Source organism: Pseudomonas sp. PDM09 (genome assembly GCF_014852305.1).
In the GTDB taxonomy this organism is placed as follows: domain Bacteria; phylum Pseudomonadota; class Gammaproteobacteria; order Pseudomonadales; family Pseudomonadaceae; genus Aquipseudomonas.
Genome location: NZ_JACVBI010000004.1, coordinates 1 through 228,774 on the forward strand (window position 1 = coordinate 1; position 228,774 = coordinate 228,774).

The 228,774-nt window shown below is 58.9% G+C and carries 211 protein-coding genes, 3 tRNA genes and 5 pseudogenes (1 of these 219 only partly in view); 136 read left to right on the forward strand and 83 right to left on the reverse strand.

Annotation, left to right across the window (positions count from 1 at the left end; translation table 11 throughout):
* Positions 1-286: 286 nt before the first annotated feature.
* Positions 287-968: pseudogene (locus tag IB250_RS11255) on the forward strand (IS66 family transposase); the annotation flags it as partial.
* A gap of 477 nt (positions 969-1,445) precedes the next feature.
* Here the strand turns inward: IB250_RS11255 and IB250_RS11260 are convergent.
* Positions 1,446-2,237, reverse strand: a complete 792-nt coding sequence (locus IB250_RS11260) for a VacJ family lipoprotein (RefSeq protein WP_192344152.1) — start codon at positions 2,235-2,237, stop codon at positions 1,446-1,448.
* Positions 2,238-2,403: 166 nt separating this feature from the next.
* Here IB250_RS11260 and IB250_RS11265 point away from each other — a divergent pair, with 166 nt between their 5' ends.
* From IB250_RS11265 to IB250_RS11285, 5 genes are all read left to right on the forward strand, one after another.
* Complete coding sequence (locus IB250_RS11265; protein ID WP_123498013.1) at positions 2,404-3,114, forward strand: response regulator; 711 nt, start codon at positions 2,404-2,406, stop codon at positions 3,112-3,114.
* Positions 3,111-4,469 carry an ATP-binding protein gene (locus IB250_RS11270; RefSeq protein ID WP_192344153.1) on the forward strand — a complete coding sequence of 453 codons (1,359 nt, stop codon included), beginning with the start codon at positions 3,111-3,113 and terminating at the stop codon, positions 4,467-4,469. Before IB250_RS11265 ends, IB250_RS11270 begins: the two co-directional genes overlap by 4 nt.
* Positions 4,470-4,585: 116 nt before the next feature.
* Complete coding sequence (locus IB250_RS11275) at positions 4,586-5,020, forward strand: hypothetical protein (RefSeq protein WP_192344154.1); 435 nt, start codon at positions 4,586-4,588, stop codon at positions 5,018-5,020.
* 154 nt (positions 5,021-5,174) lie between these two features.
* Complete coding sequence (locus tag IB250_RS11280; protein ID WP_192344155.1) at positions 5,175-8,711, forward strand: AAA domain-containing protein; 3,537 nt, start codon at positions 5,175-5,177, stop codon at positions 8,709-8,711.
* Positions 8,712-8,806: 95 nt separating this feature from the next.
* The gene (locus IB250_RS11285) at positions 8,807-9,538 is read left to right on the forward strand and encodes a tetratricopeptide repeat protein (RefSeq protein WP_095634318.1); all 732 of its coding nucleotides are present in this window, start codon (positions 8,807-8,809) and stop codon (positions 9,536-9,538) included.
* 53 nt (positions 9,539-9,591) lie between these two features.
* Here the strand turns inward: IB250_RS11285 and IB250_RS11290 are convergent, their stop codons facing one another.
* From IB250_RS11290 to IB250_RS11305, 4 genes are read right to left on the reverse strand one after another with little or no spacing between them, the layout of a single operon-like run.
* On the reverse strand, positions 9,592-9,813 hold the full coding sequence (locus tag IB250_RS11290) for a formate dehydrogenase subunit delta (RefSeq protein ID WP_095634319.1): 222 nt from the start codon (positions 9,811-9,813) through the stop codon (positions 9,592-9,594).
* Positions 9,810-12,692 (reverse strand): formate dehydrogenase subunit alpha, encoded by a 2,883-nt coding sequence (fdhF, locus tag IB250_RS11295; protein ID WP_192344156.1) that lies wholly within the window; start codon positions 12,690-12,692, stop codon positions 9,810-9,812. Before fdhF ends, IB250_RS11290 begins: the two co-directional genes overlap by 4 nt.
* Positions 12,689-14,251 carry a formate dehydrogenase beta subunit gene (locus IB250_RS11300; RefSeq protein ID WP_192344157.1) on the reverse strand — a complete coding sequence of 521 codons (1,563 nt, stop codon included), beginning with the start codon at positions 14,249-14,251 and terminating at the stop codon, positions 12,689-12,691. Before IB250_RS11300 ends, fdhF begins: the two co-directional genes overlap by 4 nt.
* A complete protein-coding gene (locus IB250_RS11305) occupies positions 14,248-14,724 on the reverse strand; it encodes a formate dehydrogenase subunit gamma (protein ID WP_192344158.1) in 477 nt (158 codons plus the stop codon). Before IB250_RS11305 ends, IB250_RS11300 begins: the two co-directional genes overlap by 4 nt.
* A 415-nt stretch (positions 14,725-15,139) precedes the next feature.
* Here IB250_RS11305 and IB250_RS11310 point away from each other — a divergent pair, with 415 nt between their 5' ends.
* Complete coding sequence (locus tag IB250_RS11310) at positions 15,140-15,481, forward strand: potassium channel family protein (RefSeq protein WP_192344159.1); 342 nt, start codon at positions 15,140-15,142, stop codon at positions 15,479-15,481.
* Between the two features lie 220 nt (positions 15,482-15,701).
* Here IB250_RS11310 and IB250_RS11315 read toward each other — a convergent pair whose 3' ends face one another.
* The gene (locus tag IB250_RS11315; RefSeq protein WP_192344160.1) at positions 15,702-15,983 is read right to left on the reverse strand and encodes a DUF3077 domain-containing protein; all 282 of its coding nucleotides are present in this window, start codon (positions 15,981-15,983) and stop codon (positions 15,702-15,704) included.
* A gap of 728 nt (positions 15,984-16,711) precedes the next feature.
* On the opposite strand from IB250_RS11315, the gene IB250_RS11320 reads away from it, so the two are divergent.
* Positions 16,712-17,848, forward strand: a complete 1,137-nt coding sequence (locus tag IB250_RS11320) for an ImmA/IrrE family metallo-endopeptidase (RefSeq protein WP_192344161.1) — start codon at positions 16,712-16,714, stop codon at positions 17,846-17,848.
* On the forward strand, positions 17,845-18,342 hold the full coding sequence (locus tag IB250_RS11325) for a DUF4411 family protein (protein WP_192344162.1): 498 nt from the start codon (positions 17,845-17,847) through the stop codon (positions 18,340-18,342). The genes IB250_RS11320 and IB250_RS11325 overlap by 4 nt, the downstream gene beginning before the upstream one ends.
* Before the next feature lie 79 nt (positions 18,343-18,421).
* On the opposite strand, the gene IB250_RS11330 is transcribed toward IB250_RS11325, so the two are convergent.
* The 3 genes from IB250_RS11330 to IB250_RS11340 form a co-directional block, all read right to left on the reverse strand.
* Entirely contained in the window at positions 18,422-18,922 is a 501-nt protein-coding gene (locus tag IB250_RS11330; protein WP_192344163.1) for a DUF3916 domain-containing protein, read from the reverse strand.
* A 147-nt stretch (positions 18,923-19,069) separates the two neighbouring features.
* The gene (locus IB250_RS11335) at positions 19,070-19,399 is read right to left on the reverse strand and encodes a hypothetical protein (RefSeq protein ID WP_192344164.1); all 330 of its coding nucleotides are present in this window, start codon (positions 19,397-19,399) and stop codon (positions 19,070-19,072) included.
* 162 nt (positions 19,400-19,561) lie between these two features.
* Positions 19,562-19,646: transfer RNA gene (locus IB250_RS11340), tRNA-Leu, on the reverse strand.
* Positions 19,647-19,753: 107 nt separating this feature from the next.
* Here IB250_RS11340 and queA point away from each other — a divergent pair.
* From queA to IB250_RS11400, 12 genes are all read left to right on the forward strand, one after another.
* Positions 19,754-20,803: a tRNA preQ1(34) S-adenosylmethionine ribosyltransferase-isomerase QueA gene (gene queA / locus IB250_RS11345; RefSeq protein WP_007903547.1), complete on the forward strand. Its 1,050-nt coding sequence runs from the start codon at positions 19,754-19,756 to the stop codon at positions 20,801-20,803.
* A 14-nt stretch (positions 20,804-20,817) separates the two neighbouring features.
* Entirely contained in the window at positions 20,818-21,933 is a 1,116-nt protein-coding gene (gene tgt, locus IB250_RS11350) for a tRNA guanosine(34) transglycosylase Tgt (protein ID WP_176466924.1), read from the forward strand.
* Positions 21,934-21,976: 43 nt separating this feature from the next.
* Positions 21,977-22,312 carry a preprotein translocase subunit YajC gene (gene yajC, locus IB250_RS11355; protein ID WP_008014002.1) on the forward strand — a complete coding sequence of 112 codons (336 nt, stop codon included), beginning with the start codon at positions 21,977-21,979 and terminating at the stop codon, positions 22,310-22,312.
* A 63-nt stretch (positions 22,313-22,375) separates the two neighbouring features.
* Entirely contained in the window at positions 22,376-24,244 is a 1,869-nt protein-coding gene (gene secD / locus IB250_RS11360; protein WP_192344165.1) for a protein translocase subunit SecD, read from the forward strand.
* A gap of 9 nt (positions 24,245-24,253) precedes the next feature.
* Positions 24,254-25,168, forward strand: a complete 915-nt coding sequence (gene secF, locus IB250_RS11365) for a protein translocase subunit SecF (protein ID WP_192344166.1) — start codon at positions 24,254-24,256, stop codon at positions 25,166-25,168.
* A gap of 121 nt (positions 25,169-25,289) precedes the next feature.
* The gene (locus IB250_RS11370; protein WP_123498043.1) at positions 25,290-25,841 is read left to right on the forward strand and encodes a glycine zipper 2TM domain-containing protein; all 552 of its coding nucleotides are present in this window, start codon (positions 25,290-25,292) and stop codon (positions 25,839-25,841) included.
* Between the two features lie 133 nt (positions 25,842-25,974).
* Positions 25,975-26,871 (forward strand): site-specific tyrosine recombinase XerD, encoded by an 897-nt coding sequence (gene xerD / locus IB250_RS11375; RefSeq protein ID WP_123498045.1) that lies wholly within the window; start codon positions 25,975-25,977, stop codon positions 26,869-26,871.
* Between the two features lie 282 nt (positions 26,872-27,153).
* Positions 27,154-27,885 (forward strand): bifunctional protein-disulfide isomerase/oxidoreductase DsbC, encoded by a 732-nt coding sequence (dsbC, locus tag IB250_RS11380; RefSeq protein ID WP_008072863.1) that lies wholly within the window; start codon positions 27,154-27,156, stop codon positions 27,883-27,885.
* A 133-nt stretch (positions 27,886-28,018) separates the two neighbouring features.
* Positions 28,019-29,323 (forward strand): homoserine dehydrogenase, encoded by a 1,305-nt coding sequence (locus IB250_RS11385; RefSeq protein WP_032830508.1) that lies wholly within the window; start codon positions 28,019-28,021, stop codon positions 29,321-29,323.
* A 66-nt stretch (positions 29,324-29,389) separates the two neighbouring features.
* Positions 29,390-30,799, forward strand: a complete 1,410-nt coding sequence (gene thrC, locus IB250_RS11390; protein WP_038979090.1) for a threonine synthase — start codon at positions 29,390-29,392, stop codon at positions 30,797-30,799.
* A 133-nt stretch (positions 30,800-30,932) separates the two neighbouring features.
* Positions 30,933-32,288 carry a transporter substrate-binding domain-containing protein gene (locus IB250_RS11395; protein WP_123498047.1) on the forward strand — a complete coding sequence of 452 codons (1,356 nt, stop codon included), beginning with the start codon at positions 30,933-30,935 and terminating at the stop codon, positions 32,286-32,288.
* A 400-nt stretch (positions 32,289-32,688) separates the two neighbouring features.
* Positions 32,689-32,976, forward strand: a complete 288-nt coding sequence (locus IB250_RS11400; protein WP_008014014.1) for a DUF3509 domain-containing protein — start codon at positions 32,689-32,691, stop codon at positions 32,974-32,976.
* A gap of 170 nt (positions 32,977-33,146) precedes the next feature.
* Here the strand turns inward: IB250_RS11400 and IB250_RS11405 are convergent, their stop codons facing one another.
* Positions 33,147-34,073 (reverse strand): TIGR02285 family protein, encoded by a 927-nt coding sequence (locus tag IB250_RS11405; protein WP_192344167.1) that lies wholly within the window; start codon positions 34,071-34,073, stop codon positions 33,147-33,149.
* Entirely contained in the window at positions 34,054-35,253 is a 1,200-nt protein-coding gene (locus IB250_RS11410; protein ID WP_192344168.1) for a CaiB/BaiF CoA transferase family protein, read from the reverse strand. The genes IB250_RS11405 and IB250_RS11410 overlap by 20 nt, the downstream gene beginning before the upstream one ends.
* A 146-nt stretch (positions 35,254-35,399) precedes the next feature.
* Here IB250_RS11410 and IB250_RS11415 point away from each other — a divergent pair, with 146 nt between their 5' ends.
* From IB250_RS11415 to IB250_RS11425, 3 genes are all read left to right on the forward strand, one after another.
* Entirely contained in the window at positions 35,400-35,942 is a 543-nt protein-coding gene (locus IB250_RS11415) for a YaeQ family protein (RefSeq protein ID WP_095631726.1), read from the forward strand.
* A 67-nt stretch (positions 35,943-36,009) separates the two neighbouring features.
* Positions 36,010-37,719, forward strand: a complete 1,710-nt coding sequence (recJ, locus tag IB250_RS11420) for a single-stranded-DNA-specific exonuclease RecJ (protein ID WP_192344169.1) — start codon at positions 36,010-36,012, stop codon at positions 37,717-37,719.
* Between the two features lie 268 nt (positions 37,720-37,987).
* Positions 37,988-39,094 (forward strand): NADH:flavin oxidoreductase/NADH oxidase, encoded by a 1,107-nt coding sequence (locus IB250_RS11425; protein ID WP_192344170.1) that lies wholly within the window; start codon positions 37,988-37,990, stop codon positions 39,092-39,094.
* Between the two features lie 210 nt (positions 39,095-39,304).
* Here IB250_RS11425 and IB250_RS11430 read toward each other — a convergent pair whose 3' ends face one another.
* A complete protein-coding gene (locus IB250_RS11430) occupies positions 39,305-40,930 on the reverse strand; it encodes a glucan biosynthesis protein D (protein WP_192344171.1) in 1,626 nt (541 codons plus the stop codon).
* Positions 40,931-41,342: 412 nt separating this feature from the next.
* Here IB250_RS11430 and IB250_RS11435 point away from each other — a divergent pair, with 412 nt between their 5' ends.
* Positions 41,343-41,528 carry a hypothetical protein gene (locus tag IB250_RS11435; protein WP_192344172.1) on the forward strand — a complete coding sequence of 62 codons (186 nt, stop codon included), beginning with the start codon at positions 41,343-41,345 and terminating at the stop codon, positions 41,526-41,528.
* A gap of 71 nt (positions 41,529-41,599) precedes the next feature.
* Here IB250_RS11435 and IB250_RS11440 read toward each other — a convergent pair whose 3' ends face one another.
* Positions 41,600-42,106: a Bro-N domain-containing protein gene (locus IB250_RS11440; RefSeq protein WP_123498063.1), complete on the reverse strand. Its 507-nt coding sequence runs from the start codon at positions 42,104-42,106 to the stop codon at positions 41,600-41,602.
* Positions 42,107-42,543: 437 nt separating this feature from the next.
* Between IB250_RS11440 and IB250_RS11445 the strand changes: the two genes are divergently transcribed.
* Positions 42,544-43,797 (forward strand): AAA family ATPase, encoded by a 1,254-nt coding sequence (locus tag IB250_RS11445; RefSeq protein WP_192344173.1) that lies wholly within the window; start codon positions 42,544-42,546, stop codon positions 43,795-43,797.
* A 3-nt stretch (positions 43,798-43,800) separates the two neighbouring features.
* Entirely contained in the window at positions 43,801-44,427 is a 627-nt protein-coding gene (locus IB250_RS11450) for an RloB family protein (protein WP_192344174.1), read from the forward strand.
* Positions 44,428-44,639: 212 nt separating this feature from the next.
* Here the strand turns inward: IB250_RS11450 and IB250_RS11455 are convergent, their stop codons facing one another.
* The 7 genes and pseudogenes from IB250_RS11455 to IB250_RS11485 all read right to left on the reverse strand — a co-directional run.
* On the reverse strand, positions 44,640-46,064 hold the full coding sequence (locus IB250_RS11455) for a gamma-aminobutyraldehyde dehydrogenase (protein ID WP_192344175.1): 1,425 nt from the start codon (positions 46,062-46,064) through the stop codon (positions 44,640-44,642).
* 174 nt (positions 46,065-46,238) lie between these two features.
* Positions 46,239-47,063, reverse strand: coding sequence for an ABC transporter permease (locus tag IB250_RS11460; RefSeq protein WP_008072886.1), 825 nt, complete (start codon positions 47,061-47,063; stop codon positions 46,239-46,241).
* On the reverse strand, positions 47,053-48,000 hold the full coding sequence (locus IB250_RS11465; RefSeq protein ID WP_192344176.1) for an ABC transporter permease: 948 nt from the start codon (positions 47,998-48,000) through the stop codon (positions 47,053-47,055). Before IB250_RS11465 ends, IB250_RS11460 begins: the two co-directional genes overlap by 11 nt.
* Position 48,001: 1 nt before the next feature.
* Positions 48,002-49,039, reverse strand: a complete 1,038-nt coding sequence (locus IB250_RS11470; protein ID WP_192344177.1) for an ABC transporter ATP-binding protein — start codon at positions 49,037-49,039, stop codon at positions 48,002-48,004.
* 189 nt (positions 49,040-49,228) lie between these two features.
* The gene (ydcS, locus tag IB250_RS11475; RefSeq protein ID WP_192344178.1) at positions 49,229-50,380 is read right to left on the reverse strand and encodes a putative ABC transporter substrate-binding protein YdcS; all 1,152 of its coding nucleotides are present in this window, start codon (positions 50,378-50,380) and stop codon (positions 49,229-49,231) included.
* 90 nt (positions 50,381-50,470) lie between these two features.
* Positions 50,471-50,760 (reverse strand): annotated as a pseudogene (locus tag IB250_RS29045) (aldehyde dehydrogenase family protein); the annotation flags it as partial.
* 3 nt (positions 50,761-50,763) lie between these two features.
* A pseudogene (locus IB250_RS11485) lies at positions 50,764-51,033 on the reverse strand (LysR family transcriptional regulator); the annotation flags it as partial.
* Between the two features lie 203 nt (positions 51,034-51,236).
* Between IB250_RS11485 and IB250_RS11490 the strand changes: the two are divergent.
* Both IB250_RS11490 and IB250_RS11495 read left to right on the forward strand, forming a co-directional pair.
* On the forward strand, positions 51,237-54,092 hold the full coding sequence (locus tag IB250_RS11490; RefSeq protein WP_192344179.1) for an Ig-like domain-containing protein: 2,856 nt from the start codon (positions 51,237-51,239) through the stop codon (positions 54,090-54,092).
* A gap of 349 nt (positions 54,093-54,441) precedes the next feature.
* Positions 54,442-55,173: a tellurite resistance TerB family protein gene (locus IB250_RS11495; RefSeq protein ID WP_192344180.1), complete on the forward strand. Its 732-nt coding sequence runs from the start codon at positions 54,442-54,444 to the stop codon at positions 55,171-55,173.
* Positions 55,174-55,300: 127 nt separating this feature from the next.
* Here IB250_RS11495 and IB250_RS11500 read toward each other — a convergent pair whose 3' ends face one another.
* Positions 55,301-55,708, reverse strand: a complete 408-nt coding sequence (locus IB250_RS11500) for a hypothetical protein (protein WP_192344181.1) — start codon at positions 55,706-55,708, stop codon at positions 55,301-55,303.
* A gap of 563 nt (positions 55,709-56,271) precedes the next feature.
* On the opposite strand from IB250_RS11500, the gene IB250_RS11505 reads away from it, so the two are divergent.
* The 14 genes from IB250_RS11505 (at position 56,272) to IB250_RS11570 (ending at position 71,980) form a co-directional block, all read left to right on the forward strand.
* On the forward strand, positions 56,272-57,894 hold the full coding sequence (locus IB250_RS11505) for a methyl-accepting chemotaxis protein (protein WP_192344182.1): 1,623 nt from the start codon (positions 56,272-56,274) through the stop codon (positions 57,892-57,894).
* Positions 57,894-58,430 carry a chemotaxis protein CheW gene (locus IB250_RS11510; protein ID WP_123498087.1) on the forward strand — a complete coding sequence of 179 codons (537 nt, stop codon included), beginning with the start codon at positions 57,894-57,896 and terminating at the stop codon, positions 58,428-58,430. The genes IB250_RS11505 and IB250_RS11510 overlap by 1 nt, the downstream gene beginning before the upstream one ends.
* Positions 58,427-59,704 carry a CheR family methyltransferase gene (locus tag IB250_RS11515; RefSeq protein ID WP_192344183.1) on the forward strand — a complete coding sequence of 426 codons (1,278 nt, stop codon included), beginning with the start codon at positions 58,427-58,429 and terminating at the stop codon, positions 59,702-59,704. The genes IB250_RS11510 and IB250_RS11515 overlap by 4 nt, the downstream gene beginning before the upstream one ends.
* Positions 59,701-60,384, forward strand: coding sequence for a chemotaxis protein CheW (locus IB250_RS11520; protein ID WP_192344184.1), 684 nt, complete (start codon positions 59,701-59,703; stop codon positions 60,382-60,384). Before IB250_RS11515 ends, IB250_RS11520 begins: the two co-directional genes overlap by 4 nt.
* Positions 60,381-62,669 carry a hybrid sensor histidine kinase/response regulator gene (locus IB250_RS11525; RefSeq protein WP_192344185.1) on the forward strand — a complete coding sequence of 763 codons (2,289 nt, stop codon included), beginning with the start codon at positions 60,381-60,383 and terminating at the stop codon, positions 62,667-62,669. The genes IB250_RS11520 and IB250_RS11525 overlap by 4 nt, the downstream gene beginning before the upstream one ends.
* Positions 62,666-63,676, forward strand: coding sequence for a chemotaxis response regulator protein-glutamate methylesterase (locus IB250_RS11530; protein ID WP_192344186.1), 1,011 nt, complete (start codon positions 62,666-62,668; stop codon positions 63,674-63,676). The genes IB250_RS11525 and IB250_RS11530 overlap by 4 nt, the downstream gene beginning before the upstream one ends.
* A gap of 48 nt (positions 63,677-63,724) precedes the next feature.
* Positions 63,725-64,726 carry a response regulator gene (locus IB250_RS11535; RefSeq protein WP_192344187.1) on the forward strand — a complete coding sequence of 334 codons (1,002 nt, stop codon included), beginning with the start codon at positions 63,725-63,727 and terminating at the stop codon, positions 64,724-64,726.
* A gap of 305 nt (positions 64,727-65,031) precedes the next feature.
* Positions 65,032-66,127 (forward strand): peptide chain release factor 2 gene (gene prfB, locus IB250_RS11540; RefSeq protein WP_095920368.1). Its coding sequence is split into 2 segments (ribosomal slippage): positions 65,032-65,103 and positions 65,105-66,127, totalling 1,095 coding nucleotides; the frame shifts between segments, so codons are not numbered across the junction.
* Between the two features lie 109 nt (positions 66,128-66,236).
* Positions 66,237-67,739 (forward strand): lysine--tRNA ligase, encoded by a 1,503-nt coding sequence (lysS, locus tag IB250_RS11545; protein ID WP_192344188.1) that lies wholly within the window; start codon positions 66,237-66,239, stop codon positions 67,737-67,739.
* 103 nt (positions 67,740-67,842) lie between these two features.
* Complete coding sequence (locus tag IB250_RS11550) at positions 67,843-68,559, forward strand: TetR/AcrR family transcriptional regulator (RefSeq protein ID WP_185022174.1); 717 nt, start codon at positions 67,843-67,845, stop codon at positions 68,557-68,559.
* 160 nt (positions 68,560-68,719) lie between these two features.
* Positions 68,720-69,274 (forward strand): hypothetical protein, encoded by a 555-nt coding sequence (locus IB250_RS11555; protein ID WP_192344189.1) that lies wholly within the window; start codon positions 68,720-68,722, stop codon positions 69,272-69,274.
* 36 nt (positions 69,275-69,310) lie between these two features.
* Positions 69,311-70,588, forward strand: a complete 1,278-nt coding sequence (locus IB250_RS11560; RefSeq protein ID WP_123498105.1) for a flavohemoglobin expression-modulating QEGLA motif protein — start codon at positions 69,311-69,313, stop codon at positions 70,586-70,588.
* Between the two features lie 151 nt (positions 70,589-70,739).
* On the forward strand, positions 70,740-71,654 hold the full coding sequence (locus tag IB250_RS11565) for an alpha/beta hydrolase (protein WP_192344190.1): 915 nt from the start codon (positions 70,740-70,742) through the stop codon (positions 71,652-71,654).
* Entirely contained in the window at positions 71,651-71,980 is a 330-nt protein-coding gene (locus IB250_RS11570) for a hypothetical protein (RefSeq protein WP_192344191.1), read from the forward strand. Before IB250_RS11565 ends, IB250_RS11570 begins: the two co-directional genes overlap by 4 nt.
* Before the next feature lie 204 nt (positions 71,981-72,184).
* Here the strand turns inward: IB250_RS11570 and IB250_RS11575 are convergent, their stop codons facing one another.
* The 3 genes from IB250_RS11575 to IB250_RS11585 form a co-directional block, all read right to left on the reverse strand.
* A complete protein-coding gene (locus tag IB250_RS11575) occupies positions 72,185-72,973 on the reverse strand; it encodes an OmpA family protein (protein ID WP_123498112.1) in 789 nt (262 codons plus the stop codon).
* A 56-nt stretch (positions 72,974-73,029) separates the two neighbouring features.
* Complete coding sequence (locus IB250_RS11580; RefSeq protein ID WP_063342619.1) at positions 73,030-73,443, reverse strand: DUF4398 domain-containing protein; 414 nt, start codon at positions 73,441-73,443, stop codon at positions 73,030-73,032.
* A gap of 372 nt (positions 73,444-73,815) precedes the next feature.
* Positions 73,816-74,160: a pilin assembly protein gene (locus tag IB250_RS11585; protein ID WP_192344192.1), complete on the reverse strand. Its 345-nt coding sequence runs from the start codon at positions 74,158-74,160 to the stop codon at positions 73,816-73,818.
* Positions 74,161-74,392: 232 nt separating this feature from the next.
* On the opposite strand from IB250_RS11585, the gene ppc reads away from it, so the two are divergent.
* From ppc to IB250_RS11620, 7 genes are all read left to right on the forward strand, one after another.
* Positions 74,393-77,023, forward strand: a complete 2,631-nt coding sequence (gene ppc, locus IB250_RS11590; RefSeq protein ID WP_192344193.1) for a phosphoenolpyruvate carboxylase — start codon at positions 74,393-74,395, stop codon at positions 77,021-77,023.
* Positions 77,024-77,312: 289 nt separating this feature from the next.
* Entirely contained in the window at positions 77,313-77,960 is a 648-nt protein-coding gene (gene adk / locus IB250_RS11595) for an adenylate kinase (protein ID WP_192344194.1), read from the forward strand.
* Positions 77,961-78,053: 93 nt separating this feature from the next.
* Complete coding sequence (gene tsaB, locus IB250_RS11600; protein ID WP_192344195.1) at positions 78,054-78,728, forward strand: tRNA (adenosine(37)-N6)-threonylcarbamoyltransferase complex dimerization subunit type 1 TsaB; 675 nt, start codon at positions 78,054-78,056, stop codon at positions 78,726-78,728.
* Positions 78,729-79,006: 278 nt separating this feature from the next.
* Positions 79,007-79,312, forward strand: coding sequence for a hypothetical protein (locus IB250_RS11605; protein ID WP_007940187.1), 306 nt, complete (start codon positions 79,007-79,009; stop codon positions 79,310-79,312).
* Positions 79,309-80,169 (forward strand): DUF72 domain-containing protein, encoded by an 861-nt coding sequence (locus IB250_RS11610; RefSeq protein ID WP_192344441.1) that lies wholly within the window; start codon positions 79,309-79,311, stop codon positions 80,167-80,169. The genes IB250_RS11605 and IB250_RS11610 overlap by 4 nt, the downstream gene beginning before the upstream one ends.
* Positions 80,170-80,202: 33 nt before the next feature.
* Positions 80,203-81,024, forward strand: a complete 822-nt coding sequence (locus tag IB250_RS11615; protein ID WP_192344196.1) for an isocitrate lyase/PEP mutase family protein — start codon at positions 80,203-80,205, stop codon at positions 81,022-81,024.
* A gap of 2 nt (positions 81,025-81,026) precedes the next feature.
* Positions 81,027-81,722 (forward strand): extensin family protein, encoded by a 696-nt coding sequence (locus tag IB250_RS11620; protein WP_192344197.1) that lies wholly within the window; start codon positions 81,027-81,029, stop codon positions 81,720-81,722.
* 4 nt (positions 81,723-81,726) lie between these two features.
* On the opposite strand, the gene IB250_RS11625 is transcribed toward IB250_RS11620, so the two are convergent.
* Positions 81,727-82,347, reverse strand: a complete 621-nt coding sequence (locus tag IB250_RS11625) for an energy transducer TonB (protein ID WP_192344198.1) — start codon at positions 82,345-82,347, stop codon at positions 81,727-81,729.
* Positions 82,348-82,440: 93 nt separating this feature from the next.
* On the opposite strand from IB250_RS11625, the gene IB250_RS11630 reads away from it, so the two are divergent.
* Positions 82,441-83,223 (forward strand): class I SAM-dependent methyltransferase, encoded by a 783-nt coding sequence (locus IB250_RS11630; protein ID WP_008012270.1) that lies wholly within the window; start codon positions 82,441-82,443, stop codon positions 83,221-83,223.
* A gap of 120 nt (positions 83,224-83,343) precedes the next feature.
* Here IB250_RS11630 and IB250_RS11635 read toward each other — a convergent pair whose 3' ends face one another.
* On the reverse strand, positions 83,344-83,988 hold the full coding sequence (locus IB250_RS11635; RefSeq protein ID WP_192344199.1) for a TetR/AcrR family transcriptional regulator: 645 nt from the start codon (positions 83,986-83,988) through the stop codon (positions 83,344-83,346).
* Between the two features lie 93 nt (positions 83,989-84,081).
* On the opposite strand from IB250_RS11635, the gene IB250_RS11640 reads away from it, so the two are divergent.
* The 3 genes from IB250_RS11640 (at position 84,082) to IB250_RS11650 (ending at position 89,782) form a co-directional block, all read left to right on the forward strand.
* Positions 84,082-85,182 (forward strand): efflux RND transporter periplasmic adaptor subunit, encoded by a 1,101-nt coding sequence (locus IB250_RS11640; protein WP_192344200.1) that lies wholly within the window; start codon positions 84,082-84,084, stop codon positions 85,180-85,182.
* A 6-nt stretch (positions 85,183-85,188) separates the two neighbouring features.
* Positions 85,189-88,260, forward strand: a complete 3,072-nt coding sequence (locus tag IB250_RS11645; protein ID WP_192344201.1) for an efflux RND transporter permease subunit — start codon at positions 85,189-85,191, stop codon at positions 88,258-88,260.
* A gap of 175 nt (positions 88,261-88,435) precedes the next feature.
* On the forward strand, positions 88,436-89,782 hold the full coding sequence (locus IB250_RS11650; protein WP_192344202.1) for a Fic family protein: 1,347 nt from the start codon (positions 88,436-88,438) through the stop codon (positions 89,780-89,782).
* Positions 89,783-89,890: 108 nt separating this feature from the next.
* Here the strand turns inward: IB250_RS11650 and IB250_RS11655 are convergent, their stop codons facing one another.
* The 3 genes from IB250_RS11655 to plsB are packed head-to-tail and all read right to left on the reverse strand — an operon-like array spanning position 89,891 to position 93,591.
* On the reverse strand, positions 89,891-90,580 hold the full coding sequence (locus tag IB250_RS11655; protein WP_192344203.1) for a DUF4197 domain-containing protein: 690 nt from the start codon (positions 90,578-90,580) through the stop codon (positions 89,891-89,893).
* 56 nt (positions 90,581-90,636) lie between these two features.
* Entirely contained in the window at positions 90,637-91,035 is a 399-nt protein-coding gene (locus tag IB250_RS11660) for a YbaY family lipoprotein (protein ID WP_192344204.1), read from the reverse strand.
* A gap of 51 nt (positions 91,036-91,086) precedes the next feature.
* Positions 91,087-93,591 (reverse strand): glycerol-3-phosphate 1-O-acyltransferase PlsB, encoded by a 2,505-nt coding sequence (gene plsB / locus IB250_RS11665; protein ID WP_192344205.1) that lies wholly within the window; start codon positions 93,589-93,591, stop codon positions 91,087-91,089.
* A 166-nt stretch (positions 93,592-93,757) separates the two neighbouring features.
* Here plsB and IB250_RS11670 point away from each other — a divergent pair, with 166 nt between their 5' ends.
* Complete coding sequence (locus IB250_RS11670) at positions 93,758-93,967, forward strand: cold-shock protein (protein ID WP_007964248.1); 210 nt, start codon at positions 93,758-93,760, stop codon at positions 93,965-93,967.
* Between the two features lie 140 nt (positions 93,968-94,107).
* On the opposite strand, the gene IB250_RS11675 is transcribed toward IB250_RS11670, so the two are convergent.
* From IB250_RS11675 to IB250_RS11690, 4 genes are all read right to left on the reverse strand, one after another.
* On the reverse strand, positions 94,108-94,485 hold the full coding sequence (locus IB250_RS11675) for a hypothetical protein (RefSeq protein ID WP_123501135.1): 378 nt from the start codon (positions 94,483-94,485) through the stop codon (positions 94,108-94,110).
* Positions 94,486-94,560: 75 nt separating this feature from the next.
* Positions 94,561-95,370 (reverse strand): putative RNA methyltransferase, encoded by an 810-nt coding sequence (locus IB250_RS11680; protein ID WP_192344206.1) that lies wholly within the window; start codon positions 95,368-95,370, stop codon positions 94,561-94,563.
* Positions 95,370-96,521 carry a succinyl-diaminopimelate desuccinylase gene (gene dapE, locus IB250_RS11685; protein ID WP_192344207.1) on the reverse strand — a complete coding sequence of 384 codons (1,152 nt, stop codon included), beginning with the start codon at positions 96,519-96,521 and terminating at the stop codon, positions 95,370-95,372. Before dapE ends, IB250_RS11680 begins: the two co-directional genes overlap by 1 nt.
* Before the next feature lie 219 nt (positions 96,522-96,740).
* Positions 96,741-99,332 (reverse strand): glycosyltransferase, encoded by a 2,592-nt coding sequence (locus IB250_RS11690; RefSeq protein WP_192344208.1) that lies wholly within the window; start codon positions 99,330-99,332, stop codon positions 96,741-96,743.
* Between the two features lie 288 nt (positions 99,333-99,620).
* On the opposite strand from IB250_RS11690, the gene tcdA reads away from it, so the two are divergent.
* Entirely contained in the window at positions 99,621-100,430 is an 810-nt protein-coding gene (gene tcdA / locus IB250_RS11695) for a tRNA cyclic N6-threonylcarbamoyladenosine(37) synthase TcdA (protein WP_176466917.1), read from the forward strand.
* 119 nt (positions 100,431-100,549) lie between these two features.
* Here the strand turns inward: tcdA and IB250_RS11700 are convergent, their stop codons facing one another.
* From IB250_RS11700 to map, 8 genes are all read right to left on the reverse strand, one after another.
* Positions 100,550-100,960, reverse strand: a complete 411-nt coding sequence (locus IB250_RS11700) for a SufE family protein (protein ID WP_192344209.1) — start codon at positions 100,958-100,960, stop codon at positions 100,550-100,552.
* A complete protein-coding gene (locus IB250_RS11705) occupies positions 100,957-102,162 on the reverse strand; it encodes an aminotransferase class V-fold PLP-dependent enzyme (protein ID WP_192344210.1) in 1,206 nt (401 codons plus the stop codon). The genes IB250_RS11700 and IB250_RS11705 overlap by 4 nt, the downstream gene beginning before the upstream one ends.
* Positions 102,163-102,306: 144 nt before the next feature.
* Positions 102,307-103,341: a 2,3,4,5-tetrahydropyridine-2,6-dicarboxylate N-succinyltransferase gene (dapD, locus tag IB250_RS11710; RefSeq protein ID WP_192344211.1), complete on the reverse strand. Its 1,035-nt coding sequence runs from the start codon at positions 103,339-103,341 to the stop codon at positions 102,307-102,309.
* A gap of 33 nt (positions 103,342-103,374) precedes the next feature.
* Positions 103,375-103,737 carry an ArsC family reductase gene (locus tag IB250_RS11715; RefSeq protein ID WP_007907995.1) on the reverse strand — a complete coding sequence of 121 codons (363 nt, stop codon included), beginning with the start codon at positions 103,735-103,737 and terminating at the stop codon, positions 103,375-103,377.
* Positions 103,738-104,002: 265 nt separating this feature from the next.
* Entirely contained in the window at positions 104,003-104,722 is a 720-nt protein-coding gene (locus IB250_RS11720) for a M12 family metallopeptidase (protein ID WP_192344212.1), read from the reverse strand.
* A gap of 166 nt (positions 104,723-104,888) precedes the next feature.
* Positions 104,889-106,088: a succinyldiaminopimelate transaminase gene (dapC, locus tag IB250_RS11725; RefSeq protein ID WP_192344213.1), complete on the reverse strand. Its 1,200-nt coding sequence runs from the start codon at positions 106,086-106,088 to the stop codon at positions 104,889-104,891.
* 126 nt (positions 106,089-106,214) lie between these two features.
* Positions 106,215-108,917: a [protein-PII] uridylyltransferase gene (locus IB250_RS11730; protein ID WP_123501152.1), complete on the reverse strand. Its 2,703-nt coding sequence runs from the start codon at positions 108,915-108,917 to the stop codon at positions 106,215-106,217.
* A gap of 45 nt (positions 108,918-108,962) precedes the next feature.
* On the reverse strand, positions 108,963-109,745 hold the full coding sequence (map, locus tag IB250_RS11735) for a type I methionyl aminopeptidase (protein WP_007907990.1): 783 nt from the start codon (positions 109,743-109,745) through the stop codon (positions 108,963-108,965).
* A 373-nt stretch (positions 109,746-110,118) separates the two neighbouring features.
* Between map and rpsB the strand changes: the two genes are divergently transcribed.
* The 23 genes from rpsB to ispD all read left to right on the forward strand — a co-directional run bounded on the left by rpsB (position 110,119) and on the right by ispD (position 136,259).
* The gene (gene rpsB / locus IB250_RS11740; protein ID WP_007907989.1) at positions 110,119-110,856 is read left to right on the forward strand and encodes a 30S ribosomal protein S2; all 738 of its coding nucleotides are present in this window, start codon (positions 110,119-110,121) and stop codon (positions 110,854-110,856) included.
* 192 nt (positions 110,857-111,048) lie between these two features.
* Positions 111,049-111,912: a translation elongation factor Ts gene (tsf, locus tag IB250_RS11745; protein ID WP_123501154.1), complete on the forward strand. Its 864-nt coding sequence runs from the start codon at positions 111,049-111,051 to the stop codon at positions 111,910-111,912.
* A gap of 210 nt (positions 111,913-112,122) precedes the next feature.
* Positions 112,123-112,866, forward strand: coding sequence for a UMP kinase (pyrH, locus tag IB250_RS11750; protein ID WP_003172271.1), 744 nt, complete (start codon positions 112,123-112,125; stop codon positions 112,864-112,866).
* Positions 112,863-113,420 carry a ribosome recycling factor gene (gene frr / locus IB250_RS11755; RefSeq protein WP_007907979.1) on the forward strand — a complete coding sequence of 186 codons (558 nt, stop codon included), beginning with the start codon at positions 112,863-112,865 and terminating at the stop codon, positions 113,418-113,420. The genes pyrH and frr overlap by 4 nt, the downstream gene beginning before the upstream one ends.
* 13 nt (positions 113,421-113,433) lie before the next feature.
* On the forward strand, positions 113,434-114,189 hold the full coding sequence (uppS, locus tag IB250_RS11760) for a polyprenyl diphosphate synthase (RefSeq protein ID WP_007907977.1): 756 nt from the start codon (positions 113,434-113,436) through the stop codon (positions 114,187-114,189).
* Positions 114,189-114,995: a phosphatidate cytidylyltransferase gene (locus tag IB250_RS11765; protein ID WP_192344214.1), complete on the forward strand. Its 807-nt coding sequence runs from the start codon at positions 114,189-114,191 to the stop codon at positions 114,993-114,995. The genes uppS and IB250_RS11765 overlap by 1 nt, the downstream gene beginning before the upstream one ends.
* The gene (ispC, locus tag IB250_RS11770) at positions 114,992-116,182 is read left to right on the forward strand and encodes a 1-deoxy-D-xylulose-5-phosphate reductoisomerase (protein WP_192344215.1); all 1,191 of its coding nucleotides are present in this window, start codon (positions 114,992-114,994) and stop codon (positions 116,180-116,182) included. The genes IB250_RS11765 and ispC overlap by 4 nt, the downstream gene beginning before the upstream one ends.
* A gap of 52 nt (positions 116,183-116,234) precedes the next feature.
* Entirely contained in the window at positions 116,235-117,587 is a 1,353-nt protein-coding gene (rseP, locus tag IB250_RS11775; RefSeq protein ID WP_192344216.1) for an RIP metalloprotease RseP, read from the forward strand.
* A gap of 72 nt (positions 117,588-117,659) precedes the next feature.
* Complete coding sequence (bamA, locus tag IB250_RS11780) at positions 117,660-120,035, forward strand: outer membrane protein assembly factor BamA (protein ID WP_123501162.1); 2,376 nt, start codon at positions 117,660-117,662, stop codon at positions 120,033-120,035.
* 45 nt (positions 120,036-120,080) lie between these two features.
* Positions 120,081-120,584 (forward strand): OmpH family outer membrane protein, encoded by a 504-nt coding sequence (locus IB250_RS11785; RefSeq protein WP_007907155.1) that lies wholly within the window; start codon positions 120,081-120,083, stop codon positions 120,582-120,584.
* 3 nt (positions 120,585-120,587) lie between these two features.
* Positions 120,588-121,643 (forward strand): UDP-3-O-(3-hydroxymyristoyl)glucosamine N-acyltransferase, encoded by a 1,056-nt coding sequence (gene lpxD, locus IB250_RS11790; protein WP_192344217.1) that lies wholly within the window; start codon positions 120,588-120,590, stop codon positions 121,641-121,643.
* 108 nt (positions 121,644-121,751) lie between these two features.
* Positions 121,752-122,192, forward strand: coding sequence for a 3-hydroxyacyl-ACP dehydratase FabZ (gene fabZ, locus IB250_RS11795; RefSeq protein ID WP_008154051.1), 441 nt, complete (start codon positions 121,752-121,754; stop codon positions 122,190-122,192).
* Positions 122,189-122,965 (forward strand): acyl-ACP--UDP-N-acetylglucosamine O-acyltransferase, encoded by a 777-nt coding sequence (lpxA, locus tag IB250_RS11800; protein WP_063342640.1) that lies wholly within the window; start codon positions 122,189-122,191, stop codon positions 122,963-122,965. The genes fabZ and lpxA overlap by 4 nt, the downstream gene beginning before the upstream one ends.
* 2 nt (positions 122,966-122,967) lie before the next feature.
* Positions 122,968-124,095 carry a lipid-A-disaccharide synthase gene (gene lpxB / locus IB250_RS11805; RefSeq protein ID WP_008072670.1) on the forward strand — a complete coding sequence of 376 codons (1,128 nt, stop codon included), beginning with the start codon at positions 122,968-122,970 and terminating at the stop codon, positions 124,093-124,095.
* Positions 124,095-124,736, forward strand: a complete 642-nt coding sequence (rnhB, locus tag IB250_RS11810; protein WP_063342641.1) for a ribonuclease HII — start codon at positions 124,095-124,097, stop codon at positions 124,734-124,736. Before lpxB ends, rnhB begins: the two co-directional genes overlap by 1 nt.
* A gap of 82 nt (positions 124,737-124,818) precedes the next feature.
* Positions 124,819-128,340 (forward strand): DNA polymerase III subunit alpha, encoded by a 3,522-nt coding sequence (gene dnaE, locus IB250_RS11815; protein ID WP_192344218.1) that lies wholly within the window; start codon positions 124,819-124,821, stop codon positions 128,338-128,340.
* 152 nt (positions 128,341-128,492) lie between these two features.
* Positions 128,493-129,440 (forward strand): acetyl-CoA carboxylase carboxyltransferase subunit alpha, encoded by a 948-nt coding sequence (locus tag IB250_RS11820; RefSeq protein ID WP_007907168.1) that lies wholly within the window; start codon positions 128,493-128,495, stop codon positions 129,438-129,440.
* Between the two features lie 134 nt (positions 129,441-129,574).
* Complete coding sequence (gene tilS, locus IB250_RS11825; protein ID WP_192344219.1) at positions 129,575-130,903, forward strand: tRNA lysidine(34) synthetase TilS; 1,329 nt, start codon at positions 129,575-129,577, stop codon at positions 130,901-130,903.
* A gap of 274 nt (positions 130,904-131,177) precedes the next feature.
* Complete coding sequence (locus tag IB250_RS11830) at positions 131,178-132,809, forward strand: CTP synthase (protein ID WP_008072674.1); 1,632 nt, start codon at positions 131,178-131,180, stop codon at positions 132,807-132,809.
* Between the two features lie 5 nt (positions 132,810-132,814).
* Positions 132,815-133,660: a 3-deoxy-8-phosphooctulonate synthase gene (gene kdsA, locus IB250_RS11835; RefSeq protein WP_008072675.1), complete on the forward strand. Its 846-nt coding sequence runs from the start codon at positions 132,815-132,817 to the stop codon at positions 133,658-133,660.
* Between the two features lie 155 nt (positions 133,661-133,815).
* Positions 133,816-135,105: a phosphopyruvate hydratase gene (gene eno / locus IB250_RS11840; RefSeq protein WP_192344220.1), complete on the forward strand. Its 1,290-nt coding sequence runs from the start codon at positions 133,816-133,818 to the stop codon at positions 135,103-135,105.
* A 171-nt stretch (positions 135,106-135,276) separates the two neighbouring features.
* Positions 135,277-135,555 carry a cell division protein FtsB gene (ftsB, locus tag IB250_RS11845; protein ID WP_192344221.1) on the forward strand — a complete coding sequence of 93 codons (279 nt, stop codon included), beginning with the start codon at positions 135,277-135,279 and terminating at the stop codon, positions 135,553-135,555.
* Complete coding sequence (gene ispD, locus IB250_RS11850; RefSeq protein WP_008072677.1) at positions 135,552-136,259, forward strand: 2-C-methyl-D-erythritol 4-phosphate cytidylyltransferase; 708 nt, start codon at positions 135,552-135,554, stop codon at positions 136,257-136,259. The genes ftsB and ispD overlap by 4 nt, the downstream gene beginning before the upstream one ends.
* Before the next feature lie 78 nt (positions 136,260-136,337).
* On the opposite strand, the gene IB250_RS11855 is transcribed toward ispD, so the two are convergent.
* Positions 136,338-137,234 (reverse strand): LysR substrate-binding domain-containing protein, encoded by an 897-nt coding sequence (locus IB250_RS11855; RefSeq protein WP_192344222.1) that lies wholly within the window; start codon positions 137,232-137,234, stop codon positions 136,338-136,340.
* Between the two features lie 106 nt (positions 137,235-137,340).
* Between IB250_RS11855 and IB250_RS11860 the strand changes: the two genes are divergently transcribed.
* The 8 genes from IB250_RS11860 (at position 137,341) to rpoS (ending at position 144,476) form a co-directional block, all read left to right on the forward strand.
* Positions 137,341-138,453, forward strand: a complete 1,113-nt coding sequence (locus tag IB250_RS11860; protein WP_095054145.1) for an S-(hydroxymethyl)glutathione dehydrogenase/class III alcohol dehydrogenase — start codon at positions 137,341-137,343, stop codon at positions 138,451-138,453.
* Between the two features lie 8 nt (positions 138,454-138,461).
* On the forward strand, positions 138,462-139,307 hold the full coding sequence (gene fghA, locus IB250_RS11865; RefSeq protein WP_192344223.1) for an S-formylglutathione hydrolase: 846 nt from the start codon (positions 138,462-138,464) through the stop codon (positions 139,305-139,307).
* Positions 139,308-139,350: 43 nt separating this feature from the next.
* Positions 139,351-139,824, forward strand: a complete 474-nt coding sequence (gene ispF, locus IB250_RS11870) for a 2-C-methyl-D-erythritol 2,4-cyclodiphosphate synthase (RefSeq protein WP_007907189.1) — start codon at positions 139,351-139,353, stop codon at positions 139,822-139,824.
* Positions 139,821-140,879, forward strand: a complete 1,059-nt coding sequence (gene truD / locus IB250_RS11875) for a tRNA pseudouridine(13) synthase TruD (RefSeq protein ID WP_192344224.1) — start codon at positions 139,821-139,823, stop codon at positions 140,877-140,879. The genes ispF and truD overlap by 4 nt, the downstream gene beginning before the upstream one ends.
* Positions 140,867-141,616 (forward strand): 5'/3'-nucleotidase SurE, encoded by a 750-nt coding sequence (gene surE, locus IB250_RS11880; RefSeq protein WP_192344225.1) that lies wholly within the window; start codon positions 140,867-140,869, stop codon positions 141,614-141,616. The genes truD and surE overlap by 13 nt, the downstream gene beginning before the upstream one ends.
* Before the next feature lie 41 nt (positions 141,617-141,657).
* A complete protein-coding gene (locus IB250_RS11885; protein WP_173667553.1) occupies positions 141,658-142,293 on the forward strand; it encodes a protein-L-isoaspartate(D-aspartate) O-methyltransferase in 636 nt (211 codons plus the stop codon).
* Between the two features lie 211 nt (positions 142,294-142,504).
* Entirely contained in the window at positions 142,505-143,362 is an 858-nt protein-coding gene (locus tag IB250_RS11890; protein ID WP_192344226.1) for a peptidoglycan DD-metalloendopeptidase family protein, read from the forward strand.
* Between the two features lie 106 nt (positions 143,363-143,468).
* A complete protein-coding gene (rpoS, locus tag IB250_RS11895; RefSeq protein ID WP_008072688.1) occupies positions 143,469-144,476 on the forward strand; it encodes an RNA polymerase sigma factor RpoS in 1,008 nt (335 codons plus the stop codon).
* Between the two features lie 579 nt (positions 144,477-145,055).
* Here rpoS and fdxA read toward each other — a convergent pair.
* Together fdxA and mutS are read right to left on the reverse strand one after the other, a co-directional pair.
* A complete protein-coding gene (fdxA, locus tag IB250_RS11900) occupies positions 145,056-145,379 on the reverse strand; it encodes a ferredoxin FdxA (protein ID WP_003222178.1) in 324 nt (107 codons plus the stop codon).
* A 142-nt stretch (positions 145,380-145,521) separates the two neighbouring features.
* Positions 145,522-148,101, reverse strand: a complete 2,580-nt coding sequence (mutS, locus tag IB250_RS11905) for a DNA mismatch repair protein MutS (protein WP_192344227.1) — start codon at positions 148,099-148,101, stop codon at positions 145,522-145,524.
* A gap of 200 nt (positions 148,102-148,301) precedes the next feature.
* Between mutS and IB250_RS11910 the strand changes: the two genes are divergently transcribed.
* The 27 genes and pseudogenes from IB250_RS11910 (at position 148,302) to recX (ending at position 168,947) form a co-directional block, all read left to right on the forward strand.
* Complete coding sequence (locus IB250_RS11910) at positions 148,302-149,036, forward strand: XRE family transcriptional regulator (RefSeq protein WP_008072692.1); 735 nt, start codon at positions 148,302-148,304, stop codon at positions 149,034-149,036.
* Positions 149,037-149,558: 522 nt separating this feature from the next.
* Positions 149,559-149,906 (forward strand): phage holin family protein, encoded by a 348-nt coding sequence (locus IB250_RS11915; protein ID WP_192344228.1) that lies wholly within the window; start codon positions 149,559-149,561, stop codon positions 149,904-149,906.
* 129 nt (positions 149,907-150,035) lie between these two features.
* Entirely contained in the window at positions 150,036-150,620 is a 585-nt protein-coding gene (locus IB250_RS11920; protein ID WP_192344229.1) for a hypothetical protein, read from the forward strand.
* Entirely contained in the window at positions 150,617-150,799 is a 183-nt protein-coding gene (locus tag IB250_RS11925) for a DUF2635 domain-containing protein (protein WP_192344230.1), read from the forward strand. Before IB250_RS11920 ends, IB250_RS11925 begins: the two co-directional genes overlap by 4 nt.
* A complete protein-coding gene (locus tag IB250_RS11930; RefSeq protein ID WP_192344231.1) occupies positions 150,799-152,295 on the forward strand; it encodes a phage tail sheath subtilisin-like domain-containing protein in 1,497 nt (498 codons plus the stop codon). The genes IB250_RS11925 and IB250_RS11930 overlap by 1 nt, the downstream gene beginning before the upstream one ends.
* A gap of 77 nt (positions 152,296-152,372) precedes the next feature.
* Positions 152,373-152,720, forward strand: a complete 348-nt coding sequence (locus IB250_RS11935; RefSeq protein ID WP_007907215.1) for a phage tail tube protein — start codon at positions 152,373-152,375, stop codon at positions 152,718-152,720.
* A complete protein-coding gene (locus IB250_RS11940; RefSeq protein WP_007907223.1) occupies positions 152,717-153,013 on the forward strand; it encodes a phage tail assembly protein in 297 nt (98 codons plus the stop codon). The genes IB250_RS11935 and IB250_RS11940 overlap by 4 nt, the downstream gene beginning before the upstream one ends.
* A 130-nt stretch (positions 153,014-153,143) precedes the next feature.
* Positions 153,144-154,916: a phage tail protein gene (locus tag IB250_RS11945; protein ID WP_192344232.1), complete on the forward strand. Its 1,773-nt coding sequence runs from the start codon at positions 153,144-153,146 to the stop codon at positions 154,914-154,916.
* Positions 154,903-156,141, forward strand: a complete 1,239-nt coding sequence (locus IB250_RS11950; protein ID WP_192344233.1) for a DNA circularization protein — start codon at positions 154,903-154,905, stop codon at positions 156,139-156,141. The genes IB250_RS11945 and IB250_RS11950 overlap by 14 nt, the downstream gene beginning before the upstream one ends.
* 3 nt (positions 156,142-156,144) lie before the next feature.
* A complete protein-coding gene (locus IB250_RS11955; RefSeq protein ID WP_192344234.1) occupies positions 156,145-157,188 on the forward strand; it encodes a phage baseplate assembly protein in 1,044 nt (347 codons plus the stop codon).
* Positions 157,189-157,333: 145 nt separating this feature from the next.
* Positions 157,334-157,843, forward strand: a complete 510-nt coding sequence (locus IB250_RS11960; protein ID WP_192344235.1) for a phage baseplate assembly protein V — start codon at positions 157,334-157,336, stop codon at positions 157,841-157,843.
* A complete protein-coding gene (locus IB250_RS11965) occupies positions 157,843-158,241 on the forward strand; it encodes a phage GP46 family protein (RefSeq protein WP_038979177.1) in 399 nt (132 codons plus the stop codon). Before IB250_RS11960 ends, IB250_RS11965 begins: the two co-directional genes overlap by 1 nt.
* Positions 158,231-159,274: a baseplate J/gp47 family protein gene (locus IB250_RS11970; protein ID WP_192344236.1), complete on the forward strand. Its 1,044-nt coding sequence runs from the start codon at positions 158,231-158,233 to the stop codon at positions 159,272-159,274. Before IB250_RS11965 ends, IB250_RS11970 begins: the two co-directional genes overlap by 11 nt.
* Positions 159,262-159,861, forward strand: coding sequence for a YmfQ family protein (locus IB250_RS11975; protein WP_007907236.1), 600 nt, complete (start codon positions 159,262-159,264; stop codon positions 159,859-159,861). Before IB250_RS11970 ends, IB250_RS11975 begins: the two co-directional genes overlap by 13 nt.
* A gap of 11 nt (positions 159,862-159,872) precedes the next feature.
* Positions 159,873-160,077: pseudogene (locus IB250_RS28685) on the forward strand (hypothetical protein); the annotation flags it as partial.
* Between the two features lie 528 nt (positions 160,078-160,605).
* Complete coding sequence (locus IB250_RS11985; protein WP_192344238.1) at positions 160,606-161,028, forward strand: tail fiber assembly protein; 423 nt, start codon at positions 160,606-160,608, stop codon at positions 161,026-161,028.
* A gap of 77 nt (positions 161,029-161,105) precedes the next feature.
* The gene (locus IB250_RS11990) at positions 161,106-162,146 is read left to right on the forward strand and encodes a phage tail protein (RefSeq protein WP_192344239.1); all 1,041 of its coding nucleotides are present in this window, start codon (positions 161,106-161,108) and stop codon (positions 162,144-162,146) included.
* 7 nt (positions 162,147-162,153) lie between these two features.
* On the forward strand, positions 162,154-162,726 hold the full coding sequence (locus tag IB250_RS11995; protein ID WP_192344240.1) for a tail fiber assembly protein: 573 nt from the start codon (positions 162,154-162,156) through the stop codon (positions 162,724-162,726).
* 85 nt (positions 162,727-162,811) lie between these two features.
* Positions 162,812-163,708, forward strand: coding sequence for a phage tail protein (locus IB250_RS12000; RefSeq protein ID WP_192344241.1), 897 nt, complete (start codon positions 162,812-162,814; stop codon positions 163,706-163,708).
* Entirely contained in the window at positions 163,709-164,155 is a 447-nt protein-coding gene (locus tag IB250_RS12005) for a phage tail assembly chaperone (RefSeq protein WP_192344242.1), read from the forward strand. It begins immediately after the preceding gene.
* A gap of 106 nt (positions 164,156-164,261) precedes the next feature.
* A complete protein-coding gene (locus IB250_RS12010; RefSeq protein ID WP_192344243.1) occupies positions 164,262-165,470 on the forward strand; it encodes a carbohydrate-binding protein CenC in 1,209 nt (402 codons plus the stop codon).
* Positions 165,471-165,482: 12 nt separating this feature from the next.
* Positions 165,483-165,680 (forward strand): hypothetical protein, encoded by a 198-nt coding sequence (locus IB250_RS12015; RefSeq protein WP_192344244.1) that lies wholly within the window; start codon positions 165,483-165,485, stop codon positions 165,678-165,680.
* Positions 165,681-165,690: 10 nt separating this feature from the next.
* A complete protein-coding gene (locus IB250_RS12020) occupies positions 165,691-166,254 on the forward strand; it encodes a glycoside hydrolase family 19 protein (protein WP_192344245.1) in 564 nt (187 codons plus the stop codon).
* On the forward strand, positions 166,236-166,754 hold the full coding sequence (locus IB250_RS12025; protein WP_192344246.1) for a lysis system i-spanin subunit Rz: 519 nt from the start codon (positions 166,236-166,238) through the stop codon (positions 166,752-166,754). Before IB250_RS12020 ends, IB250_RS12025 begins: the two co-directional genes overlap by 19 nt.
* 80 nt (positions 166,755-166,834) lie before the next feature.
* Entirely contained in the window at positions 166,835-167,335 is a 501-nt protein-coding gene (locus IB250_RS12030; RefSeq protein ID WP_008072702.1) for a CinA family protein, read from the forward strand.
* An 83-nt stretch (positions 167,336-167,418) separates the two neighbouring features.
* On the forward strand, positions 167,419-168,471 hold the full coding sequence (gene recA / locus IB250_RS12035; protein WP_007907270.1) for a recombinase RecA: 1,053 nt from the start codon (positions 167,419-167,421) through the stop codon (positions 168,469-168,471).
* A gap of 8 nt (positions 168,472-168,479) precedes the next feature.
* Positions 168,480-168,947: a recombination regulator RecX gene (gene recX / locus IB250_RS12040; protein WP_008010154.1), complete on the forward strand. Its 468-nt coding sequence runs from the start codon at positions 168,480-168,482 to the stop codon at positions 168,945-168,947.
* 42 nt (positions 168,948-168,989) lie between these two features.
* Here recX and IB250_RS12045 read toward each other — a convergent pair whose 3' ends face one another.
* Complete coding sequence (locus IB250_RS12045; RefSeq protein WP_192344247.1) at positions 168,990-170,108, reverse strand: TIGR00730 family Rossman fold protein; 1,119 nt, start codon at positions 170,106-170,108, stop codon at positions 168,990-168,992.
* A gap of 488 nt (positions 170,109-170,596) precedes the next feature.
* Between IB250_RS12045 and IB250_RS12050 the strand changes: the two genes are divergently transcribed.
* On the forward strand, positions 170,597-170,791 hold the full coding sequence (locus IB250_RS12050) for a hypothetical protein (protein ID WP_007907277.1): 195 nt from the start codon (positions 170,597-170,599) through the stop codon (positions 170,789-170,791).
* Here IB250_RS12050 and IB250_RS12055 read toward each other — a convergent pair whose 3' ends face one another.
* The gene (locus tag IB250_RS12055; RefSeq protein ID WP_123499350.1) at positions 170,792-171,217 is read right to left on the reverse strand and encodes a PA3611 family quorum-sensing-regulated virulence factor; all 426 of its coding nucleotides are present in this window, start codon (positions 171,215-171,217) and stop codon (positions 170,792-170,794) included.
* 189 nt (positions 171,218-171,406) lie between these two features.
* On the opposite strand from IB250_RS12055, the gene IB250_RS12060 reads away from it, so the two are divergent.
* The 3 genes from IB250_RS12060 to IB250_RS12070 all read left to right on the forward strand — a co-directional run bounded on the left by IB250_RS12060 (position 171,407) and on the right by IB250_RS12070 (position 173,478).
* Positions 171,407-172,150, forward strand: coding sequence for a tRNA-uridine aminocarboxypropyltransferase (locus IB250_RS12060; protein ID WP_192344248.1), 744 nt, complete (start codon positions 171,407-171,409; stop codon positions 172,148-172,150).
* A 239-nt stretch (positions 172,151-172,389) separates the two neighbouring features.
* A complete protein-coding gene (gene erdR / locus IB250_RS12065) occupies positions 172,390-173,040 on the forward strand; it encodes a response regulator transcription factor ErdR (protein WP_007907284.1) in 651 nt (216 codons plus the stop codon).
* 75 nt (positions 173,041-173,115) lie between these two features.
* A complete protein-coding gene (locus tag IB250_RS12070) occupies positions 173,116-173,478 on the forward strand; it encodes a diacylglycerol kinase (RefSeq protein WP_192344249.1) in 363 nt (120 codons plus the stop codon).
* On the opposite strand, the gene IB250_RS12075 is transcribed toward IB250_RS12070, so the two are convergent.
* The gene (locus IB250_RS12075; RefSeq protein ID WP_192344250.1) at positions 173,475-174,401 is read right to left on the reverse strand and encodes a LysR family transcriptional regulator; all 927 of its coding nucleotides are present in this window, start codon (positions 174,399-174,401) and stop codon (positions 173,475-173,477) included. The two genes, IB250_RS12070 and IB250_RS12075, sit on opposite strands and share 4 nt — an antisense overlap.
* Positions 174,402-174,522: 121 nt before the next feature.
* On the opposite strand from IB250_RS12075, the gene fpr reads away from it, so the two are divergent.
* Positions 174,523-175,302, forward strand: a complete 780-nt coding sequence (fpr, locus tag IB250_RS12080; RefSeq protein WP_003443014.1) for a ferredoxin-NADP reductase — start codon at positions 174,523-174,525, stop codon at positions 175,300-175,302.
* A 99-nt stretch (positions 175,303-175,401) separates the two neighbouring features.
* On the opposite strand, the gene tsaA is transcribed toward fpr, so the two are convergent.
* The 6 genes from tsaA to rimO form a co-directional block, all read right to left on the reverse strand.
* Positions 175,402-176,106 (reverse strand): tRNA (N6-threonylcarbamoyladenosine(37)-N6)-methyltransferase TrmO, encoded by a 705-nt coding sequence (gene tsaA, locus IB250_RS12085; protein ID WP_192344251.1) that lies wholly within the window; start codon positions 176,104-176,106, stop codon positions 175,402-175,404.
* A gap of 184 nt (positions 176,107-176,290) precedes the next feature.
* Positions 176,291-177,061 (reverse strand): SDR family oxidoreductase, encoded by a 771-nt coding sequence (locus tag IB250_RS12090; protein WP_192344252.1) that lies wholly within the window; start codon positions 177,059-177,061, stop codon positions 176,291-176,293.
* Between the two features lie 179 nt (positions 177,062-177,240).
* Positions 177,241-177,711, reverse strand: a complete 471-nt coding sequence (locus tag IB250_RS12095; protein WP_008010137.1) for a DUF1456 family protein — start codon at positions 177,709-177,711, stop codon at positions 177,241-177,243.
* A 75-nt stretch (positions 177,712-177,786) separates the two neighbouring features.
* Positions 177,787-178,497 carry an rRNA pseudouridine synthase gene (locus IB250_RS12100; protein ID WP_008072721.1) on the reverse strand — a complete coding sequence of 237 codons (711 nt, stop codon included), beginning with the start codon at positions 178,495-178,497 and terminating at the stop codon, positions 177,787-177,789.
* A 192-nt stretch (positions 178,498-178,689) separates the two neighbouring features.
* Positions 178,690-179,163: a GNAT family N-acetyltransferase gene (locus tag IB250_RS12105; protein ID WP_192344253.1), complete on the reverse strand. Its 474-nt coding sequence runs from the start codon at positions 179,161-179,163 to the stop codon at positions 178,690-178,692.
* A gap of 111 nt (positions 179,164-179,274) precedes the next feature.
* A complete protein-coding gene (gene rimO, locus IB250_RS12110) occupies positions 179,275-180,612 on the reverse strand; it encodes a 30S ribosomal protein S12 methylthiotransferase RimO (protein ID WP_123499342.1) in 1,338 nt (445 codons plus the stop codon).
* Between the two features lie 290 nt (positions 180,613-180,902).
* Between rimO and IB250_RS12115 the strand changes: the two genes are divergently transcribed.
* On the forward strand, positions 180,903-182,804 hold the full coding sequence (locus IB250_RS12115; protein WP_192344254.1) for a potassium transporter Kup: 1,902 nt from the start codon (positions 180,903-180,905) through the stop codon (positions 182,802-182,804).
* 235 nt (positions 182,805-183,039) lie between these two features.
* On the opposite strand, the gene IB250_RS12120 is transcribed toward IB250_RS12115, so the two are convergent.
* From IB250_RS12120 to IB250_RS12140, 5 genes are all read right to left on the reverse strand, one after another.
* Positions 183,040-183,366, reverse strand: coding sequence for a DUF3077 domain-containing protein (locus IB250_RS12120; RefSeq protein ID WP_192344255.1), 327 nt, complete (start codon positions 183,364-183,366; stop codon positions 183,040-183,042).
* Positions 183,367-184,079: 713 nt separating this feature from the next.
* Positions 184,080-185,375: a virulence factor family protein gene (locus tag IB250_RS12125; RefSeq protein WP_192344256.1), complete on the reverse strand. Its 1,296-nt coding sequence runs from the start codon at positions 185,373-185,375 to the stop codon at positions 184,080-184,082.
* Positions 185,375-188,017, reverse strand: a complete 2,643-nt coding sequence (mprF, locus tag IB250_RS12130; RefSeq protein ID WP_192344257.1) for a bifunctional lysylphosphatidylglycerol flippase/synthetase MprF — start codon at positions 188,015-188,017, stop codon at positions 185,375-185,377. Before mprF ends, IB250_RS12125 begins: the two co-directional genes overlap by 1 nt.
* Positions 188,018-188,294: 277 nt before the next feature.
* Positions 188,295-188,371, reverse strand: a tRNA-Met gene (locus IB250_RS12135).
* A gap of 220 nt (positions 188,372-188,591) precedes the next feature.
* Positions 188,592-188,668 (reverse strand) — tRNA-Met (locus tag IB250_RS12140).
* Between the two features lie 299 nt (positions 188,669-188,967).
* Between IB250_RS12140 and dinB the strand changes: the two genes are divergently transcribed.
* Positions 188,968-190,029: a DNA polymerase IV gene (dinB, locus tag IB250_RS12145; RefSeq protein WP_192344258.1), complete on the forward strand. Its 1,062-nt coding sequence runs from the start codon at positions 188,968-188,970 to the stop codon at positions 190,027-190,029.
* A 116-nt stretch (positions 190,030-190,145) separates the two neighbouring features.
* Here dinB and IB250_RS12150 read toward each other — a convergent pair whose 3' ends face one another.
* From IB250_RS12150 to IB250_RS12165, 4 genes are all read right to left on the reverse strand, one after another.
* Positions 190,146-191,099: a hypothetical protein gene (locus tag IB250_RS12150; protein WP_192344259.1), complete on the reverse strand. Its 954-nt coding sequence runs from the start codon at positions 191,097-191,099 to the stop codon at positions 190,146-190,148.
* Between the two features lie 17 nt (positions 191,100-191,116).
* Positions 191,117-192,832 carry a proline--tRNA ligase gene (locus IB250_RS12155; protein ID WP_192344260.1) on the reverse strand — a complete coding sequence of 572 codons (1,716 nt, stop codon included), beginning with the start codon at positions 192,830-192,832 and terminating at the stop codon, positions 191,117-191,119.
* A gap of 141 nt (positions 192,833-192,973) precedes the next feature.
* Entirely contained in the window at positions 192,974-194,533 is a 1,560-nt protein-coding gene (locus IB250_RS12160) for an AmpG family muropeptide MFS transporter (RefSeq protein WP_192344261.1), read from the reverse strand.
* A gap of 44 nt (positions 194,534-194,577) precedes the next feature.
* Positions 194,578-194,931: an MGMT family protein gene (locus IB250_RS12165; RefSeq protein ID WP_007940587.1), complete on the reverse strand. Its 354-nt coding sequence runs from the start codon at positions 194,929-194,931 to the stop codon at positions 194,578-194,580.
* 167 nt (positions 194,932-195,098) lie between these two features.
* Here IB250_RS12165 and IB250_RS12170 point away from each other — a divergent pair, with 167 nt between their 5' ends.
* Positions 195,099-196,106 (forward strand): DUF481 domain-containing protein, encoded by a 1,008-nt coding sequence (locus IB250_RS12170; protein ID WP_192344262.1) that lies wholly within the window; start codon positions 195,099-195,101, stop codon positions 196,104-196,106.
* A 166-nt stretch (positions 196,107-196,272) separates the two neighbouring features.
* Here the strand turns inward: IB250_RS12170 and IB250_RS12175 are convergent, their stop codons facing one another.
* Entirely contained in the window at positions 196,273-196,482 is a 210-nt protein-coding gene (locus IB250_RS12175) for a cold-shock protein (RefSeq protein WP_002554837.1), read from the reverse strand.
* Between the two features lie 354 nt (positions 196,483-196,836).
* Between IB250_RS12175 and dcd the strand changes: the two genes are divergently transcribed.
* Positions 196,837-197,403, forward strand: coding sequence for a dCTP deaminase (gene dcd, locus IB250_RS12180; protein WP_007904652.1), 567 nt, complete (start codon positions 196,837-196,839; stop codon positions 197,401-197,403).
* A gap of 107 nt (positions 197,404-197,510) precedes the next feature.
* Positions 197,511-197,717 carry a hypothetical protein gene (locus tag IB250_RS12185; RefSeq protein ID WP_095632425.1) on the forward strand — a complete coding sequence of 69 codons (207 nt, stop codon included), beginning with the start codon at positions 197,511-197,513 and terminating at the stop codon, positions 197,715-197,717.
* 153 nt (positions 197,718-197,870) lie between these two features.
* On the opposite strand, the gene IB250_RS12190 is transcribed toward IB250_RS12185, so the two are convergent.
* The 9 genes from IB250_RS12190 to IB250_RS12230 form a co-directional block, all read right to left on the reverse strand.
* Positions 197,871-198,635 carry an ABC transporter ATP-binding protein gene (locus tag IB250_RS12190; protein WP_007904656.1) on the reverse strand — a complete coding sequence of 255 codons (765 nt, stop codon included), beginning with the start codon at positions 198,633-198,635 and terminating at the stop codon, positions 197,871-197,873.
* A 13-nt stretch (positions 198,636-198,648) separates the two neighbouring features.
* Positions 198,649-199,767, reverse strand: coding sequence for a succinylglutamate desuccinylase/aspartoacylase family protein (locus IB250_RS12195; protein ID WP_192344263.1), 1,119 nt, complete (start codon positions 199,765-199,767; stop codon positions 198,649-198,651).
* Between the two features lie 12 nt (positions 199,768-199,779).
* Positions 199,780-200,490 (reverse strand): ABC transporter permease, encoded by a 711-nt coding sequence (locus tag IB250_RS12200; protein ID WP_123360582.1) that lies wholly within the window; start codon positions 200,488-200,490, stop codon positions 199,780-199,782.
* Entirely contained in the window at positions 200,487-201,215 is a 729-nt protein-coding gene (locus tag IB250_RS12205; protein ID WP_192344264.1) for an ABC transporter permease, read from the reverse strand. The genes IB250_RS12200 and IB250_RS12205 overlap by 4 nt, the downstream gene beginning before the upstream one ends.
* A gap of 56 nt (positions 201,216-201,271) precedes the next feature.
* The gene (locus IB250_RS12210) at positions 201,272-202,054 is read right to left on the reverse strand and encodes a transporter substrate-binding domain-containing protein (RefSeq protein ID WP_192344265.1); all 783 of its coding nucleotides are present in this window, start codon (positions 202,052-202,054) and stop codon (positions 201,272-201,274) included.
* Positions 202,055-202,429: 375 nt separating this feature from the next.
* On the reverse strand, positions 202,430-204,118 hold the full coding sequence (locus IB250_RS12215) for an ATP-dependent DNA ligase (RefSeq protein WP_192344266.1): 1,689 nt from the start codon (positions 204,116-204,118) through the stop codon (positions 202,430-202,432).
* Positions 204,115-205,146 (reverse strand): ligase-associated DNA damage response exonuclease, encoded by a 1,032-nt coding sequence (locus IB250_RS12220; RefSeq protein WP_192344267.1) that lies wholly within the window; start codon positions 205,144-205,146, stop codon positions 204,115-204,117. The genes IB250_RS12215 and IB250_RS12220 overlap by 4 nt, the downstream gene beginning before the upstream one ends.
* A 251-nt stretch (positions 205,147-205,397) precedes the next feature.
* Positions 205,398-207,848 carry a penicillin acylase family protein gene (locus tag IB250_RS12225; protein WP_192344268.1) on the reverse strand — a complete coding sequence of 817 codons (2,451 nt, stop codon included), beginning with the start codon at positions 207,846-207,848 and terminating at the stop codon, positions 205,398-205,400.
* A 219-nt stretch (positions 207,849-208,067) separates the two neighbouring features.
* Positions 208,068-208,712, reverse strand: a complete 645-nt coding sequence (locus IB250_RS12230) for a glutathione binding-like protein (RefSeq protein ID WP_123499303.1) — start codon at positions 208,710-208,712, stop codon at positions 208,068-208,070.
* A 146-nt stretch (positions 208,713-208,858) separates the two neighbouring features.
* Between IB250_RS12230 and IB250_RS12235 the strand changes: the two genes are divergently transcribed.
* Positions 208,859-209,416: a cysteine hydrolase family protein gene (locus IB250_RS12235; protein WP_192344269.1), complete on the forward strand. Its 558-nt coding sequence runs from the start codon at positions 208,859-208,861 to the stop codon at positions 209,414-209,416.
* Positions 209,417-209,618: 202 nt separating this feature from the next.
* On the opposite strand, the gene IB250_RS12240 is transcribed toward IB250_RS12235, so the two are convergent.
* The 4 genes from IB250_RS12240 to IB250_RS12255 form a co-directional block, all read right to left on the reverse strand.
* On the reverse strand, positions 209,619-209,828 hold the full coding sequence (locus IB250_RS12240; protein ID WP_007906737.1) for an SEC-C metal-binding domain-containing protein: 210 nt from the start codon (positions 209,826-209,828) through the stop codon (positions 209,619-209,621).
* 5 nt (positions 209,829-209,833) lie between these two features.
* Positions 209,834-210,319: an LEA type 2 family protein gene (locus tag IB250_RS12245; protein WP_192344270.1), complete on the reverse strand. Its 486-nt coding sequence runs from the start codon at positions 210,317-210,319 to the stop codon at positions 209,834-209,836.
* Between the two features lie 204 nt (positions 210,320-210,523).
* Positions 210,524-211,000, reverse strand: coding sequence for a YchJ family protein (locus tag IB250_RS12250; RefSeq protein WP_123499295.1), 477 nt, complete (start codon positions 210,998-211,000; stop codon positions 210,524-210,526).
* A gap of 4 nt (positions 211,001-211,004) precedes the next feature.
* Positions 211,005-211,502, reverse strand: a complete 498-nt coding sequence (locus tag IB250_RS12255) for a DUF6231 family protein (protein WP_123499293.1) — start codon at positions 211,500-211,502, stop codon at positions 211,005-211,007.
* A 201-nt stretch (positions 211,503-211,703) separates the two neighbouring features.
* On the opposite strand from IB250_RS12255, the gene IB250_RS12260 reads away from it, so the two are divergent.
* From IB250_RS12260 to IB250_RS12275, 4 genes are all read left to right on the forward strand, one after another.
* Positions 211,704-212,399: an OmpA family protein gene (locus IB250_RS12260; RefSeq protein WP_192344271.1), complete on the forward strand. Its 696-nt coding sequence runs from the start codon at positions 211,704-211,706 to the stop codon at positions 212,397-212,399.
* Positions 212,400-212,489: 90 nt separating this feature from the next.
* Complete coding sequence (locus IB250_RS12265; RefSeq protein WP_192344272.1) at positions 212,490-213,203, forward strand: OmpA family protein; 714 nt, start codon at positions 212,490-212,492, stop codon at positions 213,201-213,203.
* 163 nt (positions 213,204-213,366) lie between these two features.
* Positions 213,367-213,645 (forward strand): DUF1145 domain-containing protein, encoded by a 279-nt coding sequence (locus IB250_RS12270; RefSeq protein WP_192344273.1) that lies wholly within the window; start codon positions 213,367-213,369, stop codon positions 213,643-213,645.
* Entirely contained in the window at positions 213,638-214,396 is a 759-nt protein-coding gene (locus IB250_RS12275; protein ID WP_192344274.1) for a collagen-like protein, read from the forward strand. Before IB250_RS12270 ends, IB250_RS12275 begins: the two co-directional genes overlap by 8 nt.
* Positions 214,397-214,506: 110 nt before the next feature.
* Here the strand turns inward: IB250_RS12275 and IB250_RS12280 are convergent, their stop codons facing one another.
* Positions 214,507-214,965: a CopD family protein gene (locus IB250_RS12280; RefSeq protein ID WP_192344275.1), complete on the reverse strand. Its 459-nt coding sequence runs from the start codon at positions 214,963-214,965 to the stop codon at positions 214,507-214,509.
* A 98-nt stretch (positions 214,966-215,063) separates the two neighbouring features.
* Here IB250_RS12280 and dinG point away from each other — a divergent pair, with 98 nt between their 5' ends.
* Together dinG and IB250_RS12290 are read left to right on the forward strand one after the other, a co-directional pair.
* Positions 215,064-217,208 carry an ATP-dependent DNA helicase DinG gene (gene dinG / locus IB250_RS12285; RefSeq protein ID WP_192344276.1) on the forward strand — a complete coding sequence of 715 codons (2,145 nt, stop codon included), beginning with the start codon at positions 215,064-215,066 and terminating at the stop codon, positions 217,206-217,208.
* 96 nt (positions 217,209-217,304) lie between these two features.
* Positions 217,305-219,827, forward strand: coding sequence for a beta-galactosidase (locus IB250_RS12290; RefSeq protein ID WP_192344277.1), 2,523 nt, complete (start codon positions 217,305-217,307; stop codon positions 219,825-219,827).
* Between the two features lie 12 nt (positions 219,828-219,839).
* Here IB250_RS12290 and IB250_RS29050 read toward each other — a convergent pair.
* Positions 219,840-219,947: pseudogene (locus IB250_RS29050) on the reverse strand (N-acetyltransferase); the annotation flags it as partial.
* A 107-nt stretch (positions 219,948-220,054) separates the two neighbouring features.
* Here IB250_RS29050 and IB250_RS12295 point away from each other — a divergent pair.
* From IB250_RS12295 to pdxH, 3 genes are all read left to right on the forward strand, one after another.
* On the forward strand, positions 220,055-221,200 hold the full coding sequence (locus tag IB250_RS12295; protein ID WP_192344278.1) for a serine hydrolase domain-containing protein: 1,146 nt from the start codon (positions 220,055-220,057) through the stop codon (positions 221,198-221,200).
* Between the two features lie 112 nt (positions 221,201-221,312).
* Positions 221,313-222,410 carry an OmpA family protein gene (locus tag IB250_RS12300; RefSeq protein ID WP_192344279.1) on the forward strand — a complete coding sequence of 366 codons (1,098 nt, stop codon included), beginning with the start codon at positions 221,313-221,315 and terminating at the stop codon, positions 222,408-222,410.
* 24 nt (positions 222,411-222,434) lie between these two features.
* Positions 222,435-223,082: a pyridoxamine 5'-phosphate oxidase gene (pdxH, locus tag IB250_RS12305; RefSeq protein WP_192344280.1), complete on the forward strand. Its 648-nt coding sequence runs from the start codon at positions 222,435-222,437 to the stop codon at positions 223,080-223,082.
* Between the two features lie 10 nt (positions 223,083-223,092).
* Here pdxH and IB250_RS12310 read toward each other — a convergent pair whose 3' ends face one another.
* Positions 223,093-223,329 (reverse strand): hypothetical protein, encoded by a 237-nt coding sequence (locus IB250_RS12310; RefSeq protein ID WP_192344281.1) that lies wholly within the window; start codon positions 223,327-223,329, stop codon positions 223,093-223,095.
* Positions 223,330-223,497: 168 nt separating this feature from the next.
* Here IB250_RS12310 and IB250_RS12315 point away from each other — a divergent pair, with 168 nt between their 5' ends.
* Positions 223,498-223,962, forward strand: coding sequence for a glycine zipper 2TM domain-containing protein (locus IB250_RS12315; RefSeq protein ID WP_192344282.1), 465 nt, complete (start codon positions 223,498-223,500; stop codon positions 223,960-223,962).
* Between the two features lie 67 nt (positions 223,963-224,029).
* On the opposite strand, the gene IB250_RS12320 is transcribed toward IB250_RS12315, so the two are convergent.
* The 3 genes from IB250_RS12320 to nhaA all read right to left on the reverse strand — a co-directional run bounded on the left by IB250_RS12320 (position 224,030) and on the right by nhaA (position 226,824).
* Complete coding sequence (locus IB250_RS12320) at positions 224,030-224,284, reverse strand: colicin E3-like toxin immunity protein (RefSeq protein ID WP_123360561.1); 255 nt, start codon at positions 224,282-224,284, stop codon at positions 224,030-224,032.
* Between the two features lie 7 nt (positions 224,285-224,291).
* The gene (locus tag IB250_RS12325) at positions 224,292-225,515 is read right to left on the reverse strand and encodes a colicin E3/pyocin S6 family cytotoxin (RefSeq protein ID WP_192344283.1); all 1,224 of its coding nucleotides are present in this window, start codon (positions 225,513-225,515) and stop codon (positions 224,292-224,294) included.
* Positions 225,516-225,636: 121 nt separating this feature from the next.
* Positions 225,637-226,824: a Na+/H+ antiporter NhaA gene (gene nhaA, locus IB250_RS12330; RefSeq protein WP_192344284.1), complete on the reverse strand. Its 1,188-nt coding sequence runs from the start codon at positions 226,822-226,824 to the stop codon at positions 225,637-225,639.
* Positions 226,825-227,070: 246 nt separating this feature from the next.
* Here nhaA and IB250_RS12335 point away from each other — a divergent pair, with 246 nt between their 5' ends.
* On the forward strand, positions 227,071-228,168 hold the full coding sequence (locus IB250_RS12335) for a PLP-dependent cysteine synthase family protein (protein WP_192344443.1): 1,098 nt from the start codon (positions 227,071-227,073) through the stop codon (positions 228,166-228,168).
* A gap of 74 nt (positions 228,169-228,242) precedes the next feature.
* On the opposite strand, the gene IB250_RS12340 is transcribed toward IB250_RS12335, so the two are convergent.
* A protein-coding gene (locus IB250_RS12340; protein ID WP_192344285.1) for an NAD(P)/FAD-dependent oxidoreductase crosses the window boundary here: on the reverse strand, positions 228,243-228,774 show its 3' end. Its footprint extends 1,082 nt past the window's final position; the window shows 532 of its 1,614 coding nt (coding positions 1,083-1,614); its start codon lies off the right edge, out of view; the stop codon is at positions 228,243-228,245.

A 228,774-nucleotide genomic window follows, 5' to 3' on the forward strand; every position in this document is an offset into this window, starting at 1 on the left:
CCCGAACTCAGCAGTGAAACGATGCATCGCCGATGGTAGTGTGGGGTTTCCCCATGTGAGAGTAGGTCATCGTCAAGATTAAATTCCGAAACCCCTATCTGCGTATGCAGGTAGGGGTTTTGTTTTGCCCGCAGGAAAGTTCGTACAGCATTATCGGGCCGCTCCTGTCTGATTGCGATGCTGTTCCGTTAGTGTTTATCGATGTTGATTGTAAGGGGGGCGGCGAACACACCTTCCGAGGCTGGCCGATAAGGGCGATTGTGGGATACCGCTTTACCGTGATCAACAGGTACCCGTTCCGGCGCAGGTCATCGATAAGGGCATCCCTACAGCCGGACTACTAGCTCACGTCATGATCGCGAAATTTGCTGACCATCTGCCTCTTTATCGTCAGGAATCGATTTTCGGTCGTGTCGGCTTGGTCATTCCACGTTCAACCTTGGCTCAATGGATTGGCGTTACCGGCCTGCAGGTGCAGCCTCTGGTCGATGCGCTGCGTGACGTAGTGCTCGGGCAGCAGGTTATCCATGCCGATGAAACACCCGTGCAGATGCTCGTTCCGGCGAACTCGGCGTCACCGAGATCGGCTGCATGGCCCATGCGCGGCGTAAGTTCTTCGAGCTGCACGCGACCAACAAGAGCATGCTCGCCGAACAGCCCTGCGCTACCTCGATGATGGGGTTGTCACGATTGACAATAATTGGATAGAGAACCAGATCCGGCCGTGGGCTCTTGGACGCAAGAACTGGCTCTTCGCAGGGTCGCTACGCAGCGGCAAACGGGCGGCAGCGATCATGAGTTTGATCCTGCCTGCGCGCATAAACGGACACGATCCGTATGCCTATCTGGAAGATATGCTGAAGCGATTGTCGATACAGCGGGCCAGCGAAATCGGGCTACTGATACCGCATCAGTGGGTACCGGCCAGACTGTGTCTTCATGGCTATAGGGTGTTCTCAAAGAATTAATCGTCGAGACTGACCGTATGCGGTCAGTGTACGCCTGACTCATCTCGCAGATTCATCAGATCGGAATGATGAGTAAAAAATCGTAGATATCTCCATGCAAGGTGGGATGTGCGGACACTGTGGAACCACCGATTATGGTGAAGAGGTTTGCGTTGCACTTGGCCTGACATAAGCGGCGGGATGACGACCGGAAGGCCTCCATCCTCCGCATCATCACCCTGAAATCAAGGCTGCGACTGGCTGTCCGCTCTCATGATCTGTGCCTCACCATTGGCCACGAGCCAACGAACCACTTCGGTAACCGACACTGTATGGCTACGCTCTATCCAGCGCACTAGTGCCGGCCCGTAGTGTTCGGTGTATCGGCTGAGCACCAGTTGGCGACAGTCCGCTGACAAACGCAGGGTAATTTCGCGACAGTGCAGATTGGCCGGGTCGTCCCGCGTCACCCGTTGCTGCAGAACCAGCCTATTGCTCTCAGAACCCATCAGCCGGTGCTCCTGTGCATTGAGAGGTGGTGTTCTCTGGCGAGCCATGTTTGCCATCGGCCACGTAAGCAGCACGATGCTCGGCCACCACATTACGCAACGCGCTGTAGTAGTCCGGCAATTTTTGCAGGCTGTCGGTCAGTGGTAAGGCTTCTGCCCGACCATCGACGATGCCACCGACAGTGCTGATAGTGGAGAGTGTCTCCACGGTATCGCTATTGCTGCCGAACGGATCGACCACAAAGCCGAGCACGCGGCCGGCGGCGTCGCGACTGTTGGAGGTCCCGAGCAATGGCAGCTCGACGATCGGACCGTTGCCGATGCCCCACACGCCGAAGGTCTGACCGAAGTCCGAGTCGTGGCGCGGGATACCGGCCATGCTGGAGACATCGATCAAGCCCACCACCCCTACCGTGGTGTTGAGCGCGAAACGCCCCAGGGTATTGACCGAGCGCATCGGGTTGCCTTGCAGCAGGTCATTGATGAAGACCTTCGGCTCACCGAAGTTCGCCACAAAGTTATGCACACCGGTCTGGAAAAGGTCCGGCGTGTAGCGGTAGCCGCGCGCGACCGGCGCCAGGGCGTAATCATCAACCACCCGGTTAAACGTGAAGACGCCCCGATTGAACGGTTCTGCCGGGTCGTACACCGAATAGGCGATATCGGCGCAGGCCACGTCGGTGTTGGGCTGCGGCTGGCTGCTGCAACCCGTCAGTCCTGCGGCCAACACGGCAATTGAGGTGTTGCGGGTCAACCAGGGAGCACACTTGAAAGGCAACATGGGCGCAAGTCTCAGGAGGAATTTGCCGTGATGCTGAGCTCCAATCCTTGCGCCAAGATGTCTGGTTTATTGCGGTGCTGACGCTTTATTGCAGAGTTGAAATATATGACGCGCGGCCATGAATGGTTTTAGATGGCGGTTCCATTCGCCCCTTAAGTGACCTTCGGTGAACAGCCTTTTAATTGTCGACGACGACCTTGAAGTCCTTGATCTACTGAAAAAATTCTTCGTGCAACACGGCTACAGCGTCGAGGTCGCCACAGACGGTGCGTCGCTGTGGGCGGCCATAGAGCGCCAGGCGCCGGACCTGATCATTCTGGACGTGATGTTGCCCGGAGACAGCGGGCTGATCCTGTGTCAGCAACTGCGGATTCGACACGCAATACCGGTGATCATGCTAACGGCCATGGGTGAACTCAGTGACCGGGTGGTCGGCCTGGAACTGGGTGCCGATGATTATCTGACCAAACCCTTCGACGCCCGTGAACTGCTGGCCCGAGTGCGTGCTGTGCTGCGTCGCGTGGACGAGCGTCGTCCGGTTCCGCAAGAGCGGCCACGGCCACTGATTGATTTTGCCGACTGGCATCTGGACGTCACCCGTCGTGAACTTCGCTCGCCGGACAACGTGATGATCCCGCTGTCGGCCGGTGAGTTTGACCTGCTGCTGGTCTTCGTCGAACACCCGCAGCGCATTCTTACTCGCGAGCAATTGCTGGACCTGGCGCGCGGGCATTGCCATGACGCGTTCGATCGCAGCATCGACGTTCAGGTCAGTCGTCTGCGGCGCAAACTCGAGTCCGACACCAAGCGGCCGGCGATGATTCGCACCGTGCGCAATGGCGGTTACCTGTTCACGCCCAGCGTGACGCGGCGATGAGCTGGTTGAAGCGGATTCGCGCCCGAGACTGGCCGCAAGATACGGTTGCGCGCTGGATCGCGTTGACGATCATCCTGGCCATGCTCATTTCACTGGCGCTCAACGGGCTGTTTATCCAATTGGCCGGCGTATGGGCGCGCCCGCCACTGACCGAAATCGGCTTGCTGGAAAAAGCCGCCGCCATCGCCCGCATCATCGAGGCCGCCCCGGCACCACTGCGCAACCCATTGGCACAAGCCGCCAACGAGAACGGCTTCACTGTCACGTGGCACCCTGATCGGCACGATCTCAATCTGCCGACAGTGGACGATCCGAAGTCTGACATTGGGTCGACCATCCTGCAGCCGATGCTCAGAGCCCCTGACCGGCGCATCGAAGCCTATGAACCGGCCGACTGGACGGAGCATACGGAGGACGCGCATTACGCGCTGTTGATCGAGCTATCGGATTCATCATGGCTGATGTTCTCCGCGCCCTCGCGCAGTTGGGGGCTCGACGAAGCGCCACGCTACCTGATCGTCATCCTGCTGGTGCTGATTTCCACCGCATTGGTCGCGCTGATCGCCACCCGACGCCTCGCCACACCTTTGCAGCGCTTCGCCGAAGGCGCCCGGCGCTTCGGCGTGGACTTCCGCGCACCGCCGATCGAACCGCTCGGCCCCCACGAAATCCGCCAGGCCATTCTCGCGTTCAATGCCATGCAAGCCCAGTTACAGCACTTCATCCGCGACCGAACGCAAATGCTCGCCGCCATCTCCCATGACCTGCGCGCGCCCCTGACGCGGATGCGCTTGCGTGGCGAATTCATCGAAGACAGCGAGCAACAGCAACGGCTGTTTCGTGACGTGGATGAAATGCAGGCAATGATCAATTCGGCGCTGGAGTTCTTTCGTGATGATGCGCGGCTTGAACCGGCGACCCAGTTTGATCTGGCGGAACTGCTGCAAACGTTGCTTGATGATTATCGGGATCAGGGAGTCGACATTACGTTCAGCGGGCCGCTGCGGTGGGTGTATTTCGGGCGCCCGTTGGGGCTTAAGCGGGTGATGACCAATCTGCTTGATAACGCGATCAAGTACGGGAGTGACCCGGCGGTTGAACTGATCCCCGGTGACGGCCTGGTGCGGATCAAAATACTGGATCGTGGGCCGGGTATTCCTGAGTTCAGTCTTGAACAGGTGTTTACACCGTTTTTTCGTCTGGAGGGTTCGCGGAACAAGAGTACCGGTGGGGTTGGTTTAGGGTTGTCGGCGGCGCGGGCAATTGTGCTGGAGCATGGCGGAGAATTACGGCTGCTTAATCGGGCGAAGGGCGGGTTGGAAGCGTTGGTGGTGTTGCCGGTGCAGGTGGGGTAGGGCACAGGTCATCCCAATCGGCTTCGGTCACTTCGTGAGTGAAGGCGCTATGCCATCACTTTTTCGTCTGCTAAGGTTCTGACCCATAAATGGATCCACATCTCATGGAGTAGAAGATGTTCAAGTCTCTTACGGATAAAGCGCGAGCTCTGTCAGGCGGGATCGCCGACAAGGCCATGGCAGCCAAAGACAGTGTGTCCGGCAATTTTTCGGTAGGCACATCGAAAGCCTCGGAGTTTTTGGAAAATAACTGGGGCAAGGTCGAAAACGTTTTGGTCAATGGCCTGCTGACTGTTACGGAAGAAAAGCTCAAGGATGATGAGGTCTTCATCATGTTGGTCGAAAAAGCTTATGAAATGCTGCCAACGCCTGTCCGTTTGATCCTCTCTCGTACGACGTTCATCAATCACACCATGACCCATCGCGAAAGCCTGGTCGCCAAGTTGCGGGAGAAAAAAGCCCTGCGTTTGCTCAACGATAGTGCGTTAACCAATCAGGCGTTGCTCATTGATGACGGCAGTCTGATCGCGTCTGTTGAAACGCCGCGATAGTTGTTGCCAAGGTCTGATTGAGCGGGGGCTGAACCTGCCTCCGCATTATGGATCCCCCCAGCCAATAGGCTCGCGAAAGAACCATGGGCCCGTTTCCGCTAATGCCTGGCCATACAAAGTGGCATCAGGTGTACGACACGACTGAATCAGGACGATGAACGAAAACTCTCTTAAATTCGCCAAGTATTGGCGCAACTCCCTCGTCGATGCCGAGAATGGCAGCGGCGGTCTGAAACTCGATGACCTGGCAGGCCATGTTCTCCTCCCGCTCGAAGCCTTGCACGCCGGTTATTTGGGAAGCGAGACCGTCGAAGCGTTATTCAAGGACGAGCCCCAGCAATGCCAGACGCTTGAAGTCACCATTCGGCCCTGGGTATTCAAGGCACGACTGGAGCACGGAAAACCCCGTAACGGGATGCATGCGCTGGTGACGCCACTGCTTGGGCATGTGCAGATCAATCGTCACGGGCAACTTTTTCCGACTAAAAACACTGTTATTCCGCGAGATATCCTGGAGCCTCTGGAGTCAGGCTGTTTCGCGTTGGGCGATGTCGCGGACGTCGATCGGTTTTTGGCGGTCAACACGCTGCCAGCATTCGAGCCCCCCGAAGAAGGCCAGGCCGCCGCGACCGACGAATATGCCGAACGGTGGGCAACGTATCTGGGTTTTTGTCAGCGTTTTGTCGACGAAGTCAGTTCAGGTTGGCTGCAAGGCGATAACGGCTACGAACGATCGAATGAATGGTGTCTGTTCAAAGAAGAAAAGGTATCCGGCGCCAGTCAGCACATTGTGCGTTTGTATGACCACCTGCGTGACACGGCCCCTCAAAGCGCACTCTTTGAACGCTACGCCAGTCAGGTATCGCTCGATCCTGAACCCTGCTTGCCGCCAAATGCCGGTTTCACCACGCGTCTGGGCCATGCCAGCGATGAGTATGCTTTGGCCAGTGAGCAACGTGACGCCCTGGCACATTTCCTGGCCTCCAATGACGGAGACATTCTAGGGGTGAACGGACCGCCCGGTACGGGCAAGACCACCTTGCTGCTATCGGTTGTGGCGTCGTTGTGGGCCAAGGCTGCGTTGGCTGGAGCAGAGCCTCCGGTGATTGTCGCCAGCTCTACCAATAACCAGGCTGTGACCAATATTCTCGATGCCTTCGCCACCGATTTCGCCTCTGGCAGCGGGCCATTTGCCGGCCGCTGGTTGCCGGACATCAAAAGCTTTGGGGCTTATTTCCCGAGCAAATTCACAGACCCGGTAACGTCGAGCAAATATCAGTGCCAAAGCTTCTTTGCCGATACCGAGTCTGCCAGTTACCTGGAACAGGCCAAAGACGAGTGGTTGAGCAAAGCATCAACGGCTTTCCCCTCCTTGCCGTCGCCCACGGTGGAAGGGGTTGTTGGACAGTTGCACCACGCGCTGCAAGCTCGTTCCAATGAATTGCACAACATCGAACGCTCATGGCAAGCCCTGGCGACCGCACGCCAGGCACTTGTGGCGGTGTGGGGCGATGATCCTGAGGCCGGTATCACGGCTGCGCAGCAAGACGTGCAGAATCTCAAGGCCAAAAGCACCCAACAAAAAGCGCTGGAGAATTCGTTCCGCAAGTACCTGGCCGACGAATCACTGTGGTACGTGATCTTCGCCTGGTTTGCACCTGTTCAACAAAAGCGCTTGCTTCGTGCACGGCTGCATCTCGAACAGAGCCACGACGCTTTGCAGGCATCGGAGCCGTTGCTGAACGAGGCTCAACTGGCCCAGTTACTCGCGCTGGACAATGTGTTGGCAATCAGCGAAACACTGGCCGCCTGGCGTGCCACGACAAGCGCCGAGATCAGCGCACTTGAGGCGAAAATCAACGCCGCACAAGAGTTGCAGTTGGCGTTAAAGCAGCGCCTGGCGAGTTGGCGATCAGCACTGTCGTCGCTGGAGCTGGCTCCCGATGTTGTGACCGATGACATGACCCTGAACGATTGCGATCCGTTGGCCGACACTCGGATTCGCTTCCCGATCTTCCTGTTGAGCACGCACTACTGGGAAGGGCGCTGGTTGCTTGAAGTCGAGCAAACGTTGCCACAAATCCTCAAGGACCAAAGCAAGAACGGCCGAAAAGCCCTGGAAAAAAAATGGTATCGCTGGATGAAACTGACACCCTGCGTCGTGTCGACTTTCTTCATGCTGCCCGCCCATATGAAGGGCAGCAAGCACAACGGCCAGGGTCTGATTGAAGACTACATGTACAACCTCATCGATCTATTGATCGTCGACGAAGCCGGCCAGGTTTTGCCCGAAGTCGCAGGTGCTTCCTTTGCTCTGGGCAAGAAAGCCCTGGTCATCGGGGACACGTTGCAAATCGAACCGATTTGGTCGATCCCGGATTCGGTGGACATCGGCAATCTGTTGGGGGCCGATCTGCTGCCACGTGTCGGTGTCGATGAAGCGTATGCAAAACTTTGCGCCACGGGTGTGAGTGCAGCCTCGGGCAGCGTGATGCAAATCGCTCAGAATGCCAGCCGCTACTGGTACGACACCGACATGGACCGGGGCATGTTCTTGTACGAACATCGTCGTTGTTATGACTCGATCGTCGATTACTGCAACACCCTGTGTTACCAAGGCAAACTGGTGCCCAAACGAGGCACTAAACCTCAAGGCGGCCTGTTGCCAGGCTTGGGTTATCTTCACGTCGATGGTATCTGCCGACAGCAGAACGGCCGTAGCCGCATGAACCGTCTTGAGGCCGAAACGATCGCGGCGTGGATCGCTGCCCACCGCGAGAAACTGGAGGCAAGTTACGGGCTGGAGTTGTGGAAGATCGTGGGTGTGATCACGCCCTTCGGCGCGCAATCCCAAGCGATTGCCGAAGCATGCGCCGCACTGGGCATCCAGACTGGCAAAGGCGAAGGCGAGCTGACCATCGGCACCGTTCACTCCTTTCAGGGGGCGGCGCGGCCGGTGGTGATCTTTTCTGCGGTGTATTCCAAGCACGCCGATGGTGGCTTCATCGATCGTCGACCGAGCATGCTCAACGTAGCGGTCTCCCGGGCCAAGGATAGCTTCCTGGTTTTTGGCGACATGGACCTGTTCGGCATGGTGCCCAAAGGTAAACCTCGTGTTCTGCTGGCTGACTACCTGCTACGCGATCCTGCGAGTGAGCTGGCTTTCGAATACCTCCCGCGCAAAGACCTGGAGTCTCCCCGGTCAACACTTAGCCATCTGATAAACGCGGATGCTCACGACGACTTCTTGTTGAAAACCTTGGCCACCGCAATGCGTGAAGTACACATCGTTTCGCCATGGATTATATTGAAGCGGATCCACGAAATCGGCGCATGGGAGGCAATGAGTGCGGCGGTTGAGCGAGGCGTCAAAGTGCGGGTTTATACCGACAGGGATTTCAACATTTCAGAAAAATCGCCTGACATTCAAGCGAAAAGAGATGAACTCAAGCACGCCATTGAGGCCCTGCGAGGCCAGCGCATCGACTCCCATGTGGTGGCCCGGGTACATAGCAAAATCGTCATGGCCGACGATGAGTTGCTGTGTATGGGATCATTTAACTGGTTCAGTGCGAGACGTGACCGCTGGGCCAACTATGAAACCTCAATGGTTTATGAGGGGCCGGATGTGACGGGGGAAATCAAGGTGCACAGGGAAAATCTTGTGGCGCGGATAGATTCGCGGCACTGATAACAGGGCCTGGCCGCTCAGCGGCCAGGCCAGCAGAAACTCCCGTTTATTGCTGCGATCAGAACAACGGGTCGACATTCAAACAGAGAAATAATATGGACATTAAATGGCGCCGCTTCATACAGATTGAAGCGATCCTCCTGCTGCTCATCACCCCGTTTTTTGCTCACGCAGACATTACTGAGGAGGAGGCCACCGCCAACTGCCTTAAAGTCAGCGAGTATTCCGCCGAGGGTGGGAAGTATTACAAGCTCAAGCAATATGCCAAGGCTCGGGAACAATATGAGCAGCAAGCCGGTTGGTCTGAGAGTTGTCAGCTGGACGAAGAAAAAGTCGCGTTGGCCTACAACAACGTGGCACTGACCTACGTCCACGAAGGCAATTACCTGAAGGCCCGGGCGTGGTTGAGTATTCTGCCCAACGACAAAAAATCGATGTTCAACCTCGGGAAAATCAGCGGCGATATCAAGAACGCCCTGGAGAAACAGTCAAGCAAGCCGCAAGGGCAGTATTGGCAATATGCCGGGGCTTCGTTATGGAATTCCATGACGATCAAGCCACAAGGCATGAAATACCAAGTTGATTTCGAGGGTTATTACGCAGGCCTGATGGCGATGTATTACGGTCCCAATCTCGGTGAGTTTTCAACGGTATTAGCGTTTGATAACGGCAAGGCTCATTACGCCATGAGTGGAGATGATGGTGACTGTGAATACGACTTCGACATTAAAAAAGACCTGCTCACGGTAACGCGTACGGCCGGTGAATCATGCGGTTTTGGTCACAATGTGGGCGCTGAAGGCGCCTACCAACGGGTCGAGTTCTAGTTTGGAAAGATGGAAAGCCCCGAAAGCTCGGGGCTGATTCGGATCAAGCGTACCTAAGCCTCCCAGCCCGCCCCACTGACCGCCGCCTGCGCCAGTGGGTGCAAGTCTGCCCCTTGATGCGCCGTCTGCCAGGCCAGCAGCTCCTTGCGCATGCCAGGCGTCCAGTACATCTGCAGGTGATTACGCACGCCGAGCACGGCCTGTTTCTGGTCCGGTTCGCTAGCGAAGTACTGGGCGATCTGGTTGGCCATTTTGATCAGGTTATCGGTACTCATCGGCGTACCTCCGCTTTAGCGCCACGCGCCTGGCGGCGTTCGTCGAGCAGACGTTGTTGTTCGTCGCTGAACGCCTGATAGCGTTTTTGCCATTCGGAAGGGTGATAGACGCGGCTGACTTCCACGGCGGTGACCTTGTACTCCGGACAGTTAGTGGCCCAGTCGGAGTTGTCGGTGGTAATGACGTTGGCCCCCGACTCAGGGAAGTGGAAGGTGGTGTACACCACGCCAGGGGCTACCCGTTCGGTGATCCGCGCACGCAGTACGGTCTGTCCGGCGCGACTGCCAATACCGACCCAGTCGTCTTCGTTGATGCCACGGCTCTCGGCGTCGGTCGGGTGGATTTCCAGGCGGTCTTCGTGGTGCCAGGCGACGTTGTCGGTACGCCGGGTCTGGGCGCCGACGTTGTACTGGCTGAGGATGCGCCCGGTGGTCAGCAGCAGGGGATAGCGGCTGTTGACCTTTTCCTCGGTGGGCACGTAACCGGTGAGCATGAAGCGGCCCTTGCCGCGCACGAACTCCTCGATGTGCATGGTCGGCGTGCCGTCCGGTGCCGCGGCGTTGCACGGCCATTGCAGGCTGCCGTGGCGATCCAGTTCGGTGTAGCTGACGTTGGTGAAGGTCGGCGTCAGGCTGGCGATTTCATCCATGATTTCTGATGGATGCTGGTAGTTCATCGGGTAGCCCAGCGCGTTGGCCAAGGCCACCGTGCCTTCCCAGTCGGCCTTGCCGCCTAGAGGCTCCATGACTTTGCGCACCCGGGAGATGCGTCGCTCGGCGTTGGTGAAGGTGCCGTCTTTTTCCAGGAACGAGCTGCCCGGCAGGAACACGTGGGCGAACTTGGCGGTTTCGTTGAGGAAAATGTCTTGCACCACCACGCACTCCATGGCCGACAGCGCCGCGGTGACGTGCTGGGTATTCGGATCGCTCTGGGCGATGTCTTCGCCCTGGCAATACAGGCCCTTAAAGCTGCCGCCCAAGGCTGCCTCGAACATGTTGGGAATGCGCAGGCCCGGGTCGGGTTGCAGAGTGACGTTCCACGCCTGTTCGAACTGCGCCCGAACCACTTCGTTGGAGATGTGGCGGTAGCCAGGCAGCTCGTGGGGGAAGGAGCCCATGTCGCAGGAGCCCTGAACGTTGTTCTGCCCACGCAGCGGGTTCACGCCCACACCTTCGCGGCCGATGTTGCCGGTGGCCATGGCCAGATTGGCGATGCCCATGACCGCGGTGCTGCCCTGGCTGTGCTCGGTGACGCCCAGGCCGTAGTAGATCGCCGCGTTGCCGCCGGTGGCATACAGACGGGCGGCGGCGCGGATGTCGGCAGGGTCTACGCCGCAGATGGCGCCGAGGACTTCCGGCGAGTTTTCCGCGCGGCTGACGAACTCGCTCCAGCGGGCGAAATCGCTGCCCTCGCAACGGGCGTCGATAAAGGTTTGATTGAGCAGGCCTTCGGTGACGATGACGTGGGCCAGGGCATTGAGCATCGCGACGTTGGTGCCAGGACGCAGGGCCAGGTGCAGTTCGGCGCGGGCATGCACCGAGTCCACCAGATCAATGCGTCGTGGGTCGATGACGATCAGCCGCGCACCTTCACGCAGGCGACGCTTGAGCTGGGAGGCGAACACCGGGTGGGCGTCGCTGGGGTTGGCGCCCATCACCAGAATCACGTCGGCCTGCATCACCGAGTCGAAACTCTGGGTACCAGCGGACTCGCCCAGGGTTTGTTTCAGGCCATAGCCGGTCGGCGAGTGGCAGACCCGCGCACAGGTGTCGACGTTGTTGTTGCCGAAGGCGGCGCGTATCAGTTTTTGCACCAGGTAGGTTTCTTCATTGGTGCAGCGGCTGGAGGTGATGCCGCCAATGGAGTCACGGCCGTATTTTTGCTGCAGCCGGCGGAATTCGCTGGCGGCGTAGGTCACCGCTTCATCCCAGCTGACTTCCTGCCAAGGGTCGTTGATGTGCTTGCGGATCATCGGCTTGGTGATGCGATCCGGGTGAGTGGCGTAGCCCCAGGCGAAGCGCCCTTTGACGCAGGAGTGGCCGTGGTTGGCCTGGCCATTCTTGTCTGGAACCATACGCACCAACTGGTCGCCTTTCATCTCGGCGCGGAACGAACAGCCCACACCGCAATAGGCACAAGTGGTGATCACGCTGCGTTCGGGCTGACCCAGTTCGACCACGCTTTTTTCCATCAGCGTCGCGGTTGGGCAGGCTTGCACACAAGCACCGCAGGACACGCACTCCGAGTCGAGGAAGTTCTCGCCCCCGGCGGCTGCGACCCGGGACTCGAAACCGCGCCCGGTAATGGTCAGGGCAAAGGTGCCCTGGGTTTCTTCGCAGGCGCGCACGCAGCGGTTGCAGACGATGCACTTGCTCGGGTCGTAATCGAAGTAGGGGTTGGAGGTGTCCTTCACATCCGCCAGATGGTTGTCGCCTTCATAGCCGTAACGCACTTCCCGCAGGCCGACCTGACCGGCGACGGTTTGCAGCTCGCAGTTACCGTTGGCCGAGCAAGTCAGGCAGTCCAGCGGGTGGTCGGAGATGTACAGCTCCATGACGTTGCGGCGCAGGGTGGCGAGCTTCGGCGTCTGGGTATGCACGCTCATGCCTTCGCTGACCGGCGTGGTGCAGGATGCCGGATAACCGCGCATGCCGTCGATCTCCACCAGGCACATGCGGCAGGAGCCGAAGGCCTCCAGACTGTCGGTGGCGCACAGTTTGGGAATGGTGGTGCCCAGCAGCGCGGCGGCGCGCATCACCGAGGTGCCTTCGGGCACGCTGATGCTGCGGCCGTCGATGTTGAGGGTGACTTGCACCTGGCTGTCGCGGGCAGGGGTACCCAGGTCGATATCGGTTTTCGGATCGAAGAGAGTGATCATTGGTCGGCCTCCGAGGACTGCAGACCGAAGTCGGCGGGGAAGTACTTGAGGGCGCTGACGACCGGATAGGAGGTCATGCCGCCCAACGCGCACAGCGAACCGTATTGCAGGGTGTCGCACAGGTCCTTGAGGATGATCACCTGCTCATCACGACTGTTCTGGTCAGGCGCGGCCAGCAAGCGGTCGATTACCTCCACGCCCCGGGTCGAGCCGATGCGGCAGGGGGTACATTTGCCACAGGATTCCTCGGCACAGAACTGCATGGCGAAGCGCGCCATGTGGGCCATGTCCAGGTTGTCGTCAGCCACCACCACGCCACCGTGACCGAGCATCGCGCCGATGGCGGCGAAGGCTTCGTAATCCAGGGGCGTGTCGAAGTGCGACGGTGGCACCCAGGCGCCGAGCGGGCCGCCCACCTGGGCGGCTTTCAGCGGCCGGCCACTGGCGGTGCCACCGCCGTAGTCTTCCACCAGTTCCCGCAGGGTCAGGCCAAAGGCCCGTTCCACCAGGCCGCCGTGACGAACGTTGCCCGCCAACTGAAAGGGCATGGTGCCCAAGGAGCGGCCCATGCCGTAATCGCGATAGAACTGCGCGCCCTTGGCCAGAATCAGCGGCACCGAGGCCAGGGTCAGCACGTTGTGCACAAGAGTCGGCAGGCCGAACAGACCTTGCAAGGCGGGGATCGGTGGCTTGGCGCGAACGATCCCGCGCTTGCCTTCCAGAGAATCCAGCAGCGCGGTTTCTTCTCCGCAGATGTAAGCGCCGGCACCGACGCGCACTTCCATATCGAAGGCCTGGCCGCTGCCGCCGACATTGGCGCCCAGGTAACCGGCAGATCGGGCGATGTTCAGCGCTGCACGCAATGTGGCCACGGCATCCGGATATTCCGAGCGCACATAGATGTAGCCGTAAGTGGCGCCGACGGTGATGCCGGCAATGGCCATGCCTTCGATCAACAGGAAGGGGTCGCCTTCCATCAACATGCGGTCGGCGAAGGTGCCGGAGTCGCCTTCGTCGGCGTTGCACACAATGTATTTCTGCGCAGCCTGGGTGGCGCGCACCGTGCGCCATTTGATCCCCGCGGGGAAGGCTGCGCCGCCACGGCCACGCAGGCCTGAATCGAACACCTCAGTCGCGGTCTGTTCGCCACCGAGGGTGACAGCTCTTTTCAAACCCTCGAAACCGCCATGATCCAGGTAATCGTCCAGGTACAGCGGCCGGGTGATGCCGGCGCGGGCAAACAGCAAGCGTTGTTGTGTCTTGAGATACGGCAATTCTTCCACCAGGCCCAAGGCCAGTGGATGCGCGGACGGCTCGCCTTGCAACGCATCGAGCACGGACGGCACATCGGCGGCAGTCAGCGGGCCAAAGCCGATACGGCCTTGCGGGCTGTCCACCTCCAACAGCGGTTCCAGCCAATACAAACCGCGCGAACTGGTACGTTGCAATTCCTGGGGAACAAAGCGTCCCCGGGCGTGGGTGATAAGGGCTACCGCAACCTCTTCGGTACCCACGGCACGGGCCAGCGAATCACGGGGCAGATAGAAAGCCGGCATCATGCGTCCTCCCTGCAACTATCGAGCAGTGCATCCAGACGCTCGGCACTAAGCCGCGCATGTACCCGGCCATCCAGTTCCAGGGCGGGCGAGCAGGCGCAAGCGCCGAGGCAATACACCGGACGCAAACTGATGCTGCCGTCGGCGCTGCTGCCGTGGTCGTCCAGTTGCAGGCGTTCGCGCAATTGCGCCGCGAGCTGCTCGGCACCGCGACTCTGACAGGACTCGGCCCGGCACAGACGCAGGATATGCCGGGTCGGCGGCGCGGTGCGGAAGTCATGGTAGAAGCTGATCACCCCGCGAACCTCGGCCTGACTCAGGTTGAGGGCGTGGGCAATCTCGGGGATGGCGGCATCGGGGATGTAACCGATGCCCTCCTGAATCTCATGAAGGATGGGCAACAGTGCGCCGGGGGAGCGTTTGTGGCGCTCCAGCAGGCTGTTGACCATAGGCAGGTGCAACATCTCATCAGGCATACAGCATTCCTCACGATCACGGACAAACCAGGCGGTTGTCAGTTGTCCGAAAGTGTCGGCTGCGGCAGTCACACCACGTCACGGTATCGTGGCATTTTCAGGCCGTTGGCCAGGGCACCCTGAGCGGGCATCTTGTTGGGCCCGGTGCGGTCTTTGCCGCACCTCTTCAGGGCATAACAGGCAGCTTGCCATGCTGCCTTTGATTCATCTGCACCAAAGCGACGTGTTCGATTCTGTCTACGACTACCCGTTAAGTCTAGAAGAGCGCAGCCCGAGGCGTTCACTCACTGAATATCTTTCGGATAATCCTTGAGTGCGATGAGCGAGGCATCGTGCCCGCTTGTGCCAAGCTGAAAGGATGTTGAAACGCCGTACATTCAATCGCCGGTCAGGCTAACCCCAAGAGGTCCATGACATGAACACCACTCATGCATCGCACGTCCGTCGCGAGTTCTACAAAGCAGTCAGGTTCTACTTTCACGTTGTCTGGCCAATTTTTTCCATCCTGCTGTTTTTGATTGTGTTGTTCGGCCTGATCATCAGCTTTCTGGAAGGATGGGATCCATTTGACGGTATCTACTTCGCGTTCGTGACCGGCCTGACCATCGGTTATGGAGAACTCGTCCCCAAACTGGCTGTCTCGCGGATATTGGCGATTTTGCTGGGATTCAACGGGGTGCTGATGACGGCGATATTTGCGGCGATCAGTATTCGGGCGATTGAGATTGCGGTGCGGGCGACAGATCGGGGGGAGTAGGGGCAGCAGCGGTGTAGGGGGAAATGCGCTATGAAGTATTTCAGTATTTGCTGTGAACTGAGTGATCGAAAGCCCCGACAGTCTCGGGGCTACAAATACCTGTCAGTCAAGTGCAATCCCTGTGGGAGCGGGCTTGCCCGCGAAAGCGCCAGGTCAGCCAACATCAATGCTGAATGCACTGTCGTCATCGCAAGCATTTCGCTCCCACAGACCTCATTCCTTACCGACTGGCATCAGAACCATCCCGCCTAAGCACTTTCACCGAATCATCAACCACCGCCTTACTCATTGCCGTCAAATAATGCGCAGCCCAGGCATGGCGGTCAGTGTCTCTGGCGTAGGCGGCATCTTCGGTCAGCTTCTTGGCGAGAAACAGAAAATCGGAAGCCATGGCTAACGCATCACCGAGGGGAACGCCGCTAGTGACGTGGAACAGCGGTTGATCGGAGCAGTAAATGGCAGGTGTTAGTCCGATGGTTTTGAGTTCTGGTTGATCGGTCATTTGCCACCTCCGATGAGGGAGAGGCGGTGGGTGAGGGTGGACGGTGGGGTATTACGCGATTGGGAATTGCGTAGAGGGAAAAGCCAAATTTTGTACGGATTGATGCTGCGCATTATCAGACTCCTTGATATGAGGAGCTGCCACGTTCGTTTCCACACGAATGGGTGACAGCTGTGCGCAGGGTGGAAAACCGGGAATCAAGGAAACCGGCACGCCCGAAGACGTCCCACGCACAGCCGCCATAACTCACGCCGCAGGCACAAAAAAAGCGCCGGCAGACGTGATGGGGGCGCTGTTGCGCCTTGAATTACACGGGTTTCCACACCCGGTCGCTGAATTGGCAGCGACTGTGGGAGGGTATCGCGCAGGCCTCGTTCCTGCAACCCTCGAAATAGCTGGGTAATTATCTGGTGGATCACCTAACAAGCCCGGGTAATAAGGGCATCGCGGCCGGCCGCACGTGTGTCCAGAAACGCATTGAAACAGGTCAATGCCATCTGTCTACGGGTTACATATTTGCGCTTCGGGTCGTTGCGAATTTACCTCATAATCCCGCGCTCTTACCGTCGGTAGCTCCGCTTCTCGACTAATCTGTAGTCGCTGCAACCCGACCTTAAACAGCCAAGGAGAAAGGCAATGCCAGATAACCGGAACCAGCGTCAGTCGAATGCATCTGCGAAGCATGCCCTCGAACGTTTGCCGGCCCCATCTGATTTGCCTGCGACCCTATGAGCCAAGCCGCCTTAGTCAATCCAAGCCTGCTCACCTGGTCTCGTGAGCGGGCAGGTCTCTCTACTGAGCAGGTTGCTAAAAAGCTTCCAGTGAAACCTGATCGAGTAGAGGAATGGGAGGCAGGCGAGACCAAGCCAACATTCCTTCAGGCTCAAAAGTGGGCGAGTCTCGCTCACGTCCCTTTCGGTTTCCTGTTTCTTCAGCAGCCGCCTGTCGAACAACTGCCTTTACCTGATCTGCGGACTGTCGGAGGGATAGCTCCTCAACGTCCCAGTCTGGAACTGTTGGACACCGTCAGGGATTCCATACGAAAGCAGGACTGGTACCTGGAGTATCTGCAACACCAGGAGCATCAGCCGCTGGAATTTGTCGGTCGCTTCAACAGCCGATCTCGAGTCGCAGAGGTGGTGGACGATATTCGCCGGATCCTCGGCGTGAACCCTGACATTGCTCGATTGGATTACGACAAATACAGCCGTGCCTTGATCGAGGCTGCAGAAGCGGCTGGCATTTTGGTAATGCGCAGTGGCATTGCGCTAGGAAATACCCATCGCAAACTTGAAGTTAGCGAGTTTCGGGGTTTTGCCATCAGTAATTCCTACGCCCCCGTTGTATTCATTAACAGTTCCGACGCACCCACCGCCCGGCTGTTTACCTTACTTCACGAGCTGGCCCATATCTGGATTGGTAGCAGTGGAGTGTCTGACGGAAACACCGCTAATGGTCGAGACGAGGAACGATTCTGCAATGCAGTTGCAGGTGAATTTCTGGCTCCCGAAGCCCAGTTCCGCGCCCTGTGGAACGTAGATGTTAACTGGGAAGACAATTTAGCTCCGCTTGCCACTCGGTTTCACATTAGTAAATTAGCTATCGGTCGCCGCGCATTGGATCTGGGTTATGTAAGCCAAGCGCATTACAGCGCTTACTACCGAATGATCCTAAAGGCTTTCCAGAATGACAAAGGTGGAGCGGGTGACTATTACCGTAACGCCACCGCGAAAAACAGCCCCCGCCTAAGCAAGGCAGTGCTGACTGAAGCAATGAGTGGCCGGATGCTGCTACGCGAGGCGGGAAATTTGCTCGGCGTGCAACCTGCTAAATTAAGGACTCTCGCCAACAAGATTACGGAATGAATCATTTACTCGACGCTAACACGCTGATCGAAGCAAAAAACCGTTACTACGGGATGGCTATCTGTCCTGGATTTTGGCAATGGTTATTACTTAAAAATAAAGTATTGGCTTTAGCCAGTATTGCACCTGTAATGGATGAGCTAACAAAAGGGAATGACGATTTGGCGGGTTGGGCAAAGGGAAATTCCGATTTCTTCCACTCTACCACCGATCGGGAGACGCAACTGGCATTCGCGCGTATTACAGGGCTTGTGGCAGATCAAGCTCCTAAGATGAAAACAGGCGCTATGGAAGAGTTTTTAGCGGGTGCTGACCCTTGGTTAATTGCAAAAGCGATGACTGCAGGGGCTACAGTCGTTACTCATGAAGTGCTAAATCTCGATGCTAAACGAAAATTCATCATTCCCAATATTTGTAAGGAACTGAATGTTCCTTTTTTGAATACGTTTGAGTTGTTGCATAGGCTTGAGGCAAGGTTTGTGTTGCCTGCTTAAAGTAAATTACTTGCTCAAATCGTGTGGGCTTGAAATGTTTAGCAGAGTGAGTGGAAATTGGAAATAAATCTGTCTCCTGTCAGGCGGGTTCCCCGATGCACCACCACTGCACTGCGACCTCATCGTCAGGTTGAGTTACGTCATGTCCGTGTTCGATGAAATTCACTGGCTTGTGCAACGCAAGAGCATGACTGATCCGCTCTGGCATGAGAGCGTTAGTTTCACCGAGAAACCCCAGATAATAGTCCCGGTCATAGAAGACGGTGACCTCGCTTTGATGAACCCATGGCCACACCAGTAGGCAAGCGACGCGATAGTAACCCTGTGAGTGGTCAGCAGCGTTGGACAGGTGGTTAGCGGCTTCGAGCAGTTGCTGAATGCAGAAGGCCTGAACTTCGACCCTGGCTTGAGGGCCTTGAACCAAGGCCGCGTGTACCGGGATCTTCCAATGTGTGTAGCACTCCATGTGCATGGATCGCGGGTGAAACTCGTCGCGAAAACTGGAGGCCCAGCGTTCCAGGGCGCGAAGGCGTCGGGGAATGCCTCTGAGTGGCTTGTTGCTGAGGGCGATTTGCCGCATTGATACGTCCTTGTGATGCCGAAAAAGTCTTTCGTTGCTGTCTGCTGACGCAATTGAAAAGTGGGCAGATATATTTCCATATCAGCCAAGACCCCAGCCACTACTAGTCGGTGTAAAGGGTTACTAAACTTGCCCTGGTCCGCTCACTCACTGAATGTCTTTCAAGTAATCCTTAAGCGGAATGAGCGGCGCATTAAGCTGCTCCATTGTCCGCGCACTGCTGAAATCAGCTGACAACCGTTGCAGCTCTCGCCCCAGCGGCGTATCAGCCCCGCCTATAGCGTCCAGCGCCAAACCTACACAATGCGCCACTCTAAACTGAATACCCTCGACATCACCCCGGCGCACCAGCAAGCCAAACACCTCCCGCTCATAATCACTCATGATCGGATCATCCCGCAGAATCGGGCTTTCCCCTTCCCTCTCATAAGCCAGCTTGAGGGCGAAAAGGGCGACTGTTTCCAGTGGCAATTCCATAGGTGTGAATCCTTGATTCGTTAGCCGAGCGGTTTCGGGTTGTGGCGTTGAAAAGCAAGATCAAAAGATCGCAGCCTTCGGCAGCTCCTACGGGGTGGCGGGCGAGGTCACTTTTCTATAGGCGAAAAAAAAGGCCTTGCAAAGCAAGACCTTTCTTAATTTTGGTGCCCCGAGGGAGACTCGAACTCCCACTCCTTTCGAAAACGGATTTTGAATCCGCCGCGTCTACCAATTCCGCCATCAGGGCTCAATGGCGGCGAAGTATAGAGATGAGATAACCGTTGGTCAATCAGGTACATGGAGAATTTTTGATATTTCCGCTAGACTTCCCGGCCCTGCTAGACGAACCCCATCATGCGCGTTGCTGACTTTACTTTTGAGCTCCCTGATTCGCTGATTGCTCGCCATCCTTTGGCTGAGCGTCGCGGTAGTCGCCTGTTGACCCTTGATGGGGTCAGCGGCGCCCTGGCACACCGTCAATTCACTGATTTGCTTGAGCATTTGCGCCCGGGCGATTTGATGGTGTTCAACAATACCCGGGTGATTCCGGCGCGGCTGTTTGGCCAGAAGGCTTCCGGCGGCAAGCTGGAAATCCTGGTGGAGCGGGTGCTCGACAGTCATCGCGTGCTGGCCCATGTGCGTTCCAGCAAATCGCCGAAGCCGGGTTCGAAGATCCTGATTGATGGCGGTGGCGAAGCCGAGATGCTGGCGCGTCATGATGCGTTGTTCGAACTGGGGTTTGCCGAAGAGGTGTTGCCGCTGCTCGACCGCGTCGGGCATATGCCGTTGCCTCCTTATATAGACCGCCCGGATGAAGGCTCGGACCGCGAGCGTTATCAGACGGTGTACGCCGAGCGCCTGGGCGCGGTGGCGGCGCCGACGGCGGGGCTGCATTTCGACCAGCCGCTGATGGAGGCGATTGCCGCCAAGGGCATTGAGACTGCGTTCGTGACTTTGCACGTCGGCGCCGGCACCTTTCAGCCGGTGCGCGTGGAGAAGATTGAAGATCACCACATGCACAGTGAATGGCTGGAAGTCGGCCAGGACGTGGTCGATGCTGTTGCGGCCTGCCGCGCTCGCGGTGGTCGCGTGGTGGCTGTGGGGACCACTAGCGTGCGTTCTCTGGAAAGTGCCGCGCGCGATGGCGTGCTCAAGCCGTTCAGTGGCGACACCGACATTTTTATCTACCCGGGCCGGCCGTTTCATGTGGTCGATGCCCTGGTCACCAACTTTCATTTGCCCGAATCCACGTTGTTGATGCTGGTCTCGGCGTTCGCCGGTTATCCCGAGACCATGGCCGCCTATAAAGCCGCCGTCGACAACGAATACCGCTTTTTCAGCTACGGTGATGCGATGTTTATCACCCGTAACCCTGCACCACGTGGCCCTGAGGAAACAGAATGAGTCGCCAAAGTCGTATGTCGTTTGAGTTACTTGCTACTGACGGCAAGGCTCGTCGCGGTCGTTTGACCTTCCCGCGCGGTACTGTCGAGACCCCGGCCTTCATGCCGGTGGGCACGTACGGTACGGTCAAGGGCATGTTGCCGCGGGATATCGTCGCCACTGGCGCGGAAATCATTCTGGGTAACACCTTCCACTTGTGGCTGCGTCCTGGCACCGAAGTGATCAAGAAGCACGGCGACCTGCACGATTTCATGCAGTGGAAAGGCCCGATTCTTACAGACTCCGGCGGTTTTCAGGTGTTCAGCCTGGGCGCGATGCGCAAGATCAAGGAGGAGGGCGTGACCTTCGCTTCTCCGGTCGACGGCGCCAAAGTGTTCATGGGCCCGGAAGAGTCGATGCAGGTCCAGCGTGATCTGGGCTCGGACATCGTGATGATCTTCGACGAATGCACTCCGTACCCGGCCGATGAAGACGTCGCTCGCGTCTCGATGGAGCTGTCGTTGCGCTGGGCCAAGCGTTCGAAAGAAGCCCATGGCGACAACACCGCAGCGCTGTTCGGCATCGTTCAGGGCGGTATGCACCAGGATTTGCGCATGCGCTCCCTGGAAGGCCTCGACAAGATCGGCTTCGATGGCCTGGCCATTGGCGGTCTGTCGGTGGGCGAGCCCAAGCACGAGATGATCAAGGTGCTGGATTATCTGCCGGGCCAGATGCCGGCTGACAAACCTCGTTACCTTATGGGCGTTGGCAAACCGGAAGATCTGGTTGAGGGTGTGCGCCGCGGTGTGGACATGTTCGATTGCGTGATGCCAACCCGTAATGCCCGCAATGGGCATCTGTTCATTGATACAGGCGTGCTGAAGATCCGTAACGCGTTCCATCGCCATGATGATTCGCCGCTGGATCCGACCTGCGATTGCTATACCTGCCAGAACTTCTCCCGTGCTTATCTGCACCATCTGGACAAATGCGGCGAAATGCTGGGTAGCATGTTGAATACCATCCACAATTTGCGCCATTACCAGGTGCTTATGGCTGGTTTGCGCGAGGCTATTCAACAGGGTACATTGGCCGCCTTTGTCGATGCCTTCTACGCCAAACGCGGGTTACCTGTTCCGCCTTTGGACTGAGTTTTCTGACCCCAAGATTCAACATTTGCAACTGGAGTGCTAAATGAGCTTTTTTATCTCTAATGCCATGGCTGACGCTGCTGCACCTGCGGCAGGCCCAATGGGCGGCGGCTTTGAGTGGATTTTCCTGGTCGGTTTCCTGGTCATCTTCTACCTGATGATCTGGCGTCCACAGGCCAAACGCGCCAAAGAGCAGAAAAACCTGCTGGGCAGCCTGCAAAAAGGTGACGAAGTCGTGACCACCGGTGGTATCGCCGGCAAGATCACCAAAGTATCCGACGACTTCGTTGTTCTGGAAGTCTCCGATACCGTCGAAATGAAATTCCAGAAAGGCGCCATCGCCGCCACGCTGCCAAAAGGCACGCTCAAAGCGATCTAAGTTTCAACTTCTACTCAATCGACGGGGCGCGCAAGGCGCCCCGCGTCATAAGCGGGCGGCGTGATGCTGAACAAATACCCTCTGTGGAAATACATTCTGATCCTGGCGGTGCTGGCGGTCGGTCTGATTTATTCCGCTCCCAATCTATACCCTGATGACCCGGCCATTCAGGTCAGCGGTGCAAGCACTGCACTGCAGGTTACTCAGGCTGATCTGGATCGTGTGAGCAGCGCGCTCAAGGACTCCGGGATCAACGTCAAGGCGGCCACCCTGGCTGCGGGCGGCAAGGGCGGTCTGATCCGTCTGACCAAGGCTGAAGATCAGCTGCCAGCCAAAGACGTCGTACGCAAGGCATTGGGTGATGACTACGTCGTTGCACTGAACCTGGCACAAACCACCCCGCAATGGCTGCGCAGCCTTGGCGCGCACCCGATGAAGCTGGGTCTGGACTTGTCCGGTGGCGTGCACTTCCTGCTGGAAGTGGACATGGACAAAGCCCTCGATGCACGCCTGAAAGTCTACGAAGGCGACGTCAAGAGCCTGTTGCGTAAAGAGCGTCTGCGCTATCGCAGCCTGCCGCAACTGGGTGGTGCCATTCAGCTGGGCTTCACTGATGAAGCAGCCCGTGAAGAAGCGCGTGCGCTGATTCGCAAGAACTTCAACGATTTCGACATTGTTCCGGCCGACCTCAATGGCCAACCGGTACTGCGTCTGGCGATGACCCCGGCCAAGCTGGCGGAAATCCGCGAATACTCCATCAAGCAGAACTTGACCACGGTACGTAACCGCGTCAACGAGCTGGGGGTTGCCGAACCTATCGTTCAGCGCCAAGGCGCCAACCGCATCGTGGTTGAGCTGCCGGGCGTGCAAGACACTGCAGAAGCCAAGCGCATCCTCGGCAAGACGGCCAACCTTGAGTTCCGTCTGGCGGCTGAGCCTGGTGCTTCGAAAGCTACTTCCGAGGAATTCGAGTTCCGTGAAGGCAAGCGTCCTCCGGCGCTGATCGAGCGTGGTCTGATCATCACCGGTGACCAGGTGACAGACGCCAAGGCTGGCTTCGGCGAGCACGGCACGCCAGAAGTGAACATCCGTCTGGATGGCCACGGCGGCGAGCTGATGAGTCGTGCGACTCGCAGCAACGTCGGCCGCAGCATGGCGGTGATCTTCATCGAACAACGTCCGGTCACCACTTACACCAAGCAAGTGGTCAACGGCGTCGAGAAAGACGTACCGGTTCAGACGTTTAAAGAAGAGAAGAAGATCATCAGCCTGGCGACCATCCAGTCGCCGCTGGGTGCCCAGTTCCGCATCACTGGCCTGAACGGCCAGGGCGAATCGTCCGAATTGGCGCTGCTGCTGCGTGCCGGTGGTCTGGCGGCACCGATGTACTTCGCTGAAGAGCGCACCATCGGCCCAAGCCTGGGTGCTGACAACATCACCAAAGGTATCGATGCATCGCTGTGGGGCATGCTGTTTGTCTCGCTGTTCATCATGGCCATCTACCGCTTCTTCGGTCTCATCGCCACCGTCGCGCTGACGGTGAACATGGTGATGTTGCTGGCCTTGATGTCGTTGCTGGGCGCAACGCTGACCCTGCCGGGTATCGCCGGTATCGTATTGACCATGGGTATGGCGGTCGACGCCAACGTACTGATCTTCTCGCGGATACGTGAAGAGATCGCGGCCGGCATGACCGTGCAGCGGGCAATCAACGAAGGCTTCGGCCGGGCATTCACCGCGATTCTCGACGCCAACCTGACAACCTTGTTGGTCGGCGGGATTCTCTTCGCCATGGGCACCGGCCCGGTCAAGGGTTTCGCAGTGACCATGTCCCTCGGGATCTTTACCTCGATGTTCACGGCCATCATGGTGACCCGCGCGATGGTCAATCTGATCTTCGGCGGTCGTGACTTCAAGAAGTTGTGGATTTAAGGGGCTGCCATGTTACGTACAATCAACTTCATGGGCGTTCGCAACGTTGCGTTCGGCGTCACATTGTTCCTTACCGCACTGGCATTGTTCAGTGTCGCCACCAAGGGCATGAACTGGGGCCTGGACTTCACCGGCGGTACGCTCATCGAGCTGACCTACGAGCGTCCGGCCGATGTCACCAAGGTGCGTGAGCAACTGGCGACAGCGGGTTATCACGAAGCCATCGTGCAGAACTTCGGTGCTACTACCGATCTTCTGGTGCGCATGCCTGGCGAAGACCCGCAACTGGGTCACCAGGTGGCTGAAGCGCTGCAAAAAGTCGGCGGCGACAACCCGGCCCAGGTCAAGCGTGTCGAGTTCGTCGGCCCTCAGGTCGGTGAAGAACTGCGCGATCAGGGCGGCCTCGGCATGCTGATGGCGCTGGGCGGCATTTTGATCTACCTGGCTTTCCGCTTTCAGTGGAAGTTTGCGGTAGGTGCGATCGTTTCGCTGATCCACGACGTGATCGTGACCATCGGTATCCTGTCGTTCTTCCAGATCACCTTCGACCTGACGGTACTGGCGGCGGTGCTGGCGATCATCGGCTACTCGCTCAACGACACCATCGTGGTATTCGACCGGGTTCGTGAGAACTTCCGGGTACTGCGCAAGGCCAGCCTGATCGAGAACATCAACATCTCGACCACGCAAACCCTGCTGCGGACCATGGCAACGTCGATCTCCACATTGCTGGCGATCGCGGCCTTGTTGTTCTTCGGTGGCGACAACCTGTTCGGCTTCTCCATCGCCCTGTTCATCGGTGTTCTGGCGGGTACTTACTCGTCGATCTACATCGCGAACGTGGTGCTGATCTGGCTGAACCTGAGCAGCGAGGACCTGATTCCTGCTGCGGTGGCCGAGACGGAAGTCGACGACCGCCCATAACGGTTATCGCTTTTCCAGCTGTAGCCCGAGAAGGCGCGAGTATTGAACTCGCGCCTTTTTTTATGCTCCAAGGCTGGGAGAAGCGCGGGTTTGTCCCGTCTGTGATGGTCAGGAGGTTCATGTGAACAAGTCGTTGCTGGTTGGTGCGGTATTGGGTGCTGTCGGTGTCACTGCCGGGGGTGCTGTTGCCACCTACAACCTGGTTAAAAGCGGCCCTGAGTATGCGCAAGTGTTGGCCGTTGAACCGGTCAAGACACAAATCAAGACTCCACGTGAAGTGTGCAAGGACGTTACGGTTACCCGGCAAGCGCCGGTGAAAGATCAACACCAGATCGCCGGTACGGTGGTCGGCGCGCTGGCGGGTGGCCTGTTGGGCAACCAGATCGGCGGCGGTACAGGCAAGAAAATCGCCACAGTGGCCGGTGCGGTCGGCGGTGGTTATGCGGGTAACAAGGTGCAGGAAGGCATGCAGGAGCGTGATACCTACACCACCACTCAAACCCGCTGTAATACCGTGAATGACATCAGCGACAAGGTTGTAGGCTACGACGTTCGTTATTCGCTGGATGGCAAGGAAGGCAAAGTGCGGATGGATCGCGATCCGGGCAACCAGATTCCGGTCGACAAGGAAGGCAAGTTGATCCTGGGGCAGAACGAACCGGCTCAACAATAAGCTGAGCGCCTCAAGCAAAAAGAAGCATCTCGAGAGGGATGCTTTTTTTGTGCCTGAATTTTATGTTCGCCGCCAACGTGCTATGAAAGACTCCTCATTTTTCGCGGCCTTACGCCTGCCTGTCCGAGACCCCATGCCTGCCATTGATCATCCCCTGATAGACCAGTTCCTTGACGCCCTGTGGCTGGAAAAAGGCCTTTCCGATAATACCCGCGATGCCTATCGCAGCGACCTGGCCTTGTTCAACGGTTGGTTGCAGGAAAAGGGCCTGGAGTTGATCAACGCCGGTCGCGAGTTGATCCTCGATCACCTGGCCTGGCGCCTGGAGCAAAACTACAAACCCCGTTCCACGGCGCGGTTTCTTTCCGGTGTGCGTGGCTTCTATCGCTATTTATTGCGGGAAAAGCTGATCGCGGTCGATCCGACATTGCGTGTCGATATGCCCCAGCTAGGCAGGCCGTTGCCTAAGTCCTTGTCGGAAGCCGATGTGGAGTCGCTGCTGGCCGCGCCAGACCTGAGCGAAGCCATCGGTCAGCGAGACCGCGCCATGCTGGAAGTGCTTTACGCCTGTGGCTTGCGGGTCACGGAGCTGATCAGCCTGACGCTGGAACAGGTCAACCTGCGCCAAGGCGTGCTGCGGGTGATGGGCAAGGGCAGCAAGGAACGACTGGTGCCGATGGGCGAGGAGGCGATTGTCTGGGTCGAGCGGTACATGCGCGATGCCCGTGGCGAGTTGCTGGGCGGGCGTCCCAGCGATGTGCTGTTCCCCAGCCTGCGCGGCGAGCAGATGACCCGCCAGACCTTCTGGCATCGCATCAAACACCAGGCCAAGGTCGCCGGGATCGGCAAGTCGTTGTCTCCACATACCCTGCGCCATGCCTTCGCCACACACTTGCTCAATCACGGCGCCGATTTGCGCGTGGTGCAAATGTTGCTCGGCCACAGCGATCTGTCGACGACCCAGATCTATACTCACGTCGCCCGCGCACGCTTGCAGGACCTGCACGCCAAACATCACCCACGTGGCTAACGCAGCTCCTGAAATGGAAATGCCGCCCTGTGGCGAGGGGGCTTGTCGGAGCGCCGCACCGCCCCGTTCGGCTGCGCAGCAGTCGTCAATCCTTGCGCCTCGGTCCATATATCGGAAAGAGATCGCCACAGAGGGGCTGCTTCGCAACCCAACGGGGGCAAGCCCCCTCGCCACAGGGGCCTTATGTGGTAGGCTTTGCCGGTTTGCACGATGGGCGGTTATGACCCGGTGTTTCGGCACGGGTGTTCTGATCGTCCCATTTGTCCGCCTTCAGGAGTTCTCATGCGTCTGACCCAGATTTTCGCCGCCGCAGCCATTGCGTTGGTCAGCACCTTTGCCGTCGCCGATGACACGGCCGACAAAGCCATTCGTAAAAGCCTGCAAACCCTCGAGCTCGACGTGCCGGTCGAAAGCATCACCGCCAGCCCGTTGCCAGGCCTGTATGAAGTCAAACTCAAGGGCAGCCGTGTGCTCTATGCCAGCGCCGATGGCCAATACGTCGTTCAGGGTTACCTGTTCCAGCTCAAGGACGGCAAACCGGTCAACCTGACCGAGAAGACCGAGCGCCTGGGCATTTCCAAACTGATCAATAACATTCCAGTGGCTGAAACCGTGGTTTACCCGGCCATCGGCGAAACCAAATCACACATCACCGTGTTCACCGACACCACATGCCCGTATTGCCACAAGCTGCACGCCGAAGTGCCGGCGCTGAACAAGCTGGGTATCGAAGTGCGTTATGTTGCGTTCCCGCGCCAGGGCCTGGGCTCGGCGGGTGACGAGCAACTGCAAGCCGTGTGGTGCTCCAAGGACAAGAAAGCGGCCATGGACAAAATGGTCGATGGCAAGGAAATCAAGGCCGCCAAGTGCGAGAACCCGGTAGCCAAACAGTTCGCCCTCGGTCAGTCGATCGGCGTGAACGGTACACCGGCCATCGTTTTGGCCGACGGACAGGTCATTCCGGGCTACCAGCCTGCGCCACAAGTCGCCAAACTGGCATTGGGCGCGAAATAATTTCGCATCGTCATGGTCAGCCTTTGACGATCATGGTTCGGCGGCAATATTGTCGAGCCATTAATAGAGAGCCGCGAGTATGCGGTTGTTTTCACGGCCGGCCTTGAGTCGGCCGTTTTATGGGGAGTTCACAGTGAAACCGGTCAAAGTAGGCATCTGTGGGTTAGGGACCGTCGGTGGCGGTACCTTCAACGTACTTCAGCGCAACGCCGAGGAAATTGCTCGTCGTGCCGGGCGTGGAATCGAAGTGGCACAAATTGCCATGCGCACGCCAAAGCCTCAGTTCCAGACGACCGGTATTGCGATTACCAACGATGTGTTCGAAGTGGCCACGAACCCTGAGATCGACATCGTTATAGAGCTGATGGGCGGCTACACCGTTGCCCGCGAGCTGGTACTCAAGGCCATCGAGAATGGCAAGCATGTGGTCACCGCGAACAAGGCACTGATCGCCGTTCACGGTAATGAAATTTTTGCCAAGGCTCGCGAGAAGGGCGTCATCGTGGCGTTCGAAGCGGCCGTGGCCGGCGGCATTCCCGTGATCAAAGCGATCCGCGAAGGTTTGTCCGCCAACCGCATCAACTGGGTGGCCGGGATCATCAACGGCACTGGCAACTTCATTCTCACCGAAATGCGTGAAAAGGGTCGCACCTTCGAAGACGTACTCGCCGAGGCGCAAGCCCTGGGTTACGCCGAAGCCGATCCGACCTTCGACGTCGAAGGCATCGATGCAGCCCACAAGCTGACGATCCTGGCGTCCATTGCATTCGGTATCCCGCTGCAATTCGACAAGGCTTACACCGAAGGCATCACCAAGCTGACCACCGCTGACGTGAACTACGCCGAAGCGCTGGGCTATCGCATCAAGCACCTGGGCGTGGCGCGCAGCACCGCGGCCGGTATCGAGTTGCGTGTGCACCCGACGCTGATCCCGGCCGATCGTTTGCTCGCCAACGTCAACGGCGTGATGAACGCAGTGATGGTCAACGGCGATGCTGCCGGTTCGACCTTGTTCTACGGCGCCGGCGCCGGCATGGAGCCGACGGCTTCGTCGGTGATCGCTGACCTGGTGGATGTGGTTCGCGCCATGACCTCCGATCCGGAAAACCGCGTGCCACACCTGGCTTTCCAGCCGGATTCGCTGTCGGCCCATCCGATCCTGCCGATCGAATCCTGTGAAAGCGCTTACTACCTGCGCATTCAGGCCAAGGACCATCCGGGCGTATTGGCTCAGGTGGCGAGCATCCTGTCGGAGCGCGGCATCAACATCGAATCGATCATGCAGAAAGAAGTCGAAGAGCATGACGGTCTGGTGCCAATGATCCTGCTGACGCACCGTGTGCTGGAACAGCACATGAACGACGCGATCACCGCCCTGGAGGCCTTGGAAGGCGTGGTCGGCCCGGTCGTACGAATCCGCGTCGAGCACCTGAACTAAGCCGTTATCGTTCACCGGGCCCGCACGCGGGCCCGGCATTGCGAACACTGTCTATTGGAGCCAGTCATGCGTTATATCAGTACCCGCGGCCAGGCACCGGCCCTGAATTTTGAAGACGTCCTGCTGGCAGGTTTGGCCACGGACGGCGGCCTGTATGTGCCGGAAAACCTGCCACGTTTCACCCAGGAAGAGATCGCTTCCTGGGCCGGCCTGCCGTATCACGAGCTGGCCTTCCGGGTGATGCGTCCGTTCGTGACCGGCAGCATTCCCGATGCCGATTTCAAAAAGATTCTTGAAGAAACCTACGGCGTGTTTTCCCACAACGCCGTGGCCCCGTTGCGTCAGCTCAATGGCAACGAATGGGTGCTGGAGCTGTTCCACGGCCCGACCCTGGCATTCAAGGACTTCGCCCTGCAACTGCTCGGTCGTCTGCTCGACTACGTGCTGGAAAAGCGCGGCGAACGCGTGGTGATTGTTGGCGCTACCTCCGGTGACACCGGTTCGGCCGCCATCGAAGGCTGCAAGCACTGCGAAAACGTCGACATCTTCATCCTGCACCCGCACAACCGTGTGTCCGAAGTGCAGCGTCGCCAGATGACCACCATCTTCGGCGAAAACATTCATAACATCGCCATCGAAGGCAACTTCGATGACTGCCAGGAAATGGTCAAGGCCAGCTTCGCCGACCAGAGCTTCCTCAAGGGCACGCGCCTGGTGGCGGTGAACTCGATCAACTGGGCGCGGATCATGGCCCAGATCGTTTACTACTTCCACGCAGCCCTGCAGCTGGGTGGCCCGGCGCGTTCGGTGTCGTTCTCGGTACCAACCGGCAACTTCGGCGATATCTTCGCCGGTTACCTGGCGCGCAACATGGGCCTGCCAATCAACCAGTTGATCGTCGCCACCAACCGCAACGACATCCTGCACCGCTTCATGAGCGGCAATCAGTACGTCAAGGAAACCCTGCACGCCACGCTGTCGCCGTCCATGGACATCATGGTCTCGTCGAACTTCGAACGCCTGCTGTTCGACCTGCACGGTCGCAACGGCGCGGCAATTGCCGGCTTGATGGACACCTTCAAGCAGGGCGGCGGTTTCAGCGTCGAAGAGGAGCGCTGGACCGAGGCACGCAAACTGTTCGATTCGCTGGCCGTGGACGACGCCCAAACGTGCGAAACCATTGCCGAAGTCTTTGAGCAAACCGGCGAGCTGTTGGACCCGCACACTGCCATCGGCGTGAAGGCCGCGCGCGAATGCCGTCGCAGCCTGGATATCCCGATGGTGATCCTCGGTACAGCCCATCCGGTCAAATTCCCGGACGCAGTGGAAAAAGCCGGTGTAGGAAAAGCACTCGAACTACCTGCACATCTTTCTGATTTGTTTGAGCGAGATGAGCGTTGCACCGTGTTGCCGAACGACCTGAAAGCCGTACAGGCCTTTGTCAGTCAGCATGGCAACCGCGGCAAGCCGCTGTAACCGGTAAAAGCTGTCACATTTTGAAGCCCGTCTCCTGACGGGCTTTCTCATTTCTGCATGCCACACTTGCCGGGTTTCGTAAAAGAAGAGCCGCCCATGAAGGACGGGCGAGACGATTACCAAGGAAGTGGCAATGCTGTTTTTCAGAGGGTTTAGACCAGCCGTGTGCTGGATGTTTTTGCTGGGCACCCTGGGCTTCGGGCCGTGGGTAAAGGCAGCGCAATGGGTGGCACATGATTCCAGGGCGTCAACCGCCGTCGCACGCATTGAGCTGGATGCTCAGGAGCTGCAATGGGTTCGTGATCATCCCGAGGTCGTTGTCGCGTCGGCGCAGTACCCGCTGTACCTGTTCAAGGATGAGTATGGTCACTGGAGCGGTTTGAACAACGATGTGCTCGACCGAATCAGTGCCATGACAGGGCTGCGGTTCGTCCATGAAGAGTCGTTTTCTACCGATCAACTGCTGGAACAACTGGAAAACGGCGCGGCGGACATGAGCACGACGTTGGCAATAAATGACGAGCGCAAGGTGTTCCTGGATTTCAGCCATGCATTCGGCGGGGCGGGTTGGGTACTCGTGGGACTGGCCGACACACCAGCGTTACAGTCCCTGGAACAACTTTCCAGAAGAGTCCTGGTATTGCCGGCCCGGCACGCCTTGGAGGGTGTGATTCGTCGTGATTACCCGGCGATTGAGCTGCGCCTGGTCAAAACCTACGCTGAAGCCTTGGCGCTGGTGGAAAGTGGCGAGGCCTACGCCACCATAGAAAATGAAATCGGAGCGCAGCTTTATCCCTCGGACCGGCTCAAGGTAGGGCCTGCGGTGGAGGGCAAGTGGGAGGCTGATCACTTGGCGGTCCGCAAAGGACAGCCGCACCTATTGAGCATCCTCAACAAGGCGCTCGAAGCATTCCCGCCTGCAGAGCTACGCGCCATACGGCTGAAATGGCTGAATGGAATTGCACCGGTACATGCGCCCTCGGCCTGGCAGCGGATAACCCAGTGGGGCTGCTGGAGCCTGTTCATCGTTAGCCTGTTCGGCCTGCTTTCATTGCTGTGGAACCGTCGGCTCGCCGCACTGATCGAACAACGTCGGGATGCCGAGAAAGACCTTAATGACCAGCTCGCATTTCAGCATGCGTTGATAGACGCCATGCCCGATCCGATGTTCGTGCGTGATCTGGAGGGGCGTTTGATCATGTGCAACAAAAGTTATGAGGAGAACTTGTCGACCCGTTTCGACCAGGTACAGGGTCGACAACTGATCGAAGTCGATGTTTTGCCCAAAGAAACCGCCGAGCAGCTGCACACCGAGTTCATGGCTCAGCTCGGTACTCGCAAGACTCGCTTCAGTGAACGTCAGTTGATGTTCAAGGATGGCGTCAGGGATATCTACCAGTGGACGGTGCCGTTCTACAGTGCCAATGGTCAATTGCGAGGATTGCTGGGCGGATGGAGCGATATCGGCAAGCGTACACGCCAGGTGTGAATAGCAATGCGATCTGTAGCAGCTGCCGAGCCTGCGAGGCTGCGTTCGGCTGCGCAGCAGTCGTGAATCCAGGCGGCTCGGTACCTTAGCCAGACCTTGCAAGCAGGTTTTACGACTGCTTCGCAGCCGAACGCAGCCTCGCAGGCTCGACAGCTGCTACAGCCGAACGCAGCCTTCGGCAGCTGCTACAAGGCATGCGTCGTGGTTGAAATGGCTCAACTGACTGGCATTAAGCGTGAATCAGCTGTTTTTTTACTGTCATCTTGACCGTGCATGCTCTAGTTACCAGAGGCGCCGGTGCGCCTGCCGTTGGAATCCAGAACTTTCTTCTCGGGCCTGTGGTCATTTACTGTGGACAACCCCAGGCACTTTGTTTTCGGACTATTGAGTGGTGATCGCGATGGAAAGTATCAGTCTATTGCTCGGTGAGGCTCTGAGCCCGTATCTGGTCAAGTTGACCCCATCGGGTGCCCATGGCGAATGCCTGGTGACACTGAAGAGTACGAGCGGCGCTATCGTGGTCGAACGGGCGTTCAATCAGGCCCAGTTAACCGATAAACGTCTGCTGACGGATGTCGTCGACGGGCTGCACCGCGACGTGCTGATCGCTGAAGGACGTCTGGAGCCCTGTGTTATCGCGGCGTTGCGCAATGCTGCTCAGGACAAGATCCTGGCCAGCCGAAATTGAATTGTTTTTTGTGGGAACCTTCCTGCGCCAAGGTCAGTCAGACCATGTAACAGCAGGATCAAGCATTGTGCTCCGGTGCTTGTAGCTTGTTGCTACTGGTCTTTATGTAGGCCACGTTTAACCCCGAGTCGTCTCCCCACTTCTCGGGGTTTCTTTTTGCCTGCGATTTGTCACTGCGCGGCCTGACGCTCGAAAAAGGCCCGGGTTTCTTCTAGGTAGTCCTTGCGTCTTTGCGGATCGAGCCAGTCGGCGTACAGCGGGTCCAGGCGCTCGCGGGGCAGGGCGCGCAATAGCTGATTGATTTCACTGATTGCCTGTCGCCCCTGGGGCGTATTCGAGCAACCGATGTACCCGGACAAGTATTTGCCCGTGCCTTTGACCGGATAAAACTCTAACTGATCATCGGCAATATGTTCCTGACGAGCCTGATAGCGGATTTCCGGCCAGTAACCCAAGACCACTTGCAAGCGACCCAGGCGCTGCATCTGCAACAGATTGCCGAGGGCGTCGTTGCCGTAGTGAGCCGTCAGCACGCCGGGCGGCGCTTGTTGCAGCAACGTGTCGAGGAACTGACCGTAACGGCGCTCGGCCACTACACCGACTTTCTCTCGTCCGCTGGCCAACAGTGCTGCCAGATCGACTTCATCGCCAAAGAGAAAAGGCTCCAGTGCCGACCGATCTTCACGTCGAATCACCAGCCCATTGCTGACTGCCCGGAAGACCGGTATGGAAAACGCAATCCAGTGTTCGCGCTCCTCGCTCCAGATCAGCGAGGGGTCGCAGGTGAAAGATTTCTCATGGAGCATTTGCATGCCACGGGCGCGATTGACCCGCATCAGGGTGTGTTCGTACTGTGGCATCCCGGCGATCAACAGCGGCATCAATTGATCGATAACGCCTTGGCCTTTTTTCGGGCCTTCGAAGACCGTCAGTGGCGGCAGGTCGCGCAGCAGCCAGAACAAATGTTCCTTAGGTTGCGCCAGGGCCGGGGATATCAGTCCCGCCAACAGCCCGAGCAGCACTAGCACACGCCCGATGCCGGCGTAATCGATTGCGGATGAAATCAGGCGCTTCAGCTTAGATGGCCCCGTCTTCACGCAACCGTGTGATCTGTGCCGAGTCGTAGCCAAGGTCGTGGAGCACCTGCGCATTGTGCTCACCCAACTGCGGCCCGACCCATTCGGAGCTGCCGGGTGTCTCAGAGAGTTTTGGCACAATGCCGGGCATCTTGAAGTCCTTGCCGTCGGGCAGCTTGGCTTGCAGGAACATTTCCCGGGCCAGGTACTGCGGATCACTGAACATGTCTTCGGCACTGAAGATCCGGCTGGCCGGAACGTCGGCCTGGTTCAGTTGCTCGATCACCGCGTCCAGCGGCAGTGAGTTGACCCAGCGATCGATCACCCCGTAAATCTCGTCGCGACGGCTGTCACGTCCGTCGTTGCTGGCCAGCACAGGGTCGTTGGCCAGGTCTTCGCGACCGATGATCAGCATGAAACGCTTGAAGATCGCATCGCCGTTGGCGCCGATCTGTACGTGTTTGCCATCAGCGCTGGTATGGATAGAGGAGGGCGTGATGCCCGGCATGATGTTGCCGGTGCGTTCGCGGATGAAGCCGAACACGTCGAACTCCGGGACCATGCTTTCCATCATGGCGAAGATCGCTTCGTACAACGCCACGTCCACCACTTGCCCCAAGCCGCCGTTGACCTCGCGATGCCGCAAGGCCATCAGTGCGCCGATCACGCCCCAGAGCGCGGCAATCGAATCGCCGATGGAAATCCCGGTGCGCACTGGCGGCCGGTCCTCGAACCCGGTGATGTAGCGCAGGCCGCCCATGGACTCACCGACCGCGCCGAAGCCTGGCTGATCTTTCATCGGCCCGGTCTGGCCAAAGCCCGAAAGCCGCACCATCACCAGTTTCGGGTTCAGTGCGTGCAAGACGTCCCAGCCCAGGCCGAGCTTTTCCAGCACGCCGGGGCGAAAATTCTCGATCAAAATGTCCGCTTCGCTAAGCAGCTGTTTGAGAATCGCCAGGCCATCCGGGTGTTTCAGGTTCAGGGTCAAAGACTTCTTGTTACGCGCCTGAACGAACCACCACAGCGAAGTGCCTTCATACAACTTGCGCCATTTGCGCAACGGATCACCGCCGTCCGGGGACTCGATCTTGATCACTTCGGCGCCGAACTCGCCGCAAATACGCGAGGCAAACGGCCCGGCAATCAACGTACCCAATTCGATGACTTTCAGACCGCAGAGCGGTTTGTTGGAGAACGGCATACTGAATCCTGTAGGACAAAGGCTGAGCGAATGCAGAGTTTTAACATAGGCCGACGCCCATCGCCCAAAGTTGATGCCTTCAATTCGTTGATTGCCTGTTGCATCGGTTAGACTTGCCGCCTTTCCTCGTATCAAGAAGCCCGTTCATGGCCCAGCCGTCCACGACCTACAAGTTTGAACTGAACCTCACCGACCTCGACCGCAGCGTCTACGAGAACGTGAAGCAGACCATCGCCCGTCACCCTTCGGAAACCGAAGAGCGCATGACCGTGCGGCTGCTGGCCTACGCCTTCTGGTACAACGAGCAGTTGTCCTTCGGTCGCGGTCTGTCAGACGTGGATGAGCCAGCGCTGTGGGAAAAGAGCCTGGATGATCGTGTCCTGCACTGGATTGAAGTCGGCCAGCCAGACGCCGATCGCCTGACCTGGTGCTCGCGCCGCACCGAGCGCACCAGCCTGCTGGCTTACGGCAGCCTGCGGGTTTGGGAAACCAAAGTGATCCCGGCGATCAAAAACCTGAAAAACGTTCACATCGCCGCTGTGCCTCAGGACGTGCTGGAAACCCTGGCCAAGGACATGCCGCGCGTTATCAAGTGGGATGTGATGATCAGCGAAGGAACGATTTTCGTCACCGACGACCGTGGTCAGCACGAAGTCCAGTTGCAATGGCTGAGCGGTGAACGCGGCTGATTATTCGCCGCGTTCACCGCGTTACCCGGTTTTATCCTACGTATTCAAGAGAAGCACCTGTCACCCCATGCGCATCGAACCTCGCCTGTTGCCCGACACCCTGCCATTTCTCGGTGATATTCCACCGCTGCTGACCCGCCTTTACGCGGCGCGGGGCGTGCAATCCGAGGCTGAACTGGACAAGAGCCTGGCGCGGCTGATTCCGTATCAGCAGCTCAAAGGCATCGAGGCGGCGGTGGATTTGCTGGTGACGGCCCTGGAGCAACGTCAGCGGATACTGATCGTCGGCGACTTCGACGCCGACGGTGCGACGGCCAGTACCGTGGGCATGCTGGGGTTGCGTCTGTTGGGCGCGGCGCATGTCGACTATCTGGTGCCGAACCGGTTCGAGTATGGCTATGGCCTGACGCCGGAAATCGTCGAGGTGGCGCTGACCCGCGAGCCGCAGCTGCTGATCACCGTGGACAACGGTATCTCCAGCGTCGAAGGCGTGGCAGCGGCGAAAAAGGCCGGGCTCAAGGTGCTGGTCACCGATCACCACTTGCCCGGCGATGAACTGCCCTTGGCCGATGCCATCGTCAATCCGAATCAGCCGGGTTGCGAGTTTCCGAGCAAAGCCCTGGCCGGCGTCGGGGTGATCTTCTATGTACTGATGGCCCTGCGCGCGCGCTTGCGCAGCCTGGGTTGGTACGAGAGCACGCCGCAGCCGAACATTGGCGAACTGCTGGACCTGGTGGCACTGGGCAGCGTTGCCGACGTGGTGCCGCTGGATGCCAACAACCGGATTCTGGTGCATCAGGGGCTGGAGCGGATTCGCGCCGGGCGTGCGCGGCCGGGAATCAAGGCGATCCTTGAAGTGGCCAAGCGTGACCATTCGCGCATCACCTCCACTGACCTGGGCTTCATCCTCGGCCCGCGTCTGAACGCGGCAGGGCGTCTGGACGACATGAGCCTGGGCATCGAATGCCTGCTCACCGAAGATGCGGGTGCTGCCCGTGAAATGGCCGCTCAACTGGACGGCATGAATCAGGACCGCAAATCCATCGAGCAGGGCATGCAGCGTGAGGCGCTGGCCCAGCTCAAGGATCTGCCGGTGGAATCGATGCCGTTCGGCCTGTGCCTGTTCGATCCCGAGTGGCACCAGGGCGTCATCGGAATCCTCGCCTCTCGTATGAAAGAGCGCTATTTCCGTCCGACCATTGCCTTTGCCGATGCCGGCAATGGCCTGCTCAAGGGCTCGGGGCGTTCGGTTCAGGGCTTTCATATTCGCGACGCCTTGAGCGTGGTGGCGGCGCAACATCCGAACCTGATCAGCAAATACGGCGGCCACGCCATGGCGGCAGGCCTGACGTTGCCGGAAGCGAATTTTCCGTTATTTGCCGAGGCCTTTGACGCTGAAGTGCGTAGGCAACTGCGCGAAGAAGACCTGACCGGGCGCCTGCTGTCGGACGGTACGTTGGCGGTCGAAGAGTTTCACCTGGAACTGGCCCGCGCCCTGCGCCACGCCGGGCCTTGGGGGCAACACTTTCCGGAGCCGCTGTTCCATGGCGTGTTTCAACTGGTTGAGCAGCGCGTCGTCGGTGAACGACACCTCAAAGTGGTGCTGAAGAGTGAATGCGGTTCGGTGAAGCTTGATGGAATCGCCTTCGGTATCGACCGTGATATCTGGCCAAATCCGACCATAAAATGGGTGGAATTGGCCTACAAACTCGACCTCAATGAGTTCCGTGGGAACGAGACCGTGCAGCTGATGATTGCCCACATCGAACCGCGTTAAGGCCTTCGCGGGCAAGCCTCGCTCCTACAGATCACCGAAATCTGTAGGAGCGAGGCTTGCCCGCGAAAGCAATTTCCCTCACACCGAATCTCTCTAAACCCTCCCTGATCCCCCGATGTCGACTAGTCTCTAAGCACTGCTTGATTATCCTTGTGACGTCTTGTCGAATTTTTTGCCCGCGGGGGCGGGTGCTGCACCCTTTTTCCTGTCACTCGTCGACTATTCAAACAGAACCCTGGAGCCTGCCCACTGATTCGAGAGGTGCCCCATGAGTCTGCTGCTTGAACCCTATACCCTTCGTCAATTGACCCTGCTTAACCGCATCGCGGTGTCACCGATGTGCCAATACTCCAGCGTCGATGGGCTGGCCAATGACTGGCATCTGGTCCACCTCGGCAGCCGTGCTATCGGCGGCGCTGGTCTGGTATTCACCGAAGCCACGGCGGTCACCGCTGACGGGCGCATTACCGCCCAGGACCTCGGTCTCTGGAATGATCAACAGATCGAATCCTTGCAACGTATTACGCGCTTTATCGCTGCCCAGGGTGCCGTTGCCGGCATCCAGTTGGCGCACGCCGGACGCAAGGCCAGTACGCATCGGCCGTGGCTCGGCAAGCATGGCAGCGTCAAGCCGGAAGACGGCGGCTGGACTCCGGTCGGCCCTTCGCCGATCGCTTTCGACCCTCAGCACACACCACCCAAGCAACTCGATGAGGGCGAGATCGCTGACGTCATTCAGGCCTTCGTCGATTCGGCCAAACGGGCGCTGACCGCCGGTTTCAAAGTGGTCGAAGTACACGCCGCCCACGGTTACTTGTTGCACCAATTTCTTTCGCCCTTGAGCAATCAGCGGCGCGATCAGTACGGCGGTTCGTTCGAGAATCGGATTCGTCTGGTGCTGCAAGTCACCGAAGCGGTGCGTGCGGTGTGGCCTGAGGAGTTACCGGTGTTTGTGCGAGTGTCGGCCACCGATTGGGTGGAAGATGGCTGGAACCCCGATGAAACCGTGGAGCTGGCGCGACGCCTCAAAGATCTGGGCGTGGACCTGATCGACGTCTCATCGGGCGGTACGGCGGTGAACGCCGAGATTCCTACAGGCCCGGGTTATCAGACCCGCTTCGCCGAGCGCGTACGCAAGGAGTCAGGCATTGCCACTGGCACTGTAGGAATGATCACCGAACCGGCCCAGGCCGAGCACATTCTGCGTACCTGTCAGGCCGACATTATCTTCCTCGCCCGGGAGTTGTTGCGTGATCCGTATTGGCCGCTGCATGCCGATGATGATCTGGGCGGGCACAAGGCTGTCTGGCCGGCGCAATACCAGCGGGCCACCCATCGCGACCAGCCGATTCATGAATCGGATTTGCGTGACTGAAGGGGGGCTGTAAAAAACAAAAAGCCCCGGTCGTGTTGACCGGGGCTTTTTGGTTTCTGGGTCGGGATATTGGTTGGCTGTTCGGCCGTCTTCGCGGGCAAGCCCGCTCCCACAGTGGTTCATCGTCGTTCGCAGAATCGGTATACGACACAAATCGATTGTGGGAGCGGGCTTGCTCGCGAAGGGGCCATTTCAGACCCCGGCTAACTCTCAGGTGTACTTACGCTTATCCGGTGCAGGCGGGAAATACTGGTACAACCAGGTTTCACTCAACGTCCGGTCATTGGTGCGAATGAACAACCGCAGTTCCACCGGAGCCACGCTGTCATTGGTCGGGTACCAGTCGAAGGTAATGCGGTAGCCCTTGATGTCATCCAGCACCAACACGTTGAAGTCCTTCACTTGGCCATTCGAGCAGGTCACCACCGGCTCGATCCCCACGCCTTCGGGCAAGCGGTCCAGACCGCCGCCGGTAAAGTCCACGGCAAAGCGTCGTGCCCAGACCTCTGGGTAATGCTCGCCCGGCGCCCAGCCTTCAATGAAACCGCCCATGCCCGAACGGGTCGCGTGGACCCGTGCCAGCGGTGTGCTCACCGGTGGCAGAGCGCTCCAATAGAGCTTGTAGCCATAGTTGAGGGAGTCCCCGGCCGCGACCGGTTTTTTCGGCGTCCAGAATGCAACGATGTTATCCAGGGTTTCGCCGGTTGTAGGAATTTCCAGCAAATCGATAGAGCCTTCGCCCCAAGCGGTTGTAGGTTCTACCCACAGACTCGGGCGCTTGCTGTACCAGTCGACGGTGTCTTGATAATTGGCGAACTCGTGATCGGTCTGCACCAGGCCGAAACCTTTCGGGTCGGTGTCGGCAAAGGCATTGAATTGCAGGGTGGCCGGGTTGTTCAGCGGGCGGCAGATCCATTCGCCGTTACCGCGCCACATCGCCAGGCGATCAGAGTCGTGGATCTGCGGGTGAATGGTGTCGCACATGCGCCGTTCGTGAGTGCCGCAGCTGAACATGCTGGTCATCGGTGCGATGCCCAGTTGCTCGATGGCGGTGCGGGCATTGACGTGGGCGTCGACTTCCATCACCACACGCTCGGCCTGGCAATCGATGTCAAAACGGTAGGCGCCAGTGGCGCTCGGCGAATCGAGCAGGGCGTAAACCACGAAACGGGTGCTGTCCTTGTCTGGTGTCTCGAACCAGAACTTGGTGAAGTCCGGAAACTCTTCACGCTTCTTGGCGTACGTATCGATCGCCAGGCCGCGGGCCGACAAACCGTACTGGCCGGTGGCATCCACCGCGCGGAAATAGCTGGCGCCGAGGAACGACAACACGTCGTGCTTATCCAGCTCCGGAGCCTTGAACAGCTTGAACCCGGAGAAACCCAGATCGGCCTTGAGCTGTTTAGTGTCAACGGTGGTTTTTTCATAGTTGAACAGCGACGGGCGGAAATGCACCTCGCGCGCCAGTCGAGTCTTGGGATCGACGCTGTACATGCGCACCGGTTGCTTGAAACCCATGCCGACGTGGAAAAACTGCACGTCCAGTTGACCTTTCAAGTCCTTCCACAGCGAGTGATTGCCGTCGTAGCGGATCGCGTTGAAGTTCTGCGGTGTCATGGTCGCCAGCGTCGGCGGCAGCACCTGTTTGGTGTCCTGATAAGGCTTGCCGGCGAGCTGTTTGGCCTGGCTCTTCAGCGCTTCGAAGTCGAACGCCACAGCGTCGCCATCAGCCGTGCTGCTGCCAGCCCAGGCGTGTGCGGCCAATAGGCCGGTGGCTGAGAGACCAGTGTAAGCCGCGATGGCCATGGAGGCTTTGAGCAAATTCCTGCGGTGCATAAGTACAACCTGTCGTGAACAATCCCGCGCCGTTCCTGGCACGTGCTGGATCAGAAATAACGGTTCGGACATGCCTTCGGCCAAACGCAACGGACTTTAGAGCAGATGCCAATAAGCTTAAACCGTTCAGTTGCAGAGCAAAAATGTTTGATGGCACCGCGACAGCGCGGCAATGAAACAAGACATGTCGGGTAACGTTTCTCACAGAGCTTTCTGATTTATAGGGCATATCTGCTTTTTTCGACTAATTACTCTAAAAACCGCTTTTCAGCGCCGATTTAATTTCTATTCTATGGGCATGACCGGTTTCGGCCCTTCAGGCCGGTGGGTTCAGCGCGTACAAGACGGCCGCTGAAAGTGATAGGGCGATGCGGTTTTGCAGTTTTCTCTGACGTATAGAAGGACATCGTCCATGTCGAAAGTACAAGGCATCACTGAAATATTAGGAATCTTTCCCTGGCTGACCACCGGTCGGCGAAGGCGTCGGCTCAGTTCGGAGGAGTTGAAGTTGGTGGAGCGGTATCGCGAGCTGTCGGAGAGCGACCGGATTGCGATGCGGTATCTGGTGGATGCGATGCGCAGTGTTTCGCGGTTTTAACGGTAGGAGATTGAGTGATGTTGGAAAACCAAAGGGGCGGACTGTAAAAGTCCGTCCCTTTGTGCATCAGTTCAACGGCTACAAATCGTGAATGGCCGCTGTGCTTGCATCAGGTCAGGCATGTCCCGCCACTTGATCCAGGCCTGATGCTGCCAATGCAGCAGCGGCACAGAAACCCCAGCCCATTGCAACGAACTCAGGCTGGGAATGTTATCCACAGATGTCGCTTTCGAATCACGCAGCATTGGGATGACCTCATTGCTCAGCCACTGGCGCAGGTTTCGGTTTTCCGGGACGAAATGGTGAACGAGCAGGGCATACATCCCTGATTCGCTGACCATCAGTGATTCGGTCGTTTTACCGTTCTTCAGCAGCCAGACATATTGGCGTTGATCAGGATCGAGCTTCAGGGTGAGCCGTTGGTCCATCGGTCGACCCATCAGACGACCGAGGTCCTGGACGCAGAACCAGGCTTGGTTGTCCTGCATGAAGGCGTGGAGGAAGCGATTGTGGCGGGTGAAGACAGTAGGAGTGTAATGGGGATGGATTTCAGAGGGATTTAGCGTGTGCTCAAGCATTTTTCGACTCCATGTTGAAAAGGAAGCCGCCACTAATCCTTCGACAGATTGGGGTGGCGGACCGCGCGGCGTTCGAAGTCGGAACATTCTCGATCAACATGTAAGCCGAGAGGCCCGCGCCACACGGCCCACCATAAAGCGAAACTGAAAGGCAAAAATTGCCCCAGTTCATATGGGGGCGCGGATGCGCCATGTTGATGATGTTCCGGCTTCGACCCCGGGTCGCTGATTTGGCAGTGACGGGATAAGCCTATCGTTCAGGCGCACGCGGCGCCAAGTCTACTCTGGCGATGCTTGTTGTAGGAATTGTTGTATTTGCCGGAAGGCTCCATCTGTAGGAATTTCCTGTTTTTGCACGAGGTGCAGAGAGACAGCGCCAAATGAATGGTTTTTCCTATATTTATTCTGCTTTCCGGAATTAAGTGCAGGATTTCTACATGTTGATCGAATTTTCGGTTTCCAATTATCGCTCCTTCCGTGATACGCAAACTCTGTCCATGGTGGCGACCCCACGCCTGAGTAAAAAGCGCAATGTATTCAAACCTTCCGTAAGTGGCGAAAAACTACCGGACTTGTTGAAGGTAGCGGCGATTTACGGGCCTAACGCGTCCGGTAAATCTTCTCTTATCCAGGCGATGGGGATTATGGGGCGCTTGCTCGCAACGACCCCGTCCTCAAATGATGAACCGCTGCCGGTTTCACCGTTTCGTTTTGACTCGCAGCTCAAGGACGAACCCAGTTTTTTTGAATACAACTTCATTCAAAACGGGCTCCGATATCGGTTTGTTCTGCGCATTACTTCGCAACGGATAATCAAGGAACAACTGGTCTCCTATCCCAAAGGGAAAGAAACACTGCTGTATGAACGTCGTTTTGGTGATGAGGGAGAGCAGTATATTTTTGGTTCAAGTCTTGAGGGGGGGAAGGATGTCCACAATGCCTGGCGGCGCCTGACGAGCCCTAAGGTGTTGTTTATTTCGCAGGCCGTTGCGAACAGCAGCGAAGAGTTGACTCAGTTGCGAGCGCCGTTTACCTGGTTTCAAACCGGTCTTCTTGTCATTGAGCAGAACAATATGATGGGGCTGTCTGCCGCCTCCATCAGGTTTTTACAGGTTGCCTCGGACTACACAGTCGATTTGAAGGAGTTCCTAAGGGCAGTGGATATTCCGGTGTCTGCTATTCAACTCAATACCGAGGATGCAGATGCTGTTCCGATCAAGAAGAAGCTCACGCTTAAAGAATTCTTCGCAGCGGCGCAAAAAGACAAAGTGACCCTGACACATACAAGTCTTTTGGGAACAGCAGAGTTTGATTTTTCAGAGGAGTCCGGAGGCACAAAAAACCTGATTGGCTTTTGGTTGCCCTGGTTCATGATCAATCGCGTAGATGGAAGCGGGATACTGTCTGTCGATGAGTTGGACAGCAGCCTCCATCCAGAAATAGTCGCTGATCTGATCGGGAAACATCTCGATAGCGGATTGGATACTCAGCTGATCTTTACGACACACGACACTCATCTGATGAATGCAAAAATTCTGCGGCGTGATCAGTTCTGGATCACTGAGCGCGATGCCAATGGTGCAACCAGTGTTTTTTCCGTTCACGATTTTGAAGGACGAGAGGGGGAGGATGTTGAGAAACGCTACTTTGAAGGCCGTTACCGCGGTTTGCCTCTGATTAGGCAGGGGTGACCAATGGTGCACTCGATAAAATCATTTGATCGGAAGAAATCAAGATTCAAGCCTCAGCCCCAAGTGCTGGTTCTCTGTGAAGATAGCAAGTCAGGAAAACGGTATCTGGAGGAGGCTGCGTTGCATTTTCGCGCCAAAGCTCAGGTAGAAATTGCCCACTGCGGCGTCACGCACCCGAGCGGAATAGTAGAAAGAGCCATTGCCCGTCAGAAACGTTTCGACAAAGTGTTTTGTGCATTGGATCGCGATACGCACCAATGTTTTGAGAGAGCGATAGATCTGGCGAGACCTCATCCGAAAATCAAAGTCATAGCATCGTTTCCCTGTTTTGAGTTTTGGCTTCTTTTGCACTTCGGTTTTAATCGAAAGCCATTTAGAGCTGTTGGGAAAAACTCTCCGGGCGACTTGGTAGCCAAGAGCCTCAGAGAAAAACCGAACATGGATACGTACCAAAAGGGCAAAGGCATCAACTATTTTGCTCAGCTATTGGGTGAGCCTTTTCAGAAAGCCAGAGCTTTGGCACCCAGGATTCTCGAAGACGTCGCCATCAGCGGCGAACCCAATCCGAGTACCGAAATCCATCTGCTGATGGATGAATTCGAAATCCTCTCCAAGCCTCAGCCGATCTAGCACCATCAACCCTGCCAAGAGATGTGGCCAGCATTGATGGTGTTAAATGGGTTCAATTTTTTTGGCTTTTGGTGTGGGACTTGGCGGTGCGCGTTGCCGGGGTCTTCCTTTATTGTGCGGTGACGCCATTCGCGAGCAAGCCCGCTCTCACAGAGATTGCGCAAATCCTGTAGGAGCGAGCGGTGCGGCGATCCGACTTGCCCGCGAAGCTTTCAATGCTTGAACATCACGTGCCGCACAACGGTGTAGTCCTCCAGCCCATACATCGACATGTCCTTCCCGTAACCGGACAGTTTCTGACCTCCATGCGGCATTTCGCTGACCAGCATGAAGTGGGTGTTCACCCAGGTGCAGCCGTACTGCAGGCGTGCAGACAGGCGATGGGCACGGCCGACGTCCGTGGTCCAGACCGATGACGCCAGGCCGTAGTCTGAATCGTTGGCCCAGGCCAGCGCCTGCGCTTCATCGGTGAACCTGGTGACCGACACTACCGGCCCGAACACTTCGCGGCGCACGATCTCGTCGTCCTGTTGCACGTCGGCCAGCACCGTTGGCTCAAAGAAGAAGCCATTGCCTTCCACCGCTTTGCCGCCAGTGATCAAACGGATGTGTGGTTGCGCCATGGCACGTTCGACCAACGCGGTCACGCGGTCGCGATGTTGTGCGCTGATCAACGGGCCAAGCTCCGTCGAGGGATCGTCCTGCAAGCCGTACTTGATACTGCTGACGGCCGCACCGAGCTTCTCGACGAACTGGTCGTAGATGCCTGCTTGCGCGTAAATGCGGCAGGCGGCGGTGCAATCCTGACCAGCGTTGTAGAAACCGAAGGTGCGAATGCCTTCCACGGCGGCGTCGATGTCCGCATCGTCGAAGATGATCACCGGCGCCTTGCCGCCCAGTTCCATATGCAGGCGTTTGACGTTGCCGGCGGTGCTGGAAATGATGTTCGAGCCAGTGGCGATGGAGCCGGTCAGCGACACCATGCGCACTTTCGGGTGATTGACCAGTGCAGTACCGACCGCAGAACCACGGCCGTACACCAGATTAAGGACACCCGCCGGGAAGATGTCCAACGCCAGTTCTGCCAGGCGCAGGGCGGTCAGCGGGGTTTGCTCCGACGGTTTGAGCACTACGGTATTACCGGCGGCCAGGGCCGGGGCGATTTTCCAGGCGAGCATCATCAGCGGGTAGTTCCACGGCGCGATGGAGGCAATCACGCCCACCGGGTCGCGGCGGATCATTGAGGTGTGGCCGGGCAGGTATTCCCCTCCCAGCGCGCCGCTCATGCAACGGTTGGCGCCGGCGAAGAAACGGAACACGTCGGCAATCGCCGGAATCTCGTCGTTCAGCGCGGCGCTGTAGGGTTTGCCGCAATTGTCCGACTCCAGTTTGGCCAGCTCTTCGCCATGGGCTTCGATGATGTCGGCGAGTTTGAGCAGCAGCAACGAGCGTTCTTTCGGCGTGGTTTGCGACCAGGCTTGGAAGGCGTTGTCGGCGGCCCGCACGGCGGCGTCGACCTGGGCTTCGCTGGCTTCGTTGATTTCTACCAGCACACGGCCCAGAGCCGGATTGAACACGGCTTGGGTAGGGCCGTCGCCATTGACGAGTTGGCCGTTGATCAAGAGTTTGGTTTGCATGGCTATGTCCTCATCGAAGCTGTTGTATTTCTGTCGGAACCGAACTCCCGTAGGAGCGAGGCTTGCCCGCGAAGGCGATTTTACATTCAACATTAATGTCGACTGACACACCGCCTTCGCGGGCAAGCCTCGCTCCTACAGGATCTGGTTCCCACACCGGAAATGCGTTGTCCGTTATTTCCCGCCACTGCCCGCAACGCTTTCCCCGCCCCGGGTCAGGTAATAAGCGCCGAGGATCGGCAGCATGGTCACCATCATCACCAGCATCGCGACGACGTTGGTGACCGGCACGTCCCGTGGGCGGCTGAGCTGGTTGAGCAGCCACAGTGGCAAGGTGCGTTCATGGCCGGCGGTGAAGGTGGTGACGATGATTTCGTCGAACGACAGCGCAAACGCCAGCATGCCACCGGCCAGCATCGCCGAGCCGAGGTTCGGCAGGACGATGTAGCGGAAGGTCTGCCAGCCGTCGGCGCCGAGATCCATCGAGGCCTCAATCAAACTGTATGACGTGCGGCGCAAGCGGGCGATGACGTTGTTATAGACGATTACCACGCAGAAGGTCGCGTGGCCGACGATGATGGTGAACATCCCCGGCTCGATCCCCAAGGTCTTGAAGGTCGCCAGCAGCGCGATCCCGGTGATGATTCCGGGCAGGGCAATCGGCAGGATCAGCATCAGCGAGATGCCTTGCTTGCCGAAGAAGTCCCGCCGGTACAACGCCGCCGACGCGAGGGTGCCGAGGATCAGCGCAATCAATGTGGCGACGGCCGCGATTTGTAACGACAGCTTGATCGCTTCCAGCACGTCGGGCCGGGAGAACGCCACGCCGATCCACTTCAGGGTGAAGCCCTTGGGCGGAAAGCTGAACGCAGCGTCTTCGGTGTTGAAGGCGTAGAGGAAGATGATCAGGATCGGGAAGTGCAAGAACACCAACCCGCCCCAGGCAGCGATGCGCAGGCCCAGGGATGCCCGGTCTTGAGATGAAGTATCAGAGCGCATCGAAAGCCCCCAGACGTTTGACGATGGACAGGTAAATGGCGATCAGCACGATCGGCACCAGCGTGAAGGCCGCCGCCATCGGCATATTGCCGATCGCCCCTTGCTGGGCGTAGACCATGCTGCCGATGAAGTAGCCCGGCGGGCCTACCAGCTGCGGCACGATGAAGTCGCCCAGGGTCAGGGAAAAGGTGAAGATCGAACCGGCGGCGATGCCCGGAATCGACAGCGGCAGAATCACTTGCATGAAGGTCTGACGCGGTTTGGCACCGAGGTCGGCCGAAGCTTGTAAAAGCGACGGCGGCAGGCGTTCCAGTGAGGCCTGGATCGGCAGGATCATGAACGGCAGCCAGATGTAGACGAACACCATGAACCGCCCCAGATGCGAGGTCGACAAGGTGCTGCCGCCGACGCCCGGAATCCCGAGCACGAACTGCAGCACCGGCTCCAGCCCCAGGTGCTGAACGAACCACTGGGCCACGCCGCCCTTGGCCAGCAGCAAGGTCCAGGCGTAGGCCTTGACGATGTAACTGGCCCACATCGGCATCATCACCGCGATGTAGAAAAACGCCTTGGTCTTGCCGCTGGTGTAGCGCGCCATGTAGTAGGCGATCGGGAACGCCACGATTGCACTGGCAATCGACACAACGACAGCCATGCTCAGGGTGCGCAGGATGATGTCGAAGTTCGACGGCTGGAACAGCGCTGCGAAGTTCGCCAGGGTCAGCTCGGGCGTGACCGTCATGGTGAAGTCATCGAAGGTGTAGAAGCCTTGCCACAACAACGTCAACAGCGAACCAAGATAGATCGCACCGAACCACAACAACGGCGGCACCAGCAGCAGCGACAGATACAGGTTCGGCCGCCGGTACAGCACGTTCGAAAACCGGCGCAACGGCGAGCCGCTGGCAGGGGTTTGAGGAGCGGCCACGCTGTTCATCTCACACCCCGCCCACAATATTGTCGTGCAGCGGAATCATCGCCTCGCGCGCCCAACGAGCGCTGATGCGTTGCCCGGTCTGGTGTTGCGTGCTGACATCCAGCCACTGAACGTTGGCCTGGCTGATGTTCAACGTCTGGCCGTTTTCCAGTTTCAGTTCATAGCGGGTGGCGCTGCCTTGGTACTGGATGTCGTGCAGCAGGCCACTGACTTCGATTTCATGGCTGGCCAACGGGCCTTCGGCGAAACGCACGTGTTCCGGGCGGATCGAAAACGGCTGTGGATTGCCGCTCAACTGCCGGGCCAGATCGCCGCGAATCACATTGGAAGTGCCAACGAATTCTGCGACGAACGTGGTTGCCGGCTTCATGTACAGGTTGCGCGGTGTGTCGACCTGTTCGATGCGGCCCTTGTTGAACACCGCCACGCGGTCGGACATCGACAGCGCTTCGGTCTGGTCGTGGGTAACGAAGATGAAGGTGATGCCGAGCTGGCGTTGCAGCTTCTTCAGCTCGCCTTGCATTTGCTCGCGCAGCTTCAGATCGAGGGCACCCAAGGGTTCGTCGAGCAACAACACACGCGGGCGATTGACCAACGCGCGGGCCAGGGCCACACGCTGGCGCTGGCCGCCAGAGAGTTGCACCGGTTTGCGCTCGCCATAGCCGCCGAGGGCGACCATATCGAGGGCTTCTTCGGCGCGTTTTTGGCGTTCGGTCTTGCCGACACCTTTGACTTTCAAACCGTAGGCGACGTTGTCGAGTACGTTCATGTGCGGGAACAACGCGTAGTCCTGGAACACAGTATTCACGTCACGCTGATACGGCGGTAACCCCGCAGCTTCGGCGCCGTGAATACGGATGGAGCCAGCGCTCGGTTGTTCGAAACCGGCGATCAGGCGCAGGCAGGTGGTTTTGCCTGAGCCGGAGGGGCCCAGCATGGAAAAGAACTCGCCGTCCTGGATATCGATGGAAACCCGGTCAACGGCCTTCACCTCGCCGAACTGCCGGGAAACGTTGGTGAACTGGACTGCAAGCGTCATGTGCGTTGCTCCGAAAAGGCGAGGATCATCACAGTGACCTTGCCTGGACTTCTGAAATCTTCATTGATGATCGTTCCCACGCTCCGCGTGGGAATGCAGCCCATGACGCTCTGCGTCAGCTCTGCGCGAATGGACGCGGAGCGTCCGTTGATGCATTCCCACGCAGAGCGTGGGAACGATCAGTTGGTGTTAGCGACCACCCATAATCGCAATGTAATCCTGGGTCCAGCGGCTATAAGGCACAAACTTGCCGCCTTCAGCCTGCGGGGTTTTCCAGAAGGCGATCTTGTCGAACTGGTCGAAACCATTGGTCTTGCAACCCTCGGCGCCCAGCAGTTCGCTGGCCTTACACCCCGCCGGAACCGCCGGCAATGAGCCGAACCAGGCGGACACATCGCCCTGGACCTTCGGCGTGAGCGACCAGTCCATCCACTTGTACGCACAGTTCGGGTGCTTGGCCTCGGCGTGCAGCATGGTGGTGTCGGCCCACCCGGTGGCGCCTTCTTTCGGGATGGTCGAGGCGATCGGCTGTTTCTCGTTCATCAGGCCGTTGACCTGATAGGGCCAGGCGCTGGCAGCCACCACGCCTTCATTCTTGAAGTCACTCATCTGCACGGTGGTGTCGTGCCAGTAGCGATGGATCAACTTTTGCTGGGCGCGCAGCAGGTCGAGAACGGCCTTGTACTGTTTTTCGTCGAGCAGGTAAGGATCCGTGATGCCCAGTTCCGGCTTGGCGGTTTTCAGGTACAGCGCCGCGTCGGCGATGTAGATCGGGCCGTCATACGCTTGCACGCGGCCCTTGTTGGATTTGCCGTCGGACAGCTTCTGCTCTTCGAACAGGACCCCCCAACTGCTAGGTGGCTGAGTGAACACCTTGGTGTTGTACATCAACACGTTCGGGCCCCATTGATAAGGGGTGCCGTAAGTCTGGTTGTTGACCACATACCACGGCGCATCCTTGAGGCGCGGATCGAGATTTTTCCAGTTGGGAATCAATGCGGTATTGATCGGTTGCACACGTTTGCCGGCGATCAGACGCAGGGAGGCGTCGCCGGACGCCGTCACCAGGTCGTAACCGCCCTTGGCCATCAGGCTGACCATTTCATCGGACGTGCCGGCCGTTTTGACGTTGACCTTGCAGCCGGTTTCCTTCTCGAAGCCGGTCACCCAGTCGTAGGTCTTGTCGGTTTCGCCCCGTTCGATATAGCCGGGCCAGGCGACGATATCCAGCTGACCTTCGCCGGCACCGACGGCTTTCAGCGGCTCGGCGGCCTGCAGGCTGGCGCTGGCCAGCAGTGCCGTGGTGATTGCACTGAGCAGTGCGGTCTTGTGCACAAGCATGGTGAACCCTCTTCTTTAAATTATGGTCGGGGCAGTTCTGAACGGGGTGAAGCCAATGCCGTTATGGCTAATTGTTAGCGTAGTGCGCTTTTATAAATGCTGTCCGTGACGGGCCATGATGTGGCGCACCACGCTGTAGTCCTGCAGCGAATCACTGGATAAGTCTTTGCCATATCCCGAGCGCTTCAGGCCGCCATGGGGCATTTCGCTGACCAGCATGAAATGGCTGTTGATCCAGGTGCAGCCGTACTGCAAACGCGCCGCGACCAGACCGAGGAGGCGAGGCCGAGTTCCGCCACCAAAGCGGGCCGGGCAGTGCTGCGACGCCACGCCAGGGTCTGGCTCAGGTCGGCGATCGGCCGCGCTTCGAAGATGTCGCCCTAGCGCTGGAACCGGGTGAGCAAATCCGCCAGGTTATAACCGGCGACCAGGCTGGTCACGCCGATGATCAACTGCCCGGCAACCTGATCGGTGCTCTGTTGCAGGCTGCGTTTGGCATTGTCCACCTTGGCCCCGACACCGATTTCCTGCTCCAGTTGCTGGATGGCCAGGGTCAGGGTGGATTGAGAAATGAACGCGGTTTGCGCCGCGGCAGAGATCGAACCGGTCTCGGCCACGGCGATGAAGTGGCGGATCTGACGCAGGGTCATCATGGGGAATTACCGGGTGGGGGGGGTATCGATTTGCCCGGGTGTATATCTTTTAAATCGATGGGTAGCCTGCGCAGCGGTATCTGGGGATACGCTTTACCGTTCGTCTGGAAAAACCTTCTACCTGTTAGTTCTGACAGTAGCCAGTTCCCGCGTATCGGTATTGGATAACCCAACCCAAAGCCCATCGTGCAGGAGCCTTTATCATGACCCTACCGGAATCGCCCGATAACACCGTACTAGTGCTGGATCGACCCCGAGTGCTTCGCGCGACCCAGCCAGTCGAAGGGGCCGATATCGGCGTGTCCCTGGTGATTTACGATCTCGTCACTGACGGTGAGGGCGCCACCGTCGAGATCGATCCGCCGTTGTCGGGCACGATGAATCCCGGGGATGTCATGGAGCTGTGGCTGCTCGGGGAGACCACGTTTCTGTACAGCAAAATCATTGAGGATGAGAACGCGATCACGACCCTGCGCATCCCCAAAGGCCGGTTGCATGCTGATCGGATCAATGAACTCTTCTATATCATCAATCGCGGCAGCCAGAATATTGGCAACTCACCGATGCTGACGATGCTGTACAACAAAATCCGGCCCGGTTTAAAAGATATATTTCCGGAGGTCGAGGGCCATTCCGAGCTGGAGTTATTGTTGCCCGACGCCATCAAGAACGGCGTCGGCCCCGACTTCGTCAGTGCCCAAGTGTGTGTGTCTTATCCCTACTGCCGAGCCTACGACACGATTACCTTGAAGTGTAACGGTGAACCCACGCATTTCATCGTTGGCAGGGACGAAGCGCCTGAACCACCCGATCCGGGCTCACCGATCGCGACCAGGGTGTGTTTTACCGTGACCCGCACCCACCTGGAAGTCGCGCAAAGACCCAACCATGAGCTCAACTTTTCCTACACCGTCACCGACCAGCTCGGAAACGTCCCGGACACCGATGCTATCTGGTCTGCAACCCAAACCGTGGACGAAGATCTGGCGGGCACCCGCTTGCCAGCTGCGATTCTGCGCGAAATTCTGAGTGAGGCCGACGACGAGTCAGGCATCATCGACCTGGGAAAACTGGGGGCCTACCTGTATGTGATTATCCTGGTGAGAGACCCTCGCTTCGAAGTGGGCGACTTCATCGAAGCGACCTACACCGGCCAATCACCGGGGCTGCCGGATGTGGTGATGACCGTAGGGGGAAATGTTCAGGCGGACGAATTCGGGGAGCCGGTGCGTGTGGTACTGAAAATCCCGAATGACAAGGTCGTTTCCGTCCAGACCGTGACCGTGAAGTATGTGCTGAAAAGAAACGGCGAGCAGAAATATTCCTCGCGGGAGGCCAAGGCGCGGGTGATTGGTGAGGCCGTGACTGTGCCGCCAGTAATCACCCGCGTGACAGATTCAAAGGGTGAAATCGACAATGGTGGCACCACGACCGAGACCTCGATCACGATCACGATCACGGGTAGCGCCAGTGTTGGCCAAAAAGTGCAGCTCTATGATGGAGATGCCCCAATAGGAGGCGAACTCACAGCGGTGGGCGGGATTTGGACCGCAACCATGTCCGTCGCGGTCGGTGTGCGTAGCCTGACGGCTAAAGCGCTGTATGGCAGCGGTCAGGTTTCGGCGGCGTGGGTGGTGAATGTAACGGCAGTCGTTGCACCGACCATTACCTCGGTGAAAGATGCCAAGGACGTCGAAGTCCCTCACAACGGTTTCACCGTCGAGACCAGCGTGACGCTCACCGGTACGGCCAGCAAAGGCCAGAAGGTGCAGATTCTCGATGGCGCCACCTCCAGGGGCGAGGCCACCGCCAACGCGACGACCGGCATCTGGACCCTGGAGGTCTCGGCGCTGAACGTGGCGGCGCACAGTTTTACCGCGAAAGCACTGTATGGCAGTGGTCAGGTTTCGGCGGCGTGGGTGGTGAATGTAACGGCAGTCGTTGCACCGACCATTACCTCGGTGAAGGACGCCAAGGACGTCGAAGTCCCTCACAACGGTTTCACCGTCGAGACCAGCGTGACGCTCACCGGTACGGCCAGCAAAGGCCAGAAGGTGCAGATTCTCGATGGCGCCACCTCCAGGGGCGAGGCCACCGCCAACGCGACGACCGGCATCTGGACCCTGGAGGTCTCGGCGCTGAACGTGGCGGCGCACAGTTTTACCGCGAAAGCACTGTATGGCAGTGGTCAGGTTACGACGGACTGGATCTTTACCGTCGTCGCTGCAGTGACGCCGGAGATCACCTCGGTGAAAGACCCGAGCAGCCAGGAAATCGCCAACAACGCCAACTACGAACGTGCTTTGGTGTCGACCACAGTGACGCTGACCGGCAAGGCGACGCGGAACATGCAAGTTGAAGTTTTCGAAGGGAATGCGTCGAAATGGGTCGTGGACGTTGATGCCACAGGTACATGGCGGCTACCGTCTGTTGCCGTGACTGTAGGAAGGTACAGTTTCAAGGCTAAAGCCAAGTATGGAACTCAGCCGGAGTCTCTAGCGAGAACGTTTAATTTTAAGGCGAGGTGGAGTTTTAATGACGGAACCTTTCAAGGTTGGGTTCGTCAACCACCCTATAATACTGGTAATAATTTATATGTGGAACAGCAGGCGGGGCTATGGTATGTCCGCTCAAATACCGATGCAAATGTTAATTGGGCTACCACGATTATGAACTTTCAAGTTCCGGTGCGGGTTGGAAAATTCTACAACTTTATTTACAGTGCTAGTGCGAATACAACTTCAAATACGAATGGTACAACATTGGATATAATGGTCGCAGGCGCAAGTGGGGGAACTATCAATACAGGGGCTAACGCAAGTTGGAAGTCAGGAACTTTACGCTACCCTGGTACGTTTTCCAACGACCGAGTGGTTGAGTTTGCATTGCGTAATCACACATCAACTAATGCTGGAAATGATTTCAGAATTACCACTATTGTAATGGAAGAAAGGCTCGAGGCAAAAACGCTCGAAGAGATCAAGATGCGCGAAGAGCTTGAAATGGCTGAGGAGCTTGAAATGCTTGAAATAACTAAGGCGCTTGAAGCGAAAGAGTAAGAGGCGGGCTTTTGGGCGAATGAGTTGTTAGGTTCTTAACAGGAAGAGCAAGAGTAAAGTGAAGAATAAAAAGCGGAACGGATTTTTTTAAAACTGTTCCGTTTTTTTTTTTGCGCTGCACACGTTGGTGGCGAATCAATAACTATGTTGTTGCAGATATAAAACGCAGGTCTATATAAAAATCTGACACCCTGCTCCCATGGTTGGCTCACTGGGGCGTGGCCAAGAAAATCAGCGCCTGCCAGTAGCAAGCAACATCCTGAAGCACTCTCACCCACGACACCGGGCACTTTCGGTCCAGGCTGATGGCCTTAATGATCCGGTTAACCCGAATTCGTGGAGGCAGCAAATGAACACCCGTGGATTGCTCGATCAGTTACTCAAGTCCGGTCAGGATCTGTTGCAGAACAAGGCTGGCGGGACGCAGAACAAATCGGCTGCCGCTGGGCTGGGCGGCTTGCTTGGTGGTAGTGGTGGGGCTGGCGGGCTCGGCAGTGTGCTTTCGGGCGCCGGCGGTGGTGCATTGGCGGCTGGGGCCATGGGTCTGTTGCTGGGCAGCAAGAAGGCTCGCAGTGTGGGCGGCAAGGCCCTGACTTACGGCGGCCTCGCCGCGCTGGGGGTCATTGCCTATAAGGCTTACGGAAATTGGCAGACCCAGCAAGGCAGCGCGCCGAAGACCGAACCGCAAACCCTCGACCGTGTGCCAGCGGCGCAAGTCGAGCAGCACAGCCAGGCGATTCTCAAGGCGCTGGTGGCGGCGGCCAAAGCCGATGGTCATGTGGATGAACGCGAGCGTGCGTTGATCGAAGGCGAGTTCACCAAGCTCGACAACGATCAGGAACTGCAGCAGTGGCTGCACGCTGAACTCAACAAACCGCTGGACCCGACCGACGTCGCCCGCGCCGCCAGCACCCCGGAAATGGCGGCCGAAATGTACATCGCCAGTGTGATGCTGGTGGACGAAGAGAGCTTCATGGAAAAGTCCTACCTCGATGAACTGGCGCGGCAGTTGAAGCTGGAGCCGGGGTTGAAGGCCGAGTTGGAGAAGCAGGTGCGGCAGGCGTCATCGTCACTCGGGTGAACAAATCGCAGAGGCGATTTACCGAATTTCAATACCATCGAAACCCCATCAACGCTGTTTTCAAGGTTGACGGGGTTGTTTGTTTAAAGTCAGGTGTGGCTCGTCCGACAATAGGCGCAGATACTAACTAAGAGTTTTTGATATCAAATTCGCCTTTTAATGTTTTGCCGTTTTCTAACCTCATCTTGTAATTGCCCTGCGCTTGCTGTCGATTATCGCTGAACTCGACGTTCAGTTTGCCTGATTCAGCTGGTGAATAGTTTTCTGTTATCCGAGCGGCCCACTTTATTGGATGTTCCTCGGCTGTTTTCGAGTATTTTCCATCCTCCGGTACCTTAGAAATGCCAAGGGCAATATACTCTTGAACTGCTCCTGAGGTGCGGGTGCCGAAAAAGGAAAAATCATCACCCGATTTGTGAAAAACCACGGAATCGGCTGAAAATACTTCATTTCCATTTTCGTCTTTTGCGGTAAATGTTCCGGTGGCTGTTGTCTTTTCTAAGAGTAATTGGCTGATGTCTACTTTAGCGTTCATGTCTGTGCCTTTTTAAAAGTTTAGTATCAGGGTTGTTGTGTCGCTTGGGGTAGATTAGAAGTAAGTGGCTAGGGTGGCTACTGTCAGAATTGATAGTTGGTTGGCGTGTTTTGGTATTGGTTTGTTAGTTTTTATTCTGAATATTCAGGGGCTTTTTTTAAGCAAGTTTTTTCTTGACGGTGACTGACATTAAGAAGTCGCGCGCTGCAGGTTTCGGAGCCGCTTCGCGGCCCAACGGGAGCAAGCTCCCTTGCCACATGAGGACGTCATTGGCACTGCGCTATCGTTCTTCGCGAGCAAGCCCTGCGTTGATCACCGTCGTACACAAAATCTGGCTCCGCTGAAGATCCAGTGTGTGCGAGCCTGCTCGCGAAGGCGTCTTCATCTGCACCACATCCCTCAATGCCCCTTCCATAGTTCATTTCCTCCGAATTACCCTTTGGCACCCACCCTCTATCGCGTAAAGCGCCATCCAGATCCAATCCGGCCTTCGTCCATCTGATAACCGAAGCACCACCCTCGGCTATACTCCCCCGCAATTCGAACCGCACCGAGGACTGACTGTGAAGAACTGGACGTTGCGCCAACGCATTTTGGCGAGCTTTGCGGTGATTATCGCGATCATGCTTTTGATGGTTGTGGTGTCCTTTTCTCGGCTGATGAAGATCGAAGTCAGCGAAGAAAAGGTTCGCACCGACTCGGTGCCGGGGGTGTATTTCAGTTCGATGATGCGCGGTGCCTGGGTCGACAGTTATAACCTGACCCAGCAGATTGTCGGTCTTTCCGGAAATCGCGCACTGACCGCTGCCGACCAGGCCATGTACAAGAGCTTCGAAGAGCGCTTGAGCGAGCAAATGGCCTACTACCGCAAGACCATTTTTCAACCGGACGATCGGGCCATTTTCGACGAATTCGAAGTTCGTCATCAGGTCTTCAATCAAGAAATGAGCAACGTCCTCGACCTCTATCAGCGCAAAGAGTACGAGCAAGCGCGCATTGCCCTGGAGCAAAAGCTGACACCGGCCTGGATCAACGGGCGTAAGCAGTTGAACAGCCTCATCGAGCGCAATCACAATGCAGCTGAAGAAGCCACGCTGGCCATCGGCGAAGCGGTGACCGCCGCCAAAATCAGTATGGGCGTCTCTTTGCTGGTGGCGATCATCGTCGCCGGCCTCTGTGGCCTGCTGCTGATGCGCGCGATCATGGCACCAATGAATCGCATCGTGGATATCCTCGAAGTCATGCGCACCGGCGATCTCAGCAGCCGCCTGGATCTTGATCGCAAGGACGAGTTCGGCGCAGTGGAAACCGGCTTCAACGACATGATGACCGAGCTCACTTCGCTGGTGTCCCAGGCGCAGCGCTCCTCGGTGCAGGTCACCACGTCGGTCACGGAAATCGCCGCGACATCCAAGCAGCAGCAGGCCACGGCCACCGAAACCGCTGCCACCACCACCGAAATCGGCGCGACATCGCGGGAAATTGCCGCCACTTCGCGGGATCTGGTACGCACCATGACCGAAGTCTCCACCGCCGCTGATCAGGCGTCGGTGCTGGCCGGTTCCGGTCAGCAAGGCCTGGCGCGCATGGAAGACACCATGCACTCGGTGATGGGCGCGGCCGATCTGGTCAACGCCAAACTGGCGATCCTTAACGAGAAGGCCGGCAACATCAATCAGGTGGTGGTGACGATCGTCAAAGTCGCCGACCAGACCAACCTGTTGTCCCTGAATGCCGCGATCGAAGCCGAGAAGGCCGGTGAATATGGTCGCGGGTTTTCCGTGGTCGCTACCGAAGTACGGCGCCTGGCAGACCAGACTGCGGTGGCCACTTACGACATCGAGCAGATGGTGCGCGAGATTCAGTCGGCGGTGTCGGCCGGGGTCATGGGCATGGACAAGTTTTCCGAAGAAGTGCGCCGTGGCATGTCCGAGGTGCAGTCGGTGGGCGAGCAGTTGTCGCAGATCATCCATCAGGTTCAGGCACTGGCACCACGGGTGTTGATGGTCAACGAAGGCATGCAGGCCCAGGCCACCGGCGCCGAGCAGATCAACCACGCGTTGGTGCAGTTGGGCGATGCCAGCAGCCAGACTGTCGAGTCTTTGCGTCAGGCCAGTTTCGCCATTGATGAATTGAGCCAGGTGGCCGTGGGGCTGCGTGGCGGCGTTTCGCGATTCAAAGTCTGATGAGCGAGCTCGCGGTCAAGCGCGGCGCGGTGATGCCGGTGAAACAGTCGTTGTTTCTGGTGTTCCGCATCGGCAACGAGCGTTACGCCTTGCAGGCCATCGAGGTGGCCGAAGTGCTGCCGCAGCTGCCGTTGAAACCGATTCCCCAGGCACCGGACTGGGTGGCGGGGGTGTTTGCCTGTCGCGGCGCGGTGGTGCCGGTGATCGACCTCAGCGCCCTGACGTTCGGCCAACCGGCCCAGGCTCGCAACAGTACGCGGCTGGTGCTGGTGCACTATCGGCCGGATGAGGCGACGCCTGCGCAATTGCTCGGGCTGATTCTGGAACAGGCCACCGACACGTTGCGCTGCAACCCGGCGGACTTTCAGCCTTATGGCCTGGACAATCGCCAGGCGCCGTACCTGGGGCCAGTGCGCGAAGATGCCCAGGGTTTACTGCAATGGGTGCGGGTTGCCGATTTGCTGGACGAACAGGTCCGCGCCTTGTTGTTTCCCTCGCCGCCGCTGGACCTGGCGCAGTTTGAGGAGCAGGGATGAGCAGCGATCAACGGTTTTTCGATTTTCTCAAAGAACGTATTGGCCTCGATGTGGGCTCGGTCGGCCCGGCGATCATCGAACGCGCGGTGCGCCAGCGCATCACGGCGGCCCGGGCGCTGACGGCCGATGAGTATTGGCACACTCTGCTGGGCTCGCGCGACGAACAGCAGGCGCTGATCGAAGCGGTGATCGTCCCCGAGACCTGGTTTTTCCGTTACCCGGAATCCTTCGCCACGCTGGCGAAACTGGCGGCCAAGCGGCTGGCGGCGATCAATAACATGCGCGCCCTGCGGATTCTCAGTCTGCCGTGTTCCACCGGCGAAGAGCCGTATTCCATTGCCATGGCATTGCTCGATGCCGGGCTGGCGCCGCACCAGTTCAAGGTCGACGGCATGGATGTCAGCCCGCTGTCGGTGGAGAAGGCCAGGCTCGCGCTGTATGGCAAGAATTCGTTTCGTGGCCAGGACATTGACTTCCGCGAGCGGCATTTCACGGCTGAAAACGACAACTATCGCCTCAGTGGGCGCGTGATTGAGCAGGTGCGTTTGCAGGTCGGCAATCTGCTGGATCCGGCCTTGCTGGCCAATGAGCCACCTTATGACTTCGTGTTCTGCCGCAATTTGCTGATCTATTTCGATCAGTCGACCCAGCAGCAAGTGTTCGAAGTGCTCAAGCGCCTGACCCACGTCGACGGCGTGCTGTTTATCGGTCCGGCGGAGGGCAGTCTGCTGGGTCGTTTCGGCATGCGCTCGATCGGCATCCCGCAGTCGTTTGCCTTCAGTCGTCAAAGTGCGCAAGAGCCGCTCGCGACCTTCGTGCCGACGCCGCTGCCGGTGCAACAACCGGTGCGCAGCGTGACACCGCCGCCAGTGCGCAGTCGGCCTTTCGCAACGGTGGTGCCGATGCCTCAGGTCGCCGCCACCCCTTCGGCCACTACCCCTTCAGACGCCACTACGCTGCTGGCGAACATTGCCGCGCTGGCCAATGAAGGCAAAAGCGCGGAGGCCCGCGCCGCGTGCGACAGTTTTTTGCGCAGTCACGAGCCGGTGGCGCAGGTGTTCTATTGGCTGGGGCTGCTCAGCGATGTCGCCGGCCGCGCTCTCGAGGCCCAGGGCTTTTATCGCAAGGCGTTGTACCTCGAGCCGCAACACCCCGACGCGTTGATGCACCTGGCCGCCTTGCTGCAATCCCAAGGCGACACGGCGGGAGCCCAACGATTGCAGGCCCGCGCCGCCCGCAGCGAGCGCGCCGCAGACAGTGAGCGTAAACGATGAACGCCGCCGATTCCTTGAGCGTCATCCATGAAAATGCCCAGGCCATCGACGACTGCTGGAACCGCATCGGTATCCACGGCGACAAGTCCTGCCCATTGCTGAGCGAGCACATTCATTGTCGCAACTGCGCGGTGTATTCGGTCGCCGCCACGCGCTTGCTCGATCGCTATGCCTTGCAGCAGGACGACCGTGAGCAAGTCACCACGGTGGCCGGAAGCGATGTGAAAACCCGCTCGCTGCTGATGTTTCGCCTCGGCGAAGAATGGTTGGGCCTGGCCACTCGCAGCCTGGTCGAAGTGGCGCCGTTGCAAGCGATTCACTCCTTGCCGCACCAGCGCTCCGGGGCGTTGCTCGGCGTGGCGAATGTGCGCGGTGCCTTGGTGGCGTGCCTGTCGCTGGTGGAGTTGCTGGGGCTCGATGCCACCAGTGGCGTGGCGTCCGGCGCGCGGGTGATGCCGCGGATGCTGATCATCGCCGCCCACGGCGGACCGGTGGTGGTACCGGTGGATGAGGTGGACGGGATTCACGCCATCGACGAGCGCATTCTCGAGGCGGCGTCCCAATCCGGCACCCAGGCCAGCGCCAGATACACCCGTGGCGTCTTGCAATTCAAAGGTCGCAGCCTGCGTTGGCTGGATGAAGAACAGCTGCTATCCGCCGTGACCCGGAGCCTCACATGACCCCCGAGCAAATGCGTGACGCCTCTTTGCTGGAACTGTTCAGCCTCGAAGCCGAGGCCCAGACCCTGGTGCTGAGCGCAGGTCTTTTGGCGCTTGAGCGCGATCCGACCCAGGCCGATTACCTCGAATCGTGCATGCGTGCGGCCCATTCGCTCAAGGGCGCGGCGCGGATTGTCGGTGTCGATGCCGGGGTCAGCGTTGCCCATGTGATGGAAGATTACCTGGTCAGTGCCCAGGAAGGCCGCCTGTACCTGCGGCCCGAACACATTGATGCACTGTTGCAAGGCACCGATCTGCTGATGCGGATTGCGACGCCGGGCAACGCTCCGGCGCCAGCGGATATCGACGCTTACGTCGTCTTGATGGGACGGTTGCTTGATCACATGGCGGCCACTGCGCCCATCGCGCCGCCGATGGCAGAGCTTCAGATGCAACCGCCGACGCCCAAGGTTGAGCCGCCCATGCCGGCCACCGCCGAAGCCTCCCCGGCAGCGCCCACCGAGCCAGCGCCCACGACTAAACGCACAACCGAAAGTGGCGAACGCGTATTGCGCGTCACGGCCGAGCGCTTGAACAGCCTGCTCGACCTGTCGAGTAAATCCCTGGTGGAAACCCAGCGGCTCAAGCCGCATCTGGCCACCATGCAGCGCCTCAGACGCATGCAGAGCAACGGCCTGCGGGCGCTGGAAAACCTCAACGTCCATCTCAAGGACCATGCCTTGAGTCTCGAAGCCCAGGAAGCCTTGGGCGATGCCCGTCGATTGTGGGCCGAGTCTCAGCAATTGCTGGTGGAAAAAAACGCCGAGCTGGACGAGTTCGCCTGGCACGCCAGCCAGCGTGCGCAGGTGTTGTACGACACGGCGCTGGCCTGTCGCATGCGGCCATTCGCCGACGTGCTGAGCGGGCAAGTGCGCATGGTCCGTGATCTCGGCCGCGACCTTGGAAAACAGGTGCGGCTGGAGATTGAGGGCGACAAGACTCAAGTCGATCGCGACGTTCTGGAAAAGCTCGAAGCGCCGCTGACGCACCTGCTGCGCAATGCGGTGGATCACGGCATCGAAACCCGGGAACAACGACTATTGGCCGGCAAACCGGAAGAAGGCGTGATCCGTTTGCGAGCGTCCCATCAGGCCGGTCTGCTGGTGTTGGAACTCAGCGATGACGGCAACGGCGTCGACCTGGAAAAGCTTCGGCGCAACATCGTCGAGCGGCAGTTATCGCCAGCCGAAACCGCCGCCCAGTTGAGCGAAGAAGAGCTGCTGACGTTCCTGTTTCTGCCGGGTTTCAGTCTGCGCGATGCGGTCACCGAAGTTTCCGGGCGCGGCGTCGGGCTGGATGCGGTTCAGCACATGGTTCGCCAGTTGCGCGGTGCCGTGGTGCTGGAGCAGACAGCGGGTGAGGGCAGTCGCTTTCATCTGGAAGTGCCGCTGACGCTGTCGGTGGTGCGCAGCCTGGTGGTGGAAGTCGGTGATGAGGCGTATGCCTTCCCGCTGGCGCACATCGAGCGCATGTGCGACCTGGCGCCGGAAGATATCGTGCAGGTCGAAGGCCGGCAGCACTTCTGGTACGAAGGCCGGCATGTCGGGCTGGTCGCCGCCAGTCAGCTGTTGCATCGCCCGGCGAGCCAGAACAACGCGCAAACCCTCAAAGTCGTGGTCATCCGCGAGCGCGAGGCGATCTACGGGGTAGCAGTCGAGCGCTTTATCGGCGAGCGCACATTGGTGGTGCTGCCGCTGGATGAGCGCCTGGGCAAGGTGCAGGACATTTCCGCCGGGGCCTTGCTCGACGACGGCTCGGTGGTGCTGATCGTCGACGTCGAAGACATGCTGCGTTCGGTGGACAAACTGCTCAATACCGGGCGTCTGGAGCGCATTGCCCGGCACGCCAATCAGGTTGTCGAAGCGGCGCGTAAACGGATTCTGGTGGTGGACGACTCGCTGACCGTTCGTGAGTTGCAGCGCAAATTGCTGCTCAATCGCGGCTATGACGTCGCTGTGGCGGTGGACGGTATGGATGGCTGGAACGCCCTGCGTTCAGAGGACTTCGATCTGTTGATCACCGACATCGACATGCCGCGCATGGATGGCATCGAGCTGGTGTCTTTGGTACGCCGCGACAACCGTCTGCAATCCCTGCCGGTGATGGTGGTGTCCTACAAGGACCGCGAAGAAGACCGTCGCCGTGGACTGGACGCCGGAGCCGACTATTATCTAGCCAAAGCGAGTTTTCATGATGACGCTTTGCTGGATGCAGTGGTTGAGCTCATTGGAGGCGCGCGGGCATGAAAATCGCTATCGTCAACGACATGCCCATGGCGGTAGAGGCCTTGCGCCGCGCTTTGGCGTTCGAACCGGCGCACGAGGTGATCTGGGTCGCCGGCAATGGGGCCGAGGCAGTGCAACGTTGCACTGAATACACCCCGGATCTGATCCTGATGGATTTGATCATGCCGTTGATGGACGGTGTGGAAGCGACCCGGCGGATCATGGCCGAGACCCCGTGCGCGATTGTCATTGTCACTGTCGACCGCGAGCAGAACGTGCACCGGGTGTTCGAAGCCATGGGCTACGGCGCGCTGGATGTGGTCGATACCCCGGCTATCGGCGGCGGCAATCCTCAGGAAGCCGCCGCACCGCTGCTGCGCAAGATCATGAACATTGGCTGGCTGATTGGTGACCACAGCAATCGGGTGCGATCGGCACCGAGCCAGCACCGCCACTCGTCTTCGCGCCAGCATTTGGTGGCCATCGGTTCATCCGCCGGCGGGCCGGCGGCGCTGGAAGTGCTGCTCAAGGGCCTGCCACGAGATTTTTCGGCGGCCATCGTGCTGGTCCAGCATGTGGATCAGGTGTTCGCCGCCGGCATGGCCGAATGGCTTGCCAGCGCCAGTGGCCTGAACGTGCGCCTGGCCCTGGAAGGCGAACGGCCGCAAAGCGGCGTGGTCTTGTTGGCCGGCACCAACCATCACATTCGATTGCTGAAAAACGGCACACTCGCCTACACCGCCGAACCGGTCAACGAGATCTATCGGCCGTCGATCGATGTGTTTTTCGAAAGTGTGGCCAGTTACTGGAGCGGTGACGCTGTGGGTGTTCTGCTGACCGGTATGGGGCGTGACGGCGCGCAAGGGCTTAAACTCATGCGCCAGCAGGGTTACCTGACCATCGCTCAGGACCAACAAAGCAGTGCGGTGTATGGCATGCCGAAGGCGGCCGCGGCCATTAACGCGGCTGTGGAAGTTCGTCCACTGGACAAGATAGCGCCACGATTGCTGGAGATCTTCTCAAAATGACTATTATTAGCAGCAATCGTGGCCAAGGCAGTACTCAGGTGACCGCACATGAATGAATTACAGCTCGACGACTTCAAAACCGATGAAAACGCCGCCATGGTGTTGTTGGTGGACGATCAGGCGATGATCGGCGAGGCAGTGCGGCGTGGTTTGTCGAACGAAGAAAACATCGACTTCCATTTCTGTGCCGACCCGCACCAGGCCATCGCCCAGGCGATTCGCATCAAGCCGACCGTAATCCTTCAGGACCTGGTCATGCCCGGCCTCGACGGCCTGAGCCTGGTGCGCGAATACCGTAATCACCCGGCGACCAAGGACATTCCGATCATTGTCCTGTCGACCAAGGAAGACCCGCTGATCAAGAGCGCGGCGTTTGCCGCCGGTGCCAACGATTACCTGGTCAAACTGCCGGACAACATCGAACTGGTGGCGCGTATCCGCTATCACTCGCGCTCCTACATGACCCTGCTGCAACGTGATGCGGCGTACCGCGCGCTGCGGGTCAGCCAGCAGCAGTTGCTCGACACCAACCTGGTGCTGCAACGCCTGATGAACTCCGACGGCCTGACCGGGCTGTCGAACCGCCGGCATTTCGACGAATACCTGGAGCTGGAGTGGCGGCGTTCGCTGCGGGACCAGACTCAATTGTCGCTACTGATGATCGATGTCGACTACTTCAAGTCCTTCAACGACAGCTTTGGCCACCTCGAAGGCGATGAGGCCTTGCGCAAAGTCGCCACGGCGATTCGCGACGCCAGCTCCAGACCTTCGGACTTGCCGGCCCGTTACGGCGGCGAAGAGTTCGTGCTGGTCCTGCCCAACACCTCGCCGGGCGGTGCGCGAATGGTGGCGGAAAAACTGCGCCAGACCGTGGCCGGGTTGAAAATCCCGCACATTTTCCCGAGCGAAGGTTCGAGCCTGACCATCAGCATCGGCCTGTCGACCATGATTCCACAGCCGGGCAGCGATTGCCGGCAATTGATCTCGGCGGCAGACAAGGGGCTGTACCTGGCGAAGAACAATGGGCGTAATCAGGTGGGGATCGAATAACCCACAAATACCTCATTCTGTAGCACCGCAGCACCGTAGCAGCTGTCGAGCCCCGCGAGGCAGCGTTCGGCGGCGCAGCCGTCGTAAAACCATACAGCGCGGTCTTCCAGACAAACCGCGTGCGCAGGACTGGCGAGGACTTCGTCCTCGAACGCGGCCTCGCGGTGCTCGACCGCTGCTACAGGAGTGCCCCGTGGTTTCAGGCAAAACCATTCGCCGCTAAAGCCGCCAGGCGGGCTGCCTTGACAGCTTGATTACGTTATACTCGCCGGCTTTCAAAAGTTCGCCAACGAGTGCTGCCCGCCATGGAAATCAACCCGATCCTTAACAGTATCAAGGACCTGTCCGAGCGCTCCGAAACTATTCGGGGGTATCTTTGACTACGATCAAAAGCATGAGCGTCTGACTGAAGTCAATCGCGAGCTTGAAGATCCGAGTGTCTGGAACAACCCGTCGTACGCTCAGGAACTGGGCCGCGAGCGGTCGCTGCTGGCTCAGATCGTCGAAACCCTCGACGAAATGCACAGCGGTCTGGCCGATGCCAAAGACCTGCTGCTGATGTCCGCCGAAGAAGAAGACCAGGCCGCCGTCGATGACGTCGCTGCCGAAGTCGAGCGCCTGCGCGAATCCCTGGAAAAACTCGAATTCCGTCGCATGTTCAGCGGTGAGATGGACGCCAACAACGCCTACCTGGATATCCAGGCCGGCTCCGGCGGTACCGAGGCTCAGGACTGGGCCAACATCCTGCTGCGCATGTACCTGCGCTGGGCGGATAAACGCGGTTTCGACGCCACCATCATGGAGCTGTCGGCCGGTGAAGTCGCCGGTATCAAAGGCGCTACCGTGCACATCAAGGGCGAATACGCCTTTGGCTGGCTGCGTACCGAAATCGGCGTGCACCGTCTGGTGCGCAAGAGCCCGTTCGACTCCGGCAACCGTCGTCACACCTCGTTCTCGGCCGTGTTCGTGTCGCCGGAAATCGATGACAACATCGAAATCGACATCAACCCGTCGGACTTGCGCATCGACACCTACCGCTCCTCCGGTGCCGGTGGTCAGCACGTAAACACCACCGACTCGGCCGTACGGATTACCCACGTACCGACCAACACCGTGGTCAGCTGCCAGAACGAACGTTCCCAGCATGCGAACAAAGACACCGCGATGAAAATGTTGCGGGCGCGTTTGTATGAGCAGGAAGTGCAGAAGCGCAACGCCGCTTCCCAGGCCCTGGAAGACACCAAGTCGGATATCGGCTGGGGTCACCAGATCCGTTCGTACGTGCTCGATGCCTCGCGGATCAAGGATCTGCGTACCAACATCGAACGCAGCGACTGCGACAAGGTGCTCGACGGCGACATCGACGAATACCTGGTGGCCAGCCTGAAACAAGGCTTGTAAGACATGCATGCAGTGATCAGCTGATTCACCGCGATCCTGTGGGAGCGGGCTTGCCCGCGATCCCTAGCCGAAGGCTGGGGGCAACGAACCTGATGGAATATTTAAAGACATGAGCGACCTACAACTCGACCCGCAAGCCCTGCAACAGGAAGAAAACTCCCTGATCGCCCTGCGCAAGGAAAAGCTTGCTGCCGAGCGCGCCAAGGGCAATGCCTTCCCCAACGACTTCCGCCGCGACAATTACTGCGAAGATTTGCAGAAACAGTACGCGGACAAGACCAAGGAAGAACTGGCAGAGGCTGCAATCCCGGTCAAGGTGGCGGGTCGCATCATGCTCAACCGTGGCTCGTTCATGGTGATCCAGGACATGACCGGTCGCATTCAGGTTTACGTCAACCGTAAAACCTTGTCCGAAGACACCCTGGCCGCGGTGAAAACCTGGGACATGGGCGACATCATTGCCGCCGAAGGTACCCTGGCGCGTTCCGGCAAGGGCGACCTGTACGTCGAAATGACCAGCGTGCGCCTGCTGACCAAATCCCTGCGTCCGCTGCCGGACAAGCATCACGGCCTGACCGACACCGAACAGCGCTACCGTCAGCGTTACGTTGACCTGATCGTCAACGAAGAGGTGCGCCAGACCTTCCGCGTTCGCTCGCAAGTGATTGCGCACATCCGCAGCTTCCTGATGAAGCGTGACTTCCTGGAAGTGGAAACGCCGATGCTGCAAACCATTCCAGGCGGCGCGGCGGCCAAGCCGTTCGAAACTCACCACAACGCGCTGGACATGGAAATGTTCCTGCGTATCGCGCCTGAGCTGTATCTCAAGCGCCTCGTGGTCGGCGGCTTCGAAAAAGTCTTCGAAATCAACCGCAACTTCCGTAACGAAGGCGTTTCGACGCGTCACAACCCTGAATTCACCATGTTGGAGTTCTACCAGGCTTACGCCGACTACGAAGACAACATGGACCTGACCGAAGAGCTGTTCCGCGAACTGGCTCAGCTGGTTCTGGGCAGCACCGACGTGCCTTACGGCGACAAGGTGTTCCACTTCGGCGAGCCGTTCGTGCGTCTGTCGGTGTTCGACTCGATCCTCAAGTACAACCCTGAGCTGACCGCAGACGACCTGACTGACCTCGACAAGGCCCGCGCCATCGCCAAGAAGGCCGGCGCCAAGGTGCTGGGCTTCGAAGGTCTGGGCAAGCTGCAGGTAATGATTTTCGAGGAGCTGGTCGAGCACAAGCTGGAACAGCCGCACTTCATCACCCAGTACCCGTTCGAAGTGTCGCCGCTGGCCCGTCGTAACGACGAGAACCCGAACGTCACCGACCGTTTCGAACTGTTCATCGGTGGCCGTGAAATCGCCAACGCCTACTCCGAGTTGAACGACGCCGAAGACCAGGCCGAGCGTTTCATGGCGCAGGTGGCCGACAAGGACGCCGGCGACGATGAAGCCATGCACTATGATGCCGACTTCGTTCGCGCGCTGGAGTACGGCATGCCGCCAACGGCCGGTGAAGGGATCGGTATCGACCGTCTGGTGATGTTGCTGACCAACTCACCGTCGATCCGCGACGTGATCCTGTTCCCGCACATGCGGCCGCAAGCGTAAGTGTTTCAATTAAAAAGCCGCCTATAACAGGCGGCTTTTTATTGCCTGTCTGGTACAAACGTATCAATTGGTTACTTTTGACGTTTAGAGAGGAATACCTGTCGTGAATCGTGCAATGGCTCAAGAAGGTGCAGCGGATATCGCCACTGCGGTCGCTGAAAGTGTTCAGTACCAGGGCCGCAAGGCCAGCCGACAGGGCAGCGAACAGCGTCGACAGGACATTCTTGACGCGGCGATGCGCATTGTCGTGCGCGATGGCGTGCGGGCCGTACGGCACCGTGCGGTGGCCGCTGAAGCGGGTGTGCCGCTGTCGGCCACGACCTACTATTTCAAGGACATCGATGACCTGCTCACCGATACCTTCGCCCAATATGTGGAACGCAGTGCGGCGTTCATGGCCCGGTTGTGGGCCAGCAACGAAGGCCTGTTGCGCGAGATGGTTGTCAGCGGCGATGGCACCCCCGAGTCCCGCTCACAGCTGGCGGACGATATCGCCCGGCTGATGGCTGACTATGTTCATCGGCAATTGATCAATCGCCGCGAGCACTTGATGGCTGAGCAAGCCTTCCGCCAGGAAGCCTTGCTCAACCCGCGCCTGGCCTTGTTGGTACGCTCCCATCAGCAAATTCTCCTGCAGGGCACCTGCCAGCTTTTCGAAGTATTGGGTTCCCGTGAGCCACAACAGGATGCCAAAGTGTTGACGGCGATTATCGGACGGATGGAATATCAGGGCCTGCTCAACGACGCCGAGCCTGTGGCCGAAGAGGAAATGCTCGGCATCCTCAACCGCTACATGCATTTGGTGCTGGCGTCGGTGTAACCCGGTACTCCGATCGTTCCCACGCTCTGCGTGGGAATGCCGCCCGGGACGCTCCGCGTCCCTTACTGACGTGACGCAGAGCGTCACCGGATGCATTCCCACGCAGAGCGTGGGAACGATCAATGCGCAAAAGTCGTCGTGTATCGATAGGGAGTGTTGAATGAAAGCCTGGCGCGTCATTGTGATCGCCTTGTCGATCCTGCTGCTCAGTGGCTGTCTGGTGACCTTCAAGGAGCCGCTGCCCGCCAGCGAGCCCGCGCCCAAAGGATTGCTCGGCAAGTGGACCAGCACCAATGCCTGGGGCGAGCCGATGAACCTGGAACTGACGCGCATCGGCGACAATCGCTATCAGGCCGTCAGCTACTTCAAGGCCAAGCCCCATGAGCGTGAAGCCTATCCCTTCACCGTGTCGCGCCATGGCAATCGCTGGTACCTGTCGGCGAAGGTGCCGGCGCAGTTCGGCGGGAATTTCACTATCACCGGTTTCGAGCTCAACGATAAGCACGAACTGGTGGTCTACAACCTCGACCTCGAGCAGATCAAACAGGCCATGGGCCAAGAAGCCCTCAGTGGCCAAGGCTTCCGGACCGACGACGGCGACGGGGTGTTGATCAACAATAGCCTGGATCAGGTGTTTGCCTACCTCGATGATCCGGCCAATTCCGATGTTTTCGTCGAAGCGGTGCGCTACCAGCGCCTGGCCAAAGCCAAATAAACCCAGCACGTAACGGTTTTACTACAGGAGTTTCGGGTGGACGAATACCAGCAGACGATACGCATTTTGTCCGATCGCATAGTGCTGGCGCAGACGCCGATTCGCGTTCTGGATGCGGTCAAGTGGGACGACAGCATTCGCAAGGGGTTCTTCAAAGGCAAGGGCAAGGAAATGCCGGCCGTGGACCGCGACTACTACCTCAATCGACCGCTGGCATTTGATTCCAGCAAAGTGAAGCTGGAATTCCAGAACATCGAGCGCGACATCACTCGCCAGCTCGGCCAGTTCAACCCGGTCGGCCAGATCATGCGCCGCATGTGCAAGGAATACCGGATGGTGGTGCGCATGCTTGAAGCGCGCGGCACCGAAGATTTCGGGCTGATTTCCCAGGAATTGTATGGCGCGGCGTCCGATGCGTTTCACGCCGGCGACCCGACCCTGGCCGACCTGGGCCTCATGCTCTCCGATTACCTGAACAACATCGATGGCCGTGGCGACCTCAAGGACGAACCGAAACTTCTCACCGCCAAGGAAGCCGTCGACCTGCTGCAACACCGGCTGAACCGGGTGTTTGGCGAGAACGAAGAAACCATTCGGGTGTTCGAGTCCGACGGGATCGTCGCCGATGCGGCGGCGGGCGCCGACTACATCAAGATCCGCGCCGACGCGATGTTCAACGACCGCGACGTGCGCGCGCTGGAAGTCCACGAAGGGCTGGTGCATGTGGGCACCACGCTCAACGGCCTGAATCAGCCGATCTGCACCTTCCTGTCCAAAGGCCCGCCGTCATCCACCGTGACCCAGGAAGGCCTGGCGATCCTGATGGAAATCATCACCTTCGCCTCCTACCCGAGCCGCCTGCGCAAACTGACCAACCGCACCCGCGCCATTCATATGGTGGAGGAGGGCGCGGACTTCTTGCAGATCTACGATTTCTTCTGTGAGCAAGGCTTCGAAATGGCCGAAAGCTACGGCAACGCCAGCCGGGTTTTCCGCGGCTCGGTGCCGACTGGTCTGCCATTTACCAAAGACTTGTCCTACCTCAAGGGCTTTATCATGGTTTACAACTACATTCAGTTGGCCGTGCGTAAAGGCAAGCTGGAGCAGATACCGCTATTGTTTTGCGGCAAGACCACGCTGGAAGACATGCGGACCTTGCGCCAATTGGTGGACGAAGGCCTGGTGGTGCCGCCCAAGTACCTGCCCGACCAATTCCGCGACATGAACGCGCTGTCGGCCTGGATGTGCTTCTCCAACTTCCTCAACCACCTGAGCCTGGACCGGATCGAAGCGGATTATTCCAATATCCTCTAACCATGATGAGATCCCCTGTGGGAGCGAGCCTGCTCGCGATAGCGGCTTAACATTCAACATCGATGTTGTCTGACACACCGCCATCGCGAGCAGGCTCGCTCCCACAGGGGGTGTGTATTTAAATCCCCCATTTTTCGCGAGGCTTCACCGGATGAGAATCCTCGGCATCTTTTGCCTGCTCCTGGCCCTCGGCGGTTGCGACTCTCTGCTGTTCTACCCCGAGCCCGGCCAGCCGTTCACCCCGGAAAAAGCCAAACTCGAATTCCGCGACGTCACCCTGGTCACCGCTGACGGCCTCAAGCTGCATGGCTGGTGGCTGCCGGCGAAAAAAGGTGTCGAGGTCAAAGGCACGGTGCTGCATCTGCACGGCAACGGCGGCAACCTGGCGTGGCATTTGGGTGGGAGCTGGTGGTTGCCGGAGCAGGGCTATCAGGTGTTGCTGGTGGACTATCGTGGGTACGGTTGGTCCGAAGGTAAACCGGCGTTGCCGGCGATTTATCAGGACATCGATGCCGCGTTCAAATGGCTCGACCAGGCCCCGGAGGTCAAGGGTAAACCGCTGATCCTTCTCGGTCAGAGCCTTGGCGGTTCGATGGCCGTGCATTTCCTGGCCCAACATCCCGAGCGCCAGCGGCAACTCAAGGCTTTCGTACTCGATGGCGTGCCTGCCAGTTACCGTGATGTCGGGCGTTTCGCCTTGAGTACGTCGTGGATGACCTGGCCGTTCCAGGTGCCGTTGTCCTGGTTGGTGCCGGACGGCGACAGCGCGATCCATTCCATGACGCAGCTCAACGGCGTACCGAAACTGATCTATCACAGCATCGATGATCAGCTGGTGCCCCTTTCCAACGGCATCCGACTGTATCAAGCTGCGCCGCCGCCGCGAGTGCTGCAACTGACCCGTGGCGGTCATGTGCAAACCTTCGCCGACCCGGTCTGGCGAAAGGTCATGCTGCGCTACCTCGAAGACCCGCAGCATTTCGACGGCCTGCGCCGCCTGGGTGAGATCCCCAATTACCCGGCACCCCCGAATTCTGAAGATGAACTACCAGAGAGTCCGCAATGAGTGAAGAACGTAACGCCATCCCGCTGATCATCACCGGTATTTGCAGCATCCTCGGCACCGTTGGCGCCCTGTGGTGGTACGGCTACCTGCACTTCGCCAAACCCGAAGATGCGCTGCTGCTCAGCGACTTCACCATGCTCAAGACCGTGCCGGGCGAAGACTACAAGGTCTCCCTGGAACCGGCCCCACAAGTGGCCCAGTGCATCGATGGCGTGCTGGTGCTGTTCGACACCGAACAGAAAGGCCTGACCGGCGTGCTGATCAACAACAAGAAAAAGGCCGTGCGCTGCATGGGCGAGGAAACGCCGCAAAAACTCGAACAGTAACCCGGTCGTACACAAGTACTGCGTTCACCGAAGATCCAATGTGGGAGCGGGCTTGCTCGCGAAAGCGGTATAACATTCAACATCTCTGTTGTTTGACCGACCGCTTTCGCGAGCAAGCCCGCTCCCACAGGTTCAGTGATCGTCAAATAGAAAAGCCCCGCCTGATCAATTCAGGCGGGGCTTTTAAGTTTCAGCGTGGCCAGCTTACTTGGCGCTGATCGCCGAACGCGGTACGACAGGCTGGTTGTCGTTGGAAATGGTTACTTCCACCCGACGGTTCATTGCACGGCCCGAGACGCTGGAGTTCTCCGCAACCGGGTATTCCTTGCCATAACCCTGGGCCACGATGCGCGCAGGATCGACACCCATCTTGATCAGGGCCACTTGCACCGAGGTCGCACGACGCTCGGACAGCGACTGGTTGTACGACGCCGCGCCGGTGCTGTCGGTGTAACCCTCGACAATCACTTTGCGGTCCGGGTTTTCCTGAAGGAACTGCGCCAGTTTGTTGATATTCACCAAACCGTTGGACTTCAGGTCCGCCTTGTTGGTGGCAAACAGCACATCACCAAACGTCACCAGCGTGCCGCGATCGGTCTGTTTGGCGTTCAGACTGTCCTGCAGCTGTTTGATCTGCTGGTCGCGGGCATCCAGACGAGCCTGGGCCCGTTGTGCCGCGGCATTTTTCAGGTTGTTTTCAGCGGTGCGCAGGGCGATGGTCTGCTTGGCCACTTCAACGCGCTGATTGGTCAGGTAAGCCAGTTGGTCGACCTTGGCCTGGTCTTCCCTATCCAGGTAAGCCTTGTCGGCCTTGTCCAGGTATTCGCTGGCGTCTTTGGTTTCCAGCGCTGCGACTTTGCTGGCTTGCGGGTTGGCTTGCAGGCCGGTGTAGTTGGTGCGGGCTTGCTCCAGGTTCGCGTTGGGCGGTGTGGAGCAGGCAGCCAGTGCAACACTTGCGGCCAGGAGGGCGGGGATCATCAATTGTTTGCGCATAATAGTTCGTCCTTTCTATCGATAAGTGTTTCAGGTCTGAAAATCGGGATGGGCGCTTACTGCACGGTGCGCTGACTTTCCTGACGCAGTTCCTGAACACCTTTCTGGGAATCCTTCACAGCTTGTTCGGCTTTCATCGCCTGGGCCTTGCGCTCGGCGACGCGGGCGTCCCACTCGGCTTGCTCGGCCAGCATTCTGGCTTCGTCATACTTCTTGTCGTGCATGGCGATTTCGGCCTGTTTGAGCTTGTCCTGAGCGGCTTTCATTTCCACGGCGGCGAATTCGGTACCACCGGCGCTGACAGCGCTGTTCACGGCGGATTGGGTCACGGCGTATTGCTCGCTCGGCGGGTTACCGGCGCAACCGGCCAGAACGAAGCTGCCGCCGATGGCCAGGGCCGCCAGTTTGAGACCGCGCAGATGGGGGAACGAGGATGATGCGATGCTGGTCTTCATGGTCTTCAACTCCATTGGATAACTCCTGAAAAACATCTGAATCCATCCTGGGCAAGGAGCCGCAACCTTCAATTTCCAGAGCATTTTGAATCGGCCGTCCCAGGCGTGGTTATTGGGTTGACCCAAAGTGTTTTTCAAAAGTTCAGAGAAGATGGCCTATCGCCCGAAAAAACCTGATCGAGAGGACAAGGCTCTAAACCGGTAATTTTAGCGATATGCGACGGTATTCCCGACCGTTTCATGGCCCGGGAACATGCAATTATCGAAGGAATAGCAAGCCAGTGTGGGAGCGGGCTTGCTCGCGAAGAGGCCGTATCAGTTGAAATAAATGTTGGCTGACACGCCGCTTTCGCGAGCAAGCCCGCTCCCACAGATTCGGCGTCAAATTCAGTGTTTCTGCTTGTCGTTATCGCCCGACAAATCATGCAAATGACGCCGGGACAAGGCGAGAAAACGCGGGGTCGGGCCGACATCTTCGTACAGCGGATCACCTTCTTCATCGGTGGCCACCACCGTTGACCCTTTCACATATGGAAAGCTCGCTTCGAGCTCTTCCAGGGCGGCGCCGATCAGCTCGCCGAGCAGTTCTTCGGGGCGCCGCTTGGGGTACATGTCGATAATCGCCGCCAGCCGCGCGGCGGCTTCCACGTCCAGATGAATCGCGTAGCCAGAGTCGGTCAGACGACCCTTGGCGTTTTCTTCCCAATGCTTGGCGAGCTCGCGGATTTTCATGATGACCTCATTGCGCACCTGCTCGTGGCAGGCCGGGTGAGTGTCCGGCGGTGGCCGGTGATACGCCGTTGTACGGCTTATGGTTGAGATTAGCTGCAATGCCCGGTGTTTGAAGTCCTTGGCGTCGTCTGCTTGTAAGAAGCGCTTTACGACGGCACTCTCTTTAACAGAGCTTCTATTTCAACGTCTTTACCAAAGCATAGCCGCCCGGATTTTCGCTGGAGAACTGCTGATGACCGATATTGATGCACGCTTGCGCGAGGACGTTCACCTTTTGGGTGAGCTGTTGGGCAATACCATTCGTGAACAGTACGGGGACGACTTTCTCGACAAGATCGAGCAGATCCGCAAAGGCGCCAAGGCTGACCGTCGCGGTTCGATGGACGCCGAACTCAGCGCCAGCCTCAACCAGTTGAGCGAAGACGAGTTGCTGCCGGTGGCGCGAGCGTTCAATCAGTTCCTCAACCTGGCCAATATCGCCGAGCAATATCAGTTGATTCACCGCCGCGAAGAGTCGCAACCCGCGCCATTCGAGGCCCGGGTGTTGCCGGAATTGCTCGCTCGCCTGCTGACTGCGGGCCATGACCCCGAGTTCCTGGCCCGGCAATTGGGCCGGCTGGAAATCGAGCTGGTATTGACGGCGCACCCCACCGAAGTCGCGCGTCGCACGCTGATCCAGAAGTACGACGCGATCGCCGCGCAACTGGCCGCACAAGACCATCGCGACCTGACTACCGCCGAGCGCGAGCAGATCAAAACGAAGTTGCAGCGCCTGATCGCCGAAGCCTGGCACACCGAAGAAATCCGCCGTACCCGTCCGACACCCGTGGACGAAGCCAAGTGGGGCTTCGCGGTGATCGAGCATTCGCTGTGGCAGGCGATTCCCAACTATTTGCGCAAGGCCGATCAGGCCCTGCATGCCGCCACCGGCCTGCACCTGCCACTGGAAGCCGCACCGATTCGCTTTGCCTCATGGATGGGCGGCGACCGCGACGGCAACCCCAACGTCACCGCCGCCGTAACCCGCGAAGTGTTGCTGCTGGCGCGCTGGATGGCCGCCGATTTGTACCTGCGCGATGTTGATCACCTCGCCGCCGAGTTGTCGATGCAGCAGGCCAGTGACGAGTTGAAAGCCAAGGCCGGCGACAGCGCCGAGCCTTACCGCGCAGTGCTCAAACAACTGCGTGAACGCTTGCGCGCGACCCGTAACTGGGCCCACGCATCCCTGACGGCAAACACGCCAGCGTCGGCCGATGTGCTGCAAAACAACCGCGACCTGCTGGACCCGCTGGAGCTGTGCTACCACTCGCTGCATGAATGCGGCATGGGCGTCATCGCCGATGGTCCGTTGCTCGATTGCCTGCGCCGTGCGGTGACATTCGGGCTGTTTCTGGTGCGCCTTGATGTGCGGCAGGACGCGTCGCGCCACACGGCGGCCATGACCGAAATCACCGATTACCTCGGCCTGGGCCGTTATGAGGACTGGAGCGAAGAGGAGCGCATCGCCTTCCTGATGCGCGAACTGAACAATCGTCGGCCATTGCTGCCGGCATACTTCAAGCCGTCTGCCGACACCGCCGAAGTGCTGGCGACGTGCCGGGAAATCGCCGCGGCACCGGGGGCCTCCCTCGGCTCGTATGTGATTTCCATGGCCGGTGCCGCTTCCGACGTGCTGGCCGTGCAATTGCTGCTCAAAGAATCCAGTGTATTGCGGCCGATGCGCGTGGTGCCGCTGTTCGAAACCCTCGCCGACCTCGATAACGCCGGCCCGGTGATCGAAAAACTGTTGCTGCTGCCGGGCTATCGCTCGCGCCTGCAAGGGCCGCAGGAAGTGATGATCGGTTATTCCGACTCGGCCAAGGACGCCGGCACTACAGCGGCAGCCTGGGCGCAGTATCGGGCGCAGGAGCGTTTGGTCGACATCTGTCGCGAACAGCAAGTGGAGCTGCTGTTGTTCCACGGTCGCGGGGGCACCGTGGGCCGTGGTGGTGGCCCGGCGCACGCGGCGATTCTGTCGCAACCGCCGGGGTCGGTGGCGGGGCGTTTCCGCACCACCGAGCAGGGGGAAATGATTCGTTTCAAATTCGGCCTGCCGGACATCGCCGAGCAAAACCTCAATCTGTACCTGGCGGCGGTGCTGGAGGCGACCTTGTTGCCACCGCCACCCCCTGAGCCTGCCTGGCGCCATTTGATGGACGAATTGGCCGCCGATGGCGTCAAGGCATACCGCGCCGTGGTGCGGGAAAATCCGCAGTTCGTCGAGTATTTCCGCCAGTCCACCCCGGAGCAGGAGTTGGGGCGTTTGCCGTTGGGCAGCCGTCCGGCCAAGCGCCGCGCTGGCGGCATCGAAAGCCTGCGCGCCATTCCGTGGATCTTCGGCTGGACCCAGACGCGCCTGATGTTGCCGGCCTGGCTTGGCTGGGAAGCGGCATTGAGCAAGGCGCTGGAGCGCGGCGAGGGTGAGTTGCTGGGGCAGATGCGCGAGCAGTGGCCATTCTTCCGTACCCGCATCGATATGCTGGAAATGGTGCTGGCCAAGGCCGACGCCGACATCGCCCAGTCTTACGATGAGCGTCTGGTCGAGCCGGATCTGCTCCCTTTGGGTGCGCATTTACGCGACCTATTGTCGCAGGCCTGTGCAGTGGTCCTGGGGTTGACCGGTCAGTCGCAGCTACTGGCACATAGCCCAGCCACCCTTGAATTCATCCGCCTGCGCAACACTTACCTCGACCCGCTGCATCTATTGCAGGCCGAACTGTTGGCACGTTCGCGGCAACAGGATGTGGCCCAAGGCAGCCCGGTAGAACAGGCGTTACTGGTGTCTGTGGCGGGGATTGCCGCCGGTTTGCGAAATACCGGCTAAGGTTTTCGTCGTGGGAACAGGCACCCGGCGCGAGCGTCGAGTGCCTGTTGGCGAGCGCTCGAAAAGGTCTGCCACGCGACAGTTAATGATGGGGTTGCGACTTGGGTTACCCCTTCGCAGGGTCTCGTAAGGGGCGGGTTTCTCCGACTTTCGGCGGCTTGTGTGGGCAGGGCCTGCTGTGTATCTTGATCAGCCTTTGGCCGTTTGGGCGGTCGCGATCCTATTTTTGAGATTGGCCCCAAGAGGCGAATCTGACGTTATCTATATAAAAAATTGAGGAGCACATCTAATGCGCGTCATTCTGCTGGGAGCTCCCGGGGCCGGTAAAGGTACTCAGGCTAAGTTCATCACCGAGAAATTCGGCATTCCGCAAATCTCCACCGGCGACATGCTGCGTGCTGCGGTAAAAGCCGGTACCGAGCTGGGTGTTAAAGCCAAAGGCATCATGGATGCCGGTGGTCTGGTCTCTGACGATTTGATCATCGCCTTGGTCAAGGACCGTATCGCGCAGCCTGACTGTGCCAACGGTTTCCTGTTCGACGGTTTCCCGCGCACCATTCCGCAAGCTGAAGCGCTGGTAGAAGCGGGCGTGGAACTGGACAACGTGGTCGAAATCGCCGTCGATGACGAAGAAATCGTTCAGCGTATCGCCGGTCGTCGCGTTCACGAGGCCAGCGGCCGCGTGTACCACACCGTCTACAACCCGCCGAAAATCGCCGGCAAAGACGACATCACTGGCGAAGAGCTGGCGCAGCGCAAGGACGACACCGAAGAAACCGTGCGTCATCGCCTGTCGGTCTACCACTCCCAGACCAAACCACTGGTGGAGTTCTACCAGGGTCTGGCCTCTGCGCAGGGCAAGCCGAAGTACAGCCACATCGAAGGTGTTGGCTCGGTTGAAGTGATTACCGGCAAGGTGCTTGAAGCACTGAGCTGAAAAGTCTGATCGGCTTCATCTACTACGGCCCGCTTGCGGGCCGTAGTTGTTTATACTGGCGCACTTTTTTTGACTTCTCTTACGGAAACATCGATGAGCACCTTGCTGGCCCTGGACACCGCGACTGAAGCTTGCTCCGTTGCTTTGCTGCATGACGGCAAAGTCACGAGTCATTACGAGGTGATCCCGCGCCTGCATGCGCAGAAGCTGCTGCCGATGATCCAGCAACTGCTGGCCGATGCCGGGACCACGCTGCAAGCGGTCGATGCCATTGCGTTCGGCCGTGGTCCGGGCGCGTTCACCGGTGTGCGGATCGCCATCGGCGTGGTGCAGGGGCTGGCGTTTGCGCTGGATCGCCCGGTGTTGCCGATCTCCAATCTCGCCGTACTCGCCCAGCGGGCTTATCGCGAACATGGCGTTAGCCAGGTCGCGGCGGCCATCGATGCGCGCATGGATGAGGTGTATTGGGGGTGCTACCGCGAAACGGCGGGGGAGATGCGGTTGGTGGGCAACGAAGCAGTACTGCCACCGGAAGCCGCTGCGTTGCCGGCCGATGCCCGCGGCGAGTGGTTCGGCGCGGGCACCGGTTGGGGGTATGCAGAGCGCATTGCCGTCAACCTGAGCGGGCAGGACGCGGGCATGCTGCCCCACGCCGAAGACCTGCTGACCCTGGCGCGCTTTGCCTGGGAGCGCGGTGAAGCGATCGTGGCAGATCAGGCGCAGCCGGTGTATCTGCGCGATAAAGTCGCGACCCCGAAAGCGCGTTAATCCCGGTTGTCCTGTGGCGAGGGAGCTTGCTCCCGTTCGGCTGCGGAGCAGTCGTAGAACCTGACGGCGCGGTGTACCTGACTGCGCTTGGGGGGGCAGCTTCGCAGCCCAGCGGGAGCAAGCTCCCTCGCCACAAAGTGTTCCAACCGCAGCCAATCGTCATTTTCTCTCCTGCGCTTTAAACCTTTTCGCTTTTCTGTGTTCTAGTTATCACTCGGCAGTTTGCGAAGTGGGCTATGTGCCACTAAGCTGCCATCATCGATACCGAGCATGCACTTATGCGTATAGACGGCGTTTCCTCTCAGTCCTACCCCATCAAGCGCAAGCCTCGCAAAGGCCATGTGTCCGAGGATGACTCCGTCGATATCGACGGCGAGCTGGAATTCCCTACCGAAGAGCAATTGGCCGCCCGTGCCGCCAAAGCTTCCGCACAACGCCTGAGCAATCTGCCCGCCCGCCAACAAGACATGATTTATCACCGCGCCATGAGCAAAAGTGTGGCGATGGCACTGGCCAGTTACCTGAGCACCGCCACTTTTGTCGATTGGGATGCGGATGTACTGGGTCTCGACCTGTACATCTGATGCTGCCTTACTACCTCGGCTGCCCGTCCTGGAGTGAAAACGCCTGGCGCGATTACTTGTATCCGCAAGACGCCAGGCCCGCCGAGTTTCTCAATCTTTATGCTCAAATGTTCAACGCCGTAGAAGGCAATACGACCTTCTATGCGAGCCCGTCTGCCGCCACTGTGCAGCGCTGGGCCGAGACCATGCCCGAAGACTTTCGCTTCACCGCCAAGTTCCCCGGCGACATCAGCCATAGCGGTGACCTGCGCGAACAATTGACCGCCGCCGAAACCTTCCTGCAATTGCTCAGCCCCCTGGGTGAACGGGTTTCTCCCCTCTGGCTGCAATTGTCCAAAAGCTTCACCCCGCAACGTTTGTCCGAGCTGGCCGGTTTTATTGACGCGGTGGATCGGCCCTTGGCGGTCGAAGTGCGACACGATGAGTTCTTCGCCAAGGGCGATGCCGAGCGGATGCTCAATCGCCTGTTGCTGGACCGTGGTGTCGAGCGTATCTGCCTTGATCCGCGAGCGCTGTTCAGCTGCACCTCGACCGATCCTTCGGTGCTCCACGCCCAATCGAAAAAGCCCAGGGTGCCGCCTCGTCCTGCAGCGTTCACTCAATTCCCACAGGTGCGCTTCATTGGCCATCCTGTGCTTGAAGCCAACGATCCATTCCTGGTGCCGTGGGTCGAGAAAATCGCTCTCTGGATCGAAGAGGGCCGCACGCCCTATATCTTCCTGCACACCGCCGATAACCTGCTGGCGGCAAAACTCGCCCAACGTTTTCACGCACAACTGATGCTGCGTTTGCCTGGCTTGGCGCCGCTGCCTGAGCTATACAGAGAGCCCGCCGCCGAGCAACTTGGCTTGCTCTGAAGCGGATTCGTTCCCCTTTTCAGGAGCCTGCCAATGGATGCGCAAACCCTTCGAGCCCAGGCGTTCAAAGCACTGCACGAACGCGAGGGCGCTTTTGTCATTCCCAATCCTTGGGACGCCGGCTCGGCGAAAATGCTCGCCAGCCTTGGCTTCGAGGCACTGGCGACCACCAGTGCCGGTTACGCCTTTTCCCGGGGGCGTCCCGATGGTGGGTTGACGCTCGACGAGACCCTGGCAAACGTTGAAGCGATTGTCGCGGCCACTGATCTGCCGGTAGCGGTGGATCTCGAAAACGGTTTTGCCGACGCCCCCGCCGACTGCGCCAAAAGTATTGTGCGTGCGGCAAAGGCCGGTGCGGTCGGCGGTTCGATCGAAGATGCCACGGGGCGTGAGGACGGTCCGATCTACTGCTTCGAGCATGCCGTGGCGCGTATCGAAGCGGCTGTCGCGGCGGCTCGCAGTTTGCCTTTTCCCTTCGTGCTGACGGCGCGTGCCGAGAACTATCTGCACGGCAATCCTGACCTCGACGACACCATTCGCCGCTTGCAGGCATTCGCCGAGGCGGGAGCCGACGTGCTTTACGCACCGGGCCTGCGCAGTGCTGAAGAGGTCTTGGCGGTGGTACGTGCCGTGGCGCCGAAACCGGTCAATGTATTGATGTCTGGCGGGCTCAAACTGACGGTCGAGCAGTTGAGTGAAATGGGCGTCAAACGCATCAGCGTTGGTTCGGCCCTGGCCCTGGCCGCGTATGGCGAGTTCTTCCGCGCCGCCGAGGAAATCCAGCAACACGGGACCTTCGGCTTTACCTCTCGGTCGATGCCGTTCCAGAAGGCCAATCAATTGTTCAAAGGCTGACGATGCGGTTTCGGTGGGGGCTGTTGCTGGTGCTGTTGATCATCGGCGCTGCCGGGTTGAGCGTCTGGCGCGGCTGGGTTTCCATTCCCCCGCAATGGAACCCGTGGGCGCCGCTGGACGTAAAGGCCGAACCGAACCTGCTGACCCGCTACAAACTGATGCGCCTGCGCAATGATCCGCAGTTATGCGACCAGGTCCTGAGCAGCTCAGGTTTGCGGGTGGCCCGTCAGGCCGACAGCCCGGACGCGACTTGCCCGTTGACCAACACCTTGCGTGTGCAAGGTGGCGAGGCGGCGCTGAGCAGCAGTTTCCTCGCCAGTTGCAGCCTGGCGGTAGCGTTCGCCTTGTTTGAGCGCCACGCCCTGCAACCGGCGGCTCAGGCTGTCTACGGGCAGGCGGTGAAACGGGTCGACCATCTCGGCAGCTTCGCCTGTCGCAACGTCTACAACCGCGAAAACGGCAGACGCAGCCAGCATGCCACGGCCGATGCGCTGGATATCAGCGGATTCCGGCTGGCGGACGGCCGATCGATCAGCGTGCTCAGGGATTGGCCGAAGGATAACCAGGACGCGCGATTTCTGCGTCAGGTCCGCGACGGCGCCTGCGATATGTTCAGTGTGGTGTTGAGCCCGGACTACAACGCCGCCCATCGCAACCACTTTCATGTGGATGTCGGGCCGTGGTGGCGGTGCCGCTGAAGGATTATGCGGCGATGCGCAGGTTCTGCAGAACGATCGGGCGTGCCCAACCGTTATCGAAATCCAATTGTTTCTGTTGTTCCACCAGCTCTTCGGGCGAGAAAGGCGGGAACGGTTTGTCCAGCAAGTCGAGCTCGAACTCGGCGATCGGCAAGTGCAGCAGGCGCGGTTGCGGTGCGATGCCAGGCTCTGGCAGCGGTTGACCGGCGGTGAGCACGATCGGGCGTACCCAGCCGCTGTCGAAGTCCTGTTGTTTCTGTTGCGCGACGATTTCTTCCGGCGGGAACGGCGGGGAAGGTTTGTCGGCCAGGTCCATTTCGAACTCGGCAATCGGCAGGAACAGTGGCTCTGGCGGGCGGACGGGTGTTTCGATCACATCACATTCGCGCTGGGAAACGATGTGCGCCAGCAGCTCACTGCCAACGGTCGGTTCGACCGGGCTATCGAGATCAACCGGTGGAAAGTTGAGAGACTCCGGCACGACATCGCCCGACTGATCGGCCAGGGCCTGGGCAAAAAAATCCTGCCACAGGTGACTGACGCCGCTCAGTGCTTGGGAATTTCGCAGGCCAAAATCGCCGTGGGGCGAGATGTAACCTATCGATGTGCGTTGAATGTCTGACATTTCTCTCGGTCGACGCTCAGCTCTGGCAAAATGCTCGATAGTTTGGTTATCGGCCGTTTTTGCCGATCATTAATTTTTTGAGCGTGTTTTCCCATGATTGAGCAACCTGCGGCCTGCCGCATCCATGTCGAGGCCTTGGGCACGACCTTTCAGCCACAGGCCGAACAATGGGCCGAGCGCCTGGGGTTGCCGTTGCAGGTGGATGACGGCGAGTTTGCCTTGCAGGTGGGCGAGCAGGGGTTGCAGCTGCAACAACTGGGGCCGGATGCACCGGGACCGGTGCGGGTGGACTTCGTCGAGGGCGGTGCGGCCCATCGTCGGTTGTACGGCGGTGGCAGCGGTCAGATGATTGCCAAGGCGGTCGGCGTCGCCCAAGGCGTGCGTCCACGCGTGCTGGATGCCACGGCCGGGCTGGGCAAGGATGCGTTCGTGCTGGCTAGCCTGGGCTGTGAGATGAGCCTGATCGAGCGCCAGCCGCTGATCGGCGCGTTACTTGAAGATGGCCTGGCCCGCGGCGCGGAAGATTTCGACGTGGCACCGATCGTGGCGCGGATGCGTTTGCTCAAGGGCAACTCGATCGAAGTGATGCGCAACTGGGAAGGCGAGCCGCCGCAGGTGATTTACCTCGACCCGATGTTTCCCCATCGTGAGAAAACCGCGTTGGTGAAGAAGGAAATGCGCCTGTTCCGGCCGCTGGTAGGTGATGACCCGGATGCGCCGGCATTGCTCGAAGCGGCGTTGGCCCTGGCCAGTCACCGGGTGGTAGTCAAACGCCCGCGCAAGGCGCCGTGCATCGATGGGCCGAAGCCGAGTCATGCGCTGGATGGCAAGTCCAGCCGATACGACATTTATCCGAAGAAAGCGCTCAAACCCTGATTCGATACTGATCGTTCCCATGCTCTGCGTGGGAATGCCTCAATGGACGCTCTGCGTCCGCTTCGAAAGGGACGCGGAGCGTCCCGGGCTGCATTCCCACGCAGAGCGTGGGAACGATCATCAGGCCGACTCCGGCCGATAAGCCCGCATAAACAACCCCACCACTTCCCGCACATGGGCTTCGGCCGCATCCCCGGTCACCGGCTCGCCGCAGCCATACAACAAGCGGAAATTTCCCGCCCCCTTGAGCAGGCAAAAGAAATGCTCGGCGGCATTGCGCGGTTTGTCGATACTCAATGCGCCGCTCTGATTGACCTTGTTCAGCAACCCCTCCATTCCGTGAAGTACGCGTTCTGGCCCGGCCTGGAAGAAAATCAGCGAGAGTTTCGGGTCTTGGCTACCCAGCGTCATCATCAGCCGATGCAGGTTCACCGATTCATCACTGTTGATCAGCTGATGAAAGCCGTGTGCGATGTTCAGCAGCACGGTTTCCACCGCGATGCCCTCCGGCAATTCAAAGAAAAGGGGCGGCAATTGCTCTTCGCACTTGGCGATGACGGCGGCGGAAAACAGCGTCTCCTTGTCGTTGAAATGACTGTAGACCGTCAGCTTCGACACGCCGGCTTCGGCCGCCACGGCATCCATGCTGGTGTTGGCGTATCCCTTGCTCAGAAACAGGATTTTTGCCGCATCGAGGATGGCCTGGCGCTTGGCCAGATCCTTGGGACGGCCCGGGCCGCTGGGTATGGAAAGATTGTCAGACATTCTTCGCTTTAATACTGGACTGGTGAGTTTGCTATTAATAACATACTGGTCAGTATAATTATTCAAAGCACCATTAGCGAAAGGTCCTTTCCCATGTTCCGCTATGCCTTGCCCCTCGCATTGCCGGTCAGCCTGGCTTTTTTATTGTCTGCGTGCGGCCATGAAGAGGCGCCTCAAGTCACCGTCCGCCCGGCCATGGTCGTTCAGCCAGAGCCCTCGGCTCAGGCCATGGAGAGTTATCCCGGTGAAGTCCGTGCGCGCTATGAGCCTGATCTGGCCTTCCGCATTGGTGGCAAAGTCAGCCGACGACTGGTCGAGGAAGGCCAGCGGGTCAAGGCCGACCAGCCCCTGGCGGAACTCGATCCTCAGGACGTGCGCCTGCAACTGGAAGCCACCCGCGCCCAGGTCGCGGCCGCCGAAGCCAACCTGAGCCTGGTGCGCGCCGAACGCGATCGCTACAAGACCCTGATGGAGCGGCAGATGGTCAGCCGCTCGCAGTACGACAATGCGGAAAACCTCTATCGCTCCGGCGAAGCACGCCTCAAGCAAATCAAAGCCGAATTCAACGTATCGACCAATCAGGCCAGTTACGCAGTGCTGCGCGCGCCGCAGGATGGCGTGGTGGCCAAACGTGCGGTTGAAGTCGGGCAAGTGGTCGCGGCCGGGCAAACCGTATTTACCCTCGCCACCGATGGCGAGCGAGAAGTGTTAATCAGCTTGCCGGAGCAGAGCTTCGGTCGTTTCAAGGTCGGCCAGCCGGTCTCGGTGGAACTCTGGACACAACCCGATCAACGTTTCCCCGGACGCATCCGTGAGTTGTCGCCTGCCGCCGATCCAAAATCGCGCACCTTCGCGGCCCGTATTGCTTTTACCGCCGGCAAGGTTCCCGCCGAACTGGGCCAGAGCGCCCGGGTGTTCATCCAGACCGCCGAAGTCGTGGCGTTGTCGGTGCCGCTGTCGGCGGTCACTGCGGAAAACGGTGCCACTTATGTGTGGGTGGTCGGCGCCAACAACACCTTGAAAAAAGCCCCGGTTCGGGTCGGTGCATTCGGTGAAAAAACCGTGCCGGTGCTTGAAGGCCTGAACGCCAGCGACTGGGTGGTGGCGGCCGGTGTTCATGTGCTTCACGACGGGCAGCAAGTACGCCCGGTGGATCGCTCCAACCGTGTGGTCAATCTGGCGCACAAGGAGTAATCCCCGATGGGTTTCAATCTTTCCGAATGGGCGCTGCGTAACCGCCAGATCGTACTGTTCCTGATGCTCTTGCTGGCCGTCGTCGGCGCGTTGTCCTACACCAAGCTGGGCCAAAGTGAAGACCCGCCGTTTACCTTCAAAGCCATGGTGATTCGCACCAACTGGCCGGGGGCCACGGCCGAGGAAGTATCGCGCCAGGTTACCGAGCGTATTGAAAAGAAACTGATGGAAACCGGCGAGTATGAACGGATCACCTCGTTCTCCCGCCCGGGCGAGTCCCAAGTGACGTTCATGGCGCGGGATTCCATGCATTCGGTGGAAATCCCGGACCTCTGGTATCAGGTCCGCAAGAAGATCAGCGACATCCGTCAGACCCTGCCACCGGGCATCCAGGGCCCGTTTTTCAATGATGAATTCGGCACCACCTTCGGCAACATCTACGCCCTGACCGGCGAAGGTTTTGATTACGCGGTGCTCAAGGATTACGCCGACCGTATCCAGATTCAGCTGCAACGGGTCAAGGATGTGGGCAAGGTCGATCTGATCGGGCTGCAGGACGAGAAGATCTGGATCGAACTGTCCAACGTCAAACTGGCTACCCTCGGGTTGCCGTTGGCGACGGTGCAGCAGGCGCTTGAAGAGCAGAACGCGATGTCCAACGCAGGTTTCTTCGAAACCACCAGCGAGCGTTTGCAGCTACGGGTTTCGGGGAATTTTCAGACCGTCGACGAGATCAAGAACTTCCCGATCCGGGTCGGTGATCGCACGTTCCGCATCGGCGATGTGGCGAACGTTCGTCGTGGCTTCAACGATCCACCGGCGCCGCGCATGCGCTTCATGGCTGAAGACGCCATCGGCCTGGCCGTGGCCATGAAAAGCGGTGGCGACATTCTGATTCTGGGCAAAGCGCTGGAAGTCGAATTCGCCCGGATCCAGAAAAATCTTCCTGCTGGCATGCAGTTGCGCAAGGTGTCCGATCAACCCGCCGCGGTGAAAACCGGTGTCGGCGAGTTTGTTCAGGTGCTGGTGGAGGCGCTGGCGATTGTATTGCTGGTGAGCTTCTTCTCCCTCGGTGTGCGCACCGGCATGGTGGTGGCGCTGGCGATTCCGCTGGTGTTGGCGATGACATTCGCCTGCATGTATTACCTGGGGATAGGCCTGCACAAGATTTCCCTTGGCGCGCTGGTACTGGCGCTGGGGTTGCTGGTGGACGACGCGATCATCGCCGTGGAAATGATGGCGATCAAAATGGAGCAGGGCTTCGACCGGGTCAAAGCCGCCAGCTACGCCTGGACCAGCACTGCGTTCCCGATGCTCACCGGAACGCTGATCACCGCTGCCGGTTTCCTGCCAATTGCCACCGCGCAATCGGGCACCGGCGAATACACCCGCTCGATTTTCCAGGTGGTGACCATCGCCCTGTTGGCGTCGTGGGTTGCCGCCGTGGTCTTTGTACCTTATCTGGGGGAAAAACTCCTGCCGGACCTGGCGAAAATTCACGCCGCCAAGCATGGCACTGGCGACGGTCAACCCGACCCTTATGGCACGCCGTTCTATCAGCGCGTCAGACGTCTGGTGGAGTGGTGCGTGCGCCGACGCAAAACGGTGATCATGCTGACGGTCGTGATGTTCGTCGCCTCACTGGTAATGTTCCGTTTCGTGCCGCAACAGTTCTTCCCGGCTTCGGGGCGGCTGGAGTTGATGGTCGATCTGAAACTGGCCGAAGGGGCGTCTTTGAGCAACACCGCCGAGGAGGTCAAACGCCTCGAAGGCCTGCTCAAGGATCAGGCCGGGATCGACAACTACGTGGCTTACGTCGGCACCGGTTCGCCGCGTTTCTACCTGCCGCTGGATCAGCAACTTCCGGCTGCGAGCTTTGCGCAATTTGTCGTGCTGGCCAAAACCATCGAAGACCGCGAAACCCTGCGCACCTGGCTGATTGGAACCCTCAATGAACAATTCCCGGCCCTGCGTTCGCGAGTCACGCGGCTGGAGAATGGTCCGCCGGTTGGCTATCCGGTGCAGTTCCGGGTCACCGGTGAGCACATTGAGGAAGTCCGCGCATTGGCCCGTAAAGTCGCGGCCAAGGTTCGCGAGAACCCACACGTGGTTAACGTGCATCTGGACTGGGAAGAGCCGAGCAAAGTCGTTTATCTGAACGTCGATCAGGACCGCGCACGGGCGCTGGGTGTGAGCACGGCGAACCTGTCGGGTTTCCTGCGCAGCTCGCTGACCGGTGCCAGCGTCAGCCAGTACCGCGAAGACAACGAGTTGATCGAGATCTTGCTGCGCGGCACGGTGCATGAGCGCACCGAGCTGGCGTTGCTGCCAAGCCTGGCCGTGCCGACCGACAACGGTCGCAGCGTGGCGCTGTCGCAGATCGCGACGCTGGAATACGGCTTCGAAGAAGGCATCATCTGGCACCGTAACCGCCTGCCCAACGTGACGGTTCGCGCCGACATCTACGGCAAGGAACAACCGGTATCACTGGTGCAGCAAATCATGCCGACCCTGGATCCGATTCGCGCCGAATTGCCGGACGGCTATTTGCTGGACGTCGGCGGTACGGTGGAAGACTCGGCCCGTGGGCAGAGCTCGGTGAATGCTGGCGTGCCGTTGTTCATTGTGGTGGTGCTGACGTTGCTGATGCTGCAACTGCGCAGTTTCTCACGCACGGTGATGGTGTTTCTGACGGCGCCACTGGGGCTGATCGGTGTGACGCTGTTTCTATTGGTGTTCCGCCAGCCATTTGGTTTTGTGGCGATGCTCGGGACCATCGCCTTGTCCGGGATGATCATGCGTAATTCGGTGATTCTGGTGGATCAGATTGAGCAGGACATCGCTGCCGGGCTTAAGCCTTGGCAGGCGATTATCGAGGCGACGGTGCGGCGGTTCCGACCGATTGTGCTGACGGCGTTGGCGGCGGTGCTGGCGATGATTCCATTGTCGCGCAGTGTGTTTTTCGGGCCGATGGCGGTGGCGATCATGGGTGGGCTGATTGTGGCGACGGCGTTGACGTTGCTGTTTTTGCCGGCGTTGTATGCGGCTTGGTTCAGGGTCAAGCAAGAGCCGGTGTGATTGTTTGATCTTGGCGGCCTTCGGGCCGACCATGGTCACTCCATTGTAGGAACGAGGCTCGCCCGCGAAGGCGGTCCAAGCTCCTACACATATTTCAGATCCGTCTGATATTGAGTCAACGTAGGTGCGCTGTTGTACTCAAGACTCAACTTCGTGAGTTTTTGAGACACCGATAATGAAAAAACCGCCCATGCTCAGGGGCAGATCCGACCCGGTGTTCGATCTGTTGGGGCAGTCACCCCACAAGGAACGCCTCTCGGACTACCTCGCACTGCTCAAGCCGCTGGACGATCAGGGCCGCTACCTTCCTTTCGATGAGTTGCGCTACCGCTGGGCGCCTGGACTGGATGCGAACCTGTGCTGGGCCTTGGTCAAGAAAGCCCGGACCGCACAGTATTCCAGCATTTTGCCATTGGGCGAGCCCATTCAATGGGGCCAATTTGTGCTGACCCCATTGGCCCAGAAAGCTGTTTCGGCCGTCGATCGACAAGCGACGACGGCAGCGCTGGAATACATGACTGGCCAGATCGGCGAACGAGCGCATTTCAGCTATCTGCTCAACGATCTGATCGAAGACGAAGCCATCAGCAGCAGCCAGCTCGAAGGCGCGGCAACCACCACCCGGGTGGCCAAGGACATGCTCAAGCGCAAGCGCCTGCCGCGTACGCCGGATGAGAGGATGGTCATCGGTAACTACAAGATGATGAACTTCGCCTGGGAAAAGCGATATGAGCCCTTGAGCGTCGAGCTGATCGCGGCGATGCATCGTGTCGGCGTCGAAGGTATCGATGACCCGCAATATTCACCGGGTGCCTTCAGGGTCAACGATGACGTGGTGGTGCAGGATGGCGAAGGTAATACCGTGCATACGCCGCCTCCCGCAGCGGGGCTCGTGTCGCGATTGCAGGTGCTGTCGAAGTGGATCAACCAGTCTCACGACGATCCCGGTCAAGTGGATTACCTTCATCCATTGATCAAAGGAATCGCGCTGCATTTTGCACTGGGCTATGAGCATCCTTTTCGCGATGGCAACGGCCGGGTCGCACGGGCACTGTTTTACTGGTTCATGTTCAAGAATGACTTCTCGGCCTTTCGCTACATCGCGATCAGCTTGTTGCTGCGCAATGCGCCGGTGAAATACGGGCGCTCGTATCTGAATACCGAGGCCGATGATCTGGACCTGACCTACTTCATCGATTTCCAGTGTTCAGTCATCTCCCGGGCTGTCAGCGCTTTTACCGAGGCTTATCGAAAAAGCCTGGCCTATACCGAAAGCTTTGATCGATGGCTGCTGGAGTCTGGTTTTTTCGACCGATTGACCGAGAAACAGCGAGCCGTATACCAAGTGGCCAAGAGTGGTATGGCCAAGGAGTTCACGGCGGTCAATGTGAAGGAGAATCTGAACTGCTCTTACAACACCGCGTCAGCCACTCTGAATGGTTTGGTCGAGTTGATGGTGTTCGAGAAAAGGAGGATGGGGCGCGAGTGGGTGTTCTTCCTGCGGGCAGCGTCCGCGGTCTGATTCCCGGGGGCGTGAGATTGCTCGCGATGAGTCCGTGTCAGTCGACATACTGTGGCTGACACACCGCAATCGCGAGCAAGCTCGCTCCTACAGGATCGGAGTTGAGGCTTAGAGCGTACCAAATACCTTCTTCGCCAAACTGGTCGCCGCCGCCGCAGGGTTCTGGCGAATGGTTTGTTCCTGCTTGCCAATCATCTCGAACAAACCGTTCAACGCCTGCTCGGTCACGTAGCTTTCGATGTTGGCGTTTTTCGCATCCAGCACACCCAGGGTCGCCGCTTGCCCGGCGAACGAGTTGTATTGCTGGGCCAGGCCGACCTGGTCGGTGGCTTGTTTGACGATCGGCAGGAATTTGGTGCGGATCTGCTCGCGGCTGGTTTTGCTCAGGTACTGAGTCGCCGAGTCCTTGCCGCCGCCGAGAATCCCCTTGGCATCCTCCACGGTCATCTTCTTCACCGCATCCACCAGAATCGGCTGAGCCTGCGTCACGGCCGCCTCAGCCGCTTTGTTCATGCTGGTTTCCAGTTGATCGACCTGATCGCCCATGCCGAACTGTTTCATTTTCTTGGCGACCTTACCCAGCTTGCCCGGCAGTTCGATTTTCACGTCCGGGTTGTTGCTGAAGCCACCTGGTGCGCCGAGTTGTTTGACGGCCAGTTGCGCGCCTTGGGTCAGGGCGTCCTTAAGACCGCCGGTGGCATCTTGTTGCGATAGGTCATTGAGCGACAAGGCCAGGGCGTTGGCGCAGATCATCAAGCCTGCGCACAGGCCAGCGAAGCGAAGAGTAGGGCGGAGCATGGCGGCTTCCTTATTAAGAGAAAAAAGGCTCAGAAAAAAAGGTTCAGAAAATAGAATTAACGGGCCACGTCGACGCGGATTTTCAGGGGTTGCCGATCTTTGCCGTCCAGTTGCACGGCGTGATTTTCAGTGGTGATGAACATCAGCTCGCCATTGACTTCAATGCGCGCGCTGACCGAGTAGCGGTGGCCGGGTTTGACCTGCGCCGGATCGTAGCTCAAATGGAACGGCAACGGCACCTGGCCTTTGACCGGACCTTTCTGCTCGTCGAGCACTACCGCGGGTGCGTCGGCCAAGGACACATCTTGCAAGGTGACGCTCATGGTTGCGCTCGGTGGCAGGGCGATGCGTTGCAAGTAGAACACTTCGCCGTCGAGGCTGGCGTTGGCGGTCGGTGGTGTCGACTGGCAGGCACCGAGCAGGGTAGTCAGCAGGACGAGAGAGAGTTTTTTCATTGAAGATCTCCGTATCGAAGGCGCCAGAAGAAGCCTGGCGCCTGTAGGAATTTAGACGGTCTGCGCTGGAGCCGCGACTTGGTCCGCAGCATCTTCACTGCGATGCAGCGCCACCTGACGGATCGACAAACGAATCTCCGCCGGCAATACCCGTTTGGCCGCGCCTTCGGCCAGTTCGCCGAGCAGTTCGTGATAGCTCAACTTGCCGGCTTCGTCGCGGCGCAGCACGTCGAGGTCCAGCATCGTCTGGATGAAGTGACGGAACAGGCTCTTGTCGAAGAACTCCGGGGCGTTCAGGCCGTGGAGGATCGACAGGCGCTGGGCCATGACCGTGCACAGATCTTCCAGTTCTTCGGCGCTGATGCTGTTCTGGCCGCTGTTGAGCAGCAAGGAAACGGTCATGTAAAAGCGCTGCAAAGTCTGGGCGATGCTTTTTGATAACAGTGTCAGCAGCACGAAATGCCGCGAGCTCGGTGCCGGACGCAGGTACACGTCGTTCTCGAAACGCAGCAGGCCTTGCTCGACGAAGGCTTCGAGCCATTGATCGACCACGCCATCGAGTTCGTCCAGCGACCAGCGAATGAACAGCTCCGATTGCAAGTACGGATACAGTGCGCGGGTGTAGCGCAGGATCTGCTCGCGGCTCATGCGCGAGGTGCTCTGGAAGAAACTCGCCAGCAACGACGGCAACGCGAAGATGTGCAGCACGTTGTTGCGGTAGTAGGTCATCAGGACGGCGTTTTGTTCGTCCAGGTACAGAATCTTGCCCAGCGCATCGCTTTGCTCAGACAGCAGGTCCATGTCCTTCACGTGCTCGATCAGCGCCCGTCCGTCACCTTCCGGCAGGGTGGTGTGCGAGGAGTAGGGAACCTTGCGCAACAGCGCCAGATACAGATCAAGCACCCGCGCCATGGCGCGATCGTCCAGGGCCAGACGGCTGGTGGACAGCAATGCCAGGGCCACTAGATTCACCGGGTTGATCGCCGCCGCTTCATTCAAATGCTGTGCGACTTTCTCGCCGAGGCGGTTGGTGGTTTCGTTGAGCCAGGCCGGTTTGAATTGTGGACCGAGTTCCTGTTGGCGCCAGTCTGGCTGTTCGCTGTCGAGGAACTCCGCCAGTTTGATCGGCTCGCCAAAGTTGACCGCGACTTGACCGAAGCGCTGTTTGAGCGCGCCGATGACTTTGAAAATGTCGAAGATCGATTCTTTCTTCTTGCTCGCGCCACGTAATTCGCCGAGGTAGGTGCGGCCTTCCAGCACGCGCTCATAGCCGATGTACACCGGCACGAAGACGATCGGCATGCGTGACGAACGCAGGAAGCTACGCAGAGTGATCGCGAGCATCCCGGTTTTCGGTTGCAGCATGCGCCCGGTGCGCGAACGGCCGCCCTCGACGAAGTACTCGACCGGGAAGCCTTTAGTGAACAGGGTGTGCAGGTATTCGTTGAACACCGAGGTGTAGAGCGGATTGCCCTTGAAGGTGCGGCGCATAAAGAACGCGCCGCCACGCCGTAGCAGGCTACCGATCACCGGCATGTTGAGGTTGATCCCGGCGGCAATGTGCGGCGGGGTCAGGCCGTTGCGAAACAGCAGATACGAGAGCAGCAAATAGTCGATGTGGCTGCGGTGGCACGGCACGTAGATCACTTCGTGACCCTGGGCGACTTTCTGCACACCCTCGATGTGGTTGACCTTGATCCCGTCGTAGATCTTGTTCCAGAACCAGCTCAGCACCACTTCCAGAAAGCGGATCGCGGTGTAGGTGTAGTCCGAGGCGATTTCGTTGCCATAGCGCAGGGCCTGGGCCTTGGCTTTTTCCGGCGAGATGTTCTCGCGCTCGGCTTCGTCGAGAATCGCCTGTTTGACCGAGGGCTGATTGAGCAGGCCTTTGACCAGGTTGCGGCGGTGGGAAATGTCCGGGCCGATCACCGCGGCTTTCAGATTGCGGAAATGCACCCGCAGAATCCGCTGGGCCATGCGTACGGTGCGCTCGTGGCCTTTGTTGTGATCGATCAGTTCACGCAAATGAATCGGCGCCGAGAACTGCACCCGGGTCTTGCGCCCCAGCACGATGATGCTCAGCAGCCGACGCAATCGCCCGGTGACCGCCCAGCTGTCGGCGAACAGCAGTTTCCACGGGCTCGATTCGCTGTCCGGCGACTGGCCCCAGAACACGCTGACCGGAATGATCTGCGCGTCTTCGGCGGCGTTCTGGCTCAGGGCGCTGACCAGACGGGTCAGGGTCGGTGGCGCACCGCGTTTGTCCTGGCGGCCGAGCCAGTCAGGCTCCGGCGTCAGGTAAAAGAACGCGGCGGGTTCTATTAACGCGCCTACCGACACCGGCAGCACCGGGCGCGGCAGGCCGGCCTTGCTGCATTCGGTATCGACCACGGCGAGGTCGGTCAGTGAAGGATTTTGCAGGACGTAGAACACCGGCCGGCTGCGGTCGAGGTTGAGGGTGAACGACGACTGATTGATCGTCTCCGAGCGAACCCAGAGGTACAGCAGTCGGCGCAAGGTGCCAAACACAAGACGGCGGAACGGGGAACGGGTCATACGGCTTCTGCGTGAGTGGAAAAAACCGAGCGTTTGCTCGGGCGGCAGATAGTGTGCCGTATTCGCCGAAAATCGGCAAAAAAGCGCCTAAGTAAACTTGAGTTGAGAGTTTTTGCGTCTGTCATATACTCGGCCCTTCAAAATAAAAACAAGGGGGTAACTAGATATGGCTACACGCGAAACCGGCAATGTGAAGTGGTTCAACGACGCCAAGGGCTATGGCTTCATTCAGCGCGAGGACGGGGTGGACGTGTTCGTGCACTACCGCGCGATCCGCGGCGAAGGGCATCGTTCGCTGACTGAAGGTCAGCAGGTTGAGTATGCGGTGGTGACCGGGGAGAAGGGCTTGCAGGCTGAGGATGTGGTGGGTCTGTAAAGCCGACCTTCGGATCACACAAAAACAATGTGGGAGCGGGCTTGCTCGCGAATACGGTGTGTCAGTCAATGTTAATGTCGACTGACACACCGTATTCGCGAGCAAGCCCGCTCCCACATTTGATCCGCGTTACACGGGACTTAAGCGGTTTTCCAGGTGATCTCTTCTTCACCATCGGCGCTGATGCGCATCCAGCGATCCGCCGTCTCTTCACCTTCTTCCTCGACCCAGCTACCCGGTGCGCAACGCACTTCGACGTTCAGCGCGGCAAAGGCTGCACGGGCGCAGGCGATGTCGTCTTCCCATGGGGTCTGGTCGCTGTCCAGGAACAGGCTGTTCCATTTGCCCACGGCTTTCGGCAACCAGGTGACCGGCACGCTGCCGGCCTTGCACTTGTAGGTCTGGCCTTTCTGAACCCAGTCGGTGCACGGGCCTAAAGCCGCGCCGAGCCAGGCCGCGATGGCCTTGTAGTCGACGTCAGCGTCTTTCAGGTAAATCTCGATATCGGGTTGGCGCATGGATGTCCTCACTGCGGTCTTGAAAAATCCATTCGCGGATTTAGCCGGCTTCAAGCTATTGCTCGAGACCAAAAATTATTGAAGTACGAAGTAATCGTAGCGCATCGAAACAGTGACCTCGAACGGCTCGGCCTGTTCGATAACCGCCGCTCGGCGTTCGGCACTGGCGCGCCAGCCGTGGGGTGTCATGGCCAACAGGTTCGCGCGATCCTGGCCGCTCACAAGCGTCAGTTTGAATTCCAGGGTTTCGCTGTGTTGCAGCGTCATGCCTTCCGGCACCAGCGCCAGGTGCTTGTCGTCGGTGTACTCGCGGACTTCGTCGTACAGTCGCTCGCGCAATTCCATCAGATGGCCGCTGGTCGGCCCGACTTTCATCAGGCCGCCGCCGGGGCTGAGCAGGCGCTTGGCTTCTTCCCAGTCCAGCGGGCTGAACACGCTGGCGAGAAACTGGCAGCTGCCTGAGGCCAGCGGTACTCGGGCCATGCTGGCGATCAACCAGGTCAGGGCAGGGTTGCGTTTGCAGGCGCGTTTGACCGCTTCCCGGGAAATGTCCAGGGCGTAGCCATCGGCGTTGGGCAAGGCTTCAGCGATTTGCGCGGTGTAGTAACCCTCGCCACAACCGATGTCCAGCCAGCGCTGGGGCGCGTATTGCGCCGCCAGTTCCGCCAGACGCTTGGCCACTGGTGCGTAATGGCCGGCGTTCAAAAAGTCGCGACGGGCTTCGACCATCGCCAGGTTATCCCCAGGGTCGCGGCTGTTTTTATGCTGCACCGGCAACAGGTTCAGGTAACCCTGCCGCGCACGGTCGAAACGATGCCCGGCGGGGCAAGCCACGCCGTTGTCCACCGTGTTCAGCGGTTCGCTGCAGATCGGACATGCGAGCATCAGGCGAGCAACTTGATCAGAGTCTGGTAGTAGATTTCGGTCAGCACATCGAGATCGGCCGCCAGCACGCGCTCATTGACCTGGTGAATCGTCGCGTTGACCGGCCCCAGTTCGACAACCTGAGTGCCCATGGTCGCGATGAAGCGCCCGTCGGAAGTACCGCCGCTGGTGGACGCCTTGGTCTCGCGACCGGTGATGTCCTTGATGCTCGCCGACACCGCGTCGAGCAGCGCACCCGGTTCGGTGAGGAATGGCAGGCCGGACAGCGCCCAGTCGATGTGCCAGTCCAGGCCATGCTTGTCGAGAATATCGGCGACGCGCTTTTGCAGGCCTTCGACGGTGGATTCGGTGGAGAAGCGGAAGTTGAACACCGCCACCAGATCACCCGGGATCACGTTGGTCGCGCCGGTGCCGGAATTGACGTTGGAAATCTGGAAACTGGTCGGCGGGAAGAAATCGTTGCCGTGGTCCCAGTGCTCGGCGGCGAGCTCGGCCAGCGCCGGGGCAGCGAGGTGGATCGGGTTCTTCGCCAAGTGTGGATACGCCACGTGACCCTGCACACCGCGCACGGTCAATTTGGCGCCGAGGGAGCCGCGACGTCCATTCTTGACCACGTCACCCACCAAGGTAGTGCTCGATGGTTCGCCGACGATGCACCAGTCCAGACGTTCCTTACGGGCGGCGAGGCGTTCGATCACAGCCTTGGTGCCGTGATGCGCCGGGCCTTCTTCGTCGCTGGTGATCAGGAAAGCGACCTTGCCCTTGTGATCCGGGTAATCGGTGACGAAACGCTCTGCTGCCACAGTCATGGAGGCAAGGCTGCCTTTCATGTCGGCCGCGCCACGACCGCACAACATGCCGTGTTCGTCGATCACCGCGTTGAACGGGTCGATCTGCCAAGCGGTTACCGGACCGGTCGGGACCACGTCGGTGTGGCCGGCGAAGCACAGCACCGGGCCTTCGTGTTTACCGTGAGTCGCCCAGAAGTTATCCACCTCTTCGATGCGCATCGGTTCCAGCTTGAAACCGGCATCGCCCAGGCGCTGCATCATCTGCTTCTGGCAATCGGCGTCCACCGGCGTCACGGACGGACGGCGGATCAGGTCGATGGCGAGTTGAAGGGTCGGCGAAAGGTCGGCGTGGGCCGTCATGGAAAGCTCCGAAAACATGAAATATGGGCGCGGGCTAAATGTGGGAGCGGGCTTGCTCGCGAAGGGGCCATCACTGACGCCAAAAGCTTCGCGAGCAAGCCCGCTCCCACAGGTATGGCGTTCGGCCGTTGGTACGTGCCCGGCCAAGGCCTGCAAAATGGCGGTTATCTTAAAGCAAAACGGCGGCCATTGGCCGCCGTTTAGTGCATCTGTACGGATTTAGACAGCCGGTGCGGTCGTGGCTTCAGCCACCGGTTTGGGCAGCGACGACAGGAACGCCATGATCAGCGCTGCCAGGTACGGCAGCGACTGCACCAGCAACATGGTCACCCAGAAGCGCATGTCGTTGCTCGGCAGGCCCTGCACCAGGAAGATCCCCAGCGCCGCGCCCCACAACAGCAACATGATGAACACCTCTTCGCGCGCTTCCGAAATGGCTACCCAGAAGCCGTGGTTATCGGCGTTTTTCGGGGTGCGGAAGAACGGAATGCTGCTGGTGAAGAAACCGTACAACACCGCTTTGGCGATGGTGTGCGACAACGCCAGCCCGGCCAACGCGGCGCAGAAGGCGTCTTTCAGGTTGACCCCGACCGCACGGCGGTACAGGAAGATGATCTTGCCGACCTTGAACACGAACAGCGCCAACGGCGGGATCGCGAAAATCAACAACGGCGGATCGACCCGTTGCGGCACGATGATCATCGCTGCCGACCACAACAGCGCGCCGACGGTGAAGAAGATGTTCATGCCGTCCGCCACCCACGGCAACCAGCCCGCGAGGAAGTGGTAACGCTGGCCACGGGTCAGTTCGGTGTCCTTGCCGCGCAGCAGGCTGGCGGTGTGACGCTTGATGATCTGAATCGCTCCGTAGGCCCAGCGGAAACGCTGTTTCTTGAAGTCGATGAAGGTATCGGGCATCAGGCCTTTGCCGTAGCTGTCGTGGTAATACGCCGCGGACAGACCTTTTTCGAACACGCGCAGACCCAACTCGGCGTCTTCACAGATGCACCAGTCGGCCCAGCCCAGTTCCTCGAGCACCGAGCGCCGGGTCATGGTCATGGTGCCGTGCTGGATGATCGCGTCACGGTCGTTGCGGGTGACCATGCCGATGTGGAAGAAGCCTTTGTATTCCGCGTAGCAGAGCTTCTTGAAGGTGCTTTCGTTCTGGTCGCGGTAATCCTGTGGCGATTGCACTACGGCGATTTTCGGATCGGCGAAGTGCGGCACCATGTGCTTGAGCCAGTTCGGGTCGACGCAGTAGTCCGAGTCGATCACCGCAATCACTTCGGCATCCTTAGCAGTATGCGGAATCAGGTAGTTCAGCGCGCCACCCTTGAAGCCAGCCAACGGTGCCACATGGAAGAACTTGAAGCGCGGGCCGAGGGTTTCGCAATAATCGCGTACCGGTTCCCAGACCGCCGGGTCTTTGGTGTTGTTGTCGATGATCAGGACTTCGAAGTCCGGATAGTCGAGGTTGGCCAGGGCGTTGAGGGTCTGTTTGACCATCTCCGGCGGCTCGTTGTAGCAAGGCACGTGAATCGAGACTTTCGGTCGGTAGTGCGAATCGCCGACCACCGGCAGGAATTCGCGCCGACGTTTGTGGGTCCAGACCGCTTCGGCCAGTTCATGGGCCTCGGTCAGCAGAACGATAAACACCCCGAGTGCACCGAGGGCGAGCAGGAAGCCCACCGTCAGGCTGAACCAGGTGCTGTATTGCTGGCTGTAGTCATAACCGATCCACACCAATACCGAACCGCAGAGGAACGCGATAAAGGTCAGGAAGGTGCGGCCACGTTGACGCAGGGCCGAGCCGTCGATCATCAGCAGGGTCAGCGACAGCAGTGCCAGCACTACCGAGCCGATAGCCAGCACGCGCCATTGCGGGATCGCGACGACCGGGCCTTCGAAGTTGAATTTCTGCTGGCGCGCGGCGTTGAACACACCCCAATACGCGCCCACCGAACCTTCGTCGCTGGCTTTCCACGGCTGGTCGAACGCTTCGATCACGAAGTAGTTGAAACCTTGGCGGTTAAGCTTGTTGACCAGCGTGCGCAGGTAAATCGCCTGGTCCGCCGGTGACGCATCGGCGCCACCGCGCATGCGGCCGTTGCTCGGCCAGCCGACCTCGGAGAGCAGTAGCGGTTTTTTCGGGAACATCTTTTTCAGGTCACGGGCGCGGTCGAGAACGAACTGACCGGCCTTGTCCACCGGAACGAACTCCCAGTAGGGCAGAACGTGAGCCGCGATCAGGTCGACGTGCTTGGCCAGGCTCGGGTTTTCTTCCCAGACGTGCCACTGTTCGGAGGTGGTGACCGGAACCTTTACGGCTGCGCGGACGCGATCCAGAATCAGGCTCAGCTCTGCTGCAGTGATTTCCTTACGGAAGATCGCCTCGTTACCGACAATCACGCGAACCACGCTGCGCGAGGTGTTGGCGATTTCGATGGCGCGGGTGATCTCGCGCTCGTTGCGCTCTTCATCCGGGCTGATCCAGATCCCCAGGGTCACCCGCAGGCCGAATTCTTCTGCCAGTTTGGGAATGTTCTCCAGCGTGCCGTCGACCGAGTAGGTCCGGATGTTGTCCGTCAGCTTGCTCATGATCTCCAGGTCGCGACGCATTTCATCGTCGGTCGGGTACTGGGCTTTTTGCGGGTACTGGCCTTGTTGAAACGGCGAGTACGAAAAGCCGGAGATCTGTTCAGGCCAGTTGGGGGCGGTGACCGGGCGATTGACCAGCGCCCAGAAGCCGGTAAACAAGGCTGCGATGGCGAGCACCACGACCAGGTTGAGTCCAAATTTACGCGATGACATAGCTTTTTCGGGTTCCAAAGGCTGTGGAACGAAGGAACGGTTGGCGGCCGGCTGCCAGGTGGCAGGGGCGCGCATCCTACACTGGAGGTTCTCTGACCGTACAGCGAACAGGGAAACGCCCGACATTGGGCAATCCAGGTCGACTTAAGTTCTTTGACCGGGGACGCTGTAGCTCAATTCCAATAATTTGTAGTCATTTGAAGCCGTCAAGACTGCCGTCCATAGCACCAAAGATGCTCTTGGCCGCCGACGGCCCTATAATGCGCGCCGGTTTTTGGGGTAATGGTCATGAGTACAGAAGATCCGCGGTTTGCTGGCATCGCCCGCTTGTATGGCATCGAAGGCCTTGAGCGCTTGCGCGCGGCCCATGTGGCGATTGTCGGCGTCGGTGGCGTCGGTTCCTGGGCGGCGGAAGCTGTTGCCCGCTGTGGCGTGGGCGAGATTTCGCTGTTCGACCTGGACGACGTCTGCGTCAGCAACGTCAACCGTCAGCTGCATGCGCTGGACAGCACCGTCGGCAAGCCCAAGGTCGAGGTGATGGCCGAGCGTCTGCGCGGGATCAACCCGGACTGCACGGTGCATGCGGTGGCGGACTTCGTCACCCGTGAAACCATGGCCGAGTACATCACGCCGAACATCGACTGCGTGATCGACTGCATCGACAGCGTCAACGCCAAAGCCGCGCTGATCGCCTGGTGCAAACGTCGCAAGATCCAGATCATCACCACCGGCGGCGCGGGGGGGCAGATTGACCCGACACTGATTCAGGTCTGCGACCTGAACCGCACATTCAACGATCCGCTGGCCTCGAAAGTGCGCTCCACGTTGCGCCGCGACTATGGTTTCTCCCGCACCGTGACCCGCCACTACAGCGTCCCGTGCGTGTTTTCCACCGAGCAACTGCGCTACCCGAAACCCGATGGCAGCATTTGCTTGCAGAAGAGTTTTGTCGGTGATGGGGTGAAGCTCGACTGCGCCGGCGGCTTTGGCGCGGTGATGATGGTGACGGCAACGTTCGGCATGGTCGCGGCGACCAAGGCTGTGGATAAGATTGTGGCGGGTGTACGTCGCCCCGCCGATCGCATCAAGCCTGCCTGATACTGATCGTTCCCACGCTCTGCGTGGGAATGCAGCCCCGGACGCTCCGCGTCCCTTTCTAGGGCTGGAACGCGGAGCGTCCCTTGAGGCATTCCCGCGCAGAGCGTGGGAACGATCGGTCACAGGGGCGTAGACAACTCCCGCATCCGCTGTAACACGGCGTTGAGGCCATTGCTACGGGACTGGGACAACTGGCGACCCAGCCCCAGCTGATTAAACCAATCCGCCAAATCCACCTGCTGCAACTCAACTGCGGACAAGCCGTTGACCCGCACCAGCAGCAGCGCCACTAACCCGCGAATCAACCGTGCATCGCTGCTGGCGCTGAACTGCCAGTGACTGTCCTGCAGCGCACCGACCAGCCACACCTGGCTCTCACAGCCATGCACGCGGTTGGCCTCGACTTTATCCACATCGCTCAACGGCGGCAGGCGGTCGCCCCATTGCATCAGCAACCGCGCCCGCTGTTCCCAGCTTGCAGCCTGCTGAAAAGTATCCAGCGCGGTGACGGCATCGGCGGGCAAGGTCATCGCAACAACTCCAGGGCCTGATCCAGCGCTTCAAAAAAGCGCTCAAGGTCTTCGGAGTCGTTGTACAACGCCAACGACACCCGAATCGCCCCGGCCAGTTCAAAGCTTTTGAGCAACGGCATGGCGCAATGATGACCGGCGCGAACGGCGATTCCCTGTTCGGTCAGCAAATGCGCCAGATCAGCGTTATGCACACCCTCGACGACAAAACTGGCCAGTGCCAGTTGCGGCTTGCCTAGCAGACGAATGCCGTTGCGCGCTTCAAGGCCTTTGAGCAAATAGTCATGCAGCGCCGCTTCATGGGCGGACACGGCGTCCTGATCCAGCCTGGCCAGATAATCCAGGGTCGCCCCGAGGCCAATCACGCTGGAAATCGGTGGCGTACCGGCCTCGAACCCCAGCGGCGCGGGACGAAAGCGTGCGTCGTGGTAGTTGGCATCCAGCACCATTTCGCCGCCGAACTGCCACGGGCGCAGTTGTTCGAGCGCTTCATGACGACCGAACAGCGCACCCAGGCCATCCGGGCCGTAGAGCTTGTGGCTGGAAAACACATAGAAGTCGCAACCCAGCGCCTGCACGTCATGCCGACCATGCACCACGCCTTGAGCGCCGTCGACCACGGTCAGCGCGTTGTGCGCTTTGGCCATCGCCAGTAACGCGGGCAACGGCTGCCAAGCGCCGAGCACGTTGGACAGCTGACTGACCGCCAGCAGGCGGGTACGCGGGCCGATCAGGCGAGAGGCGGCTTCAAGGTCAATCAAACCGTCGACATCCAGCGGCAGGATCACCAATTTCAAATCGCGACGGTGGGCCAGTTGCTGCCATGGCAACAGGTTGGCGTGATGCTCCAGAGCGCTGATGACAATTTCATCGCCCGGATTGAATACGTGTTCCAGGCCATAGGCCAAGAGGTTCAGCGCGGACGTCGCGCCGTGGGTAAAGATGATCTGCCCGCAATCGCCGGCGTTGAGCCATTGCGCGACTTTGTTGCGGCTGTCTTCGAACGCCTGGGTGGCATGGGCGCCGGGCAAGTGTTGCGCCCGATGCACGTTGGCCGCGCCGTTGGCGTAGTAATGCGCCAGGGCATCCAGCAGGGCTTGAGGTTTTTGCGTGGTGGCGGCGTTGTCCAGATAAGTCTGGTCTTGCCGTTGCAGGGCGGCGATGGCCGGGAAATCGGCGCGCCAGGGAGAGGGAATCATCATGTTATCGGGCCCTGGTGAACATGGGCGGGTGGAACGCCTGACCTGTAGGAGCGAGGCTTGCCCGCGAAGGCGTCATTACTGGCGCCAAAAGCTTCGCGGGCAAGCCTCGCTCCTACAAGTTCAGGTGATCGTTTGACGCTCTGCTTAGTTGTGAGCGTGCAGCGCTTCGTTCAATTCGATGGCCGATTTGTGGGTTTTGCATTCCACGGCACCGGTCTCCGAATTGCGACGGAACAGCAGGTCAGGCTGACCGGCCAGTTCACGGGCTTTAACGACTTTGACCAGTTTGTTGTGCTCATCCAGCAGCGCAACCTTGGTGCCGGCCGTCACGTACAGGCCCGACTCAACAGTGTTGCGATCGCCCAACGGGATACCGATACCGGCGTTGGCGCCGATCAGACAGCCTTCGCCGACCTTGATCACGATGTTGCCGCCGCCCGACAGGGTGCCCATGGTCGAGCAGCCGCCGCCCAGGTCCGAACCCTTGCCAACGAAAACGCCCGCCGACACACGACCTTCGATCATGCCCGGGCCTTCGGTGCCGGCGTTGAAGTTGACGAAACCTTCGTGCATGACGGTGGTGCCTTCGCCCACGTAAGCGCCCAGACGAATACGCGCCGCGTCAGCGATACGCACGCCGGCCGGTACCACGTAGTCGGTCATTTTCGGGAACTTGTCCACCGAGAACACTTCCAGCAGCTCGCCGCGCAGACGGGCTTCCAGTTGATGCTCGGCCAATTCGGCCAGGTCGATCGCGCCCTGGCTGGTCCAGGCCACGTTCGGCAGCAACGGGAAGATCCCGGCCAGGTTCAGGCCGTGGGGCTTGACCAGGCGATGGGACAGCAGGTGCAGCTTGAGGTAAGCCTCAGGCGTGGAGCTCAGCTGTGCATCTTCGGCCAGCAGCGTGGCGACCAGCGGCTTGTGGCTCTCGGCCAGACGGGTCAGCAGTGCCGCTTGTGCAGCGTCGACGCTTTTCAGCGATTCGGCCAGTTGGGACGCCTGAGCGGTGCTGAAGGCGATGGCCTGATTGCCGTCGGTGTAGCCCAGAACCGGCGCAATGGCGGCGACCAGTTCGGCCGACGGGTTGAGCAGTGGCTGCGCGTAAAACACTTCCAGCCATGCGCCTTGACGGTTTTGAGTGCCGACACCAAAGGCCAGGCTGAACAGGGTAGTGGACATGTTGATACCTCTAACAAAATGGAACGGGCTGCCTTACTTGAGTGCGGCCGCGTAGATATCTGGCTTGAAGCCAATCAGGGTTCGGTCACCGAGATCGAGCACCGGGCGCTTGATCATCGAAGGTTGTGCGAGCATCAGTTCGATGGCCTTGCGCTGGTCGAGATCGGCTTTGCGTTCGTCGTCGAGCTTGCGAAAGGTCGTGCCTGCACGGTTTAACACCACTTGCCAGCCGTGCTCGTCGCACCATTGGCTCAGGTGTTCACGGTCGATTCCGACCGTTTTGTAATCATGGAAGTCATAGCTGACAGCGTGTTCATCGAGCCAGGTGCGCGCCTTTTTCATGGTGTCGCAGGCTTTGATGCCGAAAAGGTGCAACGTTTTGCTTGAAGCGGTCAAGGAATTGCCCCCTTTGCAGGTGCTGGAAATTAAAGGTGAAGGATTATGCCATGACCGGACGGTTTCGCGTCGGCTGTGGTCGGGTTTGTCTGTAGGCCATGGCGATCAGCTGTGTCGTGCGACATGGGGGCAACAGTCAGCGGCATCGGACGGCTGCCCCCCTGCAGCCGCCGCTGGTACAAATCTGTGGGGGCAACGGCTGGAGTGGCATAGCCTCGGTCGTCATCACCAGATCGGTGATGACGCATTGCGGGAAGTTGGGCTGTCAGCGTTTTGGATAAAGCAACTTCATGAGTTGTTTGTCTTTTCTACTGATCTTGCGGTTGATAGGAATTTCCCAATCGCCCAGTGTCAGTGTGTTAGCCACGGGGTGATGCATGATGGACTTCCTGTCGTAAGGCGTATAAATCGCTTCGATGGTATCGAAGGGCTGAAACAGGTTCATATCGACTTGTTCTTTGGTCAGTGGATTCATCTCTCGATTCTGGTAGAACTCATACACTTTCGGTTTATCCCAAGGAATATTGGCTTCGGGGTGTTGATGTTCGTGCATCGCCCCTAATGCATGTCCGAATTCATGAGTCACGATCACTTCGAAATCTTCATGTTCAGGTACGACGCCCAGATCCATGGTTGGCCAGTCTGGATGAATCAGTAGCGCATCGGTGCCCAACATCGAGCTGTTAATAGGGTTTTTTGTCGCAATTCGGATATCACCTTCCAGCCCTTCGACGAAATCGAAATTCAGATTGATATAGGGCAGCCACTGACTGGCCGCCCTGATGATCTTCTGTTTGTGTTCATCGTCGGGATCGTCGATAAATGCGATTTTGAGCGTGCGTCCATTTGCCCACAACTTCGAATAAGCGATCAGAGAGCGCTTGCGACGTGTGCCGAGGGTGGATCCTGCATTTCCGGGGTTTTCATTGATAGCCGCGTCGTAGGATTGCTGGTCGTCGGGCCATTGGATAAGGGTGCAGTTCATTAGGTACTTCTTCCATGAAGTAAAGGCTAAAGTTGTGTGAGTGCGCACAGTAATGCGCTGCATGAGAGTAAGAGGTCTCTGCAGTTCAGTGAATCTTAATTGCGAGTGATGTGTTACTGGTTATAAAAAAGCTCCCGCACTGTATTGCACAGTGCGGGCGGGGAGACTATTTGTTGCGGGTAATGAACGCGCGAATGCGCTCGGCCGCTTCCACGCATTCAGCCAGCGGCGCAACCAGCGCCATGCGTATGCGTCCGGCACCCGGGTTGACGCCATCCACATCGCGGGACAGGTAGGAGCCCGGTACCACGGTCACGTGTTCCTGTTCGAACAGGTCACGGCAGAACGCCGCGTCATCACCGTTCACATTCGGCCACAGGTAAAAACCACCGTCCGGACGCTGTACGTCCATCACCGGGCTGAGGATCTCCAGCACCGCATCGTATTTCTCGCGGTACAGCGCACGGTTGGCGCGTACATGCACTTCATCATTCCATGCGGCAACGCTGGCCAGTTGGGTCTGAACCGGCATCGCGCAGCCGTGATAGGTGCGATACAGCAGAAAGCCTTTGAGAATATCGGCATCACCGGCCACGAAGCCCGAACGCAGGCCCGGCAGGTTGGAACGCTTGGACAGGCTGTGGAACACCACGCAACGCTTGAAGTCCTTGCGACCCAGTTCGACGCATGCGCTGAGCAGGCCTGGCGGTGGGGTTTGTTCGTTGAAATACAGCTCGCTGTAGCACTCGTCTGCGGCGATCACGAAGTCGTATTCGTCAGCCAGGGCGATCAGCTTCTTCAGCGTGTCGACCGGAATCAGCGCGCCGGTCGGGTTGCCTGGCGAGCACAGGAACAGGATCTGGCAGCGTTTCCAGATGTCTGGCGAAACAGCGTCGAAATCCGGGTTGAAGCCGTTTTCATCCAGGCACGGCAGGTAATGCGGCTTGGCGCCGGCGAGGAATGCCGCGCCTTCGTAGATTTGATAGAACGGGTTCGGGCTGACCACCAATGCGTCGTCACCACGGTTGACCACGGTCTGGGTGAACGCGAACAGCGCTTCGCGCGTGCCGTTGACCGGCAGCACATTGCGCGCCGGGTCGAGCCAGCCGTTCGGGACGCTGAAGCGGCGTTCGCACCAGGCGGCGATAGCTTCACGCAAGGCAGGGATGCCGAGGGTGGTCGGGTACACGGCCATCTGATCCAGATTGCTTGCCAGGGCTTCAGCGACAAAAGCTGGCGAGCGGTGTTTCGGCTCGCCGATGGACAGCGCGATGGCGCGCTTTTCCGGGTTTGGCGTGACGCTGCCGAGCAGGGCGCGGAGCTTTTCGAACGGGTAGGGCTGCAACTGGTTCAGAGCGTTGTTCATGAGGGCCTCGTTCAATGTGGGAGGGCTAATGTGGTGCAGGGGGCTTGTTGTGGTGAGGCAAGCCCCCTCGCCACAACAAGCCCCCTCTCCACAGGAAGTCCATTCCCACAGGGGAAAATTGTTGGTTCAGATACTGAATCGTGACAGTTTGATATCGGGTTCTTGGCTGACGCTCAGCTGTTCGACGATGGCATCCTGCAAGCGGCTGCACAGCAACGGGTCGGACAGCGGCTGATTGTTCGCATCGGTGATGAAGAACACGTCTTCCACGCGCTCGCCCAGGGTGGCGATCTTGGCGTTCTGCAGCGACAAGTCGAATTCCAGGAAGATCGTGCCGATCCGCGCCAGCAACCCCGGACGGTCGGGCGCACTGAGCTCCAGCACGGTCACCGGCCGCTGAGCATCGTTGTGGATTGTGACCTGTGGCGCAAACGCAAAATGCTTGAGCTGGCGCGGCACCCGACGCTGGATGATGGTCGGGTAATTGTCCGGGTTGCGCAGGGCTTCGGTCAGGCCTTCGCGGATCTGCTTGACCCGCGCCGGGTTGTCGCCGATCGAGTCGCCATCGGTGTCGAGCACGATATAGGTATCGAGGGTGAACTGGCTGCTGGAGGTGATGACCCGGGCATCGTGAATGTTCAGGTTGAGCTGGTCCATCGCCGCCACGGTCACGGCGAAAAAATCGTGCTGGTCCGGTGCATAGATGAAGATCTGCGTACCGCCCTCGAACTCGCGCTGGGTGGTTTCCTTGATCAGCACCAGCGGGCCGCCGTCGGCCGGCTGCTGCAGAATCGCGTCAGTGTGCCAGGCCACGTCGCCGGCGGTGTGGCGCAGGAAGTAGTCATCGCCCAGTTGCGCCCAGAGCTGCTCGACATCGTCCGGATCGTTGCCGCCGCGTACGAGAATGTCCAGTGCCGCGCTCTGGGTCTGGCGGATCTGCTCTTCGCGATCCACCGGGTTTTCCAGACCACGACGCAAGGCGCGCTTGGTCTCGGTGTAGAGCTGGCGCAACAGGCTCGCGCGCCAGGAGTTCCACAGCGTCGGGTTGGTTGCGTTGATGTCGGCAACAGTCAGCACGTACAGATAATCGAGGCGGGTTTCATCGCCGACGGTCTGCGCGAAATCGTGGATCACGTGCGGGTCGGACAGGTCTTTGCGCTGGGCCGTGGTCGACATCATCAAATGGTTCTGCACCAGCCATACGATCAGACGGCTGTCCCAGATCGGCAACTGGTGGCGCTGGCAAAAAGCTTCGGCGTCCACGGCGCCGATTTCCGAGTGATCGCCATGCCGGCCCTTGCCGATGTCGTGATAAAGACCGGCCAGGTAAATCAGTTCGGGTTTGGGCAGTTTGGCCATGAGCTTGCTGGCCAGCGGGAATTTTTCCGACACCTGGGTGTACTGCAGCTTACGCAGGTGCTTGATCAGGTTCAGGGTATGCGCGTCGACCGTATAGATGTGAAACAGGTCATGCTGCATCTGCCCGACAATGAAGCCGAACTCCGGCAGATAGCGCCCAAGAATGCCGTAACGGTTCATCCGCCGCAGATTGCGGTGGATGCCGATTTTGCACTTGAACAGCTCGATGAACAGGCTGGTATTACGAATATCGTTGCGGAAGTCGTCATCGATCAGATGACGATTCTCGCGCAGCAGACGGATGGTATCGGCGCGTACACCTTTGATTTCCGGTTGCTGAGCCATCAGCACAAAGATCTCGAGCATGGCGAATGGCGTACGGCGGAACACGTTGTCGCTACGCGCCTCGATGTAGCCGTCGTGCAGCTGGAACCGCGAGTTGATCGGCTGTGGTGGTGCTTCGTCTTCGGGGGCCAGGATCACTTCTTCAAAGTGCTGGATGATCAGGTCGCTGAGCTGGGCAATGCTCATGACTACCCGATAATACTGCTGCATGAAGTTTTCGATGGCTTGCTTGGCGTCGTTGCCTTCGAACCCCAATAGCCCGGCGATGGAGCGCTGGTGGTCGAACAACAGGCGGTCTTCGGAACGGCCGGCGAGCATGTGCAGGGCGTAACGTACCTTCCACAGAAACTCCTGGGACGAGGCCAGCAGGGCGTTTTCGCTCTCCACCAGGAAACCTTCGCCCGCCAAGGCCCGCAGGTTCAGGGTGCCGTATTCGCGACGGGCCACCCAGAGAATCGTCTGAATATCCCGAAGGCCACCGGGCGAGCCTTTGACGTTGGGTTCCAGGTTGTATTCGGTGTCGTTGTACTTGTGATGACGGGCTTTCTGCTCGGCGCGTTTGGCCAGGAAGAATTCCTTGCTGGGCCACATGTGCGCGGTGCTGGTGACATCCAGCATGCGCTGGCGCAGCCGCTCGGGGCCGCAAATGGTGCGGCTTTCCATCAGATTGGTGACGACCGTCAGGTCGGCACGGGCCTCGACGGCGCATTCGTCCACCGAACGAACGCTCTGGCCGACTTCCAGGCCGATGTCCCACAGCAACGTCAGAAAACGTTCGATGGAATCCCGAAAAATTTCGTGATCGGCGCTGTCCAGCAAAATCAGCAGATCGATGTCGGAATAGGGGTGTAGCTCGCCGCGACCGTAGCCGCCGACTGCCACCAGGGCGATATCGGCGTCTTCGCTCCAGTTAAACTGTTCCCAGGCTTGTTGCAGGATGTTGTCGACAAACCAGGCGCGATCCTCAATCAGTCGGCGAATGTCCCGGCCACTGCGGAACCGCTCGTCGAGCACCTCGCGGGCCTGACGGATCGCCTTCTTGAAAGCAGCAATAGGGCTTGCCTTCAGGGCCAGTTCAGCCTGGAACTGGCCGCGGTCGAAGAGTTCGGGATCCACCTGCGGCATCGATTGGCTTTCCTTTCTATAAGGCTGGGAACGGAGCGGGCGGGATCAGGCCGAAACGCGCGCGATGGTATCGTCGCTGCGCAGGGTGAAGATCTCGTAACCGGTTTCGGTCACCAGCAGGGTGTGCTCCCACTGCGCCGACAGCTTGCGATCCTTGGTGATGGCGGTCCAGCCGTCGCCCAACACCTTGGTGTCGGCCTTGCCCTGGTTGATCATCGGCTCGATGGTGAAGGTCATGCCGGCTTTCAGTTCCATGCCGGTGCCGGCGCGGCCGTAGTGCAGGATCTGCGGTTCTTCGTGAAACACCTTGCCGATGCCATGACCGCAAAACTCGCGAACCACCGAGAAGCCGTTCTTTTCCGCGTGCTTCTGGATCACTTCACCGATATCGCCCAGGCGGCAGCCGGGTTTGACCAGTTCGATGGCCTTGTACATGCATTCCTGAGTCACCTGGGACAGACGCTCGGCCCAGACCGGAACGGAGCCGACGTGGAACATGCGGCTGGTGTCGCCGTGGTAACCGTCCTTGATCACGGTGACGTCGATGTTCAGCGTGTCGCCATCCTTCAACGGTTTTTCGTTCGGGATGCCGTGGCAGACCACGTGGTTGATCGAGGTGCAGATCGACTTCGGGAAGCCCTTGTAGTTGAGCGGGGCAGGGATGGCTTTCTGCTCATTGACGATATAGTCGTGGCAGATGCGGTCCAGCTCTTCGGTGGTGACACCCGGTTTGACATAATCGGCAATCATTTCCAGCACATCGGCGGCCAACTTGCCGGCGATCCGCATTTTTGCGATGTCCTCTGGGGTTTTGAGGGTGACGGTCATACAGGCTCTCTCTGCGCTCAATGGCGCCTTCTAAAACGAAATGGGCATTGCGTGAGCGATCTTCGCAGCCCTGAAAAACGCGATTCTACCAGACGATCAGCGCAAATCTGAGCCTCTGTGCATCGCTTCTCTCTATAGGATGGCGCATTCTGGGGAGATTCCAAGGCAGGGGCCAAAAGCATTTCTCCGGTTTTCAGAATCCGGGTTCCGTTTTTTTCTGCCTTGTGATATAAAATGCGCCGCTTTCCGGGGATACCCTGGGAAGCTTAAATCCACACACGTGTCGACACGATGACCTGGGTGCCTTCAGCTGATGCTGCTGGTTGGTCATTGGGATACGTGGAGGCCAAACCCGACTTATTAAGGAACTATCATGTCCCAAGTCAACATGCGCGATATGCTGAAGGCCGGTGTGCACTTCGGTCACCAGACCCGTTACTGGAACCCGAAAATGGGTAAGTACATTTTCGGCGCGCGTAACAAGATCCACATTATCAACCTTGAAAAAACCCTGCCAATGTTCAACGAAGCTCTGACTTTCGTAGAGCGTCTGGCCCAGGGCAAAAACAAGATCCTGTTCGTCGGCACCAAGCGTTCCGCTGGCAAGATCGTTGCTGAAGAAGCAGCACGTTGCGGTTCGCCGTACGTCGATCACCGCTGGTTGGGCGGCATGCTGACCAACTTCAAAACCATCCGTGCTTCCATCAAGCGTCTGCGTGACCTTGAAGTGCAAGCCGAAGACGGTACTTTCGCCAAGCTGACCAAGAAAGAAGCGCTGATGCGCACTCGCGATCTTGAGAAGCTGGATCGTTCCCTGGGTGGTATCAAGGACATGGGCGGTCTGCCAGACGCTCTGTTCGTTATCGACGTTGATCACGAGCGCATCGCGATCACCGAAGCCAACAAGCTGGGCATCCCGGTTATCGGCGTAGTCGATACCAACAGCAGCCCGGAAGGCGTTGACTACATCATCCCAGGCAACGATGACGCAATCCGCGCTATCCAGCTGTACATGGGTTCGATGGCTGATGCTGTAATCCGCGGTCGCAACCACGTTGCTGGCGGTACCGAGCAGTTCGTTGAAGAAGCTCCGGCAGCTGCAGCTGAGTAATTGACGCCCTGGCGTTGACTCAGTAAGCAAAAAGGGGGCTTGGCCCCCTTTTTGCCACCTCGAAAACCATTTGTGAGCAGCGCAGCTACATCATCTGTAACGTGCAGCGGCTAACAAGGGTGGTTCGGGAAGAATTGAACGCCCGTTCGATCGGGTGGAATGGTTGAAAACCTATCCAAGAGGAATTTGAAAATGGCAGAGATTACTGCAGCGTTGGTCAAAGAACTGCGCGAGCGTACCGGCGAAGGCATGATGGACTGCAAAAAGGCCTTGACCAAGGCTGGCGGCGACATCGAAAAAGCCATTGATGACATGCGTGCTTCGGGCGCCATCAAGGCTGCCAAGAAAGCTGGCAACGTTGCCGCTGAAGGCGCGATCGCTCTTAAAGAAGACGGTAAATCCGCCGTTCTGCTGGAAGTGAACTCGCAGACCGACTTCCTGGCTCTGCAGGACGACTTCAAGGCATTTGTTGCTGCAAGCGTTGAAAAAGCGTTCGCTGACAAGCTGACTGAAGCTGCTCCGTTGATCGAAGCTCAAGAAGCTGATCGCCTGGTACTGGTCGGCAAGGTTGGCGAAAACGTCAACATCCGTCGTCTGGCGCGCGTTGAAGGTGACGTTGTTGGTGGTTACCTGCACGGTAACAAGATCGGTGTTGCAGTTGTCCTGAAAGGCGGCACTGTTGAGCTGGCCAAGGACATCGCTATGCACGTAGCGGCGACCAACCCTGAATTCCTGCTGCCGTCGGAAGTTTCCGCTGAAGCGATTGAGCGTGAGAAGGGCGTGTTCCTGACTCTCAACGCTGACAAGATCGCCGGCAAGCCGGAAAACATCGTTGAAAACATGGTCAAAGGCCGTATCAGCAAGTTCCTGGCCGAAGCCAGCCTGGTTGAGCAGGCGTTCGTCAAGAACCCTGAAATCAAAGTCGGCGAGCTGGCCAAGAAAGCCGGTGCTGAAATCGTTTCCTTCACCTACTTCAAAGTAGGCGAAGGCATCGAGAAGCCGGTCGACAACTTCGCTGAAGAAGTTGCTGCCCAACTGGCTGCTGCCAAGCAATAAGACGGTTTTTTAACTGTCGCCCTGAAGAGGCTGCCCGCTCACGCGCGCAGCCTCTTTTCAGATGGGGATGCCAATTTATTTGGCTTCTCGTCGGAACTGGCTTACAAAGCCGTGTTCCGATGGCGCTGTGATAGCGTCAAGCTAGAGTGAACGCAGGCTGCAAACAGCCCGCAAAGAATTTTTTAAAATACGCCGCAGGAGAGATTCGCAATGGCTCAGCAGGGCAGTGGTTATCAGGCTCGCTATAAACGCATTCTACTCAAGCTTAGCGGCGAGGCCCTGATGGGCTCGGAAGAGTTCGGGATCGATCCGAAAGTTCTGGATCGCATGGCGCTGGAAGTTGGCCAACTGGTCGGCATCGGTGTCCAGGTTGGTCTGGTGATCGGCGGGGGTAACCTGTTTCGCGGTGCGGCGCTCAGCGCGGCCGGCATGGATCGGGTCACTGGCGACCACATGGGCATGCTGGCCACTGTGATGAACGCCCTGGCGATGCGTGATGCGCTGGAACGTGCCAATATCTCGGCCATCGTGATGTCGGCCATTTCCATGGTTGGCGTGACCGATCACTATGATCGCCGCAAAGCCATGCGCCACCTGAATGCCAAGGAAGTCGTGATTTTTGCGGCTGGTACCGGTAATCCGTTCTTCACCACGGATTCGGCAGCTTGCTTGCGTGCAATCGAAATCGACGCTGACGTCGTGCTCAAGGCAACCAAGGTCGATGGCGTTTACACGGCTGATCCATTCAAAGACCCGCATGCCGAGAAGTTCGATCATCTGACTTATGATGAAGTACTGGATCGCAAGCTGGGCGTGATGGATCTGACGGCTATTTGCCTGTGCCGCGACCACAAGATGCCGTTGCGCGTATTTAACATGAACAAGCCCGGCGCCCTGCTGAACATCGTACATGGCGGCGCTGAAGGGACTCTGATCGAGGAAGGCCAACAATGATCAACGAAATCAAGAAAGACGCTCAAGAGCGCATGAAAAAATCCGTCGAATCGCTGGCGCACAACTTCGGCCGTATTCGTACGGGCCAGGCGCACCCAAGCATTCTGGAAGGTGTCATGGTTCCGTACTACGGCTCCGACACGCCGATCAAGCAAGTGGCGAACATCACCGTGAAAGACGCCCGTACCCTGCAAGTGGTTGCCTTTGAGCGCAACATGCTGGGTGCCGTCGACAAGGCCATCGGTAGCGCGGGTCTGAACCTCAATCCGACCAACCTGGGTGAGTTGCTGCTGATCTCCATGCCGGCCCTGACCGAAGAAACCCGTAAGGGCTTCACCAAGCAGGCTCGCGATGTCGCTGAAGATGCCCGTGTTGCGGTGCGCAACATCCGTCGTGATGCGAACAGCCAACTCAAGGATCTGGTCAAGGAAAAGGAAATCAGCGAAGACGAAGAGCGTCGCGCTACTGGCGAAATTGATGATCTGACCAAAAAGTACGTGGCTGAAATTGACGCGAATTTGGCGCAGAAAGAAAAAGACCTGATGGCCGTATAAGGGTCACGTTTTAATGGATAAGACAAAGCAGACTGCGCCGTCCGCGGTGCCGCGCCATGTCGCGATCATCATGGATGGTAATAATCGCTGGGCGAAAAAACGCTTTATGCCGGGTGTCGCCGGGCATAAAGCGGGCGTGGATGCGGTGCGTGCGGTGATCGAAGTGTGTGCCGAGGCCGGGGTCGAAGTATTGACCCTGTTCGCGTTCTCCAGCGAGAACTGGCAGCGCCCGGCCGATGAAGTCAGTGCCTTGATGGATCTGTTCTTCAAGGCATTGCGTCGCGAGGCCAAGCGCCTCAACGACAACAACATCAGTTTGCGCATCATTGGTGATCGCTCGCGTTTTCACCCGGAGCTTCAGGCCGCTATGCGCGAAGCCGAGGCGATGACTGTCGGTGCCAACCGCTTTGTCCTGCAGATCGCTGCCAACTACGGCGGTCAGTGGGATATCGCGCAAGCCGCGCAGCGTCTGGCCCGTGAAGTTCAGGCCGGGCATCTGCGTCCGGAGGACATTACCCCCGAGCTGTTGCAAACCTGTCTGGCGACCGGTGATCTGCCGTTGCCAGACTTGTGCATCCGTACCGGTGGCGAGCATCGCATCAGCAATTTCCTGCTGTGGCAGCTGGCTTACGCCGAGTTGTACTTCTCCGACCTGTTCTGGCCGGACTTCAAACACGACGCCATGCGCAATGCGCTAGCCGATTTCGCTTCTCGCCAGCGTCGCTTCGGTAAAACGAGCGAGCAGGTCGAGGCTGGAGCCCGGGTTTAATGCTTAAACAACGAATCATCACGGCACTGATTCTGCTGCCGATTGCCCTGGGCGGGTTTTTCCTGCTCGAAGGGTCCGGTTTTGCGCTGTTCATCGGGCTGGTGGTGACGCTTGGGGCTTGGGAGTGGGCGCGGTTGGCCGGTTTCGCTGCTCAGTCGATTCGCCTTGCCTATGCCGCTGTGGTTGCGTTGATGCTGTTTTTCATGCACATCCTGCCGGGGCTCGCGCCTTGGGTGTTGGGTGCTGCGGTGCTCTGGTGGGGCATGGCCACGTACCTGGTATTGACCTATCCACAGTCCAGTCAACATTGGGCCAGTGCTGCCTGCAAGCTGGTGATCGGTTTGTTGATTCTGTTACCGGCGTGGCAAGGCCTGGTTCTGATCAAGCAGCAGCCCTTGGGTAACTGGCTGATCATGGCAGTGATGGTGCTGGTCTGGGGGGCCGATATCGGTGCGTACTTTTCCGGTCGGGCCTTCGGCAAACGCAAGCTGGCGCCACAGGTCAGCCCTGGCAAAAGCTGGGAAGGCGTGTACGGCGGCTTGCTGGTGAGTCTGGTGATTACCGCAATCGTCGGTTTTGTGCGGGACTGGAATTTCGCTCAGATGCTGATGGGGCTGTTCGGTGCTGCAATAATCGTGTTCATTTCGGTGGTGGGCGACCTCACCGAAAGCATGTTCAAGCGCCAGTCGGGGATCAAGGACAGCAGTAATCTGCTGCCTGGCCACGGCGGCGTGCTGGACCGAATCGATAGCCTGACGGCGGCGATTCCGGTATTCGCCGTGCTGCTGTGGATGGCCGCACCGTGAGCCGCCCACAACAGATTACCGTGCTGGGAGCGACCGGTTCGATTGGTCTGAGTACCCTCGACGTCATCGCCCGTCATCCCGAGCGTTATCAGGTTTTCGCCTTGAGCGGGTTCACTCGTTTGAGTGAACTGCTGGCGCTGTGTGTGCGTCATTCGCCGCGCTTTGCCGTCGTGCCGGAATCTGGCGCTGCCCGTCGCTTGCAGGACGATTTGCGCGCGGCCGGTCTGTCGACCCGGGTTCTGGTAGGGGAGGAGGGCTTGTGTCAGGTCGCCTCCGATCCGCAAGTCGATGCGGTAATGGCGGCCATTGTCGGTGCGGCGGGCTTGCGTCCGACCCTGGCGGCGGTCGAGGCTGGCAAGAAGATTCTTCTGGCCAATAAAGAAGCGCTGGTGATGTCCGGTGCGCTGTTTATGCAGGCCGTGCGCAAAAGCGGTTCAGTGCTGCTGCCGATCGACAGTGAGCACAACGCGATTTTCCAGTGCATGCCACAGGATTTCGCTCGTGGGCTTGGCGCGGTCGGGGTGCGTCGGATTTTACTGACAGCCTCTGGCGGCCCGTTCCGGCAGACACCCATGGCCGAACTGGCGCATGTTACTCCCGAGCAAGCGTGTGCCCACCCGAATTGGTCCATGGGGCGCAAGATTTCGGTGGATTCGGCCAGCATGATGAACAAAGGGCTCGAGCTGATCGAGGCTTGCTGGCTGTTCGACGCTACCCCTTCTCAGGTCGAAGTGGTGATTCACCCGCAGAGCGTGATTCATTCGCTGGTCGACTACATCGATGGTTCAGTATTGGCGCAGTTGGGCAATCCGGACATGCGCACGCCGATTGCCAATGCCCTGGCCTGGCCAGAGCGAATCGACTCGGGTGTTGCGCCACTGGACCTCTTTGCCATCGCTCGCCTGGATTTCCAGGCGCCCGATGAGGAGCGTTTTCCGTGCCTGCGCCTCGCGCGTCAAGCCGCCGAAGCGGGCAACAGTGCGCCGGCCATGCTCAATGCCGCGAATGAGGTGGCTGTGGCGGCGTTTCTCGACGGGCGGGTTCGCTACCTGGAAATCGCGAGTATTATCGAGGAAGTGTTGAACCTCGAGCCTGTGGTTGCAGTGAATGATCTCGAGGCAGTGTTTACGGCTGATGCGAAAGCACGGGTACTGGCCGGGCAATGGTTGAGTCGTCACGGGCGATAAGTGCTGCAATACGTTGCCCCATGCAGCACTGATAGGATTGCGGAGAAAGTACATGAGCGCGCTCTATATGATTGTCGGCACCCTGGTAGCGCTGGGTGTGCTGGTCACCTTCCACGAGTTCGGCCATTTCTGGGTCGCGCGTCGCTGTGGGGTCAAAGTGCTGCGTTTCTCCGTGGGCTTTGGCATGCCGTTGTTGCGCTGGCATGACAGCAAAGGCACTGAGTTCGTCATCGCCGCCATCCCGTTGGGTGGCTACGTGAAGATGCTCGACGAGCGCGAAGGCGAGGTCCCGGCCGACCAGGTCGATCAATCCTTCAATCGCAAATCTGTCCGTCAGCGCATCGCCATCGTCGCGGCCGGCCCGATCGCCAACTTTCTATTGGCAATGGTGTTTTTCTGGGCATTGGCAATGCTGGGCAGCGAGCAGGTGCGGCCGGTTATCGGCGCGGTAGAGTCTGGCAGTATTGCTTCCAAGGCAGGTTTGAGCCCGGGCCAGGAAATCATGGCCATCGATGGCGAGCCAACCTCCGGCTGGGCCGCGGTGAACCTGCAACTGATCCGTCGTCTGGGCGAGAGCGGTGCCATTCAATTGCTGGTCCGCGAACAGGGCTCCACGGTGGACTCACCCCGTGAGCTGGTGCTGGACAAGTGGCTCAAGGGGGCCGAGGAGCCAGATCCGATTCGCTCGCTGGGCATTCGTCCTTGGCGTCCGGCGTTGCCGCCCGTCCTGGCCGAATTTGATCCGAAAGGGCCGGCGAAGGCTGCGGGCCTGAAGCCGGGTGACCGCTTGTTGGCCCTTGATGGCAAGGCGCTGGACGACTGGCAGCAGGTAGTCGACATCGTCCGTATGCATCCGGATACCAAAATCATGCTGCGCGTCGAGCGCGATGGTGCTCAAATCGACGTCCCTGTGACGTTGGCCGCTCGCGGCGAGAGCAAATCGCCCAGTGGTTATCTGGGCGCCGGGGTGAAAGCGGTCGATTGGCCACCAGAGATGATTCGCGAAGTCAGTTACGGTCCGGTGGCTGCGATTGGCGAAGGTGCCCGACGCACTTGGACCATGAGCGTACTGACCCTCGATTCGCTCAAGAAAATGTTGTTCGGTGAGCTCTCGGTAAAAAACTTGAGTGGACCGATAACCATTGCTAAAGTGGCGGGCGCTTCTGCCCAGTCGGGCGTCGCTGATTTCCTGAATTTCCTTGCTTATCTGAGTATTAGCCTGGGGGTTCTGAATTTGTTGCCCATTCCTGTACTGGATGGGGGGCATTTGTTGTTTTATCTGATCGAGTGGGCGCGTGGTCGTCCCTTGTCGGATCGGGTGCAAGGTTGGGGGATACAGATCGGTATCAGTTTGGTGGTCGGGGTGATGTTACTTGCTCTGGTTAATGATCTGGGCCGACTGTAACGCTTCGCTGAATTGCGAATCTGCCGCATTTTGCGGCAGTTTTTATTGCCAGTTGGAATAAGAAAGGACTTCATGAAACGTCTGCTGCTAACTGCGGTTCTCACCGTATTGATGATCGCCGAAGTTCACGCCGAGTCCTTCACTATCTCTGATATTCGCGTCAATGGCCTACAGCGGGTCTCCGCGGGTAGCGTCTTTGGTGCCTTGCCGTTGAACGTCGGCGAACAGGCGGACGATCGTCGCCTGGTGGAATCCACTCGTGCGTTGTTCAAAACCGGGTTCTTTCAAGATATCCAACTGGGTCGCGATGGCAACGTCCTCGTCATCACTGTAGTCGAGCGTCCGTCGGTCGCCAGTATCGAGATCGAAGGCAACAAGGCGATCTCCACTGAAGACCTGATGAAGGGCCTCAAACAATCCGGTCTGGCCGAAGGCGAGATCTTCCAGCGCGCCACCCTTGAAGGTGTGCGTAACGAGCTGCAGCGTCAATACGTCGCTCAGGGCCGCTACTCCGCTACCGTCGATACCGAGGTGGTGCCACAGCCGCGTAACCGCGTGGGCCTGAAGGTCAACATCAACGAAGGCACCGTTGCAGCTATCCAGCACATCAACGTGGTGGGTAACACTGTTTTCCCTGATGAAGACCTCATCGACCTGTTCGAACTCAAGACCAGCAACTGGTTGTCGTTCTTCAAGAACGATGACAAGTACGCTCGTGAAAAACTCTCCGGTGACCTGGAGCGTCTGCGCTCCTACTATCTGGATCGCGGCTATATCAATATGGATATCGCTTCGACCCAGGTGTCCATCACCCCGGACAAGAAACACGTTTACATCACCGTCAACGTCAACGAAGGCGAGAAGTACACCGTTCGTGACGTCAAGCTCAGCGGTGACCTGAAAGTCCCTGAAGACCAGATCAAGTCCCTGCTGCTGGTTCAGAAAGGCCAGGTGTTCTCGCGCAAGCTGATGACCACCACGTCCGAACTGATCACCCGTCGCTTGGGTAACGAGGGTTATACCTTCGCTAACGTCAACGGCGTGCCTCAGCCTCACGATGACGATCACACGGTCGACATCACGTTCGCTGTTGATCCGGGCAAGCGTGCTTACGTGAACCGCATCAACTTCCGTGGCAACACCAAGTCCGAAGACGAAGTGTTGCGCCGTGAAATGCGTCAGATGGAAGGCGGTTGGGCTTCGACTTACCTGATCGATCAATCCAAGACACGTCTGGAACGTCTGGGCTTCTTCAAGGAAGTCAACGTCGAGACGCCGGCCGTGCCGGGTGTCGATGACCAGGTTGATGTGAACTACAGCGTTGAAGAGCAGGCGTCCGGCTCGATTACCGCCAGCGTCGGTTTCGCCCAGAGTGCCGGTCTGATCCTTGGTGGTTCGATTACCCAGAACAACTTCCTGGGTACCGGTAACAAGGTCAGCGTCGGTTTGACCCGCAGTGAATACCAGAGCCGCTATAACTTCGGTTATGTCGACCCGTACTGGACTGCTGACGGTGTGAGCCTGGGTTACAACGCTTTCTATCGCACCACCGACTATGACGACCTCGACGTCGACGTGGCCAGCTATGCCGTAGACAGCCTGGGTGCGGGCGTGAGCGTCGGCTACCCGATCAGTGAGACTTCGCGCCTGACCTTCGGCCTGACCGCGCAACAGGACAAGATCAAGACTGGCCGATACACCGTTGATGAGATTTTCGACTTCGTTAATCAGGAAGGCGACAATTACCTGAACTTCAAGGCCTCGGCCGGTTGGTCCGAGTCCACGCTGAACAAAGGTGTATTGGCGACCCGTGGTCGTTCCCAGAGCCTGACTCTGGAAGCCACCACCCCTGGCAGCGACTTGTCGTTCTTCAAACTTGATTACCGTGGCCAGTTGTTCCAGCCATTGACTGAAAACTACACCATGCGCCTGCACACTGAACTGGGTTACGGCGATGGTTACGGTTCGACCGATGGCCTGCCGTTCTATGAAAACTACTATGCTGGTGGTTTCAACTCGGTTCGTGGCTTCAAGGACAGTACCCTTGGTCCTCGCAGTACGCCAAGTACCGGTAAAAACCCGGGCACGTCTCGAGATCCTGACCAGGATCCACTGCCATTCGGTGGTAATGTCCTGATCCAGGGCGGTGTTGAGGTTCTGTTCCCTCTGCCATTCGTCAAGGATCAGCGCTCCCTGCGTACTTCGGTATTCTGGGACGTGGGTAACGTGTTCGACTCGACGTGCAAAGAGACCAGGAACGCTGACGGTTCGAAGTCCAATACGCAGTGCAACGACATTAGCTTGAGCAACATGGCCAGTTCCGTTGGTATCGGCGTCACATGGGTTACCGCTCTCGGTCCTTTGAGCTTCGCACTGGCGATGCCGGTCAAGAAACCGGATGACGCTGAAACTCAAGTGTTCCAATTCTCCCTCGGCCAGACGTTCTAAGCGTCTGACCCAAGATAACGACAATGGATTTTGTAGGAGTGCATCGTGCGTAAGTTGACTCAATTGGTTCTCCTGGCGACCGTACTGGTTGCAGGACCGGCTTTTGCCGATATGAAAATCGCCGTACTGAATTATCAGATGGCACTGCTGGAATCCGACGCGGCGAAAAAATACGCCGTGGATGCCGAGAAGAAGTTTGGCCCGCAACTGACCAAGCTCAAGAGCCTGGAAAGCAGCGCCAAGGGTATCCAGGACCGTCTGATGGCTGGCGGCGACAAAATGCAACAAGGCGAGCGTGAACGTCTTGAGCTCGAATTCAAGCAAAAGGCCCGTGATTTCCAGTTCCAGTCCAAGGAACTGAACGAAGCCAAAGCCGTTGCCGACCGTGAAATGCTGAAACAGCTCAAGCCGAAACTGGACAGCGCTGTGGAAGAAGTCATCAAGAAAGGTGCTTTTGACCTGGTCTTCGAGCGTGGCGCAGTGATTGATGTCAAGCCTCAGTACGACATCACTCGCCAGGTTATCGAGCGCATGAATCAGCTGAAGTAACCCATGACAGCGACTACAAAGCTCGGCCAGTTGGCCGAGTTCCTCGGCGCCACTTTACGTGGCGACCCGAAGAAAGCAATTACTGGGCTAGCCACTTTGCAAGAGGCTGGCCCAGCTCAGTTGAGCTTTCTGGCAAATCCTCAATACCGTAAATACCTGGCTGACAGTCGGGCCGCAGCCGTATTGCTGAAGGCCGCTGACGCAGAAGGTTTTGCCGGTGATGCACTGGTGGTGCCGGATCCGTATCTGGCCTACGCGCGCGTTTCCCACTTGTTCGATCCCAAACCCAAGGCGCCTGCCGGTATTCACCCGACAGCGGTGGTGGCGGCGGATGCAGTGGTCGACCCGGCGGCGAGCATCGGTGCCTTTGCGGTCATCGAAAGTGCGGCGCGTATTGGCGCAGGTGTGACCGTTGGGGCTCAATGCTTCATCGGTGCGCGATGCGAAATCGGCGAGGGCGGCTGGTTGGCCCCGCGCGTCACGCTGTATCACGACGTACGCATTGGCAAACGGGTGGTGATTCAATCCGGTGCTGTGCTCGGCGGTGAAGGCTTCGGTTTTGCCAACGAGAAAGGTGTCTGGCAGAAAATCGCCCAGATCGGCGGCGTTTCGATCGGCGATGACGTGGAAATAGGCGTAAATACCGCTATCGATCGCGGCGCACTGGCCGATACCGTTATCGGCAATGGTGTGAAGCTCGACAACCAGATTCAGATCGCTCACAACGTCCAGGTCGGTGATCACACTGCCATGGCCGCCTGTGTGGGGATCTCCGGCAGCACCAAAATCGGCAAGCATTGCATGCTCGCCGGTGGCGTGGGTCTGGTGGGACATATCGAGATTTGCGACAACGTTTTCCTGACCGGGATGACCATGGTGACCCACTCGATTACCGAGCCGGGTTCCTATTCTTCCGGTACGGCGATGCAACCGGCAGCCGAATGGCGTAAAAGCGCGGCCCGCATCCGTCAGCTCGATGACATCGCGCGACGTCTGCGACAGCTGGAAAAGCGTGTAGGGGACGTGACCCCTGACGGTAATGCTTCATCAGATGGCTGATACCATTTCCATATCAAGTGTGCACAGCCGTTAGACTGCCTCCTTGATTTGCTAGAGGAGTGCGCGTCAGTCGCGCGCTCCCAATCTTTACATAGGCTTCCCCCCGAAATGATGGACATCAACGAGATTCGCGAATACCTGCCTCACCGTTACCCGTTCCTGCTGGTGGACCGGGTCGTGGATCTGGATGTGGAAGGCAAGCGCATTCGCGCCTACAAGAATGTCAGCATCAACGAACCGTTCTTCAATGGTCACTTCCCTGCGCATCCAATCATGCCGGGCGTGTTGATCATTGAAGCGATGGCTCAGGCTGCCGGCATCCTCGGTTTCAAAATGCTCGACGTGAAGCCTGCTGACGGCACGCTTTACTACTTCGTCGGCTCCGACAAGCTGCGTTTTCGTCAGCCCGTCACTCCAGGCGATCAGTTGATCCTCGAAGCGCGCTTCATCAGCTGCAAGCGTCAGATCTGGAAGTTCGAATGCCAGGCTTCGGTCGATGGCAAGCCAGTCTGCTCCGCTGAAATCATCTGCGCGGAACGCAAACTATGAGTTTGATTGACCCTCGCGCAATCATCGATCCGACGGCCATTCTGGCCGACGACGTCGAAGTCGGCCCTTGGTCGATCATCGGCGCAGGTGTGGAAATCGGCGAGGGGACAGTGATCGGGCCGCATGTGATTCTCAAGGGCCCGACCCGAATCGGTAAGCACAACCGCATCTACCAGTTTTCTTCGGTAGGCGAGGACACGCCCGATCTGAAATACAAGGGCGAAGAAACCCGTCTGGTCATCGGTGACCACAACGTCATCCGTGAAGGCGTGACGATTCATCGCGGGACCATTCAGGACCGTTCGGAAACGACCCTGGGCGATCACAACCTGATCATGGCCTATGCCCACATCGGTCACGACAGCGTTATCGGCAACCACTGCATCCTGGTCAACAACACCGCGTTGGCGGGCCATGTGCACGTTGAAGACTGGGCGATCCTGTCCGGTTTTACCCTGGTTCACCAGTATTGCCACATTGGCGCCCACAGCTTTTCCGGCATGGGCACTGCCATTGGCAAGGACGTTCCAGCCTATGTCACGGTATTCGGCAACCCGGCCGAAGCCCGCAGCATGAACTTCGAAGGCCTGCGCCGTCGCGGTTTCAGCGAAGATGCGATCCACGCGCTGCGTCGTGCCTACAAGGTGGTTTACCGCCAGGGCCTGACGGTCGAGCAGGCGCTTGTCGAGCTGGCCGAACCCTCGCTGCAGTTCCCGGAAGTTGCGGTTTTCCGTGACTCCATCCAGTCTTCGACCCGCGGCATCACCCGTTAACCATGGCCAATTTGCGAATTGCGCTGGTGGCGGGAGAGGCTTCCGGTGACATTCTGGGTGCGGGCCTCATGCGCGCACTCAAGGTTCAGCATCCGGCGGTCGAGTTCATCGGTGTCGGCGGTCCACTGATGCAGGCCGAAGGCTTGACGTCGTATTTCCCGATGGAACGCCTTTCTGTCATGGGGCTGGTGGAAGTGCTGGGCCGTTTGCGCGAGCTATTGGCGCGTCGCAAAAAACTGGTTGCGGACCTTATCGCCGAGAAGCCGGACGTGTTCATCGGTATCGATGCCCCGGACTTCAACCTCAATATCGAACTCAAGCTGCGTCAGGCCGGGATCAAGACCGTGCATTACGTCAGCCCGTCGGTCTGGGCCTGGCGACAGAAGCGGGTGCTGAAGATTCGCGAAGGTTGCGACCTGATGCTGACGCTGTTCCCGTTCGAAGCTAAATTTTATGAAGAGAAGGGCGTGCCGGTGCGGTTTGTCGGCCATTCCCTGGCCGATGCGATTCCGCTTGAGGCTGATCGCGCCGCAGCGCGGGCCGAACTTGGCTTGCCGGATGGGCCGCTGGTCGCCCTGATGCCGGGTAGCCGGGGTGGTGAGGTCGGGCGCCTTGGTGCGCTGTTCCTCGACACTGCCCAGCGCGTGCGCGCCATGCGCCCGGGCGTACGGTTCGTCATGCCGTGCGCGAGCCCGCAGCGGCGGGCCCAGCTTGAAGAGCTGCTGGCCGGTCGTGATCTGCCACTGACCTTGCTCGACGGCAAGTCCCATCTGGCCCTGGCTGCTTGCGATGCCGTGTTGATCGCTTCGGGCACGGCTACGCTGGAAGCCTTGTTGTACAAGCGACCGATGGTGGTCGCTTATCGCTTGGCACCGCTGACGTTCTGGATTCTCAAACGGATGGTGAAGAGTCCCTACGTCTCGTTGCCGAATCTGCTGGCCCAGCGCCTGCTGGTGCCGGAGTTGTTGCAGGACGATGCGACGGTTGAGGCCTTGGCCCAGACCCTGTCGCCACTGATCGAAGGTGGCCAGGAGCAGACCCGAGGCTTTGACGAAATCCACCGAACCCTGCGCTTGGACGCCTCCAATCAGGCAGCGGACGCGGTACTGAACCTGATTGGCAGAGCATAATGAGCAAAGCAAGCAAGCAGCTGGGCCTGGATTTTATGCTGGTCGATGAGGTTGTAGATCTGGTAGCGGGTGTCGATGAGGTTGGTCGCGGCCCGCTGTGCGGTGCGGTGGTGACGGCGGCAGTGATCCTCGATCCGAGCCGCCCCATCCTGGGCCTCAACGATTCCAAAAAGCTCACCGAAGCCCGTCGCGAAGCGCTTTACGACGAAATCTGCGAAAAAGCCCTGAGCTGGTATGTCGCTCGGGCTGAAGTAGAAGAAATCGACGAACTGAACATTCTTCACGCCACCATGCTGGCCATGCAGCGTGCCGTCGAGGGGCTGCACATTCAGCCGAAACTGGCGATGATCGATGGCAATCGTTGCCCGAAACTCTCGATGCGAGCCGAAGCGGTGATCCAGGGTGATGGCAAGGTGCCGGCCATTGCCGCGGCATCGATTCTGGCCAAGGTCAGCCGTGATCGAGAAATGGCGGCATTCGAACTGATTTATCCGGGTTACGGGATCGGAGGCCATAAAGGCTACCCGACACCCGTTCATCTGGAAGCGCTGGCCCGCTTGGGGCCGACCCCAATCCATCGCCGCTCGTTCGCCCCGGTACGCTTGGCGTATGAAGCGCGGGAAAACCTGATCGGGAGTTAGTCGCAGGCTGATGTTTTACTCAAGGCCCGGTACAATCCGGGCCTTGTTGTCTTCACGTTTCTAGTTTCTAGACAGGATCACTATGCCGGCTTCATTCGTTCATCTACGCCTGCACACTGAATATTCCCTGGTCGACGGTCTGGTGCGGATCAAGCCGCTGGTCAAGACCCTGGTCGGCATGAACATGCCTGCCGTGGCGGTCACCGACCAGAACAACATGTGTTCCCTGGTCAAATTCTATAAAGCGGCGATGGGTGCGGGGATCAAGCCGATCTGCGGCGCCGACCTGTGGCTGTCGAACAAGGATCCGGACAACCCCTTGAGCCGGATCAGCCTGCTGGCGATGAACGCCGTGGGTTATCGCAACCTCACCGAGCTGATCTCCCGTGGCTTCATCGACGGCCAGCGCAATGGCTCGGTGATCATCGAGCGCGAGTGGGTGGCTGAAGCCAGCGAAGGCTTGATCATGCTGTCGGCGGCGAAAGAGGGCGAGATCGGTCTGGCCATGCTCAGCGGCAACCCGGACGAAGCCGAAACCCTGGCTCGCGAGTGGATGGCGGTGTTCCCGGATCGCTTCTATCTGGAAGTCCAGCGCACCAGCCGCCCCAATGACGAAGAACAACTGCACGGCGCCGTGGCGCTGGCGGCGAAGATCGGCGCGCCGCTGGTGGCGACCAACGATGTGCGTTTCATCAAGCAGGAAGACTTCGAAGCCCACGAAACCCGCGTATGCATCGGTGAGGGCCGGGCCCTCGACGATCCGCGGCGGTCGAAGAATTACAGCGATCAGCAATACCTCAAAAGTGCCGAGGAAATGGCCGAGCTGTTCAGCGACTTGCCCGAGGCGCTGGAAAACACGGTTGAGATCGCGAAACGCTGCAACATCGAGGTGAAACTGGGCAAACACTTCCTGCCCAACTTCCCGATTCCCGATGGCATGACCATCGACGAGTATTTCCGCAAGGTTTCCTTCGATGGTCTCGAAGAGCGCCTCAGCGTTCTGCTGCCCAAGGACACCACCGAAGACTACGAAGCCAAGCGTCAGGTCTATGTCGACCGGTTGAATTTCGAGCTGGATATCATCATCCAGATGGGCTTCCCCGGTTACTTTCTGATCGTGATGGACTTTATCCAGTGGGCCAAGAGCAACGGCGTGCCGGTAGGTCCGGGTCGTGGGTCGGGTGCCGGGTCGCTGGTGGCCTATGTGCAGAAAATCACCGACCTCGACCCGCTGGAATATGACCTGCTGTTCGAACGTTTCCTTAACCCGGAACGGGTATCCATGCCCGACTTCGACGTCGACTTCTGCATGGACGGCCGTGACCGGGTGATCGATTACGTGGCCGAGAAATACGGCCGTAACGCGGTGAGCCAGATCATCACCTTCGGTTCCATGGCTGCGAAAGCGGTGGTCCGTGACGTGGCGCGGGTGCAGGGCAAGTCCTACGGTTTGGCGGATCGTCTGTCGAAGATGATTCCGTTCGAAGTCGGCATGACCCTGGAAAAAGCCTACGAGCAGGAAGAAATCCTGCGCGACTTCATCAAGGTCGATGAAGAGGCTGCGGAAATCTGGGAGATGGCGCGCAAGCTCGAAGGCGTTGTGCGTAACGTCGGCAAGCACGCCGGTGGTGTGGTAATCGCGCCGACCAAGCTGACCGACTTCTCGCCGATTTATTGCGACGAAGCGGGCGATGGCCTGGTAACCCAGTTCGACAAGGACGACGTCGAGGCGGCCGGTCTGGTGAAGTTCGACTTCCTGGGGCTGCGGACCCTGACGGTCATCGACTGGGCGCTGAAAACCATCAACCGCGATCGCGCCAAGGTCAACGAGCCACCGTTGGACATCGCGTTCATTCCGCTGGACGACAAACCGACCTACACGCTGCTGCAAAAAGCTGAAACCACCGCGGTGTTCCAGCTTGAGTCGCGCGGCATGAAAGAGCTGATCAAAAAGCTCAAGCCCGACTGCCTGGAAGACTTGATCGCACTGGTGGCCCTGTTCCGTCCGGGCCCGTTGCAATCGGGCATGGTGGATGACTTCATCAACCGTAAGCACGGTCGCGCGGAGCTCGCGTACCCGCACTCGGATTACCAGTACGAAGGCCTCAAGCCAGTCCTGGCGCCGACTTACGGCATCATCCTGTATCAGGAACAGGTGATGCAGATTGCCCAGGTCATGGCCGGTTACACCCTTGGCGGTGCAGACATGCTGCGTCGAGCCATGGGTAAGAAAAAACCCGAGGAAATGGCCAAGCAACGTGGCGGTTTCATTGAAGGTTGCGCCACCAACAATATCGACGCCGACCTGGCCGGTAACATCTTCGACCTGGTAGAAAAATTCGCCGGTTACGGCTTCAACAAATCCCACTCCGCCGCGTATGGCCTGGTGTCGTACCAGACCGCCTGGCTAAAAGCCCACTACCCGGCGCCGTTCATGGCCGCGGTGCTGTCGGCGGATATGCACAACACCGACAAGGTCGTGACCTTGATCGAAGAAATTCGCACCATGAAGCTGCGTCTCGACGCGCCGGATGTGAATACTTCGGAGTTCAAGTTCACGGTGAATGACGAAGGCCGCATTATTTATGGCCTCGGCGCAATCAAGGGTGTGGGCGAAGGGCCGGTGGAAGCGATCACCGAGGCGCGTCAGGACGGGCCGTTCAAGGATCTGTTCGATTTCTGCGCCCGTGTCGATCTCAAGCGGATCAACAAGCGCACCCTGGACGGTTTGATCCGCAGCGGCGCGCTGGATCGTCTGGGCCCGTATTTCCATGACGAACCCAAAGCCTATCAAGCCAGCATCGACCAGAACCGCGCGGTCTTGTTGAACGCGATGGAAGGGGCGATCAAGGCTGCCGAACAAACCGCGCGCACCCACGACAGTGGTCACGCCGACCTGTTTGGCGGGCTGTTCGTCGAGGAAGATGCCGACGTCTACGCCAATCATCGCAAGGCCAAGGAACTGACCCTCAAGGAACGCCTGAAAGGGGAGAAAGACACCCTGGGCCTGTACCTGACCGGTCACCCGATCGACGAATACGAAGGCGAGATCCGTCGCTTCGCCCGTCAGCGCATCATCGATCTGAAGCCGGCTCGCGATACCCAGACAGTCGCAGGCATGATCATCGCCCTGAGAGTGATGAAGAATAAAAAGGGCGACAAGATGGGTTTCATTACCCTCGACGACCGCTCCGGCCGGATCGAAGCCTCGCTGTTCGCCGACGCCTTCCACTCCGCGCAGTCGCTGTTGCAGACCGACGCGATGGTGGTGGTCGAAGGCGAAGTCAGCAATGATGACTTCTCTGGCGGCCTGCGGCTGCGGGTCAAGCGCGTGATGAGCATGGAAGATGCGCGCACCAACCTGGCCGAAAGCCTGCGCCTGAAATTGCACACCCAGGATTTGAAAGGCGATCAGCTACGCTGGCTGGGTGAGCTGTTCAAGCGCCACCGCGGCGCGTGCCCGATCACCATGGAGTACACCAGTCCCGATGCGAAGGCCTTGTTGCAGTTCGGCGAGACCTGGCGGATCGACCCGGCGGATGCCTTGATTCAAGCCCTGCGTGACCAGTTCGGGCGAGACAACGTCTTCCTCCAATACCGTTGACGGTCAGGTGCCATTCCTTGCCATTGGAACGCGCCTGATCCCGACCCAAATTTTTAATCTCGACCTGAACGCGCCTGTCCCTTAAGGTAGGGCGCGAATAGACAACCGGCCGGCCCAAGCTCTCTTGGAAGGTCGACCCAAGACGGACGCCTATGAACCCGAATTTTCTAGATTTCGAACAGCCGATCGCCGACCTGCAAGCCAAGATCGAAGAGTTGCGCTTGGTCGGTAATGACAATTCGCTGAATATCGGCGATGAGATCTCCCGCCTGCAGGACAAGAGCAGCACGCTGACCGAAGACATCTTCGGCAAGCTGACCAGCTGGCAGATCGCACGTCTGGCGCGTCACCCGAAACGTCCGTATACCCTGGACTACATCGAACACATCTTCACCGAGTTCGACGAACTGCACGGCGACCGTCACTTCTCCGACGACGCTGCCATCGTAGGTGGTGTTGCCCGTCTGGATGATCAGCCGGTGATGATCATCGGTCACCAGAAAGGCCGCGAAGTGCGCGAGAAGGTTCGTCGCAACTTCGGCATGCCGCGTCCGGAGGGCTACCGCAAGGCGTGCCGTCTGATGGAAATGGCCGAACGCTTCAAAATGCCGATCCTGACCTTCATCGACACTCCGGGTGCTTACCCCGGTATCGACGCCGAAGAGCGCAACCAGAGCGAAGCGATTGCCTGGAACCTGCGCGTCATGGCTCGTCTGAAAACCCCAATCATTGCCACCGTGATCGGTGAAGGTGGTTCCGGTGGTGCATTGGCGATCGGCGTCTGCGATCAGCTGAACATGCTGCAGTACTCGACCTATGCGGTGATTTCGCCGGAAGGTTGCGCCTCGATTCTGTGGAAAACTTCCGAGAAAGCCCCGGATGCAGCTGAAGCCATGGGCATCACTGCCGAGCGTCTGAAGGGCCTGGGCATTGTCGATAAAGTGATCGGCGAGCCATTGGGCGGCGCTCATCGTGATCCGGCCGCTGCGGCTGCCTCGATCCGCGCCGAGCTGAGCTCGCAACTGGCGATGTTGAAGAAGTTCGATAACAAGGCGCTGTTGGCCCGTCGTTACGAGCGTCTGATGAGCTACGGTCTCTGATCTGACCTCGGCTTTAATAATGTGGGAGCGGGCTTGCTCGCGAAAGCGGTATAACAGTCGACTGATGTGTTGAATGTTGAACCGCTTTCGCGAGCAAGCCCGCTCCCACATTTGATTTGTGCGAAGTGATCGATATGAGTCAGCCCACGATTGATTTGCCTGCCAGACTCTTGCTGAATCTTGCACCGCGGCGCAACGCCACAACCTGGCGCATCGCCTTCTCCGGTGGTCTCGACTCCACAGTCCTGCTGCACTTACTCGCCCATCTCGCAAAAACCCAATCCCTGCCGACGCTTACCGCCATCCATGTCCACCACGGCCTCCAGGCTGCGGCTGATGCGTGGCCGGAACATTGTCAGTCGGTCTGTGATGCGCTGGGAGTGCCGCTAGAGGTCGTGCGCGTTCAAGTTGAATCGGGCGCCAGCCTTGAGCGTGCGGCGCGGGATGCGCGTTATGGCGCCTTCATCGCGGCGACTCACGTCGGTGACGTGCTGCTCACGGGCCAACACCGCGACGATCAGGCGGAAACCCTGTTGTTTCGGCTGATGCGTGGGGCAGGGGTGAGAGGGTTGTCGGGAATGCCGAGCGAGCGTCCTTTGGGTCGGGGGCATCTGTTGCGGCCGTTGCTCGACGTCACTCGCGCCGAGCTTGAGGCCTACGCGACTGAATATCAGTTGGGCTGGATCGAGGATCCGTCGAACCAGGACCGCCAGTTCTCGCGCAATTATCTGCGTCATCAAGTGTTCCCGGTGTTGACTGCGCGCTGGCCGCAAGCGGTGGCGACCATGGCACGCAGCGCTGCGCATCTGAGCGAAGCGCAAGAACTGCTCGACGAATTGGCGCAAATCGATCTGGCCCATGCCACCACGGTCAGCGATTTCGATTGGCTGGGTTTGCCGTCGCTGGCGCTGGCACCACTGGAAAAACTATCTGATGCGCGTCAGCGCAATGCGCTAAGTCATTGGCTCAAACCGCTGACGACTTTGCCGGACAGTGACCATTGGTCGGGTTGGGAAAATTTGCGTGATGCGACTGGCGATGCGCGTCCGGCCTGGCGGCTGGCGGCGGGTGAATTGCATCGCGCGGGTAGGCGTGTCTGGTGGTTGTCGGGTGGCTGGCTGCGCACTCCGCCATCCCCGGTGTCTTGGGCTGAGCCCTCGGTATCACTGGCGTTGCCGGATAACGGTGTACTTACGTTCACCGGTCAGATCCCCGTTGGGCCGCTGCAGATTCGCTATCGTGAGGGTGGCGAGGTGATGAACCTGCCCGATCGCGGCCACCGTGACTTGAAGCGTTTACTCAATGAAAGCGGTGTGCCGGGCTTCGCCCGTGGCAGATTGCCGCTGGTCTACAGAGGCCAGCAATTGCTGGCGGTGGCGAACCTGCGGGGGCTAAATGGCGGTGAGCAAGATGGCTGGTATTTGCATTGGCAGCCGCAGATCGAAGATCAAGGTTTGAGCTGAAAGGGGCTTTCCGGTAGACTACGCTCCCTTCTTGATACAACTTCTGTGGATTCGCCTGAATCGCAGGAGTTGCCGATTACCAAGCAGTCTTTGCTGGGCGATTCCAAAAAATGTGTAGCGAGCAACCTACCGGTGTTTCACCTGCCGGTCTGTCCCAACGCGGCGGTTTTTTTGAAAGATGCACTGTGATTAATGCAGGTGATCGGGGGCTTCGGCCTTCCTTCGCTTTCCCCGGCGGCTCGGACCGCTTTAACGCAGACTTCTAGGGTTTTTCATGACGCGCTACATATTCGTCACGGGCGGTGTTGTTTCTTCATTGGGGAAAGGCATTGCCTCGGCTTCATTGGCGGCCATCCTGGAGGCGCGGGGACTTAAGGTCACCATGCTGAAGCTGGACCCGTACATCAACGTTGACCCGGGCACCATGAGCCCGTTCCAGCACGGTGAAGTGTTCGTCACCCACGACGGCGCCGAGACCGACCTGGACCTGGGCCACTATGAGCGGTTCATCCGCACGACCATGACCCAGAACAACAACTTCACCACCGGCCGTGTCTACGAACACGTCCTGCGCAAAGAGCGCCGTGGTGATTACCTGGGCGCAACCATTCAGGTGATCCCGCACATCACCGACGAAATCAAGCGCCGGATCATCAAGGGCGCCGGCGATGCCGACGTGGCCATGGTCGAGATCGGTGGCACCGTGGGTGACATCGAGTCGCAACCGTTCCTCGAAGCGATCCGTCAATTGCGTTTCGAAGTCGGCGCCAAGCGCGCGATGCTGATGCACCTGACGCTGGTGCCGTACATCGCCACTGCCGGCGAAACCAAAACCAAGCCGACTCAGCACTCGGTCAAGGAACTGCGTTCCATTGGCCTGCAGCCAGACGTGCTGGTGTGCCGCTCCGATCACCCGATCGACATCTCTTCGCGTCGCAAGATCGCGCAGTTCACCAACGTTGAAGAACGTGCGGTGATCGCGCTGGAAGACGCCGACACCATCTACAAGATCCCGGGCATTCTGCACTCCCAGGGCCTGGATGATTTCGTTGTCGAGCGTTTCGGCCTGCAATGCGACAGCGCCGATCTGTCCGAGTGGGAAGCGGTGGTAGATGCCAAGCTGAACCCGGAGCACGAAGTCACCATCGCGATGGTCGGCAAGTACATGGAACTGCTGGACGCCTACAAGTCGCTGATCGAAGCGATGAGTCACGCCGGCATCAGCAACCGCACCAAGGTCAACCTGCGCTACATCGATTCCGAAGACATCGAGAACCAGGGCACCGCGCTGCTGGAAGGCGTCGACGCGATTCTGGTACCGGGCGGCTTTGGTCTGCGTGGCGTTGAAGGCAAGATCACTGCCGTTCAATACGCTCGCGAAAACAAGATTCCGTACCTGGGCATCTGCCTGGGCATGCAAGTGGCCGTTATCGAGTTCGCTCGTAACGTCATGGGCTGGAAAGACGCCAACTCCACCGAGTTCGATCGCACCAGCGGTCACCCGGTCGTGGGTCTGATCACCGAGTGGGAAGATGCCACCGGCGCAGTCGAAACCCGTACCGAAACCTCCGATCTGGGCGGCACCATGCGCCTTGGCGCTCAGGATTGCCTGCTTGAGCCAGGTTCCCTTGTGCATGATTGCTACGCCAAGGACGTGATCGTCGAGCGTCACCGTCATCGCTACGAAGTGAACAACAACCTGCTGCCGCAAATCATCGAGGCCGGTCTGAAAATCTCCGGTCGTTCCGGTGATGGCGCGTTGGTTGAAGTGGTCGAAGCACCGGATCATCCATGGTTCGTCGCTTGCCAGTTCCACCCTGAGTTCACCTCGACACCACGCGACGGTCACCCGTTGTTCAGCGGCTTCGTCAAAGCCGCTTTGGCCCAACACCAGAAGAAGGCGTAAACCCGATGGCACAGAAGATCATCCGCGTAGGCAACATCGAAATTGCCAACGACAAGCCAATGGTGCTGTTCGGTGGCATGAACGTGCTGGAAAGCCGCGACATGGCGATGCAGGTCTGCGAAGAGTACGTAAAGGTCACCGAAAAACTCGGTATCCCTTACGTGTTCAAGGCCAGTTTCGACAAGGCGAACCGTTCTTCTGTGACCTCTTACCGTGGCCCCGGCCTGGAAGAGGGCATGCGGATTTTCCAGGACATCAAGCAAGCCTTTGGCGTGCCGGTCATCACCGACGTCCACGAGCCTGATCAGGCCGCGGTCGTCGCTGAAGTCTGCGACATCATCCAGTTGCCGGCCTTCCTGTCGCGCCAGACCGACCTCGTGGTCGCGATGGCCAAGACCGGCGCAGTGATCAACATCAAGAAAGCCCAGTTCCTCGCGCCTCAGGAAATGAAACACATCCTGAACAAATGCGTAGAAGCCGGTAACGATCAGTTGATCCTCTGCGAGCGTGGTTCGAGCTTCGGCTACAACAACCTGGTCGTCGACATGCTTGGCTTCGGCATCATGAAGCAGTTCGAATACCCGGTGTTCTTCGACGTGACCCACGCGCTGCAAATGCCTGGCGGTCGCTCCGATTCAGCCGGCGGTCGTCGTGCCCAGGTCACCGACCTGGCCAAGGCCGGCATGAGCCAGTCGCTGGCCGGTCTGTTCCTCGAAGCGCACCCGGACCCGGATAACGCCAAATGCGACGGCCCTTGCGCCTTGCGCCTGGATAAACTGGAACCGTTCCTGGCCCAGCTCAAGGCACTGGACGAATTGGTTAAAAGTTTTCCGACAGTAGAAACCGCGTAAACCCCGATTCTCCGGTAAAGTACTGCACGGTTTAACGCTCAGGCCCTCGGGCTTGAGCCTTATCGTCCGCAAGCCTGCCCCTTGTCTGTCACTTGCCGACGATAAAGATTTCCTTCAGCTGCGTCGTTTTCGTCAACTTTGGAGTGTTCACAACAATGGCAAAAATCGTCGACATCAAAGGTCGTGAAGTTCTCGACTCCCGTGGCAACCCCACTGTGGAAGCAGATGTGCTTCTCGATAACGGCATCATCGGCAGCGCTTGCGCGCCATCCGGTGCTTCCACTGGCTCGCGTGAAGCACTCGAGCTGCGTGATGGCGACAAGAGCCGTTACCTGGGCAAAGGCGTTCTGAAAGCCGTCGCCAACATCAACGGTCCGATCCGCGACCTGTTGCTGGGTGCAGACCCAAGCGACCAGAAAGCGCTGGATCACGCAATGATCAAGCTGGATGGCACCGAAAACAAGGCGACCCTGGGCGCCAACGCGATCCTCGCCGTTTCCCTGGCTGCGGCCAAGGCAGCAGCACAGGACCAGGACCTGCCGCTGTACGCTCACATCGCCAACCTGAACGGCACCCCGGGTGTTTACTCGATGCCGGTTCCGATGATGAACATCATCAACGGTGGCGAGCACGCCGATAACAACGTCGACATCCAGGAATTCATGGTTCAGCCAGTCGGCGCCAAGTCTTTCTCGGAAGGTCTGCGCATGGGCACCGAGATTTTCCATCACCTCAAAGCCGTTCTGAAGGCTCGCGGCCTGAGCACTGCCGTCGGTGACGAAGGTGGTTTCGCTCCGAACCTGGCCTCCAACGAAGACGCTTTGAAAGTGATCTCCGAAGCCGTGGCCAACGCTGGTTACAAGCTGGGCACCGACGTGACCCTGGCCCTGGACTGCGCGGCCAGCGAATTCTACGAAGACGGCAAATACAACCTGTCCGGCGAAGGCCAGGTTTTCACCGCTGAAGGTTTCGCCGATTACCTGAAAGGCCTGACCGAGCGTTACCCGATCATCTCCATCGAAGACGGTCTGGACGAGTCCGACTGGGCGGGCTGGAAAATCCTCACCGACAAAATCGGCGAGAAGACTCAGCTGGTGGGCGACGACCTGTTCGTAACCAACACCAAGATCCTGAAAGAAGGCATCGATAAAAAGATCGCCAACTCGATCCTGATCAAGTTCAACCAGATCGGCACCCTGACCGAAACCCTGGAAGCGATCCAGATGGCCAAGGCCGCTGGTTACACCGCCGTAATCTCGCACCGCTCCGGCGAAACCGAAGATTCGACCATTGCCGACCTGGCTGTGGGCACCTCGGCTGGCCAGATCAAGACCGGTTCGCTGTGCCGTTCCGACCGCGTTTCCAAGTACAACCAACTGCTGCGTATCGAAGAGCAGTTGAATGGCAAAGCCAAGTACAACGGCCGTAGCGAATTCCGCGGCTGAGTAGCAAAGAGTAAAAAAGACACCGGATTGTGTCGAAAAATCGCGACAGCGATGAATTTGCCACTAATCTGATGCCTTATTAGCACAAGCCTGGTTCTTCCAGGCTTCGTGCTATCAGAAGCTTCAAAGTTATGGCATGGCTGTCTTTTTTCACTGGATACCTGATATTCGATGCGCAGTCCCAATTGGTTGTTTCTCGTCTTGCTCTTGCTGCTGGCTGGCCTGCAGTACCGCCTGTGGGTGGGTAATGGCAGTCTGGCGCAAGTGGCCGAGCTGAAGCAGCAGATTGCGGATCAACACGCCGAGAACGAGTCTTTGCTGGAGCGCAATCGGGTGATGGACGCCGAAGTCAGCGAGTTGAAAAAGGGCATGGAGACCGTTGAAGAGCGGGCTCGCCACGAGTTGGGCATGGTCAAGGACGGTGAAACCCTTTACCAGTTGGCCCAATGATTAATTCGTTACCGGCCTTCTGGGCCGTGATTCCTGCCGCGGGCGTCGGTGCCCGTATGGCCGCGGACCGTCCCAAGCAATACTTGCAGTTGGGCGGGCGCACTATTCTCGAACACAGCCTCGGCTGTTTCCTCGATCATCCTGCCCTGAAGGGGTTGGTGGTCAGTCTTGCTATCGATGATCCTTACTGGCCGAACCTGGCGTGTGCTGCCGACCCGCGTATTCAGCGGGTTGAAGGCGGCGCCGAGCGTTCCGGGTCGGTACTCAATGCGTTGTTGCATCTGCACGCCCAAGGTGCTGATGATGAGGATTGGGTGTTGGTTCACGACGCCGCGCGACCGAATCTGGCGCGTGATGATCTTGATAAATTGCTCAGTGAGCTGGCTGACGATCCGGTGGGCGGTCTATTGGCGGTGCCTGCGCGCGATACCCTCAAGCGGGTCGACAAGCATGGACGCGTGCTGGAAACGGTGGATCGCAGCGTGATCTGGCAGGCTTATACGCCCCAGATGTTTCGCCTTGGCGCGTTGCATCGGGCATTGGCGGACAGTCTGGTGGCCGATGTTGTCATCACCGATGAAGCTTCGGCCATGGAATGGGCGGGTTTGGCGCCGCGCCTGATTGAAGGGCGATCCGATAACATCAAAGTCACTCGTCCCGAAGACCTTGAGTGGTTGCGCCAGCGTTGGGCTAACCGCCGCTGAACGATCGCAGCCTGCGGCAGCTCCTACGGGTGTACACATAACCTTGTAGGAGCTGGCGCAGGCTGCGATCTTTTGATCTTAAGTTCGATACTCCGGCCGTTTGGCCAACCCCTCCTTCAAGTAATCCACCAACTTGCGCACTTTCGGCGACAGATGCCGTTGCTGTGGGTAAAGCGCCCAAACCGCTGTGTTCGGCGGCTGATGGGCTTCCAGCAGCGAAATCAATTCGCCGTTTTTCAGGTATTCCAGCACGTAGTAATCCGGCAACTGACATAACCCAACCCCTTGTAGCGCGGCATCCAGCACCGCCTGCCCACTGTTGCAGCGCCAGTTTCCCTGTACTCGCTGGGAAAATTCCCGCCCGTTCTGTTCCAGTTGCCAGATGTCCGAGCTACCAATGAGGCAGTTATGGCGACTCAATTCCGACAAGCTGTGTGGGCGACCATACCGTTCCAGGTAGGACGGTGAGGCGCACAGGTACATGCGCCGTGGTGCCAGGCGCGTCGCGACCAATCTGGAATCCTGCAAGCGGCCGAGGCGGATGGCCAGGTCCAGCCCTTCATGCACCAGATCGAGCGGGCGGTTGCTCAGCTCGATGTCGACGCGCAGTTGTGGATACAGCCCCATGAAGCGAGTCACCAGCGGCACGATGAATCGTTCGCCGTAGGCCACGGCACAGGTCATGCGCAGCATGCCCTTGGGTTCGCTGGTCAGGTCGCCGACAGCGCGCAAGGCTTCTTCGCGACCGTCCTGCAAACGCTGGCAATGTTGCAAAAAGGTTTGCCCCGCCTCGGTCAAGGTGACCCGGCGGGTGCTGCGATAGAGCAAACGGGTTTGCAGGCGCTCTTCCAGCCGTACGATTTGGCGACTGATATGAGAAGAAGACACCCCAAGGCGTTCGGCCGCGGCAGTGAATTGGCTGCACTCGGCCACGGCAACGAACTCATCGATGCCTTCCCAGCGGTTTTCGGACATCAGGATTATCCCTGTATGGCAATAATGTTTTGCTTTTGTCCAGATTATTCATCGTAAGCCGCTGTATTACACTCCTTGTCTTGTTTTTATTCACTGGAGAGTCAGCATGATCAAGTCGCGCGCCGCCGTTGCCTTCGAGGCCAAGAAACCCCTCGAGATCGTTGAAGTCGATGTCGCCATGCCCAAGGCTGGGGAAGTTCTGCTGCGCGTCGTCGCCTCCGGTGTTTGCCATACCGATGCCTACACCCTCTCGGGCGCTGACCCGGAAGGTATCTTCCCGTCGATCCTGGGTCATGAAGGTGGCGCGGTGGTCGAAGCGATTGGCGAGGGCGTGACTTCGGTCGCAGTCGGCGACCATGTGATCCCGCTGTACACCCCGGAATGCGGCAAGTGCAAATTCTGCCTGTCGGGCAAAACCAACCTCTGCCAGGCAATTCGTGCGACTCAGGGTAAAGGCCTGATGCCGGATGGGACTTCGCGTTTTTCCTACAAGGGCGAAACGATTTTCCACTACATGGGCACCTCGACCTTCTCCGAGTACACCGTGCTGCCGGAAATCTCCGTCGCCAAAATTCCTAAAGAAGCACCCTTGGAAAAAGTCTGCCTGCTGGGTTGTGGCGTCACCACTGGCATTGGTGCGGTAATCAACACCGCCAAGGTCAAACCGGGTGACACCGTCGCCATTTTCGGTCTGGGCGGCATCGGTCTGTCGGCGGTGATTGGCGCGGTCAAAGCCAAGGCCGGGCGGATCATCGCCATCGACATCAACCCGGCCAAGTTCGAGATCGCCAGGCAATTGGGCGCTACCGATTGTGTAAACCCGAAAGACTTCGATCGTCCGATTCAGGAAGTGATCGTTGACATGACCGATGGCGGCGTCGACTTTTCCTTCGAATGCATCGGAAACGTCCAGTTGATGCGTGCTGCACTTGAGTGCTGCCACAAAGGTTGGGGTGAGTCGGTGATCATCGGCGTGGCCGGTGCCGGTCAGGAAATCTCTACCCGTCCATTCCAACTGGTGACCGGTCGAGTCTGGCGCGGTTCGGCATTCGGTGGTGTGCGTGGGCGTACCGAGTTGCCGAGCTATGTCGAAATGGCCCAGACCGGCGAGATCCCGCTGGATACCTTCATCACCCACACCATGGGCCTGGAAGATATCAACAAGGCGTTTGACCTGATGCATGAAGGCAAAAGCATCCGTACCGTCATCCATTTCTGAGGTCGGTCATGAGCCTGGAAAATATCTCCTGTCAGAAAAGCTTCGGCGGCTGGCACAAGCGCTATCGGCACCGCTCCGACGTGCTCGGTTGTGACATGGTGTTTGCCGTGTACCTGCCGCCGCAAGCGGAGCAGGGCGGTAAACTGCCGGTGCTGTACTGGCTGTCCGGCTTGACCTGCACCGACGAGAACTTCATGCAAAAGGCCGGCGCCATGCGCATGGCCGCCGAGCTGGGGCTGATCATCGTCGCGCCGGACACCAGCCCGCGCGGTCCTGATGTTCCGGGTGATCCGGATGGCGCCTGGGACTTCGGTCTCGGTGCCGGGTTTTATCTGAATGCCACGCAGGAACCGTGGTCCCGCCACTATCGGATGCATGACTATGTCGTGCAGGAATTGCCGGCATTGGTCGAAGCGCATTTCCCGACATCGGACAAGCGTGGCATCAGCGGTCACTCCATGGGCGGCCACGGCGCGTTGGTCTGTGCGTTGCGCAATCCGGGGCGCTATCTGTCGGTGTCGGCGTTCTCGCCGATCAACAATCCGATGGATTGCCCTTGGGGCCAAAAAGCCTTTTCCCGTTACTTGGGAGAGGATCGTTCGAAGTGGCGCGAATGGGATGCCTGTGCATTGATTGCCGAGGCTGACGAGAAGCTGCCGCTGCTGGTCGATCAGGGGGATCGCGATGATTTCCTGGCCACTCAGCTCAAGCCTGAAGCCTTGCAACAGGCCGCCAAACTGGCGGGGCATCCGCTGACGTTGCGTCTGCAGCCGGGCTACGACCACAGTTATTTCTTCATCGCCAGCTTCATTGATGACCACTTGCAGCATCACGGACGCGCTCTAGGCCTCTAATGCAGGTAGAATCACGCCCTGACAACAATCGGGGCGTTTTTTTATGCGTATTGGCCACGGCTATGATGTGCACCGTTTCGCTGAAGGCGATTTCATCACTCTGGGCGGCGTGCGCATTGCACACGGCTTCGGGCTGCTCGCTCACTCCGACGGTGACGTCCTGCTGCACGCCTTGAGCGACGCGTTGCTCGGCGCTGCCGCGCTGGGTGATATCGGCAAGCATTTTCCGGACACCGACCCGCAATTCAAGGGCGCCGACAGCCGTGTGCTGTTGCGTCACGTTGTCGCGCTGATCCACGCCAAGGGCTGGAAAGTCGGCAACGTCGATAACACCATCGTCGCCCAGGCCCCGAAAATGGCCCCGCATATCGAATCGATGCGCGCGCTGATTGCCGCGGATCTTCAAGTTGAGTTGGATCAAGTGAACGTGAAAGCTACCACCACCGAAAAGCTTGGCTTTGTCGGTCGCGAAGAAGGCATTGCCGTGCACTCCGTTGCCTTGTTGCTGCGCGCATGAACGAGGCGCAATTGCTTGGCCCCCGGGCCTATGGTGAATCCCTGGGCAGCGCGGTACTGAAAGCCACGGCTGAAGATTTCCAGGTCGACGAAGTCCTTGATATTCCCCTGAGCGGCGATGGCGAACACCTGTGGATCTGGGTGGAAAAGCGCGGTCTGAATACCGAAGAAGCGGCACGGCGCATCGCCAAGGCGGCGGGTGTGCCGTTGCGCACCGTCAGCTATGCCGGCCTCAAGGACCGTCAGGCGCTGACGCGCCAGTGGTTCAGCGTGCAACTGCCAGGCAAGGCTGATCCTGATCTGTCGGCGGCGGAAAACGACACGTTGAAAATCCTCAAGACCGGTCGGCATAAACGCAAACTGCAACGCGGTGCCCACTCGGCCAACGGCTTCACCTTGCGCTTGACCCAGTTCGCCGGTGACAAGGCGGCGATCGAAGCGCGTCTGCAACTGATCGCCAAGCAAGGTATTCCCAATTATTTCGGTGCCCAGCGTTTCGGCTTTGACGGCGGTAACGTGGTCGATGCTCGTGCCTGGGCGGCGCGCAAGGCCCTGCCGGAGCAGCGCAACGTCCGTTCGCGTTTGCTCTCCACCGCCCGTAGTTTTCTGTTCAATCAAGTGTTGGCGGCGCGCGTCGCCGATGGCACTTGGCAGCGCGCGCAGGTGGGCGATCTGCTGGCGTTCACCGACAGCCGCAGTTTCTTCCCGGCGGGTGAAGCCGAATGCAGCGATCCTCGTCTGGCGATTCTCGACCTGCACCCGACCGGCCCGCAGTGGGGCAAAGGTGACTCGCCGACGTCAGGCGCAGTCCATGAACTGGAGCAGGCAATCGCCGCGCGCGAAGCGGATCTGCGCGATTGGTTGATTAACGCCGGAATGAGCCACGAACGTCGCATCCTGCGGCTGCCCATTGGTGGGTTGACGTGGCATTATCCCTCGCTGGACATTCTACAACTGGAATTCGTCCTGCCGGCCGGATGCTTCGCCACCGTATTGGTGCGTGAACTCGTCGATCTGGTGCCGGTGGGGCAGACGGACAGCCCATGCGTATTCTGATTTCTAACGACGATGGGGTAACCGCACCCGGTCTCGCCGCGCTTTATGCTGCGCTGGCGGATTTCACCGAATGCGTGGTTATCGCCCCGGACCAGGACAAAAGCGGCGCCAGCAGCTCGCTGACGCTCGACCGTCCGTTGCACCCGCAAACCCTGGCCAACGGCTTTATCAGCCTTAACGGCACACCCACCGACTGCGTGCACCTGGGCCTTAACGGCTTGCTGGAGCTTGAGCCGGACATGGTGGTTTCCGGCATCAACCTGGGGGCCAACCTGGGGGATGACGTGCTGTATTCCGGCACTGTGGCGGCGGCCCTCGAAGGGCGCTTCCTTGGGCGTCCTTCGTTTGCCTTTTCGTTCGTCTCACGGCAAGTAGAGAACCTTCCCACAGCCGCTTACTTTGCGCGCAAACTGGTAGAGGCTCACGCGGACCTTGATCTGCCACCGCGCACGGTACTGAACGTGAACATTCCCAACTTGCCGCTGGAGCACATCCGCGGTATCCAGCTGACCCGCCTCGGCCATCGCGCCCGCGCTGCGGCACCGATGAAAGTGGTCGACCCGCGGGGTAAATCCGGTTACTGGATCGCCGCGGCGGGGGACGCTGAAGATGGCGGCCCGGGTACCGATTTCCATGCGGTGATGCAAGGCTATGTTTCAATCACGCCACTGCAACTGGATCGCACCTTTAATGATGCCTTCAGAAGTCTCGATGGCTGGCTGGAGGGTCTGCGTTAATGGCTCGTGAACAAGATCATATTCTGCATCGCGGTATCGGGATGACCTCGCAACGGACCCGTGAGCGTCTGATTCAGCGCCTCTATGAAGAAGGTATTTCCAACGCCAAGGTGCTGGAAGTCATCCGTCGCACCCCGCGTCATCTGTTCGTCGATGAGGCGTTGTCTCATCGAGCCTATGAAGATACGGCGCTGCCGATCGGGCATAACCAGACCATCTCCCAGCCTTATATGGTGGCGCGCATGAGCGAGCTGCTGCTGGAAGCCGGTCCGTTGGACAAGGTGATGGAAATCGGCACCGGTTCGGGTTACCAGACGGCCGTGCTGTCGCAATTGGTCGAGCGGGTTTTTTCCGTGGAGCGAATCAAGGTGCTGCAAGACCGGGCCAAGGAGCGCCTGGTGGAACTGAACCTGCGCAACGTGGTATTTCGCTGGGGCGATGGTTGGGAAGGCTGGCCGGCATTGGCGCCTTACAACGGCATCATCGTCACCGCCGTGGCCACCGATGTGCCTCAGGCACTGCTCGATCAGTTGGCACCGGGTGGGCGACTGGTGATTCCGGTCGGCTCCGGTGAAGTTCAACAATTGATGTTGATCATCCGTGAGGAACAGGGCTTTTCCAGACGTGTTCTGGGGGCGGTGCGCTTTGTCCCATTGCTCAACGGGCCGTTGGCCTGAGGATTTGTTTCAGCGCGCTGAATTCTCTTCGATTGCCCGGGTCTTACAGCGGCATCGATTGGTTAAACGCAATTCATCTTCAGGCAGCAAACGTGTGCGTGAAGCGAATCCGCTTCATTAAAGTTAAAGCCTGTTCGGCCCGTTATACTTGCGACATTTCGTGCCGGAGCACGGCAATCCATATTTTCAGCCACCACAAAGGGAGCGGCGGGTGAGTCTCACAGTCATTGCGCAGCGAATGGGTATAACGAGCTTTCAGCGTCTGGTGACTGGCCTTGTCTTGAGTACCTTGCTGGTCGGATGTTCCAGCACCAAATCAGGTAGTGCGAGCGTCGTCGATCGCAACAACGCGGTCGCCCAGCGTCCGGCCGTGACCACCGGCCAATATGTTGTCCGACCCAAGGACACTTTGTTCTCCATCGCTTTTCGCTACGGTTGGGACTACAAAGCCCTCGCAGCACGGAACAACATTCCTACGCCTTACACGATCCATCCGGGTCAGACAATTCGCTTCGACGGTCGCAGCGGTTCAACGCCGACGGCGGTAGTGAGTTCGTCCAGTTCCTCGCCTTCGTCGTCGAGTAAAACCACCGTAATTCGGCGCCAGGCAAATGGCGCTACAACCACTACAACAGTGCTTGCACCGTCCGTCGCCAACAAGCCGGCACCCGCTCCACTGCCTCCTGCCGGTCCGGCCCCGACGGGCTGGGGGTGGCCTTCTAGTGGCATTCTGATTGGTAAATTCTCTTCAAACGGTAGTTTGAATAAAGGAATTGATATCGCCGGAGATTTGGGACAGCCTGTTTTAGCTGCGTCTGATGGGACGGTGGTATACGCCGGGAGTGGCTTAAGGGGCTACGGCGAATTAGTCATCATCAAACACAGCGATACCTACGTCAGTGCCTACGGACATAACCGCAGGCTGTTGGTTCGGGAGGGGCAGCAGGTCAAAGTCGGACAGACAATTGCCGAAATGGGGTCAACGGGTACAGACCGGGTGAAACTGCATTTTGAGATTCGCCGACAAGGTAAACCTGTAGATCCGCTGCAATTCCTGCCACGTCGTTGATTTGTTAGCCAGCCTGTTCCGTCACGTAGAGGGAACAGGCTCCAGCGTTGCCAGGGATCAAGGCGCCGCTTGAGCTTGAGGTCGAACTCACCAAAGGACTATAACAATGGCTCTCAGTAAAGAAGTGCCGGAGTTTGACATCGACGATGAGGTTCTCCTGATGGAGACCGGCATCGCCACGGATTCGATGTCGAATGATGAAGGGGATGCACCACCTTCCGTTCGTGCCAAATCCAAACACTCCGCTTCGCTTAAGCAACACAAGTACATCGATTACACACGGGCACTCGATGCCACTCAGCTGTACCTCAACGAAATCGGCTTTTCCCCATTGCTCTCCCCCGAGGAAGAAGTTCATTTTGCGCGCTTGTCGCAAAGTGGCGATCCGGCCGGGCGCAAGCGCATGATTGAAAGCAACCTGCGGCTGGTGGTGAAAATCGCCCGTCGTTACGTCAATCGTGGGCTGTCGCTGCTGGACCTGATCGAAGAGGGCAACCTCGGCCTGATCCGGGCAGTAGAAAAGTTCGATCCTGAACGCGGTTTCCGCTTTTCGACCTACGCCACCTGGTGGATTCGTCAGACCATCGAGCGCGCGATCATGAATCAGACCCGGACCATCCGGTTGCCGATCCATGTGGTCAAAGAGCTCAATGTGTACTTGCGGGCTGCACGGGAGCTGACTCAAAAGCTCGATCATGAACCCTCACCCGAAGAAATCGCCAACCTGCTGGAGAAACCGGTAGGCGAGGTCAAGCGCATGCTAGGCCTGAACGAGCGGGTTTCTTCGGTCGACGTCTCGCTGGGTCCGGATTCGGATAAAACCCTGCTGGACACCCTTACCGATGACCGCCCGACCGATCCATGCGAACTGTTGCAGGACGACGACCTGTCACAGAGCATCGATCAGTGGCTCTCGGAGCTGACCGACAAGCAACGCGAGGTGGTCATTCGCCGCTTTGGCTTGCGAGGTCACGAGAGCAGCACGCTTGAAGACGTAGGCCTGGAAATCGGCTTGACCCGGGAGCGGGTCAGGCAAATTCAGGTTGAAGGCCTCAAGCGTCTTCGGGAGATTCTCGAGAAAAACGGCCTGTCGAGTGAGTCGCTGTTCCAATAAGCAATTCGCTCAACCGGTAACGAATAGCCCCGACTGGTTTGGGGCTTTTTGTTGCCCGGAATTTAAGAATTGCGTTGTTCTTTTGCACCACCTCAGGTTTGTAGTCTCGTGTTGTAAGTCTTTGCTTACTCTTTCGTAAGTGTTCGTTATTTTTACACCCTGGCAGTTGTCTATTTAATTTGCGGTATTCGTTTATATTATTGATTTATATGATTATTTTTTTAGATTAACAGCGTGTGACAGGCGATTTCAGCGACAGAGGCCGATTGCTCTTAGTGGGGAATTCTCTAGTATCTGAACTGTGTCGACGGATAGACACGCCCTTCAAGGAAGAGGGGAACGGACATCGCAGGAAGCGATTCATCAGGACGATGAAAAGGAACACAAGGAATAGGGAAAAAATGTGGGCGGGTCATACCGCCCCTTTTTTTGTCTGCAGAAAAGCAAAACATCAAGATCAAAAGATCGCAGCCTTCGGCAGCTCCTACACAAACCACGTACACCCGTGATTTCTGCGATCTTTTGATCTTTGGAAAAGCAAAAAGGCCCACAAGGGGCCTTTTCGAGAACACGGGGTAATCAGCGTTCGAGGTCTTTGATCTTGCCTTTGACGCCATCCCACTCTTCGGCATCGGGCAACGATTCTTTCTTCTCGGTGATGTTGGGCCAGATTTCCGCCAGCTCAACGTTCAGCTGAATGAACTCCTGCATATCTTCCGGAACTTCATCTTCGGAGAAGATGGCCACGGCAGGGCATTCTGGTTCGCACAGTGCGCAGTCGATGCACTCATCCGGGTGAATCACCAGGAAATTCGGGCCTTCGTAAAAGCAGTCCACCGGACAGACTTCTACGCAGTCGGTGTACTTGCACTTGATGCAGTTGTCGGTGACGACGAAGGTCATTTCTAATTTTCTCCTCAGGCGGCGGCAGCGGAGCCCCTTCACGTTGGGGTCGCCAGGTTTGGGAGCGATAGTCTGCAGGTCAGGCTATTGGCCTGCAGCATCCCAAACCGCGCGAGATTCTAACAGCTTGCAGGCAAGTGCGTTAGATCCGTGTCTTTAGTGTATAGAGCATTTCGAGCGCACGACGCGGTGACATGTCGTCCAGATCAAGTTTGGCCAGTTCATCCAGCACCGGATGCGGCAGGCTGGCGAACATGTCGCTCTGCTGCGGCGTGACCGGTTTGCCTTTGGCCGGCTTCGGAACTTCATGAGGCAACGCTGTGGATTCCAGTCGGCTCAGATGCTCGCGAGCCCGCATGATCACTTCGCTCGGCACACCGGCCAACTGCGCAACTGCCAAGCCATAGCTCTGGCTGGCAGGCCCAGGCAGCACGTGGTGCAGGAACACGATGCGTTCGTTGTGTTCGGTGGCATTGAGGTGCACGTTGGCCACCAGAGGCTGGGCTTCCGGCAGCACCGTCAGCTCGAAATAGTGGGTAGCGAACAGGGTGTAGGCCCGCAGGTGCGCGAGACGCTCAGCCGCCGCCCAGGCCAGGGACAGGCCGTCGAAGGTGCTGGTGCCGCGACCGACTTCGTCCATCAGCACCAGGCTGCGTTCGGTGGCGTTGTGCAAAATGTTCGCGGTTTCGCTCATTTCAACCATGAAGGTCGAACGCCCGCCCGCCAAGTCATCGCTGGAACCGATTCGGGTGAAGATTCGGTCGACCAGGGACAATTCGCAACTGGCCGCCGGCACGAAACTGCCGATATGCGCCAGTAGCACGATCAATGCGGTCTGACGCATGTAGGTGGATTTACCGCCCATGTTCGGACCGGTGATCACCAGCATGCGGGTATTGTCGTCAAGGCTCAGGTCGTTGGCCACGAACGGCGTGGTGAGTACTTGCTCGACCACCGGATGACGACCCTGGGTGATCCGCATGCATGGCTCGCTGACAAAGCGCGGGCAGTTCAGGTCCAGATTCAGTGCGCGCTCGGCGAGGTTGCTCAGCACATCCAGCTCGGCCAAGGCAGCGGCCGTGTCTTGCAAGGGCGGCAACTGGGCGATCAGGTCTTCGAGCAACGCTTCGTAGAGCATTTTTTCGCGAGCCAGGGCACGACTCTTGGCGGACAGCGCCTTGTCTTCGAAGGCCTTCAGTTCCGGCGTGATGAAACGCTCGGCACCTTTGAGGGTCTGCCGCCGAATATAGTCCGCCGGTGCCGATTCGGCCTGCTTGCTCGGCAGCTCGATGAAGTATCCGTGAATCCGGTTGTAGCCGACCTTCAGGTGCGACAGGCCGGTGCGGGCCTTTTCACGCGCTTCGAGATCGATCAGGAACTGCCCGGCGTTTTCGCTGAGCGATTGCAGTTCGTCGAGTTCGCTGTCGTAACCGGTTTTCAACACGCCGCCGTCACGGATGACGGCGGGCGGGTTGTCGATAATGGCTTTTTCCAGCAATGCCGCCAGTTCCGGATAGGTGCTGGTGGTCGTCGCCAATTGAATGATGTGCGGGGCTTCAAGCTCGGCCATCGCCACTTGCAACTCTGGCAGTGCACCGAGGGCGTCGCGAAGGCGCGCCAAGTCACGAGGACGGGCATTGCGCAGGCCGATCCGCGCCAAAATCCGCTCGATGTCACCGATTTCCTTGAGCTGCGGTTGCAGTTTTTCGAAGCGGTAACCGTCGAGCAGGCAGGTGATTGAACTCTGACGCGCCAGCAATACGGTCAAATCCCGCAGCGGACGGTTCAACCAGCGAGTCAGCAAGCGGCTGCCCATGGCGGTCTGGCAGCGGTCGACCACCGATTGCAAGGTGTTGTCGCGACCGCCGGCCAGGTTGGTGTCCAGTTCCAGGTTGCGACGGCTCGCGCCGTCCAGCACCACGGTGTCATCCAGGCGTTCATGGCGCAGGCTGCGCAAATGCGGCAGGGCGGTGCGCTGGGTTTCCTTGGCGTAGCTGAGCAGGCAACCGGCGGCGCCGATCGCCAGGGTCAGGTTCTCGCAGCCGAAACCTTTCAGGTCCTGGGTGGAAAACTGCTGGCAAAGACTTTTCAGCGCCGAGTCACGTTCAAAATCCCACGGCGCACGGCGACGAACTCCACGACGTTTTTCCGCCGGCAGGTCTTTCGGCCAGTCGTCCGGGATCATCAGCTCTACCGGGTTGACCCGCTCCAGTTCCGCCAGCAGGTTTTCCCAGCCCTTGATCTCCAGGACGGTGAAGTTGCCGCTGGTGATGTCCAGCACCGCCAGCCCGAACAGACGCTCGTCGCCCAGCACCGCTGCGATCAGGTTGTCCCGGCGCTCATCCAGCAGCGCTTCATCGCTGACAGTGCCAGGGGTGATGATCCGCACCACCTGACGATCCACCGGGCCTTTGCTGGTGGCCGGATCGCCGACCTGCTCACAAATCACCACCGACTCGCCGAGCTTCACCAGTTTCGCCAGGTAACCTTCCGCGGCGTGGTAAGGAATCCCACACATCGGAATCGCCTGACCCGCCGATTGCCCACGAGCCGTCAGGGTGATGTCCAGCAACTTGGCGGCCTTCTTCGCGTCTTCATAGAAGATCTCGTAGAAGTCGCCCATGCGGTAGAACATCAGCTGATCAGGGTGCTGGTTCTTCAGGCGCCAGTACTGCTGCATCATCGGGGTGTGGGAGGACAGATCGGAGAGGGCTTTATTCATCGGAAATTCAGGAAAACTCGTTGAAAGGTGTAGGGCAAAGGAGGGGCATCGGCCCGGCTTTTCCGCGATGGGCGCAAGGTTAACATGGGCAGTCCGACCTACGCAGGCATGAAAGCGCCAAGGCACATTTCTGCTGTCTATGCACGATCTATGCAAATCAGCATTTGTCTTCCGAAAAAAGATCAAGCACTATGCACGTTATGCAAAAACGCAATGTTTCTACCGTCTTAAGAGCACTGCTCGATCAGCACGGGATCTCCCCCACGGAGCTTCACCGTCGCACCGGCGTGCCTCAATCCACTCTCTCGCGGATCCTCAGCGGGAAGATCGTCGATCCTTCGGATAAACATATTTCGAAGATTGCCGAATACTTCGCCGTGAGCACCGATCAGTTGCGTGGCCGTGCGGATGTCGCGCACGCCGCCAGCGCGGGGCGCGATGAGTCGCATTCGGAACTCAAGGACATAAGCCTGTGGGACGACGATACGCCCGTCGATGACGACGAGGTGTCGGTCCCCTTTCTTCGCGAGGTTGAATTGGCTGCTGGATCAGGAAGATTCGTCATCGAAGAGAGCGAGCGCTCTAGCCTGCGCTTCGGCAAGCGCAGCCTGCGCCATAACGGCGTGCAGTTCGATCAGGCCAAATGCGTGACCGTGCGCGGCAACAGCATGTTGCCGGTGCTGCGCGATGGCGCCACGGTCGGGGTGAATGCCGGTAAATGCGGGATTGGTGACATCGTCGACGGTGACCTCTACGCCATCAACCACAACGGCCAGTTGCGGGTGAAACAGCTTTATCGCCTGCCGACAGGGATTCGCTTGCGCAGCTTCAACCGCGATGAGCATCCGGACGAGGACTACAGCTTCCAGGAAATCCAGGAAGAGCAGATCGTCATCCTCGGTCACGTCTTCTGGTGGGGCATGTACGCCCGTTAACCTCACCGCTGTCAGATAAAACCCGCTGCCCGGCGGGTTTTTTTTCGCCTGTCGAAAAACCGCCAACGCCTTTGCTTGCGGGGCTTCCATGCACCTGTGCATTTCTAATGCATAAATAAATGCATTTATGCATTGACTGTATATGCATCCATGCATATTCTTTGTCTCAAGCCGCCCAACAAGGCGGCTCGAAACGAAGCTCTTTAGTTCCATCACAAAGGCAGCGATGAACCGGCCTCAACGGTTCAGAGGGTTGGCAACTGACCCGGGTGTGCAGCGTAAAGCACCACAAACAGTTATCCGGCGGGCAGGGACCGCGGTCGGAAAAACAATTTGAATGGACTCGTACCGCGCCAGTAGCGCCGAAAGGTCAGCTTCCTTTTTTGAACACAGGATTAAAGGAAGGCGAAGGACCGCATTACTGAAAAGCCTGGGCGACCGGGCTTTTTGGAATGCCTACCTCAAGAGACATCGCTTGATCCCAACACACATCACTCATCAATCACCCCCAGGAGGCGTGACATGACAAACGAGCAACAAGCGTTGCTGGACATGCCGATCTGGCTGGTCATCGTTCTCGCCCTGGTGGGCGGGGTGTCCGGCGAAATGTGGCGCGCCGACAAAGAGGGCGCCCGCGGCTGGTCGCTGCTGCGGCGCCTGGCGCTGCGCTCCGGGGCCTGCATGATCTGCGGGGTCTCGGCCATCATGCTGCTGTACGCCGCCGGCGTATCGATCTGGGCTGCTGGTGCCTTTGGCTGCCTGACGGCGATGGCCGGGGCGGACGTGGCTATCGGGCTTTATGAACGCTGGGCCGCCAAGCGCATCGGTATTTGTGAAGTGCCACCGCGCGATACGCCTCAGGATCATTGAGACCCCAACCTGAAGGAGCGTCATCCACAGTGCAAACCGCACTGACCCGCAAGGACGCGGGTTTCCCACGGCCAGTACCGTTCACTCAAACCCGCCGCGACGGGTTTTTTTATTGCCCGGTGAAGATTTATGAAGATCACAGCCCTGATCACGCAGTTGCGTGAGCAATGCCCGACTCTGGCCAATCGCATCGCGGCCGGCATCGACCTCGCCACGTTACAAGCCAACACCCCGCTGCAAACACCTTGCGCTTATGTGGTGCCCCTCGCCGATGTGGCGAGCAAGAGCCTCGCGCAAAACCTGATGCTGCAATCAATCCGCGACCGCTTCGAAGTGACGCTGGTGCTCGATACCGCGGACGCCGCAGCAGCGCTGGATCAATTGCACAACTTGCGTGCCGAGCTGTGGCGCGCACTGGTGGGTTTCAAGCCCGGCAGCGACTACGACGCCATCGAGTACGACGGCGGCGAACTGGTTTCCATCAACAGCAGCCGCGTGCTGTATCGCCTGCGCTTTTTCGCCGAATTCCAGCTCGGGCGCAATCTGCCGGGTCAACCGGCGGAGAGCTGGCACGAGCGTGAACTGGACGGTTTGTCGTCCTTTACCGGGGTCACCGTGCGGGTCGATGCGATCGATCCGGCGGACCCCAATCTGCAACGCCCAGGCCCCGACGGGCGCCTGGAACTGACTTTCTCTGGAGACGTAACCCCATGAGCAAACGCATCACCGTGCTGCCGGCCCCTGGCCGTGTCGTGCCGGACCCGGAAGCGGGCGATCTGTTGCCCCCCGAGGGCCGTGAAGTGCCGGACAACGCCTGGTGGCGTCGACGTCTGGCCGATGGCGATATCACTACCAAAGCCGTGAAAGCGGCGAAACCACAGGGAGCCAAATAATGGCGATCGGATTCAGCAACATCCCCGCGGACATTCGTGTTCCGCTGTTCTACGCCGAAATGGACAACTCGGCCGCCAATAGCGCGTCGTCGGCCATGCGCCGCCTGATCGTTGCTCAGGTCAACGACAACATCGCGCCGGCCGACGTCGGCAAACTGGTGTTGGTGTCCAGCGTGGCGCTGGCAAAAAGCATTGGCGGCCAGGGCTCGATGCTCGCTTCGATGTACGAAACCTGGCGCAAGACCGACCCCATCGGCGAGATCTGGTGCCTGCCGCTGCACAACACTGAAGGCAGCGTTGCCAAAGGTGTGCTGACCCTGACCGGTGCGGCGACTCAGAGCGGTGTGCTCAACCTGTACGTCGGCGGCGTTCGTGTTCAGGCGGCCATCGTCAACGGTGCCACTGCGGCGCAAGCGGCCACAGCCCTGGCGCTGAAAATCAATGCCTCTGCCGATCTGCCGGTTAGCGCGGCAGCGGTCGACGGTGTGGTCACCCTGAGCGCCAAATGGACGGGCGACAGCGGCAACGACATCAGCCTGCAATTCAATCGCCTGGGCAAGAGCAATGGCGAAGAAACCCCGGCTGGCCTGACCTCGGCCATCACCGCCATGACCGGCGGTGCCGGTGTGCCGGATCAAGTGGCCGCCGTGGCGGCGCTGGGCGATGAACCGTTCGAGTTCATCTGCATGCCGTGGTCGGATCTGTCGACCCTCAACACCTGGCAAGCCGTCATGGATGACAGCACCGGACGTTGGTCCTGGGCCAAGCAATTGTTCGGTCACGTCTACAGCGCCAAGCGCGGCACCATCGGTACTCTGGTGGCGGCCGGTCAGGCGCGTAACGATCAGCACATGACCATTCAGGCGCTGGAACCGGGCGTACCGCAACCGTTCTGGGTGCAGGCCGCTGCATTGGCTGCGCGCACTTCGGTATTCATCTCTGCCGACGCCAGCCGTCCGACCCAAAGCGGCAGCCTGCCCGGTCTCGACCCGGCACCGGCGAGCGAGCGTTTCACCCTGACCGAGCGTCAGTCGCTGCTCAACTACGGCATCGCTACCGCGTACTACGAAGGCGGCTACGTGCGCATCCAGCGTTCGATCACCACCTATCAGAAGAACGCCTACGGCCAGGCAGATAACTCCTACCTGGACAGCGAAACCATGCACCAGTCGGCGTTCATCGTGCGTCGTCTGCAAAGCGTGATCACCAGCAAATACGGTCGCCACAAACTGGCCTCTGACGGCACCCGTTTCGGCGCCGGCCAGCCCATCGTCACCCCGAGCACAATTCGCGGTGAGCTGATCGCCCAGTACGCCAAGCTCGAACTGGAAGGCCACGTGGAAAACGCCGAACTGTTCGCCGAGCACTTGATCGTCGAGCGCGACGTGCAGGACCCAAGCCGGGTCAACGTGCTGTTCCCGCCGGATTACATCAACGGCCTGCGCGTGTTCGCGCTGCTCAACCAGTTCCGTTTGCAGTACGACGACGCAGCTTGATTGCTGCGCTTTGACTGTAAGAACTGTGTGAATTCGGCCCACCGCGTGTGGGCTTTTTATTTGAAGGGAGAAACACCATGGGTCAACTGATTGCGGGCACCTGCTACGTCAAAGTGGACGGCGCTCAATTGACCATCAATGGCGGCTGCGAAGCGCCCTTGATGGCCGTTAAACGGGAAACCGTCGTACCAGGCTTCTACAAGGAAACCGACATTGCGCCCTCGTTCAAAGTGACGGCGCTGCACACCGCGGACTTCCCGCTCAAGCAACTGATCGCCGGCACTGACATGACCGTCACCTGCGAATTCAGCAACGGCAAAGTCTACGTACTGGCCGGTGCCTACCTGGTGGAAGAACCGGTATCCAAAGGCGATGACGCCACCATCGAACTGAAATTCGAAGGCATCAAGGGGACCTGGCAATGAGTAACGCCGTGAAGCTTCAAGTGGCGATCGAAGCCCACGGCGAGCCCTTGACCGAACTCAACCTGCGCCGTCCGACGGTGCAGGAAGTTCGAGCGATCAAGGCGCTGCCGTACAAGATCGACAAGAGCGAAGAGGTCAGCCTCGACATGGACGTCGCGGCCAAATACATCGCCGTGTGCGCCGGCATCCCGCCGTCGTCGGTCAACCAGCTGGATCTGGCTGACCTCAACGCGCTGAGTTGGGCTGTCGCGAGTTTTTTCATGAGTGCGGCGTCGGCGCCATCACCGACCTGATCGCAGTCGCCTATGACCTGGCCTGGTTCTGGAAGGTTGACCCCGAACAGATGATGGCCAGGCCACTGGATGTGCTCCGCGAATCGCTGGAGCACGCGCAACGGATCAATGCGATGCAGCAGGTGCAGTGATGGCAGACACAGAAACGAAAGAGAAAACGTCGGTGCTGCTCACGGGCATTGACGAACTGTCACCCAAACTCGGCGCCCTTCGGGCAAAAGTCGAAGGCTTCAGGAAAAACCTGGAGCAGACCGGCCTCGGCAAACTGGATATTAGCGGTCTGTTCAAGGGCGGCAGCGTGATCACGCCGTTCGTGGAGGGCATCCAATCGGCGGCGGCATTCCAGGGCAAGCTGGCCGAGGTCAGCGAGACGGCGAAAACCGTCGACATGCCCGCCGCACCGAAAGCCGCCGCGCAGAATCTCAATGTGTTCAGCGCTTCCATGGAAAAGGTTTCGGCCGCCGTGGATGCCGCGCTGCTGCCGGCGGTCGGCACGCTGGTGGTTGCGCTTGAGCCGATGCTGACCCAGGTCGGCAGCCTGCTCAACGACAACCCGAAACTGGTCGAAGGATTGGCGGCGGGAGCGATTGCATTCTCGGCCATGCAAACCGCCGTGACCGGCGCGACCCAGGTATTCGACCTGATGAGCATGGTGCTCAAGACCAATCCGATCATGCTGATCGCCATGGGCATTGCCGTAGCGGCAGGTTTGATCGTGGCCAACTGGACGCCGATTTCCGCTTTCTTCACTGGGTTATGGGAGGCGGTGAAAAACGCGGCGGCCAATGCCATGGCGTTGTTGCGATCGGTGCTCGACTGGCGACCGCTGGATGCACTGGCGGGGTTGTGGCAACCGGTCAGTGGATTTTTCTCGGCGCTCTGGGACATGGTCAAAGCGGTCACCGCGCCGGTGATCGACTTCTTCAAGGCGCTGTTCTCGTGGACGCCGTACGGCATGATCCTCGATAACTGGGGGCCGTTGACCGGATTGTTTTCGGCGATCTGGGAGTTGCTCAAGGCCTTGAGCGTACCGGTGATGACGTTCCTCAGGGGCCTGTTCGACTTCTCGCCAATGGAGATGATCAACAGTGCCTGGGGCGGTGTCGTCGGTTTCTTCGAACCGATGTGGACCAGGCTGCAAGCGGCAGCGCAGATCACCAGCGACGTCCTGCGTACGTTGTTCGATTTCTTTCCGATGGAGATGATCGCCAGTGCCTGGGGCGGTGTCGTCACCTTCTTCGAACCAATCTGGGCCGCGCTGCAAGCGTCGGTGCAACAGGTCAAAGGCTTCTTCAGGGGGCTGTTCGAATGGTCGCCACTGGACCAGATCGCGATGTACTGGCAGCCGGTCAGCGAAGTGTTTTCGGCGCTGTGGGGTGTGGTCCAGGCACTGGCCGCGCCGATGCTGGACTTCCTGCACAACCTGTTCGAGTGGAAACCGTTGGAGCAGATCATCAAGCACTGGGGGCCGATCACCGAGTGGTTCGGCGAGTTGTGGCAGAAGCTGCAAACCGTGATCGCGCCGATCAAGGAACTGTTCGACGGTGGCTTCGCCGGGTTGATCGCCAACGTCACCGGCAAAGTCGAAACCCTGACCCAAGCGCAGCGTCAGACCAATGCCGAAGGCAAGGGTGAATTGGCACCAGCATTCTTCGGTGCAGGCCCTGCACCAGCGGCCAGCAATGCGTTGCAGGGTTCATTGCCACAAACCTCCAGCGCCCTGATCCAACAAAGTGCCGCCAACAACCGCACGCAACTCGAAGGCGGCCTGACCGTGCGCTTCGAAAACGCGCCGGCCGGGCTGCGCACCGATCAACCGCAAACCAATCAACCGGGGCTGTCGCTCAATTCGCGCATCGGCTATCGCTCGTTGTCTCTGGGAGGTTCCAATGAACTGGCGTGACCGTTTGTTGCCGGCATCCTTTCGCGGTGTCGGTTTTTGGGTCGATCAGGCGAAAACCCCGGTCGGCCACAAGGGCCAGTTGCACGAGTATCCGCAACGTGACCAGCCGTTTTTCGAGGGCCTTGGCCAGCAGGCGAAGATCCACGACCTGACGGCATTCATCGTCGGCGCCGATTGCCTGGAGCAGCGCGACAAGTTGCTCAAGGCGTTGGAGCAGGGCAGTGGTGAACTGGTCCACCCGTGGTTGGGGCGGATGCAAGTCAAGGTCGGCGAATGCGACATGACCCACACCCGCCAGGACGGCGGGCTGGTGACCTTTGCCCTGAAGTTCTACCCCGATCAACCCCTGCAATTTCCGACGGCCACGGTCAGCACGCAAAAGGTGCTGCTGTCATCGGCGGACACGTTGCTGGGCTCGGCGGTGGCACGTTTCGAACAGGCTATGACCCTGATCAAGGCCGCGCGGATCGGCATCGCCAATCTGCGCAACAGCCTGACCGGGGTCTATGAAGTGATCCAGGAACAGCTCAAACCGTTGATCGAGGAGTACCGGCAGATCAGCGAGCTGGTCAAGGCGGTCAAGGAATTGCCCAAGGAAGTTGTGGCGGAATTCAAGGGCTTGCTCGGCGACATCCAGGAGCTCAAGGACTTCGCGAAGGAGGGCTATCGTGGCGTGATTGCCAACGTTTCCCAGCAGATCGAAGCCATCCGCAAGGCTGATGCACCGAAGCTCACCACCGGCAAGGACACTACGGCCGCGGCGCAAGCCATGGCCGATCTGGTGCAAGACACGCTGCTGGTGAAAGTGGCGCAATGGGTCGCCTCGATGCCGGTGGCGTCGACGCCGGTGAAACTGACCTCGCAGCCGTCGCTGGATCATCAGACGCTGCAGCCGGTCACCCGTCAGGAAGTGCCGGTCACCGACGATTTGCAGTTGTTGCAAAAGGAGTTGAACGAAGCGATCCAGCTGGCACTGAACAAGGCCAGTCCCGCGCACTATCAGGCCATCAATGACCTGAAGCAGAAGTTGAATGCGCACCTCAAGGCGGTGGCGTCGTCCGGCGTGCGGCTTGTCAGTAAATCCTTTCAGGAGAGCTTGCCTGCCGTCGTCGTGGCCTATCGGCAATTTACCGATGCCACGCGGGTTACGGAGGTGACTCAACGCAACGGTGTTGCCCATCCGTTGTTCCTGCCGCCGAACGATGTGAAAGTTTCCGGGAAGTGAACCATGAACGACATGGATAACCGGGTCACCCTGACCGTCGGCGGCCTGGAATACGGTGGCTGGAAAAGCGTGGAAATCACTGCGGATCTGGAGCGCCAGTTCCGCACCTTTAAACTCAACATCACCTGGCAATGGCCGGGGCAGACCGTGGACAAGCGGATCCAGCCCGGTGACGCCTGTGAAGTGCGCATCGGCCAGGATCTGGTGCTGACCGGGTATGTGTTCAAGGCCCCGATCAGTTATGACGGGCGCCAGATCAGCCTGAACATCGAAGGCAGTTCCTGCACCCAGGATCTGGTGGATTGCGCCGCGACCAACCGCCCGAATCAATGGCATGAGCAATCGCTGTTGAGCATCGTCGAAGCGCTGGCGATCACCTACAAGGTGTTTGTGGTCAGCGAAATTCCCGAGACCGCCCGGCTCAGCAGTCACACCATCGTGCCGGGGGAAACGGTGTTTCAATCCATCGACCGCTTGCTGACCTTGTTCCGGGTGTTTTCTACCGATGATGCCCTGGGCCGGCTGGTGCTGGCCCGGCCTGGCAGTGGTGGTCGGGCCAGCGATGCGCTGGAGTTGGGAAAAAATATTCTGTCGGCCAACGCGCCAATGGATTACAGCCAGGTGTTCTCCGAATACCGGGTAATCGGCCAGCACAAGGGCACCGACAAGAAGAGCGGGGCAGCGGTCAGCGAGGTTGAATCGGTGTCCGCCGACCTGAGCTACAAACGTCGGCGGGTCACGGTGATCAACGAAGGCATGCAGATCAATCCCGATCTCGCGTTGCAACGAGCCAACTGGGAAGCCGCCACCCGCGTGGGCAAGGCGTTGACCACCACTTACCAGGTGCAAGGCTGGCGCCAGTCGAACGGCGACTTGTGGCGCCACAACACGCTGGTCAGGGTCAAGGATCCGGTACTCGGGTTCGATGACGACATGTTGATCTCGAAGGTGACCTACTCGCTGTCGGCGCAAGGCTCGGTCACCACCCTGCAAGTCGCACCGCCGCACACCTTCGACGCCAATCCAGAGCCCCCGAAGAAAACCTGAGCCTTGCCACCGAACTCCTGTGGGAGCGGGCTTGCTCGCGAAGGCGGTGGATCATTCAACACTGAAGTCGACTGATCCACCGCTTTCGCGAGCAAGCCCGCTCCCACACTCGACCGCGTTCGACCTGATCATTGAAGGACCCCCAATGAGCCTACTGACACGCCTCCTGGCGCGCGGCACTGTCGTGCTCGCCAACTCGGCCACCAAGCTTCAATCGCTGCAAATGCGCCTCACCGCCGGCGAAGTGAACGACGACATGGAGCACTTCGAACCCTACGGTTTCACCAGCAATCCGCTGGCCGGTGCCGAGGGTATCGCCACGTTCCTGGGCGGTGATCGCTCCCATGCCATCGTGCTGGTGGTCGCCGACCGTCGCTACCGTCTCCAGTCCCTGGCCGCTGGCGAAGTGGCGATCTACACCGACGAAGGCGACAAGATCCACTTCAAGCGCGGGCGGATCATCGACATCGAAACCGCCACCCTGAACATCCGCGCCAGCAGCGCGGTGAACATCGACACGCCGGTCATCAACCAGACCGGCAAGATCGTCTCCCAGGGCGACCAGATTGCCGGCGGTATCAGCCAGGTCAAACACGTGCATGTCGGCGTTCAAACGGGCAATGGACAGACCGGCGTACCGGCAGGAGGGCAATGATGTTCATCAGCCAAAACCTGCATGCGGCACTGACCCGCTCAGTGCTGATCAGCCTGTTCACCTGGCGCCGCGCCGCCGATGACGATGCCCTCGATGACGAAGAACGTTTCGGCTGGTGGGGCGACACGTTTCCTACCGTTGCCGACGACCGCATCGGTTCGCGGCTGTGGCTGTTGCGCCGGGTCAAGCTGACCCGACAAACCCAGATGGACGCCGAGTTCTATGCCCGCGAAGCCCTGCAATGGCTGATCGATGACGGCCATTGCAGCGCGATCGACATCATCAGCGAACGCCTCGACGCCCAGCGCCTGAACCTGCGCACGGTCCTGACCCTGGCCGACGGCGAACGCCTGGACATCAACCCTGATAACAGTTGGCAGGTGATCTATGCCGTTTGAAACCCCTTCGCTGCCGGTGCTGATCAAGCGCACCCAAAGCGACCTGGCCAGCGATTCGCTGCGCCAGTCCGATGCGCAAGTGCTGGCCCGCACCCTCGGTGGCGCTGCCTATGGCCTGTATGGCTATCTGGACTGGATCGCCGAGCAGATCCTCCCGGACAAGGCCGATGAATCGACCCTGGAACGGATCGCCGCACTGCGTCTGAACCAGCCGCGCAAACCCGCACAAGCGGCCAGCGGCAGCGTCAGCTTTACCGCCAGCGCCGGTGCCGTGCTGGACGTCGACACCCTGCTGCAATCGAGCGATGGTCGCACCTACAAAGTGACCGCCGCTCGCACCACCAGCAATGGCCTCAACAGCACCACCATCGCCGCGCTCGAGGCCGGTAGCCTGGGTAATGCCGAGGCCGGTCTGGCATTGATTCCGGTGCAACCGATTGCCGGCATTGTCGGCAATAGCTTCACGGTGCTGGCGCCGGGATTGAACGGCGGTGTGGCGCGGGAAAGCCTGGAGTCGATGCGTGCGCGGGTGATCCGCTCCTACCGCATCATCCCCCATGGCGGTTCTGCACAGGACTATGAAACCTGGGCGCTTGAATGCCCGGGCGTAACCCGCGCCTGGTGTCGTGGCGGCTTTTTGGGACCGGGCACGGTCGGCCTGTACATCATGCGTGACGACGATCCACAACCGGTACCGAATGAAGAGCAACTGGCCGAAGTCCAGGCTTACATCGAGCCACTGCGCCCCGTTACCGCCCAAGTACATGTGCGCCCGCCAGTGCAGGTGCCGGTCACGTATCGCCTGACATTGACCCCCGACACCAGCGCCATACGCGCCGCCGTCGAAGCGCAACTGCGCGACCTGCACAACCGCGAAGCCGACCTCGGCCAGAAGTTGTTGATCAGTCACATCCGTGAAGCGATCAGCAGCACCAGCGGCGAAAACGACCACACGCTCATCTCGCCCGTCGCTGATGTGGAAGCTGCACCCAATGAGCTGCTGACTTTCGGAGGTTGTGTATGGGGGGCATAAGAACCGCCGCGCAATACCACGCCCAACTGCGCAGCCTGCTGCCCAGCGGCCCGGCCTGGGACCCTGAGCGAGTGCCGGAACTCGAAGAAGTCCTCGAAGGCGTCGCCCAGGAATTGGCGCGCCTGGACGCCCGCGCCGCCGACCTGCTCAACGAAATGGACCCGGCCGGCGTCAGCGAACTGGTGCCCGACTGGGAACGGGTAATGAACCTGCCCGACCCGTGCCTCGGCGCTACGCCACTGTTCGACGACCGCCGCCTCGCGGTGCGTCGTCGCTTGCTCGCAGTCGGCAGTCAGGCCGTCGGCTACTACCTCGAAATCGCCAAGAGCCAGGGCTACCCGAACGCCACCATCACCGAACTGGAAGCCCCGCGCATGGGGCGCTCGCGTTTCGGTGCGGCGCACTGGGGTACATGGGAAGCGCAGTTCATGTGGACGCTCAATACCGGTGGGCGATTGCTGCTGGGACGACGTTTTGGCGCGAGTTACTGGGGCGAACGATTTGGCGTGAATCCGGGCTCGGCACTGGAATGCCTGATCCACCGCAGCGCACCGGCGCATACCAAGGTGCACATCAATTATGACTAGGGAGTAGAGGGATGGATTATCCGAAGAGTGTGCCCAGCGCCGGGTTGGTGAATGGGAAGTTTGTGGATGAGAACCCGCTGACCGGGACGCCGGGGTCGTTGATTCCGGCGAGGTGGGGCAACAGCGTCACGGATGAAATTGTGAATGCAATTGTCGGCGCTGGCATTGTCCCGGACGAAAGCGATAGCACTCAGCTGAAAGCAGCAATTTTAGCGATTGTCGAGAAGAACAAAAGCGACTCTCTGGCGAGCAAGGAAGAGGCCGAATCCGGTGTAAGCGGCAACAAACTGATGACGCCCATCCGTGTCTTTCAAGCAATAGAAAAGAAGTTGTTACAGGCCACCGAGTCAGTGTTCGGCTGGGCACGTATTGCGACTCAGGCCCAGGTTAATGCCGCTGTTGATGACACCACGATCGTTACCCCAAAAAAACTGACGTTCGGGGTTTCCTACAGCTTTGCGGATAACGGCTACATCGCGTTTCCGAGTTGGCTGGGTGGTTTCATGATTCAGTGGGTGCTGGTCCCCATCGCCGTCAATAACGGTTATGTATCCAAACCGTGGCCACTGGCCTTTAAAAATCAATGTCGTGGCGCTTGGGCCGGTTATTCGTCATCCGGTAATGCGCCGTTCCTCGATATCACCACACCGCCCTTGGTGACTTACCTCGACGCCAGTCAAGTTCAGGTCATGAGTAATTCTGGTGGCACTGGCTGGGTCAGTGTCTTGAGCGTGGGTAATTGAGATGAAGAGATTTTATAGCCGCACTACCGGCAATACCTACCTGGCGGGTTATCACACAAGTCTTCCTGAAGATGCCGTTGAAATTGACAACGAGCGTTATGACGCAGTGATCGCCAATCCAAAAGCGGGAACCGTGAGAGCTCATGATGATGAAGGCTTGCCGGTTCTGGTTGAGCTTGCGCCTTTGTCGGATGAAGAACTTTCGCAAGAAGCAAAGGCGTGGCGCGATCAAGCGTTTGACCGCGTGGTCTGGCTACGCGACCGACATCGGGATGAGGTGGAACTGATGAAGGCCACCACGCTTTCTGACAGTGAGTATCAAGAGCTTCTTGTTTATCTGCAGGCGCTGCGTAAGTGGCCTCAGGCGAAGAAGTTTCCCTCCAAACGCTCTCGACCGAAAAAACCTGCCTGGTTGGTTGACTGAACGGATGCCACTGGACGCGCTTGATTCGAGCGCTCTGTCGGCATCTTCAATGAATGTTCCAGGTAAAGGATTGAAATATGGATTATCCAAAAAGCGTCCCTAGCGTCGGACTGGTCAATGGCCGGTTCGTCGATGAAAACCCTGTCGCCGGGACGCCGGGATCGTTGATTCCGGCGGTGTGGGGAAACAGTGTGACCGAAGAGCTTTTGGCTGTTATTACAGCGGCCGGAATGACGCCATCCGAGGGTGTTAACGATCAATTGTTGGCAGCCTTGAAGACACTCCTGAATCTGGCCAGTCCCATGTCTTCGCGGGTGACTGAAGTATCGACATCAAAGGTGTTGATGCCAGAAGAGTTGGGGCTGGTACTGATTAACGCCAGTGCGACGGAGACGACTGTTTCCCTGCCGGCAGCGAGTTCGTTGTCAGGTGTTCGGGATGTCGTTGTTCGACGGACTGACAACAGTGTTAACCGCTTGGTAGTACAGGCATCGGGTAATGATCGAATCAAGTTCCACACTCATTTGTCGCCAAACGGATACCCGTTTCTGGTTTTGATGGGGGCGGGTGATTGGTGGCACTTACGAAGCGATGGAGCGAGCAATTGGTGGCCCGTCGGGCGCTTCGATGCAACGCCATTGGGAAGGATTGTTCTTGAGACGACAACCGCGTTCAGTCCCGGTGGTTATGGCGCGTTGAACGGCAGGGAGTTTCTTCGCTCCGAATGGCCCTGGCTTTGGGATCATGCCGTTCAGTCCGGAATGTTGCGTGCAGAAGTCGACCGCGCCGGAGGTTGGAGCAGTGGCGATGGGATCAAGACGTTCCGCGCTCCGGAAGTTCGAGGTGAGTTTGTCCGCGTTCTCGATGAACAACGCGGTGTCGATACTGCGCGCGCAGCCGGCACCTGGCAGATGGGTACCAACATCACGGGTGATAACGGCGCCGCTCCAGCGGTTCAGGGGATTGCCAATATCGCGACAGTAGGGGCTGACCCAACAACCTTTACCGGTCTCTGTTACTACGTATCAGCCACCATGACCGAGAATCTGGGCAGTACTTACTGGGGGATGACTCGCCCGAGGAACATTGCTTATCCAGGTCGATTGAAACTGATTTGAGGGGCATATGACTTATTACTATTTAAATGAAAGTTCTCAAGAATTGACCGGTCCCGTTGAGTTGCCGGTCATTCCTGGTATGGGCGTTGTATTGCCGGGCAATGCGATCGAGTTGCCGGAAGTTCTGCCACCCGCCGAAACCGGTTATGTATGGGTTTTGCGTAACGGTGCCGTTTCGCAACTGATCGATTTGCGCAACCGCCCGGTGTATCGCAAAGACACGGGTGACCTTAAATTCTGGTACGAGTTGGGCCCGTTGCCTGACTATCTGACCGTCAAGCCTCGCCCCGGCGAATACTATGTTTGGCTCAATGATGACTGGGCGCTGGACTTGGCTGCCGAACGAACAGGCAAAACCGCTCAAGCCGGCGCCGAGCGAGACAATCGTCTGCGTGAGATGGTTATTCGCGTCGCACCGCTGCAATACGCCTATGAACTGGGTGAGGCCACCAATGTTCAACTGGCCACTCTGCAAGAGTGGAAACGCTATACGCTCAAGTTGATGAGCATTGAACAGCATCCGGACTTTCCGCTGATCATTGACTGGCCGGCTTCACCTGTCAGCGTCCTAGCCGTATAAGCCCTGAAACTTATTAATAGCTGCAAGTGCAGTCTTGTGTTGCCAGCACGCGACTGCCTGCAAAATACCAACGGAAGGATATACCGTGGATTATCCCAATAGCGTCCCCAGCGCCGGTCTGGTGGATGGCAAGTTTGTCGATGAAAACCCGATCACGGGGACTCCGGGTTCTTTGATTCCTGCCAGCTGGGGAAACGGTGTCACGCTGGAGTTGTTGAAGATCATCGAAGCTGCCGGTATCAAACCGTCAGAGGCGAGTAACGATCAACTGTTGACGGCGTTGCGCAGTAACAAGCTGTTTGTGACTGCGCCACAGTTCGACAGCGATCAGTCGGTCGCCACCACTGAATTTGTGACCCGCAGCGGTCTACAGTTTTCAGGTTTCAACGTCTTTCCCGCGAGCGCTGCGCTGACCGCAGCCAATGTGGGCGGGGTGGCGAGTTTTGCCAGCGCCACGCCGATCACGGCGACGTTGCCGTCCATCAATGGACTTGCCCATGCCAGCACGATCCATGTCATCAACGCCGGAAACGGCGTGCTGACCATCAACCCGGCTGGCGTCGAACTCATCGAGACCTGTAACGGCACATTCGGGCCGGTCAAGCTCGGCCTCGGTGATTCCGCGCACTTCATCAAACTGGGTAGCGAGTGGCGCCTGTATGGGGGCTCGGTCAGCGACAAGTACGCTTCGTCCTTCTCCGGCGTCTACGGGAACGTCGGTTACCAAAAGTATCCCAGTGGCAACATTGAACAATGGGGAGTCGGCACCACGGATGCCAATGGCGATGTCTATATCACTTTCCCTATCTCGTTCCCGACGTCTTTTTCTTCGCTTGTGGCCACCCACGTGGGCGGCGACGGGGCGATGGTCGTCCTGATTGGGGGTACCGGGACCAAACAGGGCTGCCGCCTGAAAGTCCGGAGTTTTTCCGGTCAAGTGCAGGCGGGATGGAGCGTGAATTATTTTGCAAAGGGCTATTGAATGAACGCGTTCAATGTTTTGTTTAGCGCAAGTACCTGTGGTGTTTATGTTCCAGGAATCAATGCGTCGGATATCCCTTCCGATGTCATAGAAATCCCTCAGGCTTATTGGATTTCGTTACTCCAACAGTTGGCTGTAACCCCGAAAATAATTTCGGTGCGGGCCGATAACGGCTATCCCGTTCTTGTGGATACACCACCCCTTGCGCCGGAGGAAGCCGCGAAGGCCGAGCGTCTTTGGCGTGATAGCCAGTTATCGGCCACTGACAGTATGGTCGCTCGCGACAGGGACGAACTGGAGGATGGCGGCGGCACGACGTTGACCACCGAGCAATATGCCGAATTACAGGCTTATCGCCGTGCACTTCGGGATTGGCCGCAAGGGTCATTCTTTCCTTTCAGCGAGCATCGACCCGGTACGCCACTTTGGCTGGCTGGATATCTTTGACACGACCTGAATATCACTACCGGTCATACATCTGCCAACGCGTTTTTTCTGATCGTTTTGACATGCGTGCGCTGGGCTTTGTCAGGTAATACAGGAATCAAAACAAATGGAATATCCAAAGAGCGTACCCAGCGCCGGGATGGTTAACGGACAGTTTGTGGACGAAGATCCGATCGCCGGGACCCCGGGTTCGCTAATTCCTGCAAGTTGGGGGAATGCTGTTACACAAGAGATTTTGAGCGCGATTAATGAAGCGGGTTTAACCCCGACAGAAGATCAGAACAATCAACTGGCAATGGCGATCAGGCAACTCTCGAAACCTGACCCCCTGCAACATTTTCCGGTTCAGGTCTATCGTAGAAACCTGCTGATTAACGGTGGTTTTGATATTTGGCAGCGCGGTGCTGCGAACCTTGCGCCTAACACGGGAGGGTACGTGGCTGATCGTTTCCGTTGCGACTGGAACGGAAATGCCGGGGTCAATATTTCCCGACAGGGTTTTGTATTGGGGCAAACCGAAGTACCGGATGAACCACGATACTTTCTTCGGTGGCAACAAGTGACTGCCGGCACCGGCGCTACTATTCACAAGATTTCCCAGAACATCGAATCGGTCAGAACCCTGGCCGGAAAAACCGCCACAGTGTCCTTCTGGGCGAAATCCGATGGGGCACGACCATTGAAGGTAAACATTGCCCAGTACTTCGGACCAAGCGGTTCGGAATCTGTTGAAAAAAACGTCGGTGATTTTCTGCTGACAACTTCATGGGCGCTGTATACCACGACCTTCCAGGTCCCCTCGCTCGCCGGAAAAATGTTGGGTAACACCAACGGTGACTATTTGCGCCTGGCCTTCGACTTGCCGCTGAACGCATTGCAAACGGTTGATCTGGCGCAGGTCCAGCTCGAAGAAGGGCCAATTGCGACGCCGTTTGAATATCGCACGGCGGCCCAAGAGCTGATCAATTGTCAGCGGTATTACGAAAAGTCTTTTAATACCTGGCTCCCGGTGCAAGCAGGTAATGGTTCAAATACGTGCTTGTCGACCTTTACTCAGATCCCGGCAGGGAATACCGGTCAATATGGAATGACGATTGGCTTCCTGGTACAGAAAAGGGCTCAGCCAACTGTGTTGGCGTTTTGTCCTGGAGAAAACAGCAATCAGGTCTGGAACCTGACACTGGGCAGGGCCTGCACAGGGACGACCCTTCAAAGCCTGACGAATCGAAGCATGTCGTTTGCAACAGTTACCGCAGTCGGAAGCGTGCCGGGTCAAACGTTACAGCTTGAATGGACAGCTGACGCTGAACTATAGGAATCGAACACGATGAGCTATCAACTAACTGCCAACGGCGTACTTCGTCTTTCTGACTCAGCCTTTATTCCTCAAGATCCGGATAATCGAGACTGGCTTGATTATCTGGACTGGGTTTCATCGGGAGGTGATCCTTTGCCGATGGAATCGCTTCAGGGAAGCAAGGGAGCAGAGCAAAGTGTTTTCGGTTTTTTTAAACGGATTATCTGACTGGGGTTCTATGACCGTTACGCAGCAACAACTACAAAGCATCATACCCAACGCCCGCCACCAAGCGGGCGTTTTCATTTCCGCCCTGAACACCGCCATGTCTCACCGCAACATCAACACCCCCAAACGCATCGCCGCCTTCCTCGCACAAGTCGGTCACGAATCGGGGCAATTACAGTACGTGCGTGAACTGGGCAGCACTCAATACCTGAGCAAATACGACACCGGCACCCTGGCCGCCCGCTTGGGCAACACTCCAGAACCCGATGGCGACGGTCAAAAGTACCGTGGCCGAGGCCTGATCCAGATCACCGGCCGCAACAACTACTGGCAATGCAGCCTTGGCCTGTTCGGTGATGAACGTCTGCTGTCCCAACCTGAACTACTGGAACAGCCCCAATGGGCGGCCGAATCAGCAGCCTGGTTCTGGGAGCAGAACGGCTTGAATGAATTGGCCGACCGCGATCAGTTCAACAGCATCACCCGCCGTATCAACGGTGGGTTGAACGGCTTGCAGGATCGTCTGGAAATCTGGGCGCGGGCGAGGGCGGTGTTATGCCAGCCTTCGGTCTGATCGGCTGGCGACTGATCGGTCTGCTGGTGTTGGCCGGTTGTTCGGCGGCATTGGCTTGGCAGTTTCAGGATTGGCGCTACGGCCGGCAACTGGCGGAGCAGGCCAGGCTGCACGCCGAGACCCTCAATCAACTGACTCTGGCCGCCGCTACCCAGCAACAGGCCGAGCAGAACAAGCATCTGGCCCTGGAACAGCGGCTTTCGGCCAGTGAGCAAACCCATTATCGAGCGCTTAGCGATGCCGAACGTGATCAAGGTCGCTTGCGCGATCGTCTTGCCACTACTGATGTGCGCTTGTCAGTCCTCCTCGATGCCCATGACGCTGCCGCAACCTGTGCAGTGCCAGCCGCCTCCAGCGCCGGCGGCGTGGATCATGGCGCCCCGCGAGCCCGACTTGACCCGGCGCATGCTCAACGAATTATCGCCATCACCGACGCAGGCGATAGCGGGCTGATTGCCCTGCAGGCGTGTCAGGCCTATGTCAGAGCCCTCGTTCGCTAACATTTTGATCGATCCTGAACCTTGCAAGCGTGATCGGCTCGTGTACGGTAGGCCTCATTCCGCTCGATCAGGAGAGAGCCGTGAAAGATATCACTCAGCTGGCCGCTGAACTTGGCAGACGCTTGCAGGTTCTCAATGCCCACGTCACCACCGCCGAATCCTGTACCGGTGGCGGGATTGCCGAGGCGATCACCCGTATTCCGGGGAGTTCGGCGTGGTTTGAGGCCGGTTATGTCACCTACTCCAACCGTCAGAAAACCCAGCAACTGGATGTCCCGGCTGAGTTGTTTCCAACTGTCGGGGCGGTCAGTCGCGAGGTGGTCGAGGCCATGGTCCGCGGCGCGCAGGAAAAAAGCCGGGCGCGTTTTGCCGTGGCGGTCAGCGGTGTGGCCGGGCCGGACGGCGGTTCGCCGAGCAAGCCCGTGGGCACCGTGTGGCTGGCCTGGGGCGTGGGTGAGCAGGTGTTCAGCGAGGTGCAATACTTTGCCGGTAACCGTGATGAGGTCCGCCGACAAACGGTGAAGGCCGCGCTAGAGGGGCTGCTGCGCCATGCCGCTGGAGAAATCTCAAATCAGGGGTAGGCGATCCTGAAACGCTGTGGAATAATACTGGCTACTTATACAGGTGTTGGCCGTCAGGCCTTATTGATTACGTGAGGACTTTAATGGACGACAACAAGAAGAAAGCCTTGGCTGCGGCCCTGGGTCAGATCGAACGTCAATTCGGCAAGGGTGCCGTAATGCGTATGGGCGATCAGGACCGTCAGGCGATCCCGGCTATTTCCACTGGCTCTCTGGGTCTGGACATCGCGCTCGGCATTGGCGGTCTGCCAAAAGGCCGTATCGTTGAGATCTACGGTCCTGAATCCTCCGGTAAAACCACCCTGACACTGTCGGTGATCGCCCAGGCTCAAAAAGCCGGCGCGACCTGCGCATTCGTCGACGCCGAACACGCCCTCGACCCTGAGTACGCCGGCAAATTGGGCGTCAACGTCGACGACCTGCTGGTTTCCCAGCCGGACACCGGCGAGCAGGCCCTGGAAATCACCGACATGCTGGTGCGTTCCAACGCGGTAGACGTGATCATCGTCGACTCCGTGGCCGCTCTGGTGCCAAAAGCTGAAATCGAAGGCGAAATGGGCGACATGCACGTGGGCCTGCAAGCCCGTCTGATGTCCCAGGCGCTGCGTAAAATCACCGGTAACATCAAGAACGCCAACTGCCTGGTGATCTTCATCAACCAGATCCGTATGAAAATCGGCGTGATGTTCGGCAGCCCGGAAACCACCACCGGTGGTAACGCGCTGAAGTTCTACGCATCGGTTCGTCTGGACATCCGCCGTACTGGCGCGGTGAAAGAAGGTGATGAAGTCGTCGGTAGCGAAACCCGCGTCAAGGTTGTGAAGAACAAGGTGGCTTCGCCGTTCCGTCAGGCCGAGTTCCAGATTCTTTACGGCAAGGGCATCTACCTCAACGGTGAGATGATCGACCTGGGTGTTCTGCACGGTTTCGTCGAGAAATCCGGTGCATGGTATGCCTACGAAGGCACCAAGATCGGTCAGGGCAAGGCCAACTCGGCCAAGTTCCTGGCAGACAATCCAGAAATCGCCGCCAAGCTCGAGAAGCAACTGCGTGACAAGTTGCTGACCCCAGCGCCGGACGTCAAAGCATCGCCGGTCAAAGAGACGGCTGATGACCTGGCTGACGCTGATATCTGATTGATCCGATGACCGCCGTACTCGATACACTCGTCGCGGTGCGGCGAACCGCAATGGACCTGCTCGCGCGACGCGAGCATGGTCGAGTCGAGCTGACGCGTAAACTGCGTCAGCGCGGCGCCCTCCCTGAAATGATCGACACAGCACTCGACCGCTTGACGGAAGAGGGCCTGTTGTCCGAGTCCCGTTACCTCGAGAGCTTCGTTTCCTACCGCGCCCGTTCCGGTTATGGCCCTTTGCGAATTCGCGAAGAGTTGAGCCAGCGCGGTCTGCAACGTACCGATATCGAACTCGCCTTGCGCGAGAGCGGTATCAACTGGCAGGAACAACTGGAAGATACCTGGCGGCGAAAATTCTCCGGGCACTTACCGATAGACGCCCGGGAACGTGCCAAACAGGGCAGGTTCCTGAGTTATCGGGGATATTCCATGGAAATGATCAGCCGCTTGTTCAGTGGCCGAGGGATGGACGATTGAATGAACGGCTCGCTATTTCGATAGCGGGCCGTTTTTTTTGCCTCACGTTACCTTGGACGGTTCCCGTGTGCGTTGTTGCGCCTGGGGTTTGGACTGGGCCCAGTTTTCCGGCAGGTTGATGTAATCCACTAGCTCCCGCAGACGGCCATGATCACGGGCGTTGAAGGTGAAGGCCAGTCGCGCCAGATGGCTGAACTGTGCTTCGTCGTGCTCCTCACCGCTGTAGGCGTGCTGATGGAAATGGTCGCTCAGGCACAGGTCGGCGAATGCCTCCTGCATGTGTTCGAGCGCCCGGTCGCTGAGTTTGTGGTTCATGCGAATCACGAACTGATGCTTGAGCCAGCGGCTGGAGTGGAAGTTGCTGTAGAACTGATTGATCTGCTCCACTGCCTCTTCGGCACTGTAGACCAGACTCAACAGCTTCATGTCGGTTGGCAGGATGTAGCGATTTTCCTCCAGTTGATGATGAATGAAGTCCAGCGCGCCTTGCCAGAACTTGCCGCCCGGCGCATCCAGTAGAACCACGGGCACCAATGGGCTTTTGCCCGTCTGAATCAGGGTCAGCACTTCCAGCGCTTCATCCAGCGTACCAAAACCGCCTGGGCACAGGACCAGCGCATCGGCTTCCTTGACGAAGAACAGCTTGCGGGTAAAGAAAAAGTGGAAGGGCAGTAGATTCCCGGTGCCATTGACCGTGGGATTGGCATGTTGCTCGAAGGGCAGGGTGATATTGAATCCCAAGCTGTGTTCCAGGCCGGCACCTTCATGGGCCGCCGCCATGATACCGCCGCCGGCACCGGTGATGACCATCATGTCCGAGCGCGCCAGTGCGGCGCCAAGCTCTCGGGCCAAACCATACAGTGGGTGTTCTATCGGCGTGCGGGCCGAGCCGAAAACAGTGACTTTGCGTCGTCCCTTGAACTGCTCCATCACACGGAAGGCATGTTCGAGTTCGCGCAAGGTTTGCAGGGTGATCTTGGCATTCCAGCGGTTGTGATCTTCCTGGGCCATGCGCAGCACAGTCAGGATCATGTCGCGGTAAATCGGGATGTTGGGGCTGTTGGGTGAAACCAGGTTGAGTTGTTCTTCGACCTTGCTGGTGAGGTCGTGGCCGCTTTCTTGAAAATGACGGCTCAGGAGGTCATTCGGTTGGTAAGGCATTCAACTTCTCCTTCTGCACAGAACCCTTGGCCCGACAAAACAATCGTCGGCGCCGCGACACCCCTTGTGTCGCTGTCTGCCCAAGCCCTTGCCTGGGCGCTCCACCTGACTCGGTTGCAATCGAGCCATCCATACGGGCTCTGCTTATCCCTTGAATGAAAGAAACGTTCGCACAATAAGACACGCAATGGGCAGCCCCTTTTCTGCCCTGAAAAAAACCACATGAACACTTTGAATTTAGACCCTCGCGACGATTTTTGCTGCTTGATCATTGCGCCGCAAAGTCTTTCCTGGCAATCGCTTATTGACGATTTGCAAGGTGCTTTCACCGCTCGTCTGAACGCAAGCCGTTTGTCCTGCGCTCTGATTTACTAAGTTACAGGCGTGACACGACAACTTTGCGTCAATGGCAGGACGCAACGTTCAAGCAATTCAGGGATTTTTCGCGTGATCAACGACGATCAATGCGTGCACGGAGGCGGGAAACCATGCCCAGAGTCACTCTGGAAATCGATGCGCAACTGTATCGATTGCTGAAGTTGTCAGCCGAGACCAATCATTTGAGTCTCGAAGAGGAGTGCTGCCGGCGTCTGGAGGGTGGGGAGCGACGTTCGCGCTACTTGCAGGCGTTGTTGGCGGAACTGCGCGCCGAGGATGAACAGCGGCGCGCCAATTCTCGTTGATTACTTTTTCTTGGCCGGTGTGGCTTTCGGGCAATCCGATTCCTGGAAGCTTGCGGAGCCGACCGGGCGGTTGGTTTTCACTTCGGTGAAGTCATAACGCATGACCGCCCCCTTGGCCATCAGCTTGCGGAACCCCTCGTTTCGGCAGACGGAGGCGCCAAGCTGGAAGTACACGGCTTTCGGATCGGCGCGCATTTTGTCGGCGTGGCTGCTCTGAACGCTCAGATGATTGATCAGCTGATTGCCTTCGACGGTATAACCCTGATCCAGAAGGTCTTCGTTGATCGCCCGTGGAGTGCCGACACTGCTTTGTACGGCGACGTTTCGCAGCTCTCTGTTCAGATTCTGCTCACTCAAGGAAGCAGCCTGAGCATTGAAGGACGACGCCAGCAGAATGGCAGCGGTGGGAACGATAAGGCGCAGCATGAAACTCTCCTGGTTCAGTGACTGGTGGTTCGACCCGTCACGTGACTGTGCGTTCAGTGGCGGCGAATTATAGGGGAGGCGGCCTGGACGGTACAGGCTTGCGCCGGCCGCTCTGATAAACTGCTGGCCTTTATTGCCTTGCCGAGTACCGTTTGTGTCGAGTTTTCCTGTCTGCCGGTGTTGCCAACGATGAACCACGCCCCCAACGCCGTAGCCCGCTTGCGCGATCAGCGAGAGGAAGAGGGTATCAAGCCGATTCAGGCCCGTGGTTGGCGAGCAACCCGTTGCCGTGCCTGCCGTGTGATCGAGAGTCACTGCCTGTGTGCCTGGCGCCCGCAGGTCGACACCCGTAGCGGCGTGTGCCTGATCATGACCAATAAAGAAGTATTCAAACCGAGCAATACCGGTTGGCTGATTGCCGATGTGGTGCGCGACAACCACGCATTCATCTGGTCGCGCACGGAAATCGATGAACAACTGCTGGCGCTGTTGGCCGACCCGCAATGGCAACCCTATCTGGTGTTTCCTGGCGAATACGTCGAGCCTGAGCGAGTTACCCACAGCGTCGAGGTCGATAGCACCAAGCGCCCATTGTTCATTCTGCTGGACGCCACCTGGACCGAAGCCCGGAAGATTTTCCGCAAAAGCCCCTATTTTGATGGGTTCCCGATTCTGAGCCTGCTTCCCGAGAAGCTTTCACGGTACCGGTTACGCAGGTCCACTCGCAGCGAGCACCTGTGCACGGCCGAAGTGGCGGCGCTGTGCCTCGATCTTGCAGGTGATACAGACGCTGCCTCGGCGCTGGACGCTTATTTTGATGTGTTCAGCCAGCATTACCTGGACGCTAAACATCAGCTGGAGATGAATGTTGCAACACCGGCCCACGCCGAGCTGATGCCCTTTGTACAGCACGCGGCGCCCGTCATCTGCTGAGCATCGCCCATACTGCAAGGAACCAGGTTCGCTGGCAGGGCCACGCAACTTGACCACCCCGGTTTCGCTGGGCATGCTTGGCGCCGATTAGGGCGCGGCCAAGGTTTGAAACGCTGCTTTTTTTACGTAATTGGCGTTGAACGTGCCCTGTTGGTGCTGCTGCGTGGCTGCACCTCGAGTTGTTTTGGCGAGGCCTGAATGCATCAGGCGTCCCATAAAAAAACAGGATCATTTGAAAAATGGCCACATACGAAATCCTGATTGCCGATGACCACCCTCTTTTTCGTAGCGCCCTGCATCAAGCGTTGACCCTGGGCCTGGGCCCGGATGTCCGTCTGGTGGAAGTGGCGAGCATTGCCGAGCTGGAAACCCGTCTGGACGAAAAGGCCGACTGGGATCTGGTATTGCTGGACCTGAACATGCCGGGGGCTTACGGTTTTTCCGGGTTGGTGCTGTTGCGTGGGCAGTACCCGCAGATTCCGGTGGTGATGGTGTCGGCTCAGGAAGAAGCATCGATCATGGTGAAATCCCGTGAATTCGGCGCCAGCGGTTTCATTCCCAAGTCCAGTGATTTGAGCGTCATTCAGAAAGCCGTACGCGCGGTGCTGGATGGCGACGTTTTCTGGCCGCCCCAGGCCTTCGAAGCGGTCAGCGTTTCCGCCGAAGCCAAGGCCGCCAGCGAAGGCCTTGCCAGCCTGACACCCCAGCAATTCCGGGTGTTGACCATGGTCTGTGAAGGTTTGCTGAACAAGCAGATTGCTTATGAGTTGAGTGTTTCCGAAGCGACGATCAAGGCCCACGTCACGGCCATTTTCCGTAAGCTGAATGTGCGGACCCGGACTCAGGCAGCGCTGCTCTTGCAACAACTTGAGTCAATTTCGAGCAACTAAGGAGCTACGTGTTCACGCTTTTTTGACTTTGCTTCATCTAGCTTTCCCACTCCTTTTTGGTCAGTTGCCTACTTTATGTCACCTTTCAAAGGCCAGACCGGCCTCAAACGCATTCTCAACGCCTCTGGTTACTCCCTGGACGGCCTGCGCGCGGCCTTCACCGGTGAAGCAGCCTTCCGGCAACTGGTGTTGCTTAATGCCATCCTGATTCCGTTGTCATTCATCCTCAACGTCAGCCGTGTCGAGCAGGCGCTGCTGATTGCGGTCTGCCTGTTGGCCTTGATCGTCGAGCTGCTCAATTCGGCGGTGGAAGCGGCCATCGACCGCATTTCCCTTGAGTTGCACCCACTGTCCAAGAACGCCAAGGACATGGGCAGCGCTGCTCAATTAGTGGCGTTGAGCATGATCGCGCTGGTGTGGGCGGTGATTCTGCTTTAAGCGATGGTGGGCAGGACGATCTCGTCGCTGCGCTGAACCCCGGCGGTGAACGCGCGGCACAGTTCGAGGAATTCGCGCATCGCCGATGTCTGATATTTCTGTTTGTGCCAGATGAAATAGAACTGCCGCGCCAGGTCCAGATCCGGTGTTTCCACGGGCACCAGGCTGCCGCGGCGGAACGCATCGCGCAGCGCCAGGCGCGAAATGCAGCCAATCCCCAAACCTGATTCCACCGCGCGCTTGATCGCTTCGGTGTGTTCCAGCTCCAGGCGAATGTTCAGCGCGCTGCGATGGTGTCGCATGGCCTGGTCGAACGTCAGCCGTGTGCCCGAGCCTTGTTCGCGGAGAATCCACGCCTCATGACTCAGCGCCTCCATGGTCGCAATGCCACGTTTGGCCAAGGGGTGCTGAGGCGCACAGAACACCACCAGCTCATCTTCGACCCAACTCTGCACTTCGATGTCCGGATGGCTGCAGTCGCCTTCGATTAGACCCAGATCAATTTCATAATGCGCGACCTGTTGCACGATGTTGGCAGTGTTCTGCACATGCAGCTTCACCTGGCTTTCCGGATGACGCTGCATGAAGCTGCCGATCAGTAGAGTGGCGAGGTAATTGCCGATGGTCAGGGTCGCGCCGACCGCCAAAGAGCCGAAACCGGACTTGCCGTTGAGCAAGTCTTCGATCTCCTTGGCCTGGTCGAGCAGGGCCACCGCCTGCGGCAACAGTTGTTTGCCGAGGGCGTTGAGGCTCAGCCGTTTGCCGGCGCGATCGAACAGTTGGCAGCTGCACTGACGCTCCAGCTCGGTGATTGAAGTGCTCGCCGCCGATTGTGAGAGGTTGAGCGTCAATGCAGCACGGGATACGCTTTCCTGCTGGGCGACGGCGACGAATACTTGAAGTTGACGGAGAGTAAATCGCATATCGATATAACCGATAACCCTTATCTTAATAATCCAGTTAACAGATATTGTCGCTGCCATTAGAATGCGCTGCAATTGCGCACATCATCGGCGCAGGCAAATCTCCAGGAGTCCCACGTACATGAGCAACATGAACCACGAGCGTGTCCTCAGTGTTCACCACTGGAACGACACTCTGTTCAGCTTCAAGTGCACCCGCGATCCGGGCCTGCGCTTCGAGAACGGTCAGTTCGTGATGATCGGCCTGCAACAGCCCAACGGCCGCCCGCTTATGCGCGCTTACTCGATTGCCAGCCCGAACTGGGAAGAGCATCTCGAGTTCTTCAGCATCAAAGTGCCTGATGGCCCGCTGACTTCCCAGTTGCAGCATCTGAAGGAAGGCGACGAGATCATCATCAGCAAAAAGCCTACCGGCACCCTGGTGCTGGATGACTTGAAGCCGGGCAAACATTTGTACCTGCTCAGCACCGGTACCGGTCTGGCGCCGTTCATGAGCGTCATCCAGGACCCGGAAACCTACGAGCGTTTCGAAAAAGTGATCCTGTGCCACGGCGTGCGTTACGTCAATGAAGTCGCTTACCGCGAGTTCATCACCGAGCACCTGCCGCAGAACGAGTTCTTCGGCGAAGCCCTGCGTGACAAGTTGATCTACTACCCGACCGTGACCCGCGAGCCATTCGAGAACGAAGGCCGCCTGACCGACCTGATGCGCAGCGGCAAGCTGTTCAGCGACATCGGTCTGCCACCGATCAACCCGCAGGACGACCGCGCCATGCTGTGCGGTAGCCCGAGCATGCTCGACGAGACCAGCGAAGTGTTGAACAGCTTCGGCCTGAAAGTTTCGCCGCGGATGCGCGAGCCGGGTGATTACCTGATCGAGCGTGCGTTCGTCGAGAAGTAAGCCGTTGTTTGGGTGACGCAGAGCGTCACTGGATGCATTCCCACGCGGAGCGTGGGAACGATCAGCCCCCATTGCCTGTGCAGGCAATGGGGGCTTTTTTTATGCCGGATTGGATACGGGAATGACTTCGAGCACGCGGATCAGGTCAGGCGTGGGGTAATGCCAGCGCACATCCACATCCCAGAACTGCGCGCCGTATTCCCTTTCTGGCGTAGGAATCTGGTACGCCGGACGTGGGTCTTGTGCCAGGCATTGTTCGATCAGCTCGACCAAGGGCTCATCAAGCCGCTGAGCGTGGCCGTGAGCCTGTTGCAGTGCTGAGTCTGTCCACTGCACGGGAATCAGCGATGGCGGGGCGCTGGCGATGCTGTTGGATGCCGTGTCGATGATGTCGGCGTAGGGCACGTAGGGTTTGATGTCGAGAATCGGCGTCCCGTCGAGTAGGTCGATGCCGGAGATCCACAGCCGATTGGCTTCGACTTTGTCCAGTTTGACCACCGATTGACCGATGCCATTGGGTCGATGCGTTGCCCGAGTGGCAAATACGCCCATGGATTTGTTGCCGCCCAGACGGGGGGGGCGGACTTTCAGGCGTGGCTTTTCTTCCAGGGCCTGATGGAACAGGAACAGCAGCCAGACATGACTGACCTGCTCCAGCCCCTGCACCGCATCACCCTGATCGAACGGCGCCACCAGTTCCAGCACGCCTCGAGCGGCCGGGGCCAGTTGCGGTTGGCGCGGAATGGCGAACTTCTCCTTGAAGCAGGAGCGCACGAAGCCGATGGGGGAAACGCTGTAGGTCATGGTTTGGGGTCGAGGCGGGGTGTGGGCGGGCATGATACCCGATTGACCCTTGGGTCGGCGGTGACTGACAGATCGCCTTCGCGAGCAAGCCCGCTCCCACACTGGATTGATGCTGGCCACAAATGGTGCGGCCACAGGAGATCCAATGTGGGAGCGGGCTTGCTCGCGAAGGCCGCACCACGGATTAAAGGCTGAACCCACCATCCAAAGGAATAATATTCCCAGTCATATACGCGCCTGCCGTACTCGCCAAACTGATCGCCAAGGCAGCCATCTCTTCCTCCCGGCCCCAGCGCTTCATCGGAATCAGCGCCGTATCCTCCGCCAACGCCTGCTCATCATTGCCAATGTGCTGCGTCATCTTGCTCGGGAACCGTCCCGGTGCAATCACATTGACGTTGATGTGTTGGCTCACCAGCTCCCGCGCCAGAATCCGCGACAGTTGATGCAGGGCAGCCTTGCTCGGGCCGTAGGCATACGCCTGTTCGCCGAAGGATGAAATCCCGGCGACCGAACCAATGTTGATGATCCGTGCCGGATTCGCCGCCGAACCGGCCTTGCGCAGCAGCGGCAGAAATTGCTGGATGCAGTTGAACACCGAGGTCACGTTCAGCTGCATGACCTTTTCCCAGCCCTTGACCGGGTAATTCTCCAGCGGTGCGCCCCACGTGGTACCGGCGTTGTTCACCAGAATATCCAGCTGACCGATCTGCTCACTCAGGTGCGCAGCCAATTGCTGGACGCCTTCTTCATGGGCCAGGTTGGCAGCTACCGCGTGACAAACCCCGAAGGCACTGAGTTCGTTGGCAGTTTGCTGACAGGCGTCGGCATCGCGGGCACACACGTACACAGTGGCACCAGCCTCGACATAAGCCTTGGCGATCATTTTGCCGATACCGCGGGTGCCGCCGGTCACCAGAGCGGTGCGGCCTGCGAGAGAAAAATACGGGTGCATAGGGCGAGTCCTGAGGGCAAAGGGTCAGTACACCCTAGCCGTCAGCCGCTGGAAGCGGAGCCACTATTTTTGCGAGGAATGGGGGTCTATACAGCCCTGTAGGAGCACGGCTTGCTGGCGATGGCGTTTTGAAGATCGCCTTCGCCAGCAAGCTGTGCTCCTACAGGTTCGTGGGCGATTTACTGCGGGCGAACGCGCAGGGTCAGCCCCTTGAGGAAATTGCGCAGCAACTGGTCGCCGCAGGTGCGGTAGTTGGTGTGGCCGAACTTGCGGAACAGCGCGCTCAGCTCAGGCTTGGACACCGGGAACTCGGCCGCCTTGAGGATCGCGTGCATGTCGTCTTCCTTCAGTTCGAAGGCTACGCGCAGTTTCTTCAGGATGATGTTGTTGGTCACCGGCACTTCGATCGGCTGCGGCGGACGGCTTTCGTCCTTGCCGCGCTTGAAAATCACCAGGCCATCGAGGAAATGCGCCATGACCTCGTCCGGGCAGCGTACGAAGCCTTCCTCGTCTTCCTCTTTCTTGTCGAGGTACGTCAGCAGGTCTTCCATGGACACGTCCATGCCGCCGAGCTTGATGATCTCGATGACTTTCTTGTCGCTGATGTCGAGCATGTAGCGCACGCTGCGCAGTACGTCGTTATGAATCATGGTGTGCAATCCTGATATTCAGCAGTGGGCGTCGCATAAGCCGCGGCGCCGAAATGTAGGGCGGCGTGAAAAGTCTTAGAACTTCTCTTTGCCGGACAGGTAGCGCCATTGCCCCAACGGCACTTTGCCGATGGACACGCCGCCGATGCGGATGCGGCGGATGGCGACGACCTTCAGGCCGACGGCCTGGCAGAACAGGGCGATCACGCCCGGTTGTGGGTTCTTCATCGCAAAGCGCAGACGGTTTTCGTTCTGCCAGCTGGCTTTGACCGGCGGCAATTCCTTGCCCTTGTAGGTCAGGCCATGGTTCAGGCGGTTGAGGCCGTGAGCCACCATGTCGCCTTCAACCTCGACCACATACTCTTGCTCGATTTTGGCGGAGTCGGCAGTGAGTTTGCGCAGGATCTTCCAGTCCTGGGTGAACACCAGCAGACCGCTGGCATTGGCCTGCAGATCGGTGCTGGCGGTCAGGCGCAGGAAGTGGCCCTTGAGCGGGCGTTTGCCGTAGCGGTGTTCTTCGCTCAGGGTTTCGGCGCTGATGGTCGCCATGGCCGTTTCCGCGTCCATGCCCGCAGGGACGTTGAACAGGATGGTCACGGGCTCCGGCGCAGTGGCCTTGGCTTCGGGATCGAGCTCGACTTTTTGGGTGTCGACCTTGAACTGCGGCTCGTCGATGACTTCGCCGTCCACGGTGACCCAGCCGCCCTCGATGAACAGCTCAGCCTCCCGACGGGAACAGCCGACGAGTTCGATGAGGCGTTTGGAGAGACGAATCGGGTCAGTCATGACAGGGCCGTAACAAAAAAGGGGTGGGCATTGTACCTGCTGGACGCCGGTTAATCCCGGCTCCATTTGCGCCGTGCGGCTTTTTTGTGGGAGCGGGCTTGCTCGCGAAGGCGGTAGATCAGTCAAATTATCTGTTGAATGACACACCGTATTCGCGAGCAAGCCCGCTCCCACATTTTGTTCTGTGTTGTGTCAGCCGTGCTGCGAGTGTTGCTGGTTTTGGCGTAAGCGCATGTGCAGCAACGGATACGGCTGACCCATACCGTCGTGCTCGGAGCGACCGATCACCTCAAAACCCTGCTTGAAGTAGAATCCCAAGGCCTGCGGATTCTGCTCATTGACGTCCAGCTCATCGGCGTTCAGGTGTTCCAGGGCATAGCGCAGCAATTGCTTGCCCAGGCCTTTGCCACGATGCGCCGGGTCGATGAAGAGCATTTCGATCTTGCCCGCCGCCACACCGGCGAACCCGGTGATGCGCTGGCGTGAGTCTTTAGTACAGATCAGCATCACCGCGTCGAGGTAGCGGGTCAGCACCAGATTCTTCAGCAGGTCGATGTAGCTGTCGGGCAGAAAGTCATGGGTGGCGCGCACCGAGGCTTCCCACACTTGGGTGAGTTCTTCGTAGTCGCTCTGTTTCGGTGTGTGAATGACCGAGTGTTGGCGCATGCCCGCTGGCCTCTGTTGCGTGGATGACGCGAGTTCTTCTCTCACAAAACGATAGACGTAAAAAAGCCCCGCATCTCGTCAAGAGAGCGGGGCTTTTCGTATTTTTTGCGTTTAGATCTGTTCAGCCCACAGGTCGTATTCGTCGGCGTCGGTCACTTTGCACCAGACTTTGTCGCCCGGCTTCAAGTTGCTGCCGTTGTCGATGAACACGTTGCCGTCGATTTCCGGGGCATCGAAGAAGCAACGGCCGACCGCGCCTTGCTCGTCGACTTCATCGACCAGCACTTCGATTTCACGGCCGATGCGCATCTGCAGGCGCGCCGAGCTGATGGCCTGCTGGTGCGCCATGAAGCGGTCCCAACGATCTTGCTTGACGTCGTCCGGCACAATGGCCGCGTCCAGCAGGTTGGCCGGTGCGCCTTCGACCGGCGAGTACTGGAAGCAACCAACGCGGTCCAGCTGCGCTTCGGTCAGCCAGTTCAGCAGGTACTGGAAGTCTTCTTCGGTTTCGCCAGGGAAGCCGACGATGAAGGTCGAACGGATGATCAGGTCCGGGCAGATTTCGCGCCAGTTCTTGATCCGCGCCAGGGTCTTGTCTTCGAAGGCCGGGCGTTTCATGGCTTTGAGGACTTTCGGGCTGGCGTGCTGGAACGGGATGTCCAGGTACGGCAGGATTTTCCCGGCGGCCATCAGCGGGATCAGCTCGTCGACGTGTGGGTACGGGTAGACGTAGTGCAGACGTACCCAGACGCCGAGGGTGCTGAGGGCTTCGCAGAGTTCGGTCATGCGGGTTTTCACCGGCGCGCCGTTCCAGAAGCCGGTGCGGTATTTCACGTCGACGCCGTAGGCGCTGGTGTCCTGGGAAATCACCAATAGCTCTTTGACGCCGGCCTTGACCAGGCGCTGAGCCTCGTCCAGTACATCACCGACCGGGCGGCTGACCAGTTTGCCGCGCATCGAGGGGATGATGCAGAAGCTGCAGCTGTGGTTGCAGCCTTCGGAAATCTTCAGGTAAGCGTAGTGGCGCGGAGTCAGCTTGATGCCTTGTGGCGGTACCAGGTCGATCAGCGGGTTGTGATCCTGACGCGGCGGCACGGCGTCATGCACGGCGTTGACCACTTGCTCGTACTGCTGCGGACCGGTCACGGCCAGCACGCTTGGGTGCACGTTGCGAATGTTGCCTTCTTCGACGCCCATGCAGCCGGTTACGATGACCTTGCCGTTTTCCTTGATGGCTTCGCCGATCACTTCCAGGGACTCCGCCTTGGCCGAATCGATGAAGCCGCAGGTGTTGACCACCACGACGTCGGCGTCCTGATAGGTGGACACAACGTCATAGCCTTCCATGCGCAGCTGGGTAAGGATGCGCTCGGAGTCGACCAGTGCTTTCGGGCAACCCAGGGATACGAAGCCAACCTTTGGATTGGCCGGCGCAGGAGTGGTGGACATGTCTAACCTCGGTATTTGGGACGCCTCCAGCCGAAGTCGGCAAGGCGACAGACGGACGCTATGTTGCGTCTCTGGTCAAAAAGTGCGCAATTCTAGCGATGAGAGGCGCACTTGACCAGCTTTATGCAGGGAAATGCGACGAGTGCTGCGCTATGCTTCGCGCCTTTACGCTTTACCGATTTTCTACAGTCAATAAAACGTCTGTAACAACACGTAAAACAGCGCATGCTGCGCCACAAAGCATAGTGCTTCTTATAAGAAGTCCGAGTCTGAGCAGTAGGAGTTTTTGGATGGGGCAGGCAAGTAGTCAGGTGGCGGTCAGCGAGCATTCGGCGGCGAAGCCGATCGGCATGCTGGTCGCAGCAGTCGGGGTGGTTTATGGCGATATCGGCACGAGCCCGCTGTACACCCTCAAAGAAGTGTTTTCCGGTGGCTATGGCGTGCCGGTCAACCATGACGGCGTGCTGGGCATTCTGGCGCTGATCTTCTGGTCGCTGATCTGGGTCGTCTCGATCAAATACATGATGTTCGTGCTGCGTGCCGACAACCAGGGTGAGGGCGGGATCATGGCCTTGACCGCGCTGGCGCGGCGGGCAGCGGCGGGGCATGCGAAGTTGCGTACCTTGCTGGTGGTCTGCGGGCTGATCGGCGCGGCGCTGTTCTATGGCGATAGCATGATCACCCCGGCGATTTCCGTCCTCTCGGCGATTGAAGGCCTTGGGCTGGCATTCGAGGGCATCGACCATTGGGTGGTGCCGCTGTCGTTGATCGTGCTGGTGGCATTGTTCCTGATTCAGCGTCACGGTACGGCACGGATCGGCATTCTGTTCGGGCCAATCATGGTCACCTGGTTTCTGGTGCTGGGCGCGCTGGGCGTGTATGGCATCAGTCAGCATCCGGAAGTGTTGCAGGCGATGAATCCGGTGTGGGGCGTGCGCTTCTTCATGGTCCACCCGGGCATGGGGATCGCGATTCTTGGCGCTGTGGTGCTGGCATTGACCGGTGCCGAGGCGTTGTACGCCGACATGGGCCACTTCGGTCGCAAGCCGATCGCCCGGGCCTGGTTCATTCTGGTGCTGCCGGCCCTGGTGCTGAACTACTTCGGTCAGGGCGCGTTGCTGCTCGGTGATCCGGAAGCCGCCCGTAACCCTTTCTACTTGTTGGCACCAAGCTGGGCGCTGATTCCATTGGTGGGGTTGTCGACCCTGGCCACGGTAATCGCCTCTCAGGCGGTGATTTCTGGTGCGTTCTCCCTGACTCGTCAGGCGATTCAGCTCGGCTACATCCCGCGTATGCACATCCAGCACACGTCCAGTGCCGAGCAAGGCCAGATCTATATCGGCGCGGTGAACTGGGCGCTAATGGTTGGCGTGATCCTCCTGGTGCTGGGCTTCGAGTCCTCCGGCGCGTTGGCTTCGGCCTACGGCGTGGCGGTGACGGGCACGATGCTGATGACCACCATCCTGGTGTCGGCGGTGATGCTGCTGCTGTGGAAGTGGCCACCGATCCTCGCTGTTCCGGTGTTGCTGGGTTTCCTGTTGGTAGACGGTCTGTACTTCGCCGCCAACGTGCCGAAAATCATTCAGGGCGGTGCGTTCCCGGTGATTGCCGGTATCGTGCTGTTCGTGTTGATGACCACTTGGAAACGCGGCAAGCAACTGCTGGTGGAGCGAATGGACGAGGGCGGGTTGCCGCTGCCGATCTTCATCAGCAGCATCCGCGTGCAACCGCCGCATCGGGTCCAGGGCACGGCGGTGTTCCTCTCCGCCCGCCCGGACGCCGTGCCTCACGCACTGTTGCACAACCTGCTGCATAACCAGGTGCTGCACGAACAAGTAGTGTTGCTGACAGTGGTGTACGAAGACATCCCGCGCGTCCCGCCGCAACGGCGTTTCGCGGTCGATTCCTACGGCGAAGGGTTCTTCCGGGTGATCCTGCACTTCGGCTTCACCGACGAGCCGGACGTGCCTGAGGCCTTGAAGCTGTGCCATCTGGATGACCTGAATTTCAGCCCGATGCGCACTACCTACTTCCTCAGCCGCGAGACAGTCATCGCCTCCAAACTCGAAGGCATGGCCCGCTGGCGCGAGACGTTGTTCGCCTTCATGTTGAAGAATGCCAACGGTAATCTGCGGTTCTTCAATTTGCCGTTGAATCGGGTGATTGAGTTGGGTACGCAAGTCGAGATGTAAGCCACATGAAAAAGCCCCCGTTGCCAGGAAGGTAGCGGGGGCTTTTTTGTGTCCACATTTTTTGGAGTCAAGGAGATCCCTTGTGGGAGCGGGCTTGCTCGCGAAGACGGACCAACATTCAACATTGATGTCGCCTGACAGTCCGCTTTCGCGAGCAAGCCCGCTCCCACAGGGGATCTGCAGTGTCTGGAATGAAAAAGCCGCGTGATTACGCGGCTTTTCCGTCCCTGTGCCTTTACTGACTTTCAGGCAGCTCTTCTTCAGATTCAGTCTTTGTCCGGGCAGGTCGCGGGGTCAGAACCTTCACCACATCATCAATCACTGCCTTACTCATCGCCGTCAGGTAGTGCGCGGCCCAGGCATGGCGGTCGGTGTCTTTTATGTAGGCCGCATCCTCGGCAAATGATTTGGCGAGGAACAGCAGGTCGGAGGCTTGTGACAATGCATCAACGATGGGGACGCCGGCGCGGACGTTGAATAATGCCTGATCGGAGCAGTAGATGAGGGGCGTGAAGCCGATGGTTTTTAGTTCTGAAATCGCGGAAGTATCTGTTTTCGTCATGCTCTTACTCCAAGGTTCGAGGAGCCGACACTTTCGTTTCCAAGCGAATAGGTGGCGGCTGTACGCAGGTTGGAAAACCGGGAACCAAGGAACCGGCACACCCGAAGGCGTCCCACGCACAGCCGCCATAACTCAGGATTGCAGTCGTAAAAAACTCTGCAGTCATGATAGGGCGCTGGTGCGCTTTGGTTCGACGGGTTTCCAAGCCCGATCGCTGAATGGTCAGCGACGTCCGGAGAGTATCCCGTCGAAGAAAAGTGCAACAAGGCGGCAAAGTGCCCAAAAAGGACGATTCGGAGTTTGCCTACAAGGCCTGCGGGCGTCATCCGATATTGCGATACTTTGAGTAAACAAAACTAAACGTGGCGAGAGAGCTTACATGACGTTCGGCTCATCAAGCCGGTGGAATGGTTCGTTTGGTCAACTCTTGAATTTTCATTTGGCCTCGGTTAGCAACTGTCCTCTGTCCTCTGTCCTCTGTCCTGGGACTGAGGACAGTTCATGAAGGTATAACGGACGATGAAATCCCTTGTGGGAGCGGGCTTGCTCGCGAAAGCGGTGGCTCCGTCAACATCAATACTGAATGTCAGACCGCTTTCGCGAGCAAGCCCGCTCCCACAGGGGATCTGCGGTGTTTGGTTTAATTACACTCATATGAAAAAAGCCCCCGCAACCATAAGGCAGCGGGGGCTTTTTCGTGAGCGCGGCTCAGCTCACTCCTGAGCGGCCGTCTCCTTCGCTTGACGCTTCTCGATAGCATCCACCAACCGTTGGGCCAAAGCCGGGTAGTTCTCGTCGAAGTGGTGGCCGCCAGGCAGTTTCATCGCTTCGCCCACGGCGGTTTTGTCGGTGCAGCCGCTCTCGTCGACTTCTTCTTCACCGTAGATGCACACCACTTTTGCAGGCGGTAGCTTGGCCATTTCCGGGCCGGTGGCGGCTTCTTTGCCGGCGTTGCCGAGCCAGCCTTCGACTTCGATTTCGAAGCTGCCGGTGCGGGCGAAGGCCAGCAGGATGATTGCGTCGACGCGCTGTTGTTCGGCTTCCGGCAGGCGGTTGTAGATGGCAGGCAGTACGTCGGCGCCGAATGAGTAACCGGTCAGGATGAAGCGCTTGGTGCCCCATTTCTGCCGGTAGTGCTGCATCAGTTCGGTCAGGTCCAGCGCGCTTTGCTCAGGGCTCTTGTGCTGCCAGTAGTAGCGCAGGGTGTCGATGCCGACCACCGGGTAGCCGATCTTGGCCATTTCACCGGCCACATCACGGTCCAGGTCGCGCCAGCCGCCGTCGCCGGAAAGGAACAGGGTAACGGTGTCCTTGGCTTGACCGGCCGGGACTTCGACCACCGGGATCTGCAGGCCACCAGCAGCTTTATCGCCGCCGACGAGGATTTTGCGCAGTTCGTTGTTCAGCACTTGCGGCAGGTTGATGTCGTAGTCGCTGATGCTGGTTTCGGCGTTGGGCTGGTCACGCACGAAGCCGGCGCTGGTATCGTCGGGGTTGTCGTTCCAGGCCACCAGCCAGTGGCCGTGGGCGGCGGTTTTTGGCAGCAGGTGCGTGCAGCCGGGCTTTTCCAGGGCCAGGTCGACCGAAATGGCCTGGGACTTGTCGTCCTTCTGCTCGGCCAGCCAGCGCCACGCCAGCACGGCGCCAGGGCCGATGCCGCTGACCAGGGTTGCCGGGCCTTTGAGTTGCCTGAGGCCGGCTTGCAGGGCGCGACCTTGCTGGATGCAGTCCTTGGGCAGGATCACCTGGACGATCTGCGCCGAGCCGCTGCGGCTCAGGGTCAGCAATTGTTTGTCGCTGAGCTTCTGCTCTTCATTGACCGCCACTAGCACCTGGGCGTGCGGTGTGTTGCCGGGAATGACGCGGATCATTGCGGCGCCATCGGCTGGCGCCAGCCGTTCGAGGGTCGGTTCTGGTGCCGGGCGTTTCAGGTACCAGTAACCGCCACCGACAATCAGGGCCAGCACTACCAGTGTGGCCAGTACGTACCGCAGGGAGCGTTGAATCATCAGCGTTTCACCAATCCAGTCAAGCCGCCTGCAATCAGGGCGGCAGTATCGGCCAGGGCAACCAGCGGATCGAGTCCGGCGGGCACGGCCATATAACGGGGTTCCCAGTCGGGCTGGAACTTGTCTTTGAAGCGGCGCAAACCTTGGAAGTTGTACAGCTGCTCACCACGGCGGAATACCATCGAGCCCAGGCGCTGGGTCAGTGGTGCGCCGCGCCGGGGTTGTAACCCCGACAACGGCACCATGCCCAGGCTGAAGCGCGCGTATGCATGATTTTTATAATGTTGAATCAGGCCGACCATCATGAACTCCATGGTCAGCTTGGGGGCGTCGGGGTGCGCGCGCATCAGGTCGAGGCTGGCCAGATCATGGCCGTAGGTCTCGAGCAGGTTGGCGAACGCCACCGGGCGCCCTTCGAAACGAATCACCGCGACACGGAAGTGCTTGAGGTAATCATCACTGAAACGCCCAAGCGAGAAGCCTTTCTCGCGCACGTTCTTGCCGGTCAGCCAGGCGTCCGAAATCACCTTGAGCTCATCCATCGGCGCTTGCCCCGGCTCATGGATCTCCAGTGACAGGCCGTCACGGGTGCCGCGGTTCCAGGTGTAGCGCAGGTCCTTCATCTCTTTGCCCTTGGCTTCGAGATCAAAGCGGTGCAGATCGACCCGGGCTTCTTCGCCGAGCTTGATCGCGGTCAGGCCGATGTCCATGTAGTACGGCAAATTCTCCGCGCGCACTTGATAGAACACAGGGCGGGCGTGGTGGATATCGCAGAGGTCGCGGAACTGCCAGATCATTTCCGCCCGTTGCTGGGTCGGGCCGATCGGGTCATACAACGCTACCAGGCTGCGGCCACGGCGGGCGTACATCAGAAACGCCTCGTCGTTGGGGTGAAACAGCAGCGCCTTGTCACCGGTCAGGGCCAGGCCGCCATCCGGTTGGGCCGAGGCCATGAGAATCTTTACCGCGCGGTCCAGTTCGTCGGGCGTTGGCAGATGGATCACCGGGCGCGCGGTGCGCAGCAGCCAGGTCAGGGACACCACCACCAGCAGGACCGCGGCGCCAAGCAACGAGCGCAAGCCACGCGGGGCATCGGCGTCGAGGGTGAACTGCCACCAGAGTTGATGGCTGTACGGAACATCCTGATAGGCGAACAGCAGCAACCAGATCGACGCGCCGAGTACGCAGAGGCTGGCCACCAGATACAGCGGCGAAAACGGCACTTCGGTCAGGCGGCTGGGGCGATAGAACGAGCGCCGGAAAACCCCCAGCAAACTCGCCGTCAGGGTCATCAGGCAAGCCTCTTCCCAGTCGAACCCTTTAAGCAGAGAGAGCAGGGCGCCGACCAACAACAGAATGGTGGTCAGCATCCATGCGGCTGACAGGCGGCGACGTAGCCCCTGAGCCAGCAGCAGGCAGAGCACGCCCACCAGGCTGGCGCCGAAGTGTGAAGCGTCGACCAAACGATGCGGAATCAGAAAACCGATGTGTTCAAGGCGGGTATCGATCTCCGGCGTCACGCCGGAAAACAGCAGCACCACGCCGGACAGGAACACCAGCACCGCCAGAATCGGTGCGGCCATGCCAGATGCAGCACGCAGGGACTGGCGAGTCTGAAACAGGCGCTGACCTTCATTGACCAGCAGCAGTACGCAAGCCACCAGCAGCGGCAACACCACGTAGATCAGACGGTAGAGCAGCAGGGCGGCGGCCAGTGGTGCGGCGCCGAGCTTGTCGGCGAAGGCGGCGAGTAAAATCGCTTCGAACACCCCGACACCACCCGGTACATGGCTGAGCACGCCAGCAGCCAGGGCCAATAGATAGACCAGCAGGAATGCACCAAAGGGCGGTGCTTCCGGCAGCAACAGATAGAGCACCGTCGCGGCAGCGGCGACGTCCAGGGCGGTAATGACCAGTTGCAGGAACGTCAGGCGACGACCCGGCAGGCGCAAGGTGCGGCGACCGACCTTGACCAGCAGGTTGTCGGGATAAGGCTGTTCCGGCAAGCGGCGGCGATAGATGCCGATGGCCAGCACTGTTGAAAGCAGCAGCACGGCCACCGCAATCGCACCCAGCAACGTCTCGGAGAAACCCAGGGCCACGGAGGCGGCGGACAGGTTGCTGAGGGTGGCGAGGGCGGCCAGGGGCGGAAGGGCGCAGCCGAGCGAGAGGCTGGCAAACAAGGTCATGTGCGCGACTTCCGAAGCCCCCACACCATGCCGTGCATATAAACGGTAGCGAACCGAGCCTCCCGACAACAGCGAAAGGCCGATGGCATTGCCAATGGCAAATGCGGTGAAGCCGCCCAATGCCAATATTCGCGGCGCGATCGTCACGCCCGCATAACGGCTGGCCGACCATTCGTAACCCAGCAGAATGATGAAACCGATAACCGTCGCGCCGAGCGCGCCCAGCAAGGCCGGTTTCGGCACTTCCAGAATCGAGTCGTGCAGCGCGTACAGATCGAGTTCGCTCAGCAGGTGACGACAGGCAATCAGCGCGATGGCGAACAAGAGCAAAGTGACTGCCAGCCCGATGGGCTGACGGTATTTGCTGATTCGATCAAGCAAGCGTAAACGTTCGGCTTTGATCGGTTGTGTCGCTGTGACGGTGTCTTGTGAATCAGACGAGTTGGCGCGCATCAATCACCTCTTGGATTGTGCGCGACAGGATGGAGGTATCCAGCCAAGTTACCAATCCCTGTGGAAAAAAATAATCACAAATATTAACGCCTCTCACCGGATGCCGGCGATGGCGCGTTATCAGTCGTAGAGGGTTCTGTCTGCGGTTCAGCCTGGACTGAACTCACAGTCCGGCGATCCCGAACGGCTCACTGCACAGTGACAGATCATTGTTGCGAAAGGACTTTTTCAACAGATACAAAAAAGGCCACTCTTTCGAGTAGCCTTTTTTGATGTTTGGTTGCGGGAGCCGGATTTGAACCGACGACCTTCGGGTTATGAGCCCGACGAGCTACCAGACTGCTCCATCCCGCGTCTGTGTGGCGGCATTCTACAGGCGAACGCCGGAGTGTCAACCGTTAATCCCAGTATGGCTCAAATAAGTTTAAAACGACGGCGAATGGTCGAAGGGGAGACCTAAGTTTCGGAATCAGAACGATTTCTTGTTTCTGTGCGGTAAGGCATAGACCGCTGATTTTTATAAAACAGACACGCACAAAAAAGGCCACTCTCTCGAGTAGCCTTTTTTGATGTTTGGTTGCGGGAGCCGGATTTGAACCGACGACCTTCGGGTTATGAGCCCGACGAGCTACCAGACTGCTCCATCCCGCGTCTGTGTGTCGGCATTCTACAGAGGATCGCAGGCCTGTCAACCTTCAATCTTGGTAAAACCTGTTCCTGTTCAAGCGCTTAGGTGAAACAAGGAGTGGCTGATCGGCCTGAAAGGCAGGCAGGGCAAGGGTTGTGGCTCTATCGAGATGGCTCTTTCGATTGATAAAATAAATCTCCAGTGCTTTTCCTACAAAGGAAAAAGAACATTCAGAGTACTGGTGCTATATACAGGTGTCAGTGAGATACTGCCGATATGACTCACCCACACCTCATTTCTTCGCCATGAACACTGCTTTTATATGACGCAGCGAAAAATCATCCACGTCGATTGTGACTGTTTCTACGCTGCTATCGAGATGCGTGACGACCCGCGCCTGGCCGGTAAGCCATTGGCGGTGGGCGGCTCGGCGGATCGGCGTGGGGTGATTGCCACCTGTAACTATGAAGCGCGGGCTTATGGCGTTCGCTCGGCCATGTCTTCCGGGCATGCCTTGAAACTCTGTCCGGACCTGACCATCGTCAAGCCGCGCATGGAGGCCTATCGAGAAGCATCGAAGGAAATTCATACGATCTTTCGCGATTACACCGACCTGATCGAGCCGCTTTCCCTGGATGAGGCCTACCTCGACGTGTCGGACAGCGCGCATTTTGGCGGCAGCGCCACGCGAATCGCCCAGGACATTCGCCGCCGGGTCTCCAATCAGTTGCACATCACCGTGTCGGCCGGCGTGGCGCCGAACAAGTTTCTCGCCAAGATCGCCAGTGACTGGAAGAAGCCTAACGGCTTGTTCGTGATCACGCCGGATCAGGTGGAAGACTTTGTCAGTGGTTTGCCAGTGAGCAAGCTGCACGGTGTCGGCAAAGTGACCGCCGACAAACTCGGCAGGCTTGGCATCGTCGATTGCTCGCATTTGCGCGAATGGGACAAGTTGGCGCTGGTGCGCGAATTCGGCAGCTTTGGCGAGCGGCTCTGGAGCCTGGCCCGGGGGATCGATGAGCGGTTGGTGCATAACGACAGTCGGCGGCAATCAATCAGCGTCGAAAATACCTACGACACGGATCTGCCGGATCTGGTGAGTTGTCTGGATAAATTGCCCGAGTTGCTGGAATCCCTGAATGGCCGCATGGCGCGGATCGATAGCAGCTATCGACCGGGCAAGCCGTTCGTCAAAGTGAAATTCCATGACTTTACCCAGACCACTTTGGAGCAGGCCGGGGCAGGGCGGGATCTGGGGAGTTATCAGTTGCTGCTGACCCAGGCCTTTAACCGTGGTGGGAAACCGGTGCGGTTGTTGGGGATTGGGGTGAGGCTTGAGGATTTGCGGGGCGGGTTTGAGCAGATGGAGTTGTTTGAGCGGTAGTTCAGGGGTGAATTTAAGGGCCTCATCGCGAGCAGGCTCGCTCCCACATTAGACCGCGTTCGTCTGAACAACCCGGTCAACTGTGGGAGCGAGCCTGCTCGCGATGCTTTTCGGCTTTAATTCGGCCCCGGATCCGCCACCAGTCGCCCGGCATCCTTGGTCAATGACTTGAGGAATTCGGTCTGCAACTCGGGATCGTTGCGGGTCAGTTCGATCAGGCTCTGTTCCAGTTCACTGGCTTCTTCTTCCAGACCCAGTTCCGACAGGCGTTTGACCCGGTGTACCCACTGGCTCACTTCGTCGTCTTCGAGGTCGTCGTAAATCAACCCATGCGCTTCGAGCAGCTTGCCGCGCAAGTTGCTGCTGATCGCCAGGGACGAGTCGGTGTGCACATCGTCCTTGTTGTCCTCGACACTGATCTGCAGCTTGCCCAGATGATTGAGCTCATGTTCGGCGAACGGGCTGTCCAGCAGGTTCAGGCGCAACACGCCGTTACGGTCGGTGGTCAGTTCGAAGGTGTTCTTGCCCGCCTTGACCTGCACCGGGCGCTCGCTCCACGGCAGGCTCGAGTATTCCGTGCGCTTGTCGCGCTGGACTTCGTCGATACCCGCCAGGTTCTGTTGCGCCCGGCCATGGGACTGCGCGTTCATGAACGGGTTGAGCCCGGCGAAACCATAGCTGAGCCAGTCCTTCGTCACACTGTCCGGCAGATTGCCAAGGGCGAACACGTTGACCACGTTCGCACCGACACCGGCCACCACGGCCACCGCGCCCAGCGGGATCTCATAGACCTCCCTCCAGGGTTGGTAAGGTGTATAGCGATCATAGCGGCGCGTGACTTCGAACTCGGTGACTTCGAAAGTCTTCTGCTCGTGGATTTTCACACGACGTTGTGGCAGCTCAAGCACCTTGGGCTCGCCGACATCGATCTGCAGGCTGTGATCGAGCAATTTGCGCTCGACCCGTTCCTCGTGCTCGCTGCGTTGTGACATCTGATTGGCACAGCCGCTGACCAGCAGGGCGCCGCACAGGGCGGCGCCACCGAGGCCTAAGGTGTTTCGCTTGAACATGACGTCTCTATCTGGTGTCAGCGGCGGATACGGGCCTGGAGGAAAGACAGCACGTCAGCGACCGGCAGCGCTTGCGCCTCGGCCTCTGTGCGGCTCTTGTATTCCAGATTGCCGTCGGCGAGGCCGCGGTCACTGACCACGATCCGGTGTGGAATGCCGATCAGCTCCATGTCCGCGAACTTGATGCCCGGGCTGGTTTTCTTGTCGCGGTCGTCCAGCAGCACTTCGAAGCCGGCGGCAGTCAGTTCTGCGTAAAGCTTGTCGGTGGCTTCGCGAACCTGTTCGGTTTCGTAGCGCAGCGGAACCAGGGCAACCTGGAACGGAGCCAGAGCGTCGCTCCAGATAATCCCGTTCTCGTCGTTGTTCTGTTCGATGGCAGCCGCCACTACACGAGATACGCCAATGCCATAGCAGCCCATTTCCAGGGTGACCGGCTTGCCGTTCTCGCCCAGCACTTCGCACTTCATCGCTTTGCTGTACTTGTTGCCCAGCTGGAAGATGTGCCCGACTTCGATGCCGCGCTTGATTTCCAGGGTGCCTTTGCCGTCAGGGCTCGGATCACCGGCCACGACATTGCGCAGGTCGGCGACGGTCGGAACCGGCAGATCACGTTCCCAGTTCACGCCGAAGTAGTGCTTGTCGTCGATGTTGGCACCGATGCCGAAGTCGCTCATCAGCTCGACGGAACGGTCGATGATGATCGGCAGTGGCAGGTTCAACGGGCCGAGGGAACCGGCGCCGGCACCAATGGCGTCGCGCAGTTCGGCTTCGGAAGCCATGACCAGCGGGCTGGCAACGCCAGGCTGGTTGGCGGCCTTGATTTCGTTCAGCTCGTGATCGCCACGAATGATCAGGGCAATCAGTTTGCCTTTCTCTTCAGCGTGCACCACCAGGGTCTTGATGGTTTTTTCGATCGGCAGATTGAAGCCTTCGACCAGTTGCGCAATGGTCTTGGCGTTCGGCGTGTCGACCAGGCGCAGCTCTTCGGCAGGCAGCGGACGAGAGGTTTCGCGCGGTACGGCTTCGGCCTTTTCGATGTTCGCCGCGTAGTCGGAGCCGTTGCTGAAGACGATGTCGTCTTCGCCGGATTCGGCCAGTACGTGGAACTCGTGGGAGCCGGCACCACCGATCGAGCCGTTGTCGGCTTCAACCGGACGGAATTTCAGGCCCAGGCGGGTGAACACGTTGCAGTACGCCTGATGCATGCGGTCGTAGGTGATCTGCAGCGAAGGCTGATCAGCGTGGAACGAGTAGGCGTCCTTCATGATGAACTCGCGGCCGCGCATCAAACCGAAGCGGGGGCGGATTTCGTCACGGAATTTTGTCTGGATCTGATACAGGTTGATCGGCAGCTGTTTATAGCTGCTCAGCTCGTTGCGCATCAGGTCGGTGATGACTTCTTCGTGAGTCGGGCCGGCACAGAAGTCGCGACCGTGGCGATCCTTGAAGCGCAGCAATTCAGGGCCGTATTCTTCCCAGCGACCGGATTCCTGCCACAGTTCAGCCGGTTGAGTGCTCGGCATCAACACTTCGAGAGAGCCGGCGGCGTTCATTTCTTCACGCACGATGGCTTCAATCTTGCGCATCACTCGCAAGCCCATGGGCAGCCAGGTGTACAGGCCCGAGGCGAGTTTGCGGATCATGCCGGCGCGCAGCATCAGCTGATGGCTGATGACGACCGCGTCGGAAGGCGTTTCTTTCTGTGTGGCGAGCAAAAATTGACTGGTGCGCATGGTTGGCCGTTGTCGGTTGCTGATGACGAGAAATGACGGAACATTGTACGGGCGAGATCAGCTGGCGTACAGGAGTGCGGCCGGCAGTGTCGCAGAGGGCGAGAATCTGCCCGCCCTCTGCGACACTTCTGGCTTAAGTGCCTACGATTCTTCCGCGACCTGGGACTGCACCGGTTCCGGCGTCGGTGTCGGACCCGCGCGGCGGTTTTCCTGGAACCAGTGCAGCGCGATCAACAGGAGAGTCGGAACACCCAGCAGGGCAGTGATCAGGAAGAAGTTGTGATAGCCGAACTTTTCCACCATGACCCCTGAGTAGCCGCCGATGAGGCGGGGCAGCAGGAGCATGATCGAGCTGAGCAGGGCGTACTGGGTGGCGGAGAACTTGAGATTGGTCAGGCTCGACAGGTAAGCGACAAATGCCGAAGTCGCCAGGCCCGAGCTGAAGTTATCCAGTGAAATAGTGACAATCAGCATCTGCAGATTGGCACCCATATCCGTGAGCATCAGGAACAGCAGGTTGGTACCGGCCGATGCAACGCCGCCAATGAACAGGATAGGCAGGATGCCGAAGCGCACAATCAGCAGGCCGCCCATGCCGGCGCCGACCAGCGTCATGATCAGGCCGAATATCTTGCTGACGCTGGCAATCTGATCCTTGGTGAACCCCTGGTCGATGTAAAACACGTTGGCCATCACGCCCATGACCGTATCGGACATCCGGTAGGTGGCGATCAGCCCGAGCAGCAGCAGGGCTTGCCAGCGGTAACGCAGGATGAAGTCGTTGACTGGCGTCAGCACCGGGGCCAAGCCACGGCGGCCCATGGCCGACAAGCACAGGCCGGTAAGCGTGATATAGAGAATCGCCCGCAGGAACGCACGGTCTTCGAGCAGCAGGTCCAGTACGCTGACGCCGTTGAACAGTACGCTTGCGAAGTCAGTGTTGTAGAGCTGGGTGAACATGGCCGGTACGGACACCAGCAGCACGATCAGCACGAACACCGACGCCAATTGGTGCACAAAGCTGTAGCGCCCGGCCTGTAATTGAGTACGCAGAGGCACCGGTGGTTCGCGCATGAACAGGGTGGTCAGCAGCGCCGGGACCATCAAGACGCCGAACAGCACGTAGGTGCCGGTCCACGCCGCATGCTTATAGTTGAAGCCAGTGGAGCCGAAGCCTTCGGCGAAGAACAGTGCGCCGGCCGTCGCCAGCAGGGCCGCGACCCGATAACCGGCCATGTAACTGGCCGCCAGCGCGGCTTGGCGGGTTTCGTCGGCGATTTCCAGGCGATAAGCGTCGACGGCGATGTCTTGCGTCGCCGAGGCGAAGGCGACGACCACGGCGATCGCGATCAACCAGGACAGGTGCTTTTGCGGGTCGCAGAATCCCATGCCGATCAGGCCAAGGATGACGAGTGCCTGGGCCAGTACCAGCCAGGAGCGTCGTCGACCAAGCTTGCCCAGAAGTGGCAGGCGCCATTGGTCGAGCAGCGGGGACCAGACCCATTTAAAGGCGTAGGCCAGGCCGATCAGGCTTGCATAGCCGATGGTTTCGCGGGCAACACCGGCCTCGCGCAGCCAGACTGAAAGCGTCGAAAACACCAGCATGTAGGGCAAGCCGGCGGCGAAACCAAGCAGCAACAGCACGAGCGTTGAGGGGCTGGCATAGGCGGCGAGCGCGGCGCGCCAGGTTTTACGGGGCATGGGCTGGAGTCTGCCTCAAGGATTACGGAAACAAAGCGCGCACTCTAACCGCTGTGCTCTACCGGGCGCCACCCATGGCGCTGAATATCAACACGATTGTTCAGGACACTGATGCCTTCCATGCGCAATCGGGCCCGTTGTTCGTCCCCCGAAGGGCTGCCCACGGGCAGGCTGATCCGACCGCCGGCACCCAGTACCCGGTGCCAGGGAAGTTTGGTGTCACCGGGCAATTGGCTCAGTGTTCGCCCGACCCAGCGGGCAGCACGACCCAGTCCCGCGAGTTCGGCGAGCTGGCCGTAACTCACGACTTTGCCCTCGGGCACTTGCGCCAGGGTCAGGTAGAGCGCCGTGCGTCGGATTTGCGCTGCGCTTTCGGTTTCAGCGGTTGAGTCGGTCACGTCCCGGGCTTCCTGAAAAAATGCGCAATTGACCGTCTGTAGAGTAAATCCAGGATCGCCTATTGAGAAATGAACTCAATAGAAAAAGTCGGGTCAGTCCTTGTCATGGCCTTATTCGTAAGGATAATGCCGACTTTTTTTCGCAAAGTTGAGCCTTCGATTCGCTTATGTTGTCCAGAACCTTGCTGTGCCTCGCTGTCGTCAGTGCTTCCACTCCGTTGTTCGCCGATACCGTCTGGTTGAAGAACGGTGACAAATTGAGCGGCAAAATCACCGTATTCGATGGTGGCAAGCTACTGATTCAGACCGAGTACGCGGGCGCGGTTCCGATCGACTGGAATCAGGTCAAAACCCTGGAAAGCGATCAGCAACTGCTGGTCAAACAGGATGCCTACACCGGTGAGAAGGCCAAGTCGCTGCACGCGGCAGAGGACGGCAAAGTCACCCTGGCCAACGGCGATGGCCCCAAGACCGTGGAGCTGGCCAGTATCCAGCAGATGCTCAAGCCTAAACCGGTGGTTGAGGATCTGGTCTGGAAGGGGCATGTCGATATGGCGCTGGATTACCAGCGTGCCGAAAAAGACACGGATGATTATGACGTCGACTTCAAGACCAGTGCGCGCCATGGCAGATGGCGACACACGGCAGAAGGCGAGTACAACCGCGAATTCCAGGATGACGTGGTCACCACGGATAATTGGCGGGGTGAGTACGCCCTCGACCGTTTTCTTACCGAGAAATGGTTCTGGCAAGGTCGTTTGAACTATAAGCGCGACAAGGTCGAAGAGCTCGCCCGTCAGCGCACCATCGGTACCGGCCCCGGTTATCAATTCTGGGATAACGAGCTGGGCGCTTTCTCCTTGGGCTCGCTGCTGAACAACACGGACTACGAATATTCAAACGGCAACAAGGAAAACTTCTACTCCCTGGCGATGAAGTGGGACTACAACCGTTATCTGGTCGGCAAGAAGGTCGAGTTCTTCACCAATGGCGAGGTCGGCAAGCCGCTGTCGGGCGTGGCGGATTACGCCCTCGATGCCGAGGTCGGCCTGCGCTACAAAGTCACCGATTGGGCGTCGTTGAACCTGAAGGCCGAGAAAGACATCATCAGCGGTAGCGAAGAGGCCGACCTGAGCAAGACTCGATACACCGCAGGGTTTGGCGTGACCTGGTAACACGCTGAAAGAACAAAAGATCGCAGCCTTCGGCAGCTCCTACACAGGATTGAGGTACGTCCTGTAGGAGTTGTCGAAGGCTGCGATCTTTTTTGCCATGCAAAACACACAGGCACAAAAAAGCCCCGCTTTTGAGGGCGGGGCTTTTTACTAAAGCAAGTACAAGTTAGATAACTTGAACTTCTTCAGCTTGCATGCCTTTCTGACCGCGGGTAGCGATGAAAGAAACCTGTTGGCCTTCTTTCAGGCTTTTGAAGCCGTCGGATTGGATAGCTTTGAAGTGAACGAACAGGTCGTCACCGGATTGTGGAGTGATGAAGCCGAAGCCTTTTTCATCGTTGAACCACTTAACGGTACCGGTTTGGCGATTAGACATGGTGTAACTCCTTGAACAAAGATAACTGCGACGCAGGAAGAACCCTGGCCGAGACTGAGTGCAAAGAGCAGGAAAAATTCTTGTAGATGGTTGGATCGAAATTCAACATATCGTGTAGAGATTCTCAGTGACACAAGCAGCACAGTGGCGCCACCTTAACCCTTTTTCCGGAACGTGCCAATGTTTCTTGCGAAGGTTTCTCTGTTTTCATGACTGACGGTGCATTGAATGGCGGTGAAGACCCGGGATTCACGGGGGATCGGCGAGAATTGTCTCCCGGACTTTGAACCCGGCGCGCCTGCCCGGTAAGATGCCGGACAGAATTTTTCTACCTCGCTATTCAGGACACCCGCCATGAGCATCAAATCGGACAAGTGGATTCGCCGCATGGCGCAGGAACACGGCATGATCGAGCCTTTCGTCGAGCGCCAGGTGCGCGGTAGCGACGATAGCCGTGTGATCTCCTACGGCGTGTCCAGCTACGGCTACGATGTGCGTTGCACCAATCACTTCAAGGTGTTTACCAACATCAACTCGGCGATCGTCGACCCGAAAAACTTCGATGCTGGCAGCTTCGTCGACATCCACAGCGACGTGTGCATCATTCCGCCGAACTCCTTCGCTCTGGCCAGCACCGTCGAATACTTCCGCATCCCGCGTAACGTATTGACCATTTGCCTGGGTAAAAGCACCTACGCGCGTTGCGGCATCATCGTCAACGTCACGCCGCTCGAGCCTGAGTGGGAAGGTCACGTGACCCTGGAGTTCTCCAACACCACCAATCTGCCGGCGAAAATCTACGCGAACGAAGGCGTGGCGCAGATGTTGTTCCTTGAGTCGGACGAAGAGTGCGAAGTCTCCTACAAGGACCGTGGCGGCAAGTATCAGGGGCAGCGTGGCGTGACCCTGCCGCGTACCTGAGTCAGCCGTCTGACAAGCCGTTGGAATTCCTGAGCGGGCGTACACTCTATGGGATGTACTGCTCCGATTCGCGCAAGGCGGATCGGGCCATCGCTCAGGAGTGCTTCATGAAGATCGATCCGCGAATAAGTGCCGAACTGGCAAGGCTTGAGCCCAATCAGGTTGGCGTACTGGCCTGGTCCTTGTTGGCACATCCGCCCGTCATGGCAGGGGGCATCCCCACTCAGCCTGATCCCGACACGCCCAATGAAGAGCCAAAAGAACCCGGAGAGCCCACTGTGCCGGATAAGCCACCGCCCGCGCCTGTGGCCTGAGATCTAACAAATACCATGCGACTGTAGGAGCTGCCGAAGGCTGCGATCTTTTGATCTCGCTTTTCGGCTGTCAAATTTCGCACCCCACAAAAGATCGCAGGCTTCGCCAGCGCCTACGGTGATCCGTAGCGGTGGGCGAAACCTGCGATTTTTTTATTTCAGGTTGCCGCTGAGGAACTGCTTCAACCGCTCGCTCTTCGGGTTGCCCAGCACGTCTTCCGGCGCGCCTTCTTCTTCCACCAGCCCTTGGTGCAGGAACAGCACCTGGCTCGATACCTTACGGGCGAAGCTCATTTCGTGGGTGACCATGATCATGGTCCGGCCTTCTTCGGCCAGGCCCTGGATGACCTTGAGCACTTCGCCCACCAGTTCCGGGTCGAGCGCCGAGGTCGGTTCGTCGAACAGCATGACTTCCGGTTCCATGGCCAGTGCACGGGCAATGGCTACCCGCTGTTGCTGGCCGCCCGACAGGAACGCCGGGTACTGATCCGCTACGCGCGCCGCCAGGCCAACCTTGTCGAGGTAACGTCGGGCACGGTCTTCGGCCTCTTGCTTGCTGCAACCCAAGACCCGGCGCGGGGCCATGGTGATGTTTTCCAGCACCGTCATGTGGCTCCACAGGTTGAAGTGCTGGAACACCATGGCCAGGCGGGTGCGAATCCGCTGCAGCTCATCTGCATCGGCCACGCGCATGCCGTGACGGTCGTGGATCATGCGGATCGTCTGGCCATCCAGGCTCATGGCTCCGTCGTTGGGTTGTTCGAGAAAGTTGATGCAGCGCAAAAAGGTGCTTTTACCCGAGCCGCTGGCGCCGATAAGGCTGATGACGTCGCCGGTTTTGGCCTTGAGCGAAACGCCTTTGAGCACCTGATGATCGCCATAGCTTTTATGCAGGCCTTCAATGGTCAGTTTGTACATGGGGCATGCATCCTCAAGGCGAAAGTAGGTAGCCACTGCGATAGGCTTCGGTGCCCGCGACGTGGGCGATCACCATGCCGGCAGTGGCCATGCGTCGCAGCGAACGGGCGTACATCAGCCCGGCGGCGGTGCAATGAACAGGGGTGACGCGATCATTGATCGGGTCGATGACTTCGGCGATCAGTTGTCCGGCCTCCAGGTATTCCCCGGGCAGGGCCGTGAACACCAGCAGCCCGCCCACCGGCGTCGCCACCGGTTCAACGCCGGCCAGCGGGGTGGCCGGGTAGGGCAGTTCCGGTAATGGCGCCGGCTCACCGGCAATCGCGCCGAAATGAATCAGATAATCGATCAGCGCCTGGCTGTCGAGGCTGGCCAGCGGGTGATTGACGTCACCCTGGCCGCGTAATTCGACAGTGACTGAAAAACTGCCCAGCGGAATTTCGAACTGCTCGCCGAAGCGCTCTTTCAACTGCCACCAGAGCAGAGTGAAGCATTCATCGAACGATTGGCCACCCGAGTCGGTGGCCAGCAGGCTGGCTTCGGAACCGATGTAGCGCGCCAGCGGCTCGACCTGCGGCCAGGCCTCGGGCGTGGTGTAAAGGTGCGCCACGGCTTCGAAATCGCAATGCAGGTCCAGCACCATGTCTGCATCACAGGCCAGCCGTTGCAGGGTCAGGCGCTGGGATTGCAGTTGAGTGCCTGCGGTCTGCCGCGCCAACGCCTTGCGCAGGCTGTCGCGGATCAGTTCGAGGTTACGTTGCGGATCGTCGCCGAGCAGGCCTTCGATCTCGTTGCCGACTTCTTCACTCAAGTCGACGAACCAGCGATTGAAGTTCTGCCCGCTTTCCAGCTCGTAGCGGCCCAGTGGAACGTCCATCAACACTTGTTCCAGGCCGACCGGGTTGGCCACGGGCACCAGTACGATTTCGCTGCGCAGCCGGCCGGCGGCTTCCAGCTCCGCCAGACGTCGCTTGAGGTGCCAGGCCACCAGCATGCCGGGCAATTCATCGGCATGCAGGGAGGACTGAATGTAAATCTTGCCTTTGGCCGACGACGGGCCGAAGTGGAAACTGTGAATCTGTCGCACGGTCCCCGGCAGCGGGGCCAGCAGGTCATGAATCTGGTGGCGCATGTACGAGTTGTCCTAGTGAGTCGGCCCGAGGAAGGCCAGCCATCGGCGTTCGGCGAGACGGAACAGGCCGACCAGCGCAAAGGTAACGGTCAGGTAGATCAGTGCGGCGATGCCGAACGACTGGAATGTCAGGAAGGTTGCAGAGTTCGCATCGCGAGCGACTTTCAATACATCCGGGATGGTCGCGGTGAACGCCACGGTGGTCGAGTGCAGCATCAGGATCACTTCGTTGCTGTAATAAGGCAACGAGCGACGCAGGGCCGACGGCATGATCACGTAGGCGTAGAGCTTCCAGCCTGACAGACCGTAGGCCTTGGCCGCTTCGACTTCACCATGCGCCATGCTGCGAATCGCCCCGGCGAAGATCTCTGTGGTGTAGGCGCAGGTGTTCAGGGCGAAGGCCAGGATCGTGCAGTTCATCGCATCGCGAAAGAACGCATCGAGGACTGGTTGGGCGCGCACGGCCGCCAGGCTGTAGATACCGGTGTAGCAAATCAGCAGCTGGATATACAGCGGCGTACCCCGGAACAGGTAGGTGTAAAACTGCACCGGCCAGCGGATGTAGACCTTGGGCGAAACCCTGGCGATGGACAGCGGGATCGACACCAGAAAACCGATGAAGATCGAGGCGCTGAGCAGCCACATGGTCATGGCCAGGCCGGTGATGTTGTAACCGTCGGTATAAAGGAAGGGTTTCCAGTATTCCTGCAAGAGTTCGATCATCGTACGGCCTCCCGGGAACCGGCGGCGTAGCGGCGTTCGAGCCAGCGCAGGACGACGTTGGAGGCGCTGGTGATCACCAGGTAGATCAGCGCAGCCAGCACCAGGAAATAGAACAGTTGATAGGTGCTTTTACCGGCGTCCTGCGCGGCTTTGACCAAGTCGGCCAGGCCGATGATCGAGACCAGCGCGGTAGCCTTGAGCATCACCATCCAGTTGTTGCCGATACCCGGCAGGGCGAAGCGCATCATTTGTGGGAACACCACGAAACGAAAACGCTGGCCGCGTTTGAGACCGTAGGCGGTGGCGGCTTCGACCTGGCCCCGTGGCACGGCGAGTATCGCCCCGCGAAATGTTTCGGTGAAGTACGCACCATAAATGAAGCCCAGAGTGATGACCCCGGCGCTGAACGGGTTGATCTCGATGTATTCCCATTCCATGAAGTCGGTAAACGAGGTCAGCCAGGTTTGCAGACTGTAGAAGATCAGCAGCATCAGCACCAGGTCGGGCACCCCACGAATCAGTGTGGTGTAGAGCTGAGCCGGTATGCGCATCAGTTTGACTTTTGACAGTTTGGCACTGGCACCGAGCAGACCGAGCAATACGGCCAACAAAAGTGACAACACCGATAATTTGATGGTCATCCAGGTGCCTTCCATCAGCAACGGACCGAAGCCCTGGAGGCTGAAGGCTGAGAGCCCCAGGTTTTGTAATAGGTTTTCGAACATAAATCAGCAACCTGATCGGGTGAAAAAAGCGCCCATCGCGAGATGGGCGCCGGGCATTATTTGCCGCTGTACAGATTCAGATCGCCAAAGTGTTTCTTCTGAATGGTGGCGTAGGTGCCATCGTCGTGTAACGCTTTGATACCTTTATTCAAAAGCGCCTTGAGGTCTTTGTTACCTTTAGAGATACCGATCGCTGTTTTGGCAGGCAGCAATTCGCTGTCGACTGGCTTGCTGACTTCGTAATCGGCGCCTTTTGGCGACTTCAAGAAGCCCAGTTCGGCTTGCAACATATCCTGAATGGCTGCGTCGAGACGGCCGGAAGTCAGGTCGGAATACACCTGGTCCTGATTCTGATAGGCCTGGGTTTTCACACCGGCCTTGTCCAGCACGGCTTTGGCATAGGCTTCCTGAATGGTGCCTTGCTCGTAACCCACGGTTTTGCCCTTCAGCGAAGCAACGTCTTCGGTCAGGCCGGAACCTTTCTTGAACACGTAAGCGGTTGGGCCGGAGAACAACTCGTCGGAGAAATCGATGACTTTTTCGCGGGCCGGGGTGACGGTCATCGAAGAGATCACACCGTCGAATTTATTGGCTTTCAAGCCCGGAATCATGCCGTCGAAATCGCTTTCGACCCATTTGCACTTGACCTTCAGCTCGGCGCAAATTGCATTGCCCAGGTCGATGTCGAAGCCTACCAGGCTACCGTCGGCTGCTTTGGACTCGAACGGCGCGTAAGAAGGGTCAACGCCAAAACGCAATTCTTTGTATTCCTTGGCCAGCGCGGAGCCGGCAGCCATGCACAACGCCAGTGCAGAAAGGGTCAGCAATGCTTTTTTCATTATTCAATCCCTAAGAACCAATATGAGCGCTTGTGGCGCAGAAGTACTGTTACTGAAAAGCGTAAGACCTATTAAAAGTAGCAATTTCCGAACCAGAGTCCCGAACAAGCGTTTAAAAGGTAATACAAGAAGCGGCAAAGCGGGATTTTATGCACGAAAACGGGCATCGCCAGATCCTTGCGCCAGGATGGTGCGCAGAATAGTGAGGGGCCTGTAGCAGCTGTCGAGCCTGCGAGGCTGCGTTCGGCTGCGCAGCAGTCGTGAATCCAATTAATGCGCTCTGCCTGATACACCGCGAGTTCTGATTTTACGACTGCTGCGCAGCTGAACGCAGGCTTCGCCAGCTGCTACAAAGATCCGCTCACCGAAATCAGGTCAGGCGAGCAAATCCTGCAATGTCGCCAAGTTGTCAGCGTCCTCCACCGACTTGTCCTGCCGCCAACGCAGCATCCTCGGGAACCGCACTGCAATCCCGCTCTTATGCCGCTTTGACAGGGCAATACCCTCGAATCCCAGCTCAAACACCAAAGTCGGTTTCACACTACTCACCGGTCCGAATTTTTCCACCGTGGTCTTGCGTACGATGCTGTCGACCTGACGCATTTCTTCGTCAGTCAACCCGGAGTAAGCCTTGGCGAAAGGCACCAGCGTTCGCTCGCGGGCAGAGGGAGGACCGTCCCACACCGCGAACGTGTAATCAGTGTAGAGGCTGGCCCGGCGGCCATGGCCCTGCTGGGCATAGATCAGCACCGCATCGACGCTGAACGGGTCGACTTTCCATTTCCACCACACGCCCATGTCCTTGGTTCGCCCGACGCCATACAGCGCATCGCGGGCCTTGAGCATCATGCCTTCGACGCCCAGTCTGCGGGAGGCTTCCCGTTGACGGCCAAGGTCGAACCAGTCTTCGCCGGTCAGCACCGGCGAGCTCATTAATACCGGGTTTGCGCAAGTGAGGATGAGTTGCTCCAGCTGAGTGCGGCGCGTGGCTTGGGTCTGGTTACGCCAATCCTCGCCCTGCCATTCCAGCAGGTCATAGGCCAGGATGACCACGGGTACTTCATCGAGGATTTTCTTGCTTAGCGTTCTACGGCCGATCCGCTGTTGCAACAGGGCGAAGGGCTGCACAGCGGGTGGCGACGGCGAATGCGGGTCGAAGGCGTCGTTGACGCCCGATTGTGCAGCTTTCCAGGCGACGATTTCACCGTCGATCACCGTGCCATCGGGCAAACCGTGAACCAGGCTTTCCAGTTCGGGGAAGCGCTCGCTTACCAGCTCTTCACCTCGCGACCAGATCCACAAGCGCCCATCGCGCTTGACCACTTGAGCGCGGATGCCGTCCCACTTCCATTCCACTTGCCACTGATTGACGGGGCCGAGCAGGGCGTCGAACTGCTCGACCGGGTGCGACAACGCATGGGCGAGGAAAAACGGGTAGGGCTGACCACCCCGTTGGGCATGCTCATTGGGTGATTCGGGAGCGATCAGCTTCAGGTAACTGGCGGCGCTTGGGCGGTTGGACAAATCGGTGTAACCCACCAGCCGCTGGGCCACGCGTTTGCTGTCGAGCCCGGCCATCGCCGCCAAGGCGCGGGTAACCAGCAATTTGGAGACCCCGACACGGAAACTGCCGGTGATCAGTTTGATGCACAGCATCAGACTCTGGCGATCCAGTTGCGCCCACAAGGCGGGCAAGCGTTCGGCGAGGGTTTGCGGGGGCGCGTTACGCAGCGGCAGCAGTTTGTCTTCAATCCACACCGCCAGCCCATCGGTAGAGGTGTGGTGCGTTTCGGGTAACACCAGCGAAATGGTTTCCGCCAGATCACCGACGGCTTGATAACTTTCTTCGAACAACCAGGGCGAGAGCCCGGAAAACGCTGTAGCCATTTCCCGCAGCATTCGTACCGGCACCAATTGTCGAGGGCGCCCACCGGACAGAAAGTACACCGCCCAAGCGGCATCTTCGGGTGCGGCCTGGGCGAAATAGCTCTGCATCGCCGCCAGTTTGGCGTTGCTCGAAGTGGTGGCGTCGAGTTCGGCATACAAGTCGGCGAAGGCTTTCATGCCAGCACCTCGGCGCTCTCGGGTTCGAGGACTGTGGTTTCTTCATCATCGCCATATTCGGTGCTGAAACTCATGGCATCCAGGCCTTGTTCGCGCAGATAGCGCACCAATACCCCGATCGAACCATGGGTGACGATCACGCGTTCGGCTCCGGTTTGTTCGATGGCCCAAAGCAGGCCGGGCCAGTCGGCGTGATCCGATAGCACAAAACCGCGGTCCACACTGCGCCGGCGTCGTGTACCGCGCAAGCGCATCCAACCGCTGGCGAAGCCATCGCTGTAATCACCGAAACGCCGTACCCAAGGGCTGGCACCCGCAGAAGGAGGCGCGAGGACCAAGGCCTTGCGCATCATCGGGTCATGCTTTTTAACGTCGCCGGCATAGATCGTTGGCGGTAAATAAATGCCGCTCTGACGATAAATCCGATTGATGGGTTCAACCGCGCCGTGGACCAGAATGGGGCCGAGGCTGGCATCGATGCCGTGGAGAATCCGCTGGGCCTTGCCGAAGGCATAGCAGAACAGCACGCTGGTCTTGTCGGCCGCCGCATTGGCCCGCCACCACTGATTGATCTCGGCAAAGATCTGCGTCTGGGGTTGCCAGCGGTAAATCGGCAGGCCGAACGTCGATTCTGTGATGAAGGTGTGGCAACGCACTGGTTCGAATGGCGCACAGGTGCCATCGGGCTCGGTCTTGTAATCCCCCGAGGCGACCCAGACTTCCCCGCCATATTCCAGACGTACCTGGGCGGAGCCGAGTACGTGGCCCGCGGGGTGAAAACTCAGTTTTACACCGCGGTGCAGCAATGGCTCGCCATAAGGCAAGGTTTGCAGGTTGATGTCCTGGCCCAGACGCGCACGCAGGATGCCTGCACCCGGCGCCGCGGCCAGATAATGTTGATTGCCATGGCGAGCATGGTCGCTGTGGGCGTGGGTGATGATCGAGCGTTCGACCGGCTGCCATGGGTCGATATAGAAATCACCGGGCGGGCAGTACAAACCTTCAGGACGAGCGATAACAAGGTCCATGTTGTTACCCAAATGGAGAGGCCTGTTAGCTAGGAGGTTCGCGCGAGACGAGAAGTTCTATTTATTTTGGGGAAGATGGAGGCGTTAAACAGGCCGCTTTCGCGAGCAAGCCCGCTCCCACATTCAATCGAGTTCTGCCAGAAAGAATGCGATCAAATGTGGGAGCGGGCTTGCTCGCGAAGACGGCGGCACATTCAACATCAATGGGACCGGCAGCATGCTTTCGCGAGCAAGCCCGGTCCCACTCGAGGTTACTTGCCAGGCGTCAGCGTCAACCGCGTCTTGCCATACACCTTGTCAAAGTTCTGTGGCTGCATCGGCAGGCTCATGTATTGCCCCTTGAGCCACGGCTCGACGCTATCGAGATAGTGCGCACTGGCCGGGTTGCCGGACTGGCCGCTACCGTTCTGGCCCATCAGCGGTTCGGCCTGGCCGAAATCGACAATAAAGCGCATGGCCGGCGCCAGCGTGGTGTTGAAGTCCTGGCCCCAGGTGAACGCGGCGGTGTTGAGCGTGGTGTGGTCGCCGCCGGCTGCCAGCGGACCGCGCACGGTCTGCCCGCTGGCGTTCTTCCATTCGTAGCGATGCAGTTTGCCCCACTGCCAGGCTTTGTGATCGCCACCCAACTGATTGTCCCCCGCGCTGATCGCGGCCGCCAGGCTACGGGCGAGGATCGCCGGTTTGTCTTCTTTCTGCGAGGTGCGCAGGTCGTCCCAGAACGGACTGTCCTCACGGCCCAGCAGATGATCGGCCTGCGCCGCGTAAGACAACTTGCCGTTGGCGATAAAGGCTTTCCACGCCGGGGTGCTTTCCGGGCCCAGTTCGTCGAGGAAAATCTGCTGGCTGCTTTCCTGCAGGAACAGCTCGTAGATCGCCGCGTCGGCGGAGGTCGTGCTGAGTTTGCCGTCGAAGGCCATCAAGCGCGTATAAGCCTCGCGAGCCTTGCCGCGATCGGCCACCGGCAACCCTTCGATGGCTTGCTTGAGTGGCTGGGACATGCCCGGTGCTTCAAACATCTTCTTCAGCTTGGCAGCGAAGGTGGTGGTCTGGTCGTATTGCATGGCGATCAGGCTACGTGTGTCGTGTTTGCCCACGCCTGCCAGTTCGGCCATGCGTTCGCCGCGCTCCGGTGCCGACCAGGAATTGGACAGCTGCATACCGTAGCCATGGGGAATGACCCGCTGGTTGGCGGTGCCGAGCCAGCCTTGAGCCGGGTCCTGGTCATACGGATGGAGCATCGGGTCGGCGTAACCGTCCCAGTCGTAGCGACCTTCCCAGCCCGGCGACGGCAGCAAGCCTTCGCCTTCGCGACGGTTCGGGTAACGCCCGGTAACTTGCCAGCCGATATTGCTGGCATCGGCAAACACCAGATTCAGGGCGATGGCGCGTATTTCACGGCTGGCGTCCGAGGCTTTCTCGACGCTCTGTGCTCGGGACAGATCGAAAAAGGCGTCCAGGGTTTTGTCGTCGGTGAAGTTCGGCGTCTGCAAGGCCAAGCCGAAACCATTCGCCAACGCGGTGCCTTGGGCGCTGTTGAGCAGCGGTCCGTGGCGGGTTTCGTACACCGCTTCGCGAATCGGCTTCTGGCCTTTGACGAAGTAGGTTTCGTTGCGCACGATCGCCGGCTGCCATTTGCCGCTGACTTCGTAAGAAAGGCCGTTGCCCTGGCGTTTGATTTTTTCCAGGAACAGGTCCTGGTTGTCGCCCATGACCGTGGTCATGCTCCACGCCACTTTGCCGTTGAAACCACCGAGCACCATGGGTAACCCGGCAATGGTCGCGCCGGAGGCCTGGTATTTCGGCGCGCGAATCTGCACGTAACTGAACAGCGACGGTACGCCCAGCGGCCCATGGCTGTCGCTGGCCAACAGGCTTTTGCCGCTGCGGCTGCGCTGCGGGGCAATCGCCCAGTTGTTCGAAGACGTGGCGCCCAGCAGATTCAGGTCGGACAGTTGAGCGGTGGCTTTGCTGATTTCGCTCAGCCCCGGGATTTGCCCATTGAGTTTGATGCCCTGAAGTTTTTCCGCTTCTGCGACTGGCAGTTTTTCATCGGGAGCGGACGGTGCAAGCCACGCCAGCTTGTCGGTACTGACTGTCTGGGCCAGCATCAATGAGGAAATTTCTTCCGGCAGGTTCGCCGATTGACTGAAATTCAGCAGGCAGAAAATCAGCGCCGAGTCTTCAGGTTTCCAGTATTCCGGCTTATAGCCAGTGGCCGCGAGGTCGGCAGGCAGTTTGTCGCGGTAGCGGAACAGGTAGGCGTTGACCCCACGGGCATAGACTTCGAAGAAACGCTTGAGGCGCGGCGAAGAGGCTTTGTACAGCTCACCCGCGCTTTTCTTCAGGTTGACCGCACGCATGTAGCGGTCGGCGTCGAGCAAGTCCGAACCGGACATCTCCGCCAGACGGCCCTGGGCCAGCAAACGCAGAGTGACCATTTGGCTGATGCGGTCGCTGGCGTGCACGTAACCGAGGGTGAACAGCGCATCGTGGAAGCTGTTGCTCTCGATCAGCGGCATGCCCATGGCATTGCGCCGAATCGAAACGTTCTGCGCCAGGCCCTTGAGCGGTTGCACGCCGGAGGTAGGCGGGAGGGTGTCTTGAGTGTTCCAGGTCTGACAACCGGTCAGGCTTAAAACACCGGCCACTGCTGCGGCAACGCCGAACCGGGGAAGAAAATGTGTGAGGGCTGGCGAGGCCATGGCAAAGCTCCTGCGGGGGTAGTGACGCAATAAAGGCGCTACGTTAGTGAGCAGGAGGAAGCCGCGCAAGCGGTGGCGGTGTTATTTCTTTACGGTGATCGTTCCCTCGCTCTGCGTGGAATGCAGCCCGTGACGCTCTGCGTCACATTCAGAGCCGAACGCGGAGCGTCCGTTGAGGTATTCCCACGCGGAGCATGGGAACGATCAGAGTGCAGGGCCTCAGGATTTAGGCGGATTGACCTTGGCCACCAGCGCATACGCCTTCACCGTCGCCGGGCGGTTCTGGATGTGGGTGAACCAGCGCAATACGTTGGGGAAGTCTTCCAGGTTCTGGCTTTGCCACTTGTGAGAAACGATCCACGGGTAGATCGCCATGTCGGCAATGCTGTATTCGCTGCCGGCGACAAAGTCATTGTTGGCCAGTTGCTTGTCGAGCACCCCATAGAGGCGGGCGGTTTCGTCGATGTAGCGCTTGATCGCGTAGGGGATTTTCTCTGGTGCGAATTGGCTGAAGTGATGATTTTGCCCGGCCATTGGCCCCAGTCCACCCATCTGCCAGAACAACCATTGCAACGCTTGCTGGCGTCCGCGCAGATCCTTGGGCAGGAACTTGCCGGTTTTCTCCGCGAGGTACAGCAGAATCGCCCCCGACTCGAACAGTGCCAACGGTTCACCGCCATCGGCCGGCTCATGATCGACGATGGCCGGGATTTTGTTGTTCGGCGAGATCTTCAGGAATTCGGGTTTGAATTGGTCGTTCTGGCTGATGTTGATCGGGTAAACGTTGTACGGCAGGCCGGCTTCTTCCAGGAATATCGAAATCTTGTGGCCGTTGGGGGTGGTCCAGTAATACAAGTCGATCATGAAGTACTCCAAATCAAGAGATATCGTCAGGTACGGACAGCGACCGCCGGCATCAGGTCGTCCTGTTTGCGTTTGATGGCTTGCCAGCAGGAAGAGGTGATGCTGAAGTGCGGGAAATTCAATGCCCCAGCAGGAGAAAAGTCGGCATGGAGCTCAAGACAAACGCGGCGCTGATCATCATCGATCAACAAAAAGGCATTCTGCATCCCAAACTGGGTCGTCGAAACAACCCTCAGGCCGAAGCGCGCATCCTGGAATTGTTGGGGCATTGGCGCCGAACCGGGCGGCCGGTGATTCATGTGCAGCACCTGTCCCGCTCAGAGGATTCAGTGTTCTGGCCGCAGCAATCGGGGGTGGAATTTCAGGAGCGTTTTCAACCCTTGGCTGACGAGTACGTGATTCAGAAGCAAGTGCCGGATGCCTTTTGTTCCACGGGGCTGGAGGCGCGTTTGCGCGAGGCGGGGATCGATCAGTTGATCATCGTTGGCGTGGCGACCCACAACTCGGTAGAGTCCACAGCGAGAACGGCCGGGAATCTGGGGTTTGAAGCGTGGGTTGCTGAGGATGCGTGCTTTACCTTCGATAAAGCGGATTACTTTGGCAATGCTCATTCAGCCGAGGAAGTGCATGCGATGTCGCTGGGTAATTTACATGGCGAATATGCGACGGTGATCAGTACGGATCAAATCCTGAGCGACGACTGAAAACCTGTAGGAGCGAGGCTTGCCCGCGAAAGCGATTTAACTGACAGATTGATAGTGAATGTGCCGCCGTCTTCGCGAGCAAGCCCGCTCCCACACTCGATCTGCGCCAGTCACACATTGTGTGAACACAGCAGATCCAATGTGGGAGCGGGCTTGCTCGCGAAGGCGATTCAACAGGCGAAAAAGATATCCGCCCGAAGCATCAAGCGCCGTGGCACTTCTTGAATTTCTTGCCATTGCCGCAAGGGCAAGGGTCGTTGCGGCCGACGTCTTTCAAGGCATTGCGTACCGGTTCCTGGTGGGCGTGGCCGCAGTTCGGGCCGTGGACATGGCCATGGTCGTGATCATGGTGATCGTGATGGTCATGATCGTGGTTGCAGTCAGGGCCATGGACATGAGGTTGCTGGGTCATCGGGCTTACTCCGGAATTAGATCGGCGGCGATTATCACGCCATTACGCGCCAGGTGCACGTAGTGCGCGATGAATAAGCCGGTTTCCAGTTCACCTTCCAGACGATAGGGAATGTGTTGGTCGGGTTTTTTCAGCAGCTTGACCAGATCCCGGACTTTCGGCCACAGGTTGGTGCGGATCGGTACTTTAAAATAAGCACTGCGTTTGGGGCCGACCGTGAACCAGTGTTCGTGCTCACCTTCGCTCAGCAGTATGTCCCCCAGGTGAATGCGATACTCCAGGGCACGCACCGTCAGGTCTTGGTCATTGGGATTGTCGACGCGAAAATGCAGGAGGAATTTCTGCTCCAGTAGTTTGGCCCGGACCACCTCGACCTTGACCAGATGCACCTGCGGCTCCGGCAAGTCGTCGTCGAACCACGACGCACAGCCGCCGAGCCCCAGAAACAGGAGCAGGGTGAGCAGCTGTAATGCGCGCCGCCGGGTGTTCATGGTCGTGTTTCTCCCTTTGTAGCAGCTGTCGAGCCTTGGCGAGGCTGCGTTCGGCTGCGCAGCAGTCGTGAATCCGGCTGACGCGGTTTGCCTGAAGCACCGCAAGTTCTGGTTTGACGACTGCTTCGCAGCCGAACGCAGCCTCGCAAGCTCGACAGCTGCTACGGCCGAACGCAGCCTTCGCCAGCTGCTAAAGGGATCACCTCAAGCGCCAAAGTAGCTCGCGCAGCACTTCTTGAACTTCTGCCCGCTGGCGCACGGGCACGCATCGTTGCGTCCGGCCTTGAGTGACACGGTGGGGTCGATGAAATACCAATGGCCGGCGTTCTGTACGAATGACGAACGTTCGCGGTGACTGTGTTCGCCGCTGCTGTCGTGCCAGCGAGCGGTGAAGGTGACGAAAGCGTGCTCTGGCTGACCGCCGAAGACTTCGGCGCTTTCCACCTCCAGGCCCAGCCAGGTGCTTTGGGCGCTCCAGTCGCTGATCGACTGGCGATCCAGGCCGGCCTGTTGTGCGGGCAGGGTGGTCGCTACCAGATAGTCAATCAACCCCAGTACATAGGCGCTATAGCGCGACCGCATCAAGACTTCGGCGCTGGGGGCGGGGTGGCCGGCGTGGTAATGGCCACAGCAGGCATCGAGCAGCGTGCCGCTGCCGCAAGGACAAATGGATGTACTCATTGCGTTACCACCAATATTTCCCGAAGTTTTCCGGATTGGCCCAGAAGCGTGAGTTAAGCCAGTCGGGCACCTGTTTATAGTCAAGCAGATCGTAGGTAAACAGGGTCAGTACTTGATCATCGCGCTGGAAGCGTTCACTGGCTTGCAGCGCCAGGGAGAAAAAGTCCGTCTCCTGCCAACCGCATGCCGGCAAGTCGGCCAGTACCGCAATGCGGCTGGCATTGAGGTTGCGTATCCCGCCGAGCAGATTCAAGCCGTCGCGCTTGGGTAAATGTTCGAGGCAATCGACCACCAGCGCCAGATCAAACCGTTGCGCCGCCAGTTCGGCGGGCAGTGGCCCGGGCGCAGCAAAGGCGACGATGCTGTCCGGGTGCGCGAGTTTGAATGCCTCAAGCGCGGGGAATTCGCTGGCGCCAATCAGCAACAGACGCGCCGGGGCATAACGATCAAGCAAAGCGGCCAACGCCTGCTGGGGCGTGCGCGAAGAAATACCTGCAATCATGGAAGATCCTCAATCAGAACGCCAAGACTAGCCTGCCCCAACGTTCGGGCCTAGCGTCCCTTCTGGCGGGTTTAACTAAAAAGCGCCGATCTTCCGTGAACACGGGGCAAAACAGCAATGGCCTATTGCTGGCGGAGATTAAAAGTCGGGTCTTTACTCCCTAGAATCGGTTTTAAGCCGATCCCTCAGGAGAAGAACTAGATGAGCATAATTCGGACAGCATTACCCTTGGTTCTGCTAACCAGTGTGTTGACTGGTTGCGCAGGTTTGCAGAAAACCGACTGGCCGACCTGTGCGGGTGTCGGCGGTGTCATCGGTGCAGGGCTCGGCGCGACCGAAAGCTCGGCATGGGCGGGGTATGGCGCGCTGCTGGTCGGCGGCACGGCAGCAGCCTGGTGCTGGGTGCACGGCGATGGCGATGAAGACGGCGATGGTGTGCTGGACAGCCGCGACAAGTGCCCGGGTACACCTAAAGGCGTGCGGGTCGATGCCGACGGCTGCCCTCCACCCGCGCCTGCGCCGGTGGTCGAGGAGGCAGCGGTGGTCAAGGAAGAAGTCATCGTTATCCGTGATGTGCACTTCCAGTTCGACTCGGCCAAGCTCACCCCTGCCGATAAAGACGTACTCAACACCATTGCCACGCGCCTGAAACAGGAATCCTCCACCGCCCAACTGACCGTCACCGGTCATACCGACAGCGTCGGCAGTGATGCCTACAACCAGAAACTGTCGGATAGACGCGCCCATTCAGTGGTGGAATACCTGATTTCCCAAGGCGTGCCACGCAGCAGTTTCGTGTCTGTGACCGGTGCTGGTGAAAGCCAACCGGTGGCCGATAATAAAACCGCTGACGGCCGTTCGATGAACCGGCGCACGGAAATCAAAATCAACCGCTAGATCTCTCGCATTCCGCGGCTTGTACAGTCGCGGATGCGGGTCTTTACTCCTGTGTGACCGGTATGGGCCGGTGACACAGGAGCATTCACAATGAGCGTTCTCACAAGGACCGTCTTGCCGGTTCTGCTGCTTGGCAGTCTTCTGACCGGTTGTGCGACTCACAGCGATGGCACCGCCCCCCTCAATCAACGTACGTGGCCGATCTGCAGCGTCATTGGCGGACTGGTCGGCGGCGGTTTGGGCGCGATCGAAAGTGGTGGCTGGGCAGCCGGTGGGGCAGCGCTCGGGATCTTGACCGGTGGCCTGATCTGTTACGCCCAGGATGGCGATGAAGACGATGATGGCGTCTTCGATCGACGTGATCGTTGCCCCGATACGCCTGCCGATACCCCTGTCGAACATCACGGTTGCCCGCTGCCGCAATACCCGGCCAGCGTGAAACCTGTTGAACCTCCGGTCTCCGAAGTCATCACCCTGAACGGCAACGTGCTGTTCGCTTACAACCAATCCGAGCTGATGCCCCAAGCGCGCAATGAGCTGGATTCGTTGATGGCCAAATTGCAGAACACCGATGTGGTGAGCATTAAAGTCATCGGTCATACCGACAGCCAGGGTTCGGACGCCTATAACCAGAAACTGTCGGAACGTCGTGCCAGCAGCGTCGCTGCCTACCTGTTGAGTCAGGGGCTGGCGCCGAACAAACTCACCAGCGAAGGCCGGGGCGAAAGCCAGCCGGTGGCCGATAACGACACGGAAGAAGGACGGGCGCAAAACCGCCGCGTGGAATTACACATCAATCGCTAAGCTCTGTGACTAATAACCGCGTGATAGAGCCGTCGGGCAACGATTCGGGTTGATCCGGCGGCCAATCCGCGACCTTCGGGAAGAATTTTTTGTTGCCCTCTGGCTTATCCCGCGTGGAAGCCGTTACTGTGCGTGCAAAGAATAATTCTCAACGGAGGAGCGTATGAAGGTGTTTTGGGGGCTGGGGAAGTTGTTGACCCTGCTGTTCTGGCTGGTGGCGCTGGCCAATCTGCTCATACCGTTTGTTCATCCGTTTCACCTGCTGATCAATTTTGCAGGCACTGTGTTGGCAGGGCTCCATCTTCTGGAGCTGGTGTTCTGCAACCGCAGCCTCAAAGGTCGAGCCCATCCTTGGCGTGATCGCCTGAAGATTGTCTTTTTCGGCGTTTTCCACCTGCAAACCATTCCGGCCCCGGCCGCTTCGAAGGCCTCCCATGCGTAAACTCTGTCTGCTCGCTGCACTTATCAGCCCATTGGCCTGCGCGCAGGTGGTGAGCGTCGAAACCAACTCGCTGATGCGCTTGCCCAACACCACCAGTACCTTGCAACTGGAACGGCTGGAAGTCGCCGATTACGGGACTTTGCTGATTCCCTCGAACGTGACCGAAGTGACGGTCGGCGAGCTGCACCTGGGGCGCGACGCGCGGATTGCCATTGTGCCGAGCGAACAAGTTCTGGCGTTGAAGGTCAGCCGTGCCGAATTGGCCGAAGGCAGTCAGATCACTGCACGTGGCGCGCCGGGGACTTACCTCAAGGCCGCTCGCTCCGGGCGCAATCTGGATTTGCAGATCAAAGCGTTGAACGCGCCGCAATTGTCGGTAGACGCTCGCGGTGGCGCGGGTGCTCCAGGTTTTGTCGGCCTTGATGGGGCTAATGGTCAAGCACCGGGTTGTACCTGGGGCCAGGCCGGTCGCGGCGCCGATGGCAGTAATGGCAGTGACGGCCAGCCGGGCGCACCAGGGGCGCTGGTTCGATTGGAAGTGCCGCGTGATTACCCGGCGCAGCAGATCAAGGTCGAGGTTGCGGGCGGGGTTGGTGGGGCGGCAGGTCCGGGGGGTAAACCTGGCGCGGGCGGCAAGGCCAAGGGCTGCGTCGTCTATAAAGCCGATGGCGGCAAAAGCGGTCGTCCCGGTGTCGATGGCCAGCCAGGGCCTGCGGGAGTGGCGGGTTCGGTGACGATTCAGCGGTTGTAAGCCCTCAAGCGATTGTTCCCACGCTCTGCGTAGGAACGCAGCCCGTGACGCTCCGCGTCACTGGACGCGGAGCGTCCCTTGAGACATTCCCACGCAGAGCGTGGGAACGATCACGGCCGAGCCGCAGCAATCGCCACCAGCACCAACCCGACCATCAGGTTAATCCCCACCAACCGACGAATCTTCCCCAGCACCGCCGCGCCCGTCGGCCAATCCTGAGCTGCCACCGCCGTGCGCAGTTCCGGCAGCAACAACGCCTGAATCCGGATAAACAGCGCCGTCATCACCACATACAATCCCATCATCACCTGCACATACCGCGGCGCCGCTTCAAACCCCGCGAACTGCAGATGAATCATGCCCACACCGCTGATCGGCAAAAGCACCACCGCGATCCAGACCCAGCGGAAAAAACCTTGAAACACTTCCACCCACAGCTTCAATCGGGCAGGGCCTTCCAGCGCCTTCATCGCCGCGGGGCGCAAGACCATCCAGGCGAAAAACATGCCGCCGACCCACACCAGGGCAGCGATGACATGCAGGGTATAAACGATGCCAAAAGGTGTCATTGAGGTACTCCGTTCTGCGCGGGATTAAATAGCGGGGTATGATAGCGGCCGATCCGAAGTACTGAAAATTTATCCAGCCTTTTTGCGCCCGACAATCCATGATCAGCACTGAACTCAAAACCACGATCCAGGGCGCCTATTCGCGTTTTCTCGAAGCCAAGAGCCTCAAGCCGCGCTACGGCCAACGCCTGATGATCGCCGAAATTGCCAAAGTCCTCGGTGACATCGACACCGACGACGAAGGCCGGCGCAGTGGCGACCCCGCAATTGTCGCGGTGGAAGCCGGCACCGGTACCGGCAAAACCGTGGCCTACAGCCTGGCGGCCATCCCTGCCGCGAAGGCCGCCGGCAAGCGTCTGGTGATCGCCACGGCCACCGTGGCCCTGCAAGAGCAGATCGTCTACAAGGATTTGCCCGACCTGATGCGCAACAGCGGGCTGAATTTCAGCTTCGCCCTGGCCAAGGGCCGGGGGCGCTACATGTGCCTGTCCAAGCTGGATATGTTGCTCCAGGAAGGTCATGCGCAGACTGCCACCGCGCAGCTGTTCGAAGAAGAAGGCTTCAAGATCGAGGTCGATGAGGCCAGCCAGAAGCTGTTCACCAGCATGATCGAGAAGCTCGCCGGCAATAAGTGGGATGGCGATCGCGACAGTTGGTCCACCGCGCTGGAAGACGCCGATTGGGCGCGCCTGACGACCGATCACAGTCAGTGCACCAACCGTCATTGCCCGAACTTCGGCCAGTGCGCCTTCTACAAGGCCCGCGAAGGCATGGGCAAAGTTGACGTGATTGTCACCAACCACGACATGGTCCTGGCCGACCTGGCCCTGGGCGGCGGCGCGGTTCTGCCGGACCCGCGTGACACCATCTACGTGTTTGACGAAGGCCATCACCTGCCGGACAAGGCCATCGGTCACTTCGCTCACTACACTCGTCTGCGTTCCACCGCCGACTGGCTGGAAACCACTGCCAAGAACCTCACCAAATTACTCGCCCAGCACCCGTTGCCGGGCGATCTGGGCAAATTGATCGAGCAGGTGCCGGAGCTGGCCCGGGAGATCAAGACCCAGCAGCAGTTCATGTTCAGCGCCTGCGAACAAGCCGCCGACTTCAAGCCCGGCGAAGACGTCGAAGGTCGTGAGCGACCACGCCACCGTTTTGTCGGAGGGGTGATTCCCGAGCACATGCGCGAAATGGGCATCGAGCTGAAGAAGGGCTTTGCCCGCCTGACCGATTTGTTTACCCGGCTCACCGAACTGCTCAAGGAAGGTATGGACGGCGAGGTCAACATCGGCATCGCCAGCAATCAGGCCGAAGAGTGGTATCCACTGTTCGGCAGCCTGTTGTCGCGCTCTTCGGGCAACTGGGAGCTGTGGACCGCTTTCACCGTCGAAGACCCGGAAGACAACCCGCCCATGGCCCGTTGGCTGACCCTGGCCGAAAGCGGTTCGCTGTTCGACATCGAGGTCAATGCCAGCCCGATCCTCGCGGCGGACATGCTCCGACGCAACCTGTGGAACGTGGCTTACGGGGCGCTGGTAACCTCGGCGACCCTGACCGCTCTCGGCACCTTCGATCGCTTCCGCATGCGTGCCGGCCTGCCTAAAACAGCCGTGACCGCGGTGGTCCCGAGCCCGTTTCATCACGCCGACGCCGGTGTGCTGCGGGTGCCGGACCTGAAGGCCGATCCGCGTGATGCTCCGGCCCACACGGCGGCGATCATTCGCGACTTACCGGAACTGGTCGAGGGCTCTCGTGGCACCCTGGTGCTGTTCTCATCGCGTAAACAGATGCAGGACGTGTTCGACGGTCTGGACCGCGACTGGCGCAAGCAAGTGTTCATTCAAGGCAACCTGTCGAAGCAGGAAACCCTGAACAAGCACAAGGCGCGGGTCGATGGCGGGGATTCCAGCGTGCTGTTCGGCCTGGCGAGTTTCGCCGAAGGCGTGGATTTGCCCGGTGCGTATTGCGAGCACGTGGTGATCGCCAAGATTCCGTTCTCGGTGCCCGACGATCCGGTCGAAGCGGCGCTGGCGGAATGGATCGAGGCCCGTGGCGGCAATCCGTTCATGGAAATCTCCGTGCCGGACGCCTCGCTGAAACTGGTCCAGGCCTGCGGTCGCTTGCTGCGGACCGAAGAAGACCGCGGCACCATCACCTTGCTCGACCGTCGTCTGGTCACGCAGCGCTACGGCAAAGCTATTCTCAATGCATTGCCGCCATTTCGTCGTGAAATTTCCTGATGCACCGGTGGGCAAATAAGCCCACCGCGTTGTCTACCTCACTGCCACCGCTTTTCCACTGGCCCATTGATGGTCGCTTGGGAGATCCACGTTCCTATGATTCGCCGTTCGTTGCCTGCTGTTTTTGCCTTGATGTTCGCAGCCCCTTTGCTGGCGGCCCCTGCCGGCCAGCAGACGCTGTTCAACTTTGTGCGTCCCGCCGATGTGGTTCAGGTGGCGACCCAGGACACCAGCCTGCCGCAGTCCAACGCGGAGCAAACAGCCGAAGGTGAAGTGCTGCGCCGCGTGACCTTCAACCCGGTCGCCCGGCCGACCTTGCGCCTGACGCCGCAGACCGGTGCCTGGGACTGGTCGCAGTCGGGTGTCATGAGCCTGCGGATCCAGAGCGCGATGAACTGGGCGGTGACCCTGAACGTGACCATCCAGAGCAACGACGGCAAGACCCTGGTCAGCCGCGTCGATCTGCCGGCCGGCCCGGCGCAAACCCTGCTGGTGCCACTGCAGCCGAGTACACCTTTGAGCCAGGGCATGAAAGCCGGCCCGCCGATGCCGATCAACTTCGAAGGCCAGCGTGTATTGCTGGCGAGCAGCGCCGGTGAGCTGGACCGCAGCCAAGTGGTGTCGGTGACCTTGTCGATGGATCAGCCCAAAGTCGCCCAAAGCATCCTGCTCGAACGCTTCGGCGTGCAGGATGGAGAGGCTGTCACCAAAGCCGCTTATGGCGCTCTGGTGGACGCCTACGGCCAATCGACCCGGGCCAAATGGCCGGAGAAGGTCAGCAGCGACGAGCAATTGAAATCCGCTGCGGCCAAAGAACAGCAACAACTGAAAACCTGGCTGGCCGAGCGCGAGAAGCAGTCCCTGGACAAGTTCGGCGGCTGGACCAAAGGCCCTGCGTTCAAGGCCAGCGGCTTTTTCCGCACAGAAAAACGTGACGGTCGCTGGTACCTGGTGACCCCCGAAGGGCATCCGTTCTATTCCCTCGGCGTCAACAGCGTGACCCAGAGCGCAAACCAGACCTACGTCGCCGGTCGCGAGTGGATGTTCGAGTCCCTGCCCAAACCCGACGAGCCCCTTGCCAGCTACTATGGCGAAGGCGACAACCGTGGCGGCAATGGCGCCGATCAGGGCCGAGCCTACAATGCCGGGCGCTGGTACGATTTTTATGGCGCCAACCTGCAGCGCCTGTATGGCGAGCCTTGCACACCGGGCAGCGACACCAAGGCCGGTGTCGCCGAAGCGGCCAAGGCCGATGCGGTCGAGGCGACGGCCGATAAGGCCGCCGCACCATCAGCCGATCCTGCGGCGACCGAATCCGCGGCCGGCGTCGCTGAAGCGGCCAAGACCGGCGCCGTTGAAGCGTTAGTCGAAAAAGCGGCCGAGCAAACGGCCGCCGAACCTTGCAAAGTGGTTTTCGACGAAAAGCGTTGGGCCAGTCACACCCTCGATCGCCTGCAAGCATGGGGTTTCAACACCCTCGGCAACTGGAGCGCACCGGTGTTTGGCAACGCTGACCGAGTGCCATACACCCTGCCGCTGTCGATCGTCGGCGATTACGCCAGCATCAGCACCGGCACCGATTGGTGGGGCGGCATGCCCGATCCGTTCGATCCGCGTTTCGCCATGGCCACCGAGCGCGCCGTAGCCATCGCCGCCCGCGACCATCGCGACGATCCTTGGCTGATCGGTTACTTCGCCGATAACGAACTGGCCTGGGCCGGTCCCGGCGATGACCCGAAAGCCCGTTACGCGCTGGCCTACGGGACCTTGAAAATGACCACCGATGTGCCGGCCAAACGTGCCTTCCTCAAACAACTGCGTGACAAGTACCGCAACCAGGCGGGCCTTTCCAAGGCATGGGGCATTGATCTGCCGGCCTGGGAATTGATGGAAGACCCGGGCTTCGTGCCACCGCAGCCGAGCGCCGAGTACCCGGAAATCGAAGCCGACTTCAAATACTTCCAGAAAGTGTTCGCCGACACGTACTTCAAAACCGTCTCCGACTCGCTCAAGTGGCATGCGCCGAACCAATTGTTACTGGGCGGTCGTTTTGCCGTCAGCACCCCGGAAGCCGTCGAGTCCTGCGCGCAATACTGCGACGTGCTGAGCTTCAATATGTACACCCTGCAACCCCAGGACGGTTATGACTTCGCCAGACTGCGCAGCCTGGACAAGCCGGTGCTGATCACTGAATTCAATTTCGGTTCGACGGATCGCGGCCCGTTCTGGGGTGGCGTGACGCAACTGGCGAAAGAAGAAGACCGCGGCCCGGCCTACGCCAATTTCCTCAAGCAGGCGATGAGCGAACCGTCGATTGTCGGGGTGCATTGGTTCCAGTACCTCGATCAACCGGTGACCGGTCGCCTGCTGGATGGCGAGAACGGTCACTTCGGGCTGGTGGGTATTACTGATCTGCCGTTCCAGGGCTTTGTCGACAGTGTGCGCAAAAGCAATGTGCAGACAGTCGATCAACTTGGCAAAGAGGCCGAGAAGGCCAGGGCCGAGGCGGAAAAAGCCGCCGGGAACCATGAAGGCGAGGGCAGCAAGCAAGGCGCTGCCGGCAAAGGTGCGGAGCAGGGCGCCGGCCATGCGGGTGGGCATTCGGGCAATGGTCATTAAGCACTGAGATCCCCTGTGGCGAGGGAGCTTGCTCCCGTTGGACTGCGCAGCAGTCCCATTCTGGGGATAAGGGGCCGCTCCGCGCCCCAACGGGAGCAAGCTCCCTCGCCACAGAGGCTCCTGATTAATTCCATGGGCGACCGCCCGGCCCGACCCTGTTCCCAAATCCCTCAAGGGCTGGAACAATGCGGGCCACTTTATAGAGCGTTTATCCGGGAGCGTTGTGGGTGCAGATTCAGGGTCATTACGAGCTTAAGTTCGAAGCGGTGCGCGAAGCTTTTGCGGCGCTGTTCGACGATCCTCAGGAGCGTGGTGCGGCGTTGTGCATCCGCATCGGCGGTGAAACTGTCCTCGACCTCTGGGGTGGTACCGCTGACAAGGACGGCACCGAAGCCTGGCACAGCGACACCATTGCCAACCTGTTTTCCTGCACCAAGACCTTCACCGCCGTGACCGCGCTGCAACTGGTGGCCGAAGGCAAACTGCAACTGGATGTCCCGGTCGCTCGCTACTGGCCCGAGTTCGCTGCCGCCGGCAAAGAATCCGTGACCCTGCGCCACTTGCTCTGCCATCAGGCCGGCCTGCCTGCGCTGCGCGAGTTGCTGGCGCCAGAAGCACTTTACGACTGGCAGACCATGGTCGATGCCCTGGCTGCCGAAGCACCATGGTGGACGCCGGGTCAAGGTCACGGTTATGCGGCGATCACCTATGGTTGGCTGGTCGGTGAATTGCTGCGTCGCGCCGACGGTCGTGGGCCGGGCGAGTCCATCGTGGCACGGGTCGCGAAGCCTTTGGGACTGGACTTCCACGTTGGCCTCGCCGACAAAGAGTTTCATCGCGTCGCGCACATTGGCCGTAGCAAGGGCAACCTCGGCGACGCCGCGGCCCAGCGCTTGCTGCAAGTGACCATGCGCGAGCCGACGGCCATGAGCACGCGGGCCTTCACCAACCCGCCGTCTATAATGACTAGCACCAACAAACCGGAATGGCGGCGCATGCAGCAGCCGGCCGCCAATGGCCACGGCAATGCCCGCAGCCTGGCCGGGTTCTACTCAGGTTTGCTCGACGGCAGCCTGCTGGAAAGCGAAATGCTCGAGGAGCTGACCCGCGAACACAGCGTCGGCGAAGACAAGACTTTATTGACCCGGACCCGCTTCGGCCTGGGTTGCATGCTCGATCAACCGGATGTACCCAACGCCACCTACGGCCTCGGCCCACGGGCGTTCGGTCACCCGGGTGCTGGCGGTTCCATCGGTTTTGCTGATCCGGAATACGATGTGGCCTTCGGCTTTGTGACAAATACCCTGGGGCCGTACGTCTTGATGGATCCACGAGCCCAACAGCTTGTGCGAGTACTGGCCACTTGTCTGTAAATCACGCTTAAGGGGGCCAGGGCCGGAACCCGAAAGCCTTTGTGGTTTCAAAGCGCTGTTTATCCGGGCCAACCCGGTCTGATTCTTCATTACTTCATTTTGTGGATATCCAATGTCATCCAATAAAACTCTCGCCCTGGCCCTGTGCTTCGCTATCACCGGTTGCGCACAAACCCCACAAAATGACGCAGACGGCGGCAGCTGGTGGCCGTTCGGCTCTTCCGACAAGGTTGCGACCAAAGAACCGGCCCCCGCTCCGTTGAAACCTGCTGCAACAGCCCCCGTCGCCAAGGCTGACAGTGCATCCCCTTGGTACTGGCCGTTCGGTTCCGATGACGCTGCCGACAAAGTGGCCAAACCGGACGTGAAGCCGGAAGTTAAACCTGAAGCCAAGCCGGTCGTTGCAGCCAAGGCTGAAGCCGATGCCGGTGGCAACTGGTGGTGGCCGTTCGGCGGTAAGGAGCAGAGCACCGCCAAGGTCGTGCCGATGCCCGACCCGAAAGTCACCCAGGCCTGGCTCGACGACTACGAACCGCGCCTGCGCGAGGCGATCAAGGACAGCAACCTGAAACTCGAGCGCCGCGAAAACGTGCTGGTTGTCACGGCACCGGTAGAAGGCTCGTTTAACCCTGACCGTCCGTCCATGCTGTTGCCGGTGACCCTCGGCCCGTTCACCCGTGTCGCGAAAATCCTCGAAGTCGATCCAAAGACTGCCGTGCTGGTACTCGGTCACAGTGATACGTCGGGCGCCGCACCGGCCAACGTGAAGCTGAGCCAGGAGCGCGCCCAAGCGGTGGCGGCGATCTTCCGTCTCAGCGGTCTGCAGCGTGATCGCCTGATGCTGCGTGGCATGGGTGGTGAGGCTCCGCGCGCCGCCAACGACAGTTCTGAAGGTCGTGCCTTGAACCGTCGCGTCGAGCTGTTGGTGACGCCGGCAAACACCATGGTCGCGCTGCTGAGCAAGTACAACATGCCGGCTCCTGCACCGGTGAAAACCATGGTCGCTGCGCAAGACATCAAGCCAGTGGCCAAGCCTGTGACCCCGGCGCCTGCTGCGAAGAAAGCGGCTGTGCCGGCGACGAAAAAGGCACCGTCCAAGAAAGCGGCTGCCAAGGCGCCAGCCAAAAAAGCCGTGGTTAAGAAGACCGCGCCGGCCAAAGCCGCTGTCGACACCAAGAAAGTCGCTGTCGCCGATGACACAAAGAAGTGATTCGTTAACCAAAAGGAATGCGCCATGACCCGGCCCTTGGCAGATATGCGTCGCGATTACACCCGAGATGGCCTGACCGAGGCGCAAGCCCCGGCCGAGCCGTTCGCGCTGTTTCATCAGTGGTTTGCCGACGCGGTGAAAACCGAGCAAGTGCCGGTGGAGGCGAATGCCATGACGCTGGCCACCGTCGATCAGCAGGGGCGGCCGCATTGCCGCATCCTGCTGCTCAAGGGGTTGGACGAGCAGGGCTTCACCTTTTTCACCAACTACGATAGCGACAAGGGGCAGCAACTGGCAGCCAATCCATTTGCGGCCATGACGTTCTTCTGGCCGGCCCTGGAGCGCCAGGTGCGCATCGAAGGGCGGGTGGTGAAGGTCACGCCTGAAGAGTCCGATGCTTATTATCAGGTTCGTCCTCTGGGCAGCCGTCTCGGTGCCTGGGCCTCGCCCCAGAGCCGGGTGATCGCCGATCGCGGCGAACTGGAAGCGCTGCTCAAGAACACCGAGCAACGTTTCAGCGATACTCAGCCTCACTGCCCCGAACACTGGGGCGGCTATCGCTTGCTACCCGAGCGCATCGAATTCTGGCAGGGCCGTCCGAGCCGTCTGCACGATCGCCTCAACTACCGCTTGCAGGGCGCCGACTGGGTTCGTGAACGCCTGGCACCGTAACGTAAATAGCCTACCGATCGGAATACCCTGCCGCAGCGGCCGCCAGCCACTGAGGCAGGTCCCGCCGCTTGATCTTCTGCGCTTGAGCGTTCGCCAGTTGCTGGAGCATAAAGGCTCTTTTCTGTTCGTCTTTACCCGCCAGTGACAACGCCAGATCGCGGTCCATCCAGCGTTTGATCCGCACGTACAGCCACCAATGGAAGTACAAGCCGGCGACGGTCGTGACGACAATGATGAAGTAATCCATGAAAATCCTTGGGTCTGCGGCGCAGATTTTGTAATTTGTCGCTACTGTGTGTGAGTTCGAAAAAGCGCCTGTATCGGGCCTGAATGAAACCAATTTTATCCGGGCAATGCCGTGACAGGCGTCAAGCTGCGGAGTTTAATGGATACCTGTCCTATGGAGTTTGATGCTATGCGTAAGTCTGTTCTGCTGGTTGCTTCCTTTTCCACGATGGCGATGTTGCTCTCCGGTTGCCAATCGAGCCTGACCGGTGACTCCTACTCCCGTGACGAAGCGCGTCGTGTGCAGACGATTCGCATGGGTACCATCGAAGCCCTGCGTCCGGTGAAAATCGAAGGCACCAAAACCCCGATCGGCAGCGCCGCGGGCGCAGTCGTGGGTGGTGTCGGCGGTAGCGCCATCGGCGGCGGTCGCGGCAGTATCGTCGCAGCGGTCATCGGCGCTGTCGCCGGCGGCCTGATGGGCTCGGCTGCCGAAGAAGGCCTGACCCGCACGCAAGGTGTTGAAATCACCGTGCGCGAAGACGATGGCAGCATGCGCGCCTACGTGCAGGAAGTTCAGCCAAACGAAGTGTTCCGCGTGGGTGAGCGGGTGCGGATTGCTACTGTTGATGGTACGAGCCGCGTTGCGCACTAAGCGGGAATACGGGTAAAAGAAAACCCCGATCAGGTGACTGGTCGGGGTTTTTTGTTTTTTGGGGGAATTACCATACTTTCCGATATCGAAATGCAACTTGGTAATCAAAAGCGGCAATATTGATCTTATGCTTGAACAGAGGCTGAAGCTCTGGCACCCACGCCGATAAAACGTCAAATCCACCGTCGTAGATCTCGCTTTCCGCCATCAGGCCTAATGCATCGATTACTGAACCGTCATCACCAAGATCAGCGGAGTATTCTTTTCCGGCTGCTATTTCCGTTTCTTTGTCATACCAGTCCAATCTGATCTTCAGTCCCATCTTGGCCTCACAAATACTTTTTAATGCTGCGGTTTTTTTTAGGCGGGTCTATTTGCTTGCCTGTCAGGTGGTCGAACGAGCCTAGATGGCTTCCATCACTTGCCCGATAAGCTTCCAGCTCCCCATGCAAAGAGTCCCATTCATAAATTGTTCGACCTTTGGCATCAATCCAACGCTCTCGAAGTCCACCGCCCCCTTGTCGTGGGGTTTTCTTTTTTGCTTCCTTCAAGCCCAAGAAACCAGTGATTTCCTCTGTTTCAGGTGCAGAGTGATAGTCGTGATCGGGGTTAGGAACCCGTCTTCCTGAAACACTCACCACAATATAAACCGGCAACACCCCCGAATCCGCCGGAAACACAAGAATGAAATCCTTGTACTCAGGCGGATACACCGGATTCACGATGATGCTGTCAGCCGCCTTCGTCGGCGGATAAACCCAGATATGTGGCGCTTGTGGTGCGGCTTCCAAAGCGGGGATGCCGAGAATGTTTGAACCGTCTTCGGCCGGTGTCCAGATCAGCTCTATACCATCCCCAAGATCAGCCACCTGCTGACTGCCGCGCGAGGTGAATTGCACGACATCGACCATCTCCCAGTCACGGTTTTTACCGGTGTAGAAACCGTATCCCTTGAGACTGCCGTCAGCCTGTTGCTCGACCCGCAGGCGTACGCGGGTGCGGGCCTGTTTGAGGGATCGCAGTTGGTCTTCGGTGTAGAGCGAGCTGTCGCCAAGGCTCGACGGTATGACCAGGGCCACCAGGCCTGCCAAGGTAGCCGCGGCGGTGCTGGCGGCGACGGCGGGCAGTGCGGTGAACGCTGAGCCGGCTAGCGCAAAGCTGCCGAAACCCGCCGGAACCGCAGTGCCACTGATTTTCTTGAGCGGTACAACACCGCTTTCATCGGCCTCGCGAGCGCCGAGCAGAACCAGTTCGCCGTAGTCTTTCAGACTGTCAGTCGGAACAACGCCAGTGGGATTCGTGTAGTCGATGATTGCGTCGGGCAGTTTGCAGGACTTGGCGAACACGCAGCCCGCGCGGACAACGTCGTCCTTTTTCGCAGCGACTTGAAGGCTGTCTTCGAAGGCCCACTGCCTCGCCAGCATGGTGTCGTAGGCATTTTGCCTGGCGTCCCGCTCGGCCAGTTCGGTGGCCGTCATGTAGCGGTGGGTGACGTGATGCCCATCGCCTGACGGTGGGTTTTTAACCCGGGGGATGTCCTTGTTGCCAGCCACTGATTGTCCTTTCGCTCGTCCATCGGCAACCCCTGAAAGAGGGGCTGCGCGACGTTAACGAACGTGGCTAATCGTGGCTGTAGGACGAATCCTGAATGTCGCTAAGAGTGTTCTCTATCGTTCAGGACTGCAGCGCAGTGCTCTTGCGACTCGCTGCTGCCGTCACCGCATAACCGAGCAATGCCGCCAGTATCGAGCCGGTCAGAATCCCCATTCGATCCATCCCGGCGTATTCACTGGTGCCGGGCACGAAGGCCAGGGAACCGACAAACAGGCTCATGGTGAAACCGATGCCGCAGAGGATCGCCACACCCAGCACCTGACCCCAGTTGGCGCCTTGGGGCAGGGTGGCAATGCCGATTTTTACCGCCAGCCAGGTCAGGCCGTAGACACCGATGGTCTTGCCCAGCAGCAGGCCGATGGCGATGCCCATCGGCACGTCGTGGGTGAAGCTTTCGACCGTCACGCCGCTCAGGGACAGGCCGGCGTTGGCGAAGGCGAACAGCGGCAGGATGCCGTAGGCCACCCACGGATGCAGGGCATGTTCCAGGGTCAGCAGCGGCGAAGGCTCGGCGTTTTTCGTGCGCAGTGGAATGCAGAAGGCCAGGGTCACGCCGGCCAGCGTGGCGTGCACGCCGCTCTTGAGTACGCAGACCCAGAGGATCAGCCCGATGATCATGTACGGCCCGAGCTTGACCACGCCGAGTCGATTCATCCCGATCAACGCCGCGATGCAGGCTGCGGCCAATGCCAGGGACAAGGTCGACAGTGCGCCGGAATAGAAGATCGCAATGATGATGATCGCGCCCAGGTCGTCGATGATCGCCAGGGTCATGAGGAACAGTTTCAGCGACACCGGCACGCGTTTGCCCAACAGGGCCAGTACGCCGAGGGCGAAGGCGATGTCGGTGGCGGTCGGAATGGCCCAGCCACTCAGGGCGGACGGGTTGTCGCGGTTGAGGAACCAGTAGATCAGCGCCGGCACCACCATGCCGCCAATCGCCGCCGCGCCGGGCAGGACGATTTGCGACGGTTTCGACAGTTGGCCGTCGAGGACTTCGCGTTTCACTTCCAGGCCAATCAGCAGGAAGAACAGGGCCATCAGGCCATCGTTGATCCACAGCAACAGTGGCTTGGCGATTTTCAGCGCGCCGATCTGAGCCACCACGGGGGTGTCCAGCAGCCCGCTATAGAGCCACGACAGTGATGAATTGTTGATGATCAGGGCGAGAGCGGCCGCGGCGATCAATAACAGACCGCTGGCAGCTTCCAACTGAAAGAAACGCGTGAACGTGCTACGCAGAGGCAAGGTCGCTCTCCATCGATGAATTCAAAAGGTGGCACACCCTAACCCGTACCGTTAGTTGTTAAAACAAAAGTTATATTCTTTTTTGTTATATGCCGTTACAACGCGGACGGTCAGCAAAGGCGAGCCTAGCAGTTGCCGGACGTATTGGACCTCAGCTGTATCTGTGCATGATGTAGGTTCTTTCCTAAGCTTGTGGGCTGAGCCTTGCGACAAGGCCGACTCTTTGCCTGATTCAACGAGAAAACCATCATGAGCGACAACCGACAGTGGGCCCGCGAAGCCATCCGGATCATCGAAGCCGACTTCCAGCGCAGCGCCGATACCCACCTGATCCCCTTGCCGCTGCCGGGGTTGCCGGGCATCGAGTTGTACTTCAAGGATGAGTCGAGCCATCCCACCGGTAGCCTGAAACATCGGTTGGCGCGCTCGTTGTTTCTTTACGCTTTGTGTAACGGCTGGCTCAAACCCGGTGCGCCGGTGATCGAAGCGTCCAGCGGTTCGACGGCGATTTCCGAGGCGTATTTTGCCCGGTTGCTGGGTTTGCCGTTCATTGCGGTGATGCCCGCAAGCACGTCCAAGGAAAAGATCGCGCAAATCGCTTTCTACGGTGGCAAGAGCCATCTGGTGGACGATCCTACGCAGATCTACGCCGAGTCCGAACGCCTGGCTCGCGAACATGACGGGCACTTCATCGACCAGTTCACCTACGCCGAACGCGCTACCGACTGGCGGGCGAACAACAACATCGCCGAATCGATCTTCCAGCAGATGCGTTTCGAGCTGCATCCGGAACCGAGCTGGCTGATTTCCAGCCCCGGCACCGGAGGCACCACCGCGACCCTCGGCCGTTACGTGCGCTATCGCCAGCACTCCACCCGCGTGCTGTGCGCCGATGCCGAGCGTTCGGTGTTCTTCGACTATTACCAGACCGGCGACGCCAGCCTGCGCCTGGATTGCGGGTCACGGATTGAAGGCATTGGTCGTCCGCGAGTGGAAGCGTCGTTCCTGCCCAAGGTGATCGATGCGATGGTCAAGGTGCCGGACGCCTTGTCGCTGGCGGCCATGCATTATCTGGCGCAGCGTTTGGGTCGGCATGTGGGTGGATCCAGCGGCACCAACCTGATTGGCGCGTTGATGGCGGCGCAACAGATGAAAGCGGCGGGGGAGTCGGGGTCGATCGTGGCGATTCTGTGCGATGGCGGCGAGCGCTATGCCACCACCTATTACGATCAGGCCTGGCTCAAGGCCCAGGGGTATGAGTTGAGTGGTTTGATGGATGCCGTAGCGGCGAGTGTCGAGCGCGGCGAGCCGTTGCCGGCCAGCGTGTTGCGCGCAAACATCTGACTCACCGAAGATCAAATGTGGGAGCGGGCTTGCTCGCTCCCACAGGGGTTTTGCGTTGTTTCAGGAATTGCCGGTCAGGCATCCAGGCCAAGGATGTCTCGGGCCACCGCTTCAGCGATGCGAATCCCGTCGACACCCGCCGACAGAATCCCGCCCGCATAACCCGCGCCTTCACCGGCCGGGAACAAGCCCTTCACGTTCAGGCTTTGCATCGACTCGTTGCGGGTAATGCGCAGTGGCGATGACGTGCGCGTCTCGATCCCGGTCAGCACGGCGTCGTGCAGCGAGTAGCCACGAATCTGCTTCTCGAACGCCGGCAAGGCTTCGCGAATGGCTTCGATGGCGAACGCCGGCAACGCCAGGGCCAAATCGCCCAAGGCAACGCCCGGTTTGTAGGACGGCTCGACGCTGCCCAATTCGGTCGACGGTTTGCCTGCAATGAAGTCGCCGACCAATTGCGCTGGCGCTTCGTAATTGCTGCCGCCCAACACAAAGGCGTGGGATTCCAGGCGTTCCTGCAACTCGATGCCAGCCAGTGGGCCACCTGGGTAATCGACTTCCGGGGTGATGCCGACAACGATCCCGGAGTTGGCGTTGCGCTCGTTA

Excerpts from the sequence above, each read along its gene's own strand:
- IB250_RS11260 (WP_192344152.1), bottom strand. The coding sequence starts at position 2,237 with ATGTTGCCTTTCAAGTGTGCTCCCTGGTTGACCCGCAACACCTCAATT.
- IB250_RS11270 (WP_192344153.1), top strand. The coding sequence starts at position 3,111 with ATGAGCTGGTTGAAGCGGATTCGCGCCCGAGACTGGCCGCAAGATACG.
- IB250_RS11275 (WP_192344154.1), top strand. The coding sequence starts at position 4,586 with ATGTTCAAGTCTCTTACGGATAAAGCGCGAGCTCTGTCAGGCGGGATC.
- IB250_RS11280 (WP_192344155.1), top strand. The coding sequence starts at position 5,175 with ATGAACGAAAACTCTCTTAAATTCGCCAAGTATTGGCGCAACTCCCTC.
- IB250_RS11285 (WP_095634318.1), top strand. The coding sequence starts at position 8,807 with ATGGACATTAAATGGCGCCGCTTCATACAGATTGAAGCGATCCTCCTG.
- IB250_RS11290 (WP_095634319.1), bottom strand. The coding sequence starts at position 9,813 with ATGAGTACCGATAACCTGATCAAAATGGCCAACCAGATCGCCCAGTAC.
- fdhF (WP_192344156.1), bottom strand. The coding sequence starts at position 12,692 with ATGATCACTCTCTTCGATCCGAAAACCGATATCGACCTGGGTACCCCT.
- IB250_RS11300 (WP_192344157.1), bottom strand. The coding sequence starts at position 14,251 with ATGATGCCGGCTTTCTATCTGCCCCGTGATTCGCTGGCCCGTGCCGTG.
- IB250_RS11305 (WP_192344158.1), bottom strand. The coding sequence starts at position 14,724 with ATGCCTGATGAGATGTTGCACCTGCCTATGGTCAACAGCCTGCTGGAG.
- IB250_RS11310 (WP_192344159.1), top strand. The coding sequence starts at position 15,140 with ATGAACACCACTCATGCATCGCACGTCCGTCGCGAGTTCTACAAAGCA.
- IB250_RS11315 (WP_192344160.1), bottom strand. The coding sequence starts at position 15,983 with ATGACCGATCAACCAGAACTCAAAACCATCGGACTAACACCTGCCATT.
- IB250_RS11320 (WP_192344161.1), top strand. The coding sequence starts at position 16,712 with ATGAGCCAAGCCGCCTTAGTCAATCCAAGCCTGCTCACCTGGTCTCGT.
- IB250_RS11325 (WP_192344162.1), top strand. The coding sequence starts at position 17,845 with ATGAATCATTTACTCGACGCTAACACGCTGATCGAAGCAAAAAACCGT.
- IB250_RS11330 (WP_192344163.1), bottom strand. The coding sequence starts at position 18,922 with ATGCGGCAAATCGCCCTCAGCAACAAGCCACTCAGAGGCATTCCCCGA.
- IB250_RS11335 (WP_192344164.1), bottom strand. The coding sequence starts at position 19,399 with ATGGAATTGCCACTGGAAACAGTCGCCCTTTTCGCCCTCAAGCTGGCT.
- queA (WP_007903547.1), top strand. The coding sequence starts at position 19,754 with ATGCGCGTTGCTGACTTTACTTTTGAGCTCCCTGATTCGCTGATTGCT.
- tgt (WP_176466924.1), top strand. The coding sequence starts at position 20,818 with ATGTCGTTTGAGTTACTTGCTACTGACGGCAAGGCTCGTCGCGGTCGT.
- yajC (WP_008014002.1), top strand. The coding sequence starts at position 21,977 with ATGAGCTTTTTTATCTCTAATGCCATGGCTGACGCTGCTGCACCTGCG.
- secD (WP_192344165.1), top strand. The coding sequence starts at position 22,376 with ATGCTGAACAAATACCCTCTGTGGAAATACATTCTGATCCTGGCGGTG.
- secF (WP_192344166.1), top strand. The coding sequence starts at position 24,254 with ATGTTACGTACAATCAACTTCATGGGCGTTCGCAACGTTGCGTTCGGC.
- xerD (WP_123498045.1), top strand. The coding sequence starts at position 25,975 with ATGCCTGCCATTGATCATCCCCTGATAGACCAGTTCCTTGACGCCCTG.
- dsbC (WP_008072863.1), top strand. The coding sequence starts at position 27,154 with ATGCGTCTGACCCAGATTTTCGCCGCCGCAGCCATTGCGTTGGTCAGC.
- thrC (WP_038979090.1), top strand. The coding sequence starts at position 29,390 with ATGCGTTATATCAGTACCCGCGGCCAGGCACCGGCCCTGAATTTTGAA.
- IB250_RS11395 (WP_123498047.1), top strand. The coding sequence starts at position 30,933 with ATGCTGTTTTTCAGAGGGTTTAGACCAGCCGTGTGCTGGATGTTTTTG.
- IB250_RS11400 (WP_008014014.1), top strand. The coding sequence starts at position 32,689 with ATGGAAAGTATCAGTCTATTGCTCGGTGAGGCTCTGAGCCCGTATCTG.
- IB250_RS11410 (WP_192344168.1), bottom strand. The coding sequence starts at position 35,253 with ATGCCGTTCTCCAACAAACCGCTCTGCGGTCTGAAAGTCATCGAATTG.
- IB250_RS11415 (WP_095631726.1), top strand. The coding sequence starts at position 35,400 with ATGGCCCAGCCGTCCACGACCTACAAGTTTGAACTGAACCTCACCGAC.
- recJ (WP_192344169.1), top strand. The coding sequence starts at position 36,010 with ATGCGCATCGAACCTCGCCTGTTGCCCGACACCCTGCCATTTCTCGGT.
- IB250_RS11425 (WP_192344170.1), top strand. The coding sequence starts at position 37,988 with ATGAGTCTGCTGCTTGAACCCTATACCCTTCGTCAATTGACCCTGCTT.
- IB250_RS11430 (WP_192344171.1), bottom strand. The coding sequence starts at position 40,930 with ATGCACCGCAGGAATTTGCTCAAAGCCTCCATGGCCATCGCGGCTTAC.
- IB250_RS11435 (WP_192344172.1), top strand. The coding sequence starts at position 41,343 with ATGTCGAAAGTACAAGGCATCACTGAAATATTAGGAATCTTTCCCTGG.
- IB250_RS11440 (WP_123498063.1), bottom strand. The coding sequence starts at position 42,106 with ATGCTTGAGCACACGCTAAATCCCTCTGAAATCCATCCCCATTACACT.
- IB250_RS11445 (WP_192344173.1), top strand. The coding sequence starts at position 42,544 with ATGTTGATCGAATTTTCGGTTTCCAATTATCGCTCCTTCCGTGATACG.
- IB250_RS11450 (WP_192344174.1), top strand. The coding sequence starts at position 43,801 with ATGGTGCACTCGATAAAATCATTTGATCGGAAGAAATCAAGATTCAAG.
- IB250_RS11455 (WP_192344175.1), bottom strand. The coding sequence starts at position 46,064 with ATGCAAACCAAACTCTTGATCAACGGCCAACTCGTCAATGGCGACGGC.
- IB250_RS11460 (WP_008072886.1), bottom strand. The coding sequence starts at position 47,063 with ATGCGCTCTGATACTTCATCTCAAGACCGGGCATCCCTGGGCCTGCGC.
- IB250_RS11465 (WP_192344176.1), bottom strand. The coding sequence starts at position 48,000 with ATGAACAGCGTGGCCGCTCCTCAAACCCCTGCCAGCGGCTCGCCGTTG.
- IB250_RS11470 (WP_192344177.1), bottom strand. The coding sequence starts at position 49,039 with ATGACGCTTGCAGTCCAGTTCACCAACGTTTCCCGGCAGTTCGGCGAG.
- ydcS (WP_192344178.1), bottom strand. The coding sequence starts at position 50,380 with ATGCTTGTGCACAAGACCGCACTGCTCAGTGCAATCACCACGGCACTG.
- IB250_RS11490 (WP_192344179.1), top strand. The coding sequence starts at position 51,237 with ATGACCCTACCGGAATCGCCCGATAACACCGTACTAGTGCTGGATCGA.
- IB250_RS11495 (WP_192344180.1), top strand. The coding sequence starts at position 54,442 with ATGAACACCCGTGGATTGCTCGATCAGTTACTCAAGTCCGGTCAGGAT.
- IB250_RS11500 (WP_192344181.1), bottom strand. The coding sequence starts at position 55,708 with ATGAACGCTAAAGTAGACATCAGCCAATTACTCTTAGAAAAGACAACA.
- IB250_RS11510 (WP_123498087.1), top strand. The coding sequence starts at position 57,894 with ATGAGCGAGCTCGCGGTCAAGCGCGGCGCGGTGATGCCGGTGAAACAG.
- IB250_RS11515 (WP_192344183.1), top strand. The coding sequence starts at position 58,427 with ATGAGCAGCGATCAACGGTTTTTCGATTTTCTCAAAGAACGTATTGGC.
- IB250_RS11520 (WP_192344184.1), top strand. The coding sequence starts at position 59,701 with ATGAACGCCGCCGATTCCTTGAGCGTCATCCATGAAAATGCCCAGGCC.
- IB250_RS11525 (WP_192344185.1), top strand. The coding sequence starts at position 60,381 with ATGACCCCCGAGCAAATGCGTGACGCCTCTTTGCTGGAACTGTTCAGC.
- IB250_RS11530 (WP_192344186.1), top strand. The coding sequence starts at position 62,666 with ATGAAAATCGCTATCGTCAACGACATGCCCATGGCGGTAGAGGCCTTG.
- IB250_RS11535 (WP_192344187.1), top strand. The coding sequence starts at position 63,725 with ATGAATGAATTACAGCTCGACGACTTCAAAACCGATGAAAACGCCGCC.
- lysS (WP_192344188.1), top strand. The coding sequence starts at position 66,237 with ATGAGCGACCTACAACTCGACCCGCAAGCCCTGCAACAGGAAGAAAAC.
- IB250_RS11555 (WP_192344189.1), top strand. The coding sequence starts at position 68,720 with ATGAAAGCCTGGCGCGTCATTGTGATCGCCTTGTCGATCCTGCTGCTC.
- IB250_RS11565 (WP_192344190.1), top strand. The coding sequence starts at position 70,740 with ATGAGAATCCTCGGCATCTTTTGCCTGCTCCTGGCCCTCGGCGGTTGC.
- IB250_RS11570 (WP_192344191.1), top strand. The coding sequence starts at position 71,651 with ATGAGTGAAGAACGTAACGCCATCCCGCTGATCATCACCGGTATTTGC.
- IB250_RS11575 (WP_123498112.1), bottom strand. The coding sequence starts at position 72,973 with ATGCGCAAACAATTGATGATCCCCGCCCTCCTGGCCGCAAGTGTTGCA.
- IB250_RS11580 (WP_063342619.1), bottom strand. The coding sequence starts at position 73,443 with ATGGAGTTGAAGACCATGAAGACCAGCATCGCATCATCCTCGTTCCCC.
- IB250_RS11585 (WP_192344192.1), bottom strand. The coding sequence starts at position 74,160 with ATGAAAATCCGCGAGCTCGCCAAGCATTGGGAAGAAAACGCCAAGGGT.
- ppc (WP_192344193.1), top strand. The coding sequence starts at position 74,393 with ATGACCGATATTGATGCACGCTTGCGCGAGGACGTTCACCTTTTGGGT.
- adk (WP_192344194.1), top strand. The coding sequence starts at position 77,313 with ATGCGCGTCATTCTGCTGGGAGCTCCCGGGGCCGGTAAAGGTACTCAG.
- tsaB (WP_192344195.1), top strand. The coding sequence starts at position 78,054 with ATGAGCACCTTGCTGGCCCTGGACACCGCGACTGAAGCTTGCTCCGTT.
- IB250_RS11605 (WP_007940187.1), top strand. The coding sequence starts at position 79,007 with ATGCGTATAGACGGCGTTTCCTCTCAGTCCTACCCCATCAAGCGCAAG.
- IB250_RS11615 (WP_192344196.1), top strand. The coding sequence starts at position 80,203 with ATGGATGCGCAAACCCTTCGAGCCCAGGCGTTCAAAGCACTGCACGAA.
- IB250_RS11620 (WP_192344197.1), top strand. The coding sequence starts at position 81,027 with ATGCGGTTTCGGTGGGGGCTGTTGCTGGTGCTGTTGATCATCGGCGCT.
- IB250_RS11625 (WP_192344198.1), bottom strand. The coding sequence starts at position 82,347 with ATGTCAGACATTCAACGCACATCGATAGGTTACATCTCGCCCCACGGC.
- IB250_RS11630 (WP_008012270.1), top strand. The coding sequence starts at position 82,441 with ATGATTGAGCAACCTGCGGCCTGCCGCATCCATGTCGAGGCCTTGGGC.
- IB250_RS11635 (WP_192344199.1), bottom strand. The coding sequence starts at position 83,988 with ATGTCTGACAATCTTTCCATACCCAGCGGCCCGGGCCGTCCCAAGGAT.
- IB250_RS11640 (WP_192344200.1), top strand. The coding sequence starts at position 84,082 with ATGTTCCGCTATGCCTTGCCCCTCGCATTGCCGGTCAGCCTGGCTTTT.
- IB250_RS11645 (WP_192344201.1), top strand. The coding sequence starts at position 85,189 with ATGGGTTTCAATCTTTCCGAATGGGCGCTGCGTAACCGCCAGATCGTA.
- IB250_RS11650 (WP_192344202.1), top strand. The coding sequence starts at position 88,436 with ATGAAAAAACCGCCCATGCTCAGGGGCAGATCCGACCCGGTGTTCGAT.
- IB250_RS11655 (WP_192344203.1), bottom strand. The coding sequence starts at position 90,580 with ATGCTCCGCCCTACTCTTCGCTTCGCTGGCCTGTGCGCAGGCTTGATG.
- IB250_RS11660 (WP_192344204.1), bottom strand. The coding sequence starts at position 91,035 with ATGAAAAAACTCTCTCTCGTCCTGCTGACTACCCTGCTCGGTGCCTGC.
- plsB (WP_192344205.1), bottom strand. The coding sequence starts at position 93,591 with ATGACCCGTTCCCCGTTCCGCCGTCTTGTGTTTGGCACCTTGCGCCGA.
- IB250_RS11670 (WP_007964248.1), top strand. The coding sequence starts at position 93,758 with ATGGCTACACGCGAAACCGGCAATGTGAAGTGGTTCAACGACGCCAAG.
- IB250_RS11675 (WP_123501135.1), bottom strand. The coding sequence starts at position 94,485 with ATGCGCCAACCCGATATCGAGATTTACCTGAAAGACGCTGACGTCGAC.
- IB250_RS11680 (WP_192344206.1), bottom strand. The coding sequence starts at position 95,370 with ATGCTCGCATGTCCGATCTGCAGCGAACCGCTGAACACGGTGGACAAC.
- dapE (WP_192344207.1), bottom strand. The coding sequence starts at position 96,521 with ATGACGGCCCACGCCGACCTTTCGCCGACCCTTCAACTCGCCATCGAC.
- IB250_RS11690 (WP_192344208.1), bottom strand. The coding sequence starts at position 99,332 with ATGTCATCGCGTAAATTTGGACTCAACCTGGTCGTGGTGCTCGCCATC.
- tcdA (WP_176466917.1), top strand. The coding sequence starts at position 99,621 with ATGAGTACAGAAGATCCGCGGTTTGCTGGCATCGCCCGCTTGTATGGC.
- IB250_RS11700 (WP_192344209.1), bottom strand. The coding sequence starts at position 100,960 with ATGACCTTGCCCGCCGATGCCGTCACCGCGCTGGATACTTTTCAGCAG.
- IB250_RS11705 (WP_192344210.1), bottom strand. The coding sequence starts at position 102,162 with ATGATGATTCCCTCTCCCTGGCGCGCCGATTTCCCGGCCATCGCCGCC.
- dapD (WP_192344211.1), bottom strand. The coding sequence starts at position 103,341 with ATGTCCACTACCCTGTTCAGCCTGGCCTTTGGTGTCGGCACTCAAAAC.
- IB250_RS11720 (WP_192344212.1), bottom strand. The coding sequence starts at position 104,722 with ATGAACTGCACCCTTATCCAATGGCCCGACGACCAGCAATCCTACGAC.
- dapC (WP_192344213.1), bottom strand. The coding sequence starts at position 106,088 with ATGAACAACGCTCTGAACCAGTTGCAGCCCTACCCGTTCGAAAAGCTC.
- IB250_RS11730 (WP_123501152.1), bottom strand. The coding sequence starts at position 108,917 with ATGCCGCAGGTGGATCCCGAACTCTTCGACCGCGGCCAGTTCCAGGCT.
- map (WP_007907990.1), bottom strand. The coding sequence starts at position 109,745 with ATGACCGTCACCCTCAAAACCCCAGAGGACATCGCAAAAATGCGGATC.
- rpsB (WP_007907989.1), top strand. The coding sequence starts at position 110,119 with ATGTCCCAAGTCAACATGCGCGATATGCTGAAGGCCGGTGTGCACTTC.
- tsf (WP_123501154.1), top strand. The coding sequence starts at position 111,049 with ATGGCAGAGATTACTGCAGCGTTGGTCAAAGAACTGCGCGAGCGTACC.
- pyrH (WP_003172271.1), top strand. The coding sequence starts at position 112,123 with ATGGCTCAGCAGGGCAGTGGTTATCAGGCTCGCTATAAACGCATTCTA.
- frr (WP_007907979.1), top strand. The coding sequence starts at position 112,863 with ATGATCAACGAAATCAAGAAAGACGCTCAAGAGCGCATGAAAAAATCC.
- uppS (WP_007907977.1), top strand. The coding sequence starts at position 113,434 with ATGGATAAGACAAAGCAGACTGCGCCGTCCGCGGTGCCGCGCCATGTC.
- IB250_RS11765 (WP_192344214.1), top strand. The coding sequence starts at position 114,189 with ATGCTTAAACAACGAATCATCACGGCACTGATTCTGCTGCCGATTGCC.
- rseP (WP_192344216.1), top strand. The coding sequence starts at position 116,235 with ATGAGCGCGCTCTATATGATTGTCGGCACCCTGGTAGCGCTGGGTGTG.
- bamA (WP_123501162.1), top strand. The coding sequence starts at position 117,660 with ATGAAACGTCTGCTGCTAACTGCGGTTCTCACCGTATTGATGATCGCC.
- lpxD (WP_192344217.1), top strand. The coding sequence starts at position 120,588 with ATGACAGCGACTACAAAGCTCGGCCAGTTGGCCGAGTTCCTCGGCGCC.
- fabZ (WP_008154051.1), top strand. The coding sequence starts at position 121,752 with ATGATGGACATCAACGAGATTCGCGAATACCTGCCTCACCGTTACCCG.
- lpxA (WP_063342640.1), top strand. The coding sequence starts at position 122,189 with ATGAGTTTGATTGACCCTCGCGCAATCATCGATCCGACGGCCATTCTG.
- lpxB (WP_008072670.1), top strand. The coding sequence starts at position 122,968 with ATGGCCAATTTGCGAATTGCGCTGGTGGCGGGAGAGGCTTCCGGTGAC.
- rnhB (WP_063342641.1), top strand. The coding sequence starts at position 124,095 with ATGAGCAAAGCAAGCAAGCAGCTGGGCCTGGATTTTATGCTGGTCGAT.
- dnaE (WP_192344218.1), top strand. The coding sequence starts at position 124,819 with ATGCCGGCTTCATTCGTTCATCTACGCCTGCACACTGAATATTCCCTG.
- IB250_RS11820 (WP_007907168.1), top strand. The coding sequence starts at position 128,493 with ATGAACCCGAATTTTCTAGATTTCGAACAGCCGATCGCCGACCTGCAA.
- tilS (WP_192344219.1), top strand. The coding sequence starts at position 129,575 with ATGAGTCAGCCCACGATTGATTTGCCTGCCAGACTCTTGCTGAATCTT.
- IB250_RS11830 (WP_008072674.1), top strand. The coding sequence starts at position 131,178 with ATGACGCGCTACATATTCGTCACGGGCGGTGTTGTTTCTTCATTGGGG.
- kdsA (WP_008072675.1), top strand. The coding sequence starts at position 132,815 with ATGGCACAGAAGATCATCCGCGTAGGCAACATCGAAATTGCCAACGAC.
- eno (WP_192344220.1), top strand. The coding sequence starts at position 133,816 with ATGGCAAAAATCGTCGACATCAAAGGTCGTGAAGTTCTCGACTCCCGT.
- ftsB (WP_192344221.1), top strand. The coding sequence starts at position 135,277 with ATGCGCAGTCCCAATTGGTTGTTTCTCGTCTTGCTCTTGCTGCTGGCT.
- ispD (WP_008072677.1), top strand. The coding sequence starts at position 135,552 with ATGATTAATTCGTTACCGGCCTTCTGGGCCGTGATTCCTGCCGCGGGC.
- IB250_RS11855 (WP_192344222.1), bottom strand. The coding sequence starts at position 137,234 with ATGTCCGAAAACCGCTGGGAAGGCATCGATGAGTTCGTTGCCGTGGCC.
- IB250_RS11860 (WP_095054145.1), top strand. The coding sequence starts at position 137,341 with ATGATCAAGTCGCGCGCCGCCGTTGCCTTCGAGGCCAAGAAACCCCTC.
- fghA (WP_192344223.1), top strand. The coding sequence starts at position 138,462 with ATGAGCCTGGAAAATATCTCCTGTCAGAAAAGCTTCGGCGGCTGGCAC.
- ispF (WP_007907189.1), top strand. The coding sequence starts at position 139,351 with ATGCGTATTGGCCACGGCTATGATGTGCACCGTTTCGCTGAAGGCGAT.
- truD (WP_192344224.1), top strand. The coding sequence starts at position 139,821 with ATGAACGAGGCGCAATTGCTTGGCCCCCGGGCCTATGGTGAATCCCTG.
- surE (WP_192344225.1), top strand. The coding sequence starts at position 140,867 with ATGCGTATTCTGATTTCTAACGACGATGGGGTAACCGCACCCGGTCTC.
- IB250_RS11885 (WP_173667553.1), top strand. The coding sequence starts at position 141,658 with ATGACCTCGCAACGGACCCGTGAGCGTCTGATTCAGCGCCTCTATGAA.
- rpoS (WP_008072688.1), top strand. The coding sequence starts at position 143,469 with ATGGCTCTCAGTAAAGAAGTGCCGGAGTTTGACATCGACGATGAGGTT.
- fdxA (WP_003222178.1), bottom strand. The coding sequence starts at position 145,379 with ATGACCTTCGTCGTCACCGACAACTGCATCAAGTGCAAGTACACCGAC.
- mutS (WP_192344227.1), bottom strand. The coding sequence starts at position 148,101 with ATGAATAAAGCCCTCTCCGATCTGTCCTCCCACACCCCGATGATGCAG.
- IB250_RS11910 (WP_008072692.1), top strand. The coding sequence starts at position 148,302 with ATGCAAAAACGCAATGTTTCTACCGTCTTAAGAGCACTGCTCGATCAG.
- IB250_RS11915 (WP_192344228.1), top strand. The coding sequence starts at position 149,559 with ATGACAAACGAGCAACAAGCGTTGCTGGACATGCCGATCTGGCTGGTC.
- IB250_RS11920 (WP_192344229.1), top strand. The coding sequence starts at position 150,036 with ATGAAGATCACAGCCCTGATCACGCAGTTGCGTGAGCAATGCCCGACT.
- IB250_RS11925 (WP_192344230.1), top strand. The coding sequence starts at position 150,617 with ATGAGCAAACGCATCACCGTGCTGCCGGCCCCTGGCCGTGTCGTGCCG.
- IB250_RS11930 (WP_192344231.1), top strand. The coding sequence starts at position 150,799 with ATGGCGATCGGATTCAGCAACATCCCCGCGGACATTCGTGTTCCGCTG.
- IB250_RS11935 (WP_007907215.1), top strand. The coding sequence starts at position 152,373 with ATGGGTCAACTGATTGCGGGCACCTGCTACGTCAAAGTGGACGGCGCT.
- IB250_RS11940 (WP_007907223.1), top strand. The coding sequence starts at position 152,717 with ATGAGTAACGCCGTGAAGCTTCAAGTGGCGATCGAAGCCCACGGCGAG.
- IB250_RS11945 (WP_192344232.1), top strand. The coding sequence starts at position 153,144 with ATGGCAGACACAGAAACGAAAGAGAAAACGTCGGTGCTGCTCACGGGC.
- IB250_RS11950 (WP_192344233.1), top strand. The coding sequence starts at position 154,903 with ATGAACTGGCGTGACCGTTTGTTGCCGGCATCCTTTCGCGGTGTCGGT.
- IB250_RS11955 (WP_192344234.1), top strand. The coding sequence starts at position 156,145 with ATGAACGACATGGATAACCGGGTCACCCTGACCGTCGGCGGCCTGGAA.
- IB250_RS11960 (WP_192344235.1), top strand. The coding sequence starts at position 157,334 with ATGAGCCTACTGACACGCCTCCTGGCGCGCGGCACTGTCGTGCTCGCC.
- IB250_RS11965 (WP_038979177.1), top strand. The coding sequence starts at position 157,843 with ATGTTCATCAGCCAAAACCTGCATGCGGCACTGACCCGCTCAGTGCTG.
- IB250_RS11970 (WP_192344236.1), top strand. The coding sequence starts at position 158,231 with ATGCCGTTTGAAACCCCTTCGCTGCCGGTGCTGATCAAGCGCACCCAA.
- IB250_RS11975 (WP_007907236.1), top strand. The coding sequence starts at position 159,262 with ATGGGGGGCATAAGAACCGCCGCGCAATACCACGCCCAACTGCGCAGC.
- IB250_RS11985 (WP_192344238.1), top strand. The coding sequence starts at position 160,606 with ATGAAGAGATTTTATAGCCGCACTACCGGCAATACCTACCTGGCGGGT.
- IB250_RS11990 (WP_192344239.1), top strand. The coding sequence starts at position 161,106 with ATGGATTATCCAAAAAGCGTCCCTAGCGTCGGACTGGTCAATGGCCGG.
- IB250_RS11995 (WP_192344240.1), top strand. The coding sequence starts at position 162,154 with ATGACTTATTACTATTTAAATGAAAGTTCTCAAGAATTGACCGGTCCC.
- IB250_RS12005 (WP_192344242.1), top strand. The coding sequence starts at position 163,709 with ATGAACGCGTTCAATGTTTTGTTTAGCGCAAGTACCTGTGGTGTTTAT.
- IB250_RS12010 (WP_192344243.1), top strand. The coding sequence starts at position 164,262 with ATGGAATATCCAAAGAGCGTACCCAGCGCCGGGATGGTTAACGGACAG.
- IB250_RS12015 (WP_192344244.1), top strand. The coding sequence starts at position 165,483 with ATGAGCTATCAACTAACTGCCAACGGCGTACTTCGTCTTTCTGACTCA.
- IB250_RS12020 (WP_192344245.1), top strand. The coding sequence starts at position 165,691 with ATGACCGTTACGCAGCAACAACTACAAAGCATCATACCCAACGCCCGC.
- IB250_RS12025 (WP_192344246.1), top strand. The coding sequence starts at position 166,236 with ATGCCAGCCTTCGGTCTGATCGGCTGGCGACTGATCGGTCTGCTGGTG.
- recA (WP_007907270.1), top strand. The coding sequence starts at position 167,419 with ATGGACGACAACAAGAAGAAAGCCTTGGCTGCGGCCCTGGGTCAGATC.
- recX (WP_008010154.1), top strand. The coding sequence starts at position 168,480 with ATGACCGCCGTACTCGATACACTCGTCGCGGTGCGGCGAACCGCAATG.
- IB250_RS12045 (WP_192344247.1), bottom strand. The coding sequence starts at position 170,108 with ATGCCTTACCAACCGAATGACCTCCTGAGCCGTCATTTTCAAGAAAGC.
- IB250_RS12050 (WP_007907277.1), top strand. The coding sequence starts at position 170,597 with ATGCCCAGAGTCACTCTGGAAATCGATGCGCAACTGTATCGATTGCTG.
- IB250_RS12055 (WP_123499350.1), bottom strand. The coding sequence starts at position 171,217 with ATGCTGCGCCTTATCGTTCCCACCGCTGCCATTCTGCTGGCGTCGTCC.
- IB250_RS12060 (WP_192344248.1), top strand. The coding sequence starts at position 171,407 with ATGAACCACGCCCCCAACGCCGTAGCCCGCTTGCGCGATCAGCGAGAG.
- erdR (WP_007907284.1), top strand. The coding sequence starts at position 172,390 with ATGGCCACATACGAAATCCTGATTGCCGATGACCACCCTCTTTTTCGT.
- IB250_RS12070 (WP_192344249.1), top strand. The coding sequence starts at position 173,116 with ATGTCACCTTTCAAAGGCCAGACCGGCCTCAAACGCATTCTCAACGCC.
- IB250_RS12075 (WP_192344250.1), bottom strand. The coding sequence starts at position 174,401 with ATGCGATTTACTCTCCGTCAACTTCAAGTATTCGTCGCCGTCGCCCAG.
- fpr (WP_003443014.1), top strand. The coding sequence starts at position 174,523 with ATGAGCAACATGAACCACGAGCGTGTCCTCAGTGTTCACCACTGGAAC.
- tsaA (WP_192344251.1), bottom strand. The coding sequence starts at position 176,106 with ATGACCTACAGCGTTTCCCCCATCGGCTTCGTGCGCTCCTGCTTCAAG.
- IB250_RS12090 (WP_192344252.1), bottom strand. The coding sequence starts at position 177,061 with ATGCACCCGTATTTTTCTCTCGCAGGCCGCACCGCTCTGGTGACCGGC.
- IB250_RS12095 (WP_008010137.1), bottom strand. The coding sequence starts at position 177,711 with ATGATTCATAACGACGTACTGCGCAGCGTGCGCTACATGCTCGACATC.
- IB250_RS12100 (WP_008072721.1), bottom strand. The coding sequence starts at position 178,497 with ATGACTGACCCGATTCGTCTCTCCAAACGCCTCATCGAACTCGTCGGC.
- IB250_RS12105 (WP_192344253.1), bottom strand. The coding sequence starts at position 179,163 with ATGCGCCAACACTCGGTCATTCACACACCGAAACAGAGCGACTACGAA.
- rimO (WP_123499342.1), bottom strand. The coding sequence starts at position 180,612 with ATGTCCACCACTCCTGCGCCGGCCAATCCAAAGGTTGGCTTCGTATCC.
- IB250_RS12115 (WP_192344254.1), top strand. The coding sequence starts at position 180,903 with ATGGGGCAGGCAAGTAGTCAGGTGGCGGTCAGCGAGCATTCGGCGGCG.
- IB250_RS12120 (WP_192344255.1), bottom strand. The coding sequence starts at position 183,366 with ATGACGAAAACAGATACTTCCGCGATTTCAGAACTAAAAACCATCGGC.
- IB250_RS12125 (WP_192344256.1), bottom strand. The coding sequence starts at position 185,375 with ATGATTCAACGCTCCCTGCGGTACGTACTGGCCACACTGGTAGTGCTG.
- mprF (WP_192344257.1), bottom strand. The coding sequence starts at position 188,017 with ATGCGCGCCAACTCGTCTGATTCACAAGACACCGTCACAGCGACACAA.
- dinB (WP_192344258.1), top strand. The coding sequence starts at position 188,968 with ATGACGCAGCGAAAAATCATCCACGTCGATTGTGACTGTTTCTACGCT.
- IB250_RS12150 (WP_192344259.1), bottom strand. The coding sequence starts at position 191,099 with ATGTTCAAGCGAAACACCTTAGGCCTCGGTGGCGCCGCCCTGTGCGGC.
- IB250_RS12155 (WP_192344260.1), bottom strand. The coding sequence starts at position 192,832 with ATGCGCACCAGTCAATTTTTGCTCGCCACACAGAAAGAAACGCCTTCC.
- IB250_RS12160 (WP_192344261.1), bottom strand. The coding sequence starts at position 194,533 with ATGCCCCGTAAAACCTGGCGCGCCGCGCTCGCCGCCTATGCCAGCCCC.
- IB250_RS12170 (WP_192344262.1), top strand. The coding sequence starts at position 195,099 with ATGTTGTCCAGAACCTTGCTGTGCCTCGCTGTCGTCAGTGCTTCCACT.
- IB250_RS12175 (WP_002554837.1), bottom strand. The coding sequence starts at position 196,482 with ATGTCTAATCGCCAAACCGGTACCGTTAAGTGGTTCAACGATGAAAAA.
- dcd (WP_007904652.1), top strand. The coding sequence starts at position 196,837 with ATGAGCATCAAATCGGACAAGTGGATTCGCCGCATGGCGCAGGAACAC.
- IB250_RS12185 (WP_095632425.1), top strand. The coding sequence starts at position 197,511 with ATGAAGATCGATCCGCGAATAAGTGCCGAACTGGCAAGGCTTGAGCCC.
- IB250_RS12190 (WP_007904656.1), bottom strand. The coding sequence starts at position 198,635 with ATGTACAAACTGACCATTGAAGGCCTGCATAAAAGCTATGGCGATCAT.
- IB250_RS12195 (WP_192344263.1), bottom strand. The coding sequence starts at position 199,767 with ATGCGCCACCAGATTCATGACCTGCTGGCCCCGCTGCCGGGGACCGTG.
- IB250_RS12200 (WP_123360582.1), bottom strand. The coding sequence starts at position 200,490 with ATGATCGAACTCTTGCAGGAATACTGGAAACCCTTCCTTTATACCGAC.
- IB250_RS12205 (WP_192344264.1), bottom strand. The coding sequence starts at position 201,215 with ATGTTCGAAAACCTATTACAAAACCTGGGGCTCTCAGCCTTCAGCCTC.
- IB250_RS12210 (WP_192344265.1), bottom strand. The coding sequence starts at position 202,054 with ATGAAAAAAGCATTGCTGACCCTTTCTGCACTGGCGTTGTGCATGGCT.
- IB250_RS12215 (WP_192344266.1), bottom strand. The coding sequence starts at position 204,118 with ATGAAAGCCTTCGCCGACTTGTATGCCGAACTCGACGCCACCACTTCG.
- IB250_RS12220 (WP_192344267.1), bottom strand. The coding sequence starts at position 205,146 with ATGGACCTTGTTATCGCTCGTCCTGAAGGTTTGTACTGCCCGCCCGGT.
- IB250_RS12225 (WP_192344268.1), bottom strand. The coding sequence starts at position 207,848 with ATGGCCTCGCCAGCCCTCACACATTTTCTTCCCCGGTTCGGCGTTGCC.
- IB250_RS12230 (WP_123499303.1), bottom strand. The coding sequence starts at position 208,712 with ATGATCGACTTGTATTACTGGACCACCCCCAACGGCCACAAGATTTCG.
- IB250_RS12235 (WP_192344269.1), top strand. The coding sequence starts at position 208,859 with ATGGAGCTCAAGACAAACGCGGCGCTGATCATCATCGATCAACAAAAA.
- IB250_RS12240 (WP_007906737.1), bottom strand. The coding sequence starts at position 209,828 with ATGACCCAGCAACCTCATGTCCATGGCCCTGACTGCAACCACGATCAT.
- IB250_RS12245 (WP_192344270.1), bottom strand. The coding sequence starts at position 210,319 with ATGAACACCCGGCGGCGCGCATTACAGCTGCTCACCCTGCTCCTGTTT.
- IB250_RS12250 (WP_123499295.1), bottom strand. The coding sequence starts at position 211,000 with ATGAGTACATCCATTTGTCCTTGCGGCAGCGGCACGCTGCTCGATGCC.
- IB250_RS12255 (WP_123499293.1), bottom strand. The coding sequence starts at position 211,502 with ATGATTGCAGGTATTTCTTCGCGCACGCCCCAGCAGGCGTTGGCCGCT.
- IB250_RS12260 (WP_192344271.1), top strand. The coding sequence starts at position 211,704 with ATGAGCATAATTCGGACAGCATTACCCTTGGTTCTGCTAACCAGTGTG.
- IB250_RS12265 (WP_192344272.1), top strand. The coding sequence starts at position 212,490 with ATGAGCGTTCTCACAAGGACCGTCTTGCCGGTTCTGCTGCTTGGCAGT.
- IB250_RS12270 (WP_192344273.1), top strand. The coding sequence starts at position 213,367 with ATGAAGGTGTTTTGGGGGCTGGGGAAGTTGTTGACCCTGCTGTTCTGG.
- IB250_RS12275 (WP_192344274.1), top strand. The coding sequence starts at position 213,638 with ATGCGTAAACTCTGTCTGCTCGCTGCACTTATCAGCCCATTGGCCTGC.
- IB250_RS12280 (WP_192344275.1), bottom strand. The coding sequence starts at position 214,965 with ATGACACCTTTTGGCATCGTTTATACCCTGCATGTCATCGCTGCCCTG.
- dinG (WP_192344276.1), top strand. The coding sequence starts at position 215,064 with ATGATCAGCACTGAACTCAAAACCACGATCCAGGGCGCCTATTCGCGT.
- IB250_RS12290 (WP_192344277.1), top strand. The coding sequence starts at position 217,305 with ATGATTCGCCGTTCGTTGCCTGCTGTTTTTGCCTTGATGTTCGCAGCC.
- IB250_RS12300 (WP_192344279.1), top strand. The coding sequence starts at position 221,313 with ATGTCATCCAATAAAACTCTCGCCCTGGCCCTGTGCTTCGCTATCACC.
- pdxH (WP_192344280.1), top strand. The coding sequence starts at position 222,435 with ATGACCCGGCCCTTGGCAGATATGCGTCGCGATTACACCCGAGATGGC.
- IB250_RS12310 (WP_192344281.1), bottom strand. The coding sequence starts at position 223,329 with ATGGATTACTTCATCATTGTCGTCACGACCGTCGCCGGCTTGTACTTC.
- IB250_RS12315 (WP_192344282.1), top strand. The coding sequence starts at position 223,498 with ATGCGTAAGTCTGTTCTGCTGGTTGCTTCCTTTTCCACGATGGCGATG.
- IB250_RS12320 (WP_123360561.1), bottom strand. The coding sequence starts at position 224,284 with ATGGGACTGAAGATCAGATTGGACTGGTATGACAAAGAAACGGAAATA.